230 protein-coding genes, 6 tRNA genes, 3 pseudogenes and 2 CRISPR repeat arrays (1 of these 241 running past the window's edge) are annotated in these 230,686 nt (G+C 40.6%); of the genes and pseudogenes, 111 read left to right on the forward strand and 128 right to left on the reverse strand.

Translation table 11 applies throughout. The features are described 5' to 3' along the window. The 4 genes from P2E05_RS11910 to P2E05_RS11925 all read right to left on the reverse strand — a co-directional run. Positions 1-225: the start of a hypothetical protein gene (locus P2E05_RS11910; RefSeq protein WP_163862099.1), read on the reverse strand. 588 nt of this gene lie to the left of the window's left edge; the window shows 225 of its 813 coding nt (coding positions 1-225); its start codon is at positions 223-225; its stop codon lies beyond the left edge, outside the window. A 723-nt stretch (positions 226-948) separates the two neighbouring features. Then, positions 949-1,299, reverse strand: a complete 351-nt coding sequence (locus P2E05_RS11915; protein ID WP_154624736.1) for a phage holin family protein — start codon at positions 1,297-1,299, stop codon at positions 949-951. Between the two features lie 876 nt (positions 1,300-2,175). Beyond that, complete coding sequence (map, locus tag P2E05_RS11920; protein WP_154621902.1) at positions 2,176-2,970, reverse strand: type I methionyl aminopeptidase; 795 nt, start codon at positions 2,968-2,970, stop codon at positions 2,176-2,178. Position 2,971: 1 nt separating this feature from the next. After that, positions 2,972-3,169, reverse strand: a complete 198-nt coding sequence (locus P2E05_RS11925) for a ParD-like family protein (RefSeq protein WP_154621903.1) — start codon at positions 3,167-3,169, stop codon at positions 2,972-2,974. A gap of 330 nt (positions 3,170-3,499) precedes the next feature. Here P2E05_RS11925 and P2E05_RS11930 point away from each other — a divergent pair, with 330 nt between their 5' ends. The 17 genes from P2E05_RS11930 to copM all read left to right on the forward strand — a co-directional run bounded on the left by P2E05_RS11930 (position 3,500) and on the right by copM (position 19,299). Further along, complete coding sequence (locus P2E05_RS11930) at positions 3,500-3,925, forward strand: universal stress protein (RefSeq protein WP_154621904.1); 426 nt, start codon at positions 3,500-3,502, stop codon at positions 3,923-3,925. Positions 3,926-4,381: 456 nt separating this feature from the next. Continuing rightward, a complete protein-coding gene (locus tag P2E05_RS11935) occupies positions 4,382-4,696 on the forward strand; it encodes a Rieske (2Fe-2S) protein (protein ID WP_154621905.1) in 315 nt (104 codons plus the stop codon). A 2-nt stretch (positions 4,697-4,698) separates the two neighbouring features. Next, positions 4,699-5,007: a recombinase-like helix-turn-helix domain-containing protein gene (locus P2E05_RS11940; protein ID WP_154621906.1), complete on the forward strand. Its 309-nt coding sequence runs from the start codon at positions 4,699-4,701 to the stop codon at positions 5,005-5,007. Between the two features lie 63 nt (positions 5,008-5,070). Beyond that, positions 5,071-6,108: an aromatic ring-hydroxylating oxygenase subunit alpha gene (locus tag P2E05_RS11945; RefSeq protein WP_154621907.1), complete on the forward strand. Its 1,038-nt coding sequence runs from the start codon at positions 5,071-5,073 to the stop codon at positions 6,106-6,108. Beyond that, complete coding sequence (locus P2E05_RS11950; protein ID WP_154621908.1) at positions 6,101-6,856, forward strand: SDR family oxidoreductase; 756 nt, start codon at positions 6,101-6,103, stop codon at positions 6,854-6,856. Before P2E05_RS11945 ends, P2E05_RS11950 begins: the two co-directional genes overlap by 8 nt. Before the next feature lie 32 nt (positions 6,857-6,888). Beyond that, the gene (locus P2E05_RS11955) at positions 6,889-7,665 is read left to right on the forward strand and encodes an IclR family transcriptional regulator (RefSeq protein WP_272657415.1); all 777 of its coding nucleotides are present in this window, start codon (positions 6,889-6,891) and stop codon (positions 7,663-7,665) included. 109 nt (positions 7,666-7,774) lie between these two features. After that, positions 7,775-8,701 (forward strand): VOC family protein, encoded by a 927-nt coding sequence (locus P2E05_RS11960; protein ID WP_154621910.1) that lies wholly within the window; start codon positions 7,775-7,777, stop codon positions 8,699-8,701. Between the two features lie 4 nt (positions 8,702-8,705). Continuing rightward, the gene (locus P2E05_RS11965) at positions 8,706-9,920 is read left to right on the forward strand and encodes an NAD(P)/FAD-dependent oxidoreductase (protein ID WP_272657418.1); all 1,215 of its coding nucleotides are present in this window, start codon (positions 8,706-8,708) and stop codon (positions 9,918-9,920) included. Positions 9,921-9,942: 22 nt separating this feature from the next. After that, a complete protein-coding gene (locus tag P2E05_RS11970) occupies positions 9,943-11,217 on the forward strand; it encodes an MFS transporter (protein ID WP_154621912.1) in 1,275 nt (424 codons plus the stop codon). A 30-nt stretch (positions 11,218-11,247) separates the two neighbouring features. Beyond that, a complete protein-coding gene (locus P2E05_RS11975) occupies positions 11,248-11,763 on the forward strand; it encodes a cupin domain-containing protein (protein WP_154621913.1) in 516 nt (171 codons plus the stop codon). A gap of 15 nt (positions 11,764-11,778) precedes the next feature. Beyond that, positions 11,779-12,609: an alpha/beta fold hydrolase gene (locus tag P2E05_RS11980; protein ID WP_272657449.1), complete on the forward strand. Its 831-nt coding sequence runs from the start codon at positions 11,779-11,781 to the stop codon at positions 12,607-12,609. 22 nt (positions 12,610-12,631) lie between these two features. After that, positions 12,632-13,426 carry an SDR family oxidoreductase gene (locus P2E05_RS11985; protein ID WP_272657419.1) on the forward strand — a complete coding sequence of 265 codons (795 nt, stop codon included), beginning with the start codon at positions 12,632-12,634 and terminating at the stop codon, positions 13,424-13,426. 10 nt (positions 13,427-13,436) lie between these two features. Further along, complete coding sequence (locus tag P2E05_RS11990) at positions 13,437-14,231, forward strand: aspartate dehydrogenase (protein WP_154621918.1); 795 nt, start codon at positions 13,437-13,439, stop codon at positions 14,229-14,231. A gap of 13 nt (positions 14,232-14,244) precedes the next feature. After that, positions 14,245-15,714, forward strand: coding sequence for an aldehyde dehydrogenase (locus P2E05_RS11995; RefSeq protein ID WP_154621915.1), 1,470 nt, complete (start codon positions 14,245-14,247; stop codon positions 15,712-15,714). A 68-nt stretch (positions 15,715-15,782) separates the two neighbouring features. Further along, positions 15,783-17,426, forward strand: a complete 1,644-nt coding sequence (locus tag P2E05_RS12000) for a thiamine pyrophosphate-binding protein (RefSeq protein WP_269723201.1) — start codon at positions 15,783-15,785, stop codon at positions 17,424-17,426. A 750-nt stretch (positions 17,427-18,176) separates the two neighbouring features. Next, positions 18,177-18,608, forward strand: a complete 432-nt coding sequence (locus P2E05_RS12005) for a hypothetical protein (protein ID WP_154621785.1) — start codon at positions 18,177-18,179, stop codon at positions 18,606-18,608. 325 nt (positions 18,609-18,933) lie between these two features. Further along, on the forward strand, positions 18,934-19,299 hold the full coding sequence (gene copM / locus P2E05_RS12010; protein WP_269723202.1) for a CopM family metallochaperone: 366 nt from the start codon (positions 18,934-18,936) through the stop codon (positions 19,297-19,299). Positions 19,300-19,553: 254 nt separating this feature from the next. Here copM and P2E05_RS12015 read toward each other — a convergent pair whose 3' ends face one another. The 8 genes from P2E05_RS12015 to cas1f all read right to left on the reverse strand — a co-directional run bounded on the left by P2E05_RS12015 (position 19,554) and on the right by cas1f (position 31,511). Then, positions 19,554-20,027 (reverse strand): anti-virulence regulator CigR family protein, encoded by a 474-nt coding sequence (locus P2E05_RS12015; RefSeq protein ID WP_154622574.1) that lies wholly within the window; start codon positions 20,025-20,027, stop codon positions 19,554-19,556. Positions 20,028-20,345: 318 nt separating this feature from the next. After that, on the reverse strand, positions 20,346-21,128 hold the full coding sequence (locus P2E05_RS12020) for an elongation factor Tu (RefSeq protein WP_272657420.1): 783 nt from the start codon (positions 21,126-21,128) through the stop codon (positions 20,346-20,348). A gap of 778 nt (positions 21,129-21,906) precedes the next feature. Then, a CRISPR array of direct repeats spans positions 21,907-22,774; the repeat unit is 28 nt; unit sequence TTTCTAAGCTGCCTATACGGCAGTGAAC. Positions 22,775-22,904: 130 nt separating this feature from the next. Further along, positions 22,905-23,546 (reverse strand): type I-F CRISPR-associated endoribonuclease Cas6/Csy4, encoded by a 642-nt coding sequence (gene cas6f / locus P2E05_RS12025; protein ID WP_154623419.1) that lies wholly within the window; start codon positions 23,544-23,546, stop codon positions 22,905-22,907. An 8-nt stretch (positions 23,547-23,554) separates the two neighbouring features. After that, entirely contained in the window at positions 23,555-24,580 is a 1,026-nt protein-coding gene (csy3, locus tag P2E05_RS12030; RefSeq protein ID WP_196712996.1) for a type I-F CRISPR-associated protein Csy3, read from the reverse strand. A gap of 2 nt (positions 24,581-24,582) precedes the next feature. Further along, entirely contained in the window at positions 24,583-25,530 is a 948-nt protein-coding gene (gene csy2, locus P2E05_RS12035; protein WP_272657421.1) for a type I-F CRISPR-associated protein Csy2, read from the reverse strand. Continuing rightward, positions 25,527-26,798, reverse strand: a complete 1,272-nt coding sequence (gene csy1, locus P2E05_RS12040; RefSeq protein WP_196712995.1) for a type I-F CRISPR-associated protein Csy1 — start codon at positions 26,796-26,798, stop codon at positions 25,527-25,529. Before csy1 ends, csy2 begins: the two co-directional genes overlap by 4 nt. A gap of 211 nt (positions 26,799-27,009) precedes the next feature. Further along, complete coding sequence (gene cas3f / locus P2E05_RS12045; protein ID WP_272657422.1) at positions 27,010-30,537, reverse strand: type I-F CRISPR-associated helicase Cas3f; 3,528 nt, start codon at positions 30,535-30,537, stop codon at positions 27,010-27,012. Further along, positions 30,534-31,511, reverse strand: a complete 978-nt coding sequence (gene cas1f, locus P2E05_RS12050; protein WP_272657423.1) for a type I-F CRISPR-associated endonuclease Cas1f — start codon at positions 31,509-31,511, stop codon at positions 30,534-30,536. Before cas1f ends, cas3f begins: the two co-directional genes overlap by 4 nt. Positions 31,512-32,948: 1,437 nt before the next feature. On the opposite strand from cas1f, the pseudogene P2E05_RS12055 reads away from it, so the two are divergent. Then, positions 32,949-33,941: pseudogene (locus tag P2E05_RS12055) on the forward strand (chitinase); the annotation flags it as partial. A gap of 284 nt (positions 33,942-34,225) precedes the next feature. On the opposite strand, the gene P2E05_RS12060 reads toward P2E05_RS12055, so the two are convergent. The 11 genes and pseudogenes from P2E05_RS12060 to P2E05_RS21940 all read right to left on the reverse strand — a co-directional run bounded on the left by P2E05_RS12060 (position 34,226) and on the right by P2E05_RS21940 (position 41,890). Further along, on the reverse strand, positions 34,226-34,396 hold the full coding sequence (locus tag P2E05_RS12060; RefSeq protein WP_167520921.1) for a hypothetical protein: 171 nt from the start codon (positions 34,394-34,396) through the stop codon (positions 34,226-34,228). A 944-nt stretch (positions 34,397-35,340) separates the two neighbouring features. Further along, entirely contained in the window at positions 35,341-35,724 is a 384-nt protein-coding gene (locus P2E05_RS12065) for a hypothetical protein (RefSeq protein WP_195848632.1), read from the reverse strand. A 1,216-nt stretch (positions 35,725-36,940) separates the two neighbouring features. Further along, positions 36,941-37,654 (reverse strand): carbonic anhydrase, encoded by a 714-nt coding sequence (locus P2E05_RS12070; protein ID WP_154623574.1) that lies wholly within the window; start codon positions 37,652-37,654, stop codon positions 36,941-36,943. A 456-nt stretch (positions 37,655-38,110) separates the two neighbouring features. Beyond that, positions 38,111-38,452 carry a hypothetical protein gene (locus P2E05_RS12075; protein WP_154623575.1) on the reverse strand — a complete coding sequence of 114 codons (342 nt, stop codon included), beginning with the start codon at positions 38,450-38,452 and terminating at the stop codon, positions 38,111-38,113. A gap of 624 nt (positions 38,453-39,076) precedes the next feature. Then, a pseudogene (locus P2E05_RS12080) lies at positions 39,077-39,683 on the reverse strand (terminase small subunit); the annotation flags it as partial. Between the two features lie 96 nt (positions 39,684-39,779). Further along, positions 39,780-40,289 (reverse strand): hypothetical protein, encoded by a 510-nt coding sequence (locus tag P2E05_RS12085; protein WP_196712991.1) that lies wholly within the window; start codon positions 40,287-40,289, stop codon positions 39,780-39,782. 74 nt (positions 40,290-40,363) lie between these two features. Continuing rightward, entirely contained in the window at positions 40,364-40,630 is a 267-nt protein-coding gene (gene lysC / locus P2E05_RS21935) for an Rz1-like lysis system protein LysC (RefSeq protein ID WP_420794203.1), read from the reverse strand. Next, the gene (locus tag P2E05_RS12095) at positions 40,530-40,907 is read right to left on the reverse strand and encodes a hypothetical protein (protein WP_276122757.1); all 378 of its coding nucleotides are present in this window, start codon (positions 40,905-40,907) and stop codon (positions 40,530-40,532) included. Before P2E05_RS12095 ends, lysC begins: the two co-directional genes overlap by 101 nt. An 18-nt stretch (positions 40,908-40,925) precedes the next feature. Then, positions 40,926-41,318 (reverse strand): M15 family metallopeptidase, encoded by a 393-nt coding sequence (locus P2E05_RS12100; RefSeq protein ID WP_272657427.1) that lies wholly within the window; start codon positions 41,316-41,318, stop codon positions 40,926-40,928. Then, complete coding sequence (locus tag P2E05_RS12105; RefSeq protein WP_167537612.1) at positions 41,311-41,622, reverse strand: phage holin family protein; 312 nt, start codon at positions 41,620-41,622, stop codon at positions 41,311-41,313. Before P2E05_RS12105 ends, P2E05_RS12100 begins: the two co-directional genes overlap by 8 nt. A gap of 148 nt (positions 41,623-41,770) precedes the next feature. Next, complete coding sequence (locus P2E05_RS21940) at positions 41,771-41,890, reverse strand: hypothetical protein (protein WP_120752678.1); 120 nt, start codon at positions 41,888-41,890, stop codon at positions 41,771-41,773. Between the two features lie 224 nt (positions 41,891-42,114). On the opposite strand from P2E05_RS21940, the gene P2E05_RS12110 reads away from it, so the two are divergent. Further along, on the forward strand, positions 42,115-42,447 hold the full coding sequence (locus tag P2E05_RS12110) for a hypothetical protein (protein WP_163862133.1): 333 nt from the start codon (positions 42,115-42,117) through the stop codon (positions 42,445-42,447). Positions 42,448-42,761: 314 nt separating this feature from the next. Here P2E05_RS12110 and P2E05_RS12115 read toward each other — a convergent pair whose 3' ends face one another. From P2E05_RS12115 to P2E05_RS12140, 6 genes are all read right to left on the reverse strand, one after another. Continuing rightward, positions 42,762-43,541, reverse strand: a complete 780-nt coding sequence (locus tag P2E05_RS12115; RefSeq protein ID WP_272657429.1) for an antitermination protein — start codon at positions 43,539-43,541, stop codon at positions 42,762-42,764. A gap of 44 nt (positions 43,542-43,585) precedes the next feature. Further along, positions 43,586-43,900, reverse strand: a complete 315-nt coding sequence (locus P2E05_RS12120; protein WP_272657430.1) for a Ref family recombination enhancement nuclease — start codon at positions 43,898-43,900, stop codon at positions 43,586-43,588. A gap of 11 nt (positions 43,901-43,911) precedes the next feature. Next, complete coding sequence (locus P2E05_RS12125; protein WP_272657432.1) at positions 43,912-44,505, reverse strand: DUF1367 family protein; 594 nt, start codon at positions 44,503-44,505, stop codon at positions 43,912-43,914. A gap of 1,164 nt (positions 44,506-45,669) precedes the next feature. After that, on the reverse strand, positions 45,670-45,858 hold the full coding sequence (locus P2E05_RS12130; RefSeq protein ID WP_230085920.1) for a hypothetical protein: 189 nt from the start codon (positions 45,856-45,858) through the stop codon (positions 45,670-45,672). A gap of 230 nt (positions 45,859-46,088) precedes the next feature. Further along, complete coding sequence (locus P2E05_RS12135; protein WP_195848194.1) at positions 46,089-46,265, reverse strand: hypothetical protein; 177 nt, start codon at positions 46,263-46,265, stop codon at positions 46,089-46,091. Between the two features lie 594 nt (positions 46,266-46,859). Beyond that, a complete protein-coding gene (locus P2E05_RS12140) occupies positions 46,860-47,039 on the reverse strand; it encodes a hypothetical protein (RefSeq protein ID WP_272657433.1) in 180 nt (59 codons plus the stop codon). 370 nt (positions 47,040-47,409) lie between these two features. Here P2E05_RS12140 and P2E05_RS12145 point away from each other — a divergent pair. After that, a pseudogene (locus P2E05_RS12145) lies at positions 47,410-47,589 on the forward strand (ogr/Delta-like zinc finger family protein). Between the two features lie 9 nt (positions 47,590-47,598). Further along, complete coding sequence (locus tag P2E05_RS12150; protein WP_196712986.1) at positions 47,599-47,826, forward strand: hypothetical protein; 228 nt, start codon at positions 47,599-47,601, stop codon at positions 47,824-47,826. A 20-nt stretch (positions 47,827-47,846) separates the two neighbouring features. Here P2E05_RS12150 and P2E05_RS12155 read toward each other — a convergent pair whose 3' ends face one another. The 3 genes from P2E05_RS12155 to P2E05_RS12165 all read right to left on the reverse strand — a co-directional run bounded on the left by P2E05_RS12155 (position 47,847) and on the right by P2E05_RS12165 (position 50,510). Beyond that, positions 47,847-48,137, reverse strand: coding sequence for a hypothetical protein (locus P2E05_RS12155; protein WP_249998971.1), 291 nt, complete (start codon positions 48,135-48,137; stop codon positions 47,847-47,849). 1,108 nt (positions 48,138-49,245) lie between these two features. Beyond that, positions 49,246-49,533: a hypothetical protein gene (locus P2E05_RS12160; RefSeq protein WP_276122758.1), complete on the reverse strand. Its 288-nt coding sequence runs from the start codon at positions 49,531-49,533 to the stop codon at positions 49,246-49,248. 776 nt (positions 49,534-50,309) lie between these two features. Next, the gene (locus tag P2E05_RS12165) at positions 50,310-50,510 is read right to left on the reverse strand and encodes a hypothetical protein (RefSeq protein WP_276122759.1); all 201 of its coding nucleotides are present in this window, start codon (positions 50,508-50,510) and stop codon (positions 50,310-50,312) included. A gap of 996 nt (positions 50,511-51,506) precedes the next feature. On the opposite strand from P2E05_RS12165, the gene P2E05_RS12170 reads away from it, so the two are divergent. Then, positions 51,507-51,932 carry a hypothetical protein gene (locus P2E05_RS12170; RefSeq protein WP_195698543.1) on the forward strand — a complete coding sequence of 142 codons (426 nt, stop codon included), beginning with the start codon at positions 51,507-51,509 and terminating at the stop codon, positions 51,930-51,932. Here P2E05_RS12170 and P2E05_RS12175 read toward each other — a convergent pair. The 25 genes from P2E05_RS12175 to P2E05_RS12295 all read right to left on the reverse strand — a co-directional run bounded on the left by P2E05_RS12175 (position 51,929) and on the right by P2E05_RS12295 (position 71,454). Then, on the reverse strand, positions 51,929-52,903 hold the full coding sequence (locus P2E05_RS12175; RefSeq protein ID WP_336298347.1) for an Abi family protein: 975 nt from the start codon (positions 52,901-52,903) through the stop codon (positions 51,929-51,931). The genes P2E05_RS12170 and P2E05_RS12175 overlap by 4 nt on opposite strands. 888 nt (positions 52,904-53,791) lie before the next feature. After that, a complete protein-coding gene (locus P2E05_RS21680) occupies positions 53,792-53,983 on the reverse strand; it encodes a hypothetical protein (protein ID WP_004255159.1) in 192 nt (63 codons plus the stop codon). Between the two features lie 39 nt (positions 53,984-54,022). Continuing rightward, on the reverse strand, positions 54,023-54,391 hold the full coding sequence (locus tag P2E05_RS12185) for an HK97 gp10 family phage protein (RefSeq protein WP_276122760.1): 369 nt from the start codon (positions 54,389-54,391) through the stop codon (positions 54,023-54,025). Between the two features lie 53 nt (positions 54,392-54,444). Continuing rightward, positions 54,445-57,789, reverse strand: coding sequence for a hypothetical protein (locus P2E05_RS12190; protein WP_276122761.1), 3,345 nt, complete (start codon positions 57,787-57,789; stop codon positions 54,445-54,447). Between the two features lie 15 nt (positions 57,790-57,804). Next, complete coding sequence (locus P2E05_RS12195; RefSeq protein ID WP_154632356.1) at positions 57,805-58,143, reverse strand: hypothetical protein; 339 nt, start codon at positions 58,141-58,143, stop codon at positions 57,805-57,807. Continuing rightward, a complete protein-coding gene (locus tag P2E05_RS12200; protein ID WP_154632357.1) occupies positions 58,143-58,316 on the reverse strand; it encodes a 3-hydroxybutyryl-CoA dehydrogenase in 174 nt (57 codons plus the stop codon). Before P2E05_RS12200 ends, P2E05_RS12195 begins: the two co-directional genes overlap by 1 nt. A gap of 177 nt (positions 58,317-58,493) precedes the next feature. Next, positions 58,494-59,006, reverse strand: a complete 513-nt coding sequence (locus P2E05_RS12205) for a hypothetical protein (protein WP_276122762.1) — start codon at positions 59,004-59,006, stop codon at positions 58,494-58,496. Positions 59,007-59,076: 70 nt separating this feature from the next. Then, positions 59,077-59,301, reverse strand: a complete 225-nt coding sequence (locus P2E05_RS12210) for a tryptophan synthase subunit alpha (protein ID WP_240105952.1) — start codon at positions 59,299-59,301, stop codon at positions 59,077-59,079. Positions 59,302-59,311: 10 nt separating this feature from the next. Further along, complete coding sequence (locus P2E05_RS12215) at positions 59,312-59,719, reverse strand: ProQ/FINO family protein (RefSeq protein WP_276122763.1); 408 nt, start codon at positions 59,717-59,719, stop codon at positions 59,312-59,314. A gap of 6 nt (positions 59,720-59,725) precedes the next feature. After that, positions 59,726-60,124: a hypothetical protein gene (locus tag P2E05_RS12220; protein WP_276122764.1), complete on the reverse strand. Its 399-nt coding sequence runs from the start codon at positions 60,122-60,124 to the stop codon at positions 59,726-59,728. Positions 60,125-60,411: 287 nt separating this feature from the next. Further along, a complete protein-coding gene (locus P2E05_RS12225; RefSeq protein ID WP_276122765.1) occupies positions 60,412-62,823 on the reverse strand; it encodes a primase-like DNA-binding domain-containing protein in 2,412 nt (803 codons plus the stop codon). 14 nt (positions 62,824-62,837) lie between these two features. Then, positions 62,838-63,434, reverse strand: a complete 597-nt coding sequence (locus P2E05_RS12230; protein ID WP_276122766.1) for a hypothetical protein — start codon at positions 63,432-63,434, stop codon at positions 62,838-62,840. After that, on the reverse strand, positions 63,434-63,619 hold the full coding sequence (locus P2E05_RS12235) for a hypothetical protein (protein WP_144140322.1): 186 nt from the start codon (positions 63,617-63,619) through the stop codon (positions 63,434-63,436). The genes P2E05_RS12230 and P2E05_RS12235 overlap by 1 nt, the downstream gene beginning before the upstream one ends. After that, a complete protein-coding gene (locus tag P2E05_RS12240) occupies positions 63,619-63,792 on the reverse strand; it encodes a hypothetical protein (RefSeq protein ID WP_165906921.1) in 174 nt (57 codons plus the stop codon). Before P2E05_RS12240 ends, P2E05_RS12235 begins: the two co-directional genes overlap by 1 nt. Continuing rightward, the gene (locus P2E05_RS12245) at positions 63,789-64,400 is read right to left on the reverse strand and encodes an ORF6N domain-containing protein (protein ID WP_276122767.1); all 612 of its coding nucleotides are present in this window, start codon (positions 64,398-64,400) and stop codon (positions 63,789-63,791) included. The genes P2E05_RS12240 and P2E05_RS12245 overlap by 4 nt, the downstream gene beginning before the upstream one ends. Continuing rightward, entirely contained in the window at positions 64,397-64,606 is a 210-nt protein-coding gene (locus P2E05_RS12250; RefSeq protein ID WP_004906529.1) for a hypothetical protein, read from the reverse strand. The genes P2E05_RS12245 and P2E05_RS12250 overlap by 4 nt, the downstream gene beginning before the upstream one ends. Further along, on the reverse strand, positions 64,603-64,797 hold the full coding sequence (locus tag P2E05_RS12255; RefSeq protein WP_276122768.1) for a hypothetical protein: 195 nt from the start codon (positions 64,795-64,797) through the stop codon (positions 64,603-64,605). The genes P2E05_RS12250 and P2E05_RS12255 overlap by 4 nt, the downstream gene beginning before the upstream one ends. After that, positions 64,794-65,834, reverse strand: coding sequence for a host cell division inhibitor Icd-like protein (locus P2E05_RS12260; protein ID WP_276122769.1), 1,041 nt, complete (start codon positions 65,832-65,834; stop codon positions 64,794-64,796). The genes P2E05_RS12255 and P2E05_RS12260 overlap by 4 nt, the downstream gene beginning before the upstream one ends. Then, entirely contained in the window at positions 65,831-66,634 is an 804-nt protein-coding gene (locus P2E05_RS12265) for an antA/AntB antirepressor family protein (protein WP_276122770.1), read from the reverse strand. The genes P2E05_RS12260 and P2E05_RS12265 overlap by 4 nt, the downstream gene beginning before the upstream one ends. 15 nt (positions 66,635-66,649) lie before the next feature. Beyond that, positions 66,650-67,042, reverse strand: a complete 393-nt coding sequence (locus P2E05_RS12270; RefSeq protein WP_276122771.1) for a hypothetical protein — start codon at positions 67,040-67,042, stop codon at positions 66,650-66,652. Beyond that, complete coding sequence (locus P2E05_RS12275; RefSeq protein ID WP_276122772.1) at positions 67,042-67,260, reverse strand: helix-turn-helix transcriptional regulator; 219 nt, start codon at positions 67,258-67,260, stop codon at positions 67,042-67,044. Before P2E05_RS12275 ends, P2E05_RS12270 begins: the two co-directional genes overlap by 1 nt. Positions 67,261-67,376: 116 nt before the next feature. After that, the gene (locus tag P2E05_RS12280; protein ID WP_276122773.1) at positions 67,377-68,294 is read right to left on the reverse strand and encodes a hypothetical protein; all 918 of its coding nucleotides are present in this window, start codon (positions 68,292-68,294) and stop codon (positions 67,377-67,379) included. Positions 68,295-68,512: 218 nt separating this feature from the next. Next, entirely contained in the window at positions 68,513-69,793 is a 1,281-nt protein-coding gene (locus P2E05_RS12285; RefSeq protein WP_272579635.1) for a tyrosine-type recombinase/integrase, read from the reverse strand. Positions 69,794-70,112: 319 nt separating this feature from the next. Beyond that, positions 70,113-71,123 carry a phage integrase gene (locus P2E05_RS12290; protein ID WP_276122774.1) on the reverse strand — a complete coding sequence of 337 codons (1,011 nt, stop codon included), beginning with the start codon at positions 71,121-71,123 and terminating at the stop codon, positions 70,113-70,115. A 1-nt stretch (position 71,124) separates the two neighbouring features. After that, complete coding sequence (locus tag P2E05_RS12295) at positions 71,125-71,454, reverse strand: hypothetical protein (protein ID WP_276122775.1); 330 nt, start codon at positions 71,452-71,454, stop codon at positions 71,125-71,127. Between P2E05_RS12295 and P2E05_RS12300 the strand changes: the two genes are divergently transcribed. Then, positions 71,438-71,626 carry a hypothetical protein gene (locus tag P2E05_RS12300; RefSeq protein WP_276122776.1) on the forward strand — a complete coding sequence of 63 codons (189 nt, stop codon included), beginning with the start codon at positions 71,438-71,440 and terminating at the stop codon, positions 71,624-71,626. The two genes, P2E05_RS12295 and P2E05_RS12300, sit on opposite strands and share 17 nt — an antisense overlap. A gap of 14 nt (positions 71,627-71,640) precedes the next feature. Here P2E05_RS12300 and P2E05_RS12305 read toward each other — a convergent pair whose 3' ends face one another. The 3 genes from P2E05_RS12305 to P2E05_RS12315 are packed head-to-tail and all read right to left on the reverse strand — an operon-like array spanning position 71,641 to position 73,277. Next, positions 71,641-72,225 (reverse strand): hypothetical protein, encoded by a 585-nt coding sequence (locus P2E05_RS12305; RefSeq protein WP_276122777.1) that lies wholly within the window; start codon positions 72,223-72,225, stop codon positions 71,641-71,643. Positions 72,226-72,251: 26 nt separating this feature from the next. After that, entirely contained in the window at positions 72,252-72,863 is a 612-nt protein-coding gene (locus P2E05_RS12310) for a hypothetical protein (RefSeq protein WP_276122778.1), read from the reverse strand. Between the two features lie 24 nt (positions 72,864-72,887). Further along, complete coding sequence (locus tag P2E05_RS12315) at positions 72,888-73,277, reverse strand: helix-turn-helix domain-containing protein (RefSeq protein ID WP_276122779.1); 390 nt, start codon at positions 73,275-73,277, stop codon at positions 72,888-72,890. 77 nt (positions 73,278-73,354) lie between these two features. On the opposite strand from P2E05_RS12315, the gene P2E05_RS12320 reads away from it, so the two are divergent. The 11 genes from P2E05_RS12320 to P2E05_RS12370 all read left to right on the forward strand — a co-directional run bounded on the left by P2E05_RS12320 (position 73,355) and on the right by P2E05_RS12370 (position 78,901). After that, entirely contained in the window at positions 73,355-73,546 is a 192-nt protein-coding gene (locus P2E05_RS12320) for a hypothetical protein (protein ID WP_276122780.1), read from the forward strand. A gap of 3 nt (positions 73,547-73,549) precedes the next feature. Next, positions 73,550-73,753, forward strand: a complete 204-nt coding sequence (locus P2E05_RS12325) for a DNA-binding protein (RefSeq protein ID WP_276122781.1) — start codon at positions 73,550-73,552, stop codon at positions 73,751-73,753. Positions 73,754-73,766: 13 nt separating this feature from the next. After that, positions 73,767-74,006, forward strand: a complete 240-nt coding sequence (locus P2E05_RS21685) for a hypothetical protein (protein WP_276122782.1) — start codon at positions 73,767-73,769, stop codon at positions 74,004-74,006. After that, a complete protein-coding gene (locus P2E05_RS12335; protein ID WP_276122783.1) occupies positions 74,003-74,164 on the forward strand; it encodes a TetR family transcriptional regulator in 162 nt (53 codons plus the stop codon). Before P2E05_RS21685 ends, P2E05_RS12335 begins: the two co-directional genes overlap by 4 nt. Before the next feature lie 9 nt (positions 74,165-74,173). Next, positions 74,174-74,557 carry a DUF5347 family protein gene (locus P2E05_RS12340; protein ID WP_276122784.1) on the forward strand — a complete coding sequence of 128 codons (384 nt, stop codon included), beginning with the start codon at positions 74,174-74,176 and terminating at the stop codon, positions 74,555-74,557. Positions 74,558-74,625: 68 nt separating this feature from the next. Continuing rightward, the gene (locus P2E05_RS12345) at positions 74,626-74,886 is read left to right on the forward strand and encodes a DUF2732 family protein (protein ID WP_276122785.1); all 261 of its coding nucleotides are present in this window, start codon (positions 74,626-74,628) and stop codon (positions 74,884-74,886) included. Further along, positions 74,879-75,100: a TraR/DksA family transcriptional regulator gene (locus tag P2E05_RS12350; protein ID WP_239354132.1), complete on the forward strand. Its 222-nt coding sequence runs from the start codon at positions 74,879-74,881 to the stop codon at positions 75,098-75,100. The genes P2E05_RS12345 and P2E05_RS12350 overlap by 8 nt, the downstream gene beginning before the upstream one ends. A 2-nt stretch (positions 75,101-75,102) precedes the next feature. Then, on the forward strand, positions 75,103-75,399 hold the full coding sequence (locus P2E05_RS12355) for a DUF3850 domain-containing protein (RefSeq protein WP_276122786.1): 297 nt from the start codon (positions 75,103-75,105) through the stop codon (positions 75,397-75,399). Continuing rightward, positions 75,392-76,198 carry a DNA adenine methylase gene (locus tag P2E05_RS12360; protein WP_276122787.1) on the forward strand — a complete coding sequence of 269 codons (807 nt, stop codon included), beginning with the start codon at positions 75,392-75,394 and terminating at the stop codon, positions 76,196-76,198. The genes P2E05_RS12355 and P2E05_RS12360 overlap by 8 nt, the downstream gene beginning before the upstream one ends. Continuing rightward, entirely contained in the window at positions 76,198-76,521 is a 324-nt protein-coding gene (locus P2E05_RS12365) for a DUF5405 family protein (RefSeq protein WP_276122788.1), read from the forward strand. The genes P2E05_RS12360 and P2E05_RS12365 overlap by 1 nt, the downstream gene beginning before the upstream one ends. Then, positions 76,514-78,901 (forward strand): replication endonuclease, encoded by a 2,388-nt coding sequence (locus P2E05_RS12370; protein WP_276122789.1) that lies wholly within the window; start codon positions 76,514-76,516, stop codon positions 78,899-78,901. The genes P2E05_RS12365 and P2E05_RS12370 overlap by 8 nt, the downstream gene beginning before the upstream one ends. Before the next feature lie 70 nt (positions 78,902-78,971). On the opposite strand, the gene P2E05_RS12375 is transcribed toward P2E05_RS12370, so the two are convergent. Then, positions 78,972-80,528, reverse strand: coding sequence for a P-loop ATPase, Sll1717 family (locus P2E05_RS12375; RefSeq protein ID WP_276122790.1), 1,557 nt, complete (start codon positions 80,526-80,528; stop codon positions 78,972-78,974). Positions 80,529-80,758: 230 nt separating this feature from the next. Here P2E05_RS12375 and P2E05_RS12380 point away from each other — a divergent pair, with 230 nt between their 5' ends. Beyond that, complete coding sequence (locus P2E05_RS12380; RefSeq protein ID WP_276122791.1) at positions 80,759-80,956, forward strand: hypothetical protein; 198 nt, start codon at positions 80,759-80,761, stop codon at positions 80,954-80,956. Between the two features lie 141 nt (positions 80,957-81,097). Here P2E05_RS12380 and P2E05_RS12385 read toward each other — a convergent pair whose 3' ends face one another. Both P2E05_RS12385 and P2E05_RS12390 read right to left on the reverse strand, forming a co-directional pair. Then, on the reverse strand, positions 81,098-82,120 hold the full coding sequence (locus tag P2E05_RS12385; RefSeq protein ID WP_276122792.1) for a phage portal protein: 1,023 nt from the start codon (positions 82,118-82,120) through the stop codon (positions 81,098-81,100). Continuing rightward, positions 82,120-83,877 (reverse strand): terminase ATPase subunit family protein, encoded by a 1,758-nt coding sequence (locus P2E05_RS12390; protein WP_276122793.1) that lies wholly within the window; start codon positions 83,875-83,877, stop codon positions 82,120-82,122. Before P2E05_RS12390 ends, P2E05_RS12385 begins: the two co-directional genes overlap by 1 nt. A gap of 143 nt (positions 83,878-84,020) precedes the next feature. On the opposite strand from P2E05_RS12390, the gene P2E05_RS12395 reads away from it, so the two are divergent. The 16 genes from P2E05_RS12395 (at position 84,021) to P2E05_RS21945 (ending at position 94,603) form a co-directional block, all read left to right on the forward strand. Further along, positions 84,021-84,854: a GPO family capsid scaffolding protein gene (locus tag P2E05_RS12395; RefSeq protein ID WP_276122794.1), complete on the forward strand. Its 834-nt coding sequence runs from the start codon at positions 84,021-84,023 to the stop codon at positions 84,852-84,854. Positions 84,855-84,878: 24 nt separating this feature from the next. Then, positions 84,879-85,964, forward strand: a complete 1,086-nt coding sequence (locus tag P2E05_RS12400) for a phage major capsid protein, P2 family (RefSeq protein WP_276122795.1) — start codon at positions 84,879-84,881, stop codon at positions 85,962-85,964. Continuing rightward, a complete protein-coding gene (gpM, locus tag P2E05_RS12405; RefSeq protein ID WP_276122796.1) occupies positions 85,964-86,656 on the forward strand; it encodes a phage terminase small subunit in 693 nt (230 codons plus the stop codon). Before P2E05_RS12400 ends, gpM begins: the two co-directional genes overlap by 1 nt. A gap of 66 nt (positions 86,657-86,722) precedes the next feature. Beyond that, complete coding sequence (locus tag P2E05_RS12410) at positions 86,723-87,187, forward strand: head completion/stabilization protein (protein ID WP_276122797.1); 465 nt, start codon at positions 86,723-86,725, stop codon at positions 87,185-87,187. Beyond that, a complete protein-coding gene (locus tag P2E05_RS12415; RefSeq protein ID WP_276122798.1) occupies positions 87,184-87,387 on the forward strand; it encodes a tail protein X in 204 nt (67 codons plus the stop codon). Before P2E05_RS12410 ends, P2E05_RS12415 begins: the two co-directional genes overlap by 4 nt. A gap of 33 nt (positions 87,388-87,420) precedes the next feature. Then, positions 87,421-87,726, forward strand: a complete 306-nt coding sequence (locus P2E05_RS12420; protein ID WP_276123103.1) for a phage holin, lambda family — start codon at positions 87,421-87,423, stop codon at positions 87,724-87,726. Then, positions 87,723-88,124: a structural protein gene (locus P2E05_RS12425; protein ID WP_276122799.1), complete on the forward strand. Its 402-nt coding sequence runs from the start codon at positions 87,723-87,725 to the stop codon at positions 88,122-88,124. The genes P2E05_RS12420 and P2E05_RS12425 overlap by 4 nt, the downstream gene beginning before the upstream one ends. Beyond that, positions 88,121-88,666, forward strand: a complete 546-nt coding sequence (locus P2E05_RS12430; RefSeq protein ID WP_276122800.1) for a DUF2570 domain-containing protein — start codon at positions 88,121-88,123, stop codon at positions 88,664-88,666. The genes P2E05_RS12425 and P2E05_RS12430 overlap by 4 nt, the downstream gene beginning before the upstream one ends. Continuing rightward, positions 88,644-89,075: a phage tail protein gene (locus P2E05_RS12435; RefSeq protein WP_276122801.1), complete on the forward strand. Its 432-nt coding sequence runs from the start codon at positions 88,644-88,646 to the stop codon at positions 89,073-89,075. Before P2E05_RS12430 ends, P2E05_RS12435 begins: the two co-directional genes overlap by 23 nt. Next, positions 89,068-89,682: a phage virion morphogenesis protein gene (locus tag P2E05_RS12440; RefSeq protein ID WP_276122802.1), complete on the forward strand. Its 615-nt coding sequence runs from the start codon at positions 89,068-89,070 to the stop codon at positions 89,680-89,682. The genes P2E05_RS12435 and P2E05_RS12440 overlap by 8 nt, the downstream gene beginning before the upstream one ends. 69 nt (positions 89,683-89,751) lie before the next feature. Further along, positions 89,752-90,390, forward strand: a complete 639-nt coding sequence (locus P2E05_RS12445; protein WP_276122803.1) for a phage baseplate assembly protein V — start codon at positions 89,752-89,754, stop codon at positions 90,388-90,390. Next, on the forward strand, positions 90,387-90,728 hold the full coding sequence (locus P2E05_RS12450) for a GPW/gp25 family protein (protein ID WP_276122804.1): 342 nt from the start codon (positions 90,387-90,389) through the stop codon (positions 90,726-90,728). The genes P2E05_RS12445 and P2E05_RS12450 overlap by 4 nt, the downstream gene beginning before the upstream one ends. Positions 90,729-90,731: 3 nt before the next feature. Then, positions 90,732-91,640 carry a baseplate assembly protein gene (locus P2E05_RS12455; protein WP_276122805.1) on the forward strand — a complete coding sequence of 303 codons (909 nt, stop codon included), beginning with the start codon at positions 90,732-90,734 and terminating at the stop codon, positions 91,638-91,640. Then, positions 91,633-92,244: a phage tail protein I gene (locus tag P2E05_RS12460; protein WP_276122806.1), complete on the forward strand. Its 612-nt coding sequence runs from the start codon at positions 91,633-91,635 to the stop codon at positions 92,242-92,244. Before P2E05_RS12455 ends, P2E05_RS12460 begins: the two co-directional genes overlap by 8 nt. Continuing rightward, positions 92,241-93,965 (forward strand): phage tail protein, encoded by a 1,725-nt coding sequence (locus tag P2E05_RS12465; protein WP_276122807.1) that lies wholly within the window; start codon positions 92,241-92,243, stop codon positions 93,963-93,965. The genes P2E05_RS12460 and P2E05_RS12465 overlap by 4 nt, the downstream gene beginning before the upstream one ends. Then, positions 93,962-94,603: a tail fiber assembly protein gene (locus tag P2E05_RS21945; protein ID WP_420794204.1), complete on the forward strand. Its 642-nt coding sequence runs from the start codon at positions 93,962-93,964 to the stop codon at positions 94,601-94,603. Before P2E05_RS12465 ends, P2E05_RS21945 begins: the two co-directional genes overlap by 4 nt. Before the next feature lie 28 nt (positions 94,604-94,631). Here the strand turns inward: P2E05_RS21945 and P2E05_RS12475 are convergent, their stop codons facing one another. Next, positions 94,632-94,856, reverse strand: a complete 225-nt coding sequence (locus P2E05_RS12475) for a hypothetical protein (protein ID WP_276122808.1) — start codon at positions 94,854-94,856, stop codon at positions 94,632-94,634. 169 nt (positions 94,857-95,025) lie between these two features. On the opposite strand from P2E05_RS12475, the gene P2E05_RS12480 reads away from it, so the two are divergent. From P2E05_RS12480 to P2E05_RS12515, 8 genes are all read left to right on the forward strand, one after another. Then, complete coding sequence (locus P2E05_RS12480; protein ID WP_276122809.1) at positions 95,026-96,198, forward strand: phage tail sheath protein; 1,173 nt, start codon at positions 95,026-95,028, stop codon at positions 96,196-96,198. Positions 96,199-96,200: 2 nt separating this feature from the next. After that, positions 96,201-96,716 carry a phage major tail tube protein gene (locus tag P2E05_RS12485; protein WP_276122810.1) on the forward strand — a complete coding sequence of 172 codons (516 nt, stop codon included), beginning with the start codon at positions 96,201-96,203 and terminating at the stop codon, positions 96,714-96,716. 11 nt (positions 96,717-96,727) lie between these two features. Beyond that, positions 96,728-97,036, forward strand: coding sequence for a phage tail assembly protein (locus tag P2E05_RS12490; RefSeq protein WP_276122811.1), 309 nt, complete (start codon positions 96,728-96,730; stop codon positions 97,034-97,036). A 65-nt stretch (positions 97,037-97,101) separates the two neighbouring features. After that, positions 97,102-97,170 (forward strand): GpE family phage tail protein, encoded by a 69-nt coding sequence (locus tag P2E05_RS21950; RefSeq protein WP_423811247.1) that lies wholly within the window; start codon positions 97,102-97,104, stop codon positions 97,168-97,170. Then, positions 97,163-100,102: a phage tail tape measure protein gene (locus tag P2E05_RS12500; RefSeq protein WP_276122812.1), complete on the forward strand. Its 2,940-nt coding sequence runs from the start codon at positions 97,163-97,165 to the stop codon at positions 100,100-100,102. Before P2E05_RS21950 ends, P2E05_RS12500 begins: the two co-directional genes overlap by 8 nt. Positions 100,103-100,110: 8 nt before the next feature. Further along, positions 100,111-100,572, forward strand: a complete 462-nt coding sequence (locus tag P2E05_RS12505; RefSeq protein WP_276123104.1) for a phage tail protein — start codon at positions 100,111-100,113, stop codon at positions 100,570-100,572. Continuing rightward, on the forward strand, positions 100,569-101,666 hold the full coding sequence (locus P2E05_RS12510; RefSeq protein WP_276122813.1) for a phage late control D family protein: 1,098 nt from the start codon (positions 100,569-100,571) through the stop codon (positions 101,664-101,666). Before P2E05_RS12505 ends, P2E05_RS12510 begins: the two co-directional genes overlap by 4 nt. Before the next feature lie 86 nt (positions 101,667-101,752). Beyond that, the gene (locus P2E05_RS12515; protein WP_163862265.1) at positions 101,753-101,965 is read left to right on the forward strand and encodes an ogr/Delta-like zinc finger family protein; all 213 of its coding nucleotides are present in this window, start codon (positions 101,753-101,755) and stop codon (positions 101,963-101,965) included. Between the two features lie 202 nt (positions 101,966-102,167). Here the strand turns inward: P2E05_RS12515 and P2E05_RS12520 are convergent. The 12 genes from P2E05_RS12520 to P2E05_RS12580 form a co-directional block, all read right to left on the reverse strand. After that, positions 102,168-102,254, reverse strand: a tRNA-Leu gene (locus tag P2E05_RS12520). A 7-nt stretch (positions 102,255-102,261) separates the two neighbouring features. After that, positions 102,262-102,335, reverse strand: a tRNA-Cys gene (locus tag P2E05_RS12525). Positions 102,336-102,359: 24 nt separating this feature from the next. Beyond that, positions 102,360-102,435: transfer RNA gene (locus P2E05_RS12530), tRNA-Gly, on the reverse strand. Between the two features lie 163 nt (positions 102,436-102,598). Then, complete coding sequence (gene pgsA, locus P2E05_RS12535) at positions 102,599-103,147, reverse strand: CDP-diacylglycerol--glycerol-3-phosphate 3-phosphatidyltransferase (protein WP_154624726.1); 549 nt, start codon at positions 103,145-103,147, stop codon at positions 102,599-102,601. Between the two features lie 57 nt (positions 103,148-103,204). Next, on the reverse strand, positions 103,205-105,037 hold the full coding sequence (gene uvrC, locus P2E05_RS12540) for an excinuclease ABC subunit UvrC (RefSeq protein WP_163862268.1): 1,833 nt from the start codon (positions 105,035-105,037) through the stop codon (positions 103,205-103,207). Continuing rightward, positions 105,004-105,690, reverse strand: a complete 687-nt coding sequence (locus P2E05_RS12545; RefSeq protein WP_154624725.1) for a LuxR C-terminal-related transcriptional regulator — start codon at positions 105,688-105,690, stop codon at positions 105,004-105,006. The genes uvrC and P2E05_RS12545 overlap by 34 nt, the downstream gene beginning before the upstream one ends. A 220-nt stretch (positions 105,691-105,910) precedes the next feature. Then, complete coding sequence (pepT, locus tag P2E05_RS12550) at positions 105,911-107,143, reverse strand: peptidase T (protein ID WP_272657435.1); 1,233 nt, start codon at positions 107,141-107,143, stop codon at positions 105,911-105,913. Between the two features lie 33 nt (positions 107,144-107,176). After that, entirely contained in the window at positions 107,177-108,730 is a 1,554-nt protein-coding gene (locus P2E05_RS12555; RefSeq protein WP_154624723.1) for an AbgT family transporter, read from the reverse strand. A gap of 292 nt (positions 108,731-109,022) precedes the next feature. Then, positions 109,023-109,439 (reverse strand): phosphate-starvation-inducible protein PsiE, encoded by a 417-nt coding sequence (gene psiE, locus P2E05_RS12560; protein ID WP_154624556.1) that lies wholly within the window; start codon positions 109,437-109,439, stop codon positions 109,023-109,025. Positions 109,440-110,097: 658 nt separating this feature from the next. Beyond that, a complete protein-coding gene (locus tag P2E05_RS12570) occupies positions 110,098-110,379 on the reverse strand; it encodes a hypothetical protein (protein WP_154624558.1) in 282 nt (93 codons plus the stop codon). Positions 110,380-110,570: 191 nt separating this feature from the next. After that, positions 110,571-112,049, reverse strand: a complete 1,479-nt coding sequence (locus tag P2E05_RS12575) for a DUF3999 family protein (protein ID WP_247047951.1) — start codon at positions 112,047-112,049, stop codon at positions 110,571-110,573. Then, a complete protein-coding gene (locus P2E05_RS12580) occupies positions 112,033-114,765 on the reverse strand; it encodes a DUF2339 domain-containing protein (RefSeq protein WP_276122814.1) in 2,733 nt (910 codons plus the stop codon). Before P2E05_RS12580 ends, P2E05_RS12575 begins: the two co-directional genes overlap by 17 nt. A 580-nt stretch (positions 114,766-115,345) precedes the next feature. Here P2E05_RS12580 and P2E05_RS12585 point away from each other — a divergent pair. The 3 genes from P2E05_RS12585 to P2E05_RS12595 all read left to right on the forward strand — a co-directional run bounded on the left by P2E05_RS12585 (position 115,346) and on the right by P2E05_RS12595 (position 118,065). Beyond that, positions 115,346-116,269: an AEC family transporter gene (locus P2E05_RS12585; protein WP_154621835.1), complete on the forward strand. Its 924-nt coding sequence runs from the start codon at positions 115,346-115,348 to the stop codon at positions 116,267-116,269. A 135-nt stretch (positions 116,270-116,404) separates the two neighbouring features. Further along, positions 116,405-117,388, forward strand: coding sequence for a class II fructose-bisphosphatase (glpX, locus tag P2E05_RS12590; protein WP_154621836.1), 984 nt, complete (start codon positions 116,405-116,407; stop codon positions 117,386-117,388). A 188-nt stretch (positions 117,389-117,576) separates the two neighbouring features. Next, positions 117,577-118,065, forward strand: a complete 489-nt coding sequence (locus P2E05_RS12595; RefSeq protein ID WP_154621837.1) for a DUF4822 domain-containing protein — start codon at positions 117,577-117,579, stop codon at positions 118,063-118,065. A 66-nt stretch (positions 118,066-118,131) separates the two neighbouring features. On the opposite strand, the gene dtpA is transcribed toward P2E05_RS12595, so the two are convergent. Then, positions 118,132-119,601, reverse strand: a complete 1,470-nt coding sequence (gene dtpA, locus P2E05_RS12600; protein WP_163862279.1) for a dipeptide/tripeptide permease DtpA — start codon at positions 119,599-119,601, stop codon at positions 118,132-118,134. Positions 119,602-120,639: 1,038 nt separating this feature from the next. Between dtpA and P2E05_RS12605 the strand changes: the two genes are divergently transcribed. Next, positions 120,640-121,665 (forward strand): SEL1-like repeat protein, encoded by a 1,026-nt coding sequence (locus P2E05_RS12605; protein WP_163862282.1) that lies wholly within the window; start codon positions 120,640-120,642, stop codon positions 121,663-121,665. A 49-nt stretch (positions 121,666-121,714) separates the two neighbouring features. Here P2E05_RS12605 and dpiA read toward each other — a convergent pair whose 3' ends face one another. Next, positions 121,715-122,398 (reverse strand): two-component response regulator DpiA, encoded by a 684-nt coding sequence (dpiA, locus tag P2E05_RS12610; RefSeq protein ID WP_154621838.1) that lies wholly within the window; start codon positions 122,396-122,398, stop codon positions 121,715-121,717. 1 nt (position 122,399) lies between these two features. After that, positions 122,400-124,028 carry a sensor histidine kinase DpiB gene (gene dpiB, locus P2E05_RS12615; protein WP_154621839.1) on the reverse strand — a complete coding sequence of 543 codons (1,629 nt, stop codon included), beginning with the start codon at positions 124,026-124,028 and terminating at the stop codon, positions 122,400-122,402. Between the two features lie 368 nt (positions 124,029-124,396). On the opposite strand from dpiB, the gene citC reads away from it, so the two are divergent. The 8 genes from citC (at position 124,397) to P2E05_RS12655 (ending at position 132,518) form a co-directional block, all read left to right on the forward strand. Next, positions 124,397-125,473, forward strand: a complete 1,077-nt coding sequence (gene citC / locus P2E05_RS12620; protein WP_163862286.1) for a [citrate (pro-3S)-lyase] ligase — start codon at positions 124,397-124,399, stop codon at positions 125,471-125,473. Then, positions 125,470-125,766, forward strand: a complete 297-nt coding sequence (citD, locus tag P2E05_RS12625; protein ID WP_154622461.1) for a citrate lyase acyl carrier protein — start codon at positions 125,470-125,472, stop codon at positions 125,764-125,766. The genes citC and citD overlap by 4 nt, the downstream gene beginning before the upstream one ends. Continuing rightward, positions 125,766-126,662, forward strand: a complete 897-nt coding sequence (citE, locus tag P2E05_RS12630) for a citrate (pro-3S)-lyase subunit beta (protein ID WP_154622462.1) — start codon at positions 125,766-125,768, stop codon at positions 126,660-126,662. Before citD ends, citE begins: the two co-directional genes overlap by 1 nt. A gap of 10 nt (positions 126,663-126,672) precedes the next feature. Continuing rightward, the gene (gene citF / locus P2E05_RS12635; RefSeq protein WP_154622463.1) at positions 126,673-128,199 is read left to right on the forward strand and encodes a citrate lyase subunit alpha; all 1,527 of its coding nucleotides are present in this window, start codon (positions 126,673-126,675) and stop codon (positions 128,197-128,199) included. Between the two features lie 4 nt (positions 128,200-128,203). Then, on the forward strand, positions 128,204-128,749 hold the full coding sequence (gene citX / locus P2E05_RS12640; RefSeq protein ID WP_276122815.1) for a citrate lyase holo-[acyl-carrier protein] synthase: 546 nt from the start codon (positions 128,204-128,206) through the stop codon (positions 128,747-128,749). Next, the gene (gene citG / locus P2E05_RS12645) at positions 128,730-129,614 is read left to right on the forward strand and encodes a triphosphoribosyl-dephospho-CoA synthase CitG (RefSeq protein WP_154622465.1); all 885 of its coding nucleotides are present in this window, start codon (positions 128,730-128,732) and stop codon (positions 129,612-129,614) included. Before citX ends, citG begins: the two co-directional genes overlap by 20 nt. Before the next feature lie 236 nt (positions 129,615-129,850). Then, positions 129,851-131,284, forward strand: coding sequence for an anion permease (locus tag P2E05_RS12650; protein WP_154623068.1), 1,434 nt, complete (start codon positions 129,851-129,853; stop codon positions 131,282-131,284). 178 nt (positions 131,285-131,462) lie between these two features. Then, positions 131,463-132,518 carry a 4-oxalomesaconate tautomerase gene (locus tag P2E05_RS12655; RefSeq protein ID WP_249998984.1) on the forward strand — a complete coding sequence of 352 codons (1,056 nt, stop codon included), beginning with the start codon at positions 131,463-131,465 and terminating at the stop codon, positions 132,516-132,518. 67 nt (positions 132,519-132,585) lie between these two features. On the opposite strand, the gene P2E05_RS12660 is transcribed toward P2E05_RS12655, so the two are convergent. The 3 genes from P2E05_RS12660 to P2E05_RS12670 all read right to left on the reverse strand — a co-directional run bounded on the left by P2E05_RS12660 (position 132,586) and on the right by P2E05_RS12670 (position 136,007). After that, positions 132,586-133,707 carry an AAA family ATPase gene (locus P2E05_RS12660; protein WP_154623070.1) on the reverse strand — a complete coding sequence of 374 codons (1,122 nt, stop codon included), beginning with the start codon at positions 133,705-133,707 and terminating at the stop codon, positions 132,586-132,588. Beyond that, positions 133,704-134,414: an RNA ligase family protein gene (locus P2E05_RS12665; RefSeq protein WP_154623071.1), complete on the reverse strand. Its 711-nt coding sequence runs from the start codon at positions 134,412-134,414 to the stop codon at positions 133,704-133,706. The genes P2E05_RS12660 and P2E05_RS12665 overlap by 4 nt, the downstream gene beginning before the upstream one ends. Positions 134,415-134,690: 276 nt before the next feature. Next, positions 134,691-136,007, reverse strand: a complete 1,317-nt coding sequence (locus P2E05_RS12670; protein WP_276122816.1) for a CitMHS family transporter — start codon at positions 136,005-136,007, stop codon at positions 134,691-134,693. A gap of 605 nt (positions 136,008-136,612) precedes the next feature. Here P2E05_RS12670 and P2E05_RS12675 point away from each other — a divergent pair. Then, positions 136,613-137,704 (forward strand): NADH:flavin oxidoreductase/NADH oxidase, encoded by a 1,092-nt coding sequence (locus P2E05_RS12675; protein ID WP_154622928.1) that lies wholly within the window; start codon positions 136,613-136,615, stop codon positions 137,702-137,704. 54 nt (positions 137,705-137,758) lie between these two features. Here the strand turns inward: P2E05_RS12675 and P2E05_RS12680 are convergent, their stop codons facing one another. Both P2E05_RS12680 and P2E05_RS12685 read right to left on the reverse strand, forming a co-directional pair. Beyond that, entirely contained in the window at positions 137,759-138,079 is a 321-nt protein-coding gene (locus P2E05_RS12680) for a hypothetical protein (RefSeq protein WP_154622929.1), read from the reverse strand. 159 nt (positions 138,080-138,238) lie between these two features. Further along, positions 138,239-139,111 carry a DMT family transporter gene (locus tag P2E05_RS12685; protein WP_154622930.1) on the reverse strand — a complete coding sequence of 291 codons (873 nt, stop codon included), beginning with the start codon at positions 139,109-139,111 and terminating at the stop codon, positions 138,239-138,241. 308 nt (positions 139,112-139,419) lie between these two features. Between P2E05_RS12685 and P2E05_RS12690 the strand changes: the two genes are divergently transcribed. Then, complete coding sequence (locus tag P2E05_RS12690; RefSeq protein WP_154622931.1) at positions 139,420-139,635, forward strand: 3-oxoacyl-ACP synthase; 216 nt, start codon at positions 139,420-139,422, stop codon at positions 139,633-139,635. An 84-nt stretch (positions 139,636-139,719) separates the two neighbouring features. On the opposite strand, the gene P2E05_RS12695 is transcribed toward P2E05_RS12690, so the two are convergent. Then, a complete protein-coding gene (locus P2E05_RS12695) occupies positions 139,720-141,192 on the reverse strand; it encodes an anion permease (RefSeq protein WP_154622932.1) in 1,473 nt (490 codons plus the stop codon). A gap of 688 nt (positions 141,193-141,880) precedes the next feature. On the opposite strand from P2E05_RS12695, the gene cutA reads away from it, so the two are divergent. Beyond that, positions 141,881-142,228, forward strand: coding sequence for a divalent-cation tolerance protein CutA (cutA, locus tag P2E05_RS12700; protein WP_154624575.1), 348 nt, complete (start codon positions 141,881-141,883; stop codon positions 142,226-142,228). A gap of 337 nt (positions 142,229-142,565) precedes the next feature. Here cutA and betA read toward each other — a convergent pair whose 3' ends face one another. The 3 genes from betA to betI are packed head-to-tail and all read right to left on the reverse strand — an operon-like array spanning position 142,566 to position 146,377. After that, entirely contained in the window at positions 142,566-144,233 is a 1,668-nt protein-coding gene (gene betA / locus P2E05_RS12705; RefSeq protein WP_272657441.1) for a choline dehydrogenase, read from the reverse strand. Between the two features lie 39 nt (positions 144,234-144,272). Then, on the reverse strand, positions 144,273-145,751 hold the full coding sequence (gene betB, locus P2E05_RS12710; RefSeq protein ID WP_196712977.1) for a betaine-aldehyde dehydrogenase: 1,479 nt from the start codon (positions 145,749-145,751) through the stop codon (positions 144,273-144,275). 29 nt (positions 145,752-145,780) lie between these two features. Next, positions 145,781-146,377 (reverse strand): transcriptional regulator BetI, encoded by a 597-nt coding sequence (gene betI / locus P2E05_RS12715; protein ID WP_154624572.1) that lies wholly within the window; start codon positions 146,375-146,377, stop codon positions 145,781-145,783. 210 nt (positions 146,378-146,587) lie between these two features. Between betI and P2E05_RS12720 the strand changes: the two genes are divergently transcribed. Beyond that, positions 146,588-148,630 carry a choline transporter gene (locus tag P2E05_RS12720; protein ID WP_154624571.1) on the forward strand — a complete coding sequence of 681 codons (2,043 nt, stop codon included), beginning with the start codon at positions 146,588-146,590 and terminating at the stop codon, positions 148,628-148,630. Between the two features lie 148 nt (positions 148,631-148,778). Beyond that, positions 148,779-149,729: a chitinase gene (locus P2E05_RS12725; protein ID WP_272657442.1), complete on the forward strand. Its 951-nt coding sequence runs from the start codon at positions 148,779-148,781 to the stop codon at positions 149,727-149,729. Positions 149,730-149,761: 32 nt separating this feature from the next. Here the strand turns inward: P2E05_RS12725 and P2E05_RS12730 are convergent, their stop codons facing one another. Continuing rightward, on the reverse strand, positions 149,762-150,115 hold the full coding sequence (locus P2E05_RS12730; RefSeq protein WP_272657443.1) for a hypothetical protein: 354 nt from the start codon (positions 150,113-150,115) through the stop codon (positions 149,762-149,764). A gap of 209 nt (positions 150,116-150,324) precedes the next feature. Beyond that, the gene (gene kdgR, locus P2E05_RS12735) at positions 150,325-151,110 is read right to left on the reverse strand and encodes a DNA-binding transcriptional regulator KdgR (RefSeq protein ID WP_249998990.1); all 786 of its coding nucleotides are present in this window, start codon (positions 151,108-151,110) and stop codon (positions 150,325-150,327) included. Between the two features lie 239 nt (positions 151,111-151,349). On the opposite strand from kdgR, the gene P2E05_RS12740 reads away from it, so the two are divergent. Both P2E05_RS12740 and P2E05_RS12745 read left to right on the forward strand, forming a co-directional pair. Continuing rightward, the gene (locus P2E05_RS12740; protein ID WP_154624567.1) at positions 151,350-152,303 is read left to right on the forward strand and encodes a sugar kinase; all 954 of its coding nucleotides are present in this window, start codon (positions 151,350-151,352) and stop codon (positions 152,301-152,303) included. A gap of 2 nt (positions 152,304-152,305) precedes the next feature. Further along, positions 152,306-152,923 carry a bifunctional 4-hydroxy-2-oxoglutarate aldolase/2-dehydro-3-deoxy-phosphogluconate aldolase gene (locus P2E05_RS12745; protein WP_154624566.1) on the forward strand — a complete coding sequence of 206 codons (618 nt, stop codon included), beginning with the start codon at positions 152,306-152,308 and terminating at the stop codon, positions 152,921-152,923. A gap of 172 nt (positions 152,924-153,095) precedes the next feature. Here the strand turns inward: P2E05_RS12745 and P2E05_RS12750 are convergent, their stop codons facing one another. Next, positions 153,096-153,821 carry an RNA polymerase sigma factor FliA gene (locus P2E05_RS12750; protein ID WP_251464415.1) on the reverse strand — a complete coding sequence of 242 codons (726 nt, stop codon included), beginning with the start codon at positions 153,819-153,821 and terminating at the stop codon, positions 153,096-153,098. A gap of 215 nt (positions 153,822-154,036) precedes the next feature. Beyond that, the gene (locus P2E05_RS12755; RefSeq protein WP_272657444.1) at positions 154,037-155,113 is read right to left on the reverse strand and encodes a FliC/FljB family flagellin; all 1,077 of its coding nucleotides are present in this window, start codon (positions 155,111-155,113) and stop codon (positions 154,037-154,039) included. A gap of 350 nt (positions 155,114-155,463) precedes the next feature. Between P2E05_RS12755 and fliD the strand changes: the two genes are divergently transcribed. Genes fliD through fliT form a run of 3 tightly spaced genes read left to right on the forward strand, consistent with a single transcriptional unit; the run spans position 155,464 to position 157,674 of the window. After that, positions 155,464-156,891, forward strand: a complete 1,428-nt coding sequence (gene fliD / locus P2E05_RS12760) for a flagellar filament capping protein FliD (protein WP_276122817.1) — start codon at positions 155,464-155,466, stop codon at positions 156,889-156,891. Positions 156,892-156,896: 5 nt separating this feature from the next. After that, positions 156,897-157,295, forward strand: a complete 399-nt coding sequence (gene fliS, locus P2E05_RS12765; RefSeq protein WP_154624563.1) for a flagellar export chaperone FliS — start codon at positions 156,897-156,899, stop codon at positions 157,293-157,295. Further along, positions 157,285-157,674 carry a flagellar protein FliT gene (fliT, locus tag P2E05_RS12770; RefSeq protein ID WP_154624562.1) on the forward strand — a complete coding sequence of 130 codons (390 nt, stop codon included), beginning with the start codon at positions 157,285-157,287 and terminating at the stop codon, positions 157,672-157,674. Before fliS ends, fliT begins: the two co-directional genes overlap by 11 nt. A 41-nt stretch (positions 157,675-157,715) precedes the next feature. Here the strand turns inward: fliT and def are convergent, their stop codons facing one another. Then, a complete protein-coding gene (def, locus tag P2E05_RS12775; protein ID WP_154624561.1) occupies positions 157,716-158,219 on the reverse strand; it encodes a peptide deformylase in 504 nt (167 codons plus the stop codon). Positions 158,220-159,032: 813 nt separating this feature from the next. On the opposite strand from def, the gene P2E05_RS12780 reads away from it, so the two are divergent. After that, positions 159,033-159,755, forward strand: coding sequence for a YadA C-terminal domain-containing protein (locus P2E05_RS12780; protein WP_272657446.1), 723 nt, complete (start codon positions 159,033-159,035; stop codon positions 159,753-159,755). 139 nt (positions 159,756-159,894) lie between these two features. Here P2E05_RS12780 and fliE read toward each other — a convergent pair whose 3' ends face one another. Further along, entirely contained in the window at positions 159,895-160,206 is a 312-nt protein-coding gene (gene fliE / locus P2E05_RS12785) for a flagellar hook-basal body complex protein FliE (RefSeq protein WP_163863616.1), read from the reverse strand. Positions 160,207-160,444: 238 nt separating this feature from the next. Here fliE and fliF point away from each other — a divergent pair, with 238 nt between their 5' ends. The 13 genes from fliF to fliR all read left to right on the forward strand — a co-directional run bounded on the left by fliF (position 160,445) and on the right by fliR (position 171,387). Then, positions 160,445-162,127, forward strand: coding sequence for a flagellar basal-body MS-ring/collar protein FliF (gene fliF, locus P2E05_RS12790; RefSeq protein WP_163862325.1), 1,683 nt, complete (start codon positions 160,445-160,447; stop codon positions 162,125-162,127). Beyond that, entirely contained in the window at positions 162,124-163,116 is a 993-nt protein-coding gene (gene fliG / locus P2E05_RS12795; RefSeq protein WP_154623795.1) for a flagellar motor switch protein FliG, read from the forward strand. Before fliF ends, fliG begins: the two co-directional genes overlap by 4 nt. Next, entirely contained in the window at positions 163,109-163,840 is a 732-nt protein-coding gene (gene fliH, locus P2E05_RS12800) for a flagellar assembly protein FliH (protein WP_154623796.1), read from the forward strand. Before fliG ends, fliH begins: the two co-directional genes overlap by 8 nt. Beyond that, on the forward strand, positions 163,837-165,204 hold the full coding sequence (gene fliI / locus P2E05_RS12805) for a flagellar protein export ATPase FliI (RefSeq protein WP_163862329.1): 1,368 nt from the start codon (positions 163,837-163,839) through the stop codon (positions 165,202-165,204). Before fliH ends, fliI begins: the two co-directional genes overlap by 4 nt. 7 nt (positions 165,205-165,211) lie before the next feature. After that, on the forward strand, positions 165,212-165,655 hold the full coding sequence (gene fliJ, locus P2E05_RS12810) for a flagellar export protein FliJ (protein ID WP_154623798.1): 444 nt from the start codon (positions 165,212-165,214) through the stop codon (positions 165,653-165,655). Further along, complete coding sequence (locus P2E05_RS12815; RefSeq protein ID WP_272657447.1) at positions 165,656-167,014, forward strand: flagellar hook-length control protein FliK; 1,359 nt, start codon at positions 165,656-165,658, stop codon at positions 167,012-167,014. A gap of 163 nt (positions 167,015-167,177) precedes the next feature. Continuing rightward, positions 167,178-167,660, forward strand: a complete 483-nt coding sequence (gene fliL / locus P2E05_RS12820) for a flagellar basal body-associated protein FliL (RefSeq protein ID WP_163862334.1) — start codon at positions 167,178-167,180, stop codon at positions 167,658-167,660. Between the two features lie 5 nt (positions 167,661-167,665). Continuing rightward, a complete protein-coding gene (gene fliM / locus P2E05_RS12825; protein ID WP_154623801.1) occupies positions 167,666-168,673 on the forward strand; it encodes a flagellar motor switch protein FliM in 1,008 nt (335 codons plus the stop codon). Beyond that, a complete protein-coding gene (gene fliN / locus P2E05_RS12830; protein ID WP_154623802.1) occupies positions 168,666-169,082 on the forward strand; it encodes a flagellar motor switch protein FliN in 417 nt (138 codons plus the stop codon). Before fliM ends, fliN begins: the two co-directional genes overlap by 8 nt. A 19-nt stretch (positions 169,083-169,101) precedes the next feature. Beyond that, positions 169,102-169,530 (forward strand): flagellar biosynthetic protein FliO, encoded by a 429-nt coding sequence (gene fliO, locus P2E05_RS12835; RefSeq protein WP_272657448.1) that lies wholly within the window; start codon positions 169,102-169,104, stop codon positions 169,528-169,530. Positions 169,531-169,542: 12 nt separating this feature from the next. Continuing rightward, positions 169,543-170,286: a flagellar type III secretion system pore protein FliP gene (gene fliP / locus P2E05_RS12840; RefSeq protein ID WP_196712970.1), complete on the forward strand. Its 744-nt coding sequence runs from the start codon at positions 169,543-169,545 to the stop codon at positions 170,284-170,286. A gap of 46 nt (positions 170,287-170,332) precedes the next feature. Continuing rightward, positions 170,333-170,602 (forward strand): flagellar biosynthesis protein FliQ, encoded by a 270-nt coding sequence (gene fliQ / locus P2E05_RS12845; RefSeq protein ID WP_163862337.1) that lies wholly within the window; start codon positions 170,333-170,335, stop codon positions 170,600-170,602. A 2-nt stretch (positions 170,603-170,604) separates the two neighbouring features. Beyond that, a complete protein-coding gene (gene fliR / locus P2E05_RS12850; protein WP_154623806.1) occupies positions 170,605-171,387 on the forward strand; it encodes a flagellar biosynthetic protein FliR in 783 nt (260 codons plus the stop codon). Positions 171,388-172,096: 709 nt separating this feature from the next. Further along, positions 172,097-172,784: direct repeats of the CRISPR family, unit length 28 nt; unit sequence TTTCTAAGCTGCCTATACGGCAGTGAAC. A 254-nt stretch (positions 172,785-173,038) separates the two neighbouring features. Here the strand turns inward: fliR and flgL are convergent. From flgL to flgB, 11 genes are all read right to left on the reverse strand, one after another. Next, on the reverse strand, positions 173,039-173,974 hold the full coding sequence (gene flgL, locus P2E05_RS12855; protein ID WP_154622985.1) for a flagellar hook-associated protein FlgL: 936 nt from the start codon (positions 173,972-173,974) through the stop codon (positions 173,039-173,041). Between the two features lie 28 nt (positions 173,975-174,002). Continuing rightward, positions 174,003-175,643 carry a flagellar hook-associated protein FlgK gene (gene flgK / locus P2E05_RS12860; RefSeq protein ID WP_163862340.1) on the reverse strand — a complete coding sequence of 547 codons (1,641 nt, stop codon included), beginning with the start codon at positions 175,641-175,643 and terminating at the stop codon, positions 174,003-174,005. Between the two features lie 140 nt (positions 175,644-175,783). After that, the gene (gene flgJ / locus P2E05_RS12865; protein ID WP_272578074.1) at positions 175,784-176,764 is read right to left on the reverse strand and encodes a flagellar assembly peptidoglycan hydrolase FlgJ; all 981 of its coding nucleotides are present in this window, start codon (positions 176,762-176,764) and stop codon (positions 175,784-175,786) included. Continuing rightward, the gene (locus P2E05_RS12870; protein WP_154622982.1) at positions 176,764-177,867 is read right to left on the reverse strand and encodes a flagellar basal body P-ring protein FlgI; all 1,104 of its coding nucleotides are present in this window, start codon (positions 177,865-177,867) and stop codon (positions 176,764-176,766) included. Before P2E05_RS12870 ends, flgJ begins: the two co-directional genes overlap by 1 nt. A 37-nt stretch (positions 177,868-177,904) precedes the next feature. Continuing rightward, positions 177,905-178,672 (reverse strand): flagellar basal body L-ring protein FlgH, encoded by a 768-nt coding sequence (locus P2E05_RS12875; RefSeq protein ID WP_375097498.1) that lies wholly within the window; start codon positions 178,670-178,672, stop codon positions 177,905-177,907. A gap of 99 nt (positions 178,673-178,771) precedes the next feature. Continuing rightward, positions 178,772-179,554: a flagellar basal-body rod protein FlgG gene (gene flgG / locus P2E05_RS12880; RefSeq protein WP_154622981.1), complete on the reverse strand. Its 783-nt coding sequence runs from the start codon at positions 179,552-179,554 to the stop codon at positions 178,772-178,774. 19 nt (positions 179,555-179,573) lie between these two features. Continuing rightward, positions 179,574-180,329, reverse strand: a complete 756-nt coding sequence (locus tag P2E05_RS12885; RefSeq protein WP_154622980.1) for a flagellar basal body rod protein FlgF — start codon at positions 180,327-180,329, stop codon at positions 179,574-179,576. A gap of 15 nt (positions 180,330-180,344) precedes the next feature. Next, entirely contained in the window at positions 180,345-181,565 is a 1,221-nt protein-coding gene (gene flgE, locus P2E05_RS12890) for a flagellar hook protein FlgE (RefSeq protein WP_154622979.1), read from the reverse strand. Between the two features lie 30 nt (positions 181,566-181,595). Then, entirely contained in the window at positions 181,596-182,429 is an 834-nt protein-coding gene (locus P2E05_RS12895) for a flagellar hook assembly protein FlgD (RefSeq protein ID WP_272657452.1), read from the reverse strand. Between the two features lie 12 nt (positions 182,430-182,441). Further along, a complete protein-coding gene (gene flgC / locus P2E05_RS12900; protein WP_154622977.1) occupies positions 182,442-182,846 on the reverse strand; it encodes a flagellar basal body rod protein FlgC in 405 nt (134 codons plus the stop codon). A gap of 5 nt (positions 182,847-182,851) precedes the next feature. Continuing rightward, positions 182,852-183,265, reverse strand: coding sequence for a flagellar basal body rod protein FlgB (gene flgB, locus P2E05_RS12905; RefSeq protein WP_154622976.1), 414 nt, complete (start codon positions 183,263-183,265; stop codon positions 182,852-182,854). A gap of 276 nt (positions 183,266-183,541) precedes the next feature. On the opposite strand from flgB, the gene flgA reads away from it, so the two are divergent. From flgA to P2E05_RS12920, 3 genes are all read left to right on the forward strand, one after another. Continuing rightward, a complete protein-coding gene (gene flgA, locus P2E05_RS12910; protein WP_154622975.1) occupies positions 183,542-184,198 on the forward strand; it encodes a flagellar basal body P-ring formation chaperone FlgA in 657 nt (218 codons plus the stop codon). 172 nt (positions 184,199-184,370) lie between these two features. Then, on the forward strand, positions 184,371-184,673 hold the full coding sequence (flgM, locus tag P2E05_RS12915) for a flagellar biosynthesis anti-sigma factor FlgM (RefSeq protein ID WP_154622974.1): 303 nt from the start codon (positions 184,371-184,373) through the stop codon (positions 184,671-184,673). Between the two features lie 10 nt (positions 184,674-184,683). Beyond that, complete coding sequence (locus tag P2E05_RS12920) at positions 184,684-185,124, forward strand: flagella synthesis protein FlgN (RefSeq protein WP_154622973.1); 441 nt, start codon at positions 184,684-184,686, stop codon at positions 185,122-185,124. A 549-nt stretch (positions 185,125-185,673) separates the two neighbouring features. On the opposite strand, the gene flhA is transcribed toward P2E05_RS12920, so the two are convergent. Then, entirely contained in the window at positions 185,674-187,770 is a 2,097-nt protein-coding gene (gene flhA, locus P2E05_RS12925) for a flagellar biosynthesis protein FlhA (protein ID WP_154622987.1), read from the reverse strand. Then, positions 187,763-188,914 (reverse strand): flagellar biosynthesis protein FlhB, encoded by a 1,152-nt coding sequence (gene flhB / locus P2E05_RS12930; RefSeq protein ID WP_163862351.1) that lies wholly within the window; start codon positions 188,912-188,914, stop codon positions 187,763-187,765. The genes flhA and flhB overlap by 8 nt, the downstream gene beginning before the upstream one ends. 335 nt (positions 188,915-189,249) lie before the next feature. Here flhB and P2E05_RS12935 point away from each other — a divergent pair, with 335 nt between their 5' ends. Then, the gene (locus P2E05_RS12935) at positions 189,250-189,807 is read left to right on the forward strand and encodes a hypothetical protein (RefSeq protein WP_154622971.1); all 558 of its coding nucleotides are present in this window, start codon (positions 189,250-189,252) and stop codon (positions 189,805-189,807) included. Positions 189,808-189,907: 100 nt separating this feature from the next. On the opposite strand, the gene P2E05_RS12940 is transcribed toward P2E05_RS12935, so the two are convergent. The 12 genes from P2E05_RS12940 to flhD all read right to left on the reverse strand — a co-directional run bounded on the left by P2E05_RS12940 (position 189,908) and on the right by flhD (position 202,007). Further along, complete coding sequence (locus P2E05_RS12940) at positions 189,908-190,546, reverse strand: protein phosphatase CheZ (RefSeq protein ID WP_154622970.1); 639 nt, start codon at positions 190,544-190,546, stop codon at positions 189,908-189,910. Positions 190,547-190,570: 24 nt separating this feature from the next. After that, positions 190,571-190,963: a chemotaxis response regulator CheY gene (gene cheY / locus P2E05_RS12945; protein WP_154622969.1), complete on the reverse strand. Its 393-nt coding sequence runs from the start codon at positions 190,961-190,963 to the stop codon at positions 190,571-190,573. A gap of 40 nt (positions 190,964-191,003) precedes the next feature. Continuing rightward, positions 191,004-192,071, reverse strand: coding sequence for a protein-glutamate methylesterase/protein-glutamine glutaminase (locus P2E05_RS12950; RefSeq protein WP_276122819.1), 1,068 nt, complete (start codon positions 192,069-192,071; stop codon positions 191,004-191,006). Then, positions 192,071-192,907, reverse strand: a complete 837-nt coding sequence (locus P2E05_RS12955; protein WP_154622967.1) for a CheR family methyltransferase — start codon at positions 192,905-192,907, stop codon at positions 192,071-192,073. Before P2E05_RS12955 ends, P2E05_RS12950 begins: the two co-directional genes overlap by 1 nt. Positions 192,908-192,976: 69 nt before the next feature. Further along, positions 192,977-194,542 (reverse strand): methyl-accepting chemotaxis protein, encoded by a 1,566-nt coding sequence (locus P2E05_RS12960; RefSeq protein WP_154622966.1) that lies wholly within the window; start codon positions 194,540-194,542, stop codon positions 192,977-192,979. 112 nt (positions 194,543-194,654) lie between these two features. Then, positions 194,655-196,340 carry a methyl-accepting chemotaxis protein gene (locus P2E05_RS12965; protein WP_272657453.1) on the reverse strand — a complete coding sequence of 562 codons (1,686 nt, stop codon included), beginning with the start codon at positions 196,338-196,340 and terminating at the stop codon, positions 194,655-194,657. Between the two features lie 93 nt (positions 196,341-196,433). Next, on the reverse strand, positions 196,434-196,931 hold the full coding sequence (gene cheW, locus P2E05_RS12970; RefSeq protein WP_154622964.1) for a chemotaxis protein CheW: 498 nt from the start codon (positions 196,929-196,931) through the stop codon (positions 196,434-196,436). Positions 196,932-196,953: 22 nt separating this feature from the next. Next, the gene (gene cheA / locus P2E05_RS12975; protein WP_276122820.1) at positions 196,954-199,053 is read right to left on the reverse strand and encodes a chemotaxis protein CheA; all 2,100 of its coding nucleotides are present in this window, start codon (positions 199,051-199,053) and stop codon (positions 196,954-196,956) included. 67 nt (positions 199,054-199,120) lie between these two features. Next, the gene (gene motB / locus P2E05_RS12980) at positions 199,121-200,080 is read right to left on the reverse strand and encodes a flagellar motor protein MotB (protein ID WP_154622962.1); all 960 of its coding nucleotides are present in this window, start codon (positions 200,078-200,080) and stop codon (positions 199,121-199,123) included. 7 nt (positions 200,081-200,087) lie between these two features. Beyond that, the gene (gene motA / locus P2E05_RS12985) at positions 200,088-200,975 is read right to left on the reverse strand and encodes a flagellar motor stator protein MotA (RefSeq protein WP_163862359.1); all 888 of its coding nucleotides are present in this window, start codon (positions 200,973-200,975) and stop codon (positions 200,088-200,090) included. Between the two features lie 97 nt (positions 200,976-201,072). Continuing rightward, positions 201,073-201,660: a flagellar transcriptional regulator FlhC gene (gene flhC, locus P2E05_RS12990; protein ID WP_154622986.1), complete on the reverse strand. Its 588-nt coding sequence runs from the start codon at positions 201,658-201,660 to the stop codon at positions 201,073-201,075. After that, a complete protein-coding gene (flhD, locus tag P2E05_RS12995) occupies positions 201,660-202,007 on the reverse strand; it encodes a flagellar transcriptional regulator FlhD (RefSeq protein ID WP_154622961.1) in 348 nt (115 codons plus the stop codon). The genes flhC and flhD overlap by 1 nt, the downstream gene beginning before the upstream one ends. Before the next feature lie 1,932 nt (positions 202,008-203,939). Here flhD and P2E05_RS13000 point away from each other — a divergent pair. The 4 genes from P2E05_RS13000 to P2E05_RS13015 all read left to right on the forward strand — a co-directional run bounded on the left by P2E05_RS13000 (position 203,940) and on the right by P2E05_RS13015 (position 208,606). After that, positions 203,940-204,464, forward strand: coding sequence for a Csu type fimbrial protein (locus tag P2E05_RS13000; protein ID WP_154623039.1), 525 nt, complete (start codon positions 203,940-203,942; stop codon positions 204,462-204,464). A gap of 31 nt (positions 204,465-204,495) precedes the next feature. After that, entirely contained in the window at positions 204,496-205,212 is a 717-nt protein-coding gene (locus P2E05_RS13005; RefSeq protein ID WP_230085817.1) for a fimbrial biogenesis chaperone, read from the forward strand. Further along, positions 205,184-207,562, forward strand: a complete 2,379-nt coding sequence (locus P2E05_RS13010) for a fimbria/pilus outer membrane usher protein (RefSeq protein ID WP_272657455.1) — start codon at positions 205,184-205,186, stop codon at positions 207,560-207,562. Before P2E05_RS13005 ends, P2E05_RS13010 begins: the two co-directional genes overlap by 29 nt. 189 nt (positions 207,563-207,751) lie before the next feature. After that, a complete protein-coding gene (locus P2E05_RS13015; protein ID WP_244316435.1) occupies positions 207,752-208,606 on the forward strand; it encodes a Csu type fimbrial protein in 855 nt (284 codons plus the stop codon). A 699-nt stretch (positions 208,607-209,305) separates the two neighbouring features. On the opposite strand, the gene P2E05_RS13020 is transcribed toward P2E05_RS13015, so the two are convergent. Then, complete coding sequence (locus P2E05_RS13020; protein ID WP_272657456.1) at positions 209,306-209,497, reverse strand: hypothetical protein; 192 nt, start codon at positions 209,495-209,497, stop codon at positions 209,306-209,308. A 224-nt stretch (positions 209,498-209,721) separates the two neighbouring features. Between P2E05_RS13020 and cycA the strand changes: the two genes are divergently transcribed. Together cycA and P2E05_RS13030 are read left to right on the forward strand one after the other, a co-directional pair. Then, the gene (gene cycA / locus P2E05_RS13025; protein WP_154624124.1) at positions 209,722-211,125 is read left to right on the forward strand and encodes a D-serine/D-alanine/glycine transporter; all 1,404 of its coding nucleotides are present in this window, start codon (positions 209,722-209,724) and stop codon (positions 211,123-211,125) included. A gap of 417 nt (positions 211,126-211,542) precedes the next feature. Next, a complete protein-coding gene (locus P2E05_RS13030; RefSeq protein WP_154624123.1) occupies positions 211,543-212,289 on the forward strand; it encodes a glutathione S-transferase family protein in 747 nt (248 codons plus the stop codon). Positions 212,290-212,557: 268 nt separating this feature from the next. Here the strand turns inward: P2E05_RS13030 and putP are convergent, their stop codons facing one another. Then, entirely contained in the window at positions 212,558-214,042 is a 1,485-nt protein-coding gene (putP, locus tag P2E05_RS13035; protein ID WP_154624122.1) for a sodium/proline symporter PutP, read from the reverse strand. Positions 214,043-214,498: 456 nt separating this feature from the next. Between putP and putA the strand changes: the two genes are divergently transcribed. Further along, positions 214,499-218,482 carry a trifunctional transcriptional regulator/proline dehydrogenase/L-glutamate gamma-semialdehyde dehydrogenase gene (gene putA / locus P2E05_RS13040; RefSeq protein WP_163862377.1) on the forward strand — a complete coding sequence of 1,328 codons (3,984 nt, stop codon included), beginning with the start codon at positions 214,499-214,501 and terminating at the stop codon, positions 218,480-218,482. A gap of 357 nt (positions 218,483-218,839) precedes the next feature. On the opposite strand, the gene fliZ is transcribed toward putA, so the two are convergent. Next, positions 218,840-219,352 carry a flagella biosynthesis regulatory protein FliZ gene (gene fliZ, locus P2E05_RS13045; protein ID WP_154624120.1) on the reverse strand — a complete coding sequence of 171 codons (513 nt, stop codon included), beginning with the start codon at positions 219,350-219,352 and terminating at the stop codon, positions 218,840-218,842. A 1,195-nt stretch (positions 219,353-220,547) separates the two neighbouring features. Between fliZ and P2E05_RS13050 the strand changes: the two genes are divergently transcribed. Next, positions 220,548-220,859 (forward strand): DUF5339 domain-containing protein, encoded by a 312-nt coding sequence (locus P2E05_RS13050; protein WP_154621816.1) that lies wholly within the window; start codon positions 220,548-220,550, stop codon positions 220,857-220,859. Positions 220,860-221,336: 477 nt separating this feature from the next. On the opposite strand, the gene mgtA is transcribed toward P2E05_RS13050, so the two are convergent. The 4 genes from mgtA to cspE all read right to left on the reverse strand — a co-directional run bounded on the left by mgtA (position 221,337) and on the right by cspE (position 225,797). Continuing rightward, positions 221,337-224,039 carry a magnesium-translocating P-type ATPase gene (mgtA, locus tag P2E05_RS13055; protein WP_272657457.1) on the reverse strand — a complete coding sequence of 901 codons (2,703 nt, stop codon included), beginning with the start codon at positions 224,037-224,039 and terminating at the stop codon, positions 221,337-221,339. A 153-nt stretch (positions 224,040-224,192) separates the two neighbouring features. Then, complete coding sequence (locus P2E05_RS13060; RefSeq protein ID WP_272657458.1) at positions 224,193-224,891, reverse strand: MgtC family protein; 699 nt, start codon at positions 224,889-224,891, stop codon at positions 224,193-224,195. Between the two features lie 395 nt (positions 224,892-225,286). Next, positions 225,287-225,478 carry a protein DsrB gene (dsrB, locus tag P2E05_RS13065; protein ID WP_195848191.1) on the reverse strand — a complete coding sequence of 64 codons (192 nt, stop codon included), beginning with the start codon at positions 225,476-225,478 and terminating at the stop codon, positions 225,287-225,289. Between the two features lie 106 nt (positions 225,479-225,584). Then, complete coding sequence (gene cspE, locus P2E05_RS13070; RefSeq protein ID WP_008911725.1) at positions 225,585-225,797, reverse strand: transcription antiterminator/RNA stability regulator CspE; 213 nt, start codon at positions 225,795-225,797, stop codon at positions 225,585-225,587. A 471-nt stretch (positions 225,798-226,268) separates the two neighbouring features. Between cspE and P2E05_RS13075 the strand changes: the two genes are divergently transcribed. Together P2E05_RS13075 and P2E05_RS13080 are read left to right on the forward strand one after the other, a co-directional pair. Beyond that, a complete protein-coding gene (locus P2E05_RS13075; protein ID WP_154624497.1) occupies positions 226,269-226,787 on the forward strand; it encodes a YlaC family protein in 519 nt (172 codons plus the stop codon). A gap of 122 nt (positions 226,788-226,909) precedes the next feature. Continuing rightward, a tRNA-Asn gene (locus tag P2E05_RS13080) sits at positions 226,910-226,985 on the forward strand. Between the two features lie 49 nt (positions 226,986-227,034). Here P2E05_RS13080 and P2E05_RS13085 read toward each other — a convergent pair. Continuing rightward, positions 227,035-228,210, reverse strand: a complete 1,176-nt coding sequence (locus tag P2E05_RS13085; RefSeq protein ID WP_154624498.1) for an anaerobic sulfatase maturase — start codon at positions 228,208-228,210, stop codon at positions 227,035-227,037. A 12-nt stretch (positions 228,211-228,222) separates the two neighbouring features. Beyond that, positions 228,223-229,938, reverse strand: a complete 1,716-nt coding sequence (locus P2E05_RS13090; protein ID WP_163862383.1) for an arylsulfatase — start codon at positions 229,936-229,938, stop codon at positions 228,223-228,225. A 220-nt stretch (positions 229,939-230,158) separates the two neighbouring features. Between P2E05_RS13090 and P2E05_RS13095 the strand changes: the two genes are divergently transcribed. Beyond that, positions 230,159-230,234 (forward strand) — tRNA-Asn (locus P2E05_RS13095). A gap of 260 nt (positions 230,235-230,494) precedes the next feature. Further along, positions 230,495-230,570 (forward strand) — tRNA-Asn (locus tag P2E05_RS13100). The last annotated feature ends 116 nt before the right edge of the window (positions 230,571-230,686 follow it).

Below are 230,686 nucleotides of genomic sequence, written 5' to 3' on the forward strand. Positions count from 1 at the left end.
ATTGATTGAAATTGACAACACAAAACCAATCAATAACCCCAGTAAGGATAAAATTGCACCCAATATTATTTTCGCTTCGTCATCCGCAATGTCTTCATGTGCATTCCTACGCTTAAATATAAATTTACCGATGTAAGCTGAAATCACTAACAAAATAAACGTAATAACAAATAAGAGAATAGAGTCAATAGGTGTGTCATTAATTAATTCAGAAAGGCTAAACATAGAGAAGTTCCAGATAAGAAATTTCTCGATGATATAACATATCCAGAATAACACTTTCTAGCTTTTTAACGACCAAAAACAAGTTCAGATTTTAACGCTAAAATGCCATCTAAAAATGATTATTTGCTTGCCATTACTCATGTTCACACCTAAAAAAACAGCTAGTTAACCTACTGTTTTTTAATTGGTTTTTGATGTTCAAATTCAAGCTTTGGCATACACTCCTCGAGCTTCCCCAATTAAATCCCAGTGTGTCATCGTGAATTAACCCAAGTCCCTTTTAATACAAAATTTCATCAACCTAGTTTTAGTGTTTGCATATAGTCAGAATATCTACCGCCACGTGTATGAAATGAGGTAACATCGTTCCCTTGGCAAAGTCGATTAGCTCAGCAGATCAAATGCCCTACGCTTTTCTCTACAATAAGATAATTTTGACCGGATCTCTGACGCGTTGTTCACACACATGACCGCACGTCTGGAAAACGCATAAATTGAATTATAAATCTTAACAAGAATAACCCAATGAAAGGAATGAATTAATGGATTAATGGATTAATGGATTAATGGATATAAGTTATCTCTGTTGATGAGACGGGCCAATTAAGTTTTATATTAGCGATTACTCTTTTTATGAATAACAATATACTTCGATAAGCCTCATTAGGGCTTATCGTACTACTCAGTTTTCATTCTTCATTACTCGGAAACTAAAATGACACGTTACTCTTTATCTCCATAGCGTTTTTTTATTGAAATTAAAAAAGAATCAATAATCCAACTTAATTTTTTTGTCCCAAGAAAACCTATCATCGCTCCACAAAACTCCGCAAGGGATGACCAAGCCTCAGAATAATTCATATATACAAGTAACCATTGTAGAGTACGAATAGCACTAACGGTAATAGCACCACAAATGACTGCTTCGGCTAATGATTGCCATGCGCTGTTACCATCTCGCCATTCTCTAATAAATGCAATTAGCGTTGCCAACATAACACCACTTAATAAAGGAAAATTGAGTTGAATCCAGCGAAAAACCTGCTCCCAAAAATCAATATTTTTCTCATGCATAATGAAACCTCCTAAATGGAGTGAAAATTATTATCAATAAATGAAGCCCCCTTATCATTGATATCAAGTCGTAATTAATCTCAATTACCCTTGATATTTTTTATCGCTACTGACACAGAAAAATCTCCCAAATGACATTATTGCAAAAACCTCCTTTTAACTTTGAGAAATAAAACTAAAAGCATTAATTGAAAACATATTTAACTTTATATTATTTTTATATATAGCAGCTGATAGATTTGTATCCTCACACACACAAAAGCCAAATTAAAGACGTTAATTTTTTAGTCATTAATAATAATTACGCTTACCGAGAAAATGTAAAAAACGCTATTATTTATATACCATGCAGCTCTCTAATAATTAAAGATATTTCCTTGTAATTATGACTTTCAATTATCATTTTTAATGTGAATCAAGTACTCAAAAACGCCGATAACTCGCTATATTAGTAAAACCTAATAAATTTATTTATTGAAACAGAATGGCCAGCACGAATTTATTCACTGAGTCATCGCCAAAACATAGCTATTATTGTATAAAATCAAATTGTTATAAAATTATACATCTGATTAACTCAATAACATGATGTCGGATTTAAATGTGCAACTTAGCATTGTAAAAGTGACTAAAAACATCAGTGTTATCACGACAACGACAGAATGGTATATGACCAAGCCAATGGCGAGTCAATCGATTCATACAGTCAAAAGTCTGTTAGACGTGATGTTATTCTACTGTCAATGCAGCATATTAACTTGAGTGAAATCAGTAAAATCAAACTGAGCTTTTAACAGCAACGCATTCCCTTAGTAAATAAAGGAATAAATAGACAAAAAGCCGCATAAGCGGCTTTTTACACTCATTTTCGCTCTATTAGAGGTGATGTTTAGCGACATAAGCCTTTTCTTCATCGCGCAGGGTTAGCACTTCATAACCTGTTGCTGTCACTAAAATCGTATGCTCAGATTGTGCTGACAACTTCTTGTCTCGAGTCACCACAGTCCAACCATCTTTTTTAGTTTTAATTTTCATGCCACCTTGGTTAATCATTGGTTCGATTGTAAATGTCATCCCTTCTTTCAACACCGCACCTTGACCCCGTACGCCATAGTGGAGGACCTGAGGATCTTCGTGCATTTCGCGGCCTATACCATGACCACAGTATTCACGCACAACACTGTACCCGTTGGCTTGTGCATGGTGTTGAATTGCGGCACCAATATCTCCCAAAGTTGCACCAGGTTTGACCTGCTTGATCCCTTCCCACATCGCTTCATAAGTATCTTTAACTAGTTTACGCGCAAGTGGAGAAGCCTCTGGCATGACATACATTTTGCTTGAGTCAGCAATAAAACCATTTTTTTCTAATGTAATATCTACGTTGATAATATCTTTGGCTTTTAAATATTCATCAACTTTCGGTACGCCATGGCAAACGACCTCATTCAACGAGGTATTTAACACATATTGGTAATCATACTGCCCCTTACTGGCCGGCCTAGCTTGTAGATCGTTTACAATATAGTCTTCAACCTTATTATTGATTTCCATGGTGGTAATACCTGGCACGATAAACGTATCCAGCATGGCAAATACTTTAGCTAGCAAGCGGCCTGACTCACGCATCAATTCAATTTCTTCCGCTGTTTTGATTGTGATATTACTCATGCTACTTCCCTTTATGATTAACAGATTCTTTTTCTAACATTTCACTAATCAGTGTCGTGAAGGTTTTGTCTGGATTTAATTCTGCTTGAATACCTATTTTTATCCAAAATTCCGCCTGAGAATTAATAGAACGTGACATAACATGGCTAGCTCGACGCAAATAGTCATGTAATTCATCTGAAATTTTGACAATTCCCAAAATAGTCCCTCAAAGCATATAAAACGTTATGGTTTATATATAAACCATATAATATCTACCATGATAAAGATAGATGTTAAATAACTATCTAGAAATAAATCGCACGAATGAACCTGTTTAAAACAGCCAATTTTAATTTTCTGACTTGAATCCTCCGTCAAAGTATCAAACGTTATCATGTTGTACTCTAATTGTTAGTTAGCGCTATATTTATACTTGTATTAAGAGAGAGTTTTTTACCGTGCAAAAGCTAGGGTAAATGTTGTTTCCAGCGATTGTTTTAATCAGATAAGTTTTGAGCATACTATTCATGATTGTTCGGAGAACAATATGTACAAAAAAATCTTAGTCCCCATTGATATCACAGAAAAAAATTTAGCGAACCTTGTCCTTCCTCACATTCAATACCTTTCTGAGGAAGAAAATGCTCACGTTCATTTTTTAGCCGTCATTCCAACCATTCCTTTTTATACTTCTATGGGATTTGGTTTTGCTGAAAAAGCGGATAGTGAACAAGATAAAGTGACCAATCAATTGATTGATATAATTAAAGATTTCAAATTATCAAAAGAAAAATATACGGCTCAAGTTGTTATGGGCACACCGAGAGATGAAATTTTACGTATTGCAGATCAGATACAAGCAGATTTGATTGTTATCGGCTCAAAACGGCCCGGTATGTCCACCTACTTCTTAGGTTCTACCGCCTCAATGATTATCCAAAACTCTAACATTTCTGTTTTAACTATACGTTAATATTTGCACCCACTTTATCGGTGGGTGTTAATACCTATCAGTTAACGAATAATACAACACATGGTTTTATCAACCCGTCTTTGCTGACAAGTTTCACCTCCCTACCCATGGGATATACGCCAAAATAATATTCAGAATCGTTCTACCACCTCATCGTTTAAACTTTTCTTAACCACCTCTTTTTACAGTCATTATTCCTTGCTGTAGGCACGCTAGCCTAAACTGAATACTCGACAATTCAATGTATAAGCGACCCTTATGCTGTATTTCCCGATACGGTTTCTTATATGAAACCAGAAATAACGATAAGCTCGACACAACGCACATTTTAAAACAAATATTTTACATATCCGCAACATTAGATTGACTGTTTATCGCTCAGCCCATTAGTCTGGTTTTAAATAATAAACAATGTTTTATATATGAAACAAACTGTCTTGCTGTGGAGGAAGTAATATGAGTTGGGTCGCCGTATGTAATGTCTCACAAGTACAAGAAGAATTTCCTTATTCCGCCAGAGTCAATGATGCAGAGATTGGTATTTTCTTAGTGGAAAACCAGTACTACGCCATGGAGGACGTTTGCCCCCATGCTTACGCTTTACTGAGCCAAGGTTTTGTTGAAGATGGCAAAGTTGAATGCCCACTGCATGAAGCGGTATTTGATATCAAAACAGGAAAATGTCTGCGCGAGCCTGGGGGACGTGACTTAAAAACTTACCAAACTCGCGTTAATAACAACCAAATCGAAATTAGCTTCATTGAGGAGTAGAAATGGAACCGATACAGAATTTCAACCCTTATTTACCTGCTAATCATCAGATTATACCTGCACGTGAAGGCGGTAAAGGGCAAATCCAGTCGCCTGGTACAGCACCCAATATTATTTGGCAAACTCGTTCACGGCTCCCCGATGAATACGAAGTCGCACTCATTGCCGCATTAGAGACCCTATTTGATTCCGGTATTGAGACTCTCGAACAAATCATCAGTGCACTCAATCAAAAACACGTGTTTGATAGGCAAGGCCAACCATGGAATGAGGCAAGTTTCCGCGAATTTCTCCAAGTAAATGGGTATTAATTCACTGCCGCTAGCGCAGAAATAATAATAAAGAATGATACCGCTGATAACAGGAAGCAAATTATGACAACTAATACACAACCTCAGAACTATCAAGATTATTTAGACATTGGCCTTAGAGGCCAGTGGTACCCTGTTTTATCCAGCTGGGAAGTCACCAGTAATCCGATCGGAATTACTCGCTTAGAAGAGCAAATTGTTTTATGGCGAGACCAACAAGGTCAAATTCACGCATTGGAAGACCGTTGCCCACATCGCGGCGCTCGTTTATCGATGGGATGGAACCTTGGTGAACGTATCGCTTGCTGGTATCACGGTGTTGAGGTGGGAGGTGATGGCGTTGTTAAAGATGTGCCGGCTGTTAATCAATGCCCATTAGAAGGCCAAAAATGCCTAAAAACTTATCCAGTTCAAGAGTGTCATGGCGCGATTTTTCTTTATTTCGCCATCGCCGATGAAACACCACCGCAGCTCGCATTCCCTGAAGAGCTTGCTGATAGTGAAAACCATAGCCACTTTTTATGTACTGCAACTTGGCATTGTAATTATCAATATGCACTGGAAAACGTCATGGATCCAATGCATGGCACTTATTTACACTCCTCTTCACATTCCATGGCTGACGGTGACAAACAGTCTGAAATGATCTTAGAACCGACCCAAAATGGTTTTATCTTTCGCAAAAATGACCAAATGGGTGTCAATTTTGACTGGGTAGAGTTCGCGAGCACCGGCGCTAATTGGCTTCGACTCTCTATCCCTTACCAAAAGCGTTTCGGGCCCGGTGGCCATTTTTGGATTATCGGTATGGTCGTGCCTGAAGATAGAGACAATACCCGAGTCTTCTTCTGGCGTATCCGTAAAGTTAAAGATTGGCAACGAGATCTTTGGCGTTTTATGTACCGCAACCGCCTAGAGGGCTTGCACTGGGATGTTTTAGAACAAGACAGAGTTATTCTTGAAAATATGGCGCCTAATGCACGTCAGCGTGAATTCCTCTACCAACATGATGTCGGGTTATCGCGTCTTCGTCGAATTATGCAACGTGAAGCCAAAAAACAATTTGACCAAATCTACAAAGAGGAAACGTCAAATGCATGATTTGTTGGCAGGCAAACGTATTGTGATCACCGGCGCAGCGAGAGGGCTAGGGTTTGATTTTGCCAAAGCGATTGCTCAACAAGGAGCGCAAGTGGTGCTTTGCGATATCCTCAGTGATCGCTTGCAACAAAGCGTTGCTCAGCTACGTCAAGAAGGTTTGGCTGCCGATGGATTGACTCTGGATATTGCCGATCCCAAAGCGATAGAGGATGTATTCCAGACTATTGGTCAGCAAGGCAAGATAGACGGCTTGATTAATAACGCAGCCCTCGCAACAGGCGTAGGGGGTAAGACATTAGAAGAGTACGACCTAGAGTTATGGGATCGTGTTATGACGGTCAATGTGAAAGGAACTTGGCTCGTGACCAAAGCCGCGCTGCCTTTTTTGCGCCAGAGTAACAATGCCAAGATCGTGAATATCGCCTCCGATACGGCATTATGGGGTGCCCCTAAACTCATGGCTTATGTTGCGAGCAAAGGAGCCATTATCAGCATGACACGTTCTATGGCAAGAGAGCTGGGTGAACAACGAATTTGTGTCAATGCTATCGCCCCTGGGTTAACCAAAGTTGAAGCCACTGAATATGTTCCTGTGGAGCGCCACCAGCTATACGAAAATGGGCGAGCTCTTCAAGGTGAACAAAAACCTGAAGACGTCACTGGTACGGTTTTATATTTGCTGTCACCGCTGGCCAATTTCGTCACTGGACAACTCATCCCTGTGAATGGTGGTTTTGTATTTAACTAAAGGCGCCGCTTTAATGCGGGGAGGTTAAGGATTTGAGTTCAACATGCAAGTATTTGATCCCGGGTCTGGAAAAAGGATTGCAGCTTTTGTTACTCCTCGCACAACAGCACCGCGAGCTAACCTTCGCTGAGATTTTACGCCTAGTTGATATGCCAAAAGCCACTGCTTATCGCGCGATACAGACGTTAGTACATTTAGATTTTATTGAGCAACACCCACGAACTGGGGCTTTTTCACTTGGTCGCAAAGTACTTAGCTTAGGGTTGGGCTATATCGCGTCACTGGATCTTACACAATTAGGTCAACCCATTATTGAACAATTGCGTGACCGTAGCCAATGTAACAGCCATTTAGTCATACGTGATGGGCGTGACATTATTTACATTGCTCGGGTCAGTGGCGCAGAGTCAAAAATTAACCATGTCAGCGTGGGAACACGTTTATTAGCTCATCGAACATCACTTGGTCGTATGTTACTCAGTGGATTGAGGCGAGAGGAATTTGATGCTCTCTACCCCGATGATGAATTACCGGATGATGCAGGCAGTAAACAAGCGTTTTGGGCAATGATCCAAGCGGATAGATTACGTGGCTACGTGATTGGAGAATCATTTTATCGCCGAGGCATCTCCTCGATTGTTTATCCTGTTTTCAATCGTGATAACGGTGTGGAAGCTGTGATCAGTATTATGGTTCCTATGGATACCATCCCTGTACAGGAACGACAACGGCTACAGAATGAAGTGAGCAGCGCCGCGCAAAAACTTACTGAGTTTATAGGTGGTATGACATCCGCTAAAGCGATATAGCGTTACCCATAAAAAAATCAAACATTAGGTTTATTGCCATAAGCCTCGGGTTTCTGCTTGCCCAAAATCAAGGTGGGCAATAACAAATGCATACATAGAGGGTCAAATTATGTCAGTCATTGGTATTGAAAAATTAGAATTTGGTGTGGATAACATTGCCGATTGTCAGCAATTTTTACAGGATTTCGGTCTGCAAGCATCACCCAATACCCCTTCTTATTTTACAACACTGTCCGGTGCTAGCGTGACATTATCAGCCATTGATGATCCCCGCTTACCCACCCCATTTGAATCCGGTTCGACCTTACGCCGAATCACTTGGGGCGTGAATACTCGTGCAGAACTTGAACACATTATTCAACAAATCGAAAACAGCCCAAATTTCCAATTGACGCCTGATGGCGCACAATGCCTTGATCCGAATGGAATGACTGTCGCTTTTTGTATCACGCAACAACAACAAGTCTCCGTTGATATTTCGCCCATCAACCAATGGGGGGATATTCGTCGTATTGATGCACCAAGCCCTGTTTACGACAAAGCCACCCCTATTAATATTGGTCATGTCGTCTTTTTTGTTGATGACCTAGCAGCAACAGAAGCGTTTTATTGCGATAAGCTCGGTTTTCAAGTCTCTGATCGCTATATCGATCGTGCCGTTTTTTTACGCACGCAAGTTAATGGCTGCCATCACAATTTATTTTTACTCAAACTCCCTCATCGTGGGCGTGGTTTGAATCACGTAGCCTTCACCGTTCGCGATATCCACGAGGTTATTGGCGGCGGTCTCGCAATGAATCGGCAACAATGGAGCACCTTTATCGGTCCCGGTCGTCACCCTATTTCGTCAGCCTATTTCTGGTATGTCAATAGCCCAACTGGCGGGGCTTTTGAGTACTACACCAATGACGATTATTTAACCGAAAAATGGCAACCACGTGAACTTGAACACTCCCTCGTTTCCTTTACCGAATGGGCTGTGGAAGGCGGTATCGACCATGAAACTCGTCGACAAGTGAAAAAAGGTCAGGGGTGAAGCGATGAAACCATTAATTGAAGGCGGTATCGTGATTATCGGTGGTGGACAAGCCGGAGGCTGGGCAGCCAAAACATTACGGGACCAAGGTTATCAAGGGCGTTTATCCGTTATTAGTGATGAACCACATGATTTCTATGAACGACCACCGTTATCAAAAGCAGCCCTTGTTCAAGAAAACACCACATTATCACGTCTATTCAGTGAAGAAGAAACCAAGGCGTTAAATTTAACGTGGTATCGCCCTATTCGGGCCACTGGCATTGATAGCGAGAAAAAACAGGTTCAACTCAGTGATGGACGCGGCTTAACATTTGATAAGCTATTGATTGCTACAGGCGGGCGGCCTCGCTACCTTTCCTCTGCTTGGCAGTCCCACCCACGAGTATTTGCCCTTCGCTCTTGGGATGACGGGCAAAAATTACGCCGCGCGCTATTATCAGCCAAAAAAATTGCCATTATTGGTGGTGGATGGATAGGTTTAGAAGTCGCTGCCTCCGCACGCCTAATGGGGATCGATGTCACTATTTTTGAACGCCAAGAGCGTTTATGTCAGCGAAGTGTGCCCAGCAGCGTATCAAACGCATTAGCCCTACGCCACCAACAAGCTGGCGTGAATGTTATTACCGATTGCGGTGAAATTTTACTTGATGAAAATACAGACGAACTCTGTATTCGCTGTGCAACGCGGCCTAACCAATCATTTGACCTTGCCGTCATGGGAATTGGTGTTGAATTAAATCTTGAATTAGCGGCTCAGGCAGGCCTTGAATTAACCCATGGCATCGTTGTCAACGGACAGGGGCAAACCTCACACCCTGATATTTATGCCGCTGGCGATGTCGCTTGTCACCCCACGTTATCCCTTTGTTTGCAATCTTGGGCTTATGCACAGAACCAAGCCATTAGCACCGCAAAGGCCATGCTTAACCACCATAGTGAAGGGTTTAATGAGCTCGCGTGGCTATGGTCAGACCAATACCAAGATAATATCCAGATTTTAGGAGTCCCTACTTCACAGGCAACCCAACATATTCAACGAATAACGCCAACGTCCGAAGTGCATTTTTCACTGAATAATGACAATGAATTAGTTCAAATGGTCGCATTTAACGATGCTCGCACCATTAAATTAGGCAAAAGGTGGATGCAAAACAGCCGTCAATTATCCCCTTTAGAGCTAGCTGATCCTCAATTTTCACTCATGTCACTGAAGTAAATGTACAGACAGGAGACATACTATGGCAAATCAATCAATATCTGTGCCCTCAGTGACACAAACCGGTGAAACAGCTACCCAACACACAGAAAAAGTGAATTGGCTCATCCCAATCGCTCTATTTTCCTGTGTATTGCTAGCCTTTTTCGACAAAATCAGCATCGCCGCTTTATTTTCTGATGAACAATTCCAAAAAGCATTAGGGATTGATTTTGATCCAACTCGTCTTGGATTGTTGATGAGTGCTTTTCTGTTTTCTTATGGTATTTCATCCATGCTACTCAGTGGTATTGGCGATAAATTTCATCCAACAAAAATGCTACTGTTTATGATTAGCAGTTGGTGTATTTTGATGATTTTTATGGGCTTTACCCATCACTACACAACGATGGTTGTCTTACGTGTCTTACTGGGCATTGCTGAAGGCCCCTTACTGGCGATTTCTTATGCCATTGTTCGTCGCACCTTTCCACAAAAAATGCAAGCAAGAGCGACAATGCTTTGGTTATTAGGTACACCGATTGGTGCCGCACTCGGTTTTCCTATTTCTATCTATTTACTGCACAGTTTTGGCTGGCAAAGCACCTTTTTTGTTATGGCGGCTTTCACGGTGCCTGTGTGGTGGCTTGTCGTTATTGGTATTCGCCACCCTAATTTAGTCAATCAACACGCTAAAAAAGTTGATGGAAAAGTATCCATTACCGAACTTGCTGAAGCCAAAACACAACGCAACATCCTCTTACGCAATAGCCATTTTTGGATTATCTGCTTATTTAATATTGCGTTCCTCGTTTATCTATGGGGAATGAATGGCTGGTTACCCAGTTATTTAATCAAGGGTAAATCCATCAATTTAGAGCATGCAGGGATCCTTTCTTCTCTCCCCTTTATCGCCATGTTGTTTGGTGAAGCGATAGGCGCATGGCTTTCAGATCGTTATGACCGTCGCGCTCTGGTTTGCTTTATCTCATTGCTAGGCGCCGTCGCTGGATTGGCAGGCGTGTTATTCCTAAGTACGACCTACAGCATCATTTTAATGATGGCTTTTAGCATGTTCATGTGGGGGGCGGGAGCACCCAATATTTTTGCACTACTCGCCAAAGCCACACAGAAACAAGTCAGCGCACTCGCTGGTGGCATATTTAATGGACTCGGCAATCTTGCTGGCGCGGCAGCACCGTTATTGATGGGGGTATTAATCACACTGACCCACGATATGGATAGCGGCCTACTATTTATCGTCATTATCGGTTTAATCGGTAGCGTCTTGTTGCTACCTATCATCAAAAAATACTGATTTTACTACTCAATATCCGGAGATATCACTATGTCACAACAAGCCCAAATAAAACCACAAGACACCTCGATGGCAGATTGGGTTGAATCACGCATCGCCCGCTTCGAAGGTCGTAAATATGATTGGAACGCGTTGAAATTTCAGGCTGATTTTGATCCCAAATATCGCCGTGCACAAATGCGCTACATCGGTACAGGCGCGACAGGTGTTGCTAACGATGTAAATACCGTTCCCGCTGAAAATTTTACCTTTTCAACAATGGTTCTTCCCTCAAAATGTGAGGGCCCTCTTCACTTACACCCTGATGTTGAAGAGGTTTTCTTCATGCTAAAAGGAACAATTACCCTATTCATTAAGGATGGTGATGAAGAATATGAAACGATACTTAAAGAGCGCGACCTGATTTCAGTTCCAGCAGGTATTTATCGCGGCCTATTCAACCATGGTGAAGAAGAAGCATTAATGTGCGTCATGATTGGTACACCAAAACCTGCGATTCCAACCTATCCAGACGATCATCCATTATCAAAAGTGAAACGTGGTTAACAGGAGAATTGAGTGATGAAACTGCCTATTGAACAATTGCCAACTATTCGGTCCGCTGATTTTGGTCAATATCATGTTAACTGGCGTGAAGCAGGTGAAGGAGAAACTATCATTTTACTTCACGGTATCAGCTCTGGATCTGCATCGTGGATTTATCAACTGGCGGATTCATCACTGACTCAACAATACCGACTACTCGCATGGGAGGCGCCGGGTTACCTCAATAGTCTAGCCCTGACGACCGACACACCAACAGCTAACGATTATGCAGAGGCATTAGTGGCTTTGATTGACTGTTTAGCTATTTCGCAAGTGGTGCTCGTTGGTCATTCCCTTGGTGCCATTATAGCCAGTGCATTTGCGGCAAAATACCCACAGCGTATTAAAGGATTACTATTAGCTAACCCAGCGCAAGGTTATGGAACTAAAGACAAAACGGAACAAAAACAAGTTTATGAACAAAGACAGACTATCGTCTTCAATTCCGGGATTGAAAATTATGCGCAACAACGTGCAGCCGCCTTGTTAAGCCCAACAGCCAGTGAGCAACAAATAGATTGGGTTAGGCAGACGATGCGTAAACTCAATCCTAAAGGATTCTTAGCGGCGGCTTGGATGCTGGCATACGATGATATTAATCGTTATCTCAGCCATTATTCTGGTCCACTCCAGATGCTAGTAGGCCTTGATGATACCATTACGCCGCCTCAAAAAGTCCAAGCGATCGCTCAACAACAAGGTTGTTCACTCGTCTATATCGAACAGGCTGGACATGCAAGCTATCTCGATGCATCTCAGCCATTTAATCATTACCTGAAACAATTTTTGGCGACTCTGCCGTTGTAGAAGTTTAATTAAGGAAAGCGCTATGAATTTACAGCTAAAAAATCGTGTTGCCGTCGTCACCGGTGGCAGTTCAGGGATTGGATTAGCGACCGTTCAATTATTGCTCGAAGAGGGATGTAAAGTGGCTTTCTGTGGGCGTAATCAAGACAAATTGATGCAAACACTCACGATGTTACAAGCTGATTATCCACAAGCGGAGCTTCTTGCTGTCTGCTGTGATGTTATGGATAAAACACAAACAGAAGCCTTTGCACAACAAGTAAAATCGCACTTTGGCCAAGCTGATTTACTGATCAATAATGCGGGACAAGGGTATGTCGCTCACTATGCCGACACGCCCGAAGAGGCATGGTTACACGAGGCCCAACTAAAATTATTTGGCGTCATTAACCCCGTTAATGCATTTATGACATTATTGGAGCAATCTGAGATTGCCTCCATTACTTGTGTCAATTCACTGTTAGCCTTACAACCAGAACCTCACATGGTAGCAACCTCTGCTGCACGTGCAGCATTACTCAACCTCACTCTAAACCTATCAAAAACCCTCTTACCAAAAGGCATCCGTGTGAATTCTATTTTGCTCGGCATGGTTGAATCAGAGCAGTGGCGGCGCCGTTTTGAACAGCGCAGTGATAAAAGTCTTAATTGGGAAAGTTGGATTGGCGAGATTGCCCAAAAACGCGGTATTCCAATGCAACGCCTTGGTAAACCTGAAGAGCCAGCTAGAGCTCTCGTCTTTTTAGCTTCACCAATGACTTCTTTTACCTCAGGTGCGGCATTGGATGTTTCAGGTGGTTTCTGCCATCACATTTAAAGGAATTATGATGAAAACATTAATGCTGATCGGATATGGTGCAATGGCCAATGAAGTAATTAGTCGCTTACCCAAAGGCATTGAATTGCGTTGGATAGTGGCAAGAGAACATCATCATCCTGATATCCAACAACGCTTTCAAAACCGTGTGACGCCACTCAGCTCGCCGACTCAGGCCATACAACAACCTGATTTGGTTCTAGAGTGTGCAAGTCAACAAGCTGTAAAACAATATGCTGCCAAAATATTAGAAAAGGGGTGGACACTCGCGATTATTTCAACCGGTGCTCTTGCTGATGCGCAATTCGCTGACACTCTCCGTCATCAAGCTCACCAGCATCAAGGCACATTGATACCCTTATCAGGTGCGGTTGCTGGATTGGATGGCCTACGCTGCGCAAAAGAAGCCACGATCAATCAAGTGACCTACCAATCAAGAAAGAGCCCTGCCAGTTGGCGTAATGGCCCTGCTGAAAATTATATCGACCTTGATGCGGTTTCCGAACCGACGGTGTTTTTTAGTGGAACTGCACGAGAAGCGGCGTTGAAATTTCCTGCCAATGCCAATGTCGCAGCAACTGTCGCTCTTTATGGTATTGGCATGGATGAGACTAAAGTTGAGTTAATGGTTGATCCAATCACCACCCAAAATAGTCATCGCATCGATGTCTCGGGGGATTTCGGCCATTTTTGTATAGAACTAAACGGTAATCCGCTGCCTTTAAATGCCAAAACATCTTTGTTATCAGCATTAAGCGCCGTCGAAATTTGTCGTCGCATTGCAGAACAAAAAGCCATTATCTGACTGGAGTAGGACCATGAAAAAAATCGATATCTTTGTCGGGGGAAAATGGCAACTAGGCCGTGGTCACGAAATGCATTCACGTTTCCCTGGTGATCAACATATTGTTGCAACACTTAACAGCGCCAGTTTAGACGATGTTGAAGAGGCTGTTCTCGCCGCAGATAACGCATGGCGTGACCCCGCTTGGCGCTATATGCCCGCCCACCAGCGAGCCGCAATTCTGCTGAAAGTCAGTGCACTCATTGAAGAACGCGCTGAGGAATTAGTACGTTTACAAACTCTCGATAACGGTAAACCATGGGCAGAAGCCCGTGGCTTAGTAATGAGTGCAGCGGCAACAGCGCGCTATTTTGCCGCCGTTTGTGAGGTCAGTGGTGGCGAATTACCCCCTCGCCGCCAACCTGATATGATGACATTAAGTACCTACCAACCTCTTGGCGTCATCGCTGCGATAACCCCATGGAACTCCCCTATTGCCAGTGATATGCAAAAAATTGCTCCAGCAATAGCGGCGGGAAATGCGGTGATATTAAAACCAGCGGAAGCAACCCCATTAATTTCGTTAAAACTAGCCGAATTATTTGAAGAAGCCGGATTACCCTCAGGGCTACTCAGCGTGTTGCCCGGTAAAGGCTCTGTTGTGGGTGATGCCCTTGTTCGTCATCCATTAGTCAGAAAGATATCCTTTACTGGTGGTACCAATACCGGCAGACAACTCGCTCATATCGCTGCTGACAAATTGATCACCACCTCATTAGAGCTTGGAGGCAAATCACCTACCATCGTCTTAGAAGATGCGGATCTCGATCTTGCTGCACATGGTGTTTGCTACGGCATCTTTAGCTCGATGGGTCAAGCATGTATCGCAGGCTCTCGACTCTTTGTTTCACGTGCAATTTATCAACCGTTTTTAGAAAAGTTAACTGCACTCACACAACAATTAATTATTGGCGACCCCCGTCAAGAGCGTGTGCATGTTGGCCCATTAATATCACCAGCGCATCGAGAAAGTGTAATGCGCTATGTCGCTCAAGCAATAACAGAAGGCGGTAGTATCCGCTTGGGCGGAACAATACCTCAAGACCCTCACTTACAAGAAGGTAATTATTTCTTACCGACCATTATTGAAGGACTAAATAATCAAGCTTCTGTATGCCAAGAAGAAATATTTGGTCCTGTATTAGTCGTGATCCCTTTTGATAATGAAGCGGAGTTGATAGAAGAAGCCAACGACTCACTTTATGGCCTCGCAGCAGGTATTTGGACTAAAGACTATACACGTGCATTTAAACTCGCGGATGCATTAGATGTTGGCACCGTTTGGATCAACACCTACAAAGTTTTCTCCATTTCAACACCTTTTGGTGGGTTCAAAGAGAGCGGACTCGGTAGAGAAAAAGGCTTAGAAAGCCTAAAAGCTTATATGCAACAAAAAAGTATTTTTCTGGCACTAAACCCACAACCAAACCGTTGGTGTGAATAAATGACCATTGATATGCAGCCCTACATACGTCGCTGTTAATTGGTTATCAAATTCTTAAGGAGAACACTATGCATGAGACAATCACGGTTGGCGAGGCGATCGCCAGAACATTAGAACAATATCAAGTTAGCACTGTTTATGGCGTTATCTCAATCCACAATCTCCCCATTGCCGATGCCATTGGTCGACGAGGCCTTATTGATTTCACACCTAGTCGTGGGGAAGCGGGAGCCGTTACCATGGCTGATGCACATAGCCGCTTTACAGGATTAGGCGTTGCCTTAACCAGCACAGGTGCGGGTGCGGGGAATGCTGTAGGCTCGATGATTGAAGCAATGAACGCGTGCTCACCACTCATTCACATAACTGGGCAAGTTGAAAAAGCCTATCTCGACATGGATGCTGGCTTTATTCATGAAACACGTGATCAACTCGGTTTTTTAAGAGCCAGTTCTAAACAGGCTTTTCGTGTTCACAGCGCTGCCCAAGCAGTCGCAATTTTGCATAAAGCGATTCAAGTGGCTCAAACCATCCCTTGCGGACCTGTTTCTATCGAAATTCCTATTGATATTCAAAATACCCCCGTTCCCTTATCAATACTCAGTACTCCCCTGACCACTCAACCGCTACCCACCGCAACCACAGATCAAGTTGATGCGATTTGGCAAAGATTACAACATGCACAACGCCCTTTATTATGGATTGGAGGCGGCGCTCTCCATGCTTCAGCAGCGGTTAAAAAACTAGCCGATTTAGGCGTCGCCGTGATAAGTAGTACCCATGGTCGAGGCATTTTATCTGATGACCATCCATTCAGTTTACGGGCTTTCCATAATGCGGATTCAATTGATAAATTAATGCGCACTTGTGATATCACACTCGTTGCAGGTTCACGATTACGCAGCAATGAAACCAAAACCTGGTCATTGCCATTACCGCAACCTTTAATTCAAATTGATATTGATCCTCAAGCGACCAATCGCAACTATAGTGCAGACCTTGTCGTTACCGCGGATTGCCACAGCATTCTAAGTGCATTGGCTGAAAGACTTGAAAAAGCGAATAGTGTGATTTCACCGCAATGGCGACAACAAGTACAAGAGGCGACTCATTTAGCAGAACAACAACTTAGAGAACAGTGTGGCCCCTACAGCCAACTCAGTGATGCCGTCGAACACGCCTTACCGACTCAAGGTATCTTTGTTCGAGATATTACAGTTTCGGGTAGTTTATGGGGGAGCCGATTATTAAAGGCCACTCAACCACGGCATAATATACATTCGTTAGCTGGAGCTATAGGCCTTGGTTTAGCCATGGCGATTGGCAGTGCCAAAGCCAACCCACAAATTCCAGTTATTGGTTTAGTCGGTGATGGTGGTTTGATGTTAGGTGTCGGTGAACTCGCCACCATGGCCCAAGAACAATTACCCATTGTCTTAATTATCATGAACGATCATGGATACGGTGTTATGCGCGGGATCCAAGAAAAATATTTTGCTGACCGCCAATATTATAATGACCTACTGACACCTTCATTCACTCGATTAGCCGAATCAATGGGAATTAAAGCATTAACTATTGATAAAGCAGACGATTTTAAGTCAACTTTACAGCTTGCCGTCGACTTAAAACAACCTGTTGTTATCGAGGTTTTAATGGAAAATATTGGTAAAATGAATTTCTCTGGGCCTCCTCAGAAAAAATTATTTTAATCATTTATTATTAACGTTATTCATCTACAACGATTTCTGATGATCACACCATAGAGTGAGTCTTATAGTCTCACTCTATTTTACTTAATTGATGGATTTTTAGCTTTTCTGTATGTTACACAGCCTAATGTGGTTCGTTTAAAATAGCTGGTATATGTTAAAACTTAAATTAATCAAGATATTATAAGAGTAAAAATGGGTTGTTTAGATTCACTTTAAACGTTCTCAATACTGAAAGATGAAAAATCGTTTAAAATAATCATCATTTATACTGCCCCAAAGTAACACCACATAAATAACCTTTATTTTAAAGTTATTTTTGTTTGTCAGATTACAATATTCTAAATAAAGATCTAAAAGGAATATAACCGCTAAAACATGTCACATCGTTTGATGGATAACATAACGCATCAACCACAGCGCTTTGAAGGTACAGAAAATACGGTCAATGTCGCCCTACATGCTGAAAAATTAACATGAAATTTTTACACTTTATGCAACCCCGTAGCGGTTCTCAATAAAGTTGAGCGACAGATATTACCTAGTTGAGTATCTTCTTTTATCGTAAAAAGTTATCTCTTTTCTAGCCGTTTCTCGACCATAAAAAGCCTTCGGTTTACTCGCATAATTAAGATATAAGGTTACAAATATTTACCTATTTTATTTCACTGTCATTAAAGGTAGATGTTATATTATGAGTAATAGGAAAACAAACACCTCTGCTATAGTAATAATTTTTAAGGGAATATAATGAAAAAATATTTACTACCCATTAGCCTCTTCATCAATCTCGTTTTACTTATCGCTATTATCGTGATGGCAACACTATTTTTTAACTTAAAAGGCAAAATTGATACAACGGTTGCACAAATAAAAAATGGTCAATATGCTGAATTAATTAAAGATAATACAGCCAAATTAATTCCTGAGGGGCTAAAGCGCATCGATACAATTCAACCTGGCCAAAGTCAGTGTGCCTATTTCTACCAAAATATAGACTCAATAACTGAATATTTAACAGCAAACCCAACAATTGCTGGTGCTGAGACCTATATTAAACAATTAAATAATTTAAAAAAATCAGCAGAAAAAGCCCCTTCTGCACTCAAAGAAACAGCGTGTGAAAAAGGTGTTTCAACGATTAATTATATCAGTGAAAAAATATCTACAGTGACAGATTGATGACTCTAGCTCTTTACTATTAGTATCAGAGATCTAAATTCAACCTCAAATAGCGCCAGACGATTAAAGCCAACAGGGGGAGCACCCGCTGATTGGCTTTTTTGTACCGCAATAGGCTCTGCATTATCAATGCCATTGTATCGCTCTTCTCAGCAAAACCCACATTAAACAATCCGCTATCTTCACCACCCCATATCGAATTAAAAATTCACAATCAATTCATATGTAAAATAAGTTAAATTTGTTATAGGGCCGATTGACCTTAACCTTAGGGGAAGCTTTATGGTTACTTCCGTTTAATCTATCATTTCATAAGGACATTACCATGAAAAAAATACTTCCTATCGCCACACTTATTGCCGCTAGCGTTTCATTGAGTGCTTTCGCTAACTCAGGTCATTCAATGCATATGTCTTCTTCAACAACAAATGAAATGCAGAAGGAGTTAAACCAATCTATGGATAAAATGCATTCAGATATGGCCAAAAGCATGAATGAACAAAATGCAGATGTCGCCTTTGCTCAAGGCATGATCGCTCACCATTTAGGGGCAATAGAGATGGCTAAAATTGAACTAAAATATGGTACAGATCCTGAAATGAAAAAACTCGCAGAACAAATCATTAATGCCCAAGGCCCAGAAATAGAGCAAATGCAAAAGTGGTTAGAAAAAAATAAAGATGAAAAGTAATAGACATTATCTTTATCACTAAGAGTCCAATAAGCGAGTATTAATCGTAGTATCCATTTAAGAGTGTTTATCTAAAAAACCAATAGTGGCTATTTATCTCTCGCTTTAATTAGATTTCTGCGTGTTTAATCACTGAGTCACCAAGACGTATGCCTAAGGCATATTGAAAACAATAAAGCCCCCATTTAATTTATCTAAATTAAACGGGGGCCATAAAATAATTATTGAATCGCTAACCCACTATTTAAAGTTAACTAATCAAAAACATCATTAATAATTGTAGTCACGATTGCTGTACTCAACGCTATTAATACTAAGTCATTACCTACAATATTCCATTCATATCCTGGATAATGTGGCAATTGAAGTAGCATGGATTGAGGAACGGCTTTCTTAGCAATTCCCGGAGGCAATGGTTTACCTCTTGCGAAATTTTTGGCGATACCCGGCGGTAAGGCATTATAACCTGTAATACCACTATCTAAAGCCAATGCTCTCGCTTCATTGTATGTCAACGCCACTGATAAGGTATTATTTTTATCTGAAGAAGCATCATGCCTTTTATCTTTACCGTTCCCCTGATTACTCTTATTTCCTTTATTTTTAGGGTGCTCTTTATTTTGTCCATGACCTTGGCCACCATTTGGCTCCGCGTAAGAGACGTACGGCGCTAATGATAAGCTTGTCGCTAAAATCAATAGGCCTGACAATTTAGTCATTTTATTCATGATGATACCCTCATTGACGCTGTAGCATCCAAAATACACCTCAATAGACCTTGCCTCTATAGGTAATATTCCTAGAATAAAGCCCTAATTAAAGAATATTATCATCCATAACCCTGACATAGCACATTAATGCAGTCATTTACTCTAAAATCGGCAGCTAACTAAGACAGATTTATAAAGTGAATATATCAATAAGACTAACAATATCATTTTGTGCTGATTACGTTAGCCTATTACCCTACAATTGACACCCCCTAATTTAGTCACATAAAACCAGACTAATCTTGTTATAATATCTTTAACAAAGACTAACGCGCTTTAAATATCATTTTTAGAAATCGTAATGAAAGCCATACTTAATTTATTATTTAATGTCCCTAAGCAACGTGCATAAATTGGAATAAGTGTTGGATTTTCTAATTGTAGTATAATGTTTGAATAAGTCTCACCTCGCTGAATAGGCTCTTGCACTCGCACGGTGCCACTGCTTATGACATCCTGACAAGCAAATTCGATAACTGTTCCATCCATAATAGCGTCATTACTTGCCGCTTCTTCTTTACTGAAGATATAGGCGTGACTATAGATTTGATTCATTAATATCGCTTTTTCTGGTAGAACTCTCTCCACCGTATTTTTCTGGGATAGAAATTTTTCAAACGAATCATCTAACCAATCATGATAAACTGCGGTTACTTGCATATCATATAAGTTTAATAATTCGTTCACTTCCTCAATAACTAATGACATAAGTTGCTGAAAATCTTCGTCATCCAGCATTTCTTTTGGTAGATGTTTACCGTGAAAGTAGATTTGGACAGAGTTATGACCTGATTGCCTTGCAACTAAAATTGATTCTCTAAGTTTTTGAGTAGGTCCATCAGCCATATTAACAACTAGGATGATACTTTCTTGGCTAAATGCCTGTTTAACATCTTGAATTAGCGAATTACTAACTTTAGGTGCCACAAATTTTTTGTTCGGGAACGCATTAACTAAATTGTAGCGGTAATCATCCCCAAGAAGCATAACAGAATTGACAGATGAAAATGCTAAGGATGAAAATAACAATCCTCCTAAGAATACAACGAACACCTTCATGGAAACCAACACCTATGACGAGATAATCTCTACAGTTTCTTTGATATCATGCTCTGCTACAGAAACTGCCCCCACCACTATATACTAACAATATAAACGAAAGAGTAAATCGTGATAACCGTTTATTTCATCAAGGATTTCGTCTCCTCTGATCATATATTGCTCTTAATATACAAAACACTTTAAAAGTGTAAATTAAATTATCTTTTTTATTTATATTACCTTATCAATAACATTGTCTTTCATTCACTAAAATAGTTCAAAACAGTACATTCCATTCAGTATTTGGTAACATATTCTTGTTATGCAATTAATTAAAACTACTGTACTATACTTATCACATTCTCCCCCTACGAGAGAATGCATTGATTACTGGATTTTCCCTGTAATGCTGATTTTAAGCTTCGCCCCAATATATCTTGGGGCTATTTTTTACTATTTATATCAATAGCAATGTTATTTAGCGAATATTTACAAATACGCTAAACATTATCTAAATCATAACAACTAAAACGTAAATTTGACTATTATTAAATAATATCATTCTATTTATTAGGTTACGTATTTGATGTGCAGTATTATTTACTGCTCTATTGATAGATTCTTTTTATATATTATCTTCAGCTTTAACTATTAATGGGATGATATCTCACAAACAACACTAGCGACTATAAATTCCCATTTTTATGATGATGGTATATTTCACTTATTTAAAACACCAACAAGCTACCTATACGGCAGTGAACACTCAGGATTCATAAACAACCCAATCATAGTATTTCTAAGCTGACTATACGGCAGTGAACACGAAGCCATAAGCAATATTGTTAAAGTTATTTTTCTAAGCTGCCTATACGGCAGTGAACTAAACACTTGTCCGTTTTCAACGAAAAATACCTTTCTAAGCTGCCTATACGGCAGTGAACATTTGAGTTACCCACCGATTAAAAAAATCGCATTTCTAAGCTGCCTATACGGCAGTGAACGCCATGGCCATTGCCGCAGTGTTGCGCCGACTTTTCTAAGCTGCCTATACGGCAGTGAACATCGTGTACTACTGGGCGCAAAAATGGAACTGTTTCTAAGCTGCCTATACGGCAGTGAACCATTGGCGATGGGTGGTGCTGCGATGGCTCTTTTTCTAAGCTGCCTATACGGCAGTGAACTTTTCTTAGGATCCGCGCATCAGCAGAACTCTTTTCTAAGCTGCCTATACGGCAGTGAACACAAAAACAGAACTCGCAACTATCAACATGATTTTCTAAGCTGCCTATACGGCAGTGAACTTTAATATACTCGCCTATATATCTTTTTGCTCTTTCTAAGCTGCCTATACGGCAGTGAACCCATGAACAGCTCAACGCGAAGTTTGATAGCATTTCTAAGCTGCCTATACGGCAGTGAACGTACTACAACTGAACGGTGCCAGGAAAACCTGTTTCTAAGCTGCCTATACGGCAGTGAACGCTATAAAGAAATTATCAAATCGGCATTCGATTTTCTAAGCTGCCTATACGGCAGTGAACGAACAAAAGTTACGATCAACATGCAGATAGAGTTTCTAAGCTGCCTATACGGCAGTGAACATAAGAAGCGTTTCACCTCCTCCGTTGGTGCATTTCTAAGCTGCCTATACGGCAGTGAACGCGAGCTTATCAAATAAAAAATAAGTTACAACAAACAGTTAGTGATATTTTAGAGAAAATACCTTCTTTTTTACCGTTAATTGTAACTCATTGTTTTATAATTTTATTTTTAAAGAGCAAAATAATAAGGTTAAAAATGAGGAACTGTCGCTAACTCAACATCTCTTCCGACTTGCTGACTTAATCCATAACAGTTAAACCCACCTAATTGTGCTTTTCCCGCAGAAATACAGCGAATAAATAACGGAAACGGGCGATGAATTGCTCCTTCATATTTAGATTTACTCTGTTGACTCTCCATCCAGATAAAAGGCAATCGGCTAAATTCATTAACCTGATTTTTCCTCAACACATGTAAGCAAACTTCCGCAGGCTGCCCCGATTTTATTGAGAGAAATTGCGCTTTCTTTTGTATATCCAGTTCAGTCCGTTTTTTACCTTTCACATGTTGTCGTACATAACTGACTGGTATGGCATTTTCCGGTACTGTCAGAATCGACTTAACATGCACATAATCAGATAACCGTGCTAGCCAATGATTGACATTGAGCTGGGCAAGCATAGCTTCTGTATTTGCCATCAATCGTATCTTTTTACCTAAACGGAACCCGACACTCCCATATTCAGGAAAAGCAACAGCAACCTCACTATGACCCGTTTCAGACTTATTTTCTACCAATGCGATATGTATTTGTTGGTAAACCCTTTGCCATAGAAAGTCCAACGGTATCGTCGAATCAGGTAGTAGTGTAATCTCCTGATAATAGTTCATAGTTCACCTTATTTGTCACTTTCGCCAAAGACACCACCACGCACTAATACCGCCATAACATAGTGTTCATCTTCAATGCGTGCCAACTTTTCACCACGAGCCCATTTATCAAAATGAGTATAAAAATCTTGTTTTGCTCCTGGTGTTCGATAAGCTCGACCAAGATTAGTCACCGCTCCATAAGGTTCAATAGCGATAGCACCACCACTATTCACGTCATCATGATAATCGGGATACCAAGTATCAATGGAACGTAATGCATTACCTATCTTTTGTGAGTGCATTGCGGCATGCCCATTCACATGGTAAAGAATTTTACTTTTACTCCCTTTACCTTTATCTAATACCAACTCTTCACTGGGATAAACTTCTTGAGATTGGCCTAACAGAGTATAAGTTGTTATTTCAAGAAGTAATGCTCCCTCACTGTTTGCTAAGGCAGCAGCAATTTTAGCGCCGAGTTCATTCACCTTTTCATCTTGCTGGTCAAAGCTACGAATGCTGTATTGCGTTGCATCAAAAGTCCATTGTTGCTCGAGACCTTCACTCAAGATTTTTACCTCAACCTCTATTTTTTCAGCGCCGACTCGGTTGCGCCATAAAAAACGTGCATTCGCAATATTATGGGCATAGCGGCGGCCAAGTTCACGGAAGCCTTCTTTTTCAATATATTCTTTTGCCGCTTTTGTGTAGCTTTCTTTAAACAGTGCGTTATTACAAGCGGATGGCGTTTCTACCCCACCTAAGATTTTCAAGGTGAATTGATGTTTTAAGGTATCTTGCTGTGTACCTAATGCACAAGCATCGACTGTTTGTAAGTTCGCCTTTTCAACTTCAGCATTTAATTTTAGCGGATCGTTTTTGACAGGGCCTTTGAGACGATTTGAGATTGTTCCTCGGACCGATTTTTCTTGCAAAGCAAGCGGTATACACTCTGTTCTATTTTTCCAACTCGTACCATAAAAATACCCGTCCGATGGAACCAATTTTTTTTCAAATGCCAATACGGATGCTACATCATTATTCTTTGCCATTTTTACTCTCCGCGCGTAAAATATTGAGATTCAACTTGTTGACATAAATAGAGATTATTTTCTAAATCAGTGTGATATTCCCACAGCATTTCATTTAGATGGCCAATTTTGTTTACCATGACAAATTGTCCTAGCGTTACAACGCTTTCTGCAAACCGATGGGGAACATTGGGGTCACGCTGATTTTTAGCGATGCCTAAAGAGGAAATACCTTGATAACCCGTCGCGATGGGAACAATCCAACCATTCGTTTTACGTTGTGTTTTCCATTCAAACGACTTATCTTTTGATTCGTTTTTACTTTCTATTTCAATACATTGGTTATTAACTGTCACATAATCCAATAGTGCATCCATTGCATCTTGCCCCTCCTCCATTGAAGCCACCATTAAATCCCTACGTTCAACCAAGGCATAACCAGGCATTAAGCTATTGAGTAATTTACGCTTATAACTACCGTCCCTATCATTGGCAGGTAAATAATATATTTCAGGCTTTTTAGCCGATAAAATATCTCCACCCGCTAACTTCATAGTAGAAAGAATTTCAGTAACACGATGTACATTGGCGGTATCTAATAACACGTCACCTTGCTCGTTATCAGTATCAGAAAAGTGAATCACCAATGAAACATCTAAATGGCAGCGCGCTTCTTCAATAAATGCAGAGCGATTACCCTCTTTATCCAGAGGATTACCCGTTCCTATAATTGAATTCACAAAGTCATCACGACCACGATATGTCTGTAAATTACACTCGTGACTAATCACAGCGATTGATTCAAACTCTAACGCCGAAAAACCAATTTTTCTTAATTTAAGTTCCAATGCATGCATAAACCCTAGCCACGCAGTCATTGCAGGAAATCCGATTGTAAATGGGCTTGATAATGCGTTGGCATTGTGCACTTTCAAATGTGGGAGCTTCAGTAAATTCATTGGCTTGCTCATCTCAGCAGCTCCTTATTTTTCGCAACAAGATCCTTAATGAAATTAAACTCATCATTACCTAAGAATAATGCTTTCTTGCCATTAACAGCCTTATAGCCTGCTATAAATTGACGAGCGATTTCAGGAATTAATATTTCAAGCCAATCCTCCATATTATTTCGTTGCTCTTCAGTATCAGGGAATAGCCAGATTTGTTGGTACTTCGCAATATTCACAGGAAGAACGACTTTTTCTTGTTCTAATATACGGCGAATTTTCCACATCATGACGATGATATAATCCACATATTCTTGAATGCGGTTATCACGATATTCAGCAAAGTCGCTATTTCTTTTTTCTTTAGGAAGTGTGATTAATCCGTGAAATGCTTGAAATGTTTCCTTGCTATGCCATGGGTTTATCACATCAGTAAAGAAATTAGTTTTAGGCAAGCGCGTTTCGCGAATATTTAATACCGGAGGCAAAGAAGGCAATAGATGCGCTTTCCCTGCATTTTGGTTATTTAAAACGGAAATATTTTGTGGCTTAGTACCGCCAAAGCCGATCGTGGTGATCCCATAGATTTCTTTGAAGCCAATCTCACTATATTCCCTTTTACGTTTTAATTCCCGCAGCTCCTTGGTTTGCTCTGAAAAACGAATATCATCAATACGACGACGCATTTCAAATAATAATCCAGAAGGCGTCAAAGGTGAAAGTAGATGGTAATCATCTTCATCCGTCCAAACAGGAAAATAAACCTGTTTAATTTTTGAACTTGTCACGACTGAATCATCTGCTGCACTCATTGCTAAAAAACCTTCTCTTAATTGTTCGTAAGGCATCCCCTCGAAAGTAAGCAACGATTTAGCAAGTGAAGTTTCTGCTTCAATATGTGCCAACAGTGTTTTTCCATCATACATTTGTAAGGTCAAGAACTTATAAACATCTAATGCAGCAGCATTGCCTAATGCATCGGGTTCGACTTCCACATTACCGGAACGTAAAAAACCGTCATTAGCGGCCTTTGCATTAGCAATGATTGCACTCACAGAGCCATTTTTGTTTTTACGGGCGCTTGGATGGCTGAAAGTACAAGGATGAGTCGAAAGTGATATCTGTCCAGCACGTTTTGCAGCATTTGGTAACCACTGTGATAGCGCAAATACCTCCTCACACTTCTGCTTTATTTGACTAACCTCATCCTCACTCATTGATGCCTTTAAAGTCTTTTTAAGCCAACCTTCTTTACGTTCTTCAAAAAAGGCCTCTATTGCTGGATCTAACATATCTAGGGTCCTTGTGACTAAACTTATACATTAATCTAGCTGAACAAAATATTGACTCTTCATACCACAAATAACATAACCACCATGGTTTTCATCTATCTACATCGAATAATTTCATTCAGTTAAATGTAATTATTTATCATCTATATAACGCTTTTAGATTTACATCACCGTCCAACATCGAATGATCAAAAGGTATCTTTTATCTTCATTATCTTATTACCGGATAGATCCCCATTTGATCATCATAATGATAGATAACGTCTCTATTCTGCTGTTTTAAAAATGTTAACTCACCATAAAACCGTGACAGTGAAGTCGCTTGTTTCCCATCCATTCCCTGCGATTGAATGGATTGTTCATAGTCCCGAACCAACCATAATCGTTTTTTTATCGACTCAGGAAATTTGTTGTAATAGATGCCATTTTGAGGCCCTACCGATATCCACCCACTTTCTCGAGTATATTCACTAAATTGTATTGTGCCTTTTGGTGATATTTCCAAAACAAGCCGAAAAGATGGCATTTGACTTCGAAAAGAGGCGAGTTGCTGGGACACTGCGGTCATCCACCAGCAACCATGGGTGTATCCCCAAATATGCGATGCCGCATTACGGGGTAACGTATGATAATTTTTACTTTGCGACCGTCTTTTTGTAGCCACCGGTTTTTCTACCTGTTTAGGAGGGAAAATATATTCAGTTTTAAGTGTATACTTGATTGCCGCATGTTCTAGACAAGCTAGATCCCTGTGCTTTTTATTTTCATAATTAGTTTGCTGTTGTATCCGTGGTGTCGCATCAACTGATTTGAGTAACTGTTGCTCATCAACAAGATCACAAAGGTTATGAGTAGATAAGCCAAGTCCAATATGATTATTTTCATAGCCAGGGCGAGAAAAAGGATTATCTATCCCACCTTCAAACCCTTTCTTGTTGTATTGTAGTAATGCGATGTTAGGCTGCTGAACTTCGTCTTCTCGATGTCGGCGAACGCGCCCTGCCATTTGAATAACAGAACGATAAGATGATGGCTCTACAACTGCCCAATCAAAGTCATGGTCACGCCCTACTTCTTCCACCGGAGTTGCAACTAAAATAAATAGCAAATGCTGAGCTTTCCCTTCTATGCTCACATTTTCTAGATGCTGGCGAATAATTGGATTATTGAGTGCATTCGCCTCTTCTCCGACCTGCTCTTTACGTTTTAAAACGCTATCTAAATGTTGCTCCTGCTCATGACGTAGTAAAAGAACTTGCTGGCTGTGATAAGCCATGGTGCGAATTTCAACACCTTCAGGACATGCACATTCAAGTAAGAAACGTGTTAAATCAACGCAAGGTAAAATATTCGCAACACGTATCGCACCAAATGAAACTTGAATACCCGTACGTTTATCGAGAAAGGCATGCTGGTCATGTTGAGCTAATGCTGCATTGAGGATGTGATTAAAATAACATTGTTGACTATCTTGAGTATTATCCTTCGGTGTAGGTACTATTAATGCTTTACGACGTGCAGGCTGTTGCGCTAACACATTGACTCTTCTCTTAATAAACTTGTCATGGTACTGCTGGTATAAATAAGGCGTATTGTCATCATTAGCGACTAATGTCGCCGCCAAGGTTGAAGATTGACATTTATCTTTTATTGAGTCGTATTCACCTTCATCCACCCATAGACAACCAACCTCTAAGGGCTGTTGACGGCTTTTAGCATAGGCATACCACCCAGACTGATACGCATGAAAGTAAGCTAACGCAGTATCTGGGGTTATCGTAGCAGAGGAGATCATGACTTTACGCCCTAATAGTCCAGCCATATAGATAAGACGCGCTACGGCTATCGAGTCACTATCAGTAAAGTCATCCACTTCATCAATGACAAGGTCTGAAGACATTAACCGCAAACAAGGTAAAATGTAGCGACCTCCACGAACTGTTTCAGTGGCTCCCATGATATGGTCAATAGTACAAGCTAAAACAGGTGCATAGAGTAGAGCCCGATCTTTTGCTCTAGTAAGCACCGTTGATAACAGTTCCTCAGGGAGAACTCCCTGCCATTTATCTTCTGCCCATCTCAGTTCTTCTTCATTTTCATCGAACAACATTTCTTGTGATTCAGAACCGGTTTGATAAGGCAATAAGTTATTCGAGCTGGTATTAAGCTGCGGCGATGAATCTTGATCATGGGCTTTTAAGTTATCGTCATTCTCTTTTGCTTGTTGGTGTAACTGAGCGACCGCTTTAGAGCCAATTAAAACCGCAATATCCCCCTCATTTAACCCAATACTATTTTTATCTTTATATTCATCCCCTGTTTGTAATGCTAACGTACGTAGCCCCAGCGCTAAAATAAAACGAAAACTTTGCTTATCTTCTGATAACGCTTGCATAATTTTGACATTCGCGCGTGTTTTACCACAGCCAGTACTCGCCATATTGACAATAAAATAACCTTTTATCTCATCATCGCGCTTTTTACGATATTGATAGATTGAATTAACTGCATCTTCTTGCCAGCTAAATTTCCCTTTACTGTTTTTATCATAAGCTAACTGAGGAATATCACTGACAGGAGATGGCTCGCTTTCAAAATAAGGTAACGTTTCTGCAATATCACCGGCTATTTCTGCTACTTTCACCAGATGTTCATCAAGTTTTTGTTTAAATTGGGGGATATGATTAATTTTATGGGTATTAGCATATAGCGCTATCTCACTGCGCCATTGAGGATCATTCCCTTTGGATGAGTAATTATGATCCCCCAACATTAAGCAAAGGCGCGCATGATGGGCAATCACTCTCCAACTTCCATCGGTCATTGCTTGTCGAAATAACGGTAATTGATTTTTTAGCTCATTTGCGACTTTCTGAACAGTGCGAATCCAAACAGTCGAGTGACTTAATAAGCCATTAGGGAACTCAAAACACATCTTAATACGTCGTTGAAATTGAGATATATCATCATTATTTTCATAACCCCAATTTTGCCTTATTTCAGTTAGTAACTGATTATGTGTATTAAGCGCTATGTCTTGCCAATTTTTAAGTTCTTGTTCATCAAGAAAAGGCAACCGATGATGAGATAATATCAACCATGCTAGCAAAGCTGCGGCATCAGGCAAATTAGCCAACGGTGATTGTAATAAATAATTTTCAGTTGCCCCTTGCTGTAATTGCAGTTCATCCCATTCATTCTTAATGAGGGTTTCAAGCCATTGCTCATCGCTCTCACCCCCTTGGTTTTTAACTAATAAACTAAACAATATTGTGGATACCCATTCATGACGAACAGGGTCACCTTTAAATGTCGTTTTAATTGCAGGATTGAGCTTATCTTGAAATAAGCGTGACGCTTTACCCCAGTCATGAAATAAAGCGGCTAATTTTGCAAAAGTACTAATTAAAGAAAGGTATTTCCAATCATTTTCATCTTCTCGCCCCAAAAATGATTTTTCAGTGCGATTTACTGGCACATATCCTTGTGAATTAAATTTATTTCGATTTCCAACAGTCCAGAGAAGTTGCGAACGTGAGCGAGAGCGTATCCAGTGACAACTGACAGCAGTACTGCGACTCGCGCTTTGCTTCAACATTTTTTTTACGGTAAGTAACCCTTCCTCCGTAATAAGCGTTTGCCATGTATTATCGCCAATACGATTGGCAAATGCGTCTAATACACGCCGAGTTCTTTTTAAAGCATGTTTTTCACATTGTGAAACAAAAGTCACCATCATAATTCTGACCTTTGTATTTGTTGCTGTGACCCCGCTTGTAATGCAATAGCTTTAACGGTATCAAACAGAAAATCTAAAGCGTGATTATCAATAAAAGACTGTAAAATTTGCTGACGAAATTCTTGTTCTGTAGCCCCTTCTTTAGCGCAAATAAATGCCCATGGCAGTACAATGGCATCTTTAATTAAATCTGCAATATCAAATATTAACGCACCACGGCGCGTTTTTCCATGCATCACTGCAAAGCCATGAGGGATCCCCAGAACCCATAAACAGCTTGCAGCTAAACCGTACGCTAAATAATTACCATGGTTTAAAAAAGTATTCGCTTTATCTATTGCTTGATGCTGACGGGTAAAATTGTTTTGCCCAGTATTATTTGCTGCATATTTATATAGCACTTTAGTCAACTGAGCTTCGATTAATAATAATATTTGTGTGTCATTGGCTTCATCAGTTCGCGTTTGAAAGGTTTTTAATGCGTTTTGAATAACTGTGTCGTCATAAATAAACCCTTCGCTTTTCAGTTCCCGAGAGTTTTGCCATATTTTCTGTAAATAGTTAATACGTGAACACTGTAACGTTTTCGCAGCGGATAAGCGTTTCTGTTCATCAAACCAAAAGCTCATCCAACCTTGTAAATATTCCGTTGGCCGATATTCGCTTTGTGGTGTAAACCACTCAACTTCGGTAGCCATATATAAAGGCGTTCCACCACCGCCGCAGAACCCCACCAGTACCCCTGCTTGTGATAACATTCTCATCGCCGCTTGAGTAATAGAGGTGCCGGTTCCTAATAGTAAAACCGTTGTGTTCGCTATCGGAATATTAAAGTAAAGATTTTCATTTTTTGCTTCAGTAAAATAGAGAACTCGCCCCTCTTTTTGCATCACTCGGCAATGCTCCAAGTAATACATATTGGCACGTTTAGAATGAAGGATTGTTTTTAAATCTGACGGAGAGAGATCATCCATGCTAAGCCAACCTTCCGTTTGTTTTGATAAGCCACCTTGCTATATTAATACAATTTAACTTAGGCTGCGTCTACCGTTACGCCTTTAATTTCATAGTGCATAAGGTGATTTTGGGAAGCAGATCCCAATCCATATCATAAAAATAACTTATATGTTGTATTAAGACTAACAGATAATAATTTTTACAGTATTGCAGGCATATAGTGATAAGAGGATTTTGAGCCACTGATATAATCGCACACTAGTGACCTACGGCCTTCTATGCCGTAGGTCACATTTCTAAGCTGCCTATACGGCAGTGCACATAATTTTACTGTTAACATTCACTGCCGTGTATTTCTAAGCTGCCTATACGGCAGTGCATGAAAACCATGTGGTTATCAATGGTCGATTAATTTTCTAAGCTGCCTATACGGCAGTGCACTATAAATTATCAGCAAAAAATCTAAGTTCAACAATATATTACATCTGATTTTGTGGAAAATACCTTTTATTTTTTAATGACATATAACCAGTTGATTTTTAATAGAAACATTTCAGCCAGAAAAATAAAGGAGTAAAAAATACTGAACCTTATATAAACTTATATCATCCCCTCAAAAAAGATAGAAATACGTTAAGAATTTTCAATTTTGAATAACACACGCCCTTCTGCCAATTTTTCGATTTTCATCGGTTGCATAAGTCGGCTCGCTAAGTTAGCTATCAAAAGAATAGTCACCTACCGTAATTCTTTTGTCTCTTGTATTTAAACTCTACTAGATAAATACTTTTGTTTATGTGTAAAAGCAATCCATATCATCTTGTGAATAACCTCTTCATTAACAAATAGAAGCAATTTATCATCAGAAATAAAATATAATCACTGGAATACGAAGAGTATGCTTTTGAATATTAACAGTATTACGCTTCACAAAATATAAAAATAGGACATAAATGGTATATTCGCCTCTCTCCATTCCCTATCCCCTCAAACACTCACGCTGACTCTATCATTTCTTCTTTAGCAACCATTAATTTCAGGCAGTGAGTTAGTATTGTTAGTATTGTTAGTATTGTTAGTATTGTTAGTATTGTTAGTATTGTTAGTATTGTTAGTATTGTTAGTAAAAATATATTACCTAGCAGAACATAAACCACCTTTATTTGTTAATAATGAATTTTGAAAAACATTTATTATAAAAGTAAAGTTGTTATTTTATAACTATCTAAATAATCGACCTTATATTCGCTATCGCCGATAGCTTACTCTAATATTAGATGACGACTCAAACGCTAGAATATAGCGTATTATTGCTAGTTTGAATTTAATTTATTATTGGTAGGAAAATTTTTCAGCACAGCCTCATAGAAAATTCGCACTATATCTTTACGTTCTACCAATATTGAATATTGGGAACGAGTGGAATTAATCTTACCTACAATAATGAGGTTACTATGAGCTCAAATGACATTACCAATACATCCCTTGTCGATGATGCAGCCACTATGCCTGATATATCCAATAAAAAAATCATGATGGGTTTTTGGCATAACTGGGCCGCAGGGACTAGTGATGGTTATCAACAAGGCCAATTCACCAACATGGATCTAACTGATATTCCCGTAGAATATAACGTTGTCGCCGTCGCCTTCATGAAGGGAGAAGGCATTCCAACCTTCAAGCCTTATAATCTGACTGACACCGAATTTCGTCGTCAAGTCGGCGTACTAAATAGCCAAGGTCGTGCGGTGTTGATCTCTCTCGGTGGCGCAGATGCACATATCGCGTTGACATCTGGCGATGAAGACAAGCTGACTAATGAAATTATCCGTTTGGTAGAAGTCTACGGTTTCGATGGTCTGGATATCGATTTAGAACAGGCTGCCATTGGTGCTGCCAATAATAAAACTGTTTTACCTGCCGCGTTGAAAAAAGTAAAAGCACATTATGCGGCAGAAGGTAAAAACTTTATTATTAGTATGGCGCCTGAATTTCCTTATTTACGTATTAATGGTACTTATCTTGACTATATTACCGCGCTCGAAGGCTATTATGATTTCATCGCACCGCAATATTATAACCAAGGTGGTGACGGTATCTGGGTCGATCAAACAACAGCTGGTACAGGTGCTTGGCTCGCTCAAAATAACGACGCCATGAAGGAAGATTTTCTGTATTACCTCACCGAAAGTTTAGTAACGGGTACTCGCGGCTACACTAAGATCCCAGCGTCAAAATTTGTTATTGGCTTACCAAGTAATAATGATGCCGCTGGTAGCGGTTATGTCGTCGATAAGCAAGCAGTTTATAACGCTTTTTCACGTCTTGATGCTCAAAACCTATCCATCAAAGGCTTAATGACTTGGTCAGTGAACTGGGACAATGGAAAAAGTAAGGCTGGCGTAGCGTATAACTGGGAATTTAAAACTCGTTACGCTGCACTACTCTGAATAAATAGCTCTCGAAACTAGCAAGCTAGCTGCCAAATAATGTATTTGATACTTATCAATATAACATTCCCTCGCCTCCGGCCATTCGGAGGCGAGTCATTTTTGCTTTCGCTTAACTAGCATCATAGACCAGACCACATCAGCAAATACAACCAACCTGATAGGGTTTATCTCTCTTCTTTGAGAGCTAATTTTTTAGTCATTCTCTTGCTACCCGTTAATTTTTCATGATGAAAGAGATTAAGCTAAATGAATAACTCAACTCTTTCATCCTAATGTCATCAGTGCACAGAACAGAAATGCTCGATAGATAACTCATCGACTCTGGCGCCATCTAAGTTTGCCCAGAATGCGATTGTTGAGAGAACATCTTTTTCACTTGTTGCAATAAAAAGAGTTATGAAAGATTTTTCGTTCCATAAACCGCTAGCTTTATAAACCGACTTTTTCATTTTCACTCCAACTCACTACATTCAATAACCTTATGACAAAACGGCTGTCTATCCGCTATAAAATATGTAGTTATATGATGGGAGCGATTTTACTTTTTCCAAGTGTATCGTCAGTCATATTCTCATAACCTATTGCTGATAACTCACCAACCTCTAGAACATGTCCCATGCCGCATTAGCGATTTTTCAATTTTTTCTCTGTAAACGCATCAAACTTTTAAGATATCGAACAAACTGGCTAGCTAATAATCAAATTATTTCTAGTTATAATGTATGTTTGATTTATTTGAATGGCATGCAGGGCTATGAACTGTAATTTGTCTCATACCGCTATGGCGAAGTGAGCCGCCTTGATGCCTATCTCAACCGATAAACTCAATGTACCTCCATAGTAGATTTAATCCCACTAACCAAAAACCAAAGAGGAAGCTGGAAACAGCTCATCTAATTAGATTTTTAACGTTTCATGTTTTGAAGGTGAAACGAATATTAGGCCTATCAGGCATTATTGATGAGAAACAATGTCTTTCTAACCACAAACGTCATCAAAAACAACTTAGTTTGCTCGAAGAGCACTGCTCCTGAAGCGGTTGGAGAGAAAACCATTCATGAATGGTTAAGTGAGTAGCGAAAGAGGATTTCAATGACAAAAAAGCCACCTAAAAGGTCGCTCTTTCTTTCCTAACCCTTTATTATTAAAAGCTATTTTATTTGACACACAAGACAGGAGAAGCCCCTTCACGACTTTGCATCAAGAGATTTTAAATTCACTTTTAACTGTATATTTCAAATAATGATATAACGCTTTCACTACAATCATTTAACTTAATAAATAATTAAATCAATAGGATAGTAAAACACTATAACAACAACTCTGAAAGGTTATTACGCCCATACACAAGTGGCTGCTTATTTCTCGTAAAAGTTTTATTTGCCGTCATTGGTTATGCTTTTTGATTATGCTTTTTAATTATGTCGCAATTTTCATCATCTAACTTGTATATTGAGCCATAGCCTTGATCACAGAGGTCTTGTAGAAATATCAACGCTTTTTTAGCATACTCATAACTTTTAGGATCAAGCTCAATTAATAGTTTTTTGATCATTTCTCTTTTTTCTCGTTCTGACTGATCAAAATTTAATATCCTGAGTTCTTTTTCTGGAACCGTTTCTATTTCATATATACCAATCGCTTGCGCCATGATAACCTTTTTTAAAAGAGGCGTGTTCAAGTCTTGATTCTCGCGAAAAAAATCATCAAATTTAAGATTTTCAGCGCTAGCCAGTCCTGACGTTAATAATAAGATATACATGAACTTCTTAAACATACTAAGGTACCTTTATTTATTTTCTGAATATCTATTTTCCTTTTTATTCTCTAATAACACAAACATTTTCATTAACCACCGATGGCTACCACTTTTTGCATTTTATTTCAGTAAATTATCATCATCAGTAATATTCCTATTTTACCCATTTTATATTCCGTCACCCAAACACTTAAGGTGAAAAATATTTTTAGAAAAGCCAAATAGTCAGGCTAAATAACTAGACGGCTATGACTATAAATGAGCGATGATAGATAAAGACCTTTTCAAGCAAAAATCACTACCAGAAGCTGCAACTGATAAAAAAGGTGATAAGCACTTTAGAAAACGCAATGATTGGCATTAGAACCGTGTAGGAATATGAGTATCTAATTCAAAGAATCACTAAAACAGTTAGCCCCATATATCGTTTCGTTAACTAAGCGTATAATTGACACATTATTCAATAATTAAATGGATGTTTTTTGAAAAAATTAAGTCACTGGCTGACTAATAAGACAAATACAACATAGGAAAAATGAGAACTATAGCTAATCAGGATGGTACATAGTGTTAAAATTAACTTACGGCTGCCCTAGAAAGGTTGATAAGGTTACTGTTACTGCAAAAAAACACATTTTACTGATATATTTTGAAAATCTTTTCATCATATGACCTCCCATTGAATTCAGTTCGTTAGCACTATTATTTTCAGATATCATTTCAAAGATTACAGCTACGACTAAAGCAATGCCGAAGATTATACAAAATAAGATAGGGTCAGTTATTATCACTTTTACTAGAACTCCGGCCGCAGCCGTAAATTAACTTAGCAATGCTTATTATACATTACTAAGCCGCTTTTATAAACAATGCATGACACGCTGTCATTTCGCCTCTCCTCTTTTCAATTCAACTACTATTTAAATAAAAATCGAGAAAATTTAAGTTAAACTCATTTCTTTAGTAAAAGAGCTTTCTTTATCCCCGATGTTTTATTGATAAAAATGACATTACCTGCTCCTCGTTTTCATAAAGATGTTTTAAAAATGGAAACAGTTAATAAAGAACTTCTTTAGTCTTTTATACATTAACAGATAGCTAAAGATTGATTGAAACAACTGGAAAAGCATTTTTATGGTAACCCTGAAACATAGGAATTAGGCCATAAAAAACACTTTATGTGATTTGAAAATGCGCCAACTACTCCCGTTGGCGCTTTATACTGAAGCTTATATCAGTTTACAATCAACCGACCATATAATGGCTGAACGGGCCGATTGTTTGAATGCCCCAAGGCTTGTTGAAATTTCTTTATTTGTTCTTTTGATGCTTTTATCGGCTGTTTCATCACTAACCATACCACGCCTTCAGTACACGGTGGTGTCGTTAAAGAACCGCTAAAACGATAATAGCTTTTGTCTTCTGGATAAAGAGCAGCTAAGTTAATATTTGTACCTAACTCTTTTTCCTGATTTTTTTCTTCCGGTATATTACTCAACACTTGCTCGATGGCAGGATTCTCATCACCTTCCTCTAACATAATTGCGAGTACAGCAACTCCACCATCATTTTTGGAATGAACAAAATGCAACTCCAATGGATATTGCTTACCTTTTATTTCATTTTCGCTTGGGCTATGAAAGTGAAATTGTTTTAATTGGTAAGTTGCTCCATCAATAGAAAAGTCATCATCATCATTAACATTGATTTGTATTGAGTGCCCATTATTGATGATTTTTTGTGCGTGGGTATGTATGTTTATAGATAATGGCTTTAATTTGCCATCAATGACCTTATCAATATTAATCGGGGATTGGTTAAATCCATTTTCACAAACTTTGAATTCGTCGCTCAGCTTCCCCCAATTTTCAGGTGCTCCACTACCTTCGTAAGTCCATAATGAATTAGCTTGTGATGAAAAAGTGAGAGTAGCTAAGATATATAACATAGCCTTATTGTAACCCATGTGATAGTAACTCAAGTTGTCAATGTGAATTCTAAAGCTACACCTTGGCTTACACAAATATCATTAGGATTTATCTTATAATAACAATTAATAGCACATCTTATCTAAAATAAAACATACTATATTCCATTATTTCTACCCTCAGTTGCAGATTGTTGTGCACCTTTAATGGCAGTAATAATGTCATCTGTTGGGAACCGAACACGATCAGATGCTCCACCGGCTTGGCGTGTATCAAACTCAAAAATCTGAACAGAATATATCCATTAATGATGTCACGCCTCCTTTAGAGATAAAAAAACCGCCAATTAGGTGGTCTAAATTATGATGGAGATATCATTACTGCTGGTATTTTGACTCACAACCACCTCTCCTAAATAGAAAAAGGCTACACAATGTGTGTAGCCTTTGCGTAATTTTTTGAATAAAAAGGAAAAGCTACTGATAGAAGATAATCAACGTACAACCCCCCACAAACAAAGCAACGGTACCATGTAAAAATGTGGCTATCATTGCCTTTTCAGTATTAACATGACTCTTTTTCCTGTTATCTAACCACTCATTTATAGCAATTATGAAACAAAAAAAGCAATAAACGCCAGCACCAAAAATAATAAATACCATCGACAACCCTCTGGAAAGGGTTGACCATCCTCCATAGTGACTATGTGGGTTAACATGATTGATGATCAATGCAATGATGAATACGATAAGCCCGAACCAGAATGCATTTAAAATTCCTTTTCCAACTACTTTATATTCTACTTTTTCCGTACTCATATATTTTCACTTTCATTGAAATTTAGGTTAAGTACACTATAGTTCTAAATTTTAAAAAGGAAAATAGTTAATAGCAAAATATAGCGGTTGTGTCTTTTATTCATGCATGATAGAACACAGTCACTTAAATGGGATTTACTATGCTTGATGGTATTGTTCAATTATTAGTCGCCGCCCCTATAATTGGGTTTGCGATCTCATTCATAATTATTATTTCGTCCAGCCAAAGCAAAGGAACTTTCGGTATATCTGTTGGTGTAATACTCGCATTTCTTTCATTTATGTTGCTCATGTGGACCTCTAAATTCTACTGATATTTAGCCAATTAGCTTTGGCATTCTCCACAACGAAAAGGTAGTTCCCAGTTTTTCGAATGGATTTCAAGAGCAGCAGGCCTACTACTTAAAGTTACCTTATCGTTATAGAAAATAGCTACACTTTCGCAGTAACCTTCCTCATGACATTGAGTTCACCATACCAGTTCATCTCAGCTCCCCTTTGGATCTAACCAATGCATACTTGGCTATCATGCTTCCTCACAGGTGCCCGTAGCCACCCACGCGCTTTATTTGCTAACATGGCTTTTTTCACAGCATCGTCATATTCGACCGCATCACACCACTAATAATTAAAGCCAAAGCCCCAACAATGACGACAACATAATCGGCGATATTCAGTAAGTTCGTTAGCGTCCGCAGTCGCAATATCCCACCACATTTTTAATACGCCATCTTGGGTGATTTAAGCTCTACGTTCCCTATCCGCTAGTGCGTCTGTAATTGCGCGATTGGCCTTAGCATTTCTGTACATCCGGCTGGCGCCAACATATGCAGTATTACCTCCGCTATTTCCACTGGCTCGCTTATATGCGGCAGTTCTATTTAAGTCGATTAGATACTCATTAACGAATTTGGCTTGTAGGTCACTAAGCCCGTAATTGCGCACATCAAAGGTATTTTTCATCATCATGCGTACTATCTTGTTCTCTACTCCGCGTAATTGATATATCACTATTGTGTGATGGTTCTTTTGCACATTCATTTTCGTGCGCAGTGCGCAATTTCTTTTGCGCAGTTTTTTGCGCAGATTGCGCAGCCGGCTTTTTAATATATCGTCGTGCAGTTGCGTAATTAAGTCCCTGGTCTTCACACCACTCTTTAGGTGATATTCCTGATTTAGCATGAGCGGCGAGGAACTGTTGCTGTAGCGTCCCCCAATCCGGTTTAGCCATTGTGTTTATCTCCTTAGCCTATTAAAAAGCCCACTTGAAAAGTGGGCTTTTTAATGGGGCATTTTTGCACTATTGGTAACATTATTTACTATCCGTCTACTCACATACCCTTGCTGCAACCGCTTTTTCATACCATTTTTTTATTCGACTCTCATTTGCTAGTTCATATTGTTTTTCTAATTCATTTACTAAGTTGGTTGTTTTTTTGATATCTTTATTATTTCCTCTATATAAATAACTAGTTATATTAAAATTGACATTATCCCAAGCCTTCACTAAATCTTTGTTGCTTGAAAATACTCTGTATCCTCCCCAAGATTCACAACAAGGAGTATAGAGTTTAATGGCACTCTTGTGCTCTTCGTCCTTAAGCATAATCGTTCGTGGACCATGAATAGCATTAAGCTTGTCAGGCATTGCTTCTAGTTCAAATAAAAATGCCCGCAATCCCATCATTACATTTTTAAAAGCCTTTGCTTTTTCTTGTTTTTTCCAACTGCTCATTGCAACTAACGCTACTATAGCCGCAGTAAATGTTGCTATCGCAGCCAACCATGTTCCTATTGCAGTAGCGATTGTCCAAAAATCAGTTCCTGCTGTTTGCATATTAATACTCCTCGTTAGCAGAATTTTTAGCCGAAGAGTATACATAAATTTCTTCTAACTTTAAGCAGCCAGTCTTAATGTAATCTTGTATTGCTTCTATCCGCTTCAACCTCTCGAATAGCACCTAATTGCTGATTGGCTTTATCAATTGTCGCTAATAACAAAGGGATCCATAGAATGGCTTGTGAATATAGCAATGTTTTTCCATCGCTATCGGGCGGTAGTGGTGCTAGTACAGGTTCAGTTAATGTTGCCGGTATCGGTGTACATTGCGCTGGAACGTAACTCGTTTGTGTACTCGTACAACCCGTTAGCAATAGGCTGGGGCACAAAAGGATCACAAACAGACTCTTTTTTGAGTATCGTACGATATTCAATGATTTTCTCCTGTGCTTTAGTGTCGGCCTGAATGCCGTTTCGGTATGCAACTGAAGCGATTTGATTAAACCGGTTAAATTGAAGTGATTGCTTAGAAATCGTTTCGCTTAGATTGTTATTATCTTGGCGTAACTGCTTATTCTCTTTTTGGGCTTCAATCCTTGTATCGTGCTCGGTAACTATCCACCAGCCTAATATCACTACCATGATAAATAGCCAAAATGACTTATCGAATTTCATTACAAACCCCAATAAGTATTAAGCCGGATATGATTTATGTGACAACTGGAAATGAGGGCCATCTTTAAAACTTTTCCAGTTACCACCCCATTCGAGATCAACACCTAGCTCCTTGGCTGCTTGAAGCATTGCATCAGCAACTAACTTGAACTTAGACCAGTCATTCCAAGGTATTTCGCGACCGACTAACGGGGCACAATCTACAGCGCGTCCAGTTAAGTGCCGGCTATTCATGGTCTGGCTAGCACCATTTTTCACCAATTGGCGTTGTCGGGCTTCAGTTCGCTTGCCTTCAATGACCATAAAGTCAATATTAGTTAACTCGAGTGCTCGACGAGTCACTTTAACCAGATCGGGGTGAACACCTCTTAAGTTCTCTTCACTGCGATTACTGAATTTAAATTTACTCACCTGATACCTTCCTTAAAAATCGCTTTTCAATTGTTTTAATGAGCTCAGCACCAGACCAGCCAGCAAAGCCAGCAGCTCCGCCAGCTATTTCAGGAACCCATTGATAATAACTAGATGCAAGAAATACAATTGCGCCAGCAAATACCGCAACAATTGCTTGTAAGATAAAAGTCCGCCAGCTGAACCTCTCTCCGTTTAAAACCTTATATGCATAGCTGGCAGCCACGCCGAGCATGGTCATCAATAAGATAAGCACCTCGCGGAACCAGCTATAGTTATTTGGATCTCTATGTGGCATACGCATATCCACCCCCGATGGAGTGTTCCATGATTTAGTTAATAGGTAGCCAACCGCAACGTCATTGCAGTAATTAAACGTGTTAATAGTGATTTGCGGGGGCTGTATACGAAAAAAGGCCGCACTAGGCGACCTCTTGGTTAGATGTTTTGCACTATAATAATGAAAGGGTTAGTCTATGCCCCATTGCAATAATAGCTTGATTAATAGTGTCAATTTTAGTTGAGTGTTGAAGATTAAAAAGCCGGGTGATTTCCTGCTTTTTAACTCCCATCTCTCTCGCTAGATCTGACTGTGTTAATTTTGAATCAACCAATCAACCAATCAATCAATCAATCAATCAATCAATCAATCAATCAATCAAAGATACTCACTTAAATACAAAAAACACATTCCATTAAATATTTTAATATTAATTAGCTTTTGTTGCTTTAATTAACTACAGTTAAATTGAATTTCAAAAACTTAGTCTATTAATAAAATTTAAGCGAGGTTTTTATGGAAAGGCGCCGTTATATAGTTTTCAATGTTAAAGGGTTTTCTAGTATATATAATGACTTTGCGGGGGAGGATATTCCTTTTAGGTTAACGCTAGAAAGAGCTAGCGGAGGGACAGAGGTGGTTAATTTAAATCTACACTCAAAACTTGACATGATGTTCTACCAAACACTGCTCTCATATTGCTATGGATCGCCATCTTTTTCAAACCCTAATAATTTATTAGGCCCTAAGTATCTAAGGGCTGGAATTTCGTTAGATGATAGCGGCCTGATTGGCTTTGATATGTCAAACAACATTGTACCAGACAATGATGTATATGACGATAATTAATAATTAACAATAAATAATCAACTTTCGATATTTAAGCCATTTGATACTGAATGGCTTTTTTCTTTAATTCATCTAATTACTAACTTTAATCATATAGATATGCTTAATTCAGCAATAAGCCACTTAACAATATCAATAAATTAAACCCACTCGAACTCATCAAACCCCTCAAAATAATCAAACATATATAAACCTCTATAGTGCGAAAAACCCCGCGATTGCGAGGCCTTGAATTTGTTTAATGCGACTAGGTATAGAAAGTCCATTATTAGAAGATAATAAGCCAATTTTATGCAAAAATAAAATAAAACACATTATTTTATTACCCTGCTAAATGCCAGTTCTGCCGCACTTTCTTCAATAAAACATTTACTAGCTAACTTTTCATAAAATGGCTTCCAATTTCGTGACCATGACGATTGGGTTAAATCAGGTACTAAGTGTTTTATCGCATTATATGCCACAGACGACGGCACCCGGTTGAACCCCTTGCCAGCACAACGAGGGCAATCTTTAAATACAGGCACGCCCTGCAGCTTAGTTTGAATGTCATCTAATACCTTACCTCGCCCTTTGCAGCGGCAACGGTGCGCTATTTGCCCTTTTCCATTGCAAGGAACACATAACTCATCCACCTTTTCATTTTCAATCCATGGCTCAATAACCACTGCTCCGTCTAGTCTCGTTATACCAGGATGTTTGACTACGTCCTTACGCTTATAAATAAGGCCCTTACCGCTACATGCTGAACATGGAAAAACTGAACCTGCTGAACGGGCATAATCTTCAAATGCCATTCTGGCCAGAACAATTAGACAGTAACCCAACTTTTTACCTGCAGCTTTAGCCACCAGCTTTGGTGTAATTTTTTTAGCGTATTGGGTCAATGCTTCCACGGTAGAAAATTTATCTTCTTCGCTGATATCATTCTTCGCTAGAAAGGCTGTCACACCGAACTTAGCTTGTGGTTCAGTCATCCCCATAGCTGCCATGATATCTGTTCCCGTTATTCGGTCAGGAGATGTACAACCTGCTACATTACCGAATGTAGGTGACTTAGGGTGAAAGTTTTTAAGTGTATTTTCGAGTTTCATTGGTTCACCACCTATTACACATCAACAATATTTTTTAATGGCTATCAGATACGACATGCGCGCAGCTCCATGACTTCTCTTTTGGTTTGCTCAAGCAATTCCGCTTCGGTACCGTGAATTTGCTGCCATGTTTTTGGGGCCGCATGAAAGCCGGTGCCATAGCTAGCGCGGTGATGAGGCGGGCATAACGGCAATACATCTTTATGACTAGCACGCTGCGCTATTCCCTGCCCTGTTCGTGTATGATGGATTTCCGCAGGAGTTGCCCCATACCCCATGTTTCTACAACAAATACAGCCGAGTTCTGCTACATCTGATAACCACTGCATCTCTTCTTTGTTCTTTGATTTTTTGGTCATTGGTCTTGCCTCTAGGTAAAATCTAATAACTGAGCCGCCGCATTTTCAGCAGCTTCTTGGGTGGGGAATTTGCGATACAGGATGGAGTTCCAAAGCACATCAAGCGTTGCTTTATAGAGTTCACTAAATGAAAAATCATCCATACTGGCAAAGCTAATTGATTTAGGAACTTGACGCTTGCTGCCATCAGGCATTATGTATGTATCAAAATATCCAGCTTGCTCAGTAGCCCAAGCACGATAAGCTTCAAATGACTTAGTCGCTGAAATATTGTGAGCGCGTTTCTGTGCTATCTCATCAAGATAAACATCAGCAGCGGATTGGAGGGCATCGTCGTTATCGGTGTAGTAAGCGAGGAATTTAACGTAACCGCATACTAGCTCTTTTTCTTCAGGCGAAATAGTGCCACCGGTTGGTTCCCAGTATTCATACCCAAGGTTAAGTAATGCGAAGTATTTACGATGGAATCGAGGGTTACGTGCCTTCTTAAAATCAGCATAAAGCACGTCACCACACTTGATTTTGGAATGCAAAAAATCTCTCGCAGCTGGATTGGCAGGTACAAGAGTGTCGTTAGACATTTTGATAAAGCTATGCTGTGCCATACGTTTCTCTCAGTAGACACAGCAAGTGTTAAGATTGGGTGTTCAGACCAATAAGTAAATTATATAACCAGTTAGTGTCATCAAACCTTATTTTTTAAGTTGCCTATACGATAGCAAACCAGTCTACCGCGGTTTAATTAGCAACATTACTTTTCTAAGCTGCCTATGCGGCAGTAAACTATAACTTATCATGAAAAAAACCATATTCAACAATAAATTACACCTGATTTATGAGAAATACCTTTTATACTTCAACACTATTTAACTTTTTGATTTTTAACCAATATATTCTAAGTGAGAAAATAAAGGGTAAAAAAGAGGAAAACAGCACATCTTGTATCCCCACCTAAAATTAATAGCGATATTTTAAATTTGAACTATTTGTAATGCTTTGTCACATCAACGTTAACTAAGCCATGCTACTTGTGCCTGTCCCGCTGCTCAGCTTTACCATTCTGACGTAGTCATTTCATTAGTATTGCCTTTTAATCGTCTTTTGGCGCTACGCACAGATCAACAATGTCAGCAATACAATGCGATATAGCCTCCTCTCGTTCATCTTCATTCACAGAATTCCAGTCAGACTCAGTAGTGCCAAGATTGGTACTTCAGTAAATACTGGAGCAATCTAAGTGGCTGTATAGACCATTTCGTTGTCGCTCACTGTTAGTTCTCCTATTTCAATATTTGCGTTAAATGTTCACTTATAGTATTTTCCGTACCTCAAATTTATTAAGGGAAATAAATAATGGAGTTGCTAAACGGAATTATTAGAGGCAAATATTCAATTCATTTCTTAGCCATTTCTTGGTATTTGATCACCACTTTTATTAGCTTTGTTTTTGAAAAATTTCCCAGTACAAATCCATCATACAGAATAGAGACTGTGCTTTATCTCACTGCAACATCTAGAACCCTACAGACTTTAGTTTCAGCTTTAATTTTAATAGGACTATTTCGACGACTAACAAATGATTTAACCAAGCTTGGCATTCTTTACTTCCTTACTATAACGGTGATGTTTTCTATTAATATTGCGACTCTTTATGACCTTGTTGGATATATCAATTCCGGTGACTGTGAAGTCTCATATTGGTGCATGAGAACTTACTTCAGTAAGTAACAAATGCGACTCTTTCTCTGGCATCACCTTACGTCAATAATTCAGCCTCTCTCTAATACTGCCAGTGCCATCTCAATATACGCTAGCATGCGTTCACTGTTTATTTTTTGATTTTTCAGTTGCCGAATTGGCTGACTCACCAATAAATTACGCTGCTCCAGCTCTTGATACTTTTCTGGCCACAAAGCACGATTGTGCGGTAACCCATCAAGCAAATATTTACCTGACATAGCTACCTCGTCGTTTTTTGTGGTTTTAACTTGGGTTGATAAGGTGTTTTCATTCTCGCCCTTGCTGCTACATGAAGGCAGTCGATATGACATTGTGAATAGTCACAACCATCATCAGGAAAAGTAGGCCTGTTATCATTCACGCGTAATTCGTGTGTGATAAGATCTTTGATTATCATGGTCTGCCTCTAATTTATTGATCAATGGCTTGGTCGAGCCTTGTTAACTGCTTAAAATGCGTTTGTGTTTTGTGTTCCTTTTTGAGAGTAAATTCGGTTATTTTTTCGCCCTTTAAAGGCTAATAGTTCTGCATCTCGTTGGTTTATATTTTTGATATACGAGTTAACCAATTGAGCATAAGCGGTACCGGTTTTACCATCACGGCTTAATCGTAAAATTATCTCCATCAATTTCACCTAAAATTACCACTATTAATGTAAACATTAATAACGGTTATACTATAGCTGCCAGATAAGCCTGACTTCATTTTTCAAATACTAAAATAAATGTACTAACTCACTTTTATTTCTAAAAATAATTAACCTCAATAAATAATCAACTAAATAGGCAATGAGTGTTACAAGAAAAACGAATTGAATTATATAAGAGGTTATAAAAGTATCCGAAAAAATAACGCTAAGCTTCATAGAACTATTTATTACATTATCACTAGAAAGCCAAACAACAATGTTAATCCAATATGGAATTAAAAAATAAACAGTTAATCGATATCTTTTACTGATCATTAATGACTTTTTTGATAAAAACACAATAAAAAAACAAAGCAGCACCAAGTATATAAATAAAGAGTAAGAGATTAATTTTATAGAGGGCATTATTAAACTTGAGTTAACCGAAACAGGATAGAATCGAAAAAAATACTCATGAACTAATTCAAGATAAAAAAACAAAACACTAAAGAACAGTGAAGCATAAGATATATGCTAATTTTAATTTAGCGTCATTCATAACTTTTAAATATTCCTGTAATTTATAAAACACTATTTTACAGTGTAGGTCATAAAACCTCTTGTACTTGGAAAATACAATTCAAGTAATTTATGCCTTAACGTCCATGGGTCTTCACGCATCAGCGAATTCGCTTCAAGTGAGCTAAAGATACCACCACTTTGCTTCAAAATAGTAAACACAGTATCTGAACACATAGCCCATCCAGCCATACCATGATCATAAATTAATTCTGTGATTTTTTCAGCTTGCGCCCTAGGTACTGTAAACTCAATCAGTTGAATATCTTCACTATCCCATTTTTGAAATGAAAGATAATCATTCCATGTAAACTCAGGATAGCTAAAAAAACTCTCCCGGACTTCTAGGAAGTCGATATGCTTCTATACTACCGAAACAATTATCAGATCCACATTTACTATATTCTCCAGAGGGATCATAAAGAAGCGCTTCTTCGCCTTCCCCTACAACTAAACCTGTGTGGCCTATTCCCCAGTTATAATTTATCATCACAAATATTTTTACTGGATCTTCAATTAAAGAATCTGCGTAGACATTAGGTGAGATAATGAACCTCCCCGCATTCGTAGCTCACGCTATATCACCAACGAAACCAAAGAAAATTATAATTAGTGCCAAAATATCAATTGTAGCACCACTTTTGTAAGTCATGAGTCCGTGGCGCGATACATCGTTAAGACTCAACTTATTGATGCTGTAGTTGCACATTATAAAAATGATCAATACACAATGCAGATTTAAGGATTCGTTATGTTAAAAGTTATCTATATTACGGGTTCATTAAAAAAGCGGTTAGCTGTTTCTGCAACGCTTTTTAAATGTGCGTTTGCTGCTCTATTTGGGGTTTACTCTATCAAAGCGGTAATGTATGGCCTCAAAGAAAAAGAAGACAAAGAGCAGTATCAAAAAATTGAAAGTTTATGTGACGTTATCGCCAAACGAGATGACGTTAAGCTAACTTACAGAGATTGGAAGTAAGCCCCTACATGGGGCTGGTCTTAATTGTTGGTAGTTTTATCTGTATTTTTTGTAGGCTTGGTTTTTGCTGGCGGGGATTGTTTTTTCGTTGTTGTTGATGACTTGCTGTTGGCAGTATTTTGCTTTGTATATCCAGAGCAAGTTTTTTTAGATTTACTTATCGAACCATCGTTACAAACAAACTTTCCATTCTCACAATAATTTACCCCTCCCTTACTGCCAGAACAGGGGTAATTTCTTGCATTAGCTGAATTTGTTAAAGAAATGAACATCACTAAAACTGCGGAAATGCCTATAACAAACTTTTTCACTACTCGCATCCTATTTATAAAATTTATTGAACAGTGACTATAATCAATATTTACGTTAAGTCTACTTGGAGCGAATGTTTTTTATCTGAAGAACGTGACAAATATCACTGTTATGAAGAATGACTATTATGAAGAAAGGATACTGTAATTATAAACAGTGCCGCCATTCCGCTGCCACTTTTGATTTTCGGTGACAAATTCCATATGCAAAAAAGCCACCTTAAAGGTGGCTTCTTTCTTTCCCTAACCCGTTGTTGTTCAACGCGGTTTTTATTTGGTGCCAGGGCGGGACTAGCAAATACTTACAACACGATGATTTTTAATAACTTTATTTTTCAACATAGCTTTAGTGCCCCTTTTTATGCCCCCACCTGTATTTTTATGGCTTTCTTATGAGCAAAATTATCGTCTCATTATACTATGATAGAATTTATTGCCAACATTGCAAAAATATCATCAATGGGAGTTTCATTGCAGATAACGAAACACCAACCAGAAATAACCCTACTCGTGTTTTTCACGACTCCGTTTCAAACGGAACTATAGCAACCGAAAAATATTTTTCATCTGATAAGTGTAACTCTTAAAGAGTTCTAGTTAATTTGCGTTCCTCAATATGAGGTGTACAAAATAGAGCTAGATAGGCTACCCACAAATAGTAGGTAGGTTTAAACTGCCCCGATAATTTCGGGTTAGCTGAACCACATATCTTTAAGAGTTTTAGTTGTGAGCTAGTCTAATAATATTGGGTTAGTTTAAAGAGGAGAAATAGCCTGTTTACCGTGAGCTATAAGGCTAAAATTTCAAGGGCGAATAAATACAGAGAAATACGTCATTAGATCAACAAAAAACACCTTATAATGTTGACGTTACGTTGACGTATGTTTTTTATCATAATTATCGCGTAAGCATTGATACAGCTAGCTTTAGTACACATTTAGTTATGATCAATTCAGACTTATAGAAAAATATTTATATAAGGGTGATATTTCGATAACGTCAAGCATATAGGCAAGCCCACCAGCGTAATGTCAACGATTTCTAAGACTTTAGATCAACGTAACGTCAAAATTGATGTGGCTAATGTCAATATTAATACTAACTTTTACTAACCAGTAACTATCTGCGCCCCTGTTAGCTGATAACCATTAAACCATTCATAACGACCTATAGCGGTTACTTTGTTTCCTTTCTGGCAGGTCATTAGCTCCAGCGCGTTAATATCGAATGCCACTATCTTTAATGGGTACGGGCTACGCTTGTCACTCTCAGCCTGAATAGTCATTGTGGCCATAACTTTACCTGTGGCTGTTTTGACTCGTTCAGGGGCTTTTATTACCGTTCCTGATGTGGTGATCCTGATTGATTTTGCTTTTCTCATTTCTGGTTTATTCATCTTGATATCATCACAATATAAGCTAGGGGTTAAAATATAATGCCAGTGGGACTCTGGAAGATCGGATAATAATTCCAATTTCTAGGGGTGATCTAAACGTTAATTTATCCATGATGATACGGGATAATCCCGTATGTATCTATAAGCTATTGATTATGCTTAATTCCGTTAAATCGACGGAATCAAAATATAACTGATTGATAACGCTTAATTCTGTCACAAAACCAGATTAACGCTCATTGGTCATCGTTTCAGTAACCAATGGTAATAGGTGGCAACGCATTGTTTTTATTACAAGTGGTCACAGTGACCTCTCGACTTGCCACAACTCATTGATATAACTACAAACGGTCAATTTGACCATCTGAAACCTTGGCGTAACCTTAGTGTAAGTTTCCATTTGCTAAAGTCCGTTTTCACTGGAAACTATTGTGGAAACCTCCCCGTAACATCCCCGTTTAACTTTGTCGTGGTTCGTTATTGCCGCTACCTATCTTTCCCTCATTAGTGAGGGCAACATCAATTTTAAAATAATGCGCTAACGTTTATTTTGGTTCCCTCGCCAATGAGGGTAGCATAGTTTAAGTTGTTGATTTCATGGGTAACATATATTTGCATCACGGTAACTTATTGATATTTATTCAGAGTGCTTATTTGCATTGTGGGATTAATCACCATCGGCAACCATTCCTGAGTGGTTACTTTTAGTGGTTACCAGAGTGGTTACTTTTATCTCGTGGCCATTATTAGAACATTGCCAGCCAGTAAGGAATCTCTCACTTGGTAGGCGTTCGCTTTGGTGCTGGCTTCGCCCATTTGTAGGTAGGTGCGGTCATTCTCCGCCTGTGCCGTTCTTTAGCCTGTATGGTCTGCGCTACACCTGTTCTAATCGCTAACATATCGCGTCCGTTGAGTGATTGTCCTTGCTGGTGGGCTAACTCCATCATAACGGCTTCTATTGCTTCACGTTGTAACATGGCTATACCTCAAAGGTGGTGTGATTATCGCTATACCTTAATTGTGCTGGATTGGAACAATCAAAGCCTATCAATCCACTAGCATAAAACATGCTGTTTTGCTGGCAACCAGAGTGGCAACCGTCAAAATGGCAACCAAGTTAAATCCGTCAAGACTAGTCCAAACTTATTACCCTTGTTTTGCTGCGTACCATTCTGCGTACTTTTACACAACATCATGATTTTATTTGATTATAACGAATCGTTAGAATTAAGCACGTACCTACTGCGTACCTATTTTATTTTGGACGGGGCTTATAAATTTATTTGACACGATGTCAGGTTTTGTCAGGTTCTCATGTCTGGTTTTGTCTGGTTCTGATGTCAACAATTGTCAACATTCAGCGGATAGAGTATCCACTAAAATATAGCCTTTTCGGTGGATACCAAAGCGGATACCTTACAATCATTATAGCAACACCATAGTACCACCGTGGTTTATATTAGTACCATTTCGGTACGTTATTACCGCGATTCTTTTTGATATCAAAATAACTACACCGTGTTTTTTTTGGATGATTAGCTGTACAGGCTAATACTTAGCTACTTTGGCTAAAGGCACTAATTTGTGGTTTTGATATGAGAGCTTCATTTCAAGCCGTCCTTAGTATCAAGGGTAGCATTTCAACTGTCACCCTTTCCGACTATGGCCATAATCACAATCGTTACCTCTCCTCAATTTTGAGGGCATTGTTTCTATTGATAAATACAGGCTCAAAAATGAGCCGATTGATTCTATTGATAAAATTATACTGCGCTCAAATTTGAGCTTTGCCATGTATTCAGTCAGTTACAAGGCGCAATAATACGCTTTGCTTGTTTTACAGTAAGTTACCCTAACTTTAAGTTATGGATTTATCCGTTAAATCCACCAGCAATTTTACATTTTCTAACCTGTATAACAGTGTTATACGCTGATATAATAAGCACTCACTGAATTAATAACGGACTATTATCATGAGTAAATCTAATCTTATTGCCTTCCGCCTACCTGCTGAACTGCAAGCCCTGTTTAATGATGCTGTATCGAACTCTGGCAGCGATAAAACAGCGTGGATAGTCTCAGCTATCAAAGAGAAGTTAAACCGCCCAGACAGTAATCCTGATGCTCGTATGCTGTCGCTGGTGGAACGCCTAGAATCGTCTGTGGCATCTTTGATTGCTGGTAAGGCAGATATCCCACCGTATACCTATAATGAGTCTGCTGTCGTTTCTGTGGTTAATTTGGTGCTGTCAGAGGGTATAGATAACGGTCGCATTATCGCTGAGCGAATTAACGAGGCTGGATATCAAACTAAAGGCGGTAAAGCGTGGGATAAGGATATTTATTCAGCGTGGAAGCGTCACAAGGATATAGCAGGAAAACTACAAGTTGGGCGTTAAGATATATTATCCTCATTGCTTGCAGTAATAAATCCTAAATCAGCGCCAAATGCTTCCCGAGGGAATCCTCTAGAAGATAATCCCATATGATTAAAGCTACATCCTGGCATGTTCGGTTTAGAGTCTATAAGGTCAGCAACTTGTCGAAGCCAATTTGAGTTTGGCGCAATGCGTTTAACTAAATACCAGATTACACAAACTAGTCCATAGATTCGTTCTTTTTGGAGACTGGTAGAGATCAGTGAATCAAAATAAGCTATTTGCGGAATCATTAAAGGCACATATTTACGATTCCATATTCTCGAATGATGTGCGCATCTATTTCGTAATATATTAAGTCCATTCAGCCAATTAGCAAATAGCCGTGTGTTATTTATACCGAATCGACGAGTGATTTTCTTTTGTAAGTTACCATTGAGCATTGAGTAATATTTCGACATTTGCCCAAAATCCCATGTTTCAACCGCAACCCAAAATGGAATTTCCTTTTTTTGTTCAATATGCCAATGAATACACTCATCTCTACTAGCTTTTATTTTTCCATCAAGAGCTGTTAGCCATTGAACAAATTTATTATTTGCCTCAGAAGTAAATCGAGGATTCATAAAGGAGGTTTTACGGTACGCAAGAGGATCTAATCGGCCTATTTCATGTGCGACAACTGACCTAATATGTATTTCTATACGCTCTAAGGCATCTAGCATTAATAGGCGAAGCTTTTTATCAAACAAATAGAGGTCATAAGCGCTTTCAAACGTTGTTCCTGATAGAAACTGATCTGTTCTGCGTGAAAGGCCATCATCACCAGTAACAATTATTCTAGCTGTATACCAAAAACCTGATAGCCGATAATAACCAACTTGAGTTAATTTTTTTATTGCTCGATCATGATCAGAAATCTGCATTCCCCTTTCAAGTAAAAGGCTTAATTGCTCGGCATATTCCTTATGTGGTTTTGCAGCTATCATCATGATTTATTTATTTTTATCTGAGCCATAAAATAGAAGGCCCGACCATGAGACTCACAAAGCATTTAAGCATGGAGAAACAGAGGATCGGGCTCAGTTGAGATAAAATTTACTACATAAACTGAATAAGTCAATAGAAGCTACAACACTAGCTTTACCTTAATCCAACTTTCACATACATAAAATTCAATATATAGATGACTTGAACAAATATACACACCACATATAGTTTAATCGGGATTACCTATTAATGCACAAGAAAAATTATTTATCTGCATATCGTGATATTAGTCGCAAACAAAAATTTAATTGTGCTTGTTATACTTAATATTAAACAGAGCGATATGATACGCCATTTTTTTGTAGTGATATGCACAATTCACCTCGACATATCTATACATCTCAAGCCACCAGCAATGACTAAATTTTACTGAGTTCAACCTGTAGTTTTCTGTAGTAGCAACTCTAGTTTTCCCTAGTAGTAAAATATCAATAGCGTGATGTTTCGTGAGGTGGTACAGCCTGAAATACGTTATCAAATGTTATCATCTGAATGTTTACAATTGTTAACATCCGACCAGTAATAATCTTAGGATTTCTTAAGATTTTGGCATTAGAAAAACGTTAAGAATTGTTAAGATTTAATGTCTATATTTGTCGCTAATTCAACCCTTTTTATGGACTTCGAAAACTCTTGCTACGATGTCCGAAAACTAACCGCTAACGTGTCCGATAATTCCGTCTAGCGTGTGTAAAAACTCCCGTCCTACGATGTGTAAAAACTATCTAACTGCTTTTGTTAACGTGCCCGAAAATCATCATTCATAACGTGTCACTAAATCGTCAAAGATTTACAGTCTTGTGCGTGTGCGCATACTGCTCCGTTAATCATCAAAGTTCACGCTGTAGCTTCTCAATAATTGCTTGCCTCACAAACTCCGCACGATTGCCCCTAGTCACTCTATCGGCTCTAATGTGAATATCTACCATGTCAATGACTGACTGCTCACACGTCACGATTAGGCGCGTTGTAGGCACATCATTAAAATAACGGTTAGTTTTCTTCTTGATTGTTTTCTGCATATTTGCCCCTCGCGCGTACTGGTATCTAAATCATCAAAGTTAACGCTTCAATTCTTCCTGAATATACTTAGCTAAATTGGGTAACGTTTCCTCAACACCTTTTTTTAGAAACTCTTTTTTAGCCGTTGGGCGTTTAAACTTCTGCTTAACTTTCGGGTCATGCACATAAGCGGCATAGCTGGCGGAATAACCAATACGCCCCGTTACTCGCGTACCGTTAATGGTGACTGTGCGAAACTGGCTATTAATCAATGTTGAGGTATCGATAGGTGTATAGATTGCGGCCTGTGCTCCAGCGTCGATAAGGAATCGCTGCATAGCACGTGATACTCGCTGCTCTACATGTTGGCAATATTGTTGAAACGATTGGTTGTTACCTCTCTTTTTAGACGCTTTTATCTTTATCATTATGTTGGCTCTCAATGTAAAGGGCAGGTTTCTGCCCTATTGTACTTTTCCTATCACGGCACTTTTTCAAGCAAACCACCGCTCCTTTTTTGGTCTTTAATTCCCTTAAGTACCATCGTCTCCATCATGTCTTTAAGTTTCTTTAATTGATCATCTTGAATCCCATTAGTTGTATTGATTGTAATGCTTATTTCTTGAGTGATATTCCCCCCGCCACCAGAACCGACGCCGATATCTTTATTCGAAATAACTCGCCCATTGTCACCCGGTATCATGTATTGCTTACCGGAGCTGGCTTTGAAGATTTCAGGCTTGCCATTTTCACCGACTCGGTAATATTTATCCGCTGATACTGGGCCGCCGCTTTCACGCCCTCCACCAAATGCCATGCCCACTGCTTGAGTTCCCATACCAGAAAGCTTACTTCCCATCTGCCCACCGGCCATCGCTGTTTGAAATGCCGTCAATCCAGTTGCCGAGGCCGTACCTAACGTTGCTATAGAGGCCGCAATTGCCGCCGGAGTCCATGCTGCCAATGCTGCCGCGCCTCCTGCTGTTGCTGTTGCGGCTGCTGCCATCGCTGATGCTTTGCCGAGCGTTTGAGATAAAATGAAGTTCTTCACCATCTCAACACCCATCTGAACAAATGAGTTAACCAATGTATTTAATATCGTGCTTCCCATTGAGCGCAAAGCATCTTCTGCTGACATGCTGCCAGTAATGATCCCTGTTAGCGCGTTAGAAGCATTTCCCGCAAACGAATCAATAGCGCCTGTGAGCATTTCAAAACCGAGATTTTGCTGTCTCAGTATTTGCCATCCCGCCTCGGTCATCTGCTTGTTGAATTCGTTCTGAGAAGCTGTCCTCAACATTAAATACTGAGCATCTGTCGCCTCTTTTGCGGCAGTAAACTGCTCGTGAGTCATTTGCTGTTTTGCATAAGCCTCTTCAAGTAACGCCTGCTCTTGATTGTGGAAGTTCTCCATCATCACCAGCTTTTTAGCTTGCTCATTTGCTAATGCTTGGATAGGGTCAAACTTGGCGCGGTTTTCCTCAATGTAATTGACTGAGGCATTAATTTTAATATCACTCATTCCTTGATTGAATGACACCATAGCCTCACGCCCCATGCGCTCAAAGTCGGCTTTATCAATGAATCCCTCATCTAACATGCGCTTGAGGGTTCTCACTTCCTCACCAAAGGTATGCGCTAGTTTCAACTCTGGGGTGACTTCCTGGGCCGCAATAAAATCATTCACGCGCTGATTGAGGTCAAACAGTTCCGCTGCCTCTTTTGAGATAGCCGCTTTTTGTTTCTCTGTTGCCTGTGCTCCTAGTCGCTGAACAGCTTCATAGATTGCCATTTGGCGGTTAACATCGGCTGCGCCACTTTCCAATAATCCATAACGTTTTTTCAGCGTGGCCAATTGCTCACTTTGACGCTTTATCGCTTCATTCGCTTGGTTGGCGGCTTTAGCTGATTTATTGCCTTTTGATTTACTGCTTAGCGCGGCTTCTTGGGCTTCACGTAACTTACGTATGGCTTCAATGGCTTTCGGGAGTTCGGTATTGTAGGCGGCTGAACCTTTTTGTAATCCCATTTGCATAAGGAGTAACGAGGCGTTGTATTCATCCAGTGCCGGCTTACCGTCTTTCATGCCAATTGTGAGGGCTTGGGTGCGTTGCTCAATCTCAGTGAGCGAGTTAGCAAGATTTAAACTGACCGTTTTATCAAACTCATCCGTTAATTCTTGGATTTTCTGTTTAAATATTTCAGAGTCTTTAACAAAGCCGTCAGCAATCAATGCCTTTTCTAGCTCTTTGATAGCCTGCTCTTTCTTAACAGCTGCCTCGCTGCCTAACTCCAGTGATCGGGCTACTTGTTGGTTAGCATCAATCACGCCTTTAGCTTGGCGTTGGTAAATTAATTCGGCTCTGGTCAGTTCATCCGTTTGTTGCGCTCTAACCTTAGCAATATCAGCGGCTTTGCCTTGTGATACCGTCCAGCGTCGAATATTTTGCTCACCTTCGGATATAAGTAGCTCATATTGCTGCTGTTTTTTAGTGAGTTCTTCGATTTTTTTAATGAATTCGCTACCAATATTTGGCTTTAGGTCTACCGCATCCCCGCGATCTTTCATTGACTGTATTGCTTTTTCAGAAGTAGCTAATTGGTTTTTAAAACCCTCAAGCTCTTGATTAACAGTCGAAAGACTTTTTTTCTGACCGTCTAGCTCTGTGGTTGTTTCCGCTATCTTCTCGCCTAAGCGATTAGCCACAACACGCGCCTGTTTTGCTGACAGTTCGTCGATTTTATCAATCCACTGATCTACCCTGTCGTTAAACTCTTTAGTGGCGGTGTCATCGTTCATGGCGTTATACAGCGCGTAAACACCTGCGGCAGCCAAAAAGAATACACCAGTAGGGCCACCTAATAATCCCACCGCACCCCGTAACCCTTGCATAGCCATAGACTGAGTTTTAGCGGCTTGGGCTGCGCGGTTATTGGCTGCGGTCACAGCGTCAGTTGTGGTCGCTAGTGTGGCTTTCGCTTTTTGCTCTAATGCTAATGCCGCATTTAATTTATGGGTTGCGTTGGCTTCAACTTCTTTCGCTTTAGCGACTTGAGCCTCAACACGCGCAATTTCTTTCCCTGTTGTGGCTAAATGCGTTTTGATTTTGGTTTCTGTGGCGTGTAGGGCGTTGCTAGCTTTGGTGACTCGTTGTAGATTTTCCTCACTCGCTGCCATTTGATAGGTTATTTCGGCATCCTTGAGCTGTACCGCCTGTCGTGCTCTCAGTGACTCTAAATCACGTTGCTTGGCATCATTAGCCGCTTCTAGTGAATAAACGTGCTCTAACGCTGCCTGAGCCGCTTTTAACTCGGCTTGTGCTGATACTGTCAGATTTCTAGCGTTAATGACTTCTTGGGAGGCTGCGGCTTGTAATGCCTGTGCTTTCATTTGAATAGCGCGAGTATGTGAAACCTCGGCTTGTGTAGCGTTAATCGCCCCTTGAGTGTGCTGTAAGAGTGAGGAGGTCGCACTGCCAATGTTAGAAATATACCCCGCACCTAATAACCCAGAGACATTACTAATTATCCCTGTAAAACGCGCATTTGCATTAGTTGCTCTATCTGTTGCGGCTGACGCTGCGCCAATTTGCCCCGTTAACTCACTCATTTGACGTGATAATCGGTTAATTTCAGGCATTTTTAACGCACTGGAAACGGCCATTGCTGTTTTATCAAAACGGTAAAAGGCTTTCGACGTATCATCAGCCTGCTTACCCATTTCAGCCATTTTCCGCTTTGTTTCTCTAATCGCTTTATTCGCTTCAAGCAAGCTCTCAGTCTCACCATGTATGTCTATTGTATAACCTTCACCGTGATACGTCATAATTGTTCCCTCTAATTAATGCACGGCTGATAAGCCACTGACATTACCGTCACGTAATGCAAAACGTGTCATTTCGCCAATCACATAAATACACTGATCTGTGATGGAGTATGGCTTAGTGAATACATTCAAATACGGGAGCAATAAATCACAGGCCTTACTCTCAACATCGAACGACTCACCACGAGACTTAACAATCGATACCGCATTATCAAATAACCCTGCCGCCAGCAACTCAGGGATCACCTCGCCTGTAATGCCGTTATAAGTCACTAATGTTGTTCCCGTTTCCGCTTTTAGCCCATCAACATAAATCTGAGCTATAGTGTTTGCTAACTGCTGTAACTTTTCCATTAGAACCCCTCACGCTGCAAGGCATCGCTTAATAGCCCTTGAATTAATTGGCCTATCGCTGCTCGTCGAATGAAAAAATCTTTTTCACCCTGTTTTTCTTTAAACTTTTTGACACGCTCTACTATCTCGCTGTCAATTGCCACTGCTTTGTAGGTTCTGCTTTGCTTACTCATGATTATTTATCCACCCTGTTTTTATATACACCACAATTATAATTCAGAGCAAAAAATAAACAACAAAATTTATCCACAAATAGATATAAATATAGAAATATTTTCTATTATTTTTATTTAACTTAGAATCAAGACAACAAAAAACCGACTCAAGGTCGGCTTTTTTCTTGGTAGGTATTATTTTATTGGCTTTGTGAAGTCGGTCAGGATGGCTAATTTATTATCAATTTTTCTAGTGCCTATTGATACCGATGCCTTATATCCTTCCTTTTCATATTCAGATTTAATTGTGCTACATCCTAGCTTGTCTAAACAGGCAAAAAAATCATACTCGTTATCAATTCTTATAATTTTACTAACAGGCTCACCATAAACTAATGCTAGTTTAGACTCAACGCTGCTAAACCTATCCAACACTATATTTTTATTTACTTTTTCTAACTCCTCTGAGTGTACTACCTGAACTAATCCTAGTTCATGATCAAATATAATTACTGTTTTTCCTTTAGTATTATCTGGAGTATCTGATAACACACATGTTATTCCGCTACACTCACTAACTCCCTCAAGATTTAAAGCCTTCACTTCTTCCATGCTTTGCCCCCACTTAAATCCGTAGGGTGCTGGTGGACTGTTATCACATCCTGATAGAAACAAAGCCAATAGAGCCGTTATCATAATTTTTTTCATTTGGTGATCCCTTTAGTTGATAAGGCCAATTATACATAACCGCCTCGGCTTATGCTCTGGCGGTGTTCAATTAATGGCTATAACGCCTTGCTAGGGCTTTTCCTGCTATTTGGATTTGGTCAGGCTGACCTGTGATAATTGTTCGCTTAAAGATAAAACCGTATGTTTTGATTTCTACATCGGCTTTTCTCGTTACCGATTCAAGGGCATACCTCAAATTATCTTTCTCTAAAATCGTATAAGCCAACTCAATAATATCTTGACCTTCTTCATGTCGATACGTGATTTTCATCATTCACCCCGTGTTACTTTTTATTCCATTCCACCAGCGTTTGTTCTGCTATGGCTTGCTGTTCTGGCGTGATTTCTCCGTTAGGCTGTCCGTGCATATCAAACCGATTGCCGCCCAAGATAAGAGCCTTTAAATATACCTTACGATTGATATAAGCGTGTAGCCCTTGTTTTATTTGCCCCTCTGGGATATTCAGCCCTTTATCTTTAACCTCAGCAATCATAGCTTCCTTGATGCCAATCATTAGCGGCTTAGCTTCTGGCTCACTAAATAGCGTCCAGTGCTTCGCTATACGGTCGATACGGTGTTGTTTCTTCTTCGCGTGAATATCTGCCTTATTTTTCTTTTTCGGTTGCTGTGGGGCTTCCTGTGGCGTTTTGGTGTTATTTCCTTTTTTTAGCGATAAGATAGCTCTAGTCATTTACTGTTATACTCCTGATTCATGTTTAAGCCACGCCAACAAAACACGGCGTTTTTGATAATTAGCCGTTATTCCAATGCCTTTATTCATCATCTCTCGCCGCCATTGCTTTGATAGCGCAAATTCTTCGATTACTTCTTTTTTTAGATGGTCGTTATAACAAGAAATTAGAACGGATTTACTTCCATTTTTATCACTGCGCCTTACAACTCTTATTAAATAACATAGCCAATCATTACATTCGCATATAGCGTTAAACCCATCTTTCAGGTAACGACGGTATTTTACCGCGTACAAATCCCCATCGTAGGCAATGATGGCGTAGCGCGTCCCGTCAGATAGAGCCGACACTCCAACCAGTGAGTGAGTGTCTGTATATTTCGATAATTTCGAGTTATTTGCCATTTTCTCCCCTCGTGCGGTTTTTGTTTTAACTGTGTGAAAAAGTTTTGTGCTCTAACTGTTCATGTGTTCATAAAAAGTTATTTTCCATATATAACAATTAATTAAGTATGAACACTTCAATGAACACCTATGAAGACTTATGTAGAGTCTACATATCAACAATGAACACTCATGAACACTTAATGAATACTTAAATTTCAAGTGTTCATAAATTACTTATTGATATTTATATCTATTTTTCACTTATGAACACTATGAACACTTTTCTCTAAAACTTTTCACACATGCTATTTTATCGGTGTTCGTGGTAGCCAGTCTTCGGCTTCAAATTCGTTTAATTCGAGGTTTGTTCTTACCCCATGAGTGAACCTGTTTTTAATATATTTTTTCCCTAGCTCCTTAAGTGCGCTATCAATTGACCGCCCAAACGTTGTAAGCGTTAAGGGGTTTTTGTTTCCGTTCCCCTGCATATAAGCCATATAAGCGTGATACAAGTATTTACGCGGTGATTGTGGTGATATGTTCGCGTTGCCCATATACATACCTTCAGGGCTATCAAGTGCGACAAGGTAGGCGCAAAAGTCTATAAGCGGGTCAGTTTCGCGCTTTACGTCTACCGCTTCATTAGATCCCCTCTGTTCAATCAATAGCCTGTTAGCGGTTTCTGGGTCTGGGAACTCACGCAACAAATCACGGATAATCACGGGTATTTCTGCCTGTATCTTTTCTGGTAGGTTCTTGTCTTTTTTGCTCTCGCTAACCGTTTCATTGAAGTGAAAAATAACGCGCCTACGCCCAACGCCATTACTGCGCTCAGTAAATTGCATGGGTCTGTTTCCTGTCATGAATACAACGGATTTCATCACCATCGAAAATTGCTTTTCATACTTGGGATCAATACCAACTGGGTCACCGCCTGTAATCGCTTTTAATCCTGCTCCGTCCCCAACATACTTGGGTTGGTCGGGTAGTAAGATGAGTTTTTTACCCACAAATTGCGCTCTGCCTCTCGCATCGTCCAATGCCTTTAAATCGCCGCTTGATGTGTTGTGCTTGCCAGCTAATAACTCAGCAATATGAGCAAATACACTTTTGCCGCTACCGCCTACTCCGGTGGCTTCAATAAATAGCTGCCAGTCATAACGGTTAGCAAATACCATATATAACCCCGCCTTGATGCGTCTTGCTTTGGCTTCATCTCCACCGGAAACATGGGATAACCATGCGGTAAAGTTTGGCGCGTTATCTTTCAGGTTTTCACCTGCTGCGGGTTCGGTGTAGGTGATCCCATTTTGATGTAATAGCCAGTCGTTAGCATCATGCGCTCTAAATTCATGTGTCTTTGTGTTCAATATGCCGTTAGCGAATCCAATTACATCGATATCGGGTTCAGCCATTGGCTCAGCAATGACTTTCAAAACATCAATAACACCAGTGATCCACCGCATACTAAAATTCGTTTCGTTCTCAATAAAAAAATCCGCCATTTCTCGGGCTAGGTCGCTATCTTTAACTTTCTCCCATATTACGCCGTTGTAGGTGTATATCGTCATTGAGTCAGTATTTACCGCCAATCGCCCGTATCGCTCAATTAACAGCATAGCCAACTGATTTGGGGCTAATTTGGCTATATTGGCATCAGTATCAATGCGGCGTTTTTTCTTTTTAGTCTTAGCGGTATCAATCACGGCTGTGTTTGATTCACTCATTGCCTCGTCTCCTTGTGGCTGATATATTCCTTCGATGAAAGCGGTTGCTGTGGCTTTTCTATCTCTGTATTGATGGTGATCGTTCCAATCTCCCCCAATGGGGGGTATTGATACATACCCGTTAACTTCTCGCGCTGCGGCTTCTGCTTTCTCCTTGCCCGTGTTGACCTCGTTTTTACTGTCATTGTCTCCAGCTATAATGATCTTGCTTTCTGGATACTTCGTCCGCATTACCTTAGCCACATGAATTAAGTTACTCGCATCAATTGCCGCTACTGTATACGCCTCTGGGTTCAGTAAATGGCACGTCATGGCGGTTGCTAATCCCTCGGCGATAATCACCGTAGAAACGTTTACAGGTTCATTGATAGGGTAATAGCTGCCATTCTTCGTACTATCGAGTAATAGCCGTTTATCGCCATTAGGTTTAATGGTTTGTGCTGCTGTGATTGTGCCGTCAGTGTCTATCAATGGAATAATCAGCGAACCATCGGCTAACAGGGTCACGGTGGTACTATCAAATCCTTTCGCCTTGAGGTAATCGGACTCGCCCTGTTTAGCATTGGCAATAGTGCGGCTGTATCGCGCTGTAAAGCGTTTATGCTTCTCTATCTGCTCGTTAGCTTGGTTCTGGGCTTGCTGCGCTTTCAATGCGTCCTGTTGCGCTTTTACCTCATGGCTACGGTAGGCTGGTGGATTATCTGAATGGGTATCAATTCCAATCATGCCAGCCACCTCATACGCGGCTTCTGTCACGCTACCACCCAGAACACGCTGAACTAAGTCCAACCCATCACCCGAGCCGCACTGACTACAAATAAACGTGCCGTTGCCGTCTTTGTCGTCAAATCTAAAACGGTCTTTACCGCCACAATGAGGGCAAGCGGTGTGCGTGTTTAGGGGCACTTCTGCCCCAAGGTTAGATAATATGTTTTGCCATTGCCCGTTGGCTTTCAGCTTCACCTCACGGATAACATCAATCGGTTTCATGTCATTGCGTCCTTTTAATGAATGGTTACGGTGTTGCCGAACTCGCCATTTTCTATAGCTCTGATTAGGTCATCGTGAAGAATATCCAGCATTTCGCGCCCTCGGTCTGATAGTCGGCAACCTTGCCGAGGCTCAAGATTGATAAAATCCCTATACATCGCCACCGCCATGCTTGCGCCATTCTCTGCCCCATAATGGTCATATGCTGCGCCTTCGATGTGATTTGCCAATAACATACGTTCGCTTGCTGCATAGACAGTTAAGGCTGCGTGTTCATTGCGGTACACTGCTGCGGTAATCTTTCCGCCTTTCCCGTTATCGGTTTGCTGAAACCCGTTATTATCTGCCTGTTCCATGACAAACGAGGCAGCAACAATCCAACGCCAGAGAATGACGGTTTGCTCAATCGTGGATTTAAAAAAGCCTTCAACCTCTCCTTTGCTAATGGCTAAAACCAACTCAAAACCCATTGATAAATGACCATCAAAACTACCATCATTTAATGTGTCCAATGCCTCCGTATAGCTAATAGCCTCTTGATTCGCTGCGTCAGTAATGAGAATTACACCGTGTTCGCTGTGCTCGAATGCGTTAATGTTAGAAATGTTCATTATTTGCCCTCCATAGCAGAATCAATAGCCTTAACAGCATCACTCACCATAGAGAAAACAACATCTATCATGTGGGCGGTTTCCTCGTCCTGATTCGCCTCTTGCCAAACGCTTAACAGTGTCAACACTCGGTTTACTTTCATGCGTGGTACTTCCAGTGATAAAACCATCTCTTTGTTAGCCATTACTTCACCTCACGCACATAGTTAATTCGGATATCGGTTAAACCGTCACGTTGCGCCTCTCGCATCACTTGCGATTGAGCGTCTTTCTGGGTGGCTGATATCACCTGTTTACAAATACCTAGCGTTAACCCTTTCGGTGTTGTGCCATACCCTGCGATTTGAAACGTTCTCATGAGCGATAATCTCCAATATCCTGAATGTGTAGCTGCGAGGCTTGCTCAATGGCCATTACCATTGGTTTAAGTGCTTTCTTCTCCTTGCGGCGTAGGTTCATGGCATAACTGCCGCGCCTACCGTGACCTTGATAAGAGTCAGCTTCTAAACTGCTAATCAAGTTTTGAGCCTCACCAATTGGCATGGCTTCAAGTTCCGCCAGCGTGGGAATGTTGATGTGCTGTAATTCAGGGAATTCAGACAGCCGAAAATACGCATCTATAAGCTGGTTTTGTACCTGCCAAGAAAGCGGATCATTAAACGGCTTCACGGTTAGCAAATACCCTGATTCAGTAATCAGTGTTACTTCTCGGGCTTTATTACTAATTGGTGAATGTTTGTGCGTCCGTTTTGTGCACGCACAAAGTTTGAACAGTTCTAAATCCTGTCCAGTTAGGCGGTAAAAATCCTTACCCTCAGTAAAATATTGACGGTGAGCATTGAATGATTTTCTAGCCGCACCCGTTGGGCGTTGGTGTACCTCGTCAATCATGGCAAAGGTTACAACTCGCTTACCTTGATACATGAATGGGCTTAGGCTGGTGGCATTGATAGTAACCTGTCTCATTTCATCACCTCCGCTAACCGAGTAATTTCTTTCCCTTGAGCATGTACAAGGCGATTAACTGCTCTCAGTAGAAAATGTGTATCTGTATCAGCCTCATTCTCTACAGCCGTTAACAGTGGGATTAACAACGCTTGGAGTTCTTCGTTGATATGCTCGACTTCTTCCAAGGTAGATAAGTGACCAACCTTTAACTTGATTGTTTTCATTTGGTCGCCTCCCGTGATGATTCTTCAATCAGAAATGAAGCTACATAGCCGGATAAGTCCGCCATGAGCGACGATATAGCTACGATGTCAGACTGTGTAAGGTTACGGGGGTAGTTAGGAAGCATCAGGGCAATCATCTCTAATTGATGCGCCTTTACAGCGGCTTGATGAATGGTGATTTCTGCGCTCATGCTGTCACCTCCTGAGCAGGTAAGCGACCAGCGAATGACAGAATGTAATCACGTACAAGCATCAGTCTTGCACTGTTCTCGTTCGGTGCTGTAACAGCAATACGGCAAGGTTTAGCGGTAGTATCTGAGCGTTTAATGCTCAAAAATAGAAATTTAAATTGAGTTTGGGTAGGGGTTGCCATCATGACGATGATCTCCGTTTGTTTTAACTCGGAGTCACCACCAGAGGTTCCAATCTCTATAGGGGTGGTGACGTTAGCAAGGTTGGAACTACTGGCACAAACGGAAACCAGCCAGCCCGAAGGCTGCCTTACCAACGCCACCATTGAATAAGCGCGATATAATACCGCATTTAATAGGTATGCGTAGGCATAGATACAAAAAAAGACGCAAGGCGCGTCATGTGTCGCCGTTTGTAAGCTCAGGGTTCCAATCCTGACACTAGATTTTGCTAGTGCGTTTTTACTATAGCCAAAAGTGAGTAGGAAAGTAAAGTGATTGTCATCAAAGTTTTTAACTAAGCATTCGGATTTATCTGTACTGACTGCAAAATGATCGCTATGTTGATAGTTCTCACTTGCTCGATATTCAATATCGACGTTTCCAAGGGTAGCCGATTGGCCGCCCTTTTTTATGGACTGTAAAAACTCAATTATTTTGCCTTTTATGGACTCGCAAAACTCAATTCCGCCTCGTGTAGTGACCCAGTTTAAACCTTGCCAATGAGGATAATTCGCATCTTTAGAAAGGTGAGAAAAATCACCTTTAGCAAATGGTGTAAATTTTCCACGTTTTAGGTTCTCGCTACTATCCCATCCTCCAACGGTGGTTAGGATTAATTGATTGGCGTAAATTTTCGCTGATACATCGGCTAAAACTTTAGCTGGTTGATGAGCCAAAATATTAGCCAAGTAACCTGACGAAATTTTGTCTGATTGACTATAACTTGAAGTTAGATTCAAGATGGATAAAAGGGCGTCCACTTTAACCGACTCCCCACCTGCCAGTAGGGAATCATTCACTTGGTAGGCAATCATTGCGCCACCTCTACACGTTGCGCTAACCACTTCTGAGACAGCCCGATTAACTTGTCCTTGCGTGCGTGATAGTCCATGCCTAGCTCAATTAGCGTTGTATTGGTCTGCTCAAGGTATGAAAGGTGCTCTAACTGTGTCTCGCTCATAGCATCACGAGGATTGCTAATAATGCCGTTCTGCTTCGCCCATACCTTAGCTGTAAGCCCACCTAATACAATACGGTTCAGCATGTTTGACTCAGTCGTGTAATGGTGTGGGAGTGTGCTTTTACCTTGCTCCATGCGTGCCAGCTCTAACGCTGAACACATCGGCTTAAAGTAACTAGCCACTTTGAGGCGTGATTTAAGTTGATGGCGTAATTGCTTGGTGATAGTTGGCGCTACTTTGTGTAATGCTTCCTCACACTTGATAAAGTATTGACGGATTAAGCGGCCTTGTTCGGTACGTTCAACCATGCCAAGTTCTTTAGCCATATTGAAAGTGATTAGGTACTCGTGTTTGATTTGCTGTCTAGATTTTGCGCTACTCAAATTTGAGTTGCTCAAAGTTTCCACAACTAAATAATCTACCCCTTGGATAAATCCATATTCATTAATGCGACGCTTGATCCAATCGGTTAGTCGAGTGTCTACCCCTAGAGCTTCATGTAATGAGTTGGCACTGACACAATTAATTATTTCCCCATTCAATTCATGATTAATAATAGGCAACATATCGGCGAAAGTTGTTTCGTTAATATCGTTTAACTTGATTTCAGGGTGAGCGAATCCCTGACCCATTACGGTCATTTTATTTTTCATATTGTTATTTCCTTATTATTCGGTAGGGTACTGCGACAAAATTAATTCAGATTGTGATTTCGAAATACCTTCATATCCGCCAGCATTGGCGCGTTGGTTGATGAGGTTAATTACCTTCTGCGCGTCTTTCTGGCTGCGAATGCGATAACGGTAATGTGATCCAATACCGTCAGGGTTCGGTTCGTCAGTGCGATCTAAATTAATATTTAGTTTGCGCTCCAGTTCTGAAAAATAATTACGGCCTGATGATAAGCGGCAATACTTTAAAATATCGTTTTCAGTAGAACCGTTATAGGCAGATAAAAAATATTTCCATGCTTTGATTTTTTTTGGTGGGTTCTTTGATAGAATAGATGACGCAACGTTATTCTGAGAAGCCACCTGTGACGGGTGGTTTTTCTTTTCCATTAAGCCACCTCACCAGCGCGTGATTCAGCAATCTTATTAGCGATCCATTCATCGACTTCCGACTCAACGAAAGCAATAGAACGAGTACCGATTTTTACTGATTTAGGGAATTGACCTGTTTCAATGAGGCGATAAATCCACGCTCTACCATAGCCTGTACGACGCATAACTTCAGGTAAGCGAATAAGATTTTCTTTTAAGGTTGTAACTGTTGGCATTATGCCCCCTGCTATCTGTTTAATGATACGCCTTAATGGACGTTCGTAGATCTCAGGAGGAAATATACTTTTTTAGGTCGGAGGTTTTCGTAATATGACAAAAATAGTTCGTAATATTACGAATCTATATTTTTAATCCAGCCGGAAACAGTATTGCCACTAGGTAAAGGAAGTTTTAATAAGTCAAAATCACTTCTTATTTCCCCTCTAGGGTTATCAATATGAGAACGAGGGTTATCTGCAATATCCTTCCCATATTTCACACAAGTTAATCCATATATATATTGAGCCATCGCATTAATGGTCTTAGGTGACTCTTTTTTATCTGCTTTACAGCTATTCTTATTTATTAATTTTAAAATATTAGATTTTTTAATTACAGGTAATGCGCCACTTGGCACGCTTGTGCAAGGCATGAGTTGATGAGAATAATCGCCATTATTTACCAAATTAAGAAGGTGGGTTAATTGAGCTATATGTTTGTCGACTAAAGGATTCAAACGGTCTGCATGGGCTAATTTCATAGCCTCTACTATTTTTAGAGATTCACCAATATCAACGGGTGATAATATCTGATATAAGTCATTGCCTTTGATTAACACAATCCCTCTTACACCATACAAACTTCTCAATGGTTCATTAAGCCCAACACCTTGGCTATAAAGGCACTCATTGAAGTGCTTAATTACACCACAAAACATAGCATCCCATAGCCCATCAATTCTAACTATCTCATTATTTATTGGTATTGCATGCTGAATTAAGGTTTCTGGCATTACTGCGTCACTATTCAGCATTTCTAAATTAGCCTTTATCAATGCGTCAGGATCATCTAGTGCTACTGATAATGGAACAGTTTTCAATGAAACCTTTCTTGCCGGTGCGGGAGTTTGAAAATATATAGATGGAGAAATTGCCTCATCTGCGACAAGTCTTGCAATATCGCCAATAGATACTTGTATTTCTTGTTTGTCCGCCAAAAGCTTCACTATTTCTGAATAGCTTAGCCATTCACGATATGCAGATATATCCACGCCTCATCTCCCTGAGATTCCATGTAGTCCATTACTGTCTATTAAGCAGTATTAAGATAAAGTGTATAATATATTAACTTATAATCAAGTGCCCTTTTCTGAGGCTTTCTGTGGATAACTTTTTATTAGAATCAAAAAAGGATTAACTAGAATTAATTAATAAAAAACCAGACCTTTTATTGTCTGGTTCTGTATGTGGTTGCTGGTAGGCTAGCTCACTAATCACCAAAATTGATTCTCTTGGCGTTCCTTGCTTTCTTGGCAAAATCATACGGAGTAATCGTTTTTTCTCTATTAGCATCTAAAAAATCAGCCCACCATTGAACCATTAATCGACGTTCTTCTATGTGCTTTGAGGTGTGAATATATGCAGCTCTAACATTTTTTCTTTCGATATGACTTAACTGGCGTTCAATCGCATCATCATTCCAAAGGCCAGATTCTCCCATAGCACCACGTGCCATGGTTCTAAAACCATGACCGCAAACCTCTGTTTTAGTGTCATATCCCATCACACGCAAAGCGTTGTTGACTGTGCTTTCGCTCATAACTTTTTTAGGATCATGGTCATTAGGAAACATAACTTCACCGTGGCCAGTTAAATTATATAATGTACGAAAAAGCGACACTGCTTGGTTGCTTAATGGCACGATATGGTCAGTTTTCATTTTCATACCACGATTTGAAAACTTAACACCCGGTATAGGCTTTCGTTTGGCAGGAATAACCCAAACAGAATTATCTAAATCCACCTCTTCCCAACGGGCAAAACGTAATTCGCTAGAACGAACAAATGTAAGTAGAGTTAATTCCAAAGCTATCCTTGTTAGTAATCGACCTCGATAGCGAGAGATTCGATTTAGAAAGTTTGTTAACTGGTCGGAAGGTAATGCAGGATGATGAGTTGATTTAACAACTGCCAAAGCACCAGCCATATCATTAGCTGGACTAGCCTCTAAAATATCATTTTGCACAGCAAAGCGCATAATTGCGGTAATCCGTTGCTGTAAGCGTTTAGCAATATCATGCTTCCCATCATTATCAACATTTTTAACTGGTGCTAATAAATGGCTTGTTCGCAAAGAGCGCACATCCATTTTACCTATATGAGGAAAGATATAATTTTCTAAACTACGTATCACCCGCTCGCTATGATCTTCACTCCATTGCTTATTACTGGCGTGCCAATCACGTGCTATTCGTTCAAAGGTTACTATTGTTTTAGGTTCGGTTTCTTTTCTATCAACTTTAGGATCCACCCCCTGAGCCAATAACTTTTTAGCCTCATCTCTTTTTAAGCGAGCCTCTGCCAAAGATACTGTAGGATAAACGCCAAATGCTAGACGGTCTTCTTTCTTATCGGCAGGACGGCGGTACTTCATTCGCCAATATTTCGAGCCTCGATTAGATACTTCAAGATACAGCCCACCACCATCAGCTAATTTATAGCTTTTTTCTTTTGGCTTAGCTGTCTCGACTTGGCGTACATTGAGTTTCATTTGGGGGCACAATCCTGATAGAAGTGATATGCCCCAAATTATGCCCCTTGAATAGGGTAGATTGCAATAGACTTTAGAAGACCATAAAAGAAAAGGCCTGATGTATTTATCAGGCCTTTCTAAGGGTTAGCTTACTTTAGTAGACTTTAGTAAACTATAATGTGGTGCCCAGGGCGGGACTTGAACCCGCACAGCCTAAAGGCCGAGGGATTTTAAATATTAGATATGGGGCAATTAAAACAATAAATTACTGATAAATATGAATTATTAGTAAGCCGATATTAGGTGAAATCTGTCTGTATATCGTCTTGTTGCCACATTATTTATTCAAATTATCCAGCGGATTTAAAGAAACAGCAGCATCCAAATGCTCTGGTGCAAAATGCGCATAACGCATCGTCATCAAAATAGAACTATGACCTAAAATCTGTTGTAAAACTAATATATTTCCACCGCCCATCATAAAATGGCTTGCAAATGTGTGCCGTAAAACATGAGTTCTTTGCCCCGTCGGTAATTCTATATTTGCCTTTTTTAAGGCGCCTTCAAATGCATCGTAGCAATTCGAAAACAACGCCCCTCGACGCTTTGGTAATATGTCATAAAGGGCTTTTGATATAGGAACCGTTCTATTTTTCTTTGACTTAGTTTGAACAAAAGTCACTTTGTGTGGAATGATTTGTGATTGTGTTAAATTCTGCGCTTCGCTCCATCTAGCGCCAGTTGCTAAACAAATACGAACAACAAAACCAAGGTCTTTATTTTGAGAATCATCACATGCAACAAGTAAGCGATTGATATCATCTTTATAAAGAAATGCCAGCTCTTGCTCACCTTCTTTAAACTGGCGAACGCCATCAAGTGGATTATCTCCTTCCCATTCACCTAAACGCTTTAACTCAGCAAAAACGGCATGTAAATATGATTGCTCACGGTTAACTGTTGCCTGTTTTGGCGTTGTTCGGCCTTTGGCATTCCACTTGCCTTTTAATCTATGTTCACGATACTGAGCAAACATATTTCGGTCAAAATCAGAAGCTAGGGGATCCCCTAATCTTTCACAAATAGCCTCAAGCTTACTTTTTCTACCATCGCCTGATGTTAGCGTTTTTCCATGCATTTCATACCAGCGACTAATCAAATCACTTAATCGAATAGCGTTAGACTCATTGATAGCAATATCTGATGCATCCGCACCTTTCATCATTTTGCGTTCATAAGCCAGCGCCTCACCTTTTGTAGCGAACCTCTTTCTTATGCGAGGGCCTTCTCTTCCCTCGGGGAAACACTGACATAACCATTTGCCATTAGGTAATTTGCTGACAGCCATATTATCTATCTATCTCTACAGATTTAACTTCTTTAAGTATCTCAATTAATTGTTCTTTGTTAGGTGCGTCAATTTCTTTAACTAAGCCACTATCGTTAAAAACGACTCTGACTCTTCTATTTTTGTTAATCATTGCAATTATTATTGAAGCAATGAAACTAGTAATACCTCCGGTAGATAACGCTAGGCTTACCCACTCAGGAGCACCAGCGGAAAAGCATATAGGGCTTCGATTGTATTGAATATCAGCACTATCGAGTTCTTTCGCTATTTCTTGTATAATTACTCCATGAGCCTTGATTCGGAGATCTGTTATGTTTTTAGTCATCATCAGCGCGAATACTCCTTTACAAAAAATCAAAATTGCCTATCACTTACTAAGACAGGCATCAAAAATACTGTTTAGTAATAACGCGGTAGCCGCTATCAATTATCAAAATGAGAGTGAAAAACATGATCTTAAAGTTATATCAGAATTAATAACTGATACTAAACAGCAATAATTTTCAAATCATTCTTATTTTGATGATTTAACTAATTCATTAAAAAATGAATTAAAACCTTTCTTGCCAGAATCGTCATAACGAAGCTCGTTAAATTGTTGAGTAAATGAACAATCATCATTAACTATTGCATCAATAGATTTCACTGGAAGGTATTTTTTCAAGATATCTTCAGCATGTTTTTTTGTGAGCGTTACTGTATATTCAGGGCTACCTTTCAGCTTATTTTTTGTATTTGTTGAGTCTGTTAAATAAGAAACTATTGTGACTTTATCATTGTTACTATGTATAAATGTTCTATATACACCGTAGACTACCGCACGTTTTACTAGCAACTCTTTCACATCTTTAGCATCTTCTGCGTATCCGTTCGGAGTAAACTGTAATTTCAATGGTTTTTTATTTAACACTTTAAATGAATTATTTTCTGGATAATAATCTCCAAAATCTTCTATCGTCTCAGATATATCACGATCAAATACTTTATTTTTACAAGCTAATTCCTCAGTTTCACCGTAGCTAAGTGTTTCTTCTGCTTTTGCTGGTAAGCTAGACAATATAAACGAAAGCAAGGCAATACCAATGATTGACTTTTTCATTAAATCCTCTCATATAGAATTAATAATTAAAAAATAACTAGTCCAATAAAGAAACCAATTACAAAAACAACTGTGAATTGTTGTGGGTACTTACGAAATACATCTAACCAATTAACACCTTGTGATTGTTCTTTTTCCTGCTTCTTTTCATAAAGCCAACCGAGAGCTTGTCTAAGCTGGGAACAATTCAGTTCTGTTAAAAGTGATTTCATTGCAAACTTAAATTGACAATAAACCATCAGATCATCTCTGAGTACTTTGTCATTTTGTGTATTTTTTAATAGTAAATGAACTAATGATGACTTATTGACCTCCTCTTTTTTTTCATCAATCATCTTATTTAAATAATTAACAATTGATGGATATTGTTCCGTCGTTATTTCATCAATCTTATTTACGCCGCATTCTGCATGCACAAGCTTCCAAATAACAAATTTTTCCTCATTACTTAACTCTGAGATCTCAGCTACTAGTTCATTTAATATTTTTCTTTGGGCGTAGACTAATAATTTCTCATCATTATTTGAGTTGTTTATATGAATGACTTTACTGTCTTCATATCGCTCTATATGAACACCACCCTCTTTAAAGTCTCGACCAGATACACGGCTGTCGTTTCCTTTAACTTCAATGCTCACTCATACCACCTAATAATTTAAAGACTATTTTTTATTTTCGTGGAAATCACGCCCTGCTATACGTTGGCCTGATCCTGTTACATTAATTGCTGTTTCGCTATCGGTAGGCTTATTTGCTGTTAAAGCTGCAAATACAGCTTGCTTTACTGCCAAAGGCGCGGAACGGTAGTAACTAATTAGCTCCACTTCATCATTTGCTAATGCTTCACTTGATCTGATTCCAGTCACAATAAATTGGACATCAACACCAATTTTTGAAAGAGCCGCTAGATATAAAACATCTGGTGAGCGTTCACCCTGTTCATATTTAAGTTGCGCTAATTTTTTCACGCCGCCCATTTCGCCAAACGCCATTTGACTAAGCCCAATTCGCTCTCTTTCTGAGCGAATGCGCTCACCGATATCTATTCGCATACAAAAACCCTTGACATGTATTCAATTGAATACCAAAATACAACTAACCAATACTTAGTGGATCACAATATAACATTATGACACAAGAAAAAAATGTACCTAGATCGCGTTTAACTGCATCTGGCGGGAATAAGAGACTGATTCCTATGCGATTATTAGAAAGCGAAAATATCGAATTAGAAGTATTAGCAGAGCAAGAAAGCCGCTCTAAATCAGCAATGGCGCGCCTTGTGTTTCTTGAAGGCCTGAAAGTAATAGCGCAGAGGTAATTTATGAGCAATATCACTTATGAGTTTAGTGTCTCAGCGCCTTACGTTTCTGTGAATAAATACTCAGAGCTGACAGGTATACCTTTAGAGACAGTGCGAAAAATGGTGCATCGTGGCGACATAATTATAAGACCTAAGAAAGGTGCGAAAGAGAAAGTTCAAATCAACATGATTGCGATGCTGAAAGATGCAATCAGAAATAGTTGATAGAGGTTATTTTATGGTTACGCAAATATCAACGCATAGTTTTAAATACCGAGGCTTTAAAATTATAAAGTTAAGGGTCAAAAAAGGTACTCAGCGTAAACACAATTACAGTGTTCAACTTAATGAGCAAGAGTTTGGTTTATCTGATTCAATTGATTCTGCTGCTGAATATATAGATAAACTATATGCAATGCGCGGCATTCATACTGGTATTAATAAATTCGTTTTTAACGGAGCGGAGAAAGTAGAATGAGTCAATTACATTTTCAACAGTATAAACACAAGCTAACAGGCTCATCTGTTAATAATTTCAAACATAAAAAGCAAGAAAAGAAACTATCAGTAGCAGATAAATTATTTATGGCTATTGGTGCTTTATTTCTATTCTATTTAGTCACGGTTTCTATTTAAGTATTAGCTATGAATAGCTCAACGACTGAACAATCTAAAGCACAAGGTATTATTCAGTTATTAGGCAATATCAAAAATTATGAGAGTACTGGACAATCTCTAACCGAAAGAGCTGAAGGTTTAAATCAGGCATCAAGGGTTAGAACATCGCTTTTTCATCTAAATAAGGATAATCCAGATAATAGAGAATTAGCAGGCTTTATTGAATATTTAAGATTAAACGATGAGCGAGCGCTAAGTATGATTTTTTATTTAGCAGGTATTAAAAGTAATCAACATCAATTAAGTTTTGATGAATTTAATAAAGGGGAAAAACAATTAATTATTACAGCGATTAATCAAATTAAAGCACTCGCAGCGCTATTACCTAAAAATATAGCAATGCCTATTTAGCCATAACTGAAAAATTAATGACGTTGACGCGTCAGGGATTTCTACACTCTGAATATGGGATTTTTATTATGAAAAATATAGAAGTGAAACCAATTTTAATTGGTGTTGACCTTGCTACAGGTGAACGTGATTACTCCGCTGTGGCCATAAGCATTAAGGCCATCAGAGAAGATGAACGTAAAACATTATTTGATAAGTTCTCATCTCGTCTTGATTTACTCGCTTGCAAAATACTTAAAGAAAAAATGAACGACGAACAAATTCACCAGTTATTAGTTGGTGAGTCTGAACATTACTCAAATCTGGCGGCGGAGTTAGATTATGTCTAAAGAAATTGACCGCGCCAGCGACCACGAAATGCTCATGCGTGATCAACAAATCAAAACCATTACTAATCGCCTAGTCAGTGTTTCCGCTTTTGAATGTGAAGATTGCGACAAGCCTATTTCAGAAGCACGCCGCATTGCATCACAGGGTTGCACTCGCTGCATTGACTGCCAAACGATTTTTGAGCTTAAAAGTAAACATTATCGGAGCGTGTAACGATGAAAAGGAAACACGAGCTTAAAGTGGCACCTCGTTATTTTCAATTGGTTCAAGATGGTTTGAAAACAGCTGAATTTCGCCGTGCCGATAGAGATTTTCAGGTGGGTGATGAGTTGTTTTTGCGTGAATTCAATTCAATCAATAAACCATATGCTAGTTACACTGGAAGCGCTATTTCATGCCTAATCACTGATATTACAAAAATTAACGATGTTTACCCAGAGCTAAGGGCGTTACCTGAATTTGTGATGATTTCCTTTTCAATTATTCGAACAGAGGATAATTATCGTGGCTAAACCAATTAAAACCATCCTAAAGTGGGCTGGCTCTAAAGTTCGCATTATTGAACAGTTACGCCCGCACCTACCAAAAGCAAAACGGTTAGTTGAGCCGTTCGCCGGCTCATGTGCTGTGATGATGAATACTGATTATGAAAGGTATTTAATTGCTGACGTTAATAGTCATCTAATCGACTTGTATTTAATGGTACAAGATGACATTGAGTACTTTTTAAAAAAAGAGCTTGAATGGCCAAACTTAAATACTGAATTTAATTATAAAGCCCAACGTAATTTATTTAATATTCTGCCGCCTGATAGTTTTAATCATACATTTCGTTTTTTATATCTAAATCGTCATTGTTTCAATGGGTTATGTCGCTATAACTCTAAAGGCGAATTTAATGTTCCTTATGGTAGATATAAAAAAACATACTACCCAATAAATGAAATTATTTCATTTTCTGAAAAAGCCCAAAATGCCGATATTGTTTGCCTTGAGTGGCAAGACACACTTTCATTAGTTGAAGATAATGACGGCGTGTATTGCGACCCGCCATACATGGGTAATAACTTTACTCAATATCATACCGCCGGTTTTTCTGATGCAGACCACGAGGCATTAGCTATTGCTTTAAAAGATATCAATGATATTCAAGGCAATCCGATCACGGTTTCTAATTCACCTGATGCCAAAGAGCTTTATTCTGATTTAGGTTTCACAATCCATGAAATAGATGCGCCTCGTACTATATCAGCAAAAGGCAACCGCAAGCCGGCCAAAGAAATTGTTGCTGTTTTAGAGGGGGTCATGTAATGGAACTTGATCCTAAAAACGGCGTGTACATTAGCGGCACACGCTTTGCTATTCAGCGACATGTTGATACTGAAAATAATAAAGTCATTTGGCGATTACTTGAAATTAATCGCTTTGAGCGTAGCTATAGCCTTGTATGTTGTCATTCTGATCCGTGGATGCTGGCTATTGAATTGACCTCTTATCACGTCCAAAACGTGAAAGGAAAAGGCATAAAAACATTAGATGTTTACCGTGAAGCAGTAGATGTTATTTCCCGCCGTTGTGAAACGGCCATCAACGCATTACGACCTGAAACCTTGGGTGGTGCGCTAAATGTCTAAGGTATTAGATTTTACGTGGCAACCGTTAACTTATACTGCGGATATGGTATTTCCGTATCCGTGGAATAAGCCTAAAGAGAATTGTTATTACAAGTCTGATGTAGAGAGACCGCTTACCCGTGAACAAGTCGTTCAGGGGCAAGCGATTTTAAATGACATTGAAGCCCTGCCGCGCGTTCTACGCTACCGCTATCAAAAACATTATGAAAACCTCATTAAAGAAAAAGGTTTACGCAAAGCACATGATTTTTTGTATTTCCGTTTTCGTGAGCAAATTTGGCCGCGCTTTATCGCTGTAAACTCAAGCTACGAGATGGATGCAAAAGCATTATTGACGCTTTCTACTCGTTTATCTGTCGAAGTGAGCCAATTTAACAAACTGTTTGATCTTAGCGATAAACCAGTAAAAAAACTGGCTGAAACTATCGCGGCTGGCTTTTTCAGCTTATATGAAAAATATTGCGATACGCTGACCGAACACCATAACGGCGATCGTGAAATTATCTATGATGATTCAACACAAACAAAAATCTATGGCCATTTAGCTGAATTAGCAAAAGGGCTACATGTATCACCACTTCACTATCAAGCCTATTGTCGAATACTTAAAAATCGCAAACGAGGCAAAAAAAAGCAAAATTTAGATGTTCGCAAAGTGATTGCCGCCGTTCAGCGCCTAACAAACACAGATTATTGGTATCGCAAATTAAAAGCCCATCGCACCCAATGGCTTGAAGCCTTGATGATCGCGAATATGGATGTTTGCCAGAATCGCAACCCCTACGCCAGTAAGCAAGCTATTCGAGCTGTTCAAGCTCAACGTTTATCTAATATGCAGTATTTACAAGGCATGGATATTGAAGACGTAGAGACGGGCGAGCGGTTTGATCTGTTCGATAAAGTGATGGCAAGTGTTTCAAACCCTGAAATTCGTCGCATGGAATTAATGGCGCAAATGGCCGGTATTGAACGTGTAGCGAAAGAACGCGGTGATATCGGCATGTTTATTACCATGACCTGCCCTTCTAAATATCATCCAACAAAACTGCGTAAGCGTAAGAAAGACGTGATCGCGGTGCTTAATAGTAAATGGAAAGATGAAGCCTACACACCAAAAGACGGGCAGCAATATTTAGTTAAAGTTTGGTCGCGTATTCGTTCAGCCTTTAATGACAATAACATTGATGTTTATGGGGTTCGTGTTGTTGAGCCGCATCATGACGGTACGCCACACTGGCATATGTTGTTATTTGTTGATAAAGCCAGTCGGGCAAAAGCCATTGAAATTATGCGTAAACGCGCATTGAAAGAAGATGGTGACGAGGCCGGCGCACATAAATACCGTTTCGAATGTAAGCACATGAATCGCGGCGGTGCCGTGGGTTACATTGCAAAGTATATCGCTAAAAATATTGACGGTTATGCACTTGATGGCGAGATAGACCACGAAACCGGCAAAGACTTAAAAAGCATGGCAGCAGCAGTGACTGCTTGGGCTTCAACGTGGCGTATACCGCAATTTCATTTCTACAAACTTCCTTCAAAAGGTGCTTATCGCGAATGCCGTCGGCTTCCACGAGGCGTTTCTATTGCTGATCAACTTGGTGATGTTGCGGAGCGAGTCCGCGCCGCTGCTGATGGTGGTGATTTCTTTGAGTATGTGATGTCGCAAGGTGGTCCATGTATTCGTCGTAAAGAAGAGACAATACGTGTTGCTCGCGAGGTCGCTGATGTGAATGTTTACGGTGAAGACGTTCAGAAAGTCGTGGGTATTTACAATCAGCTTGTTGCAAACAAGCCGACACTCAAAACTCGCGACAGGCAGTACAAGATTGTGAAGAAAAACACCGAAGCTGCGGGCGATGGTCTTTTAAAAAGCGCCATCGGCGCGCCTCGGAGTCCTGTCAATAACTGTAGATCGCGGATCACATCCAATCTTTCAGATGTGCAATTTTACGAGCCAGAGCGCTGCTCTGGTGAAGTATGCAACATAGAGGAATACGGTTTTGCCTTTATTGAAACAGACGCTCAGAACACGGTAGGAAGCGAAAAATCGCTAGCTAAGCAGCAGAGACAGGTTTCAAAAATAGAATTAAGTGAAAGTGATAAAAAAATTAAGTTGGAAATAGTCACTTTTGCCCGTGAAGTCGGTTTTGAATTCAACATTTCCCATTTAGAAAGCATGTTTATAAAAGGCATGGGGGTAAGTGACGGCATTTATCACATGAAATTTGATGGAAAACGTTTGAGATTAGAGTTAACAAAAGATGGCAAAAAGAAGCAAAAACAAGCGTTACAGGAAAAAAAGAAAACCATACAAAATCAATATTATCAACGATGTATTGATGCGTTAGAAAGAATTGCAGCAATAAGGAAATAACAAAACAAATCAATTGATTGGTACGATTATAAGGCTACACAGATATGATTTAAATATGTAGCCAAGAAACTTATGTTCTATTAAATAGAGGATGAATAACGAATGTCCGATTCATATCCGTTATATCTAAATTTGGTTTGTCATATGATGAATATACAACCAATGATTCAGCTATTTTTATTCCAATTACTCCAACTATAAACCAGACGTTCACTAATTCATCGAAATTCATTACTATTTTTGAATGTAATTCATCATCAGTTGAAGATACTTTATCAAGTATATAGGTTAAGATAAGGTTTCTCTTAGATTCATCAATCAACGCAATAGAGAAATCGGAAATAGTAAGGAGTGATAGTGAATCAACATAGACTGATATATTTTTATAAATACTTACCCACTCAGAAACTAAAGCTCTTTTCCTTGAGGAAAAGTATTTTTCTTCTGCCATCAAAACAATATTTTTATCAATGCTGACGCTTCCATCACACTCTTTGAGACAATAGTTAACAAAGCTAATAGCGTCCCTAGGTCGTAGCATTGTTCTATTTAATATATAATCGTCAGCGGATGTTCCATTTATATCAAAATCAAAAATATCTTTCATAGATATATTTTTGGCACTTTGATATTTATTTTTAACTAAATGATTAATACGTTTGTCGATTATTTCACGTATTTCAGTCTTATTCCATGAAATTGCATATATTAATGATTGGTCTTTCTCGTCTTGCCTTAAAGTTTTATTATAAATACCCATTAGGATATCTGTTCTTATAGAAATTAAAATTTTTACGGATTTAATGTTAAGTAATTCTCTAAATGCTTCAAGCAAGGCATTTATAAAATCATATCTAATATCACTTGAGCTTAACCATGAGCGGTCAAGATCATCAATACTTATTATGATGCGAAATTGACCAGATTCTGAAAATTCTTCATTTAAAATCTTAATTAGTTCTTTTTGTTTTCTAATTAGCTCTCTGCTAACATAACTAGATGTTTCAGATTGTATTTTCTGAGTGTCTTCTCGCCCAAGTTTACCGCCAATATCTATCCCGCTCATAGCTATTTTGCTTGAAAGTTCTTGTTGCATTTTATTACTGATTTCAACCAAAGCTTTATCATTAAAAAAAGTATCTTTAAATTCGCTTATATATTCATCAGCAAGCTCAGGGTTATAAGGCTTCTTTTTACCGCCTATAAGGTCTTTAATATAATTAAAAAAACTTTGGTAGCTTGTTCTGTGTAGGGCAGGTATCACCTTGATAAGTAAAGCATGTAGCCATAATGATTTGTAAAACACCCTTAAATCAATACCTCTGTCGCTGAGTGAAGATATGAACACATTATTTTTGACATGCTCAAATATAGTATTTTCAGCTTCAATTTTATCGTAAATTTTTATACTTCCTTCATCAATTATTTTTCTTAGAAGTGCTGACTTACCACTTCCAGTTCTTCCTACGATAATTCTTTTAGTAAAGTCAGGATTTTTTTCGGATGAATCAAAGTTCATTATTCCTTTAAAAATATTAGTTTCATAGAAACAAGAGTCTAAATATGAGTCAGATTCAGCTTCTAACTTGCCAATCTCATCATTATTTCTAAAAATATGCATATTCATGTTCATTAATCCACTTTATTTACCGATATGTCATAAGTATTTTTTAGAATCATTTATAGCTATATTTGCATATCTATGATTTAACTAGAAGATACTAAACTATTAAAATCGAACTTACTAGTAAGTTCGGTTTTCCGCAATTTCCCGCCACAATCTGCAAGATCAATAAAGGATCGTTATCTATGTACGGCACTACTGCTAGTACGGTTCGGGCTATCTCGTGCAGGTGCATGAAAACCGACCGATTTAGTGGGCAGGCGTGGCGGGGCTACGATTGCGCGGCGACATGTTTATTGTTAATTATCCGTCCGCAAAATCTCAGCATCACAGCGGCGTTAAAATCAATTATTCATACCATGATAGCAATTATTTTTGCGTTGCTTACAATGGCGTATAGCGCGCTTAAATCGCTGTTTGATGTGGAGTAATTTCGGCTAATTCGTCTTGGTGCTGATGCTTTGGTATAATATCATGGGGTCTTATTATTATTAAGACCATCGAGATCACCTACCTGTAGGCGAAAAAATACCGCCTCGGTGGGCGGTAATATTCATTCTGAAGTGAGTAACTTACTCGTTATCATCTAACTTATATGGTTCAAACTGTATCACCTCTTCCCCGCACCAGTCGTTCAACTGCTTCATCTTGGCTTGTAGTGGTATCAGTTCATTGCGCACAAATACCTTTGCCGCCTTTTCAACATCACCAAAGCCACCGGTGTTTTGTGGAATGATCCCCATCATCTGCGGCGGTACCCGATGCGCTGCTAACATATCATCACGGCTGACATTCTTAATATTCAAAAATTCATCTTTGGCCGCAACTTCACTCAGTGGCATAACTTGAATACCGTCCTTCTTTCCGTTTGGCGCATACAAAAACAGATTGCGGAAATTGCCTGGTCCTCGACTACTACGCACTGCTTTACGAATGTTATCTATATCAGTGGGAGATTGCGAAGAATCACTGATATACATGATGTAACCGGCATGGCTGCCATTCAGATAATAACGGCGGCGAAATAGCGTTGCGGATTCATTAAGCAACGTAGAAGGTAAAGCCGCTAAGTATTCAGGCAGGCCATAAAGCTCTTGATTCACATCCGGCTCTATCAAATGAAATACGCTACCTTGATTAAATGCGAACGGCTCACTTTCATAGCCATATTTCACAAACCAATATTGCTCGTCATCGGTACCACGGCGGGTATATTTCGCCGGTGTATGTTTGAATTTTAATAATCCACCGAGTTTGTTGGTTCGCTCTTCAAGATATGCATTACCGAACATCAAAAAGTCGAGTGAAAAGCTATCGAAAGTTTGCCGGTCTAATAATCGGTGTGGCTTAAATGTGCTGGTTAAAATATTACGTTTGACATAAATCGCACTGCTATGATGCGGTGCGGCACGAAACGCTTTTGATAATCCATTAAAATTAATCGGCGGCTCGTACCAGTTTTCCATTCTGACACATTCAAGGTAATCATAGATTTCACGGCTATCAAGAACGGAAACCGGCTCACCAAATGTGAACGCTTCTACGCCGCCAGTGTTTTGCGACTGATTTAGCTTTTTTCGATTTTTACGGCTCATTAGTAAAGCTCCACGATATTATGATGTTGGGTACTGTCACCCGTGATCGGTTCATTGAATAACGCATGCATGGTTGCCCATGCAAGGTCAGCGTGACTGGCATCCTCGCTGCGACTGGCTTCATAGGTGGGTCGGTTACCACTGGCGGTGGTTGAACGGCGAATAGCCATAAAAGATTGAATAATGTCAGTGTCACCGGCATCGAACTCTAAGCGACCGCTGTTGATTACATCCCATGCTTTAAGCACTAAGGCATTTTTCATCGCAGGGTTATAGACAAACTCACGGGCTTGCGGGAAAAACTCTAAAACAGATTGATAAACACCGTGGCCAATACCAGTTGAGTCAATGCCAATATATTCGACGTTATAGCGTTCGGTCAGTTGTTTGATGGCTTCCGCTTGGGCGCGAAAATCCATACCGCGCCATTGATGGCGTTCAAGAATGCGGAATGATCCGCCCATCATGGATGGCGGCGCTATCACTACGCAACCTGCACTGTCACCATTTTCTGTACCTTTGGCGGGGTCGTAGCCAATCCAAACAGAACGATATCCATAAGGCCGGTACATTTCAGGTTGAAAGTCTTCCCATACATCCCAACTATCAACTAAGCAGCGCTGCATTAGCTCTAGCGAGAAAATAGATGCGATATCATCAACAAAATCACACATCAGTAAGTTTTGATATTCATCGGGGCTGTATTCCAGCCTTAACTGATTAATATCAAATAGATTACAGCCGCCTTTTATCGCATCTTCCACGGTGACAATTTGACGCCATTGACCATCTTCACACAGTCTGCCTGCGGCAAGTGCGCTATGGCTAATATCAATCTCTATGCGATCAGCTTTAGAGCGACCGCGATTAAATAATTTTCCTGACCAGAACGGGTACGCGCTATGTGTGAGACTTGAAGGTGTTGAAAAATAGGTTTGACGCCACTTTTTATGCATCGCCATACCGCTGGCCACTTTGCGCAATTCAAGAAATTTAGGTATCCAAAAGAACTCATCTAAATATAAATTACCGTGGTAACTTTGTGCTGTCCGTGCATTGGTACCGAGAAAATACAGGGCTGCGCCATTAGGCAAAACTATCGGATCACCTTTTAAGTCAACATCAACCTCTCGCGCCATATCAATGATGTATCCTTTGAATACGTGCGCTTGGGCTTTACTTGCCGATAAAAATATTTGGTTTCGGCCTGTTGTGAGTGCATCCATAAAGGCTTCACGGGCAAAAAAGTAAGTCGCCCCGATTTGGCGTGATTTTAAAATGTTACGAATACGGTGTTTGTGGCCTGCCCCGTACCAAACCTTTTGGTAGGCAAACATATTTTCACGAAAGATTTCTTCCAGCTTTTCAATCTGCTCTTCGCTAAATAAATTTTTCTCAGGGGCTCGGCGTTCACCTTTATTGCGATTGGCTAGTTTCGGGTTCAAATCAACCTCATTGCCACCGTTTTGATACTTGTGAATTTTGGCATGCCGCTCTACTTGGCGATAAAGTAAGTCGATTTCTTTATAGTCTTTCCCCTCTTTATTTTCTTTGCTAATTAGCGTACAAAGTCGCATCTCAAGTGTCATTTCAACGCGCTCAACGGGGGTGATATCATCCCATTTGTCGCGGCGCTTCCAACTGTGAATAGTCGCTGACTTTTCGTTAAGCAGTTCAGCAATGCGCGCGATCCTGTAACCTTGAAAATACAGGTGCATCGCGCGTTTACGGGGTTCAAAATCGTGTAATAGTTTCATGCGGTCAGATTACTGGTCGTATTTATTCCGCGCCCTCGCCTTGTGTTGTATCCCCACCCTTTACAACAGTGAATCATTGTCTCTGTGCCGCAAACACTGAAACCATAAGCCCATTATTCTGATGTGACTGATGGAGTCATTACATGGCGAAAAAATCAAAGCCAGTGCGTATTTGTGTTGAAGGAGCCACGACAGATGGACGCACAGTACCTCGCAATTGGTTAACTGAAATTGAAAAGAATTACGATCCGAAGGTCTACGGTGCGCGCATTAATCTTGAGCATTTGAATTATGAATGGATGCCTCGATTTGGTGATGTTGATTCCGTCTATACCGAAGAGATCACTGAAGGCGCACTAAAGGGCAAGTTAGGGCTTTATGCAAAATTATCGCCGACTGACGACTTGATCCAAATGAACCAAAAACGCCAAAAAGTTTATACCTCTGTCGAGATTAGCCCCAAATTTTCTGATACTGGCGAGGCTTACTTAGTTGGCCTCGCGGTCACTGATCGCCCTGCAAGCCTCGGCACTGAAATGCTGCAATTCAGTCAAAACAGTGGCACTCACCCACTTTCAGAACGCAAACAATCAAAAGACAACGTTTTCACTGCGGCTGAAGAGACGCTTTTTGAGTTTGAAGACGAACAACCCGAAGAACCAAAAGGTCCATCTTTATTTGCTCGTATTAGTGAAATTATTGGCCGCAAAAGTAAAAACGATGATGCCCGTTTTACGGACGTCAATAAAAGCGTTGAGTTGTGCGCCAAAACGATTGATGACGTACAAACCGAGGTCACTACTCTGAAAGCGCAATTAAACGATCGCCAAAAAGACAGCGATGAGCTGAAAGCGCTACGCACTGAACTGGCTGAACTAAAAACCCAGTTAACCAACACTGATCACAGCGGCAAACAACGCCCTCAATCGCTGGGCAATAGTGGTGCACCGGCGGCGGAATATCTGACGGATTGCTAATTAGCCCCTAATTTGAGAACAGACATGAAAAAACATACCCGATTTCAATTTAATGCATTTTTGACACAACTGGCTTCATTGTTTGAAGTTGAGGTTGAAGCGCTTTCGACCAAAGTTGAAGTCAATCCCTCAATTTCTCAGAAACTGGAAGATAACATTCAGCAAAGCGCCGCTTTTCTGACCATGATTAATATTGTTCCTGTTGACGAGCAGTCTGGCCAAGTGATCGGCTTGGGTGTTGGCTCCACCATTGCCGGCACAACCGACACCACCAAAGAAGACCGTGTGCCGACAGACCCAAGCACACTGACGGATATTGAATATAAGTGTGAGCAAACCAACTTTGATACCGCATTGAAATATAAAAAATTAGATTTATGGGCAAAATTCCAAGATTTCCAGCTACGTATTCGTAACGCGATCATTCGCCGCCAAGCGCTTGACCGCATCATGATTGGTTTTAACGGTGTGACTCGTGCCAAAAAATCCAATCGTGAAGTGAATAAATTGTTGCAAGACGTCAATATTGGTTGGCTGCAAAAAGTCCGCAATGATGCCCCTGAGCATGTCGTGAGTGATGTCAAAGATGAGAACGGCGCAGTAATTTCAAAAACTATTCGCGTTGGTGCCGGTGGTGACTTCTTCAACCTCGACGCACTGGTTATGAGTGCTGTTGATGATTTGATTGATGAAGAGTACCAAGATGACACCGACATTGTGGTGATCTGTGGTCGCAAGCTGCTAAGTGACAAATATTTCCCGCTGGTCAATAAAGACCAAGAAAACAGCGAAAAACTGGCCGCTGATATGATCATCAGCCAAAAACGCATCGGTGGATTACAAGCCGTTCGCGCGCCGTATTTCCCTGAAAATGCGTTATTTGTCACGCGTCTCGATAACTTGTCGATTTACTGGCAGAACGAGACCCGCCGCCGTCATATTATTGATAACCCGAAACGCGATCAAATCGAAAACTACGAGTCAGTCAATGAGGCTTATGTGGTTGAAGACTATCGCGGCGTGGCCTTAATTGAAAATATCGAAATGCTTACAGCGCCAGTCAAAGCGCCTAAAGCCGAAGAAACTGAGACAGAAGAGGAAGGCGCATAATGAGTGGTAGCATTTTTCGTCGTCACGTTATCCGCATGAGTGCTGAAAAGGACGCGCAACAACGTGATCCCATCACTCAAACCGGTACGGCTTACACCCAAATGACATTAATGATGAACGCTGACCGCCGCCGGCTAAAGCGTATTCAGTCATTTGAACGTAAAGCCAGCGTGAAGCGGGAAATGCTACCCAATTATGCTCCATGGGTGGCGGGTATTTTGGCCAGTGGCAGAGGTCAGCAAGATGATGTCACCATGCGCGTCATGCTTTGGCGTATCGATGCTGGCGATTATCACGGCACGCTAGATATTGCTGAATATGCTTTGCGTTATAACCTCAGCATGCCCGAAAAACACACTCGAACAACCGGTTGTGCTATCGCGGAAGAGATTGCCGATCAAGCTGAAAAGCAATATATCGCCAAAAGCCCGATCCCCTTAGATGTCCTTACTCGCACCATGGCATTAACCCTTGATGAAGACATGCCCGACCAAGTACGAGCAAACCTTTACAAGTGGTTAGGCTATGCCCAACGAGACAATAATCAGCCACAACCGGCAACCTGCTCATGGTTGCGAGCGCTTGAATTAAATGAACGTGTTGGTGTGAAGCAAGACTTAAAGCAGCTTGAGAAGTACTTAGAAAAGCAGCAACAAGCCAACACAGCATCACAGAACGAGCCACAGCGCTAGGGCGGCACAGAGGCACAACTTAGGTTAACGCCTCTGTTCACCGCCCACCTATTAAGAGGTGTCAGTATGGATTTTACATCCACGCAATCACAGAGCATCACTGATGAAGTGTTTCACAGTGGTGATTTTTTTCCCGATATTCACGCGCGGGATTATCAGCAATCCATGCTAACCGATGGCAAAGTCACGCCTGAACGCCTTCGCCACGCCATCACAAACGCCATCATTGAAATTAACCGTGAGTTGGCCAACTGGCGACAAACGCAAATCAATAATGGCTATGTTTCGATGGATAAAGTACCGGCAGAGTTTATCAATGATGACAGTGAATTAGTTCTGCTTTACCGCCGCGCCGTTTATAGCCAAACCAAGGCCAATTTAACCGAACGTTATCGCGATGTTGATACCACTAACAGCGGTGAGAAAAAAGCCGAGGGTTTAGGTACCACCATCGACGAGCTATGGCGTGATGTGCAGTGGGCGATTCAGCGCATCAAAGGGCAATCACACAATATTGTTGAGTTGATATGAAAGTGACCGCATTGCAAGGCGAAACACTGGACGCATTGTGTTTTCGGGTATTAGGCCAAACCGCTGGCATGGTCGAAAAAGCCTTAGAGCTTAACCCGCGTTTAGCCGAAATGGGCGCTATTTTGCAACATGGCACCTTAGTTGAACTCCCTGATATCACCGAGCCACCGCAAAAAGCCATGATCCAACTTTGGGATTAATAACACCCTCAATAGGGGGATGGTATGAAAACGATGAAAGAACATTTAACGGACATTTTCGAGGCATTAAAAAACGCATGGCCGCAATTATCCGGTGTCGCATTGGCCATATTTATTCGCTACGCCATTTTTATTTATGACGGTGATACCCGTAAAAACAAATGGGCCGAATGTTTATTGTGTGGCGCACTTTCTTGGGCGGTGATCAGTGGTGCTGAGTTTATCGGTATTCCTGAAGCAGCCTCTGGCATGATTGGTGGTGCTATAGGCTTTTTAGGTGTTGAGAAAATTCGTGAAATCGCACACCGCATGATTAACAAACGATTGGGGGATAAATGACACCACGAGGCATACGTAATCACAACCCCGGAAATATTCGCCATGGGGCTAAATGGCAAGGTTTAAGCGAACAGCAAACAGACCGTAGTTTTTGCCAGTTCACGGATCCTGTTTGGGGACTGCGTGCATTATTTAAATTGCTACTCAATTATCAAAAATTGCATGGCCTGTGTTCTATACGCGTAGTGATTAATCGCTATGCACCCCCCGTTGAAAATCATACAGAAAACTATATTCAGGCCGTAGCCAATAGTCTCAATGTTAGTCCTGATGATTGCTTAACATTGGAAGATAAAGCTGTTTTATTTGAAATAAGCAAGGCGATTATCAAGGTTGAAAACAGTAATCAGCAACCTTATAGCCAACAGCAATTTGAAAAAGCGTACAGCCTGTTATGAGTAAAACGCCGCTGACATTGGCTGTCATTAGTATATTCCTTGTGGGATGCCTTATCTTTTTGTTGGACAAAAGCGAAGCATCCCGCAAGCGTTTAGTGAATGCAAATAACCAACTCGCCAGTGAACTGGCGATGCAACAGCACATTATTGCCGACCAATCATTACAGTTTCAGCGCTTTAATCAGATTGCCGCCAGTGCTTCATCACGGGGTATTCAGCAACGTGCCGCCGCCGAGGAAAGAAAAATTGAATACAAAACCATTCTTAAAAAAGAGCCGACCTGTGACTTGCCTGTGCCTCATGATGTTGCTAACAGCCTGCTCAGCAACACGTACCGTTTACGTGCCAGCGCAATGCGTTCCATTACCGACAACACTGACCCAGCCAGTACTGCCATCATTGCCCGACAGCCTTTAACTTACTGTGATTTAGCGGTGTGGGTCAATGCGTTGCTGGCAGATATCGAACAGGCCAACACTCAACTGATGGCGATTAAAGACATAGAGGATGCAAGGCAAAATGAAAAAACTGAACAACATTAAAGACCGGCTATGTCAAAAAATCCCCTATATCAAAAGCAACCCTGAAAAACTCTATTTATTTGTCGATGATGGCAGCATCATTGCTACCCTTGAACCGTCTTTGTCTTATGAATACAGCTACAGCCTAAATATTATTATTGAAGCCTTTCCTGACGACCAAAACATTATTTTTGCCGTCGTGATCGAATGGCTAAAAGAGCATCAACCCGATATTTTGGCCAATCCCGATAAACGCTCAACCGGCATTCGCTTTGAAGCCGATATCCTCAATAGCCAAAGTGCCAATATCAGTATTGATTTAAAACTGACAGAGCGTGTCATTGTGGCTAACAAAGATGGTAAATATCATGTTGAAGCGGTCAGCGAACCCGTAGATCCAGCCCACGAATGGGATAGCCTGTATGGATGACGCACTAACTGAACTCAATCACGAACTGGCTGGCCTGCTTGCCCGAGTCTCTCCAGCCGAGCGCAAAAAACTGTCACGCTTACTGGTTCGTGATTTACGTAAAAGCCAAATCAAACGTATTCGCGCCCAGAAAAACCCCGATGGTAGCGCCTTTACAAAACGCAAAGCGCAATTTATTACCGTTAAGCGTGAGATGCGTTTTATCTGGCGTGGCCAACAGCGTAGTTTAAAAAATTGGCGACAAAGCGGAAATATGATCACCGGTTTTGATGTTGATAAAGGCGGCGCTCGTTCATTTCGAAAAGGCGATATTCAACGTTTTATTTCAGTCAAAAAAGACCGCGTCAAGGTCAAAGGGAAAAGCAAACAGGCTCGCATGTTTAAACGCCTCGCCACTGCGCGTTATATGCGTACCTTTGCCAATGAAAACGAGGCGGCAATCTATTTTGCGCCAGCTGCGGCTAATATCGCCGCGATCCATCAATATGGCTTAAAAGAAAAACTGCGTAATCTGAATATTCAATACCCCGCCCGTCAGTTGCTTGGTTTTACCCCTGAAGATGTGCGCCATATTGAAACCCTGCTTATTAACTATCTCGCCTCCTGATGTTGTAAGTCCACGGCTTACAACACTAAGCCGATGCATTCACGCCATGTTTTCGGCCAAGCTGTCACCATGAACCCAAACACGAAAAATGCGGAGTTACTCCGTTTAATCCGAAACCTGATCCGCACCGGCGTTGTGATTGATGTCGATATTCTGCGCGGCTGTCGTGTGCAAACCGGAAACTTACAAACTGACTGGCTACCGTGGATAACCCAGCGAGCCGGTGCAACGCGTCACCTTTGTGCGCCGTCTGTCGGTGAACAAGTGGTGATTTTTTCGATAGGTGGTGAGCTGACCACCGGTTTAGTGTTGACCGGTATTTTTTCGGATGAGCACAACGAGCCAACCGATTCATTAACCGCCAACCATGTGACCTATTCAGATGGTGCGGTGATTGAGTACGAACCGGCAACCGGTGCCTTAAAAGCTGTTGGCATTAAAACCGCATTGATTGACGCCAGCGAACAAATTACCGCCAATGCACCCGTTGTCACTGTTAATGCCAGTGAACAAATCCAATTCAACACGCCAACGGTTATCTGTTCTGACAACCTCACCTGTGCCACGTTGAATGTGCAACAAGGTGGCGAAATGACCGGCGACTTTAATCACCAAGGCGGTGCAATCAAATCGAATGGCATCACATTGCATACCCATACTCATGGCGGTGTGCGCTCAGGTGGTGACTCAACAGGTAACCCGCAATGAAGTATTTAGGCTTAAGTGCGACAAGTGGCCAACACATCACCGACATTGACCATGTGCGCCAATCCGTGCGCGATATTTTAGTGACGCCAATCGGTAGCCGGCTCGCTCGCCGCTCATATGGCTCATTATTATTTCGCTTGATTGACCAGCCCGACAATAACGCGTTGCGGTTACGACTGATGGCTGCTTGCTATACGGCACTATTGCAATGGGAACCGCGCATTCAAATTCAGCGATTAATTATCTCATCACCAACCCCCGCCAGTATTGTCGTTGACTTAAGCGGTGTCTTTTCCGGCACTGAACAATCATTCAATTTCTCAGTGCCAGTGAGGTAATCCATGCCAACGATTGATTTAAGCCAATTACCGCCGCCGGATGTGGTTGAATCATTAGAATTTGAATTAATTTTTACTGAACGAAAAAATGCCTTAATTGCGGCTGTACCTGAAGAGCAACGCGCTGCGATTATGCGTACTTTAGCGCTTGAATCGGAGCCGCTCACTAAGCTATTACAAGAAAACAGCTATCGCGAATTGATATTACGCCAGCGCATCAATGAAGCTGCCCGCGCGTCAATGGTCGCTTTTGCAGTTGGTAACGATTTAGACCAACTGGCGGCCAATAATAATGTGAAACGCCTGATGTTATCAGCCGGCGATGAAAACGCTATTCCACCGATTGCGCCGGTGTATGAGTCCGATTCCAATTTACGCATGCGTATACCTGCCGCTTTCGAAGCGTTAAGCGTTGCGGGTCCAATTGGTAGCTATGAATATCATGCACGGTCTGCCGATGGTCGGGTTTCTGACGCTTCTGTCATTAGCCCATTACCGGCTCATATCACCGTTACGGTTTTATCCCGTGAGGGGAACGGCAGCGCACCGGCTGATTTAATCGAAAAAGTTGATATGGCGTTAAACGATGAGGACGTTAGGCCGGTAGCTGACCGTGTCACCGTGCAATCAGCCAAGATTATCAATTATGAAATCGACGCGGTGATTTACTGTTACCCATCACCTGAATACGAGCCGATCATGTCGGCGGCAGAAGAACAAGTGAAACGCTATGCAACACAGCAACACAGGTTAGGCCGTGACATTGTCCTCAGTGCCATTTATGCCGCATTGCACGTGCAAGGGGTACAACGAGTTGAAATCAAAAAGCCGACTGACGATATCAAGCTAGACAAAACCCAAGCCAGCTATTGCACAAACATTAACGTTTCGCTAGGTGGTTCCGATGAATAATCGTTTACTGCCTACCGGCTCATCAACCTTAGAACTGGCCGCCGCCGAGGCTTGCGCGCAAATCGAACGTGTGCCCATTCCGATTCGTGAACTTTGGAACCCTGATTTATGCCCTGTGCATTTACTGCCTTACTTAGCGTGGGCGTTCAGCGTTGATCGCTGGGATAAAAACTGGACGGAAAAAGCTAAGCGCGACGCGATTAAAGCCGCGATGTTTATCCATAAACACAAGGGAACGATTGGCGCACTGCGTCGCGTAGTTGAGCCTCTCGGTTATTTAATTCGTGTTGTTGAATGGTGGAAAACCAACGAAACCGCCGGCACGTTTCGCCTTGATATTGGGGTACTGGAAACTGGCATTACCGAAGAAATGTATCAAGAGTTAGAAGCACTAATTTTTGATGCCAAGCCAGCGAGCCGTCATTTGGCTGGGCTCACTATTCAACTGGAAACACGCGGTGAATTTTATTGCGGAGCATCTAGCTACACCGGTGATTCATTGACGGTTTACGCTTATACACCGCCGTTAATTTCGGTTTCTGGTCTTGATGTTCAAGGTGCGGCTATTCACTTAATTGATGAAATGAGGATTAATCCACAATGAAATACTTTGCTCTGCTCACTAAATTAGGTGAGAACTTACTCGCTCAGGCAACCGCTTTGGGCACAAAAATTGAGTTAACCCACATGGCCGTGGGTGATGGTGGCGGCAAATTACCAACACCCGATACCAATCAAACTAAATTAATCTCCGAAAAGCGCCGCGCGGCTATTAATACGTTATTTATTGATGACAAAAATAAAAATCAAATTATTGCTGAACAAATTATTCCTGAACAGGATGGCGGTTGGTGGATACGTGAGATTGGTTTGTTTGATAAAGATGGCAATTTAATTGCTGTGGCAAATTGCCCCGAAACCTATAAACCCCAGCTTGCTGAGGGGTCAGGTCGTACACAATCAATTCGTATGGTATTGATTGTCAGCCATACCGAGTCAGTGACATTAAAAATTGATCCGTCAGTGGTACTTGCGACTCGTGCATTTGTTGATGATTCAGTAAAAAGGGGCATTGAAGAGCATGAAAAAAGCCGCAAACACCCCGATGCAAGTACAACAGCTAAAGGGTTTGTGCAGCTTGCAGACACGTTGAGTGCAGATAATACAAAAGCAATCACGCCTAAATTAGCAGCAGAAATTAATCAACGTGCAACGAATGCACAAACAACCGCAAATACTGCAAACACTAACGCGACGAATGCGAATAACAACGCGAACAACCGCGTTCCCAATACTCGCAAAGTCAATAATAAGCCGTTAAGTACAGATATCAATTTAACTGCCAGTGATGTTGGCGCATACGATAAAAGTGAGTCTGATAATAGGTTTCAACCTAAAGGTAACTACGCCCCAGCTGGCAATTATCAACCCGCTGGTGACTATGCTACAAATGAAGCGTTAAAAAATACGACTTCAGAAACCATTTTTGCAAGAGCAATTGCGATACCGCTAAATTCTGACCTCAATAATTACTTAACCCCTGGGCTCTATTTTCAGCCCAACGGCAGTCCGGGGACGAATGGGAAAAATTACCCAAGTAATACCGCAGGTTCGCTTGAAGTTATTAAAACTGGTAATAGCAGCGTTAAACAAGTGTATACCGCATGGTATGACAATAAAACATGGGTTAGAAGGTATAACGGTGGGAATAAAACATGGGCTGATAAGTGGGATGAGGACTTTACAGCGTTAAATCCTCCCACATCTGATGATGTGGGTGCATATAGCACACAGCAAGCGGACGCTAAGTTTCAGCTAAAGGGTGACTATCTAGACAAAGGCTCAACACAAGAGCAAATCACAAAAGGTTTTCTGACTGCATCACGTCGCTTGTCCGTTGAAGCACCTGATAAAGCAAGAGCAATCTTGTACGCAGTAGAAAGCGGTAATGTTGGCATTAGCGCTCAAGATTCAACAGGAAAGTGGCTAGGTGATATCAAACACCCTGCTAATGGCAAGAACGGAACACTTGCAATTGTAGAGCAGCTGATCGGTGAGGGGCAAAAATGGGTTGATGTTACATCGCAGCGTCAGTCTAGAGTCACATACACCAATGAAACGTCAAGACCGATTCTTGTTTGTGTTTCTGCGTATGGAGAAGCTCACGATGTTCATTTTTTAGTTAATGATACTGTCGTTGCGCTTATTGGTTATAACTCAATCACGACAATAGCTCGTCCTTTATCAGTGATCATACCTGCCGGCGCGAAATACAGAATTTCTGACACGATTGGTTATACGTACACGTGGAGTGAATTACGATGATATATTTTAAAGATAAAGAACAACATGTGTATGCTTATACAAAAAACAACATAGAGCAAGTATCGCGTTTAACTGAGCTCGAAATGATACTTTCTGAAAAAGAGCCTGCTTACACTGATGCATATAATGTATTGCAAGCTGCTTTGCTGGAACTTAACGAAGCGATAGCTCGGTATGATTTGACGATAGCCAGTGAAGAACTGAACGAGGATGTATCTGAGTTTGAAAATGATGTTAATGTAAAAACAGCAAATTATAACGCTGCTTTAACTGCATTTAGCAAAATCGAGCCTGACTACTTACTAATTAAATCAGAGTATGACGAAATCCCTTTAGTGTTTTTTGAAATACGTGAAAATATCAACGTTATGAAAAAAATGACGCCAAAAGAAGTTGATGCTTATCTGAATCCACCGGTTTCAAAGGAACAGTTAATTGCTAAAGCTGAACAGCAAAAGCAATCACTTTTAGCTGAAGCGAATAGCGCGATTGCACCACTGCAAGATGCTGTTGACTTGGGTATGGCTACAGAATCCGAAACAGCCGCACTGCAAGAGTGGAAAAAATACCGCGTTCTGTTAAACCGTGTTGATACTTCAACAGCACCTGATATTGATTGGCCACAAAAGCCAGAATAAGGAAAGGGGCAATAAGCCCCTTTTAAGGTCAGTTTGAATTTATATTCCGTTCGGCAGTCTCTCTTGCTTCACCTTGTTTGTCATACAAATGCGAAGCTTCATCTAAAGATATGACACCACCTCGAATCAATAAATCGATCTGCCCTTGTGAACGGTGTAATGCGTTAAAAGCATTAGACTCATCATATTGCTGAGCAATAAATTCAATATCTTGTAGTACAATATCAATTAAGCGCTGTTTATCAATGTTCATTTACACACCGGTTCAGTTTATCTATTAGATTACCAAAAGGACAAAAAATTAATATCATAGACTAATATAAATTACAGTTGTTGTACAACTCAACAATACAACACCAACCCCGCGACAACGTTTAATATCAATAACACCATAGAAGCTACCACCAAAAGGAGCTTCTTTTATGGCGCAAGATTATCACCACGGCGTGCGCGTTGTTGAAATCAACGACGGTACTCGCCCTATTCGCACTGTTAGCACCGCGATTGTCGGCATGGTTTGCACCGCCGACGATGCCGATGCAACAGTATTCCCACTTAACAAACCGGTATTGATTACCGATATTCGCACGGCTATTGGCAAGGCCGGTAAAACGGGTACGTTGTCGCATTCATTGACCGCGATCGCTGACCAAACCGCACCGGTCACCGTTGTGGTTCGTGTTGAACAAGGCGAAACCGAAGCCGAAACCACCTCAAACATTATTGGCGGCACCTCTGACACTGGTCAAAAAACCGGTTTACAGGCACTGCTTACCGCCAAAAATCACACAGGCGTTAAGCCGCGCATTATCGGCGTACCGGCGCACGACACACAAGCTGTTGCCACTAAACTGGCATCGATAGCACAAGAGCTGCGCGCATTTGCTTACGTCAGCGCATACGGTTGCAAAACCATTTCTCAAGCCCTCGACTACCGCAAAAACTTCAATCAGCGTGAACTGATGATTATTCATCCTGATTTTGTCTCATGGGATACATTGACCGATTCCGAATCCATCGCCTACGCCACTGCTCGCGCATTAGGTCTACGCGCGAAGATTGATCAGGATACTGGTTGGCATAAAACCCTTTCAAACGTCGGTGTTAATGGCGTTACTGGGATTTCGGCGGATATCTCTTGGGATTTACAAAACCCCGCAACCGATGCAGGTTTACTCAATGAAAATGAAGTCACCACTTTAATTCGTGAAGATGGCTTTCGCTTTTGGGGTTCTCGCACCTGTTCCGATGATCCGTTATTTGCCTTTGAAAACTACACCCGTACCGCGCAAGTGCTCGCCGATACTATGGCAGAGGCGCACATGTGGGCAGTCGATAAGCCAATGACTCCGACACTAGTCAAAGACATTATCGAAGGCATCAATGCCAAGATGCGCAATTTAGTCACTAACGGTTATTTGTTGGGTGGTCAATGCTGGTTTGATCCCGATGCTAACGACAAAGACGAATTAAAGGCCGGCAAATTAGCCATTGATTATGACTACACACCGATACCACCTGCCGAAAACATTTCATTCCGTCAGCGTATCACCGATCGCTACTTGATGGACTTTGCATCCAATATTAAGGGGTAACCATGGCTTTACCACGCAAATTAAAAAGCATGAATTTGTTTGTCGATGGCGATAATTGGCAGGGCATTGCAGAAGAGATCACACTGCCAAAAATCACACGTAAATTAGAAACCTATCGCGGTGCCGGTATGCAGGGCGCGGTGAATATTCGCATGGGCTTAGACGATGGCGCGTTAGATAGTGAAATCACACTGGGCGGTATCGAAGCGCAAATTTATAAACAATGGGGTATCTCTGAGGTCGATGGCGTGATGCTCCGTTTCGCTGGCGCTTATCAACGCGAAGATACCGGCGAAGTCAACGCATGTGAAATCGTATTGCGCGGCTTTCTGTCTGAAATTGACGCCGGTAATGCAAAACAAGGTGAAAACACTCAAGTTAAATTCAGTTTCAAATCCACTTACTACAAGTTGATCTGGGATGGTTCACCGCTAGTTGAAATCGACATTATCAACATGATCGAAATCGTTGACGGCGTAGACCGTCTTGCTGAACAACGTGCTGCAATTGGCCTGTAATGGAAAATATCATGACTGACGAAGTAAAAAAAACACAAGCTACTGTAAAACTGGACGAACCAATTAAACGTGGTGAATCTGAATTGGCTGAAATTGTCGTGCGTAAGCCTAACACTGGCGCATTGCGCGGTGTGCGCTTACAAGCGCTGATGGATATGGATGTTTTATCCATGACTGAGGTGCTCCCTCGCATCACCACGCCGCCGTTAACCAAGCCAGAAATCATGGCCATGAACCCTGCCGATTTGGTTTTGCTATCGATTGAGGTAGTTAATTTTTTGCTACCGAACTCGATGCGCACGGATTACCAGAACGATTAACCGTTGATGATTTGGTGGCAGACATTGCCACCATTTTTCATTGGACACCTTCTGCAACCGCCGAAATGAGCCTGATTGAGTTATTAGAATGGCGTTATCGCGCATACAAACGAAGCGGACATAGTGATGAGTAAAAATCTACGTTTACAAGTTGTGCTGAATGCCGTCGATAAATTGACAAGGCCATTTCGTAGCGCACAAGAGTCAAATAAAAAACTGGCGGGTGCCATCCGCCAGTCTCGTGAAGCGATAAAAAATCTCAATCGCCAAGCGGGTCAAATTGAAGGCTTTCGCAAAGCAAAAATACAACTTGTTGAAACCCAGCAAGCATATCAAGCCGCCACCCAACGTGCGGCAGCTCTAGCGCGTGAACTCAACGCCACCGAAAACCCCACACGAAAACAGGCCGAGGCACTAAGAAAAGCGCAACGCGAAGCCTCGCAATTAAAAAATAAGTTTGGGGAGCTACAACAATCTGTACAGCGACAGCGTAGCGAACTGCAAGCCAGTGGTATTTCAACAAATCAGCTTGGCCAAGCGCAACGCAAATTAAACAGCGATATTTCACGCACAACACAACAATTACAGCGCCAAGAGCAACAATTAAAACGCAGTGCCGAGCAAGAACGGCGCATGGCCAATGCACGTAGTAGCTATCAATCAACCATGGATACGCGAAATAAAATTGCGGGTAATGGTGCGGCAATGGCGGCTACCGGTGTGGGTATGGGTTATGCGGCAAAAAAAGTACTCGCACCAGGCTATGATTTCGAAGTGGGTATGTCAAAAGTACAGGCATTAACACGTCTTGATAAAGATTCCGATGATTACAAGGCATTACGTAATCAAGCGCGTGATCTGGGTGCAACCACCGCATTTACCGCCAATGAAGTGGCACAAGGTCAAGCGTTCTATGCCATGGCGGGTTTTAAACCTGAACAGATCCAAAATGCCATGAAAGGCACACTAGCCATGTCATTGGCTGGCGATATTGATTTAGCAACCACGGCAGATATTGGCTCTAACATTCTCACCGGCTTTAAACTTGATTCGGGCGAAATGAACCGTGTAAGTGACACATTGGTCGCCACTTTCACTCGCTCTAACGTCAACTTAAACATGCTGGGCGACACCATGAAATATGTCGCGCCGGTTGCATCCGGCTTGGGTGTCGATTTAGAAACCGCCGCCGTGGCTGCGGGTAAATTGGGCGATGCCGGTATTCAAGGCTCCATGGCCGGTACCAGTTTGCGATCCATTCTTGGCCGACTAGCTGAGCCACCTAAGCAAGCCGCCGATGCCCTAAAACAATTAGGTATTCAAACCCGTGACGCTAAAGGTAATTTACGCGAATTGCCTTCAATATTAGCGGAACTGGATAAGAAAACTAAAAAAATGGGTACCGCTCAACGTGCGGGATTATTTAAACATATTGCCGGTGAAGAGGCGTTTTCGGCGCTGTCGGTCTTAGTGGATAAATCCGGTTCTGGTGAACTGCAAAGCATGATTGCAGAAATCAAAGCGGCGAAAGGTGAAGCAGAAAAAGTCTCTAAAACCATGACCGATAACCTTGATGGTGACTTAAAAAACCTCACCTCTGCCTATGAAGACGTTGGCATTCAAATATTTGGCGGTGCTGATAGCCCATTAAGAAGCATTTCTCAACGTGTCACGGGGCTAATATCTCGGTTCGGTGAATGGGCAAAGCAGAACCCTGCGTTAGTCAAACAAATTACCATGATCACTTTGGGGTTAGGCGCAGTGCTAGCTGTTGGCGGTGGTATCTCGTTAATGATCGCCGCAATGATAGGACCACTTGCTATGGCTAAGTTTAGTTTATCAGTGCTTGGCATTAAAGGTGGTGGCTTCTTAACCATGCTGATTAAGCCTATCAAGCTTGTCGGTGCGGCATTTATGACACTTGGCAAAATATTATTGGCCAATCCCATTATTTTAATTATTACCGCCATCGCAGCAGCCGTTTTTCTCATTTATAAATACTGGGATCATATTGCACCATACGTAAAAAAATTGTGGGATAAAGTAGCGAAACTCTTTTCAGCTGCATGGAGTTGGATAAAAAGCTTTTTAATGAAATGGACTATCGTTGGTTTGATCGCGCCCCACTGGGATAAAATAACCGGCTATGCCAATACGGTTTGGGATGCAGTCAAACAAACCTTTTCCCAGTTTTGGGAGTGGACAAAAGCGTTTATTTTAAACTGGACAACAGCAGGTTTAATTTACCAACATTGGGACAAAATAACGCACTATGCAAATGTGGTGTGGGATGCGGTCAAGCAAACCTTTTCACAGTTTTGGGAATGGACAAAAAACTTTATTTTAAACTGGACAACCGTTGGTTTAATTTATAAGCATTGGGATAGCATTGTTGCTGTCACATTGAAAATGTGGACAACCATTAAAAAAACTATTTCAGATAAATGGGATGAAATCGTTAACAACGTCAAAAACCTTCCTGAAAACTTTAAACAAGTGGGTGGTTTGATCATAGATAGTTTAAAAAATGGCATTCTTGAAAAATGGGAAACCTTAAAAGCCCAATTTGCTGAAATCAAGAAAATGGCCACGGATTTAATGCCAGACTGGATGCTATCCGATGAAACCCTCGCAATGCGCGCATCCAATCAAGTTACCGTGATCCAAGCCGGCATGAAAAGCGCCGGTATGTTTGACAGCGGCGGCATCATACCCCGTGGCCAATTTGGTATTGTCGGCGAACGTGGCGCGGAAATTGTCGAAGGGCCTGCTCGCGTAACAAGTCGACGCAATACCGCTGCCATGGCCATGGCAGCAGCAATGACACTCGGCACCTTATCACAATCAGTTAGCGCAAAACCCATTCACCCTTACGCAGTCAATACGGGTATGAAACAAAGTGCACCGTCATCAAAACCGGTACCCGCACCAGTGATCAACATCTACCCACAACCGACCCAATCCGCACAGGATATCGGGCAAGAGGTGGCACGACAAATTGACGCTTACTATCGCCGTCAGCAGGCCGCACAGCGTAGCAACTACCGCGATAGCGAGGACTTTTAATTATGGCCATGGCAGCACTCGGTTTATTTGTGTTTGAATTAAAAACAACGCCTTTTCAAGGAATGCAACGCGAGCACCAATTTCGATTTGGCTATAACAATCGCATCGGTAAACGGCCAAGCTTCCAGTTTATGGGGGCGTCAAATGATGGACTGACGCTATCCGGTACCCTTTACCCTGAATTAACCGGCGGCAAATATTCCTTATTGATGTTGCAGGCCATGGCAGAGACCGGTAAAGCGTGGTCGTTTATTGGTGGCGACGGTACCATTTACGGCATGTACGTTATTGAAAATCTCAATGAAAACAAAAGTGATTTCTTTCATGACAGTGCGGCCAGAAAAATTGAATTCACATTAACGCTTAAACGAGTGGATGAATCACTCGCTGAGGTGTTCGGCAATATCAGCGAACAGTTGGATACGCTGACCGATTCCGCAGCAAATGGACTCGGAGGATTGCTGTCATGAGTGATTTTTTTCTGACCGGTGTTGAATCGGTGCCGCAATATGTGCTCGCTGCCGGTGATGTGAATATCAATGAACGACTGCAAGGCAGGCTAATGTCACTCACAATGACAGACAATCGCGGCTTTGAAGCTGATCAACTGGATATTGAGATTGACGATGCCGACGGCAAAATGATGTTACCTAAGCGTGGCGAGGTACTCTCTCTGCATTTGGGTTGGAAAAATGAGCCGTTAATATTTAAAGGCAAATTCACTGTTGATGAAATTGAATACAGTGGCGCGCCCGATAAAATTACCATTCGTGGCCGTAGTGCCGATTTTCGATCGTCACTCAATGTAAAACGTGAAATCTCGTATCACGACAAAAGCCTTGGTGACATTATTAAAACCATCGCAAAGCGAAATAATGTCGAGCCGGTGATTGAAAATAAGTTGGCCAACATTCAATTAGCCCACATCGACCAAACCAACGAATCTGATGGCTCATTTTTGGCACGGCTTGGCCAACAGGAAGGGGCAATCGCTGCAATTAAAAACGGTCAGCTGTTATTTATGCCGCAAGGCAGCGGTAAAACCGCCAGTGGTCGCCCTATTCCCCCGCTATTATTAACGCGATCAGTCGGTGATGGATATCGTTTTTCATTAGCTGACAGGGGCGCATATACCGGCGTTGTGGCTAGTTGGTTAAACACACGCAAGCCTCAGAAAAAAGAGGATGTGAAAGTTAAGCGTAAACGGAAAACTAAGCAAAAAGACAAGACTAAAGTTGATGAGCCACAAGGTGATTACCTCGTTGGCGAGGAAGGCAACACACTAACCCTTTCCCATACATACGCAAATAAAGGGAACGCCGAGCGAGCCGCCAAGGCAGCGTGGGAAAAAATGCAAAGAGGTGTCGCTTCATTTTCCATTCAATTGGCCAAAGGCCGTGCCGATATCTACCCCGAAATGCCAGTTAAAGTGCAAGGTTTTAAACCTGAAATAGACAATGCAGAATGGATATTAACAAAAGTCTCGCATTCATTAAGCGATAGCGGCTTTACTTCAGCGTTGGAATTAGAGGTTAAAATTTCAGATATGGAAATGACTGATTGATAATCATACAAAACCAGAATGACTACTGGATAAAATATCAGTACAATAGACTTAATATCAACATCATGACAAAAGGTAACCTAATCATGATGAAATGCCCAATTTGTAATGAACCTACCCGCATTCGTAGCTCACGCTATATCACCAACGAAACCAAAGAAAATTATAATCAGTGCCAAAATATCAATTGCAGCACTACTTTTGTCAGTCATGAGTCTGTGGCGCGATACATTATTAAAACTGAACTGTTGGATGCGGTGATCCCTCACACATGTAGTGAACAACGAGCTATTATTTAATTTTTAGAGTGTGATGGAGATCACTGTTTGTTAATAGCAAAATTCATTCAAAACTATACTGTAGTTACAACCAGTGGTGCCAATCTGCTGCCACTTTGCTGCCACTTTTGATTTTCAGTGACAAATTTCAGATGCAAAAAAGCCACCTTAGAGGTGGCTTCTTTCTTTCCCTAACCCGTTGTTATTCAACGCGGTTTTTATTTGGTGCCCAGGGCGGGACTTGAACCCGCACAGCCTAAAGGCCGAGGGATTTTAAATCCCTTGTGTCTACCGATTTCACCACCTGGGCTAAATTTTGGAGGCGCGTCCCGGAGTCGAACCGAGCTACACGGATTTGCAATCCGGTGCATAACCGCTTTGCTAACGCGCCTTCTTCTTAATCTCTTACTGAGATTGGAGCGGGAAACGAGACTCGAACTCGCGACCCCGACCTTGGCAAGGTCGTGCTCTACCAACTGAGCTATTCCCGCCTAAAGCTTTCGCTTTTCAAACTGGCTGATTTACTTATTTTTTTTCGTAAACCGTGTTGCCGTTCGATGCGTTGCATTCTACTGATTTCACATTTTGAGTCAACACAATTATTTAAAAAAATCACTTAAAACCGTTCGTTCGCTGTTTTTTCAATCATTTCGATCAAGCTTCGCTCAAATCTGCCCATGCAGCCTTCAAATATTGATACATTGACCAGAACGTTAAAATAGCGGCAACATACAATAATGCGATAGCCAGATTCTCAATAAGTAAATTTGGACGCCATAACAACCCAACTAAAGACATCATTTGAGCGGTTGTTTTAAATTTACCTATCCAAGACACAGCGACACTACTTCTTTTACCAATTTCAGCCATCCATTCTCTTAATGATGAAATAATGATTTCACGTGCAATCATTGTGGCGGCAGGTAAGGTAACATACCAAACATCAAAACTTTCAGTGACAAGAACTAATGCCGTCGCCACCATCACCTTATCAGCAACAGGGTCTAGGAAGGCACCAAACTTAGTTGTTTGCTTCCATAACCTCGCTAAATAACCATCAAACCAATCTGTTACTGCGGCAATAACAAAAATTAATGCACAAACAAATGGGCCCCAGCTTACAGGTAAATAAAAAGCTAGCACAAAAAACGGTATCAAGATGACACGAAACAGGGTCAACCACGTAGGAATATTTAATTTCATCATGCTCAGTAACTTTTTGACCAAATTGGATTTAATAAGTATGGTGCCCTAAGACACCTACTGTTTCAATGCATTATAAATCTTTTCTGCCAACGCGTATGAGATCGAGGGCACTTTTGCTATCTCTTCTATGCTCGCATTTTTCAGTGGCTGTAAGCCTCCCATATATTTTAGTAGCATTTGACGACGTTTTGGTCCAACACCTTCAATTGACTCTAACGCGCTGGTATTCTTTACCTTTGCTCTACGCTGGCGATGTCCTGTTATCGCATGATTATGTGACTCATCACGAATATGTTGAATCACATGTAATGCAGGTGAATCAGGCGGTAAAGCTACGCCCTCGCCCTCAGGCTTAAAAAATAGCGTTTCAAGGCCCGCTTTGCGATCGCTCCCTTTTGCAACGCCAATAAGTTGAGGTCTATTTTTATCCCAATCAACATCCAGTGAATCAAAGACATCTTTCGCTTGCCCTAATTGCCCTTTTCCACCATCGATAAAAATAATATCGGGTATTTTACTTTCATCCAGATGCTTACCATAGCGACGGGTTAAAACTTGATGCATGGCTGCATAGTCATCACCGGGAGTAATTCCTGTGATGTTATAGCGTCGATATTCTGATTTAACGGGACCATTCTTATCAAACACAACACACGATGCGACCGTTTGCTCTCCCATCGTATGGGAAATATCAAAACATTCCATACGTGCTATGGCATCCATACCCACAATTTTTGCTAAAGATGCCATTCTTTGATGAATGGTTGATTGCTGAGCACGCTTAGTTTGTAGTGCAGTAAGCGCATTCGTTCGAGCTAATTTTAAATAGCGCGCCCTCGCCCCTCGAGGTTGGGTTTGGATCTGCACTTTTCGACCTGCAATATGTGATAAAGAGTCCGCTAGCAATTCTTTTTCTGGTAATGAAAAATCTAAGAGGATTTCACCGGGTAATGTTCTATTTTCACTGCCTTGCAAATAAAACTGCCCTAAGAAAGTTTGTACTACTTCTTCAAGTAAAGTGTCTGCTGGAACTTTTGGATAATAGCTACGGCTTCCCAATACTTTACCTTGTCGAATAAATAACACATGAATACAGGCAAGCCCTGATTCGAATGCAACACCGATAACATCAAGGTCTTCACCATCACCAGAGACAAATTGTTGTTCCGTGACTGCGCGTACGGCCTGAATTTGATCGCGAAAACGTGCAGCATCTTCAAAACGCAGCTCCTGACTTGCCTTTTCCATCCGTTCTATCAATCCTGTTAAGACCTGTTGGTCTTTGCCTGTTAGGAATAAACGTACGTAATTGACTTGCTGATCATATTCTTCATCGCTGACTAACCCTTTAACACAAGGCCCTAAGCAGCGACCTATCTGATACTGTAAACAAGGCCTTGAACGGTTTTTGTAAACACTATCCTCGCATTGACGAATTGGAAACAATTTTTGCATCAGCGCTAATGTTTCGCGAACCGCGTAGGAATTAGGGAACGGACCAAAGTATTCCCCCTTCGCGTGTTTTGCTCCACGGTGCATAGAGAGTCGCGGATGTGTTTCTTTACTTAAAAAGATATAAGGATAAGATTTGTCATCCCGCAACAAAACATTGTAGCGTGGCTGATAAAGCTTGATATAGTTATGTTCAAGTAACAAGGCCTCGGTTTCTGTGTGTGTGATCGTCACATCAATAGAGGCAATGTTTTTTACTAGCTGCTCAGTTTTTCGGCTACTGACTGTCGTTCGGAAGTAACTGGAAAGCCGTTTTTTTAAATCTTTAGCTTTTCCAACATAAATGACTGTTCCCCCAGCATCATACATTCGATATACGCCAGGTTGATTGGTGACTGTTTTTAAGAAAGCTTTTGGTTCGAACTGTTCTGACACCCTAATAAACCCTGTTTGGCTACGATTAACCCATAGCTGATAGCAATATGAGTTAATTCTACATCACTACGGATATTAAGTTTACCAAACATTCGATATCGATAGGTATTTACCGTTTTAGGGCTCAAATTAAGAAGCTGTGCAATCTGTTTGGTCGAAATCCCCTGAGTGATGAAGAGCATGATTTCAAGTTCACGAGTGGATAATAACTCATAGATATCCGTCTGATCGTTTTGATGAATGCGTTTCAATGCGATGGCTTGTGCAATATCGGGGGAAATAATTTTACTGCGCGCATTGACTATCTGTATGGCTTCTAAAAATTCATTAATTTCAATTTTTGCACTCAACACACCTTGGATCCCAAGCTCAAGAGCCTTTAATAAAAAAGCATAGTGATTGTGTATATTATAAATGATAATTCCGACATCAGGTTGAGTCCGTCTTAAGGTTTGCAAGTTTTTTAATGATTCAAATTGGCAATTATCGCTATTAATTAAGATAATATTGGCTTTTTGTTTTCTATTCCACGAAATGGCTTGCTCGATAAAGGGAAATGACGCGACAACATGACAGCGTTTATGACGATTAAAAATAGCTTCCAGCCCGCGAATTAAAATATTATTATCGTCAATAATTATAATATTAATCATTTATTTCTCTATATGTTATTGCACGTTAATATCCATCTCCATAAATAGCAATTTTATAAGATAAAATACAGTTTTTTTATTTTATCATTAGCCGATGGATTTAATATTCCGCAGTTTAATAAAAATTAAAAATGGATTTTTAAAAACCATACTGAATACAAATAAAATAACCATGCATAAACATGGTTATTTGATAATGAGAGAAACGACTTGTCATAAACTATTTTTGGCCGACTAAGCGGCAAATGCTCTCTGAAACCAAATAGCTTTTCTCGAAAGAACTTAATGGTAAGAACTCAAAACGAGAATGGAAATTCAACGCACCCGTGAAGTAGTTAGGCGTTAAAATCCCTCTTGCTGACAGAGCTGAACCATCAGTGCCTCCACGCATAGGAATAACATTTGGCTCGACGCCTTGAATTTTTAGCGCTTCAAAAATTAAATCAATAGCAGTACGGTCACTACCTAGTGAATCACTAATGTTGCTGTACACATCTTCTATTTTGAATTCAATTTTTGCTTTTGGATGACGTACTCTTATCAACTCAACCACTTCACCGATATAACGCTTACGAGCTTCATAGCTATTACGGTCAAAATCGCGGATAGCCATTTTAATTTTTGCATTATCCGGATTGGCTACTAAGTCAGTCACATAAAAATAGCCTTCGCGCTGTTCTGTATGCTCAGGCGTATCAAAACGGTCAAAACAACCAATAAAGTCATGCGCCACACGAATTGGATTTAACAACACATTTTTTGCAGACATTGGATGTGCGGTTATTCCTTTAATCGAAACATCAATAGAAGCCGCATTAAAGGTTTCATAAACCACCTCGCCCAATGCACAGCAATCAATAGTGTAAGCGAAATCGACTTTAAAGCGTGACAAGTCCATGATTTTTGAGCCGCGCAACCCAATCTCTTCGTCAGGAACGAAAGCAACGTAGATATCGCCACATGCAAAATCAGCATATTGCAGTTTATCCATTAACTCCATAACAACAGTGACCGCCGCTTTATTATCTGCACCGAGTACACTCGTGCCATCACTAAAAATAATCTCTTCCCCTACATAAGGTGCCGCTTCTGGGTGCTCTGCTGTTTTAAACCAAATATCTTCTTGTGCATTCAAACACAGATCTTTACCTTCATATTTTAAGGTTTGAGGCTTAATGACGGGTGATAATCCAACATCTACGGTATCTAAATGGGTCACAAAACCAATTTTCGGTGCTGAAGGATTATTACCAGGGCGAACCGCGTACAAAATAGCATGGTCATCGATATAAATATCTTTTAAACCATAGCTTTCTAGCTCTTTTGCCAGCAATTTTGCTAAGTCACGTTGTCCTTCCGTGCTTGGAACAACCGTTGCTGCTGCATCACTTTGGCTTTCTATTGCTAGATAGCGAAAGAAACGTTGTTCAAGCTGTTTACCTAATTCATTCATTTTTTGTTCCTTTTACTCAATCCGCCAACTTATTTATGGCGTTGGTTGCCATGTGTAACCACTATCAAAACCAATTGGAATATCAAATGCCCAGAACAGATACAACGTCGCAGTTAATGTTACCAACAAGCCGACCGTGAACGGTATCATCATCGAGCAAAGTGTTCCAATACCAGCATTTTTGTAATATTTTTGGCAATACATCAAAATCAACGGATAGAATGGGAACATCGGTGTACTGACGTTCATCGCTGAATCACTCACGCGGAAAGCCGCTTGTGTTAGTTCCGGAGAGATCCCAACCGCCATCAACATGGGTACCAAAACAGGCGCCATAATCGCCCATTTGGAAGTTGCTGATGTGATCATAATATTCAATATTGCAGTCAATAAAATGACACCGAATACCGTCAATTCTGAAGGCATATCTAAGGTACGCAATAATTCAGCACCCGATAGCGCCAATAATGTGCCGAGGTTTGAATGCTGAAATGAATATAGAAACTGCGCCGCGAAGAAAGCAAATACAATAAATGGAATTAATGACTTAGTAATATTTTCCATCGCTTTCACAACATCTTTAGTCGATGTGAAAGATTGAGTCATATAACCATATACAATGCCCGGCAATGCAAAGAAAATAAACAGCAATGGCACAACAATTTGCATTATTGGGGCTTTCGGGCTAGTCAAACTACCGTCAGGACCTCGTAATAATGAATTCTCTGGCCATAATAAAGCAAATAAACCAGCAGCCAGTGCAAGCACAACAAGGCCTGATACACGAAATGCTTTATTTTCTAACGGCGTAATTTTGCCTAAATTTTGCTCTGCGTCAGTATCAACTTGGCTTGTTGTAATTGGGCAGTTTTTATTTAGCCAAGGTTCGACAATTTTTTCAGTAATGAACCAACACGTAAAAATAACACCAAACGTCCCACCAAGGCTGAAGAAATAGTTACATAAGACATTAACGCTATAGCCTGGAGCCATCATTTGCGCTGCATCTTGTGTAAAGCTCTGCATAATTGGATCAATGATTGAAGGTGTATAACTTGCTGTAAACCCACCCGCTAAGCCTGCAAAGGCGGCAGCTATACCTGCTAATGGATGACGACCACTTGCGTAGAACATCATCGCTGCGACCGGCATTAAAATAACATAAGCGGAGTCAGACGCGATGTGAGAAACGATACCCACAAAAACCACTGTTGGTGTCAGCATTTTTGGCGTAATAAACGAGAGCATTTTTTTCAAGGCTGTATTGATAAAGCCGCTACTCTCAGCGATCCCTATCCCCAAAGTTGCAACGATTGTTATTCCAAGAGGTGGGAAGTTAATGAAGTTTTTCACTGCCGACGTAACGAATAATATGATTTCCTCATAGTTAAACATATTTACGACAGATATTTTTTCTTTTGACACTGGATGGTAGTAATTAAAATCTACAAATGAGAGTAAATAAGATAGAAACCAACAGATTATCAAGGCATAAATAAATAGCATTGTAACGTCAGGCATAACGTTACCAATACGCTCAACGCGATTTAAGAAGCCCTTTTTTTTAGGGAGTGTATTTGTTGTCATATTCGCAAGTACTTAAGTTATTAGAGTAATAAACTTTTACACACTAAATAACCCTTTATAAAAAGTAAAATACTTTCTTTCGAATATTTAACAGGATAAACCAGTTGCCCACACTTGTATTAAGATAATTTATCATTGTAAATTACTTAATGTTTTCCACTAAAATAGAACAGGCTTTTGGCAAGGGGAAATTCTTTAGTTAAGATATTAATGGCTATATTTTAACTAAAGAAATATAAGAAAAAGGAATGTGTAACATTCCTTTTTATAAACAAAAATTATTTTAAATATTCTACTCTCGTTTGAGTTTTTCGGTATTGGCGATATAAAGAGCAATCACTAAAACTAAAATCGCGCCAGCGTGAAGTAACGTCGTCATGGGGTCACTGTGATCGACAATAATCAAGCGTATCACGGCAGTAATACCGATATAGATAAAATACCTTAATGGGAAGTGGTAACCAGATAAAAAATATTTAGTTATCAAAGCAATAAACTCAAAATAAAGGAAATAGATGACAATTCCTTCTAATAATTCATAAGCTGTTGCTTCCTTCTGCCCACTAAACATTAAAGATGCCATGGTGTATGTTTCTTTAGCCAAAAAGAAAACAAGTACGATCGCTAATGCTATCAATCCAATATTCAGCACCCATTGCAACACCCATGCGATATTGCTGGCATGTCGCATATTTCTCATACTATTCATTAGTTAAATTTCCTAAACTAGGCGTCATATTACTATAGGGCATTCATCTATCTTTTTTATATCAAATAAACAGCGTTAAATGAATATCTATAACAAGTGATAAGTCTTTTTATTTATTGTAATCGATATTTATGACATTAACAGGATAGAAGGAAAACAAAACCGATAATATTTTGAATAGCTCGCAGCAACGCTCTCTACATAGTCTATTTATTCATCAACTTTATCATATTTTGCTCTGTCAGCATTGGTATTATTTCAATAAAGTGATAGTAGTTAGGTTTGCTATCAACAAATATCTGCATAGCAAGATTAGCGTGGCGACTTTCTGCAAATAAAGCGGCGGAAACATAATAAGAAGAAGGTGAATGAAAGTGATAAAATAAATGTGTACCACATCGCTGACAAAATGCACGTTCCCCCACAGCGATGAGGCAAAACGCGTTACGCTATTTTCCCCCTTCAATAATCACATCCTCTTTGCAATCAAGAGTAAAACTAGGGCCGCCATTCCAACGTTGACAGCTATTGCAATGGCAGACACTGATTTTATCGATAGGCTGAGACGCGACTATTTTTACCGCCCCACAAAGGCATTGCCCCTGATACAGGGTCGTTCCTTTTTATTATTAACGTTGTTGTATCACTATAGAATCGGCTAATGAAAAAAGCGATTTTTTTTATGATGAATACGGAATTGTCGATCACTAAGACGACGGTCTGTATTCATTTCCTCTAGCTCTGCGCGATTGACTTCTACTCGTTCACGTAGTGATTCAATATCACCTGAATCTTGCATTTTATCCTGTTTCAATGAATATACTATTTTCACTTTTTCGTAATCATGCAAATTCACAGTATCCGTTGCTTGTGCAACGATAGAAGCACTAGTTAATAATGCAATAGCGATAAATAGCTTTGAAAAAAAACCTCTTTTCATTGGTCACCCTCCTGTTTCCAAGTATTTGTTTTAGCGCATTACCGCATCAAAATATACTGTCTGAAGGTAATCATTTGGAAAAAATTGTAAATTTTTTTATTTAAGAATAGGCTGGCCAAATAATAATAAAGTGGATGAAGCCGTTTAACTCACCCACTTTATTGATTCAGGAACACAATTAATGCATTGTGCTATTTTTTAGTCGATTTAGTGTTAATTTCTCTTAAGAGATACCAACAGAAATACAGTAAGGCAATAATCCCAATCCCTAACAGTAACCAGATAACAAGGATCATCCAATCAAAATTATTACCCTCTGAGCCATTGATGGTTAACTGCTCTTCACCACCTAACTCAATAACTTCTTTTGCGAGTGATAATTCAGGATAATTATGCATGAGCTGCTCAACCGTTAATGATTGCCCAATAAGCTCTTGGTAATTTAGCCCATCCATACTGGCGAGGTGACTCCCCCAAACTAATAAATAAGGCGACGCACCTTGTACATTAAAAACTAAATTAACCGCATCTCGTTTTCCTTCTATATAAGGGGGCTTATCATCCCAGCTCCCTTTCAATGCCGTAATCCTCAGTTTTTTAATCATTAAGTCATTTAACGCTATCTCTGGGTTACGAGTTTGTTCTCCATTATTCACTTGATGGTAAGCAACCATATTTGTCAACGGTAGCCAATTTTCGCCTGAATTAGAGGCATATTCAATTTGTAATGGAATTACGCGATTTGTTTGTTGTAACTGAATGACAATTGAGCTCAATGGCTGAGGTGAAGGTAAACGGTAGATTAATTGATTTAAAGAGACACCTTCATTCTGAGTAATAAAACGACAAATTTCTTGCTGTCTTGTTGCATGGAATGTTTTACCAATTCCCTGTACTGTCTTGAGTTCAGGTAGGGTTGTATCTTTAGTCGTAACAATAATCACCATTAGATAAGGCGCACTTAGCGCTGAATCATTCCCCTTTAATAATTCAATTGTATTATTTTGAATAACACCGGCATCCGAGCTGAGATTCATCACTGGCTGATAAGCTGAAATATTTACCCAATGTTGTTTGTCATCACTAGCATAAATAAATGCTTTGCCTTGCCAATCTTGATCACTCTTTCCCCACTCTAAATTTAATGTTTGAGCAGGGAAAAGAGCTTGTTGATCCTGTTGGCGAGTTAAAAGATAAGCTTGATACCGTGTATCTTTCGACTGTTGCATAGAGGGTAATTCTAGGCGAGTCAGTTTATTCGGTATGGTTTCCACCAAAAGATACTGTTTATCGTCCTCTGTTTCTTCTTTTAAGTTTAATTGTTCTTCACGCGTCATTAAAGGCTGTAAAGAGAAACGAATTGGTGATGTTTGACTGCTTTCTTCTGAATCGTAAAAGAGCGCAGAAGGCACTTCCTGACCCGTACCGTTAAATACCCTGACATCTTGTAACGTTTTAGGGTAAGCAGAATTAACATAGGCTTCAACGGGAAGTTCAACCCAAGCAAATGGAATGTTATGACTGGACTCTTTTAACTCAACCCCCTGATAAAAATCATAAGGTGTTAATATTTTTTTATTTTCGGCATAAATTGTCCCCGAGAATAAGAGAAAAAAAGCTAGCATCACAAATACCAGCCAACTCCTTGGATTTTTATTTAGTTTCATCATCAGCCTCATTAAGTCCTTTCTCTTGAGCCATTTTTGGTGGTAGTGGAGAAAAATAACCAACAACTAAAATAAGTATTGCGACAACAATAAAGCTTATAGCGCGGAATAAACCATCCTGCCCATAGATATCAACCAAGAATAATTTCACGACTACACAGGCAAAAATTCCCGCGCCAAACAGCCAACTGAGACGGTTTTGTTTGAGGCTGGCAAAAATCATAAAAGCTAAAGCAGCTAATGACCAACTAATAGAAAGAATAGTTTGCACCAAGCGAGAATCAAAGAGTGCTTGAGCATTCCAGTTAATCTCGGCAAAATCAGATATTGCTCGAAGCATAATGCCATTAAACCATAATATGCTCAGAACAATAGCAGCAAGACTTAATCCCCTAATAACCCAGAGATCGAACACCCTTATTTTTTTCAATTTTTGTACTAAACCACGACGCATCAATAGTAATGATGCGATGCTAAATAACCCAGCTTCATCTAATGGATTAATCAGAGGAACATAATTCCAGAATGTCAGTTTGCCATCCTCTAAATTAGCGACAAATGACAACACAATAAGCACAAGAATAACTGGCAAGAAGCTATACCAATAAATAATACCATTTCGCTTCATTGGTGGCATTTTTTGGCTTTGTAGCCAATACAACACTAGCGTCGTTAAGGTTATCGTCATGACATAAATAAAATAACCTAACTCATTCATCCCCCAAGGGAGGATCGCAACAAACCAATTCACTTGTGCCGCAATAAACGCGATGATTAGCCAAAATGTTGCGCCATGGAGAATACGTTGCATCCAAATATAATGCGCTTTTTGGGCATGCATGGCGAATAACACCGAACTACCCAACATGACGGGCCAAATAAGAGACCCCTCTCCTCTACCCATAGGGTTTTCATCTTGAATAAAATCTACGGCAAGATAGTAATACCCCGCCAGCCAAATAAAGGACTGACATAATAATAGTGCAATCCAATCAGCTTTAATGGCTAATATTCGCCAGAGCCAGGCAGAAATAATCACTAATGCCATAATGATGAAGCTTTCAGATTCCCCACTCCAAGACAAAATATCCGTTATGGCTGGGAGCCAAAAATACCAAACGGCTAATCCTAGAAGTAATAACCCATGGCTCACAATATTGAAGTTGGTTGAGGTTTCACGTCGAACATGGAACATAGCCCCTGCACTAAAACAGGCTGCTAACAAAACAGGAACCATATAAACACTGGAACGGCTCCAAGTATATAGTGAGAAACCACCTAATAGCGTTATCGCACTCACTAAAATAAGCAATACTCCAACTGTAGCCAATTTTTTATTTTGTACCGAAAACCCATAATACAGCAGCAATAGCCCTTCAATAGACCAAATAATAGATGTCCATTCGAATGAAAGCGCCAAGGGTATCGCTAACGTGACAAAACTTGCCCCAATAATCATATTTCCCAATGCAAGTTCTTTTCCGGTGGCTGCATATTTTTTATGGATCCGGAAACCGGCCAATAAATAAAATGCGCCTAGCAACAATGCAACAAATGCAGGAACAACATTGATTTGCCAAGAAATAGCATACTGTATCGCAAGGCTAATAAAAGGAGGTACAAATAATAACGTATTATCAACAACTAATTGCTTATCATGTGGGTAACGTAAAGCAAATAGTTGCGTTAACACATTAAAGACAATCAAATTTGCAATAAGAAAAATTTGGCTAGAGACATAATAGTCAGTTTGATAGTATTCCCAACCCCATAGAACCGCGACAAAATAAGTCATAAACATACCGACTAGATTAAGCGGGCGCCAAGCTTGCCAGACACTAATAATTAAGATAGCGGCAGATAGCATCAAATAATAGGAGAAGAGAAATATATGATTACCACCACCAGTAGACAGCAGGATAGGTGCTAAATATCCGCCGAGCGAGGCTAAAATCGCTAAGCTGATCGCTCGTTGCGATAAAGCAAGCACAATACTGGCGGCACAAATTATCAGCATTGCCACAAATGCCATACCGTATGGCAATAGCGAATACATTTTAAATGCTGCAATAACGGTTATATAAAAACACCCTACGGCGCCACCTTGTAATATTAATGCAAATAACGTCTTTTTATGCCGTAAATACCAACCGATACCAAGCAGTAACAAACAACCAATCGAACTGACTATTAAACGTAATTGTGGGGATAATACGTTATTTTGTACGCCAAATTTCAATAAATATGCGATACCAAAAAATAATAATAAAATACCGATTTTAGCAAGCGGATTACCTTTCCAAACCCAGCTAAAAAAGTGACTAAATAAAGACCAATTACTGTCATTTTGTAATTGCGTTTTATTATTTGCACGACGCTCAAAGCGATTAACATCCACGGGTGTTTGCGATTCCTGTGCTGACATTATTACGCCAGTTTGCGAATGCGGCTCCAATGATGCATTTGTGGTTGAATGACCAGTTAAACTGTGTGGATAATGAGGAGTTTCTTGAAATAAAATTGGCGGCGTTTGTTTTTTTTCTGACGAGGCCATTTCCGCTGTATGGACTAGCTCCGATTGGCTATTTTCCAAGCTCCCAGCATCAGGCTTTAACGCTTGTTCTAATGAAATAACGCGTTGATTTAACTCTGATAGCTGAGATCTCATTCGACTTACGCGATGCATCGCAATAATGGCAAGTATAGGTGAAACTACCATTAAAAGAATAACTACGAACCCTACTAGTATCAAAATATCCACAAATAGGCTTCCCTCATCATTAAATTAGCCAAAAAAAGAGCATCTAAATATTGGACTAGTGTAGATAGCATTCTACCTATTGCCAACTAGCTGTAATAAATTATTACAAATTAAAGCCAAGGCTGAACAATACCTCAAAATACTAGTCAAAAAAAGAGTTATTATGAACAGTAGGTCACTATCCGTAGTCGAGTCAAGACTGTTCTAAAATAGCGTTATTTTATTGTAAAAATGACCCTCATTTTATGTTTACTTATTATTAAGAACCTCTTTTTTTGTCATTAACGACCTTATTTAATAGATAATGATTATTTTTCCATATTTTCTAATTTATTTGTGATATTTATATATTTGCGTTATTAAAAATTAGCGCTAATTAATAATACAGTGAACACTACCACTAAAAGAGGTACTGCCCGTACACTTGAAATCAGCACAAATAAGATTATCTAAATAAGATAATTTTTTAAGTGGTGAATTTTCGTGCGTCATAATTTGTCTATTCGGGTAATATTTTATTTCATCTCATGAGGACATTATGTTATTACAAGTAATAATGGCCGCACTTGGACCAATCATTCTCGGTTTAGCGGTCGGTTGGCTATCAGGAAAATACGGCTTTATAAAACGTGAATATTCCCAAGCATTTGCTGACTTTGTTGTTAAAATTGCACTACCTTTTGCCCTATTCCTTGCCGCAGCACAAGCCCCACCTTCTGTGCTGCTCAATATTGACTATCTATTAGCATTAGCTGTTGGCTTGATCGTTTCTTATATAATCGGTTTCTTAGTCGGTAAAGTTTTTTTCCGACATAATAAAAAAGACTCAGCGATGCAAGCGCTATCCGTTTCTTTCCCTGATATGGCCTACTGTGGGCCACCGGTGCTTTTAGCAACAGTAGGTTCATCTGGTCTTATTGCGATGGTGCTAGGAAATTTAATTTATACCATTATTATCATTCCTTTTACCCTGTTGCTGATTAGTGGCAAGCAACAAAACAACGGTATTTTAAAATCAATTGGTAAAGCCGTCGCACAACCGTTAGTGTTCCTACCTATTCTAGGTGCCTTATTCGCTATTTTTGGCGTTAAGTTACCTGAAATACTGCAAAACTCAGTAAACGAATTAGGTAAAACAGCGGGAGGGGTCGCATTATTCTTCCTAGGCTTACTACTGTCTGGAATTAAGCTAAAAATTAGCGTCGAGATCGTTTTCAACGTCTTTGTGAAGAACTTTGTGCAAGCTGCCTTAATACTGGGAACCGGTATTGCTCTTGGCTTACAAGGCGATATGTTAAAATCTGCCTTTATTATTGGGGTATTGCCGACAGCGACAGCCGTTCCAGCATTAGCCATCAGTAATAAGGCTTATACTGAGACTGCGGCAGGAACCGTATTACTCAGTACGCTCGCCGCTTTAATTTCGATTATTGGCGGTATTGCGATCGTTGAAGCGCTATAACACACAGGCAGGCTACTAATAGCCTGCTTTTCTTTTATTTCTCCAGCCGCTTTCCTCACCAACGATTTGCCAGATAGATCACAAAAAAAGTATTATATGTCTAGATATGATGTTTTACTATTCAGGGAATAAATAATGCAAATTAGCGATGAACTAGCTTATGCAATCGCTTCCGTTACAGAAGTTGCAGCTTTAGCAGCTCACGATTGGGTGGGTAAACAAGATAAACATGCGGCAGATAAAGCCGCCGTCGAAGCAATGCGTAATCGCCTTAACGCCATTGATTTTCACGGGCAAGTGGTGATTGGTGAAGGTGAAATTGATGAAGCGCCTATGCTGTATATTGGGGAACAGGTTGGAAACCCTTCTGCAAAACAGAAGTTAGATATCGCTGTTGACCCTATCGATGGTACGCGCATGGTTGCCTGTAATGAACATAATGCGATTGCGGTACTAGCCGCAGCCCCAACAGGCGCTCTTTTACAAGCACCAGATATGTACATGGAAAAATTGGTTGTCGGCAAAGAGGCTAAAGGTGCGGTCCATCTTGCCAATCCATTAGAAAAAAACCTTGAGAATTTGTCATCTGCACTCAATAAACCCATTGCTGATCTATCAATTGCTATTTTAGATAAGCCTCGCCACCAGCATATTATGCAAACACTACGTCATTTTGGCGTGAATGTTGTTACCATCCCCGATGGCGATGTTTTAGCTTCACTATTAGCTATATTGCCAGAGCAACCTATCGATATGATGTATGGCACGGGTGGTGCCCCCGAAGGGATTATTAGTGCTGCTATTGCACGTGCGCTAGGTGGAGACATGCAAGCCCGCTTAGTTACCCGAACTTTAGCGAAAGGCGATAGCCCAGAAAATAGATTATTAGCCGAACAAGAAGCGTTACGTTGCCAGCAAATGGGTGTCGCTATCGGCGAGATACTGACGTTAGAGACGATGGTCAGTACCGATGATGTTATGTTTGCCGCCACCGCCATTACTCCTACCGTATTAATGTCAGGGATCGCTTATAACGCGAATGGCCGTACTTCAAGTACACTATTAATTAATGGTAATAATCGTTCATTAAAAATAATTAACAACCGTCACTTCAACTAACGGCCTCCCCTAAAACTGGTATTTTGGTTAAGTACCAGTTTCTTCACACGCATTTATTGCGTAAAGATAACTATACGATAGACATAATTGGCAATAATTTACGCCTTCACATTTCATCATTAATCTTCTAGTTTTATATAAGGACTCTCTTTAATCAATCTATAATGTCATCTAATAATGGAGTATTTATGAAATTGAAACCTTTTATTGCCGCTATCATTGCGCTGTCTAGTGTTGCGGCGTTCACAGTCCAAGCTAATACAAATTCAACAGCCTCTGTTGGTTTATCAGCTTCTGTCGAAAAGAAACTCAATGCGTATGAAGATATCATGGTAGATAAAGTGTGGGTGACAACAGAAGCACTTGATCAAGACAAAAAACGTGTTGACCCTGCCAATGAGCAAGTGGCTAACTTCTTCGGACTTGCGGAATACTACCCAGATGGTACTTTTAAGATGACCACTTTAGAGGGTAAGCCGAAAATGCAAGGTGACTGGTCATTCAGTGAAGATGGAAAAAGCCGTTCCCTTACCGCCAAAAATGATAAGGGTGAAGTATTATTTACTCGCGTTGTCGAAAACGTGACGGTGACTCCAGAGGAATACACTTACCGCATCTATCCATCACAAGACGATACCTCAAAATATGTTGATATCGTCCATAAAGTGAAAAAATAATTTTTCATAAATAACAAAAGGGCCTGTTTCGGCCCTTTTATTGAATCATCGAGCAATAAAATTCGTTTAATCACGCTCTAATGTCATACGATTTAACATTGGTGCGGTGACGACCATTAAAATCGCAATCACACCTGTAACAACACCTATTTTCAAGAACACATCACTGTACACCGCCAGAGAATCAACAGAACTCGTGAGTTCCCCTTTTGGCACTGCTGCCATAGAAGCAACATAACCAGCAATAAATGCCGCTGCGGAGTTTGTTAAGAACCATGACCCCATGATAAAGCCCATTAAACGTTGTGGAACTAATTGTGCCACCATCGCCAGACCTAAACCAGAAATCATCAATTCACCGATACTTTGGAAGCCGTAGCAGATGATCAACCAATTGACTGACACAATACCCGCTTCGTTAGCGAATTTTGCACCCAATGGCAACACAAGGAACGCCGCAGAGCAAAGCAGCATACCAATAGCAAATTTATGCGGCATCGGTAGATGGTCGCCCATCTTATTATAAATAGCCGCAAGGATCGGACTACCAATCATAATCCACAGTGGGTTTAAAGCTTGATACTGTGCAGGCTCAACGCTGAAACCTAAAACTTCATGTTCAACGTTATGTAACGCAAAGAAGTTAAGAGATGTTGGCATCTGACTATACAAAACAAAGAACACAATCGCTTCTAACATCAGGATCAGCGCAACGATCATACGGCGACGTGCTATTCCATCTAACGCGACCGTTTCTTTAATAAAGATAACAATGATACCTAATGAAATAATCCCTAGCGCTGCACGAGCAATATCCATGTTGTGCAGTAGCCAAGTTGAAATCGCAATCAGTGCAACAATACCAACGAGCGTGGCTAAGAGCTTTGAAATGACCATGGGTACAAAGTCAGGCTTAGAGCCATGAGCCGCGACCCATTTTTTGCACATAAAGAAGTTAATCAAGGTGATAACAAGACCAACAACACTGAGTGAGAATGCAATATCCCAACCATAATGTTTGGCTAACCACGGTGTTGCTAACATAGAGAAGAAGGAACCAATGTTAACAGACATATAGTACATCGTGAATGCACCATCCAAACGTGGATCGTCTTTAGCATAACAGGTTGATAATAATGATGATGGGTTAGCTTTAAACAAGCCGTTACCTACGGCGATGGTTGCCAAACCGACATATACCATGGAGACATCATGGTCAGAATAGGCCACTAAAGCATAACCGGCGATTAAAACCAGCGTACCAAGCACAATAACACGTTTAGTACCTAGGATTTTATCACCTAACCAGCCTCCTATCGCCACAAAGCCATATACTAAAGCAGCAAAAGCAGAAAACAGCGTAATTGACTCTGTTTCTGACATTCCCAGCACTTGGCTAAGATAAATAGGAAGGATTCCCTGAAGACCGTAATAACCGAAACGCTCCCAGAGTTCGATGGAGAATATAAGATAGAACGAGCGAGGTTGCTTAAACGCGTTAAGACTGATTTCCTCTTTGTTGTTAGTTGTGGACACTAGTTACCTCTATGACAACCTGTACGTAAGCAAAAAGCAAAATGGGGTACTGTCTGTACCCTCAGCATTGTTATTGTCTCAAGAATTAAAGTTGAAAAATCCAAACTTTGCGGGCTAATGACGTCAAAATCCCTGACCTTAGGCTCCATAGATTTAACCTTCAAAATTAACATCTCTGTGTGTAAAACGATGTTTATGAATCACAAACATAAAATTCAATGAGTTAAAGCAGATTTGATTATTTATTCAACATTTATAGGGATAAACACCGCTAGGAATGCGAAAATCAATTAAGCAATATACGCTATTTATGCACCAAAAATAAAGATTTAGCTAGCACTAATTACCCTATCAATAGTTTTATATCGTGATTAAGCTCATTTATACAGCCAGTTTCCCCCACCCACAACGAACATTAATTAATCAATTGTATATCATATGTTAAGCATATTGTTCTGATTTAAAGCGCATAGCGACAAAATTTATATCTCCTTGGTGCTAATGTGTAAATCAACTACACATTCTTATTTTTACTTCCATAAAACAGCCGTTGAATAGCGCTATTCCTCAAAACGTGTCGTTATCTCACACACAATAATTTGATTAAAAATAAATCAACATAGAATATGAATAACAATGCAGACAACTAAGATGAAAAGGATAACGGGGGTTGTTGAGAGAAAATTTAGATAAAAAAAAGCCCAGCAAATCGGCTGGGCATAATGCATTCTACTTAAGGATCTTCGTTGCTACGAGTGAAACTCTCACTACTTAGATGCATTATTGCATTACTTCATGTAAAGAAATGAATATTGAGGGTAAATATATGAATGTTTACGCAAGCAAACAGATATACTTACTAATAAGACCTCTTACCCTTAATAAAGGTTCATAATTTTTTCTTATTTCCTTGAAAAAATTCTCTGTTGACATCACCAAGCACGCTGTTCACGAAAAACGTCCTAGTTATATTCATTATTGCTTAAGTGAAAACAGCAAGTTAACCTACTCGTAGAAAAAACGATAAAAGGGTCTCCCGTGAAAAATTTTTTGTTATCGCTGTTTATTATTTTCAATGCCTTCGCGCTGCACAGTTACGCTGAGCCAGCGCCTCAAGATAAACAAAAACTGTACGAAAATGCACAAAATGGGCAGGCCGAGGCACAATTCAACCTTGCTATGCTATATCAATCCGAAAACCAACTTGCCGATGCGGCTAAATGGTATCGTTTATCCGCAGAGCAAGGATTTACAAAGGCACAAATTAATCTCGCCCTTATGTATCAACAAGGTAAAGGGGTAGATAAGAATGAAGAGCAAATGCTGTTATGGATGAAAAAAGCCGCCATCGCTGGTGATCCTCTCGGTCAGTTAAATATGGCCGAATATTCTTTAACGGGGATACATAATTTACTGCCACAAAACAAACAGCACGCTGAAGAGTGGTTAGTTAAAGCCGCAGCACAACATTTCCAACCGGCTGAATTGATGCTGGCTTATTGGTATGAAAAAGGTATTGCAGTCACTGAAGATCCGCAAAAGGCCCAGCAAATCTATCTATCGTTGGCGAAACAAGATCAACCTCAAGCACTTTATCTATTAGGTTATCAGGCCGCGACTGGCATGTATGATAAAGTGAACTATCAACAAGCTTATCACTATTTTTCACGTTCAGCGCAGCTTGGTTTCTCTCCTGCACAAAATAGTTTAGGTATGCTGTATCTGCATGGACAAGGCGTCAAACAGGACATTAAATCTGCTATAAAATGGTTAACTTTGGCTTCTGAACAAGGTGAAATTTCGGCGCAATTTAACCTCGCTTTGATTTATGCTCGAGGCGATGGTGTAACTGCTGATCAAGCAAAAGCTTGCCACTGGTTTATTCGTGCGGCACAACATGGCAGTGCTGACGCGCAGTATGCCACTGGTGCCTGTTACCAATATGGCATGGGCGTCAATCAGGATGATAAAAAAGCACTGTATTGGTACAAACTCGCCGCCGCACACGGCAATGAAAGAGCAGAGAAAAAAGTGTTGATACTTGAAAATAATTTAAAAAAATAGTGTTAGTTGTCTGCATAAAAATCACGTTATGCAGACGCTAATGATAAGCTTATTTTTGAACCGCGCGATAGATACGCTGAGGACGCCCTACCTTACCATACTCAATTTCTGCCTCTATTTTGTGTTGTGCCAAGCAGTACTCTAGATAACGACGCGCTGTAGTACGGCTGAGCTTGATAGTTTCCGCAATTGTTTCCGCAGTATGCTCCGCTTCTGGTTGCGTAAATAGTGACAAGACTTTTTCTAACGTTAACCCATCGATACCCGTTGGCAGTTCCTCTTTCGCTTCACCGCGTGCATATGTGTTAAACATATCATCAATTTGGCTCTGATTCGTTTTACGGCTCGCCTGCAAGACCGATTTACGTTGAATATAGCGATCCAGTGTCTGACCTAATCGCTCATAAGCAATAGGTTTCACCAAATAATCAAAAACCCCTAAACGAATCGCTTCAGAGACGGTTTCCATATCACTCGCCGCCGTTGTAAAAACAATATCTGCACTATTTCTTTCTTGGATTAATTCATGAACCAAATCTATCCCCTTTCCATCAGGTAGATAGTTATCCAGTAAGATCAGGTCAGGCTTCATATATTCGATCATTTTTTTGGCCTGTGCCAAGTCCCCTGCCACCCAAACTTTATCGCAAGCAGGATAGGATTTAATGTATTCGCCATGCATCTCAGCGAGCAGCAGTTCATCTTCCACAATGAGGATTTTTATCTTCATCATTTTATATCTTCACTTTTGGAATAAAAATTGAGAATAGAGTACCATTTGGTTGATTATCTTCAATAATAATCACACCATTACATCTTTTGACATACGAAGCCACCAGATACAAGCCGATCCCATGCCCATCGACAGACTCCGTTTTTGTCGTTATGCCCCTTTCATACCATTTATCTTTTATTTCTGAAGGGAAACCACAGCCTTCATCAGCCACTTCAATAACAAACTCATTACCTTCATCTGAGAGATATAATTCAATCTGCTTGTTTCCTTCCTGACTTTTTAGGCTTGCTTCAAATGCATTATCTAAAAGATTACCTAAAATTGCACAGAATTCAGTACTGCTTAATAACGGTGGGAGTGAACTCAATTGGCAACCCGGCGTGAACACCAACTGCAACCCGAGTTCTCTGGCTCGGTGATATTTTCCAAACAGTAGACCTGCGACCTGTTTATCCGCAAATTGTTGACGTAGCGCATCAATGAGATGCTGTTGTGACTCTGATTCCCCCTTTATCATTGCCAATGCTTGGTCATACTCCTTCATTTGCAATAAACCACTTAGTGTCGACATCCAATTAAGGTGCTCATGACGTAATGAGCGAAGATTCTCAACGTATTGACGCACTTGTGTCAATTGTGAGTTGAGGGATTCAATATCATTTTGGCTACGAAAGCTAATCACCGCACCAATGAGATGATTTTCATCTAATAAAGCAATGCGGTTAGCGATAACATTCAAACCATTAAATGAACAAATAACATCATGCTGCGTTGTTGCGATATCATTAATAAAGAAAGTCTCTGGGGTAATCAACTCACTCACTGAACGCCCAACTAAATGGTTCAAGGGTTCACTTAACGAAAGCATTTTACGTGCATTATGATTGATATTAATGATCTTCCCTGCGCAATCAACAGCAATCACCCCTTCAAAAACCGCTTCAAATATTCCTTTTTGTACGACAACCATTTGTGTAATTTGCTCAGGTTCCATCCCCAACATTTGCCGCTGAATCAAGCGAGTAAAGGCCCATGATAGGAATAACAATATCACTAACACCCCAAAAAACATGGCTCCCGTCTGAACCAATAATTCACTTCTGGACGTCTCTATTTTATTAGTGAGATAACCAATAGAGACAACACCAATCACTTGATTGTTTTCATCAAATATCGGGGTTTTCGCGCGAACGGCATTGCCTATAGAACCTTCCCCACCGATAAAATAGCTTTCCCCCCGCTCTAATGCACCGGGTTTGTTCCACTGCATCTTGAAGCCAACTTTTTCTTCATTGGGGTGATATAAGCGTAGCGAATTTTCATCCCCGATGACCACATAATCATAGTCAGAATCTTGATTAAGTTTATCCGCAATTATCTTTAATTTTGGGATATCGCGTGTCTTAACAGACTGAATAATACTTTCCATGGAGGCGATCAACTTCGCTTGGCTCATTGCAAGTGAGCGAATATTCGCCATTAAACGATTTTCAGCGGTTTCGGTAAAGTACTTACCCAAACTAAACGTCAACACAACGGAAACGAGTAATAAAAGAAAGAAAACTCGCACAGAAAAGGATATCGAGTGGCTTTTTCTAAATGGAGACCGCGGGTACTCTTTTTTCATGGATATCCTATTACCTACTGAAAAGTAAAAATATTGTTACACGAAAAAACACCGATTAGCGCATTATGAAGCTAACTGAGCTCACGAATAAGAGACATATTAATAATTAAATACATTAAAACCAAGCAATAAACAACATATCCCATAATTAAACACATTAAAACCATAAAACAAATACAAACTCCTTTTAGAAACATGAAATAGGTCAAATATAATAATGAGATAATCTTTAATATTAATATCGAACAGGGTAATTAAATAAAAAGCTAATGAGTTATTTATTAAATTAATATCCGAACTTTTATTTAATTAACTTTAACATTAGTAACAACTTAAAAACATCTCTATATGAGATGCAGGATACTAATATGTTCGAAAACATAACGTTTAACCAAGTAAAACGTCATGAGAACAGGAAACTAGCTGAAATAGCTCAGTTTTTAAAAGAAAACGATTTAGATATAGATTCCAGCATTGACGTTTTTATTACGATTACGCGTAATGATCAATTAATTGCGTGTGGCGGCCTCGCTAAAAATGTTATTAAATGTGTTGCAATTAGTGATCATGTTCGTGGTGAAGGTTTAGCGTTAAAGCTAGCAACCGAATTGGTTAACCTTGCCTATGAAAATAATACGACTCACTTATTTATTTATACTAAAACACAAAATGAAAGTTTATTTCAACAGTGTGGATTCCATACCCTAGCCACCGTGCCGAATATTATGGTGTTAATGGAGAACAGCTGCTGTTATCTAAAACGCTATATTAAAAGTTTAAAAGCCCAGTATAAAGAAGGCAAAAAAATTGGCGCGATTGTGATGAATGCCAATCCATTCACTTTAGGGCACCGCTATTTAATTGAAAAAGCAGCCAAATCCTGTGATTGGCTTCATCTTTTTGTTGTCAAAGAAGATACCTCACGCTTCCCTTACAGCGTCAGATTACAGTTAATTGAAGCAGGCACTCAAGGAATAGAGAACCTTACCATTCATAGAGGCTCTGAATACATTATTTCTCGAGCAACTTTCCCGTGTTATTTCATTAAAGATAAAGCGGTTGTTGATAATTGTTATACCGAAATCGATATTAAAATTTTTCGACAATATATTGCCCCCGCGCTTGGTATTACTCACCGTTTTGTTGGAACAGAGCCTTTTTGCAAAGTCACTCATCAATATAACGAAGACATGCGCTTTTGGCTCGAAACTCGCACGCTCAACTCCCCACCTATTGAGCTGGTTGAATCTCCGCGAATGGTCTACGACGGCACGGCAGTTTCCGCCTCACAAGTACGTAGGCTACTTGCTAAAAAAGATCTGGCGGCGATCAAGCCGATTGTGCCTGAGGCAACCTATCACTATTTAGAGAATATGTTAGCTTCCCGCTCACCATCTGCCTCTCACCGCATCGAAAATTCTGAATTAGTCACAGGTGAACTATGAAAATACTCCACGCAGCCGTTGCTGGCACGCTTGAATCAAGTGATGTCATGGTACGAATAGAACCCTTAGAAGACACCCAAGAAGTCTCGATACAAATCAGCAGTAGTGTTGAAAAACAGTTTGGCGATGCAATTGAACACGTAGTGCTTGAGCTAGTTAAACAACACGACATCCAAGGGGCTCAAATTATTGTTGACGATAAAGGCGCTCTGGAATGTGTTCTTAGAGCACGCTTAGAAGCTTTATTTGCCAGAGCTGCTGACATAACTGCCTTACCTTGGGAGGAGCAATAATGACTCCACAACAAAAAAATCGCACCCGTAGAAGTATGCTATTTGTGCCTGGCTCCAATGCGGCCATGCTAAGTAATGCCTTTATTTATAAAGCGGATGCTTTGATGTTCGACCTTGAAGACTCTGTCACACTCCGTGAAAAAGATACGGCTCGTCGCTTGGTTTATCATACGCTACAGCACCCGCTATATCAGGACGTTGAAACGGTTGTACGTGTGAACGCCCTTGATTCGGCCTTCGGTGTCGCTGACTTAGAAGCCGTTGTTCGTGGTGGTGCCGATATCGTACGTCTGCCAAAAACAGATACGGCGCAAGACGTTATTGATATCGAAAATGAAATCTTACGTATTGAAAAAAGCTGTGGTCGTGAACAGGGTAGCACCGGTTTACTCGCAGCAATTGAATCACCCATGGGGATTACACAAGCAGTCAATATTGCTCACGCATCACCCCGACTTATTGGCATCGCATTAGGTGCTGAAGATTATGTTCGCAATTTGCGTACCGAGCGGTCTCCAGAAGGCATTGAACTCCTCTATGCTCGGTGCGCTATTTTACAGGCAGCGCGTTCAGCAGGTATTCAAGCATTCGATACCGTGTACTCTGACGCGAATAATGAACAAGGCTTCTTAAAAGAAGCTGCTCACATTAAACAGCTTGGTTTTGATGGCAAATCCTTAATTAACCCTCGTCAAATCGAGCTACTGCATAACCTTTATGCCCCAACCCAAAAAGAAGTGGATCATGCTCAACGTGTTGTTGATGCAGCTAATGCTGCTGAGCAAGAAGGTCGTGGTGTCGTTTCATTAAACGGGAAAATGGTTGATGGCCCAGTGATTGATCGAGCACGTTTAGTCCTTTCACGAGCGGCATTATCAGGAATTCGGGAAGAGTGAGGCATAAAAAATGACAAATATGACACAGCGTCAGGCTCGCGTATCAGCCTATTTTGACCTTATGACAGACGAATCACATCGTCAGTTTAATGATATTGGCAAGGTTCAGCAGCAGGTGCAAAAACCACGTAATCGTAAACTGTGTGAAGACTTGCAACTCGCTATTCGCCGTGCGGGTTTAAAAGATGGCATGACTATTTCATTTCATCATGCATTTCGTGGTGGCGATTTAACGATTAACCTTGTTATGCAAGTCATCGCAGAAATGGGTTTTCGTCATCTCACACTGGCTTCAAGCTCGTTAAGTGCCTGTCATTCACCATTAGTGGAGCATATTCGCCATGGTGTCGTACGTAAAATTTATACTTCAGGTCTTCGAGGCCCATTAGCTGAAGCCATTTCTCGTGGTGAGCTAACTGAACCCGTACAAATCCACTCTCATGGTGGTCGAGCTAATCTTATTCACAGCGGTGAGCTCAGTATCGATGTCGCTTTTATCGGGGTCCCCTCTTGTGATGAATATGGCAATGCTAATGGTTACACTGGTGAGGCCTGTTGTGGCTCACTCGGTTATGCCAAAATTGATGCTGAAACTGCCAATAAAGTCATCATGTTAACGGAAGAACTACTGCCATACCCACACAATCCCGCAAGTATTAAACAGGATGAAGTGGACTATATTGTCAAAGTGCCACGGGTTGGTGATGCCGATAAAATTGGTGCCGATGCGACCCGCATGACCTCGAATCCTAGAGAACTCTTGATCGCTCGAACTGCCGCCGACGTTATCGAAAAGTCAGGCTATTTCAAAGAAGGCTTTTCATTACAAACAGGTACGGGGGGTGCGTCACTTGCTGTTACCCGTTTCTTAGAAGATAAAATGCGCCGTCACAATATCTGTGCCGGTTTTGCCCTCGGTGGTATCACATCCACAATAGTCGATTTACATGAAAAAGGCTTTATTCGTAAATTAATTGATGTGCAAAGCTTTGACCGTGCCGCTGCAATGTCATTAGCTCGCAACCCAAATCATATCGAAATCAGTGCCAATCAATACGCCTGCTTTGATTCCAAAGGTGCCTCGGTGGATATGCTGGATGTGGTGGTGTTAAGTGCACTCGAAATCGATACAAAATTCAATGTTAACGTACTGACAGGATCCGATGGCGTGATACGTGGCGCATCAGGGGGTCACAGTGACACTGCTGTTGCATCAAAACTGTCCATCATTGTTGCACCGTTAGTACGTGGCCGTATACCAACGCTTGTTGATGAAGTGATCACCTGTGTTACACCCGGGTCTAGTGTCGACATTTTAGTCACAGACCATGGTATCGCTGTTAATCCAGCTCGCCCCGAATTGAAACAACAATTGGAAAACCAAGGAATCAATACCGTTTCCATTGATTGGCTACGTGAACGGGCTGAGTTATTAACAGGTAAACCTAATCCTATTGAATTCACTGATAAAATCGTCGCCGTTGTTCGCTACCGAGATGGCTCTGTGATTGATATCGTGCATCAAGTTAAGGAGTAACACCATGTTTTACCCACTGCCTGATACCATAGAGCAACTTGAAATTTCTTTACCTGAGCTGCTACAAAGTCGTGATAACCGTCAGGCTAGACAGCAGCAGTGGATTGGTCTCCATCAGGTAACCCTGATTTCATTTACTGTCGTTTTTCCTGGTCCTGTCAAAGATAATCATCTTGTCAGACTGATCTTTAATCAGGGATTAAATGCGCTTAAACAGGTCGCTCAACGCAGGCAGTGGGTACTTTTAGCGCAACAATCTTTTGCCTTATCGACGGGGCCTGAATGTTTCGTCGCAGTAGATGCCAATGCCATTGAGGTAAAACATGCCTTAATTGAAGCAGAAGCGTTATCTCACGTAGGTCGTTTATGGGATTTTGATGTCTTTGACGCTGAGGGGCGGCAATATTCACGCGCCAAGCTAGGCCTTCCCGCTAGACGCTGCTTGCTGTGCGAAAAAGATGCCAAAATTTGTGCTCGGGAGCGTATCCATCCGCTGAATGAGATTCTTACTCAAATCGAGGTGCTAGCTAATGCGTCCGCTAACGATTGAGCAAACAGAACGGCTCACACATGAGGCCGTACATTATTATAGCCAACTGGGTTGGCAAGCCATGATGGCTGAGGTGAATCTAACCCCAAAACCCGGCCTTGTTGATGCATGGAATACAGGGGCTCACAAGGATATGGCGTTGACTGATTTTCATCTCAGTGCCCGTGCTATCGCTCAGCATTTTCCTGATTTTCTCTTCGCTGGCGCAAAGTATAAACAACTCCCTGTTCAGCATGTTTTGAAAAAAATTCGCCCAATTGGTATTGCATGTGAACAATCGATGTTTCGTGCGACAAAAGGCGTTAATACGCATAAAGGTTCAATCTTCTCTCTAGGATTAGTATTAACCATCATCGGCCGTCAATTAGCGTTACAGAAACCGGTTTCGGCTGCCTCTATCAGTCAAGACGTATCACTGATGTGCCAAGGTATTACGACTGAATTAATGCAAATAACGGATACGCCTACCGCAGGCCAGCGTTTATACCAATCATTTGGTTTAACAGGTGCTCGTGGTGAAGCGGAAAGTGGTTACCGACTCGTGGTTGATTTATCTCTGCCTTATTATTTAAAACAACTTATTGAAGGTAAACCTCAACAACTCGCATTACTTGAAACACTCATCTTATTAATGGCAAACAATGATGATACCAATGTAGCCAATCGTGGCGGACTAGCCGGTTTATCATGGCTGAAAACCCAAGCACAAGCGGTACTTGACCAAGGTGGATTAGTTGATTCGACAGATTTAGAAAAAATTAAACGCTTCGATAGGCAATGCATTATAAAAAACTTAAGTCCAGGTGGAAGTGCAGACTTATTAATTCTCACTTGGTTTTTAGCTCGCTTACCTTATTCAAAATAAAATTAACACCAATTCAATATTAACCGACACAGGAAAAATAAAATTTAATTAACAAAAATAAAAAACTTAATTATTGATTACTGTTTTAACGAATTTATCCCGTATTTGGCATTGAAGGATTTCCAATATCCATTCAAAGCATAGCTGTATTCCAAATACACCAGACACAAATTCATAATATTAAATAATAAATTTTAATATTAACCAAATTTAGTATTCATTAAGGAAATTGGCCTATGCAAAAAGATAAAATATGGAAGCTATTTCTTCTCATAGCGATTCCCATAATCATATCGTTAATCCCAACACCGGAAGGGTTACCCCACATTGCGTGGTTATTATTTGGTCTTTACTTAGCCGCTATCGTGGGACTGGTATTAAAGCCCTATTCTGAACCTGTTATTTTGTTAGCCACTATCGCTGCCAGCGCAGTGGTCATTGGTGTGACAGGCACTAAAGATGTCAAAGTCAGTGAAGTGCTTAATGGCTATGCCTCCGGTACAACCTGGCTCGTCTTTGCTGCCTTTACGCTCAGTGCGGCATTCGTGATTACAGGCTTAGGTAAACGGCTCTCTTATATTTTAATTGGCAAGCTCGGTGGAACAACATTAGGTCTTGGTTATGTCACCGCAATTCTTGACTTAATTATTGCACCAGCAACGCCATCAAATACGGCACGTGCAGGGGGAATTGTCTTTCCAATTATTAACAGCGTAGCGGTGGCATTAGGTTCAGATCCTGAAAAAAGCCCTCGTAAAGCCGGCCATTACCTGTTAGTGAACGTTTATATGGTGACAAAAACCACCAGCTATATGTTCCTAACCGCGATGGCACCAAATGCATTAGCGTTAGCCATGATGACTGACATTATGGGGATCCATTTAAGTTGGGGTGGATGGGCGCTTGCGGCTGCTATTCCTGGGCTAATTATGTTGATCCTGACTCCCCTTATCATCTACAAATTGTATCCTCCTGAGTTGAAAAAAGTCAACAATAAAGAGATTGCTGCGAAAGGATTAGCTGACCTCGGCCCAATGACGGTAAGAGAAAAACTGCTCAGTATTATCTTTATCTTAGCTTTGGCGGGATGGATATTTGCAGGCCAAATTGGCGTTAGCGCCTCCACCGTTGCGATTTGTGTTATGGCCTTAACATTAATTCTAGGCGTGGTGACTTGGGATGATGTGTTAAAAAATAAAGGTGGCTGGAATACCTTAATTTGGTATGGCGGTATCATCGGAATGTCTGGCGTGCTAACGAAAGCTGGCTTTTTCAAATGGTTAGCTGATGTGATGGGGCAACACCTTTCATTTGGCGATCAAACAATGCTGGCCTTCTTTGTGATCATGTTTATCAGTGTTGCGATACGTTATTTATTCGCCTCTGGTGGTGCTTATGTCGCTGCGATGGTTCCTGTATTTGCAACCGTGGGTATGGTGGCTGGGGCACCGCCAATGTTACTAGCACTAGGTTTACTGTTCTCTAATGCATATGGCGGTAGCTTAACTCACTATGGCGGCGCGGCAGCTCCAATTGTTTTCGGTGCTGGTTATAACGACATTCGTTCTTGGTGGATTATTGGGGGTATCGTCGCATTCTTAAGTTTACTGGTACATATGACCATTGGTTTAGGCTGGTGGGAAATCTTAATCAGTGCTGGTTTAATTTAAATAATAACGTTTAGCCTAAACGTAAAAATAACCCATGGGATCCAAGTATTATTTGGGTCCCATATAAATATAAAACCTCCCTCTTCTATTATTTTGCTGTGTTATGGGCAGCGGTTATCTTATTTCATGCCATCAACAGCATAAATAATAATAAGCGATACTCTACAGAGGAAAATACATGAAAAAAATACCTTGTATGTTGATGCGCGGAGGCACATCTAAAGGCGTATTTTTATTAGCGGATGACTTACCCCAAAATATCCAAGAACGTGATGAACTCATATTAGCCATTATGGGGTCAGGTCATGCCTTGCAAATTGATGGTATTGGAGGAGGCAGCCCACAAACCAGTAAAGTTGCGATTATCAGTCGTTCATCTCACCCTGATGCAGATATTGATTATTTATTTGCACAAGTATCGATTACCGATCGTCTTGTTGATACGGCACCGAACTGCGGCAATATACTCTGTGCGGTAGGTTCATATGCGATAGAAAAAGGTTTAATACCGGTTACAGGCGATGAAACGATCATTCGTATTCGCAACATCAATACTCATACCTTCGTCAATGCCACAGTGCAAACGCCAAATGGACAAGTGTTGTACGAGGGAAGTACGACTATCGCCAGTGTGCCGGGCCAGGCAGCACCGATTTCCCTCACCTTTTTAAATGCATGTGGCACCAAAACAGGAAAATTGCTCCCCACTGGGCACGAAATCGATATTTTTGATGGGGTGGAGGTGAGTTGCATCGATATGGCGATGCCCGTTGTTTTAATCGATGCTCCACAACTGAATAAAACAGGTTATGAAACGGCGGAGCAGCTTGAAGCAGACGAGACGTTTATGCAACGCTTAGAAAGCATTCGCCAGCAAGCAGGCCTTGCAATGGGGTTAGGTGATGTGAGCCAAAAAGTTATCCCTAAACCCATATTAGTCTCCCCAGCTATTCATGGCGGAACCGTCAACGTACGCTACTTTATGCCACATAAATGCCATGGTGCACTGGCTGTCACTGGTGCTATTGCCATTGCAACCGGCACTATTTTAGAAAACAGTGTGATAAAACGATATTTATCTCAAAAAGTCGATATGCAGCACATCTCTATCGAACATTTAAGTGGGCATTTTGATGTGTCTCTCAATCAGCGAGGACATTTCCCTGAAGGATTACAAGCCTCAATTATCAGAACAGCAAGAAAACTATTTGCTGGGGATGTCTATGTCCCTTAACCCGTCACAATGTAAGTTGAAAAATGGCGCCTACTCATCATAGACGCCACTTCCTTGCAGTATCTCGCTATTGAAACTCACCATTAATAAAATAAGAGACTTGGTGTGCTTCATCGGGTGTCGGTATTTCCAGTTTATCGGCCATACGCGACATCACTTTTTCAGGCACCGCATACTGACGTTGGCGATTTTGTTGCTGCCACTGTTTATAAGGTACTTCTAAATAAATCAGATGAACTTTAGCCTGATAACGCGCAAATAAATCGATCATACTGGCGCGCAATGACGCACTGAGTGACGTAGCATTCCAAATAAAATCCTGCTTTTCACGCAATAACCCCTTAGCTTGCTCTTTTGCCTGCTGTGCCACCCAACCTTGGGCATTTCTATCCGCTGGATTAATTTTATGTTTGCGACGAATTTCATCGAGGCACACAACCTCTTTTTGAGGAAAGTACTGAGAAATAAAGTGATCCTTCCCCATACCAGGTAATCCACACAGCATGATAACTTCACTTCCGGCTTCCTCAAACGGTGCATAATCAGGTGTACCCCGTTGATAATGGAAATAATGAAATTTCCCAGCCATAGAAGCAAAGGCTTTTGGTTGTTGCCAGCAACCTTGTTCACGACAAAATAGCTCAAATAATTCAATGCGAGATAAGAGCTCCGCTTGGTCTTCACAGATACGCCCCAATACATCCGCTTTTGCTAACAAACACAGCAGCGACATATCGACACGTAAAGAGGCGGCAAAGAGCGCTCTTTCAGGATCCTTTTTTTCCATCACCCATAATGGTAAGCCATGATAGCGAACTAATGCGGCAATTTGCTCTCGAATAATGAAAGGCGTTTCAACCTGCCGAAAAAGAATTTGCCGCGTTGATAACTCACCTTTTTTAGCATGACCCGGCGAAATAATGCGCCCGTTTTCATCCTCGCGCGTCGTACTTCGCTTTTCAACATCATGCATGAGTGCCGCCGTCCATACGATATTTTTCTGCAAGTCAGAAAGTTGCTGGTATTCAGGCAATGTTTCTAACGCTGCAAGCACCATTTGGGTATGTATCGCAACATCGCCTTCGGCATGATGTAATCCATCTTGAGGAACCCCTCGCATATCACGAACAAACTCAAATTGAGACTCTAACTGTGACCACTCCGTTGTGTCCGTTAATTGCCAATTCATCTCGCCTCCTTTTTGCGCTCGAACGCTAACTTTGCTCGCTGCCAGTTTCTTTTCCAATGAATATCAGTCTTAACATGATTTTTGCGTACATACTTAAACACATGCGACATGAAATCATCGACTAAAAAGCGCTGGCTATCGCGAGTGACAATCCCTTCCATGCTGCAAGGGAGTTGAGTATGCGTATCGCAAGCACCGAAATGGCTATCCTGTGAAGCCGCCTCGATGAGTTGTTGTGCGTACACTTGCGGCCCTTGCTGTTGGCTAATACTCAGGGAAAGCTCAGGCACTGTCGGAAAATCAAACAATGCTGCATAAAACTTGACTTCATCCCAACTTAACCAGTAGCGGCCTTGTCGTACGGCAAAAATATAGAAATAATCTTCAATATGTTGATATTCAATAGAGTGTACGGCGTAGAGATTTTCTCCGAATAGCTCGATATCCCCTAAATCATGCTTGATTAACTGCCAGCGCTGACGTATCTGTTGGCTCCATGCGGACTGCGTTGGCGTCGCATGAGAACGAGCAAACACCCCATATTGGCTTAAGCAATTATTTTCACCATCGAGTTTTTCAGTATGTACCAGCTGCTTAATATTCTGGATGTGTGACCACCAATCGCTATTGATACGATCATCGCTAGTGGTGCCAGGTGAGAACGGATAGTGATACGTTCTACCATACTTTCTTGATTGCATAGTCATTATGCTCTCTCTACAGAAATAGAAAAAACAACAAATCTTTTCGCAAGATTTGCCTCTGCGTTATATGAGAAATCAAGAGTTGGTATTACATATTAATTCCGCGAAACGGCCTCATAATGGAGTGGTATAGATTTAAAACCTTTGTATTAAAACGGGGGCATTCTAGACTAACAGTGAAGCAAAAAGCGAGGAAATTAATCCGAATTTATACTATTCAACAAATTACCGTAGCCAATTAGGCTACGGTTTGTGAAATATTGGTCAAACGGCTAGCATCTAATAAAGCCCGAGCACAGCACCAATGGCTAAAGTAAAGAAACTGAACAACCAAATCCATCCGAATGAATAACGTAAATGACGTCCCATATCAATTCCTGCTAGCCCCATCGCAAGCCAAGCTGCTGGCGAGAATGGGCTCACAAATGTCCCCGCATTATTCCCAATCGCCATCGCATACACGACAGATGAAGGATCGACTCCAGCTGTTTCAGCAATTTGTTGAATGATCGGTAATAGCGCGAAATAATACGCGTCCGTACTGGTGAAAATATCCATCGGCACACCTAAAATTCCAACAAAAATATGAATTTTAGATACCCACTCTGTTGGCAATATTGCCGTTAAGTCTTCCGCGATAGATTTCAGCATGCCTCCCTCGGATAGAATTCCAAGAAACGCGCCAGCAGCTAAGATAATAGCGACCATGCCTAATGCCTGTGGAGCATGTTGTGATAACACCTTCATCTGATCTTTTGGATTAGGGAAGTTAACTAGCAAAGCTATCGATAAGGCGATCATAAAGACATACGGCGCCGAAAGTAGCCCAAAAGCAAGGCAAATCACGGAGGCTAGGATTAACCCGCCATTAATCCACGGTTTTTTCGGTTTATGAGTTTGTTCACTAATATCTGCCATCTGTTCATTTGCTGGCAACAAGGAATCCATCATGTATGGCGTAGTGCCTTTAGCGGCAGCGGCAGCAATACGACGTTTTTCACGTACTCCCATTAGTGCAGCGAAAACGGCAGCACCAGCCATGCCAATGATTTGTACTGGAATTAAACTCTGCCATAACGTTGCCGCATCAATACCTGTTACCGCCGAAGCGCGTCCCAATGGGCCTCCCCACGGCACCATATTCATAATCCCCATGCTGGCACACATCAATAGCAGCATTAAGTAAGGGCTCATGCCAAGCTGCCGATATAGTGGCAGTAACGCAGGGATAATAATTAAGAAAGTCGCAGCCCCTGAGCCATCTAAGTGTACGAGGCCCGCAATTAATGTGGTCATAACACAGACAATAATGACATTGCCTCGCGTCATTTTAACCATCAAACGAATCAGCGGATCAAAAATATGCAGATCCTTCATCAAACTAAAGAATAAAATGGCGAACAAGAACATCGCAGCCACTTTGGAAACTTTATTAATGCCGCTTTCAAAAAAAGTCGATATTTCTGCTATTGAATATCCCGCAATTAATGCGCCGATAAAGGGGATACATGACATAGCAATGATAGGGCTAACTTTGCGCATCATCAGTAGGGTGACGATAGAAAGAATGATCAAGATACCAATAATTGTTAACACATTGAGTTCCTTATTAGAATTATATTTTCAGGTGAATATTAAAAATTAAATATACTTAAAATGTGTATTGATTTATTTCATTGTTTAATTTCAATCGTGAGACATTTATTTTTAATATGCTCAAGTAAACACATCTACCTATCAGCTCTTATATAAATCAAAATTCAATTTCGCAAGTGTCATTTGTCTTTTTTGCGGAATAAATGATGATAAATCAACAAGTAAAATTAGCATTTAAAATAAAAAAACAGATAAAAAATCTATTAACTCCATTAAAACCATTAATGAAAATTAACGCCAATTAGATTTGTTTTTTATTTATTTAATTGCTAAGCTAGCGAATATCAGACAGTAATTATTTTAAATTATTAAATCAGTTTATATTTTCTATTTTTTTTTAGCTTTTTTGTTTTCAAATCACCGGTGAGAAGCAGGAAATTATACTTTTTCACTTAACACTCAAATTTATACTTATTCACTTGCATTATTCCGTTATTACTAGCGCGAGATCATGGATAGGATAAAACCACATGAACAGCACAGAATAAGACTAAACTTATGAGTACTATAGACAAATGACTCACGACCACTAAGGAACAAGACAAATGAGCTTCCTATTTTCTCCCGCCTCTCTTGGGCAGGTCTCCTTAAATAACAGGATCATTGTTCCACCAATGTGCCAATATTCTGCTACCGATGGCATGCCAACAGCTTGGCATAATGCCCACTATATGAACCTTGCCTTGTCAGGGGCTGCTTTAGTCATTATTGAAGCCAGTGCAGTGACGCCTGTAGGACGCATTACCTATAAAGACTTAGGTCTGTGGAATGATGAACAAGCCGATGCATTAAAAAAAATGTTAGAAGATATCAGGCAGTTTGCTGATGCACGCTTAGGAATTCAACTCGCTCATGCAGGTAGAAAAGCCTCTTCCGACCTTCCTTGGCTTGGCGGTCAAAGTTTAGCCAAAGAACAACCGCATGGTTGGCAGACAGTGTCTGCATCCAATTTACCTTTTGGTCATGCACATCCACCGCGTGAACTCAGTCAACAAGAGATCACTGAAACAGTACAACATTTTGTCGATGCCGCTAAACGCGCGGAATATGCTGGGTTTGACGTTATTGAAATTCATGCGGCACACGGTTATTTATTGCATCAATTCTTATCCCCATTATCAAATACACGACAAGATGAATACGGCGGTAGTTTTACTCATCGTAGCCGTTTATTAATTGATGTTTTTCGGGAAGTCAGAGAGGCCATTAGCCCTAATATTGCTGTTGGTGTAAGGATCTCAGCAACGGACTGGGTTGATGGTGGCTGGAATGTGCCTGAATCCATTGAACTTAGCGAATTATTGGAAGAATTAGGTTGCGACTATATCCATGTTTCTTCCGGTGGGTTATCTGAACAACAACAGATCCCAATCAGCCCAAATTACCAAGTCCCACTTGCTCAAGCGATCAATGAGCATACCTTTATGCCTGTTATCGCGGTTGGTTTAATTACGGAGCCTGCTCAGGCAGAAGCCATTATTGCAACAGGGCAAGCTGATTTTGTTTCGATCGGCCGAGGAATGTTGTTTGACCCACGTTGGCCATGGCATGCAGCGACACAATTAGCAGAACACATCAAAGTCGCCCCACAATATTTGCGAAGTGCGCCACATCAATTTAAGCAATTATTTAGCTAAAAAAGAAGCAATCACAGCGGTAGATGATTTAACCGCCGCTGTGATTGACGCTAATTAACGCTCAGCCTGCGTGCACTGATTAACAAATTCAATCATTGATTTTTGGAAATCAGATTCAGCGGTTGCTGATTTCGCTAATTCACCTTCAATACGTTTGAACTCTTTCAAACCATATTTTTCGATAGTCTTATCATAGGCACAACCACAGATAGCACTAATAGCATCTGCGGTTTCACCGGCTGGGCTACCGGATGCTTTTACACAATCATTCACAAAACTTGCTTTATATTCAGCAATTTCCGCTTTATCATCCGAACATGCTGCCAATAAAGTCATAACGCCTGCCATACCCAAAACTAATGCGATCTTTTTCATCTTTAGCCTATTATAAATTTAGTTTGCATTACGATTAATCTAAAAAACCAAATGAGAAAATCATATTTAGATTAATTCCCCATACCTTTTACATGTGAATAATAATAGCTGCTTTAGATTAAAAAATCTCTAGTATAAAGGCTATTTTTCATTGCCGTCTTATTTCGATAATAAGCGAAAAGAGCGCCATCGATAATAAAACAATGCGCTTAAAATAAGAATACAGCCTAAAATTTGGATGGCAGGCATTCTCTCATGATACCAAATAGCGGCAACAAATACCGTCATAACAGGCTCGAGTATCATAATGATCGCAGCATTTGCAGCAGTCGTATTTTTTTGTCCAATTAACTGCAAAATAAATCGTAAACTCGTTGCAATCACCACACTTGCGATAAACCACATTAAGGTCGATGTGGCTATCGTTGTAGGCCACTCTTCTAAAAAGAAAGACAACATTAGCCCAACGATACCTGTACAAGCTAATTGAATGGTCGTTAGCGGTAAAATAGGCACACTGCGGGCATAAACACTGGTATAACAAAAGTAAATTGCTTGTACGATTGCTGCGGCTAAAAACCAAAGTTGACTACTTTTAAATTGGATTTGCCCTTTAAATAGGGTCAAACAGGCAAGACCTAAGACTGCCACAGGTAGTGCTTGCCAAAAGTAACGTGTAGGACGAATTTTTAACAAAACCCATCCGACTAATGGCACAAATAGCATCGCTAAACTCATAATAAATGCCCCCTCACCTAATGAATCGGTTGTCGCTACCGCATAAATCCATAAGACGAGGTTAAGAGCCATCCATCCTCCGGTCATTAAAATGCTCGGAATTTGCTGTAATTGAATTCGATTTCGTTTACCTAGGCAAAAAGGTAAGAGAATAACCGCTGCAAGTAAAAAACGGCTTCCGAGAAAAGCAAAGATTGGCATACCTTGCACGGACTCACGGGAAAATACCCATCCCCATGCAGCAATAAAGGTAGTCAGCACTAAGAACACTTCCGCTTTTCTTTGTGGCTGCATAATTTATTTTACCTATTGATTATGTTTATTAGTGATAATCATACTGCCTATATGTTTTATGCCAATCGATATTTTATATTCACAATCAAATAAGACCTTTATAGCAACAAAATTTCCTCTTTATAAATGACTCGTCTCACCGAAGTTTGCTTTTTTCGTTGCCATCTCCTCTATTTCCTGTTTTTCATTTCGTAAATGAGGAAATCAGCTCTTTAATCCGTCAATTTTTCTCCTTTTTAAGCATGACATAATATCTTCAGTTTTATGCCAAGACGTGATCAAAACTATATTTGAAAAGGCGGGTCAATATGAGGAATATTCCTAAAAACGCGGATACCGATCCTGCGGCCGTTCAGAATATTAAGCGTGCTATTCAGGCTCGTAAATATGCGTATCCTGCGGAAATCAGTTTATTATGGAAAAACACAAGGGATTCATCATTCAACATCAGTTGGTCAAGCATTATGTTGACAGCTTGTTTAGTCAGTGCCCTGTTAATATTACTGATTAATTATTTGCTGTAATTGTATTATAAAAAAGCCCCCAGTAATTAGTGGTTCAACTACTGGGGGTCTCTTCAAAATGACCAAACTAATTCATTTAATTAATCACCAATAACCTAAGAATTTCCACCAAACGCTACCTAAGCCGATCCAAATAATTAGGTTAACAACACTCATCACAAAACCGGCTTTCCACCATTCACCTAATGTTACATAACCAGAACCAAAAATAATCGGTGCCGTCCCTGTACCATAATGCGTTAATGACATCATTAACGAAGATGAGAATGCCAATGTTAATCCAAGTAACATTGGAGGTGCGCCAAGTGCTAATCCAGCAGCAAAGAAAGCACCAAACATCGCGGTAATATGCGCTGTTGTACTTGCAAAGAAATAGTGCGAATAAACATAAATTAGAACAAGTATTAAGGCTCCCGACGCCCAGCTCAGTCCCATATTATCAATCGAAGTTCCCACTGAGACAGACATCCATTTAATCAGCCCTAATTTACCAAGGAAGCTCGCCATCATCACTAAAGCAGCAAACCAGACGACGGTATCCCAAGCGCCTTTATTTTTTAATACATCATCCCAATTTATTACGCCCGTTGAGAGTAAAATACCTAGCCCAATAAATGCTGCTGTTGTCGCATTAACACTGTAGCTTGGGCCAAATAACATTGCCGGTACCCCAGCCCACATTAACAGTAATAATACGAATACCCCGAGTGTAATAACTTCAGGTAATGAAATAGGGCCTAATTGCTGTAAACGCTCTTTGGCAAAGTTAGGCGCATCGGGTGTTGAGGTGATTTCAGGTTTATACATGAAATAGATGACTAAAGGCATCAAAATTAATGAAACTAAAGCGGGCGCAAATGCTGCAATAGCCCACATTGACCATGTTAATTCACTCGCTCCCCCTGCTTCACTGACGATCAAACTGACAATGAGTGGGTTTGGTGCTGTCGCGGTAATAAACATTGCAGAAGTAATAGGGTTAATATTGTAGTTCACTAACGAGAGGTAACGACCTATTTTCCCAGAAGTACCATCATCCGCTTTAGAGCCAAAGCTATCAGCAATTGAGCGCATAATCGGGTGAATGATTCCCCCTCCTCGAGCAGTATTACTTGGCGTTACAGGAGCAAGTACTGTCTCAGCAATGGCAAGTGAATAAGCTATCCCCAACGTTTTTTTACCAAACAATGAAATAACATAATAACCAATTCTAGCGCCTAATCCGGTTTTATTTAAGCTCATAGAGACCATGATTGAAATACCAATTAGCCAAATCAGGTCATTAGAAAAACCACTTAATGCATCTGCAATCGCAGCCTTTGTTGAATTCGGATTAGTCACTCCCGTCACGGCGACTAACGCGATAGCAATAATAGACACACCACCTATTGGTAGTGCTTTACCAATAATAGCGGCAATCGTACCAACGAATAGCGCTAATAAATGCCAAGCATTCGGATTAACGCCTTCCGGTACGGGGATAAGGAACCAAATAATGAGTGTGATTGCAACTGCAATCAATGTAGGTATCGGTTTTAGAGGGGTCAGTTTATTCATATCAGGATATCCATACGAGTTTTAAAAATGGAAATAAAATTTTTTCTAGTCATATATTTTCTATCTTTGTAAACATGTTAGCGAAATATCTCTGCCAGACTTTGATCGTTATCATTGAGTTACTTAGTTTTACATATAAGAAACGATTTTAATTTAGTAACAGAATGTAATTCATGATTACAAAAAATATTGTTAACAATTAACAAGTAATTATCATAGAATTAACATATTCCTAATTGAGAAAATGAGATGATTGGAGATAGCCATTTATAAGATCCTCCTTAATCTTTAAATTCATTTTCCCTCATAAAGAATATCGGCTTAATTATTAAAGCAATATAAAAGTGAAACACCACAATATACAAAAAACCAGACTAATTTATATTAAAATTAACAAAAATGAAGGCTGAATCGAATTATTAATATAAACAGCTTTTATTATGAAATAATCACATTAAATAAAAGACTTCAATCTTCATTTACTATAGTGTTCAAATAATAATCTCTTTGTACCTATTTTCTCTTTCATAATTTTGTTTCTCTTACCATCATGATAATTAAGGTATGAAACTATTACTCTCTGCACTACAATTATCTGTTGATTGAATTTCATACCCTGTATGGCTATTTAATCTAACCTTAATCATGAATATACTCCAAATAAACTCACGACTCTGAGGAAATATAAATGACAAAAAATGATGTTAGTTATGATAAAGAACAACAGCCTTGTATTATTTTATGCACGACGAATAGCCAAAACAATGCCATCAAAATTGCTCAGCAATTATTAGATAAACGGTTAGCGGCATGTGTCTCTTTGCTACCCGAGATAACATCGATATATCAATGGAAAAACACGATCGAACAAGATAAAGAAATAATGTTATTCATTAAATCTACGCATAAAAATCAGCCTGAATTATTCGCTGCCATCAAGGAAATTCACCCATACGAAACCCCAGAGTTGATTAGCCTAGATTTAGATAAAATCGATAGCCGTTATCTAGAGTGGTTAATAAAAGCGGTAAAATGAACCAATAATCATCCTAAATAGTGAGTAAGCTCTCAATATTTCAATCACATCTCTCATTATCTAAGGGTAAACAACTGGTCAGCTCTGGTAAGTAAAAAATTAATGTTATACAGAAGTTCTCGTTTTCGATTTATTTGCCCTCTTTTAGGAGGGCTTTTTTATCCTATTAAAACATATCAATAAAAGTATAAAAAAGACCCTCATTTAAAGAGGGGTCACTTGAAAATCAACGGAGTTAAATAAGTAACTTCACCTACTGTGATATACGCTTATTTTTACTGTTCAATAAAACAAGAAACCCCCAATAAATCGGGGGCGAAAATAAAATGAATGATGATTAAATTTGGCGTACAGGCGTATCACCTGCAACATAGTAGTCTGCTTGGCTCGCAGGTAACGGCTCACGACCACGGATTTTATCCGCCATCTTTTCAGCTATCATGATGGTTGTTGCATTCAAATTACCCGTGATAATCAGCGGCATAATTGATGCATCAATTATCCTGAGATTTTCGAGTCCATGAACCCGACCTGCACCGTCAACAACGGCCATTTCATCATATCCCATCTTGCATGAACCACAGGGATGAAATGCTGTTTCAGCACGTTCACGCACAAATGCATCCAGCTCTTCATCCGTTTGGATATGCTTACCAGGGCTAATTTCTTTACCTCGATAAGGATCCAGTGCTGGCTGTGCCATGATTTCACGTGTAATACGAATGGCTGCGCGGAACTCTTCCCAATCCTGTTCACTGGACATGTAGTTGAACAAAATACTAGGGTGCTGATAAGGATCCGTGGATTTTAATCTTACACGACCACGGCTAGGTGAACGCATCGACCCAACGTGTGCTTGGAAGCCATGCACATTTACAGCATTACTGCCGTTATAGTTAATGGCTACAGGTAAGAAGTGAAATTGAATATTTGGCCACGCAAATTTATCGCTGGTACGAATAAATCCGCCAGCTTCAAATTGGTTACTGGCACCAATCCCCGTACCTTTAAATAACCATTCAGCACCAATTGCGGGTTGGTTATACCACTTTAATGCTGGATAGAGAGATACAGGCTGCTTACATTCATACTGCAAATACATTTCCAGATGATCTTGTAAATTTTGCCCTACTCCCGGTAAGACATGTACAGCAGGAATATTAAACTCTTGCAGAACATCTTCAGGCCCAACCCCCGAACGTTGCAAAATTTGAGGTGAAGCTATCGCCCCAGCACATAATAGAACCTCCTTACGTGCTTTTGCCTGAACGGCTGTTTTATTATTCCCTTGATAAAACTTCACACCGACTGCTTTTTTGTCTTCAAATTCAATAATATCTGTCGTAGCATGCGTGATAATAGTTAAATTAGGACGTTTTCTGGCTTGATCCAGATAACCACGAGCCGTACTCGCACGACGCCCTTTTGGCGTTACTGTTCTATCCATAGGGCCAAAGCCCTCTTGTTGATAGCCATTCAGGTCATCAGTTCGCGGATAACCCGCTTGAACACCGGCCTCAACCATGGCATGAAACAACACGTTATTGCCATTTTTCGGTGTCGTCACACTCACGGGGCCATCGCCACCATGATAATCATTAGCCCCTATATCACGCGTTTCTGCTTTGCGGAAATAGGGCAAACAATTGAGATAACGCCAATCTTCTAAGCCTGGTGCTTGAGCCCACCCATCAAAATCTAATGCATTACCACGGATATAGCACATGCCATTGATCAGTGATGAGCCTCCTAATCCTTTTCCTCGTCCGCACTCCATACGGCGATTATTCATATGCGGTTCAGGATCAGTTTCATAGGCCCAATTATAACGTCGACCTTGTAATGGATAGGCTAAAGCCGCTGGCATTTGTGTACGAAAATCGAACCTGTAGTCCGGTCCTCCAGCTTCAAGGAGCAGCACAGTAACATCAGAATCTTCTGTCAGGCGGGTAGCAAGAACGTTACCGGCTGAACCAGCACCGATAATAATGTAGTCATAGACCATTGTTATCTCCTCTGTTTCAGTCAAATTTAAAATAAGCGATTAAAATACCGAGGCAAACTCCCCAAGTTCGACTTGTATTGATTTTATTTGAGTATAATTTTGGAGTGTTACTAGGCCATTTTCACGACCCACCCCTGAGTGCTTATAGCCCCCAACAGGCATTTGTGCTGGTGATTCCCCCCAAGTATTTATCCAACAGATACCCGCTTCTAATTGATGGATGACTCGATGCGCTCGTGAGATATCACGAGTGACAAGCCCTGCGGCTAAGCCATATAACGTATGGTTTGCACGTTCGATAACTTCATCTTCCGACTGATAACTCAAAATACTCATCACAGGACCAAAAATCTCTTCTTGGGTGATTTGCATATCATCAGAACAATCAGTAAAGACGGTTGGCAGCACATAAGCGCCTTGAGCAAATGCTCCTTCAGTCAAACGCTCACCACCACAAAGTAATTTAGCGCCCTGCTGTTTGCCTATTTCGATATAGCGCAATACATTTTCCATATGTGGAAAACTCACCAATGGACCAAAGTTAGTTGTCTCATCGAGCGGTGAACCTATTTTGATGCGCGCCACACGTTGTTGAATTTTCTCTTCAAATTGTGCTTTTAAGCTTTCTGGCACAAAAACTCGAGTGCCGTTAGTACAAACTTGGCCTGAACTATAGAAATTGGCCATCATGGCAATATCTGCTGCGTTATCCAGATCAGCATCATCAAAAATAATAAGCGGTGACTTGCCACCAAGTTCCATCGTGACATCTTTTAATGTCGAACCCGAAGCATTTGCCATCACTTTTTTGCCTGTCGCAACACCACCGGTGAAGGATATTTTTGCAATCCCTGGGTGTTCTGTTAGCCATTGACCCACATCCGCACCAGCGCCCGTCACAACGTTAAAAACGCCTGCTGGCAGTCCGGCTTCCGTATAAATCTCAGCCAGTTTTAGTGCGGTCAGCGATGTGACTTCACTTGGCTTAAATACCATGGCATTACCTGCCGCCAAAGCGGGTGCAGATTTCCAAAGTGCGATTTGAATTGGATAGTTCCACGCACCAATCCCAGCAACAACCCCAAGTGGCTCGCGGCGTGTATAGACGAATGCGCTCTCACGTAAAGGAATTTGCTCTCCTTCTAACGCGGGGATCAAGCCTGCATAGTACTCTAAAACATCAGCACCCGTGACAATATCCACATAGCGTGTTTCAGATAATGGTTTACCGGTATCCAACGTTTCCAAGTGTGCCAATTCGTCATTGCGCTCACGTAAAATATCAACAGCACGGCGTAAAATACGAGAACGCTCCATTGCCGTCATCGCTGCCCATACTTTTTGCCCTTGTTTGGCACTTTCCACAGCCCAATCAATGTCTTCACGCGTTGCAGATTGTAAACATGCGATCACTTCACCATTCGCTGGATTCATTGCATCAAACTGCCCACATTCAGGTTGTGAGCTATCCACATAACCACCATGAATATAAAGTTTATGTAATTGTGGTTGGTGCATAATATCTCCTTTCTGTTAAAACGGTTGGCTTAGCTATCCTTATGCCGAGTAAATTGCATATCGATATATTCATTCGTAATGGTTAAAGCATCTTGCAGGGGAAAAGCCTCATTACTCAAGGCACTACGCAACCATAACCCATCGATCAATGCCGCTAATCCTTTAGCAGCCATGCGTGCAGATTGTTTATCAAGTACACGCGAAAATTCATAACTGAGATTGGAATATAGCCGTCTATCATTCACTTGCTGTAACCGATTTAAACTCGGTTGATGCATGCTACTTGCCCAAAATGCCAGCCATGTTTTCATCGCCGCTTCACTAATTTGTGAAGAATCAAAATTACCTTCAACGATGGCTTGAATACGCTGCTTTGGCTGAGCATGACTCAACAGTCTTAAACGCATCGCAACAGCAACGCCTAGTTGGTACTGTATATGGCGCATTGTCGCCTCTAGCAGACCGTTTTTATCACGAAAGTAATGACTAATAATGCCGGTTGATACTCCCGCCTTTCGAGCAATTAAAGCGATACTCGCCTCTTGCATACCGACTTCATTAATCACATCAAGTGTGGCTTGAATTAACTGCTGCTTACGTATCGATTGCATTCCTATTTTCGGCATGATTTCTTAACCCAAAAAATACAGTGAACCTATTTATTAAACTTTTTTTTAATTGAACATTCAATCAATATTAACTATATTTTATCACAATTACTTTACAAACATAAGGAGAGGATAGGCGTAAAAATTCAACTCTTTGCTTTTAATTCAACAAATTAGCAAAGAATGTAACTTTTAACTTTCGAATAAATAAAATTGTGGAAACTGCCGATGACAATTCAAAATAGTCCAAAAAATCAGCAGAAAGACAAATTAAACTCTGTGGTTTTTTTCACTTCTGCTGGTTTAATACTAGCATTTTCATTTTTCACCATACTCATGACAGAAACGGCCAATCAGTGGATCGTTGCCACCCTTGGATGGGTATCAAAAACGTTTGGTTGGTATTATCTATTAGCCGCAACGCTGTATATTGTCTTTGTGATATTCGTAGCGACTTCTCGTTTTGGTAATATCAAATTAGGTCCAGAGCAATCGAAACCTGAATTTAGTGTACTCAGTTGGTCTGCCATGCTGTTTGCTGCCGGAATCGGTATCGACCTGATGTTTTTCTCCGTCGCCGAACCCGTGACACAGTATATGCTGCCACCTACAGGCGAAGGGGAAACATTAGAAGCAGCTCGTCAGTCGATGGTGTGGACTCTCTTCCACTATGGCCTGACGGGCTGGTCTATGTATGCATTAATGGGAATTGCGCTTGGTTACTTTAGCTACCGCTACAATTTACCGTTAACCATCCGTTCTGCACTTTATCCGATTTTTGGTAAACGTATTTATGGGCCTATCGGTCATACCGTCGATGTCGCCGCGGTTATTGGTACTATTTTTGGCATTGCAACCACACTCGGTATTGGTGTTGTTCAGCTCAATTATGGTTTAAAAGTCCTGTTTGACCTCCCGCAAGGGCTTGGTGTTCAGGGGGGATTAATCTTGCTCTCCGTCATCATGGCCGTGATTTCAGCCACTTCTGGGGTCAATAAGGGGATCCGTATTTTATCGGAACTTAATGTATTGCTCGCATTAGGTTTGATCTTATTCATTTTGTTTGTTGGTGATACTGAGTTCTTACTCAATGCGCTAGTCCTTAATGTCGGTGATTACATTAATCGCTTTATGGGGATGACGCTCAATAGCTTTGCCTTTGACCGCCCAACGGATTGGATGAATAGCTGGACCTTATTCTTCTGGGCTTGGTGGGTCGCATGGTCGCCATTTGTTGGTTTGTTTCTTGCGCGTATTTCACGAGGAAGAACCATTCGCCAATTTGTCATTGGCACACTGATTATCCCTTTTGTGTTTACCCTTCTCTGGTTATCTATTTTCGGTAACAGTGCGTTATACGAAATCATTCATGGCAATAAAGCACTTGCTGAAACCGTTCTAGCGGCGCCTGAAAAAGGATTCTATTCACTGCTTGAACTTTACCCAGGTTTTGGTTTAACCGCTTCCGTTGCGACAATCACAGGCTTACTCTTTTATGTGACCTCCGCGGACTCAGGCTCATTAGTCCTTGGTAATTTCACGTCAAACTTAAGCGATATCAACAATGATGCGCCGAACTGGTTACGTATCTTTTGGTCTGTCGCAATTGGTTTATTAACCTTAGGGATGTTAATGACCGATGGCGTGGCGGCGTTACAAAACACAACCGTCATTATGGGTTTACCTTTCAGTTTTGTTATTTTCTTTATTATGGCTGGGTTGTATAAGTCACTTAAAGTGGAAGATTTCAGACGAGTAAGTTCACTGACGACCAATGCACCAGCCCCGTTATACGGTAACGGAAAATTAAACTGGAAACAGCGATTAGGTCGTGTGATGAACTTCCCAGGTACTACCTATACACAGCGTATGTTGGATTTAGTCTGTACACCCGCAATGCAAGAGGTAGCAAAAGAGTTATCGCTACGTGGTGCTAACGTTGAATTTAATAGCCTTCCCCCCGTTGGCGATGAACGTTTAAATCACTTAGAACTTGTCGTTGATCTGGCCGAAGAGCAGAACTTTATTTATCAAATTTGGCCTCAGCGTTACTCTGTGCCGGGCTTTACTTACCGAGCTCGTTCTGGAAAATCTCATTACTATCGCTTAGAGACCTTCCTTTGGGAGGGAACACAAGGCAATGACTTAATGGATTACACCAAAGAACAGGTGATCAGTGACATTTTAGATCAATACGAAAAACATCTGAATTTCATTCACTTAAGTAGAGAAGCTCCAGGGGCAACATTGACCTTCCCTGAAACTAATTAAGCGTTTTACTGCAAGGGGCCAATTAGGCCCCTTTTTAAATAACAATAACATGCCTGTTTTTGAAATAAATTTCATGACAAGTCATTAATCTGTTCATCATTTAACCAATAAAGATCGCGTATTTTGATCATTAATGGCGCGATGCCAGATGGTTAAAATTCCCCCGACTAAAAGAGAAATGATGATGAATAAGACACTATTTGCACCTTATTTCGATGTTACCGTTGATGCTATTTGGAACGACCCACTTGCTCCTAACGGCAAACCAAACCCTAAATATAGCCAAGCCGCGATAAGTCACAGCGTTGATGGTGTGTACTTGGCTTTTTTAACTGCGGATCCTAATAATAATGCCGCATGGGGAGCATACTCCAGTATGCCTATCTCTTGGGCTAAACCATTTTGTGATGCGTTAATTGAAGCCAATATCAAAGTGATTGTGTCATTCGGAGGTGCGGCTAACTATGATGTCTCTGCAAGGCAAACTGTTGACCAACTGATTGCAACCTACCAAGAAGTCATTGATATTCTTGGCGCCTCGCAGCTAGATTTTGATTTTGAAAATGATTTATACGATGCCGATAAAACCTTCACCGCGCTATCAACCACAGTAAAAAATAACCCTGATATCACCTTGAGCCTAACGTTACCGGTGATGCCTTATGGCCTTGTCGAAAAAGGGTTAGCGCTAGTACAAAAATCTGTTAATGCAGGTTTAAAAATGAAAGTGAATGGTATGGCTATGGATTATGGTCAAGGAACTGATAAAAATATGGGGCAGGCCGCCGCAGATGTGGCAACCAGCCTAAAAGGTCAATTAAAAACCTACTACCCAACACTAACAGATGCAGAGCTGTATGATTTAGTACAAGTCACTCCAATGATTGGTCTTAATGATGATAGATCCATGTTTAATTTTAATGATATCAATACATTAAGTAATTTTGCGAAAACCAATGGCGTAAACTTAATTTCAATGTGGAGCTTAACCCGCGATAGGGTCGGCGTCGGCGAATTCGCATCAGCCTCTAATTCAGGCAACCCTGAGCAAACCAAAGATTTTGAATACACGGAACGCTTTACTAACGCACTGAAATAACGGGCCAAGGTGAGGCGATACATTGCCTCGCCTTATTTCTTCGCTTGTTCAATCATGTGCTTCAGTTGTTGCGGGTCATGCAACCAGGCTGGCTCCCCCGAGCATCCCATCGTGGCGAAAGCATGATGACAGACACCATTATTCCAACTATCCCACTCGCCACTTTGTTGTTTTTGAGCCAGTAAGTCTTCATAGCGGCGATCCTCTTCAGCCACTTTCTTTTTCGGATCAAAAATGAAACCTTGTTGCTGCTTGATAATATCAATACCTTGATAATCTTCATTATATACACGGTCAGCAGGCGCTTTTTCTGTGAAGGTATAATCCATTGCTATGGCTTGGATAGGGATAATAAATAGGCTAAATATCAATAAATTTTTAAGCATAATCATATTTTAATCACAAAATAATGCCAAAATTATAGATATGACGAATGAAATGGCGAGTTTTATCAGCCAAAACTTGTGTGACTGCCCTTTTTATCTGCAAAAAAGTGATCATTTAACCAAATTTCAAACGATTGATTTGGTTAAATTTAAAGGTTAAATATTCACTCATATACAGCTTAGTGAAGAATTACAGGTTTAACCCCCTACTATAACGGATAATCGTGATAGCCCATTTTTTCTGAAATATGACGTCCAGCAACCTTTAGCAAACGAATATAATATTCCAACTGCTGTTCATCAAAGCGAATGGTAGGAAAAGATATTGATAGCCCAGCAATCACATGGCCTAAACGGTCATAAACAGGCACTGCGATGCAACGTAGCCCCAGCTCTTGCTCTTCTCTGTCCTGTGCATAATGCAGCTTACGCACTTCAGCAAGCTCTCGCATAAATTGTTCGCTACTGAGGATCGTCGTCGCCGTTTTTTTCACAAACTCCACATTCTCTAAAATGCTGTTTACCGTGGCTTCATCTTGCCAAGCTAAAAGTACTTTGCCGATAGCGGTACAATACAATGGGTTACGCCGCCCGACCCGCGAATACATACGCAAGTTATAGCTAGAATCAATTTTATGAATATAAATAATGGCGTTATCATCGAAAGCACCAAGATGCACAGCTTCATGTGTTAATTGACCAATATGCTGCATTTCTTTATCAGCAATTTCAATTAAATCAACATACTCTAAAGATTTAGCACCTAATTCGAATAGTTTAAGCGTCAATGAATATTTATCCGCCTCCCCTTCCTGCGCCACATAGCCTAATTGTTTCATGGTTTGCAAGAAACGATAGGTGGTGGCTTTTGACATCAGCAGTCGTTGTGAAAGCTCAGACACGCCTATCTCTTTTTGTTCTCCTAATGCATTGAGAATACTGAATACTTTTACTACTGACGAAACGGCATCCGTTTGCGTGACCTTATCCACCATTCACCTTCCTATTTATTCAAACCAATATGATAACCATATCAGATGGTTTGATGTGCCGATTTTATGTTTACTCAACAGCATAAAGATCACTTTCATGAAAAACAAGAACGCTGATTCGATATTTTTAAAACGGCGTTTCATTTTTATTTGAACTTGTCTAAAAAATAGGTTTTAATGCTATTAGCTAATGAGGTTTTACTCAATTGAGTGATAAAAAATAAAAACGATAGGTGGTAAAAATGGCTACAGCTTTGCAAGTTGCCGTGATTGGCGAATGTATGGTTGAGTTACAAAAATCAGGGGAATTATTTAAGCAAACTTTTGGTGGGGACACGCTAAATAGCGCTCTCTATCTTGCACGTTTAACCCATAAACAAGGTGTTATCACTCGCTATTTAACGGGACTGGGTCAAGATCCCTTTAGCCAACAAATGTTAGAAAGCTGGCAAGCTGAAGGGATCAATACAGACCATGTGCTGATCGCCGAAAAACACCTCCCCGGTATGTATTTAATTGAAACTTCAGAAGAGGGTGAGCGCCGTTTTTTTTATTGGCGTGATAACTCAGCAGCGAAATTTTGGTTAAATGCGCAAACCGCCGAGCGCACCCAACAATTACTGAATCAACAACAATATCTCTATTTAAGTGGCATCAGCTTAGCTATTTTACCTGAAGCCGCTCGCCAATTGCTGTTTACACTGTTAGCAACAGCTCGCCAGTCAGGCGCTAAGGTCATTTTTGACAATAATTACCGTCCGGCATTATGGCCTTCTGTCGAGGCGGCACAGCAAGCCTACCAACAGATGTTATCGCTGACTGATATCGCATTTTTAACTTTTGATGATGAGCAACTGCTGTATGGTGATCAGCAAGAAAGCCAATCAATTGCACGTGCACAGCAGCATGGCGTTGAAGAGATCATTATTAAACGCGGAGCAAAACCCTGCTATATCATTATTCACGACCAACAATTCGAAGTCGCCGCGAATAAAGTGGCGCAAGTCATTGATACCACCGCTGCTGGTGATTCTTTCAGCGCTGGTTATCTTGCCTGTCGAATTCTGGGTGGCTCACCTGAAGAAGCGGCTCGCACAGGCCATTTACTTGCAGGAACCGTGATCCAACACCGAGGTGCCATTATTCCGCGTGAAGCGATGCCCATCATAGAGCTAAACAATATCAAAGGGATCTAAACATGAATCAACTCATCGAGAAATTAAAAAAAATTAATGTCGTGCCTGTTATTACTATCAATAATGCAGAACATGGTGCTCCCCTCGCTAAAGCGTTAATGGAAAATGGGCTGCCGTGTGCAGAAGTGACTTTTCGAACTCCTGCTGCCGTACAAGCCATCAAAAATATGCGAGCGGCATACCCTGAAATTCTGATTGGGGCGGGCACAGTACTGACAACTCAACAGGTTGATCAAGCCATTGATGCAGGCGTGGACTTTATCGTAAGCCCAGGTTTTAACCCTAAAATCGTCGCTTATTGCCAGCAAAAAAATGTCATTATTATCCCTGGGCTCAATAATCCAAGCTTAGTTGAACAGGCGTTAGAATTTAATTTAACCACAGTGAAGTTTTTCCCAGCAGAAGCTTCTGGTGGCGTAGCGATGTTAAAAGCGTTAAGTGCCGTCTACCCTGTGAATTTTATGCCTACGGGGGGAATTGGTCCAAAAAATATCCACGAATATAAGGCGCTACCTTCTGTCCTTATTTGTGGTGGTTCATGGATGGTACCTAATGACCTGATTGATAATGAAAATTGGCATGAGTTAGGGAAGCTGATCGCTGAGGCTGCCAGCCTTTAATGCTCAAGTAAGTGCTCCTGACGCCATGATGTAGGGAGCGCTTATTCAACAAAGAAATGTCATTCTCCACAGCAAAATAGTTAACTAAGCGGACTTTTTAGTCCTATCACCCCATCATCAGTATGCTAACGCGGCTTCTGTGACTATCGCGAATGCGGCGAACGCCGCAATATTACTCGGAAATAGACTTTAAACGACCACGTAAGCGCTTGATAGCTTGGCTATGCAGCTGACTAACACGTGACTCCCCAACCTCTAACACCGCTCCAATTTCCTTTAAATTCAATTCTTCTTGATAATATAGCGTCAGCACAAGCTTTTCTCGCTCAGGGAGTTGCTCGATGGCATCAATCACCTGTGAACGCAAATTCGACTCCATCAAAAAATTCAATGGGTTGCCACCATCACTTTCATTAATGACGGGTTCACAGCTCTCGCCATGAATTTCATGCCACTCATCATAGGAATAGAGTTGGCTGTTATTCGTATCCAGTAAGGCTTGTCGATATTCAGTAATATCTATTTTTAGTGATTGCGCTATTTCACTTTCAGTGGCTGTACGACCCAATGTTTGTTCAAGCTCACCAATCGCTTTTGCCATTTCTCGTGCTTGGCGGCGTACACTACGAGGCGCCCAGTCGCGACTGCGTAATTCATCCAACATGGAACCACGAATACGCTGTACCGCATAGGTGGCGAATGACGCCCCCTGAGAAGCATCGAAACGTTCCAATGCATGTAATAACCCAATACCTCCCGCTTGTATGAGGTCATCAACATCTACACTGGCTGGCAGTCTCACTTGTAACTTTAGGGCCTCATGTCGTATTAAGGGATAATAACGCTCCCATAGGCTATTTTTATTAATTACACCTTCGGCAGTATACAAATCACTCACAACCGGAATCACCCTTTAAGACTGATATAAAGGTATTCATTATGCTAGTGACTTAATAATTCAATCCGTTGAGTAATGAGGTAAATTAGCGCTATTTTCCCTAACACAAATGTTCACTGGCGAAATGGTATCGCGCCGAAATGAAATTCATGCCGTCATCATAATACAAAAAAGGCCAGAATATTCTGGCCTTATAAACGAGAGAGTGAAACGAATTAACGTAACAGGCTCAGAACACCTTGTGGAACTTGGTTTGCTTGTGCCAGAACTGAAGTACCTGCTTGTTGCAGGATTTGACCACGGCTCATGTTAGACACTTCTGTTGCAAAATCAGCGTCTTGGATACGGCTACGTGCTGCACTCAAGTTGTTGACTGAGTTGTTCAGGTTATTGATAGTAGATTGCATACGGTTTTGGAATGCACCCAGTTTAGAACGGTATGAATCCACATTTTTCAGTGCAGTATCTAAAGTATCTAATGCGTCAGACTTTGCAGCAGTACCACCACCTAGAGCAGTGATCTCACTACCTTTCACATACTCAGTCTTACCACCGGTTGTGTTTTTAGTCGCTTCGTACCATTTATTATCTGTTGTATCCTTGATATAAAATTTATCAGTTTCTGTTTTATCTGCATAAATTTCAGCTGTATTAATTTGTGCACCGCCAGCGGTTTCAACCGCATAGTTATTAGCATCTACGGTGATTGCAGTGCCTTTACCCGCTGGCTCTTTTGGACCAGCCGCAGCCGCGGAAACTTTTTCAACTTTGTCTTTAAAATCTTTGATACCTAATGTATCAAGATCCATTTTTTGCATTTCCATGCTGATAGTTTGACCATCTTTCGCACCCACTTGGTAAGAAACAGTCTCACCGTTTAGAATTTGTGTTCCGTTAAATTCAGTGTGTTGATAGATACGGTCGATTTCATCCAGACGTTGTTGTACTTCATCACGAATTGAAGTGATATCGCTGTCAGAGTTACTGCCGTTAGCTGCTTGAACAGTCAGTTCACGAATACGTTGCAAGTTTTCGTTGATTTCGTTAACTGCGCCTTCAGCCACTTGCGCCATTGAAATACCGTCGCTCGCATTACGAGAAGCTTGGGTCAAACCTTTGATGTTAGCAGTGAAACGGTTAGCAATCGCTTGACCCGCAGCATCATCTTTTGCGCTATTGATACGTGAACCTGAAGATAGACGCTCAATTGCAGTACCCAGTACGCTTTGTGAACGGTTTAAATTGTTCTGAGTTGTCAGAGACAGGATGTTAGTGTTGATAACCTGTGCCATAATATATGTCCTTGTTATTCCGTAATAATAAAGTTAGCCAATCTGTTAGGCTTTACAGTTTGTTGCCAGCAATACCATTATCGGCGGCATAAAAAAGGGCTTTAGGGCTTTCAACAAAAATTTTTTTATCTGAAAGCCAAAAAACCAGCAACCACAGCACTTCGAGCGATAAATTATTTTGTCAAAATAATTTTATAAACCGCAAATTTTAACTTATTGATTATCAATAGAGACAAATACCCTGTTTTGTGGGGTCAACTCCTGCCATCATTATTTATCGACTTAGTCTAAGATTTCCGTTCTTCTCGCCGATAACCCTGTAAATGAGAATAATTTTTTAGGAGAGAACAATGGCTGGTATATCGACACTCGGTATCGGGGCAAACTTAGACTTAAATAACCAAATGGACCAACTTGAAGCGATGGAAAAACGCCGCCTTGAGCCATTAGCCACTCAAAAAGCCAGCTATGATGCGCAAATCAGTGCCTTTGGTAAAATGCAATCGTCACTCGAAAAATTAAAAAAAGCGGCTGAAGATATTAAAAAATATGGTGATATCAGTACCACCAAAGTCAATGGCGAATATAAGAGTTTTGATGTAAAAACAGACGGCAAAGCGGTAGCAGGTGTACATGATGTATTAGTCACCCAGTTAGCCAAAGCGCAAACTATCGCCACTAAAGGCCATGATGATAATAAAAAATTATTAGGGAATGGCAGTGCAGAACGCACCATCACCATTACTCAACCCGCTGAAAAAGAACCTATCATTATTAAATTAGATAATGAACATACTTCTTTAATTGAAATAGCAGATGCGATTAATAAGACCGATAAAACGGTTACCGCAGCAGTGATTAAAGATAAAACGAATAATTATCACCTTGTTGTTACCTCCAAAAAAGAAGGTACAGACCACCGTATTAGTATTAATGTTGAAGGTGATGACGAACTCGCAAAAATACTGAATGTTGAATCTGAATTAAACAGTGATGGTAATGTCGTTTTAAAAGATGAAAAAAACATCGGCATAGAGCAAAAAGTTCCCCCGCAAAATGCCTTGTTAAATATTGATGGTTTTGAACTTGAATCACAAAGCAATGAAGCAAAAGATCTCTTTCCTGGTTTAACTCTGACACTAAAAAAAGAGAGTGAAGATAAAAAACCCGATCATCTGATCGTTTCTGAGGATATTGAACCTGCTAAAGCAAAAATTAAAGCCTGGGTAGATGCCTATAATGAATTCCAAAATCTCGCTAAGGAATTGACTAAATATACGCCAACAACGAAAGGAACTGCGCCAGATAAAACCAACGGCCCATTGATTGGTGATTCTACACTACGAACAATACAAAGCCAGTTACGTACGCAAATACGTTCAGCACAAGATAGTGGTGAGATTAATTTATTGAACAAAATGGGGATCACACAAAAAGTTGATGGCACATTAGAGATAGAAGATAAAAAATTCGAAAAAGCGCTAAAAGATAACCCTGGAAGTGTCAAAAATTTCTTTATGGGAGATGGTAAAGAAACAGGCTTTGCCACAGAAAACTTTAATTTCTTAAAAGAGACACTCGACGCTCGTGAAGGCACACTGCATAACGCAACTGATGGCGTGCAAAAGAAAAAGAAAAGCCTTGATAAACGCATTGAACAAACAAATAAACAAATTGAAAACACTATGGATTTATACCGCCGTCAATTCCAGAATTTAGATAAAATGATGAGCTCACTCAATAGCACCAGTAACTCATTAGGCAGACTGTTAGGTTAATAATTATGTATCAACAAAAAGCAAAACAAGCCTACCAACAAGTCGATTTGGAAAGTGAAATTACCAACGCGACACCGTATCAATTGATCACTATTCTATATAAAGGGGCGTTAAGCGCCCTAAAACGTGCTGAAATTTTTATGCAACAGAATAATATCGCGGCAAAAGGCCAAGAAATTACAAAAGCCATCGATATTATTGATACGGGTTTGAAACAAGCGCTTAATCATGACGCGGGTGGCGAAATCGCGGAGAACCTTGATCGTCTATATGATTACATGATTATGCGCTTATTAAATGCTAACCTTGAAAATAATGTGGCTTATATCCAAGAAGTTTACCAATTACTCTCCGATATCGCGTCAGCTTGGCAACAGATCGGGGCAAATGTGGATGAAAGATAAACAGGTGAATAATAAAGAACCTATTGATTTATATGAAATCTATCGTGATGTTTTAGTATTAAGCGAAAATTTAGTCGCGCTAGCACAAGCAAAACAGTGGGAACAACTCGTTGCCCAAGAAACAGAATATGTGTATGCCGTCGAAAATTTAACGCAATTAACACATGAATTCGAAGCGCAGAACCCCATCACAGATGAACTGGTGGGGTTATTGCATCAAATCATCGAAAATGAAAAGATCACTAAAACCTATTTGCAACAACACTTAGATTTTTTAAGTAAAGAAATGAAACAGTTGGATCAAACACGGGTCATCAATAACAGTTATGGCCAATTTAATGAGCCAGATACACCAATGACAATTAAACCCATTGAATAGCCATGTGTGTCAGGCGCCCCTACCTGACACTTATGGATAACTTATTGCCTTAAGCGTTGCTGTTTCTTTAATTTTTTCAACAGCATATTCCGCTTTAGTGGCGATAAATGATCAAGAAACACTTTTCCATGTAAATGGTCGATTTCATGTTGCATCACAATTGCCAAAAACTCGTCAGAATCAAGAGTAAATTCTTTTCCATCTCTATCTAACGCTTTGACTTTCACACGTTTAAACCGCGCAACATCTGCATAAATTTCAGGTACAGATAAGCATCCTTCTTGGTAGCTCGTCTCACCTTCACTTTCAATAATTTCAGGGTTAACAAATACCATCGGTTGATCGCGATTTTCAGAAATATCAATTACCATTACCGATTGTGTTGCTGCAATTTGCGTTGCTGCTAAACCAATACCATTCTCGGTGCTATACATGGTATCTAATAAATCATCAATTAATGTTTGTACCGCCGCAATGTCAGTCACTGGACTGCATTTGATTCGCAAGCGCTCATCAGGTATCTCAATAATCGTTTTTACTGCCATATCTCAAAAATCCTATCTGTCGTGCTCTTTATTCAAACTATTATCATTATCGTATTTTTAAATTTACGATAAGATGCAAAAAATGGCATTATGACTCAATGAAAAAATCACATAAGAATCAATTAGGTTACCGCTACGTCGCCTAAAGTAAAAGAATACATAATGGAATTTCACAGAAAAATAACATGTAATCTGGGAAAAAACACCAAAAATAGACCTAAAACAGCAAAACAATTCAAATTAATGATAAATAACCCAATTTATAATAAGGATTAATCATCTCATTCGCTATGCTGCAATAATAGCCTTACTTATCGAGGGGTTTATCATAATAATATACATCTAAAATCATTTTTAGCCCACAATCAATCTGCTCTATTTTTAGCCTAGATTATTTCCCTCATCAATAGAATGAAATTGGCGGAGTAAGCGATAAAAACATTATCTATGTATAAATTAATAGGGTCGCCAGTAAGACATTACCTGCTTATCGCTTTTTGTTATTTTTTGTGTCATTTGATTGAGCTTCAGGAACCTATCAATGCCTATATCAACAGGATTATATTTAAAACCATTTATCATAAAGTTAACACTGAATATGCTGCCTCACTCCGGTTATTTCATTCACCAAAATTATCAAAGAAATAAATAGCCTTCAATTTAATTCAAATAAAATCACTTTTCACGAGCTAATTAAAAACAAATTCAGAATATTAATAAAAATCAATTAACTTTATTATAAAAAACAGAACGCACTATATTAATTGAGTTAATTAAAGTAGATGGATTTATTTCATTAATAAAGGAATCAAGATGAAAAAACACTTTCCCCTAAAGGCGATGACTTTCCTATCAATCGTTTCTCTTTCAAGTACCACGCTCGCCGCCCCTATTCATTTTTCAACATTATTAATGGATTCAGCCATGACACTCTATGAACTGCAAGAGTTCGGAAAAGAAATCAAACAACATCTCGCTGAAAAAGAGCAAAAATCAAAATTTAAAACCTTTGATGAGCTTCTTTTGGAACAATTAAAAAAAGTAGACAAAAGTTTTACACCCACCATGTCTGAAGTAGATGAAAACATAAAACAATCAATAGAAAATAATAATCATTATATTAATGCTCAGCTAAGCATGTATTCCCATAATAGCGAAAAAAAATGGTTATTACTTAAGAGGAAGCATCATAAAGCTCAGACAGATAATTTGAATCAGTTTGCTAACCTACACCAAAGCATAGATAAAACTCAGAATATCAATAACACACGTTTTACTAAGCTGGATAAAAAAATTGATAAAACCGCCAAGCAAGCTAATTCAGGCATCGCTTCTGTTGCGGCGATGTCGAATATTCCCTATACCATGAATACCCGTTTTAGTGCAGGTGTTGGCCTAGGTCATTATCATGATGGTCATGCTATCGCGGCTGGCGCACAATACCAAGTAAAAGAGAATATTAACCTTCGTAGCTCTATCTCTTGGAATAATTCAGACCGCGCCGTGGTCGGTGCTGGTATTGCCATTGGTTGGTAGTTGGCTACGCCACACTCTTTTTTGATATCTTTAAACGTTCACTTCCCATACCACAGGAAGTGAACGCTTCCATTGCATCATTAATGCCAAAATCCTAACAACGATAAAATTCATATCATCATAATTTAAAAATCATTGTTTAAACGGGGATCGCCATAATTTCTTGATATGCCGCGACCAGTTTATTTCGCACTTGGATACCCATTTGTAAACTTAAACTGGCTTTTTGCATATCCACCATAACATCATTCAGCGAAATATCACTTTTGCCCAATGTAAAATCTTCAATCTGTTTTGCCGATTGATTCCTAACAGAATTAATTTGATTTACGGCAGAAACAAGATGATCAGCAAAACCAACAGGTTCAATCACGGGCTTACTGTGATTTGCAGCTTGTGATGCGGTCATTTGTAGCTGCGATAATACGCCTTCAATAGCTTGGATTGTCATTTTCTTCCCTTCAATTTCTGTGCGAGCCATCGTCGCTGTCTTATTTGGCATGCATACCCTAGCACAGCCTTTTTAACTTGAAGCCGATAAATAACACCAAAATTATGGGCTGATTCCGTCATTAGATTTATCAGAGTCATCAATAATAGCAACGTAAAAAAGTGATGTACGAAGAGGGAATAACATTGTTTCGCCAAAAGTGTTTTCATCTGTTGATTCTGCAAGGCAGGGAATATTTATGAGTGCCGCATCTAAAGAGACCGGAGAAGCTACCAAAGGGTTTGCATCTATTGCATCACGCTTTAAGACTTCCCCCAAAATCCCATTAATGATTGCTGGCGCCGCCGCGATTGCGGTCGTTGTCGCCCTACTTCTTTGGCTACGCAGCCCTGACTACCGCGTACTTCTGAGTAACCTCAGCGCAAAAGACGGTGGTGATATCGTCAGTCAATTAACGCAAATGAACGTGCCGTATCAAATTGCCGATAATGGCAGTGCAATTTTGGTACCGGCCGATAAAGTTCATGAATTGCGCCTAAAATTAGCCCAGTCAGGTTTACCAAAGGGCGGAAATACAGGCTTTGAGCTGTTAGATAAAGAACAGTTTGGTATTAGCCAATTTAGTGAGCAAGTTAACTATCAACGTGCATTAGAAGGTGAGTTATCGCGCACGATTGAATCACTCAGTCCAGTGCAAAATGCTCGCGTTCATTTGGCTATTCCTAAACCGACCTTATTTGTCCGTGAACAAAAATTACCGACTGCATCTGTTACCGTGGGGTTACTTCCTGGTCGTATGCTCGATGAGGGCCAAATCAATGCCATTATCCACATGGTATCGAGCAGTGTAACAGGTTTAACAGCCTCAAATGTGACGATTGTTGACCAAACAGGTCGGTTGCTGACTAACAATGACAATAGCCAGCAATCGGCTAACAATGCGCAAATAAAAATGACGAAAGAGATGGAGTCTCATCTCAAACAACGTATTGAAGACATTATTTCGCCTTTAGTTGGGCGTGCTAACGTTCATGCTCAAGTTACCGCACAGATGGATTTCTCAAAAGTTGAGCAAACCTCTGAAGAATATAAGCCAAACCAAACCCCCAATAGTGCGGCGATACGTTCTCGTCAAAATAGCCATAGCATGCAGAACAATGCTAGTGGTACCGGTGGCGTACCTGGGGCGCTGTCGAATCAACCACCCAGTGCTCCGAGTGCACCAATAACGACGGATAAAAAAGAACAAACATCACAGCAAAGCAGTGCTTCTCATAATGGTTCAAGTCATTCTCAAAGTGATGAAACCACCAATTATGAAGTCGACCGTAAAATTAGCCATACTCAGCGCCAAATAGGTGTCGTTGAACGGTTGTCCGTTGCAGTGATCATCAACTATTTACCGCAAGAAGGTGAAAATGGTCCACAAATGCAGCCGTTATCACCGGAAATGATGGAACAAATTGAATCACTTACCCGTGAGGCAATGGGCTATTCGACTGATCGTGGTGACTCATTGAGTATTACAAATTCACTGTTCACCAACGATAGCGTCGTAGAAGAACAACCTTCAATGCTTGAGAACCCACAACTTCTCGCACAAGTATTGGATTACGGCAAAATTATCTTAATCGCTATTATTGCTTGGTTTATGTGGCGTTTTGGTATCAAGCCTCAATGGCTCAAATACCGTCAAACACAGCAAGCCCAAGCAGCAGAGGTGTTTGTTGCGGCTCAGCCTAAAACCCCTCTCGTCGTTGAAGAAGAAATTAATGAAGATATGGATGAACAAACACGTCGCCGTCTCACTCGCCAACGTGTCAGCGCAGAAATCCAAAGTCAGCGTATTCGTGAAATGGCAGAAAAAGATCCACAAGTCGTGGCTATGGTCATTCGCCAGTGGTTAGGAAAAGCACAATGATATTAAGTGGAACCGAAAAAAGTGCCGTGATGCTGATGACACTCGGCGAAGATCAGGCAGCTGAAGTTTTCAAGCATTTGAATCCTAAAGAAGTGCAGCAATTGAGTATGGCCGTCTCGAATATGCGCCAAATCTCTAACAATGAGTTGGCGGAGGTTTTAACAGAATTTGAGGAATCCGCCATTCAATTTGCCGCACTCAATATCAATACGAATGATTATTTACGTTCCGTGCTTGTGAAAGCACTGGGTGAAGAGCGTGCCGCTAGCTTACTTGAAGATATCTTTGATAAGCAGGAAAGCACTTCAGGTATTGAAAGCCTCAATTATATGGAACCGCAAACCGTTGCCGATATTATTCGTGACGAACATCCACAGATTATTGCTACGATTTTAGTCCATCTGAAGCGTAACCTGGCTGCGGATGTTTTAGAGCTATTCGAAGAGCGTCAACGCAACGATATTATGCTACGTATCGCAACCTTTGGTGGCGTTCAACCAGCAGCGTTAGCTGAATTGACCGAAGTGCTAAATAACCTGCTTGATGGACAAAACCTCAAACGCAGCAAAATGGGTGGCGTAAGAACTGCTGCTGAAATTATTAACTTGATGAAAAATCAGCAAGAAGAAAGCGTTATTAATGCGATGCGTGATTACGATGGCGAACTGGCACAACGCATTATTGATGAAATGTTCCTATTCGAAAATCTTATCGAAGTCGACAATCGCAGCATTCAGCGCATTCTACAAGAAGTTTCCAACGACTCGTTGGTTATCGCGCTCAAAGGCAGCAATCAAGCTCTACGAGACCATTTCCTCAACAATATGGCTGTTCGTGCTGCTGAAATTGTTCGTGACGATTTGGAGTCCCGTTCACCAGTACGCATGTCTCAAGTCGAAAACGAGCAGAAAGCGATTCTTATGATCGTTCGCCGCCTAGCAGAGAAAGGCGAAATCACCATTGGTGGTGGAGATGATGTCTATGTCTAATTCATCGATTCCTCCGCATGCATGGCAGCCTTGGCAATTACGCGAGTTGAACCAGTGGGACCTTAACTCTTCAGGGTTACCTTCCGCTGATGAACAGCCTGAACCTGATAAACCTAAAGTGCCCTGCCTTGAACCACAAGAGGTACTAGAGCAGATTAATATTCTCGATAACCTAAAAGAAGAAGCGCATCGTGCTGGCTATCAACAAGGTTATGATTTGGGGAAAAAAGAAGGTTATCAAGCAGGCTTTGAGCAAGGGCTTCGCGCGGGTGAAGAACAAGGCCGCCAACAAGCATTAGCGCAAGAGCAACCCATTATTGAAACATGGCAAAAACTACTCTCTGAGTTTAATTATTCATTAGATAGTTTCGATACCGTGATCACAACAAAGCTGTTGCAAATCGCTTTAACCGCTGCAAAACAGGTACTGGGGCAATCAACCATCTGTGACGGTACCGCTCTACTTGAAGAAATCAGCCATTTGCTACAGCAAAAACCTATTTTTACTGGGCAACCTGAGTTACACGTTAACCCAGCGCATACCGAACTGATCGAACAGCATTTAGGCTCACTGCTGAGCTTAAACGGCTGGCGCTTAGTGGGTGACCCCAAGTTACACCTTGGGGGTTGTCGCGTTGTCGCTGAAGAGGGTGAAATCGATATGACCGTTGCAACACGCTGGCAGGAATTGTGCCGTCTTTATGCGCCGGAGACCCTATCATGACAGTACGAATGAGCCGTTGGATTGCCGCACTGGAAGGGTTTGAATCACGTATGAAAGGGATCCCAATGACACGCCATTATGGGCGTTTGACTAAAATTACCGGTTTAGTCATGGAAGCTGAAGGCATCAAAATGCCATTGGGAGCCACTTGTATTATTGAGCGTACTATCAATGGCCGCCATGACGAGGTGGTTTGTGAAGTCGTTGGATTTAATGGTTCGCGCATGTTACTGATGCCGCTTGCGGATCTCGAAGGCATTGCGCCGGGAGCGCGTGTCTATGCACAAACAACGGGAGATGATGGGCAAACTAGCCGTTTATTACCTCTCGGGGATGAGCTATTAGGGCGTATTTTAGATGCGCAAGGCACCCCTCTTGACGGCAAGGGGCCGCTTGATGTTAAGCAACGTGCTCCCTTGATCACTCCACCAATCAACCCACTAGAGCGTACACCTATCCACAGTGTTTTGGATGTGGGGGTTCGAGCGATCAATGCCCTACTCACTGTGGGTCGAGGGCAGCGCATGGGCCTGTTTGCCGGTTCTGGCGTGGGGAAAAGTGTCCTGCTTGGGATGATGGCGCGTTTCACACAAGCTGACATCATTGTCGTTGGCCTCATCGGAGAGCGTGGGCGCGAAGTTAAAGATTTTATTGAAAATATTTTGGGGGCAGAAGGTTTAAAACGAGCAGTGGTTGTTGCGGCGCCTGCCGATGTTTCACCATTACTACGCATGCAAGGTGCCTCCTATGCTACCCGTATCGCCGAGTATTTTCGTGACCTTGGTAAGAATGTTTTACTGATTATGGACTCCCTGACGCGTTATAGCATGGCACAACGGGAAATCGCTTTAGCCATTGGAGAACCGCCTGCGACCAAAGGCTATCCGCCATCTGTTTTTGCCAAATTACCCGCATTGGTTGAGCGCGCAGGTAATGGCAAAAATGGTGGCTCAATTACCGCCTTTTATACGGTGCTAACGGAAGGGGATGATCAGCAAGACCCTATCGCGGATTCTGCTCGCGCTATTCTTGACGGTCATATCGTATTATCACGCTCGCTGGCTGAATCAGGTCACTACCCCGCTATTGATATTGAGGCCTCAATCAGCCGAGCCATGACTGAATTAATTGATAAGCAACATTATCGCCAAATTCAACGCTTTAAGCAGCTGACTTCCAGTTATCAACGAAATCGTGACCTCATTAATGTGGGTGCCTATGCAGCAGGCAGCGATCCGCTGCTAGATATGGCCATTCAATATTACCCTCGTATGTCTAAATTTTTGCAACAAGATATCGATGAGCGCTGCGACTATCAAAGCGCTTGTGAACAATTGGCGCATGCGGTTCCTAATGAGTCATGAGGGTTAGATGAGTAAAAACAATGCGTTAACTACATTATTGAGTTTGGCTATTGAGGCTTCTGAGGAAGCCGCAAAGGTTTTAGCCCAAGTTAGACAAACGCAAGTACAGATGACTCAACAACTCAATATGCTAGAAAACTATCAGACTGAGTACCGACAAAAGCTCAATCAGACACTGCATAGCGGGATAGATGCCGATAAATGGCAAAACTATCAACAGTTTTTAGTGACATTAGAGCTGACAATTGAGCAACAGCAGCAACAGTTATCCCTATGGGAACAACGTGTCAATGAAGCAAACCGTCACTGGCAGGAAAAACAACAGCGGGTCAATGCTTTCGATACTTTAATTCAACGTGCTGAGCAGACTAAAAATCAGCGCTTAAGCCGATTAGAGCAAAAGCAAATGGATGAATATGCTCAACGTGCAACGTTACGGAGAAACCAATAAATGGACGTCAATACGCATAACGCCGCCAAGGCAGCCATCACAAACAGTAAAAATATCGGTAACGCACAACAAAACGAGCCGCGTTTTGAGGATAACCAAGCGCCTGCGGTGCCTTTTCAAGCTGTGTTGGATAACCAGCAGCCAGCGCCACAAAAAACATCGACTAATCATTCTACGTTAGAAAATGCGCCTAACAGCACCTCGGTGTCGACAAATACGCCGACAGCAGCGGCTGAGCGTGATACCTCACCGATTAAGGATAAAACTGAACACGCGATTGACCAGCTCAATTATAGCCGCCACATACGCAACGAAGCGAACCAACCGGCGTTACGGGCACAGTTACTGAACCAAGCAGATGCTGTCGAACAAGTGTGGTTAACCAACCTAAAAAGTGATTTAAATCAGCAAGCGCTTGCGTCGGTATCCACGAAGTTTGCCGATGGTCATCGTTCAGCTTTGGTGCCTTTTGCGCAAAAAATATCACCACTCAATAGCCAATTGGTCGCTAACCCCGACGCTGATGAAAGCACTGATTTTCGTGCACAAATGCAGCTAGCTGAAGATGAGGAGTCGACATCAATCGCGGCATTTATTAAAAACGAGAAACAAGAACGTAAAGACCAGCCGCTATTTTCCCTTAACGATAAACGCGAAATACCGGCTAAAGAGTTAACTCACGACTTTATGCCATTAAATAAAAAACTGGCTGATAAAGACCCACTTTCTGTAACACAAAACGTCTCCGTTGTGGATAACAGTCAAAATATCAAAGGAGCATTTACATCAACTGTGGAGAATGGTTCCTTTCAGGTGACACCAACACAAACCGTGGTAGGCACAACTGTCAATTTGGCAGCACCACTCGTTAACTCACATGCAGCTTCCGCCAATATGCCTGTTGTGCCAATGCCATCCGGAGTGCCTTTAGGGAGTGACGCATGGCAACAGCAATTAAACCAACACATGTTGTTTTTCTCACGCCAAGGTATTTCACATGCGCAAATACGTTTACATCCAGAAGAGCTAGGCTCCTTGAATGTTCATCTGCGTATTGAAGATAACCAAGCGGTAATGCATTTTGTTTCGCCACATAGCCACGTACGGGCCGCCATGGAAACGATGATGCCGATGCTACGTAATGCGTTGCAGGAAAGTGGCATTCATCTTGCTCAAGGTTCTGTTGGGCAAGATAACTTTAGTGATCAAAATGGCTCAGATGCACATTCGCAAAACAGCCATGAACACCAACTTCATACCCGCCATTCTGTGGGAGGCGTTGTGAATAGTGACTCGGTAACCGCCACGCATATTACCTCGATTGCTCACTCTCGAGGAGGAATCGACACATTCGCTTAATTTTTAAACAAGAGGTGGTGATTTCCTATTTAAAGCGCCGAGTTACCCCCTTTTTGTTTCGTTTTTCCCCCCTTTAGTCTGGCTCAAGCAAGCCATAATGCTAAAGATACAAAATAAAAAGCCCATGTTGGGTTTAGTCTTCATAAATAGGAATTTTGCTAACATGTCGTCTTCAAGCAATGCATCTAAAAGTTCAAATAAAGGGCTGCTCGTACTGCTTACCCTTCTTGCCATTGCCGGTGTAGGTTTTGGTGGTTATACATGGTGGACAACACAGCAGATAGCAAAATCAGCAAATGAAGAAGACACCCCATCTAACATTAGCCAACCTATTTTTATGGATTTAGAACCTTTTACGGTCAATCTTCCCGGCCTCAATGAAGCCCCTGACCGTGTGTTGTATATCAATATTACATTACGTTTAGGCAATGAAAAATCACGTAAGCAACTGCATGACTACTTACCCGAAGTACGTAGCCGACTGCTATTACTGCTATCGGAACAAAAATCAAAAGTCCTCAGTAGTCATGAAGGTAAATTGCAATTAATGCAATCTATTAAAGACACTTTGTCGCCGACGATGATCCCTGGTGAAAAAGATCAGCAAATCACAGACGTACTATTTACGACATTTATTTTACGGTAATTCAGATGAGCGATAATATTTTATCTCAGGCTGAAATCGATGCGTTGCTCAATGATGACGCACCGGCGTCGAATGAATCAGCGACACAATCGAAAGACAAAGAACACATTCGTCCCTACGATCCAAATACGCAACGTCGCGTTATTCGTGAACGCATGCAATCTCTCGAAATTATTAATGAGCGCTTTGCTCGTCAATTTCGGATGGGGTTGTTTAATATGTTACGCCGTAGCCCGGATATTACTGTTGGGGGAATAAAGATCGAGCCTTATCATGAATTTGCTCGTAACTTGCCAGTTCCTACTAACTTGAACCTGATTCATATGCCGCCTTTGCGCGGTACGGCTTTATTCACTTTTGAGCCGGCCTTAGTGTATATCGCTGTCGATAACTTGTTTGGTGGTGATGGGCGGTTTCCCGTTCGTTCAGAAGGTAAGGAGTTCACCAATACTGAACAGCGCATCATCAACCGAATGCTAAAGCTAGCGCTTAGCGCTTATCGCGATGCTTGGAAACCTATCGCAGATATTGATGTGGAATATGTGCGCTCGGAAATGCAGGTAAAATTCACCAATATCACAACGTCACCGAATGACATTGTGGTGACAACCCCCTTTTTGGTTGAAATCGGCAATACCATCGGTGAATTTAGTATTTGTATTCCTATCGCCATGATAGAGCCTTTACGTGAACGGTTAATTAACCCGCCAGTAGAGCAAGGCCACCAAGAAAATGAGGCTTGGGTGAGTAATTTAGTCACACAAGTCAAACGTTCTGAGTTAGAACTCGTCGCGAATTTTGTCGATATTCCATTACGAATATCTCGCTTACTGCAATTGCAAAAAGGGGATGTTATTCCTATCGAGAAGCCAGATCGCCTCATCGTGAGCGTTGATGGTGTGCCAGTATTAACCAGCCAATACGGCGCGCAAAATGGCCAATATGCATTGCGTGTAGAACATTTGATTAACCCTGTTTTAAACACTCTAGATGAGGAAAGTACCAATGAGTGAGGCGAAAAATTCTCCTGATGCATCAACCAATCACGACAGTGAAGATTTATGGGCTGAGGCATTAGAGCAACAAAAGAAAGCGGAATCCGCCTCTGCCGGTGCACAGGCGTTTGCAAATCTCGATGGCCAAAATGCACTCAATCAGCTGTCTGATATTAACCTGATTATGGATATCCCCGTTCGTCTTTCAGTCGAATTAGGGCGTACCAAAATGACGATCAAGAAGCTATTAAGTTTATCGCAAGGGTCTGTCGTTGCGCTTGATGGATTAGCGGGTGAACCTTTGGATATCCTCATTAATGGCTATTTAATCGCCCAAGGTGAAGTGGTCGTGGTGTCAGATAACTATGGTATTCGCATCACCGACATTATTACGCCATCGGAACGTATGCGCCGTTTAAGTCGTTAATATGGCAATGGGGAGTGACATGAAAACAACACCATTTATTAGCCACACAGAACAGCCTAGCAACCAAACGCCCCCGGCAATTAGCAACAGTGACAGCTTAGCGCAAATTTCAGGCGCTTTAGGCGGCATCATCTTATTGATACTCGCTGGCGCTTGGTTGGTAAAAAAAATCGGTTTTGCCCCAAAAAGTTTCGGTAAAAACCCATTAGTAAACGTGAAAAGTCACTGTTCACTCGGTAATAAAGAGCGTGTTGTGGTCGTTGAGATAAATAATGAATGGTTAGTGTTAGGTGTTACTGCACAATCCGTGAATTTGTTGCATCAATGCCCTGCTAAGCAAGCAACAACGTTAACATCGGTGACTGAACCACTGACATTTCAGTCTCTTCTGAAGAAAAAACAAGAAGCCGCTCAGCAAGCGGCCTCCAACATCTCCTCTTGTCAATAATTGGAAGCACACATGTTCCCTTTGAAATCTACCACTGTGATCGCTTCATTATTATTCATACTACCAACACACGCTCTGGCGGCTTTGCCTCCCATCATAAGTCAAACGCTACCTGATGGGGGGCAAAGCTGGTCATTGCCCGTTCAAACACTACTTTTTTTAACTTTGCTTGGTTTTATTCCTGCACTTTTGTTAATGATGACCAGCTTTACACGCATTATCATTGTGTTAGGTCTATTACGTAACGCTCTTGGTACCCCTTCAGCACCACCAAACCAAGTGTTATTAGGACTTGCGCTCTTTCTGACATTTTTTGTGATGTCACCTGTTGCAGACCAAGCTTATCGCGAAGCTTATCAACCGTTTAGTGAAGATAAGATCAGTTTAGAAACGGCTTTAGAACGGGGAACCGCCCCATTTCGTACCTTTATGCTAGGACAAACCCGTGAAACTGATTTAGCTCTGTTTGCTCGAATAGCAAAAGTCGGTGATATCCAAGAAGCTAAAGATGTTCCTATGCGAATTTTGGTGCCGGCTTTTATTACCAGCGAACTCAAAACCGCTTTTCAAATCGGGTTTACTATTTTTATTCCATTTTTAATCATAGACTTAGTGGTTGCTAGTGTTTTGATGGCGCTCGGTATGATGATGGTTCCACCTGCGACAGTTTCGTTGCCATTTAAATTGATGTTATTTGTTTTAGTGGATGGCTGGCAGTTATTACTCGGTTCTTTATCACAAAGCTTTTTTAATTAGCAATAAACATCATTTATTCATTGAGTTATTTAAATAAGGAATAACGATGACACCTGAATCAGTTATGGCAATGGGTACCGAAGCGATGAAGATTGCTTTAATGTTAGCCGCCCCATTATTGCTCGCTGCACTATTCGCGGGGTTGATCATTAGCTTGCTGCAAGCGGCTACACAGGTGAATGAAATGACCCTATCATTTATTCCTAAAATTCTCTCTGTTATTGCTGTCATTATTATTGCGGGTCCATGGATGCTCAATTTATTGCTGGACTATATGCGCACCCTATTCAGTAATTTACCATTCATCATTGGCTAATCATGTTAACGATGACTAGTGAAACACTCACTCTCTGGCTCAGCCAAGGCTTTTATCCTTTCATACGCCTTTTAGCGCTGTTCGGTACAGCGCCCTTTTTTAATGAAAAACAATCGATTACTAAAGTCAGAGTGATATTAGCTTTTTTTGTGATTTTGATCGTATCACCTCAACTTCCTGTCGTGAATATTCCATTATTTTCAGCAATGGGCTTATGGGTGATAGTGCAACAGCTGGTTATTGGCGTTGCTATAGGCTTAACCATGCAGATGGCATTTGCTGCTGTACGCCATGCAGGGGAAGTGATTGGTTTACAGATGGGATTATCTTTTGCCACCTTTTTCGACCCTACAGGTGGCCCTAACATGCCCATTTTAGGTCGAATTCTAAATCTGATTATGTTGTTGTTATTTCTCTCATTTGATGGACATTTATGGTTGATTTATATTCTTGTTCATTCATTTGAGCTGATCCCAATTCAGGTTTCGCCTCTAAATCGCGATGGATTTTGGTCATTGGTGCAATTTGCCAATAGCATTTTTATCAATGGGTTAATGTTGGCATTACCATTTATTACGCTATTTTTAATTCTTAACTTAGCACTGGGTATTCTGAATCGCATGACACCACAACTTTCTGTATTTGTGGTCGGTTTCCCACTGACACTCACGATTGGTATTAGCATGCTCGGGTTGATTATTTCAATTTTACCGCGTTATAGTGAACGCCTTATCCATCAAGCTTTTGAACAGCTTTCATTAATGTTTGGGTTATTTTCTGGATAAATAATACAGATGAATAATTTTAAAATAAGTAGTACCGCATATAACTACTTATTTGCACACCTATATTTCATTTAAACATTAATAAGAGTAAGTTAAACAGCAGCCTTAACTTAAGGTGCTTTGTTATAATAACTATCTCAATAAACATAATTAGTCCTTAATATACCTTAGTAAATAAAAAATCCATATTAACAGTAAAATTATCGAGGTTAAAATTATAAAAAACAGCAGTCATTAAACATATAACCATATACCTATAATTGATATCAGTTGATAAATCATCATTTGTTCATCTCGCTAAAGGCTAACAAGCCTATAATAGCTATCACCTTGATATGGTTTATGTATTAACCTACCTGTACGGCAGTGAACGTTAACAGTAAAATCATCGATTTCTAAGCTGATAAGATATCAGTAAAATTAACATATATAATAAACAGTTAACAAGAAACATTTAAAAAGCGACTTAAATGTATTATTTTGAATATCAATAAAACCACATAAATTAATTTCAATATATCACGTTAAGTATTAATAAAAGTAACACACTCGCCTTAACATGCCAAATCAAATATTGATAGAGATAAAGTATCTAATAATTGAAATAATCACTCTTATTAATATGTATTAACCTCTATATCTCCGACTAAAACCTATTCATTATAAAAGTATTCTAATTATTCATTAATATATAGCGTCGATTTCGTGATTCCTAAGCTGCCTATACGGCAGTGCACTCGGGATGAAAGTCCAGATAGTCCCCGTTGTATTTCTAAGCTGCCTATACGGCAGTGAACACAATCACCGATGTAATGGCCTCGCTTGGTTTTTTCTAAGCTGCCTATACGGCAGTGAACAAGGAATTCCAACACCGCCAATAATGGACGCATTTCTAAGCTGCCTATACGGCAGTGAACAAAAGCCAGAGCGCGGTTTCTACATTGCCAAATTTCTAAGCTGCCTATACGGCAGTGAACGGACTCTGACGATTTAGCCGTACAGTTGTATCTTTCTAAGCTGCCTATACGGCAGTGAACGTGAATACGGTGCATGGCCTTATGAAATTGAGTTTCTAAGCTGCCTATACGGCAGTGAACCCCCCATTCAAAATCCTCAATTTTTTTATGAATTTCTAAGCTGCCTATACGGCAGTGAACATGACGAAATTGGCGGCTCTCGCATGGCGCAATTTCTAAGCTGCCTATACGGCAGTGAACGCGATTAATCATCAGCTCAGACTGCATTTTAATTTCTAAGCTGCCTATACGGCAGTGAACAATAACTCTATCAAGCGCATCCTGTATTGCGTTTTCTAAGCTGCCTATACGGCAGTGAACTCTGCATGGCAAGCATCACGCGAAAGTTTAGATTTCTAAGCTGCCTATACGGCAGTGAACGATAGCCTAGCAAATAAAATGCGTTAGACAACAATAAATTAAGCTAATTATTGGCTAAATACCTTCTTTTTTTACTACCTTAGTAACATCTTGTTTTATCAGAAATTTTTAAAGAGCAAAAATAAAAAGGTAAATAAAGGGTAAAACATACGAAGAAAAATACAATGGTTTGATAGGAAAAATATGAACAAGAGGGAAAAAGAAGTGGGTAAACCAATTAGCCAGCCTCAACCCAATTGAAGCTGGCTAATAAATTAGCGACCGCCAAACAGTGACATGCTATTTAAATCTTTAAAGATATCCTGAGACGCTTGGAACATTGCCATCTCTTTATAATAGTCTGATGTTGCCCCTGTCCAATTTGTATCTAACAAATTACTCATACGCTGACTATTTTGAATACTGCGCGTATCTGCAAGGAAATCTAACTTATCAATTTCTTGCAATTGCAACCCTTGCTTAGCCTCAATGTTTGAAATCTTATCTAACGCCGATTTAATTGCTGAGTTCGCCTCACCCAATGCTTTTTGAGCAGCCTCTCGCTCAGCTTGAGTCGCATTTTCTTGTGGTGTTTTCAATGCAGCAATACCTGCATTTAATCTTTTAAACACCTCAACCGTATTCGTGCTATCTGTTGTAAATACTTGAGCACCAGTGAAATAGGTTGTCATTTCGCGATCGCTCGATACATTCTGCATAATCGCTTTATCGCCGCCTTTATAGATCACTTCACCACTTGCATCGACCTCAAATGGGGGCTTATCCGATTTAAAACCAGCAAAAATATAACGGCCATTACCATCGGTTGTATTACCCAAAGCAACCAACTGGTCCTTTAAACCACTTAATTGTTCTGCAAGAGATAATCTATCGCTATCGCTTAAACTGGCTTGGTTGGAAGCTTGAATAATAGTTGTATCGATCTGAGTTGTTATATCCGTCATTTGAGTCAAAATACTCATTTGCAACAACATACCGGTTTTTGCAAACCCTCGGCTTGCGACATATTGCTGATTACGGTTTTCTGACTGATTAATTCGTACCGCCTGTGAGGATGCTTGAGGGTCATCCGATGGCTTACTCACTCGTTTTCCCGACGCTAATTGACTGCCTGCATCCATCCAACGTGCTTGTGCATTGTTCATGTCTTGCAAACGTTGGTGATAAATCATATTAGTACTTAAACGCATAATAGAATCCTTTTTAATTCACTGAAACTTAGAACGCTCTCATCAAGGCATTGAACAGGTCATCAACGGTTTTTAGTACCTGTGCATTGGCATTAAAAAACTGTTGGATTTTTTGCATCTGAATACTTTCTTCGTTCATATTGACGCCAGAAATAGCCTGCTGCTGCTCATAGAAGCTTTCTGTCATTTTATTTTGTGTTTCGGAATCAATTTGCGCTTGCTTTGTTTGGTTACCAACATCATTGACGATAGTGGCGTAATAATCTGAGAATGTCGATGTTCCCCCCACTAATTTTTGATCTTGGAGTTTTACTAGCTCTTTTAAATTTTCATTATCACCAGGGCCACTACCTTTACTGCCCGCAGCAGCAAAATTTGCCGCCTCACTCACCAACGTCTGCATACCGTTGATGACACCATTGACTGGTTTTACTAAGAATGCGTCACCACTTTGTGCATTATTATTGCTAATCTTCAACGCAATACCATCAAACTTCAGTGTATCCGCGGTTGACGCATCCACAGTGACTTTAGTCCCTTCTGGTAACCTTGTGACATCCCAATTTTTACCATCGAAGCGCATCTCATAATTATTACCCGTCACTTGAGAGACATCACTGTAGTGAAAATCGAAATCCGCTTGGCCCCGATTAAAGGTATTGCTGACGACATTCCCTTTTCCAATTTCGAAAAAGTCCTTACCTGTATTGCCGTTAGCGTCAAAGCCCTTTTGATGGATCTCATTAAATTTACTCGCAAAGACCAATGCTAATTTATTGATTTTTTGATAAGCAGGGTCAATAACTTCTTTGCGTGAACGTAAAACACCACTGAGCTCGCCACCACGAAATGCATCATCCGGAATTTCTCGCGCTTGCCCATTCGCTCCCACAAACCCAATACTGAAACGGCTATCATCTTGTGAGGACGGAACCGCTTCTAAACGGTTAGCGTGTTCCCCTGTGACTAATGGCAAGCCATTTGCGAAGGTAACGTTATAATTCCCATTTTGTTCGATGACTTTTACACCAACTAATGAGTTAATTTCACTGACTAAGCGATCACGTACATCAAGCAGGTCATTCGGTTCGGAACCACTCACAGAGCGTACTCGAGCAATCTGCTGGTTCAGACCTGCGATTTTTTCCGCATAGGTATTAATGTCTCTCACCTTAGTTTCAATTTGGCGATTAACATCACGCTCCATGTCTTGCAGTCGTCGATTTGCTTCTTTAAATTGACCAACTAATGCATTTGACTTACCCAAAAAAACATCAATCAGTGTCTTATCACTCGCATCACTACTCGCAGCATCAAGAGCAGTAAAGAAGCTACCGATATTACTGGAAATATCTTCGATATCATTAGTGAGCAAATCATCAACTTGGCTACTGTTTTTCGCATAAGCCTCATATTCACCACTACGAGCCCGTGATTGACCGTATTGCTGGTTGATAAACTCATCAAATTCGCGGCGAACATGGCTGAAATAGGTGCCGTTACCAAAATAGCCGTTAGGTGTCATTGTGCCGGGATTCTCCCCGAAAACAGCACTTTGGCGGTGATAATAACCGACACCAGCGTTAGCTAAGTTATTAGAAATAACACTTAACCCACCTTGTGCCGCATTCACACCACTAAGCGCATTATTCATTACATTATTCAGCATAAGCTTTTCCTTTATCTGGTGCTTATCGCCATGGCTTATCGATGAAACCGTCGCAATATCAACCCAAATTTTTTCATTGCTTTAGTTATCGGAAAAATGCCGTAAACATTTAGTGCTTACGGCACCTTTCTAATAAAAAATTAAAAAATATCACTGAGATCGACGGTATACGCTTGAACCGCTTTCGAGGCTGTTTTATCGACCCCATGATGACTACGAATTTGGTTAATCAAAGCAATTAACTTATCCGAGTAGTTAGGGTCTGTTGCATAACCGGCTTGATGTAAACGGCGTGCCGCAACTTCCGGTGATTGCGCATGCTTAACGCTGTGATAACGAGGGTTTTCGGTGAGTAAATTAATATAGTCCGCAATCGCTTCTTCATAAGAAGCATAAACGCGAAAATTATCACGCATTTTCATGCTTTTACCGTTAATCACCTCGGTCGTCATAATGTTAGTCACAGGTCCTTGCCAGCTTTTCCCTGCTTTAATACCGAATAGGTTATGACTGGCTTTCCCTTCTGCCGTTAAAATTTCTCTGCGTCCCCAACCACTTTCCAGCGCGGCTTGAGCAAGCACTAACAGAGGCGATATACCACTTTTTTGACTCGCGGCTTTGGCTGGCTCAATAAGCTGACTGATAAAGTTTTGGCTATTTAGCGAGAGGGATTTGACTTTTCGCATTGGTGATGACAATGCATCACCTAATGGCGCAAAACGGCGTACAATTTGAGCCATTGCTGGATTAGGCAGCGAATCCAGTAACTTACTCTCCATACTGAATGGCTTTATTGGCTCTTCGAGGGAGGAAGTCTCACCTTGAGTTTGTTTTAACTGCTGATACATCATTTCGCCGAACCCTAATCCTTTATTCGACAAATCTTGAGCAATTTGTTGATCATACATACTGGTCAGCATGCGTGTTTGATCGCTGGAAAATAAGCCATCTTGAGGTAGCGCATCACGCATACTTTTCAACATCATTTGCACAAATGTCGCTTCCAGTTGTTGGGTGACTTGACGTAACCCTTTATCTGGGGAATCAGCAATTTCACGTTTTAGGCTACTGAGCGACTGCAAATCAAATGCCGCACCTTGCATGAGTTGCATATCATTCATTAGATGATCTCCAACTTAGCACGTAAACAACCCGCGCTCTCCATCGCTTGTAAAATAGACATTAAATCTGTTGGCGTTGCGCCTAAAGTATTCAGCGCCTGTATGACTTGGTTCAGCTGTACACTTGCGTTCACTTTTTGTAGCGCGCCACCTTGCTCACGAAGGCCGATATTTGTATTACGCGTCACTACGGTTTGTCCGCCAGCAAACGGCGTGTCCGGTTGGCTCACTTGCGTTTGCCTATCAACCATCACAGATAAACTGCCATGTGCCACGGCACAGCTTTCTAATGTCACACTGCGATTGATCACGACTGAACCTGTACGCGAGTTAAGGATAACTTTCGCTTCAGCAATCGGCGTGCGAACGTTCAACTCTTGGACTTGTGCAAGAAAACGTACTTGCTCACTATTCGTCATCGGCACACGTAACTGTACTGTGCGAGAATCTAATGGTGTTGCTGTACCTGCCCCACGTAACCGATTGATCGCATCACTAATATCTTGAGCTAATGTGAAACTATCGTCATTAAGTTGTAGATTGATTACACCATTTTGGCCGAAACTCGTTGGGAGCTCACGTTCTATCGTGGCTCCTCCAGTGATCCGCCCACCAGCCAATTGGTTAACTTTGATACTACTCCCCCCCGCACTGGCGCCTGCTCCCCCGACTAAAATGTTGCCTTGTGCCATCGCATAAATTTGTCCATCAACCCCTTTCAAAGGCGTCATTAGCAATGTTCCTCCGCGTAGGCTTTTCGCATTCCCCATTGAAGAAACAACAACATCGAGTGACTGACCAGAACGAGCAAAAGGCGGTAATTTAGCGGTGACCATAACGGCCGCCACATTTTTCAATTGCATATTGGTGCCAGGAGGAACCGTGATCCCCATCTGAGATAACATGTTACTCAAGCTTTGGGTGGTAAATGGCGTTTGCATGGTTTGGTCACCCGTGCCATCCAGCCCGACCACCAATCCATAACCAATTAACGCGTTATCACGCACACCCTGCACCGTAGTTAAATCCTTGATGCGCTCACCATTAACGGGGGCAACAAACACACAGAGTAGTGTCAGCAGAAGGGTCACTAATTTATTCATTCGATTATCTCTACGAGTTTACAGCTCAATTTTCACCTTAATAAGGCGAAACATTTAAGAAAAAGCGTTGCAACCAGCCCATGGTTTGTGATTCGTTAATATAACCATCACCGACATATTCAATACGTGCATCCGCCACTTGTGTGGAACTGACATTATTATCCGCACCAATTGTTCGAGGGTTCACAACACCCGAAAAGCGAATCGATTCTGTACCTTGATTGATAGCAATACGTTTTTCACCAACAACATGTAAGTTGCCATTCGCTAAGAGTTGATCGACCGTGACGGTGATTGTGCCTTTAAATGTATTATTAGCATTCGCTCCTCCCTTCCCCGTAAAATCGCTACTTCCTTTCACATCCAATTCGGTATTGCTACCCCCTAACCAGCCCTGCATAAAACCGGGTAAAATGGCGGCTAAAAAACCTGTTTTGCCACTACGATTCGCATTGGCCGATGAGTTCTTACTGGCGCTAACATTCTCTTGCAAGTTAATCGTTAAAATATCCCCCACATTACGAGGCCGCCTATCTTCAAACAGTGGCTGATAGCCATAATATGCAGGCTGTGCACTTTGAAAAATGGCGCCATTAGGTGCAGGTGCGGTCGGTGCTGTCGGTAACGCACTTGTCTGCGTATCCACCAGAGGACGAGGTTTGACATAAGCGCAGCCACTGATAGCGAATACCAATGTCAGCACGAGAACCTTACTAGGTGAAAATAATGAATTTTCCTTATTTTGAGGGACAATACCGCTTTTCATCATCATGGTGCTCTTTAGCTGCTGTATCTGTTTTATCATCACGTTGAATTCCCTCTCATTCGCCAAATGACAACCTGCAATCATCCGCAAATTGCCATTTAGCTTGTACTGGATGTACTGGATTGCTATTCCATCAAATTAAAGTTGTGTTAAACGTTGCAGCATCTGGTCAGAAGCAGAAACCGCTTTACTGTTAATTTCATAGGCACGTTGAGTTTGGATCATATTGACTAACTCCTCTGCAACGTTAACGTTCGAGGTTTCCAGCATATGTTGATACAGCAAGCCAGCACCGTTAGTGCCCGGCGCACTTTCATTTGGAGCGCCTGAGCTGGCGGTTTCCATATAGAGGTTTTCCCCCATACTTTCTAAGCCTGCATCATTAATAAAGGTTGTCAGTGTGATTTGCCCAATTTGTTGTGGTTGGTTATCACCATAAACTGTGATTGAAACGGTACCGTCCGAGGCAATAGAAAGGCTATTTGCATTATCTGGGATGGTAATTGCCGGCACGATCTGGTAACCACTGGAGGTGACTAATTGGCCATCCTGATTAGGCTGTAGAGCGCCATCACGGGTATAAGCATCGCTACCATCAGGCATCTGCACGTGTAAAAAACCTTGCCCTTTAATCGCAATATCCGTGGTATTCCCTGTTTTATTCAACGCACCTTGGCTATGTATACGCATTGTTGCGACAGGACGGGAACCCGTACCCAATTGTAACCCCGATGGCAAAGACGTTTGCTCTGAGCTCATTGCCCCCGGTTGACGAACATTTTGATATAACAAGTCTTCAAATACAGCACGCTGACGTTTAAAACCATTAGTACTGACGTTTGCCAAGTTGTTGGAAATAACATCAAGGTTGGTTTGTTGGGTATCAAGCCCAGTTTTCGCAATCCATAGAGAACGGATCATGGTGATTCCTTACTAAAAATTAGCTAACGGCAAGCAGTTGGTTGGCTTTTTGTGCATTTTCATCCGCACTACGTACCACTTTCATCTGCATTTCAAAATATCTCGCATTGGCGATCATCGACACCATAGCTTCAGCCGCATTAACATTGCTGCCTTCAATCACTCCCGATGTGAGTGATGCTCGTTCACTTTGTGCCAGCACATCACCATTCGCGGCTATTGCCTGTGGTGAGAGATGAAATAATCCATCTTCACCGCGTAGCAAATCCTGAGGTTGAGCTTCCACAATTTTCAAACGACCAATTTGACCTAACATGGTTGGCGGATCGGTGGCGAGTAGCGCGGTGACCGTACCATCCTCACCAATGGTTAATTCAGCATTTGGGGGAACGTTAATTGGCCCACCATCACCTTGTAAACGGTGTTCACCAATCACCAGCTCACCCTCAGATGAAATTTGGATGTTCCCGTTACGTGTATAAGCCTCACTGCCATCGGCAAGTTCAACCGCTAAGAAATGCTTATCGTTCAATGAAACATCCATCGGCCGGCCGGTATAATTAAGCGGCCCTTGGCTCATATCAGCGCCTGGCGTTGAAGCAACGACTAACGTACGTGTTTGCTCGCTATCACCATTAATCGGAACAGCGCGCATCGCCGCTAACTGTGCTTTAAAACCAGAGGTAGAAACATTCGCAATGTTGTTAGAAACAATCGCTTGGTTTTCAAGCGCATGTCGAGCTCCACCCATTGCGGTATAAATGACGTGATCCATGGCCACCCTCTACTATTAACGTAAATTAACCATCGTTTGCAGCATCTGATCTTGGGTTTTGATTGTCTGCGCGTTCGATTGATAGTTACGTTGCATCACAATCATATTGATCAGCTCTTGGCTCATATCAACGTTAGAAGACTCTAACGCTCCACTCGTCAATTTCCCGAATTGACCAACCCCCGGTACGCCATCCATTGGGTTACCTGACGCATTTGATGATGCCCACACGTTACCGCCTTGTGAAACTAAACCACTTGGATTAGCAAAAGCAGACAGGGCCACTTGACCAACCACTCGCTTTTGTTGGTTTGAGTAGTTAGCAACAATCAGACCGTTGTCTTCTATTTTAAAATTGGTGTACTCACCGGCAGGATAGCCATTAACATCAATAGCACTGACAGAAGATTCACTGACTTTTTGCTGACGAGTTTTATTTAAGTCAACCTGCAATGTGCCATCATTAGCGCCATTCAATCCGTTGTAATCAAATGCAAAAACGGCATTCGTTGGGCTGGCTAAGCGACCATTACCATCGAATTCTAGGTCACCTAATTTTTTCGCCACCTTATCGCCTGAGTCTCTTCCATAAGCCGTCCATTTATTGTCATCCGTTTTAACAAAATAAACTGAAATTTCATGGGTGTTACCTTGGCTATCAAAGGCACTCATTGTGGTACTAAAGTTATAACTTCCTGTGTCATCAGGGTTATTAACATCAAATGGTTTTGATTTAACTTTATCTTCGGAGTTTAGATTAATAGTGAGCTTTGCCGTATCAGATGCTCTTGCATCCATCATATCCGTTGGGATATTTAATCCTTGAGGTACGCCACCGCTTTGAACAACGATATTGCCATTTTCATCTAAACCCGCTGGGTAACCCGTAATAATCATTCCTTGGTTATTCACCAGATTACCGCTTTTATCGCGCGTAAATTGTCCATCACGGCTATAAAAGATATCGCCGTTTTGATTTTGAACTCGGAAAAAGCCATTACCAGAAATTGCCACATCTGTCGGTCTATCCGTCCGAGTAATTGGACCATCTTTAAAATTTTGAGTGACTGCCGCAACGTTAACACCCAGACCTACGCCTGAACCGGCAAACATATCGGCAAAAGAGGTGGTCGCCCCTTTGAAACCATTGGTTGCGGAGTTGGCAATGTTATTACCAATCGTATCAAGCCCCGCTGAGGCGGCATTTAAGCCACTAACTGCTTGTGAAAAAGACATGTGTTCTCCATGACGGTTTGGGGAATAAAATTAAGATGATGGGTAGACCTTAAAAATGCTGCTAAGTGGCACACTCTGCCCTATCCCAACATCCAATAAAGGCGCATCAGTGCCCGGTGTGACACCATTCACTCGGGTATAACCCAGCTTAGTGACTTCTATCTCAGCACCGTTTTTAATGGCCTTTACATCAAAGAAATATTTACTTTTAGTATCTGCAACTAATTGACCGTTGTTATCACGGCCATCCCACGACATATCGTAAATATCGGGTTTTACTTCTGTTTCGTAAGAAATCGTACGAACCACTGCCTTATTTTTGTCACGAATGGTGATCTCAACGCTGTCTGCGTGTTTAGGTAGGAAGAAACCAAATGGTGAAGAAATGTAATCATCTTGAGATACCTCACTCTCATCACCACTATCATTTAACACCGACAAACTACGGTTGAGTTCATCATCAGGTAGAGGATTTGTTGGCTTAGAAATATCGCTATTTTCACCACTTTCTTGTTTTTTAAGCGGCGCAAGCACAATTTCATTACGCGGTATCAAAACCCCTTTTCCTACTAATTGGGTTGCTTGCAACGATTGACCTGAACCGATTTGACTTGAGATCCCGCTGACTTTATCGCTCAACTTATTCATGCTTTCGAGAGTTGCAATTTGGGCAAGTTGACTCGTCAAGTCCGTGTTTTCCATCGGCTTGGTGGGATCCTGATTTTGCATCTGCGTCACGATCATTTTTAAAAATGTGTCACGCATATCATCTGTTTGACTTTTTGTTGGAATATTACTTTTCAATGGCTCAGGGCCAGTCGTTGTATTATCCAAAGAATCATACATTGTGGCTGCAATGCCCATTTTGCTTCCTCGTTACTGGCCTATGGTTAAGGTTTTTTGAAGCAACGTTTTCGCGGTGTTCATTACTTCTAAATTCGCTTGATAGCTACGGGAAGCAGAAATCGTGTTGATCATTTCACCAACCATATCGACATTAGGCATACGTACATAACCTTTCTCATCGGCTAATGGATGACCGGGCTTATATTCCATACGTGGCGGTGTAGGATCTTCAATCAATTGGCTGACTCGCACACCACCGACCTCATTGCGACCTTGAGGCGACATTTGAAAGACCACTTGTTTCGCACGGAAAGGTTCACTGTCAGGGCCAACGACACTTTCTGCGTTAGCCATATTGCTGGCACTCACATTGAGGCGCTGTGATTGAGCCGTCAATGCAGATGCTGAAATATCGAAAATACTTAATAAAGCCATAATCATTACCCTTGTTGTAGCACGGCCAACATGCTTTTAACGCGACTATTAATGAATGTCAGATCTGCCTGATATTTCAACGTATTATCTGCAAATTGGCTGCGTTCTATATCCATATCAACCGTATTACCATCCATTGACGTTTGGTATGGCACACGATATTTAAGATCAAGAGCGGGGGCTTTCATGCCTCGGCCTTCTATATGGCCCTTTGCTGTCACTGCAAGCGCAACACCTTTACCGTTGATCCCAGCGCGATCGACCGCCTGTTGTAACTGACGACTAAAATCAATATCTCGCGCCTGATATCCGGGTGTATCCGCATTCGCAATATTTGCGGCCAATACAGTTTGTCTTGCCTCGCGTATTGATAATGCCTGCTGCTGAAAAGCAAATGTGGCATTTAATTTATCAATCATGTTCGCCCTCGATAAATATGTGCTTACCTAGCGTTTCAATCTTATCGCTCTAAATAAGCTGGAATATGTCACGTCATTCGCCAACGCGATTCTTCAAAGAATAGCAATGCAGAAAACGCTGAAATTTAAAATTCGACGCGCTTATATTAGCGGTATGACAAAAAATCTAATGGCAGGATAAAGGCAAAATTATTGACCTATTTGCCCCATTCAATATTGATGGCATGCGTAGAATGCGAGCAACTAAAAAGTGTATGTTGATAAGGTGCCAGTTCGATGAATGGTTTTCAAACAACAATATTCAGTACATTAATTTTACTGACAGCCACCGCTGAAGCCTCTTTACCTCAAGACATTAACGACTATTTTCGCCAAATACACACAAAACCTAATCAAGTTTCTATTGAGATAAAAACCCCAATAGAACGTTGGCCCAATTGTGAAAAACCACAAATTTTCCCACCCGTCGGTAGGCGAAATATGGGAAATATTTCATTACCTGTACAGTGCGGTAAAAAGAAGCAATTTATCCAATTAACCGTTAATGTCACAGGGCAGTACCATGTTGCAACACGCAATATCACCCGTGGTGAAAAAATTGAATTTGTTGATATCGGGACCAAAAAGGGGTTATTACACAAATTACCCTCTGGCACGATAAATGATAAAGTCGCAATACGCGGTAGTATCGCACTACGTGATATCAATGCAGGACAGACGCTGACGCAATCCATGATGCGTAAACCATGGGCTATTAAAGCAGGACAAAACGTCTATGTTTTTGCCAATGGAAATCATTTTTCTGTGAAATATGAAGGACGAGCCATCAATAATGCTGCCATAGGTGAAAATATACGCGTGCGTCTCATTAACGGCCAAGTTGTGAATGGCTCGGCCCTCGAAAATGGCAGTGTTCAGATAGCGCTCAAGTAGCGAATTTTAATTGAGATTCAATAACATAATATATAGTATGTACCCGCTAATAATGAATAGTAGCGGCATCATTTCAAATATTAGAATTGTCTTAAAGATAAGCATAACATTAAAGAACTCGTAATTAATGCCGATATTCCATTCATAAAAATATCGGAACAGGAAAAACACTATGGCTATTGAGCAAACATCTGCAATTTCAGCGTTAACGCAAGTCACAAACCGTGACCCTCAAGATCCTGCGGCACAACTTCGTGAGAAAAAAGTCTCAGAAGCCGAGTCAGTCAAAGAAAGTACTTTTTCACCAAGTGAACTCAAAAAGAAATTACTCCAGCCTCAGGCGAGCGATATTAATAGTGAAAAGGTTGAAAGAATTAAGCAAGCCATTAAAGAGGGAACATTGCAAATGGATGCAGGAAAAATTGCTGACGGTATTTTACGCGATGCCCATGAATGTATGCTGGCGATGAAATAAGATAGTTAATATGAACGACGAATTATTAATATTATTGGAACAACAGCTAACACATTTGCAGTCATTACAAATTGTGATGAAGAATGAAGAGCTGTTGTTGGGCTACCACCGTGTTCCACCCTCACCTTTTCAGGAAGCGACTGAGCAAAAACGCTATTTAGTCACCACGATAGGCCATGGTGAAACAAATCGGTTACGCCTTGAGCAAGAACTTGGTATTGCCGCACCTTATGATGAACATCCTGCTCTTTATCATCTATGGGCTGAAATTAAAGCGCTAACAACGACGTTAAAAGAGCTTAATTACCGTAACCACCAAATGTTGCAGTTGCACATTGAACTGAATAATCAGCGACTTGCTTTTGTCAAAAAGCATAATAATCAATCAACTTATGGTGCGGATGGTTTAGAAGAGAAACGCCCTGTTTTAGGGAAGAAAATCTCTATTTAATCTCAGTGATATACTGGTCAATTATGACTCGCTAGCTAAAGTCGGTATATCATTGAAGAATCATTTATTTTTATTATCGTCGCATCCCATCATCATCGCGTTTACGAGCCAATAAAAGAGAAGCTATCATTTAAGGTATATCATTGGTTAAACCAATCTCGCCCTTTCGCTGGGCAACTAGATCTATCCAATAGTAATAGATGACTCATCCAAGCATCTTATTCTATAACTTCACAACAACCAGCAGCCACAAAACATAATAATGATCCAATTGGCATCATACCTATTGGTGATATAACTGTTGGTATGTTTCAAGCCATTAGAATTCAACGTGACATCATCAACATCACAAAAGCGTTTCTATCAAATGCGTTTTTTATGTCTTCTGCCAGTGATAGCTGTGTGATATCGATAGGCAATGATTATGGAGAGGTTATTCTTTTATCCAAAGATAAAAATGCCATGGCGGACAGTGTGTGATGCCTGACTGGATTACCCAATAAGGCATCGTACTCTTTTATTAAATACTCATCGCTTTCATAAACGGATTTAGCTGCCACTGATCATGGATGTCATACGAATTTTACGACGATCATTTAGTTCAAGATTTGACATCACGACCAGCTGTGGCAAGCTTCGACGTAAAAAACGAGAAAGAATCAAACGTAAGCCATGGTTAACTAACAATACCGTCGGGGCTCCCATGGCTTCTTGATGCCTTATCGCCTCTTCTGCCTGATTTTGAATAAATTGTGCTAAATTAGGCTCTAACCCGCCGCCATTTTTTGCCGCCTGTAATAAAATTTGTTCGAGACCGGCATCTAATCCAATCACTTGAATTTCTTCTGCATGACCAAACCACTGTTGGGTTATTGCTCGTCCTAGCGCGATACGCACCTGCGATGTTAAATAGTCAGTATCTTTTTGCTCACCATTTTCACCTGCCATTTCAGCGAGTGTTTCAAGGATCGTCCGCATATCTCTGATCATCACCTCCTCCGCCAATAAATTCTGCAATACACGATGCAGTATTGTCAGAGAAATGGTGTCAGGGATCAGGTCATCAGCCAACTTCGGCATCTCTTTTTTCACTCGGTCATACAACAATTGAGCTTCTTGACGACCAAACAATGTGCTGGAGTTCTGTAGCAGAATTTGATTAAAGTGCGTCGCCACAGCCGTACTCGCGGAGACAACGGTATATCCTTGAATTTGAGCCTGTTCACGTAAATCATCATCAATCCACACAGCTGGCAGACCAAAGGCGGGTTCTTTAGTCGCATCACCAGGTAAGGTGCCTGCTGCATTACCGGGGTCAATGGCTAAACTACGCCCTGGTTGAGCTTCACCGCGCCCAACCTCCGCACCTTTGATAAGGATGCGATATTCACAAGGGGAAAGCTCTAAGTTGTCGCAAATATGAACAACTGGAGGCAAATACCCCACCTCTTGAGCAAATTTTTTGCGTAGCCCACGAATACGTCCAAGCAATTCGCCTTGTTGGTCGTTATCCACTAAAGGGATCAACCGATAGCCAACTTCCATTGCCAACAAATCTTCTAATTGAACATCGTCCCACGTCGCTTCAACGACTTTATTTGCCTCTTGAAACTGTTTGAGTTGACCATCCTCAGTTTGGTTTTCAGGCTGTTTTGATTTACGTACTAAATACCAACCCAATCCAGCTAACGCCACCGTAAACAGTAAAAAAACAAAGTTTGGCATGCCTGGGATTAAGCCAATTAACCCTAATACCCCTGCACTGAGCCACATAACTCGTGGGTTATTAAATAATTGGGTGACCATCTGCTCACCCACATCCTCATCGGTCGCCACACGAGTCACAATCACCCCCGCGGCAGTGGAGATAATCAGAGCAGGGATCTGAGCCACTAAGCCATCACCGATAGTCAGCAACGTATAAGCACTGGTTGCATCACCTAGCGTCATATTATGTTGCCCAACACCTATTATCAGTCCACCAACGACGTTGATCACCATGATCATGATCCCCGCGATTGCATCTCCACGCACAAATTTACTCGCACCATCCATCGAACCATAAAAATCAGCTTCTTGAGTGACTTCTGCTCGACGTTTTTTGGCTTCATCATCATTAATAATTCCCGCATTCAAATCCGCATCAATGGCCATTTGTTTGCCAGGCATACCATCGAGTACAAAACGTGCACCGACTTCAGCGATTCGTCCAGCCCCCTTAGTAATCACCATGAAGTTAATCAACACTAAGATGATAAAAACGACAATCCCGATCGCAAAGTTGCCGCCGACCAAGAAGTGACCGAAGGCTTCAACAACACGCCCTGCCGCATCAGGACCGGTGTGACCATCCAGCAAAATGATACGTGTTGAGGCGATATTCAGTGATAAACGTAATAATGTCGCGAACAGTAAGATGGTTGGGAAAGCGGCAAAATCAAGTGTACGCTTGGTGAACATTGCCACTAATAGCACCATAATGGATAGCGCGATATTAAAGGTAAATAGCAAATCCAAAATAAAGGCCGGTAGCGGCAGTACCATCATTGATAAGATAAGTAAGATAAGCACTGGGCCAGCAAGAATTTGCCACTGTGTACCCTGTAAATTTTTAGGCAATTTTAATAATGCAGCCAAATTAGCCATCGCGATTGTTTTCTCCAGCAAAATCCAGCGCCGGTGGCACTGGTAAATTTTTCGGTTTTCTTGGTTTTAATCCACCCTCACGCCGCCAGCGACGCAGTTGGTAAACCCATGCTAAGACTTCTGCCACCGCAGCATACAGTGCGACAGGAATGCTTTGCCCTATTTCAGCATGGCGATAGAGAGCCCGTGCTAATGGGGGAGCCTCTAGCTGTAAAATTCGATGCTCTTGGCCGATTTCTTTGATGCGTTGCGCTAACACGCCAGCACCTTTTGCCAATACTTTCGGCGCCCCCATATGTTTGTCATCGTATTTTAATGCGACTGCATAGTGAGTCGGGTTGGTGACAATCACATCGGCTTGAGGCACATCCGCCATCATGCGATTACGCGCTATTGCTCGCTGCTGCTGACGAATTTTTGCTTTAATTTGAGGGTCACCCTCTTGCTGTTTAAACTCGTCTTTGATTTCTTGACGGCTCATTCGTAATTTTTTCAAATGAGAGCGAAACTGATAAAACACATCAAATGCCACCATCGGGATCAGCAAAAATACAATTAAATAGCCGGCAAAAATCACCTTGTACATCGCGTTTTCTAACGCACTTACTGGTGATTCGGTTACCAGATGCAACAATGATGGCCAGTTTTGCCATAAAAAAATGGCTGCCCCTAATCCAACAAACATCGACTTTAGGACTGCTTTAAACAGTTCAGAGAGTGCGTTCATCGAAAAAATTCGTTTTAATCCACTGATTGGATTAAGCTTTTTCAAATCAAATTTAATTAATTTACTATTAAATAATAAGCCACCAACAAGTGAAGATGCCGAAATACCAACTAACGCCAACCCGCCAATGACAGGTAAGAGTGCAAATAATGCTTCCCCTACCATTTGTCCAAAGTAACTCACCATCAACAAGGTGTTTTGTATATAGTGCCCATCAAAAATAAAGCCTTGACGAAAAATTTGCCGCAACTCGTCGGCAAGGTGCCCACCACTTAGCCATAATAGGCTGATACCCGCCAACATCATCATTAGCGAACTTAGCTCTTTTGAACGAACTATCTGCCCATCATCTTTTGCTTTCTGTTTTTTATGGGGCGTGGGTTCTTCTGTTTTTTCTACATCACTGTCGTCGGACACGCCATTTCCTTGCTGGTCAGCAGATTGGAAGTTTGGGCTATAGCATGACAGAGTGTAAAAAAATCAATGCAAGAAAATAGACGACGTTCACTAGGGTTATTTACCCATTGAGTAATATTTCAGCTATTTTGCGAAACGTTACGCAAAAAATAACGGCATCGTGCATTAAAAAGATGTCGAAATTACATGACAAAAATAAAGACGAAAATCCTGAGTATGCTGATTAAGCGTAGACATGATCAGTACTGCAAAATAAATACACCGAATCCTATTTTGTTCGGTCATGTCAGAAGGTAAGCTAATCAGCTACTTTCTTGTTTAAAGGTCACCACGATATGGATAGTTGCCATCTTGTCGCCCCAGAGGTTTTAGCTGAAGATGCCAAAAAAGAAGCGGAACGCATGCTAAATTGGTTAAAACAACAAGGTATTATTGACCCTGATTATCAGCAGCTAGAAGATGATGAAGTGTTGTATCGCCCGACGCCAGCGTATAAACAACCCATCTTATATGTGATTGATGATAAAATCGTACCGACACAACTTCCCGAAAACATACTGAAAAACTATTTAACCATTACCACTGAGCGTACGGTTTTCCATGCCGGAGGAAATGGTCTGGGTATCTACTGCCCAACGTGTAAAAATGAGCAAAGCGAGCAAAGTGAACGTTGGAGCGATGCGGTGACGGCTTGGTACGAAGGTCATCCTCATGATTTAGAATGTGTCAATTGTGATTATCACGCCCCTATTTCAGACTGGCATTATGACCCACCATGGGCATTTGGTGATTTAGGATTCAGTTTTCATAGTTGGGATATGAGTGATGATTTCATTCAGCAATTTACTGAAGCATTTGGTGGCAAAATTGTTGAAGTCTATCAACATGACTAAGTAATAGGTCGATAGCGTGCTCTGTTTCATGACTTGAGCGACATATTCTCTACATGATGAAATCCCCCTGCATCATAGTTGAAGGGGGATCTACCGCCAGTTAGAAACCTAACTCATCTAACAAATCATCGACTTGCGATTGTGATGCCATCACATTCGCACCGTCTTTATTAATCTGTGGGCCATTTAATAAGCTGTCATTCTGCTGTTTAACTCGCATTTCTGGTGGCGTATTTTCCATTAACAATGCGAGTAGTTGTTTCTCTGCTTCTTCGACCACTTCCATCATTTTTTTAATGACTTGCCCTGTCAGATCTTGAAAGTCTTGTGCCATCATGATTTCAAGTAATTCTGCTTTAGTCGTATTACTATCAGTAATCACTCGACCGAGAAAATCATTCGTAGATTGCTGTAATTCCGCACTAATTTGGTTATTAGTCACACCATTCCATTGCTGCTGCAATGCTAGCGCTTGGTCATGCATCTGGGCTTGCAGCGGTTTGATTACATCAATACCATTTAATGTTTTTTCAGCTGCTTGAGCCGTCATTTGCGCAATATAGCGTAGACGGTCTTTGCCATCAGGAATGCTAGCAACAGCCTGCTGAACACTTTTTTCTAAGCCAAGTTCCCGCATGCTTTCGCGCAAAGTTCTCATCAAGGTACCAATCCGAGTAATGACCTGTTTTAAATCGTCATTACCAGTGGGACTGCTCGCCGTTACTATTTGTTCTGTCATCACACTCTCCTTCAGCAGGTGCGTTTATTGCAATCCCATCTTTTCAAATACTTTGTTCAATTTTTCTTCTAATATCGCCGCGGTAAATGGCTTCACAACATAGCCACTCGCACCCGCTTGGGCTGCTGCGATGATATTTTCTTTCTTCGCTTCAGCAGTCACCATCAAAACAGGAATATGTTTCAACGCTTCATCGCCACGAATAGTTTTCAATAACTCTAAGCCATCCATGTTAGGCATATTCCAATCCGCAACCACAAAATCAATATGCCCGGCACGGATTTTTTCTAAGGCATCAATGCCATCTTCCGCTTCTTCAATTTTATTAAAGCCAAGTTCTTTTAATAAGTTACGAACAATACGTCGCATCGTGGAAAAATCATCTACTACCAAAAAACTCAGATCTTTAGCGGCCATAACCACTCCTTCAAAAATACAATTGTAAATTCTGCAACCGTTATGCGGACACAGATGAAAGTCGAGCCAAAACACTCGGCGCAATTTTGGCAATATCTTGAATTTCGTCGACAGCATTGAGTTCGATAGCTGCTCGCGGCATGCCAAATACCACGCAACTGCTTTCGTTTTGTGCGTAGGTGACCGCGCCTTGTTGACGCAAGTTCAGCATGCCTTTTGCCCCATCCATGCCCATTCCGGTTAATAAAATACCCACACACTTACGACCAACACATTTCGCCACGGAGTCAAATAACACATCCACAGAAGGGCGATGGCGGTTTACAGGTTCAGTTTGCTGTAAACGGATGCGATAACCACGGCCGTTATCGACTACCAACATATGTGAATCACCGGGGGCAATATAAGCATGGCCTTTCTGTAGTGGTTCATTGTGTTCGGCCTCTTTCACGGTCAACGAACACAATTTATTTAACCTTTCAGCAAATGAACGCGTAAAACCGGCAGGCATATGCTGTGTAATCACCACCGGAGGACATTCACGAGGGAGCATTTCTAAAAATTGGCGAATAGCTTCTGTCCCGCCAGTTGATGCCCCTACAGCAATCACTCTGCTATGACAAACATAGGGTGACAGTGGCTTAACCATTTTTGTTGGCTCAGCAACCCCCTTTTCTGGACGCGCAAAACGATTTCGCTGAGTAATTTTTGACATGGCCGCGGCACGGATTTTTTCGCCGATCACATCACGGTAGCTCATCATGGTTTCACGGATACCAATTTGTGGCTTAGTGACAAAATCAACCGCACCAAGCTCTAATGCTTTCAGTGTGACTTCAGAGCCTTTGGATGTAAGCGTAGAAACCATAACAACAGGTAATGGGTGTAACCTCATCAATTTCTCTAAAAAATCAATGCCGTCCATCCGTGGCATCTCAACATCAAGCGTTAAGACATCAGGTTGATGTTGTTTGATTAAATCACGCGCCACATAGGGATCCGGTGCCGTATCAACAACCATCATGTCGGAGTGACTATTAATGATTTCACGCATGATTTGACGCATTAATGCTGAGTCATCAACACAAAGCACTTTAATTTTGTTCATCACCCCCTCCTCGCCGATTGTAAGCTGTAGACTGTTTGTCCTTTAATTACAAATCGTTGTGATAATTGTGATAAATTTTCTGAATGGCCGATAAATAACAAACCGTCTGGTTTGAGTAATGGCGCAAACCGCTCTAATAGTTTGATTTGCATCTCTTTATCGAAGTAGATCATGACGTTACGACAAAAAATTGCATCAAAGCGATGTTGCAGCTGCCAATCGTTATCGCTAAGATTTAAATACCGAAATTCAATCATCTGCCTTAATGTCTGTTTAACACGTGCGTAGCCTTCAAAATCTCCCACCCCTTTCATGAAATAGCGTTGCCGCTGTAATGCACTGAGTGATTTGAGTTCTTCAATGCGATACACACCTTGTTTCGCCTTATCTAATACCTCTGTATCAATATCACTTGCGATGATTTTGGCATTAGAGGCTTGAGCACCCAGCACATCGCTTAGTGTCATCGCAATAGAATAAGGTTCTTCCCCTGTTGAAGAAGCCGCACACCAAATATTGATGTTGCTATTTTTACGAGAACGAACAAAATCGGCCAAAGTGACAAAATGATGAGGTTCACGGAAAAAAGCGGTTAAGTTTGTCGTCAATGCATTCACAAATGCTTGCCATTCAGGATGTAACGGCTCTCGCTCTAACATATGGAGATATTCAGCGAAATTACTGACATTACAGTCTCGTAACCTTTTTAATAACCGGTTATACACCATGTTTTTTTTATTCATGGTAAGAACGATGCCTGATTTTTTATGAATAAATCGGCAAACCCGACCGAACTCTTCATCGGTCAATGGTTCTATCTGTGGCGCAAAAAGCATCGTACTTTGTCCTATTTAATAAAAACCCAGAAGCAGCCGATAAACGGCTGCTTAATGCCTAGCAATGAATTAACGAATGTGTGCGACTTTATTTTCCGATACTTCAAAGAATGCAACGGTATCAACTAAGTTATTGGCTTGGTCTTCCAAGGCCGCTGTTGCACTGGTCGATTGCTCAACCAATGCGGCGTTTTGTTGCGTCACTAAATCCATTTGGCTCACTGCTGTTGCAACCTGTTCAATACCTCGGCTCTGTTCATTAGAAGCAGACGCGATATTCCCCATCAATTCAGTGACCTGATTCACTGCCGCCACCAACTCATTCATGGTTTGTCCCGCTTCGTTAACTAATTGAGATCCTTGGTTGACTCGTCCGACGGATTCATCAATCAATGTTTTAATCTCTTTCGCCGCTTCAGCACTACGCTGAGCCAATGCACGAACTTCACCTGCAACAACCGAAAACCCACGTCCCTGTTCGCCAGCTCTAGCTGCTTCTACTGCGGCATTTAAAGCGAGAATATTGGTTTGGAAGGCAATGCCATCAATCACACTAATAATGGCACTGATTTTTTGTGAGCTGTGTGAAATTTCTGTCATTGTTTCAATAACATCGACAGTAATATCACCGCCTTTAGTTGCCGTTTTTGATGCTGAGATCGCGAGTTCACTTGCTTGACGTGCGTTGTCCGCATTTTGTTTTACTGTCGCAGTTAATTCTTCCATGCTCGCTGCTGTCTCTTCTAATGATGCAGCTTGTTGCTCCGTGCGAGAGGATAAATTGTTATTGCCCAACGCAATCTCACGAATACCGGTATACATTTGGTCAGTGTTGATGCGTAAATTAATAACTGAAGTCGCAAGTGACTCTTGCATCAGTTTAAGTTGTTCAAATACTTCACCAATTTCATCTCGGGTTGTGACGCGAATATCTTGATTCAGTTTGCCTTGCGCGAGTTTCATAAAGTGTTCACTCATGCTCATGAGTGGATAAATGACTTTACGTTTCATCCAAAAATGCGCTAAACCAGAAACGGCTAAAATAATGAAGGTCACAGCAAAGAACATAAACCAGGCCACTTGATTATAGAAATTCGCAGAATCTAGTGAGTTTTTGCTGTCGTTGTTCAGTAACTCAAGGTATTGGTTGATAATTTCAGCCATCTGATCTTGATGCTGCTGTGCAGGCAATGCGACATAGCCAGGAATGTCATTACTCTCAATCAACGCTCTTAATTCTTTTAAAATTGCCACAAAAGCTTGGTAACTCTCTTCGATTGCCGCGAGATTTTCATGCTCATTCAATAGCGGCTGAGCTTTAAATTTTTCATAGTCGTCAGCCGCTTTTTGTAGAAATTGATCAAAAACACCTTTCGCCTGCTCAATGCTCTTCGTGTCAGAATCCACTTTCATGTGCACCACGATTTGGGTCAGAGTACTACGGGCTTGCATAAGATCTTCATAGGTGGTTTCGAGTAAATCACGTTTTTTCGAACCGAGATCGATACGTTCTAAAGAAGAGAGTTCGCTAGACACTATTCCCAATGAAAGGGCGCTAGATACTATCTGCATCCCACAAAACATAATAAGCAGTAGATATAAACTGACTGAAATCCTTATACTCTTACCAAACATATTTTATCCCCACATACGCCAGCTAAGATTTCTATGTAACAATCACTATTTCAGTGATGTACAGAAACGCTGCCAAGCGTAAAACTTGGCAGCGCTAAGCTGAGCTGAGTCTTTAGAAAGTTTCCCAATTGTCATCATCTTGATGATTCTTCGATGCTATTTTTTTCAAATCTGGCGTCTTCACGACATTTGAAATTGTTCTTGCCGCAGGCTCTGTCACTTGGCGCTCTGTTTGCTTCATGGCAGGCAAACGGAAAATCGATATCAGTTGAGCAAGCTTAGCGACTTGTTCTTCCAAAACATTTGCCGCAACCGCAGATTGTTCAACGAGTGAAGCATTTTGCTGAGTCACCTTATCCATTTCAGCAACGGCAATACTGACCTGTGAAATTCCCTTGCTCTGCTCATCTGATGCCAATGCAATATGGGACATAATGTCAGTGACACGAGTAACGGACTCAACAATTTTTGTCATTGTTTCACCCGCATCACCAGCTTGACGCGCGCCTGTATCGGTTCTTGATACAGAGTCTTCAATCAATGCTTTGATCTCTTTTGCGGCATTTGCACTGCGCTGCGCGAGGTTACGAACCTCATCGGCCACCACCGCAAATCCACGCCCATGTTCACCAGCACGTGCCGCTTCAACCGCCGCATTCAATGCTAATATATTGGTTTGGAAGGCAATGCTATCGATAACAGCAGTGATATCTGAGATCTTTTGAGAACTTTCAGCGATATTCAGCATGGTATTTACCACATTGGACACCACTTTCCCGCCTTCTTTAGCAATCGCTGAAGCTTGACTTGCATACTCGCTAGCTTGATGCGCGTACTCCGTATTTTGTTTTACTGTCGCGGTCAGCTCACTCATACTCGCGGCAGTTTCTTCTAAACACGCAACTTGTTGCTGAGTACGAGAAGAAAGATCATTGTTACCCGCGGCTATCTCACTGGTTCCTTGATAAATAGTCTCACTACCATCACGAACCCCACGAACCGTATTAATCAGTTCTTGTTGCATATGTTCGACACCCCGAGCCAATTCACCAATTTCATTGGTCGCCTTGGTATCAACGGTTGGTGTTAAATCACCCGCAGCAAAAATTTTGATTCGTTGAATTAAATGCCCTAAAGGTTCAATAATTCCCTTACGTACATAGCGGTAACTCAAGAAGCCAATAAGTGCTAATACAACCGATAAAAAGATAATTAAATATAAGGATTCGCGATAATTAGCATCGGCACGTTTAACTTCACTTTGGAAATCGGCTGAAATGTCAGCAAAATAAGCATTAAATTGTTCTTCAAATTTAATTTGATGTTCTGACGTACGATGTGCATAGAATTGCTCTAATTGACCTTTTTGAGCGTATTCCCCTAATTTAATTAACGCATTACGGTAAGTTTCATAAGTTGAAAAGAGCTTTTCAAATTTAGCCTTATCATAATTTGTTTCTGACATCAGCTTGTTATAACGCTGATAGGCAACATCCGCGGCTTTAAAATTACGATTTGCTGCCTTAATCAAGTCGTCAGCGGAAGCATCATCCTGATAGGCGCGCCCTTCCAATAAATAAGCATTGACTGAGCGATTAAGATTAGCGCGAGCTTGTAAAAGATTAACCCAACTTTCGGTTAATACTTGTCTTTGGCGTTGGAGCGAATTCAAATAATTAATACTGTCACTGTTATCGCCCAGTTTATTAAACATCAAACTGCTGGATATTAACTGCAACAGAATAAAGACAACAATGACGGACAAAAGTCCTGATACGATTTTAATTCGGCTGTGCATGACGTTTTACTAACATAATGTTGTTGTATTTTTGGTATCGGTCGTAAGGCTAAAAACTTTAGCCGTTGAAACGAGAATATTTATGGCTGAGGGTTACTCAGCCATGCTGTCAATCAGCGCCATTTCGTCACTGGTTAACAGTTTTTCAATATCCACAAGAATCAACATACGCTCTCCCACAGTACCAAGCCCTGTCAGATATTTCGTTGATAATGTGACGGCAAAATCTGGCGGAGCAGCAATTTGCTCTTCATTCAGCACTAATACGTCGGATACACCATCAACAACAATGCCAACAACCCTGTCTTTTAAATTCACAACAATCACCACCGTGTTGTCGTTATAGGTGACGTTTTGATGGGAAAATTTAATGCGTAAATCAATAATAGGGATAATCACTCCCCTTAAATTGGTAACCCCTTTAATGAAATCAGGTGTATTAGCAATACGAGTAACTTGCTCATATCCTCTAATTTCTTGTACTTTTAATATTTCGATGCCGTATTCTTCTTCGCCTAACGTAAAAATGAGATAACCTTCCCCATTTTTTTCTTCATCAAGCTTATTTAAATCATCATCCAACATTGACATAGTGTTTAGCCTCTATCTCTATTTAGTGCAGAACGGGTTGTGCAATTTGCTGCTTCTTTTTCAGCAAAATGCTGTTATTCATCTGTTGTAGCTCAGCCACATCTAAAATCAGTGCGACAGAGCCATCTCCCATAATGGTAGCGGCAGAAATTCCCGGAATTTTGCGGTAATTACTTTCAATATTTTTAACAACGACTTGCTGCTGCCCCACCAACTTATCAACCAATAATGCAAAACGATGTCCGGCATGTTGAATGATCAGCACGATACTATTGGCCAAGTCGCGCTCAGCGCCAGTGATACTAAACACTTGATGTAATTCAACTAAGGGAAGGTATTCGCCGCGGACCAATAACATTTTTTCTTCGCCCGCAAGGCGATAAATATCTTCTTGGCGTGGTTGTAACGTACTGATAATGGCACTTAGTGGAACGATAAATACATCCTCTGCAACTTTCACTGACATACCATCTAAGATGGCTAAGGTAAGCGGCAGTAAGATACGAATGATGGTGCCTTTTCCTTCGGTGAAACCAATCTGAATGCGTCCGCCCATGTCTTGAATATTGCGTTTTACAACATCCATACCGACACCACGCCCAGAAACATCGGTGACAACTTCTGCGGTTGAAAAGCCCGGAGCCATAATCAGCATGGCAATCTCTTCATTGCTCATGCCGTCATGAACACTCATGCCTTGAGAGCGAGCCTTTGCAAGAATACGTTCACGATTGAGACCTGCGCCATCATCCCGAACTTCAATACAAATATTGCCACTTTGATGTGATGCCGAGAGTGTTAATGTACCGGTTTCAGGCTTGCCATTAGCAACCCGAACATCAGGCTTTTCAATACCATGGTCAAGGCTGTTACGAACGAGGTGATTAAGGGGATCAACAATACGTTCAATTAAACTTTTATCGAGCTCTGTCGCACTACCTTCGACTTTTAACTCAATTTTTTTATTGAGCTTAGTGGCAATATCACGCACCATTCGAGGAAAACGGCTAAAAACGTAATCCATCGGCATCATACGAATCGACATAACGGACTCTTGCAATGCACGAGAGTTACGTTCCAATTGCACTATCGAACTCAGTAAATCACCATATTCATTGTGGTCGAGCTGCTGACTATGTTGAGTCAGCATGGACTGAATAATCACTAACTCACCCACTAAATTAATAAGCTGATCAACCTTTTCCACGGCGACACGAATACTACTAGAATCGGCTTTTGTTTTTGAAGAGACAGCTTTGCGAGAGTCTGCATTTGCTTTAGGCTTGACTGCCGCGGTTGAAGGCGCTTCCTTGTTAAGGCCCTGTTCAACCTCTTTTGCAGAATCAACCGCTTCTGAAGCAACATTTGCTGAATCAACCGCTTCTAATTCATTATTACTGTCTGCGAGTAGGTAAGCTAAACAGGTTTGTGCATTGGTTAATTGATGACTGATCTGTGACTCATCAACAACAAAACATAACACGCCACAAATATCTTCAATTGCTGTATTGGTTCCAACCCAAGCCGTTAAACTATCTGCTGTTTTTTGTGTGTTATACAGGGTGCCGAATAGCGCTAACTCCTCCGCTAATAGCTCTACCTCATTCTTTTTCAATTGATTAAGCGTGATGATAAAATAATGCTCGTATTCACTTTTTATCGTGTCTTCAGCAACTTGAACAGAGGTTGATTGGTTCAAGGGTAATGCGATGCTGGTTTCTTCAATAACCACTTCTTCGGCTTTCTGCTCTACACGTCCAAGTACTTCACAAATATGCTTAAATGATTCTTCATCCGGTAATGAATCATTTTTATAAGCTTCAAGTTGTGCGGCCATCACATCCTTTGCATCAAGAAAAATATCAATGATATCAGGTGTTAATGTCAGTTCATCATGACGTGCCTTATCGAGCAGGTTTTCTAATGTATGCGTGGTGTTTTGCAACTGTGTGAAACCAAAGGTCGCAGCTCCACCTTTTATTGAATGAGCACTACGGAAGATTGCATTTAACTGTTCGCTATCTGGGTCGACAGGATCGAGCTCAAGCAAATGTTGTTCCATATCCCTAAGTAACTCATCAGCTTCATCGAAAAACGTTTGATAAAACTCAGTAATATCCATGGTTCTTATCCAATTTAGCTTAGGTTTCACTTCATGTTGTAGGCCGATAAATGGCGATACAACTCAATCAGTTTGAAGGTGTTGGTGTTGATATTGATGATGAATGAGCGTCCTCATTGGTTGCATTTTCTGCATTTCCAATTGAGGAAGGCTCAGGCCTTGATGAAGATTTATGTAACACTTCACTCAAGGTTGTTGCGCCATCGTATTCATGTAAGATTTGCTCCGTTTCACTTTCATTTAATACAATGATGCTAATACGGCGATTGATCGGCGCTAATCCGTTGCTTTTATCGAGATGAATACTGGAAGCCATACCAACAACCCGTAAAATCTTATCTTGGGTGAGTCCGCCAGCGATCAATTCACGGCGTGAGGCATTTGCCCTATCCGCGGAAAGTTCCCAATTGTTATAGTTTGCGCCATTGGCATACGGCAGATCATCCGTATGGCCTGAGATGCTGATCTTATTAGGAACGTCATTAAGTAACGGAGCAAGCGCGCGCAAAATATCACGCATATAAGACTCGACATGTGCCGAACCGACCATAAACATAGGGCGATTTGCACTATCAACAATTTGAATACGCAACCCCTCATCAATCATATCGATCAACAAGTGAGGCTTGAGTTCATTTAATCGAGGGTCTTTGAGGATGGCTTGCTCAAGCGAACGCTTTAGTTTTTCAAACTGAAAATTAGCATGACCTTGAATCTCATTATTCGGTTCAGGCAAAACATCTCCATCACGAAATATGATGTCCTTGCCCCCTCCTGGTATTGGATTTGTTGCATCACCACTTTTCGCACCCGGATTAATCGCTGTTTTTAATGGGGTACGAAAATATTCCGCTATCTGAGTTAGCTCTTGTGGACTTGATATAGAAATCAGCCACATAACTAAAAAAAATGCCATCATCGCCGTCATAAAATCCGCATAGGCGATTTTCCAAGAGCCACCATGTCCACCTTGATGGCTTGAAACACGCTTTTTAACACGAATAATATGGGCGTTATTTGCTCTCATCGGCTGCTCACTCCTCGTTCTGAACTTGTGAACGATTACCCACTTTCACTTCACGAACCCTCTCTTCTAACTCAATAAAAGAAGGACGATCCGTGCTGTATAAAACCTTACGTCCAAATTCGACAGCGATTTGTGGTGCATACCCTTGCAATGCAGATAGGAATGTCACTTTGATGCATTCCATCATTTTGAGTTGCTCACTCGTACGTAAACGAATAAGTGCGGCAAGCGGTAAAATAAATCCATAAGCCACTAAAATACCTAAAAAAGTACCAACCATGGCATGCGCAATTAATGCCCCCAGTTCGCCAGCGGGTCGATCCGCTGAACCTAATGCATTCACCACACCTAATACTGCCGCAACGATACCGAATGCTGGCATCGAATCACCGACCATATTCAGCCCAGAAGCGGGGACTTCACTTTCTTGGCGAAAAGTTTCTAACTCTTCATCCATCAGAGCTTCTATTTCATGACTTTGAAGATTACTCGTCACCATTAGACGCAAATAATCCACCACGAACATCAGCGTAGTTTGATCTTTTAAAACGCGGGGATACTGAGAGAAAATTTCGCTTTCTTGAGGATTTTCAATATCTTTTTCAAGTGCGAGCAAGCCTTCTTGGCGTGACTTATTTAATAACTGAAACAACAATGCCATCAAATCCATCGACATTGCTTTGTTGTAGGAAGAACGGCGAAATAAGCGTGGTAACACTTTGCATAAGGCGATAATCGATTTACCACTGTTACCAACAACGAATGCACCGAAGCCAGCACCTAAAATAATAACGAATTCCGCAGGTTGATAAAGCGCTCCTAAATGCCCACCGAGCATCAAATAGCCGCCGATAACTGTACCTGTAACAATGATATATCCGATGAGTATTAACACAATATTCCCTTCAACTCAGTTATGTAACAGATGGCAGTTAAAGGGAATATAAGGAAAGTCAGGTAATCTTAACGACCTGTTGACCAAATCAATCCAATCACATTACCGCTTTAGTAATGCCATCCTGTCGATATACCGTTATATCGGCGAGATGTTCGGAAAGTTTACGTTTTTTTATTGCCCTTGATGGCGGTTGGCATAAACTGCAAGTAAAACTATTTTCGGGTATATGTGCATAAGTAATAAAAGAGCCATGGCAACAGCTACATACAGAGCTTTGCAACATGCCGCTTTCAACAAAACGAACAAGTGTCCACGCGCGTGTTAAAGCTAATAATGGTTCTTCTGATTGTGGTGCGCATTGTTCCAAGTACAAACGATAAGCCTTTACAATGGCATCCACACCTTTGCAACGCCCTGTATTGATTAAAAACTGATAGGCGTTATAAAACATGGATGAATGGATATTCTGTTCCCATGTCATAAACCAATCTGTTGAGAACGGTAACATTCCCTTTGGTGGTGGGCACCCTCTTAACTCTTTATATAAACGAATTAACCTCCCGCGGCTAATTTGAGTCTCACTTTCTAGCATTTGGAGACGAGCACCTAAAGAAATCAGTTCCATCGCAAGGCGAATATCGCTAGCTTCTTTAACAATACTTTTTTCAGTAATGCTACTCATCATTTTCTCGCTGTTTCATTGTCATTTGCCTTGTGCGTTTGCAACAAGTGAGTTGAAAGTAATATACCTGTATGAATTTGTTGTAATTCATCTACCCTTGAGTCACGAGTTAATTTCTCTATTGTGCCACTGTTTTCAAATCTAAATTGACAGATAAGCTGGTTTGTCTCTGCTAATTTGACCAATTGAGGGAGAGAAAGATCTGCTAATGTATTCGCCATTGATTCAGAAATACCAAGCCGGAACATAGCAGAGGCCTTTTCCTGGGAGATAAGTTTTTGAGCAAGCAGTAGATATGAAAGATTAATATCGTATATATGCTTCAGAAAATCAGTTGTTGAGGTCATTTTTTTTCCTTTTAAATATTACCTACATCTACGTTCAAATAGGACAAACATGAAGTTTAAATGTGTTTCTATAACCTAATTTTTAATAATTAGAAAAATATACTAGGTGACAGTCTCCATTGCCTTTTCATGTGATTCATTAAGCGAATACCTAGTAAGGGGTATAAAATACTCAAAAATTAAAACTTAAATTAAATCTATTTCCTGAATACCTACAGACAATAATGGCAAAGCTAAAATTTGAATAAATGTCGGAATTTACCGATATCAATTTCAGTCGGTATTTATTATGCACCACTGGATTAACTATTCAAGATGCTTATGTTTCTTTTTATTCCTTTAGGGTAACAATCCATCGATTCATAAAGATTTCTTCATTATATCTTTATCTTACTCTTCCATATCTCAAATAACCGCGACACATAAGATCAACTTAAACCAAATGATAGGATTTTAGTTGATTTTTTCACTCCTATTTATTGAATAAACAACGCAAATAACCAATCACAACATACAAAACAGGATATTGATCCATATCAAACAAAGTTATTAAGAAAGTCCAGACCAACTTCGTGGTAGGTCAAAATAACAGCTACAACAAATTTCACTTTATCTATTAAATTTCAATTAGTTCGATAAACCCAATATTATTCATTCAAAATTTCTCAACATAGAGTGGCTATTTTAAATACAGAATATTAAATGATGCATTATTAATTCCACTTAATATTTGATAAGTAAAATTTATGAATGAGATGCTATTGATTATTATTCACCCTTACTTTTTAGGGTGATTTTTACTCATAAAAGAGTAGGTCATTTTTCATATAAAACTGAATTTCTATATATGTAAATTCAGCTGACTAATATTTATTTTGGTTAAGTTAATTATTTAAAGTATTACACTTTTATTAATTACATAATAAATTCCCTTTTTACGAGTAAATTATTCTAGGCTGTTTTTTTTAATGAAATGATCAACCTACATTTCCAAAGCTACTGTCATTAAAGCTAAAAAGACAAATTATTCGCATGTTAAAAATACATTTTTTATTAATTTTTTGTTTCAATTGTTATTTCACTGTTTGTGAAAAACCATAAGTTTTCAAGGATTATCCGATTAACGCTTTTTTTTAATAGAGATAAAATTTGCTTTCATAGTGGACACCAGATAGTAACTAAAAGAGATTATCAATACATGTTACTATATATTTTTATTTTAACAATCCACTCATTTCCTCAAAGGCAACATAAGTAAAATTTCTTAGTCACCATTCGACCTAACCATCAACTCTCTCTTTTCATTTCAAATTTTCATTTGAAGCGTAAATTTTGATTTTAAGACTAAATTGCTAGCTTTTTAGACATAAAAAGTGATGATGAAAATGTGAATGACATCACAATCCATTTTGGAGTTTCTGAAAATTTTCTAATTAATTCGCTCATTTTGATGAAAACTCGTGACGCAAATTCACCTTGTCATGCCCCAAAGCATTAACAAAATATTCTGCTGCTGAGTTACGCTAACTGCCATGGAAAGCTATCTACTTTACGAAACGCTTGCTATTTAATCGATTAAAAATACAAAAAAACCAAATAAAAACATAGACAAACATAAACAAGAAAAGCCCCTAATAATCAGCTTTATTTGCAAACCAAAACTCAAACAACTGATTTAGTTTTCATTTTTTACTGCTTAAAATCACGACGCCGCTCAAGCAGTGTTCGTTTTTTAAACAATAAAAATGTAAACATTATTAATACGTTATCTAGAGCCTCAGGATGATCAAAGATTAAAATACAAAAAATAATGGATAATAATATTGCCTTTACTCCAATTATGATTAAACAATTAACACATCTGAGTTGTTAAAACAGAAAAGCCCATGATTAATATATATCTATGCCAGAGACGGCTATGCGAGGTTTTCTATGCTATTGACAGTGAAGAAAACACAATTTCTTATTGGGTTAGCTTTTGTATCATCGCCATTTTATGGTGCTAACTTAGCAACAACGTCCTTTCAAGTACTCATGACAGTCACCAGTACTTGTCAGATCAGTGTTGGCTCAAATATCAACTTAGGATCAGTCACTTCAAATACCACCAATTTATCTTCAAGTAATATACTCAGTGTCACTTGCTCAAAAAACACACCATTTAATATTGGACTCGCTCCCTCTCTTGCAAATAAAGGTACTGACGAAGGTAGTGGCTATTTAGCACCACTCACCAATCCAACAGGCAATACAGATAGGATCCCCTATCAATTAAAGCAAACCTCTGCAACTGGCACTAATTGGGGAAATACAACAACATTATTTGATGAAGGAAATGGGGTGTCTGGAACAGGTAATGGAGAAACGCAAACTTTCACCGTTTATGCCGTGGTGACGAATGCCAATTTTACACCGGATACCTATTCTGATGTAGTTACGGTCAACGTTAATTACTAAACGTGACTGTTTCAGTATAAGGAAGAGCAAATTGATTAAATGCCCCCTTATTCTACTGTTCATCAACCTACTCGCTACTATCAGTTTTTCCAACCAGATAAGTGCGAGTGGGTTGCAAGTCACACCCGTGACATTGACATTCACCGCGCAACAAAAAGCAGCCGGAATTTGGTTAAGTAATAATGGAAAAGACCTTATACAAGTTCAGGTGAGAACATTTATCTGGCAACAAAAGAATTTAGGTAACCAATTAACACCAACTCGAGATATCATTATTAGTCCACCAATGATAAAGCTTCTCCCCAATGAACAACAGCTCATCAGGGTTATTCGTAACAACAACCTACTAGGGAGCCAAGAACAAGCATATCGACTCTCAATTAATGAAATTCCATTACCTCAGAAAAACAGCAGTCATTTACGGCTTGTTTTACATTATTCATTGCCTATTTTTATTCAACCTTTAAACATGCCTCCTCCCAGCACGTTATTAGAATGGCAAATAAAAAAATTCCAATCCCAAAGCTATCTAGTTATACATAACAGAGGCAATACGCATGCCCAGCTGTCAGATATTCGTTTGATAAATTGCAGAGGTAAAACGACGGTAATTAATTCAGGTTTATTAGGATACGTCTTACCGCAATCCACTATGCAATGGAATATTAAACTGACTGACCTATGCTCCGCCCCCAACAACCAAATAAAAGTTATGATCAATGGTGAGCGACAATCCTACCCCCTCTAATCGCTTTCATCATCATTACTTAGCAGATATCTCACTGCTATGCGTGATGTTTTATCCCCTATTTGTTATCGCTCAATCCGATATCACCTCTACGACAGTGGAATATGTGTTCAATGACACAACGCCATTATCAGGTACCGAACTGTATCTTGAAGTCACAATTAACCAAACTCATTTTGGTATTGCTCGTTTTGGCTACGATAATGGTCGGCTGTGTACCACGACAGAAACACTGAAACAACTGCGTTTCAAAGCAATAAAAACGCATGCTAAGACTATTTGCTTGGATGAATTAACCGGCCTTAGCTACCACTATGATCCCAACCAACAAGCCGTTGCAATTCATTCTCCTCTTTCATTATTAGAACTCGGCTCGACAACAATCGAACTTATCCCATCGGAACAAGTGCAGGCAAAATCCTCCTCTGGTGCTTTACTCAACTATGATTTACGTGTTGTAAAAAATAAAACCACTGCATTAAGTAGCTTTTCAGAATTGAGATTATTTAATCAACAAGGCTTATTTAGTACGACACAACAAACCCAAAACACGTTTGGGCACAGCGAGTTCAGACAACCCTTTATTCGTTTAGACACAACTTGGCGTTCTTCTTTTGAAGATAAAAAACTATTTTCAAATATCGGCGATACCATAACTCGTTCACTAACTTGGTCACGAGCAACTCGGATAGCAGGGCTACAAATAGCGACTGACTTTTCTTTGCAGCCTTATATTCCAACCGCCCCGTTAATCGCTTTTTATGGCTCCGCCACACTTCCTTCAAATGTTGAGTTATATATTGATGGTATCAAACGCTATAGCGGTGAAGTTCCTATAGGTCATTTTACCTTGAACAGTTTGCCGAGCGTTAATGGAGAGGGAAATGCACAAATCATCCTAACTGACTCTCTAGGTAGAGCAAACGTGCAAAACATTTCATTCTATAATGACCAAACATTACTACGTGAAGGCATTTTTGATTGGTCCACTGAATTTGGTGTCGTACGCGAAAATTATGCCCTCCGATCTTTTGACTATGCCAATTCACCGATTGCAAGTACCACATTGCGTTATGGTATGAATAATCACTTCACTGCAAGTGCCCATTCTGAATTAACAACTGATTTAATCAATTTAGGTATTGAAGGTGATTGGATCCCAAAAATGGGAGGCGGTACAATCTCAACGGCTGTTGCCGTAAGCTCTGATTTAAATAGCCAAGGCTGGCTTTATTATGCAAGTTACTATTGGTCAAATAATCACTTTAATTTCGGGGCATCCGCCACCGCTACCACCTCTAAATATCAAGATATTGCCGCAACCTATTCATCCCCACCCTATGCATTTAACGGTAATACCACTATAGGTTATCACTTTGAAACCCTTGGCAATATTAATCTATCCTATTTAGGTTTTCGTCCTCAGCATGATCATGCCATTCGTTATTTAGGAGTGAGTTGGTATAAATCCCTCGGTGATAATCTATATCTTAGCGCCAGCATGAATAAAAAACTCAATGATGATAAAGAAAGCCTTTTTTATCTTGCCGCGACTCTGCTATTTGAAAATAACAAGAGTATCCGCATGACTAGCCAACACAATAAAGATGGATTCCTGCATCAAATTAATGCCAATAAATCGATCACTAACGAAGGTGGATTAGGTTGGGATATAACCGCAAGTAAACAAGGTGATGAAAGCCATCATCAAATAGATATTCGTTATCTTACCGATAAAATAGATGTCAGCGCGGGTATGAATAAAATAAACCAAATGAATTCACAATATCTTGGCGCGAGTGGCGCTATAGCAACTATCGGTAATGGTTTATTTATTTCAAAATCCATCATGAACAGTTTCGCTATCGTTTCAACTAACGGTATCAGCCATATTCCAATTAAATTAGAAAACTCTATTGTCGGTATTACTGATGATGACGGGTTACTGTTAATACCGTCACTCAATAGTTATCAAAAAAATATTCTAGCTTTAGATTCCACAGACCTTCCAGCCAATATACAGGTCAAGCAATCGAGTATACAAGTCATACCTAAATACCATTCCGGTGTTTTAGCAACATTTGAACTATTAAAAACACATTCCGCACTCGTTATTCTTTCAGATGCTGAAGGAAGACTGTTGCCCGCAGGTAGCCTAGTTCAATTAAATGATCAAAAAGAAAATCTAATCACAATTGGATACGATGGAATGGCTTATTTCGATACATTACAAGAAAGCAATACGCTTTTCATTAATTACGGTAAAGAGCAATGTAGCCTCACTTTCCACTATCCCAAAACGGAGGAACTTATTCCTCAAATTGGGCCATTACGCTGCCATTCAGAGTAAGTATCCTAATACTTACTCACTATATTCAATCACAAATTGAATAGGAGATAAAAAATGTTAACTCTTCATAGAAAATATAAAATATCTTGCATTGTTTTTTTCTTATCTCTGTCTTTAAATTTACCTCGTCACGCTTATAGCCTAGCTTGCTCCATTTCAAATATTAGCACATTGAATTTTGGTCACATAATGCCTTTAACGAATAACGTGGCAACCACCTCTTTGACCTTTAATTATAGCTGCACTAAAGAAACTCTCGAAACACTTGTTGGTGCCACACTTTGTTTAAATATTGGTATCTCCAGCGTTTCTGGACAAATTACCTCTCGCCAAATGTTACCAGTTGGATTAAATAGTCCCATTAATTATCAGCTCTATCAAAATGCAAATCATAGTCTAATCTGGGGGAGTCAACATATTTCTGGCTCCAGTCCAATTATGATTAAATTAAGCTTAAACCAAGGACTAACACCTGCGACTGGTTCAGTGACTATTTACGCTCAACTATCAGTTAATCAATCAAGTGTTATTCCTGCAACTTATATTGACACTTATACCTCACTAACAGCCACCTCAACCTTAAATCTTGGTATCCTTAGTACGCCTAATAGCTGTGGTTCAATTGTTGGCCCTAGTTTTCCTTTTGTCGTAACCGCAACAATTACTGATCAATGCCTAGTATCAAGTAATGGAGACATTAATATTGGCAGTGTACAGAGCTCAACAAATAATGCAGCGGCTAGTGGCCATATTTCGGTCACTTGTACAAATACAACACCGTTTAGTATCGGACTCTTACCCTCAAATAATAATTTACAAGGTTCAGGGGTTTTACAAAGTATTTCGACTACTGAAAAAATCCCTTATCAATTAAGCTCAACACCGGGGTTAAATGGCGCAACGTGGGGAAATAATCCTTTAAATTTAATTACCGATATTGGCTCGGGGATCACTAAAGACTACCCGGTTTATGTCACGGTACCATCAACAAATTATCCTCCAGGCAGTTATAGTGATACCGTCACTATTAATGTAACCTATTAAAATACCAGAGAATCATTAGCGTATTTTGCGTCACCCAGATAAGAAAAAACAGTTCCCAAAGGTTATTCTCAAGTAATTTGTTACTTAATACACATAGATTTTTTCTAATATTTTCGCTCTTGGTTGGAAAAAACTAATATTATGAGAATTGAATGATAATTGAATGATAATTGAATGATAATTGAATGATAATTAGCCTTGTTGGTATCATATTACGATTTGTGGGATGCGCAAGCAAGCCGGAATTTGATAATACATAATCTAATTATCCGGCAATTGGCTTATTTATTATCAAAACGGTCATTACAAGGGGAACTTCTTAGCAATCATTGCATTGTTGCGAAAGAAGAGCTGCGTTTGGCGGGCGCTCACTTTTTTATGCGTACATTGAATGGATAATTAACCGCTATTTTTCGTAGTCGGTGTGAGTATTTTTTATATCCCATTTAACTTTTATAACCGTGTCGTTTTGCTGCATCAAGCAGCAAAGATTTTTTCAAGGTTAACAAAGGTATTACTCTTCAGAGTTATCAGTCATATGAAGATGACTGATTCAATAGCCCTAGTTTAGAAACATTAGTCACTCTCCCATTAGAACATTTTATGGGGATACAATATCAAGTAATCATAAACAATCGATTGCTTAGTGTATTAACTCCTGATAAACGCTGAGGCTAATATTCCTGAATCTGTAGGCGATCAGTGTGATTGAAAACTAAGTAATATAACGCTTGAAATTAAGTTAAAATATCCATCAAGAATAGAACTATTCATTTCAAAAAATGCTTTCGCGATTCGATGATCGACCTCAATACTGTTTGGCTGTGGCTCAAAACCAATCGCTCTACCTACTGAGCTGACAATCCGATAAATTTGTTTAATCTCTCTCATTTAGCAGAATCCACATTATTCTGCTATTTTATTTATATAATTAAATTTTGGTTATTGATGTTAATTTGGTGTTATCTTTGGATTAAGATATCACCACTCTACTTACAATCAGTTAAGTTTTCCTTACACTGACTGAGATTTGTGTCACAATATTTATGCAAACACTGTCACACAACTAAAAATATACTGTGACCGCACTAACCAACCTCTTTGGATAAATACCGATGGAAGAAAATCAATCCACAACATCAACACGCTCGTCTGCTGATCGGCAACAGCTAAAACGTAGCCTGAGTAACCGCCATATCCAACTTATCGCTATCGGTGGCGCGATCGGAACTGGGCTATTCATGGGTTCTGGGAAAACCATTTCACTCGCGGGCCCTTCAATCATATTTGTCTATATGATTATTGGCTTCATGCTCTTCTTTGTCATGCGAGCCATGGGCGAATTATTACTTTCCAACCTCAATTACAAATCCTTTAGTGATTTTTCATCCGACCTCATTGGTCCTTGGGCTGGCTTTTTTGTCGGCTGGACTTATTGGTTTTGTTGGGTCATTACAGGTATTGCCGATATTGTCGCCATTACATCCTATGTCAGTTTTTGGGTCCCCGATTTCCCTGAATGGGTGACCTCTTTTATTTGCGTTGTCGTTCTATTAACGCTGAATTTAGTGTCTGTCAGGCTATTTGGTGAACTCGAATTCTGGTTTGCCATGATCAAGATTGTTGCCATTGTCACGCTCATCGCCGTTGGTGGCACCTTAATCGCCATGAACTTTCAATCACCGGCAGGTCATACTGCATCATTAAGTAATATTTGGAATGATGGCGGCATGTTCCCGATGGGAATGAGTGGCTTTTTCGCGGGCTTCCAAATCGCCATTTTTGCCTTTGTAGGAATAGAATTGGTCGGCACTGCCGCAGCAGAAACCCGTGATCCTGAGAAATCTCTGCCAAAAGCAATTAATGCTATTCCTTTTAGGATCATTACCTTTTATGTGTTATCGCTGATTGTGATTATGGCGGTAACGCCATGGCGCACAATTTTAGCGGATAAAAGCCCATTTGTTGAAATGTTTGTATTGATTAGCTTACCGGCAGCTGCGAGTATTGTTAACTTTGTTGTACTGACATCGGCAGCCTCTTCGGCTAATAGTGGCGTCTTTTCAACCAGCCGCATGCTATTTGGCCTATCAAAAGAAGGCGATGCACCAAAACAGTTTAGTCGTTTATCAAAAAAAGCTGTTCCAGCCACGGGACTGATCTTTACCTGTATTTGTCTCAGCTTTGGTATCGTACTGATCTATTTCATTCCTGATATCATGCATGCTTTTACATTAGTCACGACTGTATCAGCAATCCTATTTATGTTTATCTGGAGTATGATCTTATACAGTTACCTCAAATTTAGAAAACATCGCCCACAGCTCCATAAAGCTTCACTTTATAAAATGCCGGCGGGTATTGTGATGTCTTGGATTTGTTTGGCTTTCTTCGCATTTATGGTCGTGCTACTGGCATTTCAACATGATACAAGACAAGCACTGATCGCGACTCCTGTCTGGTTTATCATTCTATTAATTGGTTACCAAGTCGTTAAACGCCGTAAGAAAACGCATTAAAGACCAGATAGTAAAGCGCTACTATAAAATTGAATATGTTATTCAAATAGCTTAAAAGGCCTGAATTCAAGACACTCCTGAACTCAGGCCTTTTAACTTTTATCGACTTCGTAATACCTTATGCATTCATACCTATAGCCTATCGATATGGCTATTTCTGAACCAAATATCATCAGCTCAATCTTCTTCATCTGTGCTAGTACATTTTCAATGCACTTTTTCCTAACCGTACAAGCACCTTTTATTAATGCCGCCGTTTACTTAAGTTAGTGTAGAGAATAAATATCGACAGATTATTAAGCAGTTGAGCTGTTATTTATTAATTTATTTTGGTATTACATTGAAAGAGATAAGTCATAAACATGATCGTAAAGTTCACTTTATGTCTAATGAGCAACGTTAAATTAAAGGTAAAAAATGACAAATTTATCCGCATTGACTATTTTTCATGATCCTACCTCAGAGCCAAGTAGAGCAGTTCACTGGCTTTGTATTGAGGCTAATATTCCCATCGATATCAAATACACGTGGTTGACGCGAGGAGAACATCTTTCTAAGGCGTTTTTAGCCGTCAATCCGTTGCATCAGATACCCGCAATGCAGCACAACGACTTTTGCCTTTCCGAAGCAACGGCAATCATGAACTACCTTACCGATATTCACGGTTGTAGTGATAAATGGTTTGGAGCGAACCATAGATCTAAGGCTGTCATCAATAAACATTTATCTTGGTATCATACGAATCTTCGTAAAATTTCAACATTGGAATATTTTCTTCCCGTACTATTAATGCCTGCATATCTTGGGATAGCAAAACCCTCAGCAATTGAGATTGAAGCTAAATTAAATGCACTTCATGCTATGTTTAAAAATTTAGATTTTCTGCTTGAAGGCAAAGATTTCTTATCTGGAAATGATATTTCCGCCGCAGATTTACTCTATGCTTGCGATATTTTTGCTTTAAGGATTGACCCCAATTTTAAGCAAATAATAGAAAGATACCCTAATATCTGTGGCTGGTTAACAAAGCTCGAGTCAAGGCCAAGTTATAGGCTTTCACATAAAGCATGGGATTACATTGTTCCACAAATACTGGCACTAAACGGGGGTTCTAAAGGGTCTCCAGCGTGGATAGCTGATACTTGTGAACAAGTCATCGGGTAACAAAAGCGGATAAGCGGTTTAGACAAGTCTAAAGGAAACAAACTGAGCGCCTTACTCAAAGAAAGACTTATTTGGCTTATTTGTTTTGATTATTTTTACCATCACTTGCGGTGAATAAACATCCCCACAAGCTCAGATTTGAATACTCAAAAAATAAGGCTATACAAAATAAAATCAATGAACAATATTCAATAGTCATTTTCTATTTGCTCATAAAAAACCCCCAGCAGTTGATTACCCAACTACTGGGGGGACTTTATTTTATAAATTACTTCGTTTTATATTCCGCCTCAGCTTGTTCGAAACGCGCCTGAGCAGCAGCACTTGGTGCCTTTGTTAATAGGCTAACAAGGACAATTGCAATAGTCGCAAGAATAAAGCCAGGAATAATTTCATACAGTGCAAACCACTTGTACTTCATCCAAACTAATACTGTGACAGCTCCAACTATCATCCCTGCAAGAGCCCCTGTTCGTGTCATGCGCTTCCACAATACTGACATTAAGACAACGGGACCAAAAGCCGCACCAAAACCAGCCCATGCATTACTAACCAGTGCCAGAACTTTGCTATCAGGGTCTCTTGCGATGTAGATCGCAATCGCTGCCACTAACAGAACCATTAAACGACCAACCCAAACGAGTTCTTTCTGGCTTGCTTTTTTACGAATGAATGGCTTATACAAATCTTCAGTTAAAGCACTTGCGCATACTAATAATTGGCAACTTAATGTACTCATAACCGCGGCTAAAATAGCGGATAATAAGATACCGGCAATCCAAGGATTAAAGAGTATCCCCGCTAGCTCCATGAAAATACGCTCATTATTCCCCATAACCGAAGAGGCTAATGCAGGATTCATTTCAAAATAAGCAATACCAAAGAAACCAACAGCCGTCGTTCCACCGAGACACAAAATCATCCAAGTCATACTGATACGACGAGCAGAACGGATAGTACGATGAGAATCCGCAGCCATAAAGCGAGCTAAAATATGTGGTTGCCCGAAATAGCCTAGCCCCCACCCTAATAGCGAGATAATGGCAACAAAATTCAACCCTTTAAACATATCTAAATATTCAGGGTTTTTAGCTTTAATCACCTCAATTGCGGTATCGGCACCGCCTAATGAGAAGATGATCACGATAGGCGTTAAAATCAATGCGAATATCATTAACGAGGCTTGGACGGTATCTGTCCAACTTACCGCTAAGAATCCCCCTAGGAATGTATATGCGATTGTTGCTAATGCCCCAAGCCACATTGCTTTTTCGTAGCTAATATTAAAAGTACTTTCAAACAATAGGCCACCAGCGACAACACCAGAAGCACAGTAGATGGTAAAGAACACTAAAATGACAACAGCGGAGATAATACGCAAAATTTTACTATTATCTTCAAAGCGACTAGTAAAATAATCAGGCAAGGTTAACGCATTATTATTTTTCTCAGTTTGAACGCGTAAACGCCCAGCGACAAATAGCCAATTGAGGTAAGCGCCTAAACTCAATCCTATCGCAATCCAAGCTTCCGAAATACCCGCGAGGAAAATAGCGCCAGGTAACCCCATTAGCAACCACCCACTCATGTCGGAGGCACCGGCCGATAAGGCTGTTACCACGCTACCCAAACTTCGCCCGCCTAAAATATAATCATCAAAATTTTTCGTTGAGCGATAAGCTAAATAGCCAATAAGTAACATGCCAGTAATATATACGATGAACATAATGATCATCGGAGTGCTTACAGTCATCCGTCTTCTCCATAGAATAGTTATTCTTTTTTGGTTTGTTGCACTAAATTGCACGTCAACAAATTAAATTATAAATTTATGTGTCTTGTGTTTGTGTTGTGTTGCACTTAATAAAAAATATCACCTTAGCATGCTAGACAAACTCATTTACATTTAACAAGAAATTAACGCCATTTTATTCCATAAACGATACCCATATCACAAATGTTAAATTAGTGGTACTAAAGTTAATAGATTGATTAACATTCCACTCATTAAGGGGTTAAATTCAACCGATTGATTTTAAATAAAAAATTAATTTGTTATTATTGACCATCTCATTTAACAAATAAAAATACGATATATTTCACAATTCCTTTAGAATAGGCTTTAACAACGTTGCACAAAGTTGCAACATCATGCTATTGATGTGTAACTTTTTTGTTTCTAGTAGCTAATTATTTTAGAGGAAATGGGATGAGTAGTACGACAACTATGGGTGTGAGACTTGATGAAGCGACTCGTGAACGCATTAAAACTGCTGCTCAACGTCTTGACCGCACGCCGCATTGGCTAATTAAGCAAGCCATATTCAATTATCTTGAACAGCTTGATAATCAGCAGTTCATCCCTGAGATCTCCGCAGGACAAGATAACAAAGACGGCCAAATATCAGAAGAAGAATCACTAACAGAATCGAATTATCAGCCTTTTTTGGATTTTGCTGAACATATTTTACCCCAATCGGTTAAACGCTCAGCGATTACATCCGCTTATCGCATTCCTGAAACGCAAGCGCTTCCCATGTTATTGCAACAAGCGCAATTGCCCGCTGAACAAGCCGATGCAGCACACCAGTTGGCTTACTCCATAGCGGAAAAACTACGTAACCAAAAAAATGGCATTGGTCGTTCTGGATTAGTTCAAGGCTTATTACAAGAGTTTTCACTTTCTTCACAAGAAGGTGTTGCGCTCATGTGCTTAGCTGAAGCGCTATTACGTATCCCAGATAAAGCAACACGTGACGCACTGATCCGAGATAAAATCAGTACGGGTAATTGGCAATCCCATTTAGGGCAAAGTAGCTCAATGTTTGTCAATGCAGCAACTTGGGGCTTATTGTTCACTGGTAAATTAGTTTCTACGCATAATGAAGCAAAACTCTCTAGCTCTTTAAACCGTATTATTAGTAAGAGTGGTGAACCATTAATCCGCAAAGGCGTTGATATGGCGATGCGCTTGATGGGTGAGCAGTTTGTTACTGGTGAAACTATCGCACAAGCATTAGCAAATGCTCGGAAACTGGAAGAAAAAGGGTTTCGCTACTCTTATGACATGTTAGGTGAAGCAGCACTAACAGAAAAAGATGCCCAAGATTATATGGTGTCATACCAACAAGCTATTCATGCAATCGGTAAAGCATCTAATGGCCGAGGCATCTATGAAGGCCCAGGCATTTCTATTAAATTATCTGCCTTGCATCCCCGCTATAGTCGCGCACAATATTCGCGCGTCATGGAAGAGTTGTATCCTCGTTTATTATCATTAGTGCTACAAGCACATCAATATGATGTGGGGATCAATATCGATGCGGAAGAAGCAGATCGCTTAGAAATCTCACTCGATTTACTCGAAAAACTCTGTTTCGAGCCTAAACTTGCCGGTTGGAATGGGATTGGCTTCGTCATCCAAGCCTACCAAAAGCGCTGCCCATTTGTAATCGACTCTATTATTGATCTTGCAGAACGCAGTAAGCGTCGATTAATGATCCGTCTAGTTAAAGGGGCTTATTGGGATAGCGAGATCAAACGCGCACAAGTTGATGGCTTAGAAGGTTATCCTGTTTATACACGTAAGGTCTATACTGACGTTTCATATCTGGCTTGTGCTCGTAAATTATTGTCTGTTCCAAACCTTATCTATCCACAGTTTGCAACACATAACGCTCATACCCTCGCTGCTATCTATCAAATTGCAGGGAAAAATTACTATCCAGGCCAATACGAGTTCCAATGCTTACATGGCATGGGGGAGCCGCTATACGAACAAGTGGTTGGAAAAGTTGCTGACGGCAAGCTTAATCGTCCTTGCCGTATTTACGCGCCAGTTGGTACTCATGAAACGTTGTTAGCCTATTTGGTTCGTCGTCTACTCGAAAATGGAGCTAACACTTCATTTGTTAACCGTATTGCGGATGCAACGATTCCTCTTGATGAGTTAGTTGCTGACCCAGTGAAAGAAGTACTTGAGCTTTCTAAAGTCGAAGGACAAATTGGTTTACCGCATCCTAAAATTGCATTACCTCGTGATCTTTATGGCCAGCGTCGCGTCAATTCAATGGGGCTGGATCTGTCAAATGAGCACCGTTTAGCTTCACTTTCTAGCGCTCTTTTAACGGCTGCAATGCAGGAAAAATTAGCTCAGCCACTGTTAGGAGGGGATTATCAATCTACGGAAGCAGCCGAAAACAGAGTGCCTGTCATTAATCCTGCCTGCCATTCCGATATTGTTGGTCACGTGCGTGAAGCAACGTTAGAGGAAGCTGAATATGCATTAAATATCGCCAGTGATGCCGGTGCGATTTGGTTTGCTACTCCACCTTCAGAGCGTGCGGCGATATTACTACGTGCCGCTGATATCATGGAGCAACAGCTACAGCCATTGTTAGATGTGCTTGTTCGTGAGGCGGGTAAAACCTACGCGAATGCGATTTCAGAAGTTCGAGAAGCCGTCGATTTCCTCAATTATTATGCAACTCAAGTCAGAGATGATTTTGATAACAATACGCATCGACCACTAGGTCCTGTCGTCTGTATTAGCCCATGGAACTTCCCATTAGCTATTTTTACAGGGCAAATAGCGGCAGCATTAGCGGCAGGTAATACCGTATTAGCAAAACCGGCGGAGCAAACTCCTCTTATAGGCTCAATTGCAATATCGATACTCCATCAGGCGGGTATTCCACGTGAAGTATTGCAATTTTTACCGGGTAAAGGGGAAACTATCGGTGCGAAACTGGTTGGTGATACAAGAGTTCGTGGCGTTATGTTTACTGGTTCTACTGAGGTGGCAGGTTTATTGCAACGTAACATTGCAGGCAGGCTGGATGCTCAAGGCCGCCCAACACCACTCATTGCCGAGACGGGCGGGTTGAATGCGATGATCGTGGATTCATCAGCCTTAACGGAGCAAGTTGTCACCGATGTGGTCGCTTCCGCGTTCGATAGTGCGGGTCAACGCTGTTCGGCTTTACGTATTTTGTGTGTTCAGGAAGATGTCGCGGATCGCACAATTCGTATGCTTAAAGGTGCGATGGAAGAGTGCCGTATGGGGAATCCTGAGCATCTGTATACTGACATTGGGCCTGTCATTGATAGCGAAGCTAAAGAGAATATTGAGCAACATATTCAACAAATGCGTAGCAAAGGCAAAGAGGTGTTCCAAGCCGTATTCAATCATAATGAGGATCTCCATGAGCAATCTGAAGGTACTTATGTGAAACCAACATTGATTGAATTGGATAACGTCAGTGAACTGAAAAAAGAAATCTTTGGTCCTGTGCTACATGTTGTTCGTTACAAACGAGAACAACTCGTTGATATTATTGAGCAGATCAATGCTGCGGGTTATGGATTAACGTTAGGCGTTCATACTCGAATTGATGAAACCATCAACCAAGTCGTTGCAAGAGCCAAAGTTGGCAACCTGTATGTTAACCGGAATATGGTTGGTGCGGTTGTCGGTGTTCAACCATTTGGTGGTGAAGGTCTGTCGGGTACTGGACCGAAAGCGGGTGGACCACTCTATCTGTATCGATTATTAAGTGAACGTCCAGATAATGCTGTCTCTCGTACGCTCGAAAGACAAGATAGTGAGCTTGCACTAGATGCCACTGCACGCCCTATTCTACTTGAGTCTTTCAATGCCCTTTCTACATGGTTAGAGAAACAAGAACACCATATAGAATCTGAAGTCTTAGAGCAATTTGCACGCCATGCACAAGCAGGTACATCACGTTTACTACCGGGACCTACGGGTGAAAAGAACACGTATACCTTAACACCACGTGGCACGATTTTATGTCTTAGTGATAATGAAAAAGACTGTTTAGTGCAATTGGCTGGGGTTCTTGCCAGCGGCTGCCAAGCATTATGGCCTGAAAGTGAGATCCACCAAAAGCTCTACAAATCACTGCCTGAAAAAGTGCGTCATGCAGTTGCAATGACAAAAAATTGGCAAGAACATCATGGCCATATTGAAGCCGTTATTTATCATGGTGACAGTGACCAACTCAAAGTTGTCTGCGAGAGTATCGCTCAACGTAAAGGCCCAATCATTTCAGTACAAGGTTTCGAACGTGGTGAAACCAACTTATTACTTGAAAGATTAGTCCATGAACGTTCATTGAGCATCAATACCGCAGCAGCAGGTGGTAATGCAAGCCTAATGACCATTGGCTAATTAAAAACGCCTGAGCCTAGTTAATATTAGGTTCAGGCGTCGTTTTATTTATTTGCTTCCTATCTTCCCGTCATGCCCTTTATTATTTCAACCCAATCTGTATTGTTCTTTTAATAACCAGATATTCAATATTGGTAATTAATAATATTGAGCTAAGATTGAATCTAAATAATTATCTATTGTGGTTAGTACTTATTCTTAATATGACCATCACAATAGACGGTTCTAATTAACCTCGATTAATGACGAAAAAAATCACTATATTCATTAGAAACAAAAAGGTGCCCATAATGGACACCTGACGTACTATAACCGTATTGCACTGAACAAGTTGTTAACTAGGTTCTTTGCTATGGATTAATTTTTCTCTGATTCCCAATACAAGTATTGCTCATATTTACGTAGCGCAATATTGTAGTTGCTAAAAGCAGATTCAGTCATTTTATCGCTTAATTGCTCTTGAATTTTGCTCGCTGTAAACTCTTTCATTGAAAAATTAGACGATGAGAGAAGTTCATCAAGACGGCGCAAACGAACAACATATTCGCGAACTGTGCTGTGGCTCATTTCAGTCTGTAAGAATAAATACTGTTTAAATGACATGATGTCAAAGAAATCAGTATTACTATTGCAATAAATTTCACTGCAAAAACGACAAAGTGCGGTAAATTTATCTTGTAATTCAACCCATGTATTTTCATCAACTAGCTCGGTCATCTCCGCAATAGCTTCTTTATTCAAGATGCTATCATTAAAGACTAGAGAGATACGATCCAGTGTTTTATGACAATGTGCACAATGAGTTTGGCTGTGTTTAAAGTCTTTGATATAACGACTCAGCGGCCGTTTCTTAACAATAGAAGCAGACATGATGATAAAGCCCTGTGTGTAAGTCTAAAATTAAAATTGTAACGTGGTATCCACGCTACATACTTAGCATGCCCATAGCATTATTATTTATCCGCTATGTTGCATAATAATACAGATTTATCTGTATCAAGCTCTTTTGCTTTCTCTTAAGAGACTAGTTCATACTAAAAATACACGGTATGAGCTATTTTCCCTCTGTGAAATGCATTCTATCGCGTCTATCACTCTTTGGCGAATTTCTGCGAAGACTAGAGTTTGGTACGAATTTGATTTAGCGTCAACCTATTAAACCAGTCATTTATTGCCTTTGCACAGAATAAAATCACAATAAAGCATTATAAGTCGCTAACTATACCAACAGTTAAAGTGATGACTTTACCCGATAATCAACCGAGCATTCAATAAAAATTTAATTTATAAATCAGTTTGATAGTTAAATTGGCGTTAAAATAGTAAAAATGTGAAGTAACTCACCTAACATAACCAAAATTTAACTATTCTCTGCGTAGATATTAATTTTTTAAATAGCTCATAAGCTGATATAAAAGAAAAGTTGTAAATTTAATTTTACATTTATGTGCTTATTAAGCATATGAATTTATTTTTTTAACATATGCAAAAAAGTTATAGCTCATAACCAAAAGATATATCTAATTTATAGATTATAATTTCACCCCAAACAGCCATCTGAGATATTAATTTATTTTTTTTAAGTAAATTTACCCATTCACTTATTAAGATCGTTACACTGATATCACTCATACCACATCGCTAATATACGATACCTATAAATTGATACCATCCACATTTTCTGTGGGTAAATTCACGCTCAGTCTGTGGATAACTTTCTTGATTCATGGTGATACCACGCTTTAAGCAAATTGAATAAAAAACAGTCGACTTATATTAAAATATTCCCATTACTGCAAATGCCCCGCTTGTGATAACAACAGACAACATTATCTTGTCAATGGCCTATGTTATTACGGCATCTTGTAATATATTTTCAATACATCACACTCATCTTTTAGATTAAAATGCCAAATATCTTGGCTCATAGATTTTAGATATCAGTTTTAAGCTAACTTATAAGGTATTTTTCGAGTTATTTTTTAGGATTTGTTACGTTTGATATCGAGAAAAACTTTTATATACTCCCTCTGCTACTTCAAAAATAAATAATTTAAGGTTGATTATGAAAAAGTTAATTCTAGCTTGCGGTATGGGTTTAATGGCATTAACGATCACAGCTTGTTCTGATGAAGAGAAAAAATCAGAAGTTGCGGGTGCAACAGAAACTTGTAATACCTACTTTGCTGAGATTGATTCTCTGATTGCAAAAGCGTCTGAAAATCCAGAAGCAAAAGCTCAATTAGATGCTATGAAAGGCCAATTAGAAGAAGGTAAAAAACAAGTTGCAGCACTACCTAAAGATCAGCAAGATAAAGCTTGCCAACAAGGTATTGATGCAATGAAACAAATGAAATCTGCTTTAGGCCTACAGTAATAAGATTTCTCTATACCATGGGGCTATAGATATATGGCTCCATATTTTTATAATGAGAGTACAATCGCAAGCCTTCAAATATTGTCTCGTCCTGTCTCCCTTCATACTCAATTATAACAATAAAAATGGCTTATTATAATTTCCTGAAAATCGGCCATTCGATAATGATAAAAAATAGCGTCATCATGCTGAACTGTTGAGTACCCAGAAAATAGTTTCTCAAAGCCTATTCTACCCCCCTATCGAAGAGATGTTTCTCATATTATTTTTAATAATCATCCTGTATTCAGTAAAAATGTCCCAGTATAAAAATATGTCACAAATACACTGTTATTATTAAAGCTGTTCAAGGCAGTAAATTGAATGAAGACTACCCTGTTGTTATTATCTTTCAAAACAAGCAAATGACGCTTTAATCTCTGTATTTAGCTGAGTAGTAAGGCGATTAAAATAGCCTTACTACCACGTTTTAATTATCTACAACCAAGTACCAAAACGTTTTATGTAAAACTGCTTCATTAGCTGTGCAACAACACAATAACTGACTAACGTTAACACCAGCCAAGGGAAATATTCTATTGGTAATGGTTGTAATCCGATCCATTCACCGAATGGGGAGAACGGAATATAAAGACCAAGCGCCATTATCAACCCTGTGGTTAATAAGACGGGTAACGCCGCAGTGCTTTGAATAAACGGTATTTTTTGCGTACGTAACATATGAACAACTAAGGTTTGTGATAATAGCCCTTCAACAAACCAACCTGATTGGAATAATGCTTCATGAGCAACACTATTAGCTTGGAAAACGTACCACATCAAAGCAAAGGTAGTAATATCAAAAATGGATGATGTAGGACCTATCCATACCATAAAACGGCCTATGTTTTTTGCATCCCATTTGCGTGGACGTTTTAAAAACTCTTTATCCATTTTATCCCAAGGCAAAGCCAGTTGAGAAATATCATATAACAAGTTTTGTACTAATAGATGAATCGCTAACATCGGTAAGAATGGAATAAAGGCGCTAGCGATCAAAACAGAAAATACGTTACCAAAGTTAGAACTTGCCGTCATATTTAGGTATTTAATGATATTGCCAAAGGTTTCTCGTCCTTTAATCACACCTTGTTCCAATACCATTAAATCTTTTTCTAACAAAATAATATCAGCAGATTCTTTTGCAATATCAGTTCCTGTATCAACGGAAATCCCCACATCTGCATCACGTAATGCCGGTGCATCATTGATTCCATCACCTAAGAAACCCACGGTATGACCATTGGCTTGCAATATTTTTAAAATTCTGGACTTTTGTAATGGTGTTAGCTTACAAAATACCGAGACTTGCTCAACTTTCTGTTTTAATTCTGTATCTGACATAGCCTCAACTTCAAGGCCAGCCATAATCTCACTCACATTTAAACCTACATCGTGACAGATCTTTTCCGTAATAATGGCGTTGTCACCCGTTAATACTTTTACGGTCACACCATTTTCACGTAAAGCTGCAATCGCTGAAATTGCGCTTTCTTTCGCCGGATCAAGAAACGTTAAAATACCACGCAATTCTAACTGTTGTTCCGCAACGGCAGAAAGTGGCAAACTGGCTTCATCACTATTTAGTGAGCGAGTGGCCAATAGCAACACGCGAAAACCTTGTCGATTATAATCACTGACTAATTCGGTAATCTGTTGTTTCGCTTGGGAGTCAAGTTGCTGAGATTGACCATTGTGTTGATAACTCGTACATACAGCAAGCATCTCTTCTGCTGCACCCTTACATATTAATAGTGCCTCTCCTGCTGGGGTCCTCACCGATACAGAGAGCTTACGACGAATAAAATCAAAGGGAAGTTCATCAATTTTTTGATAAGCACGCAATTGCTCTATTGCATTTTTTCCTCTGCCGCGCCGAATGATCGCTTGGTCCATCATATTCTTAGCACCGCTTTGGTTAAAACTATTCAACCATGCCAGTTGCAAAACTTGATTATCTTTTTCGCCGTTACTTCCTAAATAATGCTCTAAAATAATCCTATCCTGCGTTAATGTGCCTGTTTTATCAGTACAAAGTACATCCATTGCCCCAAAATTTTGAATCGCATTGAGCCTTTTTACAATCACCTTATGTTTAGACATGGCAATTGCGCCCTTGGCTAGATTTGAACTGACAATCATAGGTAGCATTTCAGGCGTTAAGCCAACCGCAACAGCCAGAGAGAATAACGTTGCCTCAAACCAATCACCTTTTGTAAAACCATTAATAAGTAAAACAATAGGCACCATAACCAACATAAAGCGAATGAGTAACCAACTAACGCTGTTGACTCCACGATCAAACGCCGTTTGCGCACGACTACCAACAATCGATTTGGCCAGTGAGCCAAGATAGGTTTTTGCGCCCGTTGCTACAACGATCCCTCTCGCTGTTCCACTGGTCACATTGGTTCCCATCAAACAAATATTAGAGATTTCCAACAATTCATTTTCGGTTGGTGAGATGGGATCAATGCTTTTCGCACTGACATCCCCCAGCGTGTCATATTTTTCTACTGGTATCGACTCCCCAGTTAATATCGCCTGACTAATAAATAGATCGCGAGACTCAACCAGTTTTAGATCTGCTGGAACCATATCCCCAGCAGATAACAAGACAATATCTCCTGGAACCAAACACTTGATGGGAACTTCCTTGCGTACTGAACGCCCTGTTTTATTGTCTCGACGGAACACCGTTGCGGTGGTACGAACAAGGGATTTCAACGCTTCAGCAGCCTTATTGGTTCGATATTCCTGCCAAAACCTTAATAATCCGCTTAATAACACCATGGTGACAATAATAATAACGCCTGTTAAATCAGTTTCTTCACCTTGGCGTTCAGGGATGAAATAGTCAGTGAAAAAACTCACTATTGCCAATGTCATTAAGACAAAAATGAAAGGATTTTTAAATGAGGAGAGGAGTTGCTTCCACGCTGGAGGGGCTTTCTCATGGGCAACTTCATTTTCGCCCTGTTCAACTAATCGATCGAGTGCCTCATTATCTGTCAAACCTAATAAATTAGTTTGATATTCATTAAGCACTTGTTCCATTGTTTTGTTGGCTTGTTCGCCAACAATATATTTTTGGCGCGCAGTGGTCTTGGCACTTTTGCGCGGATGCCTGATTTCAGTCATAACGTTTATCTCTAATACGGTATTTACCGTGCTAATTGAACGCTATCTAACTGAAAATAAATTATTTATTCATAGCTAGATAGCTCCCATTTTTTACTCCATGACGGAGGGTGATCGTCCATTTCGGCTCCTTTAGTTAATAATTATTCAGCATTAGGCTGATAGCTCTGATGCCACTTTCCAGTTAATTGCACTGACACTCTGTTCAATACTGATCCGGCAAACCAATGCTTCAATTTCTTTTTGCTCCGCCGGTGTTGCTAAAAATTCAGCAATAACTTCTAACTGTTCCGGTCTAAGCGTATCGGCACTGCTTAATGATTGCAGCCGGATATGTAATCCATTTATTGCTTGTAAAATTAATGTTCTAACTAAGATTTCATCGTCTTGATGACACATCACACGAATTTTATAACGTTGTTCAACATCAAGCGCTTGGGTTTGTGGTTGTTTATTAATTCTTTGTGCCGCTTCACGCAGTAGAATATTGGCACAAAGGATAAGCATCGTAGCCATCGTCGCTAAAGAGTACTGCCCGAGGCCACATAACACCCCAATACCAGCAGAGCACCAAAGTGTGGCCGCCGTATTCAAACCACGAATATTCATTCCTTCACGCATGATAACCCCGGCTCCCAGAAAACCTATTCCAGATACAACTTGTGCTGCGATTCTTCCTGGACTATCAGGTGAGGTGGTGACCGAACTCAAAATAAATACGGCAGCCCCTGTTGCGACTAACGCATTTGTGCGTAAACCCGCCATGCGCTGACGCCATTGACGTTCCGCACCAATTAAAGCACCTAAGCACATTGCGAAAACTAAATTTAAAATATCGGGAGTAAATAACATGATGATCCCTCCAAAAATAAATTGGATAATAAAAATAGGTAAAATATATTTCACCTAGCCTTAAGCATGAATAATAAAATAATTATTCAACGTTATAGGCTATTACCTGGAGGAAATAATGAATAGAAATAGAGATTCATGACCTTTACTCACAAAAAATACAACCTATTGATAAACAATAGTTATTTAATTAAGGAGTATCGAGAGAGTCAACGCTTGATACTGCCCACCATCGCGGCAAGCAGTTAATAGAAGGAATAATTAATTACTTGCCAATAAAATTAAATTTTTATTACAACTCTGACTGTCCAAGTAATTATCTCCTAACGAAATTTGCAAGAAGTATAGATTGCGTTATTTATGAAGTAAAGCTTTAAAATAATATTTCATAATAATTAGCTTTCTATGGGACTGACAAATATCCCATCTCCCCCTTCTTTTTCATTAAAAAACCAGATACCACCTGGGTATTCAGGTAGAGAAACTAAATACATTATGCCTTCATTAAAAGTTTCAATGAGTAATATTTTGCCTTCACGTCGTTCTTGGCCGTCAGTTTTGACATAAACACGATCATTAATTTTCATCAGATGGCGGTCTCCAGTAAAAGTGTACTGAAACCTAGTGTAGCGGGAATGAAAAAGCCCGTCATTAAAAATGACGGGCTTTAGAAAATCAGTTAAGCAATTAAGCTTAGATTGCAGTTACGTTAGCAGCTGCTGGGCCTTTCGCACCATTTTCAATGGTGAATTCAACTTGCTGGCCTTCTGCCAGAGTTTTGAAACCAGCGCCCTGAATGGCAGAGAAGTGAACGAAAACGTCTTTGCTACCATCAGCAGGAGTGATGAAACCGAAGCCTTTAGACTCGTTGAACCACTTAACTTGACCTTTCATTTTGTCGGACATTTGACTTTTCCTATATAACATCAAAAAAACTTGCCTTTTCGGCATATATGGGCCAGAGTCAGCTATTTAATCAGGAAAAAACCAAGATGAAGCGTCACGGTCAAAGGCTATCTGGGATAACTTTCTTCTTTAGAACACACTAACTCAGTAATCATACATCAAATAGGACTGCTAAACAGGCCGATGACCATTAACTCATGAGTTAAGGATAATAGCAACTATTTTATAGAGATTCCCCTGAAAAAAACGCTGTTTTTTAGGCTACGTCACTTTTCACGCTATTAAATTAACAATTTTTTCGCATTTTGTTGATAGATTGAAAGAATTATTGAGTCAATCCAAACGCTATCAATAAGATAATTCTTATGCCGTGACAATTACACTCAATTTTTTTCGTAACTGATATATAACAATTCGACTTACGCATGATACTCTTCATTGCATAGATGTCTTACAGAGAGCTATCACACCATGGATATCATTAAAAAAATACTTATCGAAGATTTGGACACTATCAATAAAAGCGAAAAGCGTGATGGTAAGCCGTACTTCAACAGTCAATTTATCGCTAACCATCCCTATTTATGTATCGGTATGGTTGCCGCTTATATTCCATTAGCGATTTTAGTCCTCTATGCCCCTTATTTTGGGTTGTACTGGATGCTTGGTTTTACCGCATTATTTATCATTTTAGCGGCTGTTCTGCTATTTGATATTAAACCTGTATATCGTTTTGAAGATATCGGTGTCCTTGACTTACGCGTTTGCTATAACGGTGAATGGTTTGTAACCGAGAAAGTTTCTGATACCTCGATTCAAAAGATCCTTGATTCGAATGATGTTAGTAGTGCAATCAAACAAGAAATTACACGTTTGGTCGAACTTAAAGGGATGGTTTCATTTTATGATATTTATCATATTGCCTATCCGGAAGTTCCTACACGAGTAGAAACACCATTAATGACTCAGAATAAAGCGCAATATCAATAAGCTAGAGTAAAAATCAACCATAATGCACAGCCCGTAACCAAACGAATTATTTTTGTGTTTTTATCGTTGACAGCCTGAGGCGATATCGTTAATATTCGCCTCGTTCTCAGGAACACTGCAATTCCTCCATAGTTCAGTCGGTAGAACGGCGGACTGTTAATCCGTATGTCGCTGGTTCAAGTCCAGCTGGAGGAGCCAAATTTGAAAAGCCCGCTTTATAGCGGGCTTTTTGCTATTAATGTTCGTTTTATTTCAACATAGCATTACGCCAACGCTGCACACCTTGCGCATTTCGCTGGTATTGCCTTATCGGCTCTAACACCAAGCTAAAAAAAGCAAAATATCCCTCACATAATTGATTGCGACCTAATAGGTTTACATGCGCGGGACAACCACCTTGACACACCATTTTCACCGCACATTGCTGGCATTCTTTACGGCGGCTTTTATTTTGTCCAAAAGGGAGCGAAATAGCAGAAGTGACAAATTCACTGAATCCCTGCTGTCCATTAAATTTGCCAAGATAATGACTTTTATTTGCCTGATGGTCACAAGCATAAATTTCACCTTTTGTTTCCATCATCATATTCGTGCCGCAGCGCTCCGAATGAACACAGCTTGTGCTTACATGGGTAAAATATTGGCTGTATACTTGTTCGATATTCATTACAAAGACTTTGCCAATATGCGCCGACGCCTGCCACTGTCGATACACTGAACTTAAAAACTGCCCCCAGTTGTTTGCACTTAAGGTAAACCCTTGGTTAATCGCATCTCCTTCTAACATCAAGGGCTGAAATTGAATATAATGAGCGCCAAGCTCAACCAGATGGAGATAAATTTCTTTGCCTAAATGAGCAACCCCATCATGAACAACGGTTAATATATTAAATTCAATAGCAAACTGTTGCAGTAATTTAATGCCTTGTAGCACAGCCAGATAGCTTCCGTTATTACCGCGTCTGTCATGGCGATAGCGGTTATGAATATGTTCTGGACCATCAAGACTAACGCCAATGATAAAATCATGCTGTTTAAAGAAACGGCACCATGCCGGCGTTAATAACGTTGCATTTGTTTGCAATGTATTAATAATGCGGACACCTTGAGGCACATATTTTTGTTGTAAGGACATCGCTCGTTTATAAAAATCTAATCCTGCGAGTAGAGGTTCCCCACCTTGCCAGACAAAATTAATTTCTTTGGTATAGATGGGCTGGGATGCAATGTAATTTTTAATAAAAGGCTCCAGCATATCCTTTATCATCGGTGCCGCTTTTTGCTCATTATTTTGTGGATAATAGCAATAGTCACATTTTAAATTACAGCCCGAACCAACGGGCTTTAATAAAATATGAAAAGGAATCGCCGATCTGACCGATTTTTTATCAACGACAGGTGGATCATAAAACGCAATTTTCATTTTATCCTCCTATTACTGCCCCTTTTTCGACTCGATACGTTGGTTCGTTTTAGGATCGATACCAATGTAATGCCCCGTTGATTCATCGACGCCGATATAATCTATCGCTTCGCCTTTAGCCTCGATAATCATGCCCGTCTCAGCAAATTGTTGATACTGCGCCTCTAATTTTTTTACAATTTCAGGGTATTTCGACGCTAAATCATGTGTTTCTAGTGGATCCTCTTTTAAATTAAAGAGCTGCCAAGGCGCCATTTCCGCTTTTGACGAACCTTTCACTAAACGTCTTAATTTCCAATCCCCGTCAATTAATGCAGCTTGATTATGTAATTCCACACCAAATAAATGTCGAGGATTAACCGTGCTTTCACCTAGGAAATGGGATTTAAAGCTTGTGCCTAACATCGGTAATGGATGGATATTTTTAATTTGTTTATTTGCATCAATACCTGCAAATTCATATAACGTTGGAGCGATGTCATAAACAGCCATCGGGGTATGGTCAATACTGCCTTTTTTGCCAATACCAGGGCCAGTAATAATCAGGTCAGTATTAATTCCACCTTGCGCGCTGGTTGTTTTATGGAAATTTGCATAAGGAGCATTGCTCACATTTGCCCAGTGAGGCCCAACAGATACAAATGAATTCTTACGACCAAGGTTTTCATAACTATTATCAAATTGTTCCCAATATTGCGGATCCGATTCATAATAAAAACCAGAAGCGGGATTAGCACCATTATCCGTAGCAAAAATAATAATGGTATTTTTCTCTCTACCAGTGGCCTTTAATGTATTTATGACACCGCCAATTTGATCATCCATATAGGCAATCATTGCAGCATATACTTGCATTGTTTTCGCAGCATAACGCTTTTCTTCAGGCGTTAACTGCTGCCATTCTTTATCTAAATCCAAATTGGGCATGGGGGTTTTATCATTGATAATGCCCAATTCTTTGAGTCTATTTATACGTTGGCGATAAACTTTGCCAAATCCTTCATCGTATTTTCCATCAAATTTACTGATCCAATCGTCAGGCGCTTGAATGGGGTCATGCGGGGCAGTAAAAGCGAGGTAAGCAAATATAGGTTGGTCTTGCGGCGTTTCTTTTATCCATTGTTCAAGTTGTTGCGCATAATTTTTACTTGAATAAAAATCACTCGGCAATGATGTCTTTTCGCCATTTAACGTATAGTAAGTATGAAAACGTTCAACTGTTCCAAGTGGCATCGCATCATCAAAATGACTGGTTCCACCTCCCATAAATGCAAATGCTTGATTAAAACCTCTATCCGTTGGCCTTGCTCCTTTGGTATAACCTAAATGCCATTTACCTGACATCATGGTGTTATAGCCGGCATCTTGGAAACGCTCCGCCATAGTGACCACACGGTCGGTTAAACGCAGCTCATAGCCGGGTTGCCCTACCGTATTTTCATACCACCACATTCCCCCCATTCCTGCTTGTTGGTTGGTTGCCCCCGTCAACAGCATCGAGCGCGCAGGCGCAGACATTGGAGAGGTATAATATTGACTCATCCTAACACCTTGATTAGCCATTTCTTGTAAATTTGGCGTAGGGATTTCCCCTCCAAATGGGCTAATGTCAGAATATCCCATGTCATCGACAATGATGATCAGAACATTAGGCTTATCAATAGGCGCAGCAAATGTTGTACTAGAAATCACAGAGGTTAAAGCGACAGCTAACAGTGTTTTTTTCATTCAAGCTCACTCTCATTGTTAATTTTTTGTAGCTTTAACGTTAAATATAGTTTTCATCAATGACTATCGTTCTTAGGTACGATACCTATTGGTCCTATTTTTGCTGACATAACCGCCATATTGTTTATTTAGCAATCACTTGGCAATTTTTTTCATATTTATGCTTTACAAGCATCAATAGGATGGGTAATATTCGCCTCGTTCTCAGGAACATCGCAATTCCTCCATAGTTCAGTCGGTAGAACGGCGGACTGTTAATCCGTATGTCGCTGGTTCAAGTCCAGCTGGAGGAGCCAAATTTAAAAAGCCCGCTTTATAGCGGGCTTTTGCTATTTGAAGATAACCTCGCTTTTCCTATCACTATTTTTCACTACTATTTTTCACTACTATCGTCGTTTATTCATCACGTCTTTCCCCCCTCGAAAGCACGTTACCATGCCCTATTCGATGAAACTTACAGCAATTCGATCACAGAACAAGCAATCAAACTTTTCTTACCGTTTCTTCTTTGACATTTCGATCCAGTAACGCTACTATTTCTCTCGCTTTAAGGAGTTCCTCCATAGTTCAGTCGGTAGAACGGCGGACTGTTAATCCGTATGTCGCTGGTTCGAGTCCAGCTGGAGGAGCCAACTTAATTCACCTACCTTTAGTACACTCCCTGTTTTTTCCTTTATGATAAATCCAAATTGAAAACGCTTATATTTCAAGATAATTGTCAATTAGCGTAGCTATTTTATCGTTTTCG

This window comes from Providencia stuartii (assembly GCF_029277985.1).
Classification (GTDB): Bacteria; Pseudomonadota; Gammaproteobacteria; order Enterobacterales; family Enterobacteriaceae; genus Providencia; species Providencia zhejiangensis.

Excerpts from the sequence above, each read along its gene's own strand:
- P2E05_RS11915 (WP_154624736.1), bottom strand. The coding sequence starts at position 1,299 with ATGCATGAGAAAAATATTGATTTTTGGGAGCAGGTTTTTCGCTGGATT.
- map (WP_154621902.1), bottom strand. The coding sequence starts at position 2,970 with ATGAGTAATATCACAATCAAAACAGCGGAAGAAATTGAATTGATGCGT.
- P2E05_RS11930 (WP_154621904.1), top strand. The coding sequence starts at position 3,500 with ATGTACAAAAAAATCTTAGTCCCCATTGATATCACAGAAAAAAATTTA.
- P2E05_RS11935 (WP_154621905.1), top strand. The coding sequence starts at position 4,382 with ATGAGTTGGGTCGCCGTATGTAATGTCTCACAAGTACAAGAAGAATTT.
- P2E05_RS11940 (WP_154621906.1), top strand. The coding sequence starts at position 4,699 with ATGGAACCGATACAGAATTTCAACCCTTATTTACCTGCTAATCATCAG.
- P2E05_RS11945 (WP_154621907.1), top strand. The coding sequence starts at position 5,071 with ATGACAACTAATACACAACCTCAGAACTATCAAGATTATTTAGACATT.
- P2E05_RS11950 (WP_154621908.1), top strand. The coding sequence starts at position 6,101 with ATGCATGATTTGTTGGCAGGCAAACGTATTGTGATCACCGGCGCAGCG.
- P2E05_RS11960 (WP_154621910.1), top strand. The coding sequence starts at position 7,775 with ATGTCAGTCATTGGTATTGAAAAATTAGAATTTGGTGTGGATAACATT.
- P2E05_RS11965 (WP_272657418.1), top strand. The coding sequence starts at position 8,706 with ATGAAACCATTAATTGAAGGCGGTATCGTGATTATCGGTGGTGGACAA.
- P2E05_RS11970 (WP_154621912.1), top strand. The coding sequence starts at position 9,943 with ATGGCAAATCAATCAATATCTGTGCCCTCAGTGACACAAACCGGTGAA.
- P2E05_RS11975 (WP_154621913.1), top strand. The coding sequence starts at position 11,248 with ATGTCACAACAAGCCCAAATAAAACCACAAGACACCTCGATGGCAGAT.
- P2E05_RS11980 (WP_272657449.1), top strand. The coding sequence starts at position 11,779 with ATGAAACTGCCTATTGAACAATTGCCAACTATTCGGTCCGCTGATTTT.
- P2E05_RS11985 (WP_272657419.1), top strand. The coding sequence starts at position 12,632 with ATGAATTTACAGCTAAAAAATCGTGTTGCCGTCGTCACCGGTGGCAGT.
- P2E05_RS11990 (WP_154621918.1), top strand. The coding sequence starts at position 13,437 with ATGAAAACATTAATGCTGATCGGATATGGTGCAATGGCCAATGAAGTA.
- P2E05_RS11995 (WP_154621915.1), top strand. The coding sequence starts at position 14,245 with ATGAAAAAAATCGATATCTTTGTCGGGGGAAAATGGCAACTAGGCCGT.
- P2E05_RS12000 (WP_269723201.1), top strand. The coding sequence starts at position 15,783 with ATGCATGAGACAATCACGGTTGGCGAGGCGATCGCCAGAACATTAGAA.
- P2E05_RS12005 (WP_154621785.1), top strand. The coding sequence starts at position 18,177 with ATGAAAAAATATTTACTACCCATTAGCCTCTTCATCAATCTCGTTTTA.
- copM (WP_269723202.1), top strand. The coding sequence starts at position 18,934 with ATGAAAAAAATACTTCCTATCGCCACACTTATTGCCGCTAGCGTTTCA.
- P2E05_RS12015 (WP_154622574.1), bottom strand. The coding sequence starts at position 20,027 with ATGAATAAAATGACTAAATTGTCAGGCCTATTGATTTTAGCGACAAGC.
- P2E05_RS12020 (WP_272657420.1), bottom strand. The coding sequence starts at position 21,128 with ATGAAGGTGTTCGTTGTATTCTTAGGAGGATTGTTATTTTCATCCTTA.
- cas6f (WP_154623419.1), bottom strand. The coding sequence starts at position 23,546 with ATGAACTATTATCAGGAGATTACACTACTACCTGATTCGACGATACCG.
- csy3 (WP_196712996.1), bottom strand. The coding sequence starts at position 24,580 with ATGGCAAAGAATAATGATGTAGCATCCGTATTGGCATTTGAAAAAAAA.
- csy2 (WP_272657421.1), bottom strand. The coding sequence starts at position 25,530 with ATGAGCAAGCCAATGAATTTACTGAAGCTCCCACATTTGAAAGTGCAC.
- csy1 (WP_196712995.1), bottom strand. The coding sequence starts at position 26,798 with ATGTTAGATCCAGCAATAGAGGCCTTTTTTGAAGAACGTAAAGAAGGT.
- cas3f (WP_272657422.1), bottom strand. The coding sequence starts at position 30,537 with ATGATGGTGACTTTTGTTTCACAATGTGAAAAACATGCTTTAAAAAGA.
- cas1f (WP_272657423.1), bottom strand. The coding sequence starts at position 31,511 with ATGGATGATCTCTCTCCGTCAGATTTAAAAACAATCCTTCATTCTAAA.
- P2E05_RS12060 (WP_167520921.1), bottom strand. The coding sequence starts at position 34,396 with ATGAAAAAGTCGGTTTATAAAGCTAGCGGTTTATGGAACGAAAAATCT.
- P2E05_RS12065 (WP_195848632.1), bottom strand. The coding sequence starts at position 35,724 with ATGTTTAAGAAGTTCATGTATATCTTATTATTAACGTCAGGACTGGCT.
- P2E05_RS12070 (WP_154623574.1), bottom strand. The coding sequence starts at position 37,654 with ATGTTATATATCTTAGCTACTCTCACTTTTTCATCACAAGCTAATTCA.
- P2E05_RS12075 (WP_154623575.1), bottom strand. The coding sequence starts at position 38,452 with ATGAGTACGGAAAAAGTAGAATATAAAGTAGTTGGAAAAGGAATTTTA.
- P2E05_RS12085 (WP_196712991.1), bottom strand. The coding sequence starts at position 40,289 with ATGCAAACAGCAGGAACTGATTTTTGGACAATCGCTACTGCAATAGGA.
- P2E05_RS12095 (WP_276122757.1), bottom strand. The coding sequence starts at position 40,907 with ATGAAATTCGATAAGTCATTTTGGCTATTTATCATGGTAGTGATATTA.
- P2E05_RS12105 (WP_167537612.1), bottom strand. The coding sequence starts at position 41,622 with ATGCGTATGCCACATAGAGATCCAAATAACTATAGCTGGTTCCGCGAG.
- P2E05_RS21940 (WP_120752678.1), bottom strand. The coding sequence starts at position 41,890 with ATGGGAGTTAAAAAGCAGGAAATCACCCGGCTTTTTAATCTTCAACAC.
- P2E05_RS12110 (WP_163862133.1), top strand. The coding sequence starts at position 42,115 with ATGGAAAGGCGCCGTTATATAGTTTTCAATGTTAAAGGGTTTTCTAGT.
- P2E05_RS12115 (WP_272657429.1), bottom strand. The coding sequence starts at position 43,541 with ATGAAACTCGAAAATACACTTAAAAACTTTCACCCTAAGTCACCTACA.
- P2E05_RS12120 (WP_272657430.1), bottom strand. The coding sequence starts at position 43,900 with ATGACCAAAAAATCAAAGAACAAAGAAGAGATGCAGTGGTTATCAGAT.
- P2E05_RS12125 (WP_272657432.1), bottom strand. The coding sequence starts at position 44,505 with ATGGCACAGCATAGCTTTATCAAAATGTCTAACGACACTCTTGTACCT.
- P2E05_RS12130 (WP_230085920.1), bottom strand. The coding sequence starts at position 45,858 with ATGTCAGGTAAATATTTGCTTGATGGGTTACCGCACAATCGTGCTTTG.
- P2E05_RS12135 (WP_195848194.1), bottom strand. The coding sequence starts at position 46,265 with ATGGAGATAATTTTACGATTAAGCCGTGATGGTAAAACCGGTACCGCT.
- P2E05_RS12140 (WP_272657433.1), bottom strand. The coding sequence starts at position 47,039 with ATGGCTGGATGGGCTATGTGTTCAGATACTGTGTTTACTATTTTGAAG.
- P2E05_RS12150 (WP_196712986.1), top strand. The coding sequence starts at position 47,599 with ATGTTAAAAGTTATCTATATTACGGGTTCATTAAAAAAGCGGTTAGCT.
- P2E05_RS12160 (WP_276122758.1), bottom strand. The coding sequence starts at position 49,533 with ATGAATAAACCAGAAATGAGAAAAGCAAAATCAATCAGGATCACCACA.
- P2E05_RS12165 (WP_276122759.1), bottom strand. The coding sequence starts at position 50,510 with ATGTTACAACGTGAAGCAATAGAAGCCGTTATGATGGAGTTAGCCCAC.
- P2E05_RS12170 (WP_195698543.1), top strand. The coding sequence starts at position 51,507 with ATGAGTAAATCTAATCTTATTGCCTTCCGCCTACCTGCTGAACTGCAA.
- P2E05_RS12175 (WP_336298347.1), bottom strand. The coding sequence starts at position 52,903 with ATGATGATAGCTGCAAAACCACATAAGGAATATGCCGAGCAATTAAGC.
- P2E05_RS21680 (WP_004255159.1), bottom strand. The coding sequence starts at position 53,983 with ATGCAGAAAACAATCAAGAAGAAAACTAACCGTTATTTTAATGATGTG.
- P2E05_RS12185 (WP_276122760.1), bottom strand. The coding sequence starts at position 54,391 with ATGATAAAGATAAAAGCGTCTAAAAAGAGAGGTAACAACCAATCGTTT.
- P2E05_RS12190 (WP_276122761.1), bottom strand. The coding sequence starts at position 57,789 with ATGACGTATCACGGTGAAGGTTATACAATAGACATACATGGTGAGACT.
- P2E05_RS12195 (WP_154632356.1), bottom strand. The coding sequence starts at position 58,143 with ATGGAAAAGTTACAGCAGTTAGCAAACACTATAGCTCAGATTTATGTT.
- P2E05_RS12200 (WP_154632357.1), bottom strand. The coding sequence starts at position 58,316 with ATGAGTAAGCAAAGCAGAACCTACAAAGCAGTGGCAATTGACAGCGAG.
- P2E05_RS12205 (WP_276122762.1), bottom strand. The coding sequence starts at position 59,006 with ATGAAAAAAATTATGATAACGGCTCTATTGGCTTTGTTTCTATCAGGA.
- P2E05_RS12210 (WP_240105952.1), bottom strand. The coding sequence starts at position 59,301 with ATGATGAAAATCACGTATCGACATGAAGAAGGTCAAGATATTATTGAG.
- P2E05_RS12215 (WP_276122763.1), bottom strand. The coding sequence starts at position 59,719 with ATGACTAGAGCTATCTTATCGCTAAAAAAAGGAAATAACACCAAAACG.
- P2E05_RS12220 (WP_276122764.1), bottom strand. The coding sequence starts at position 60,124 with ATGGCAAATAACTCGAAATTATCGAAATATACAGACACTCACTCACTG.
- P2E05_RS12225 (WP_276122765.1), bottom strand. The coding sequence starts at position 62,823 with ATGAAACCGATTGATGTTATCCGTGAGGTGAAGCTGAAAGCCAACGGG.
- P2E05_RS12230 (WP_276122766.1), bottom strand. The coding sequence starts at position 63,434 with ATGAACATTTCTAACATTAACGCATTCGAGCACAGCGAACACGGTGTA.
- P2E05_RS12235 (WP_144140322.1), bottom strand. The coding sequence starts at position 63,619 with ATGGCTAACAAAGAGATGGTTTTATCACTGGAAGTACCACGCATGAAA.
- P2E05_RS12240 (WP_165906921.1), bottom strand. The coding sequence starts at position 63,792 with ATGAGAACGTTTCAAATCGCAGGGTATGGCACAACACCGAAAGGGTTA.
- P2E05_RS12245 (WP_276122767.1), bottom strand. The coding sequence starts at position 64,400 with ATGAGACAGGTTACTATCAATGCCACCAGCCTAAGCCCATTCATGTAT.
- P2E05_RS12250 (WP_004906529.1), bottom strand. The coding sequence starts at position 64,606 with ATGAAAACAATCAAGTTAAAGGTTGGTCACTTATCTACCTTGGAAGAA.
- P2E05_RS12255 (WP_276122768.1), bottom strand. The coding sequence starts at position 64,797 with ATGAGCGCAGAAATCACCATTCATCAAGCCGCTGTAAAGGCGCATCAA.
- P2E05_RS12260 (WP_276122769.1), bottom strand. The coding sequence starts at position 65,834 with ATGATTGCCTACCAAGTGAATGATTCCCTACTGGCAGGTGGGGAGTCG.
- P2E05_RS12265 (WP_276122770.1), bottom strand. The coding sequence starts at position 66,634 with ATGAAAAATAAAATGACCGTAATGGGTCAGGGATTCGCTCACCCTGAA.
- P2E05_RS12270 (WP_276122771.1), bottom strand. The coding sequence starts at position 67,042 with ATGGAAAAGAAAAACCACCCGTCACAGGTGGCTTCTCAGAATAACGTT.
- P2E05_RS12275 (WP_276122772.1), bottom strand. The coding sequence starts at position 67,260 with ATGCCAACAGTTACAACCTTAAAAGAAAATCTTATTCGCTTACCTGAA.
- P2E05_RS12285 (WP_272579635.1), bottom strand. The coding sequence starts at position 69,793 with ATGAAACTCAATGTACGCCAAGTCGAGACAGCTAAGCCAAAAGAAAAA.
- P2E05_RS12290 (WP_276122774.1), bottom strand. The coding sequence starts at position 71,123 with ATGGCTGTCAGCAAATTACCTAATGGCAAATGGTTATGTCAGTGTTTC.
- P2E05_RS12300 (WP_276122776.1), top strand. The coding sequence starts at position 71,438 with ATGTTTTTAGTCATCATCAGCGCGAATACTCCTTTACAAAAAATCAAA.
- P2E05_RS12295 (WP_276122775.1), bottom strand. The coding sequence starts at position 71,454 with ATGATGACTAAAAACATAACAGATCTCCGAATCAAGGCTCATGGAGTA.
- P2E05_RS12305 (WP_276122777.1), bottom strand. The coding sequence starts at position 72,225 with ATGAAAAAGTCAATCATTGGTATTGCCTTGCTTTCGTTTATATTGTCT.
- P2E05_RS12315 (WP_276122779.1), bottom strand. The coding sequence starts at position 73,277 with ATGCGAATAGATATCGGTGAGCGCATTCGCTCAGAAAGAGAGCGAATT.
- P2E05_RS12320 (WP_276122780.1), top strand. The coding sequence starts at position 73,355 with ATGACACAAGAAAAAAATGTACCTAGATCGCGTTTAACTGCATCTGGC.
- P2E05_RS12325 (WP_276122781.1), top strand. The coding sequence starts at position 73,550 with ATGAGCAATATCACTTATGAGTTTAGTGTCTCAGCGCCTTACGTTTCT.
- P2E05_RS21685 (WP_276122782.1), top strand. The coding sequence starts at position 73,767 with ATGGTTACGCAAATATCAACGCATAGTTTTAAATACCGAGGCTTTAAA.
- P2E05_RS12335 (WP_276122783.1), top strand. The coding sequence starts at position 74,003 with ATGAGTCAATTACATTTTCAACAGTATAAACACAAGCTAACAGGCTCA.
- P2E05_RS12340 (WP_276122784.1), top strand. The coding sequence starts at position 74,174 with ATGAATAGCTCAACGACTGAACAATCTAAAGCACAAGGTATTATTCAG.
- P2E05_RS12345 (WP_276122785.1), top strand. The coding sequence starts at position 74,626 with ATGAAAAATATAGAAGTGAAACCAATTTTAATTGGTGTTGACCTTGCT.
- P2E05_RS12350 (WP_239354132.1), top strand. The coding sequence starts at position 74,879 with ATGTCTAAAGAAATTGACCGCGCCAGCGACCACGAAATGCTCATGCGT.
- P2E05_RS12355 (WP_276122786.1), top strand. The coding sequence starts at position 75,103 with ATGAAAAGGAAACACGAGCTTAAAGTGGCACCTCGTTATTTTCAATTG.
- P2E05_RS12365 (WP_276122788.1), top strand. The coding sequence starts at position 76,198 with ATGGAACTTGATCCTAAAAACGGCGTGTACATTAGCGGCACACGCTTT.
- P2E05_RS12370 (WP_276122789.1), top strand. The coding sequence starts at position 76,514 with ATGTCTAAGGTATTAGATTTTACGTGGCAACCGTTAACTTATACTGCG.
- P2E05_RS12375 (WP_276122790.1), bottom strand. The coding sequence starts at position 80,528 with ATGAATATGCATATTTTTAGAAATAATGATGAGATTGGCAAGTTAGAA.
- P2E05_RS12380 (WP_276122791.1), top strand. The coding sequence starts at position 80,759 with ATGAAAACCGACCGATTTAGTGGGCAGGCGTGGCGGGGCTACGATTGC.
- P2E05_RS12385 (WP_276122792.1), bottom strand. The coding sequence starts at position 82,120 with ATGAGCCGTAAAAATCGAAAAAAGCTAAATCAGTCGCAAAACACTGGC.
- P2E05_RS12390 (WP_276122793.1), bottom strand. The coding sequence starts at position 83,877 with ATGAAACTATTACACGATTTTGAACCCCGTAAACGCGCGATGCACCTG.
- P2E05_RS12395 (WP_276122794.1), top strand. The coding sequence starts at position 84,021 with ATGGCGAAAAAATCAAAGCCAGTGCGTATTTGTGTTGAAGGAGCCACG.
- P2E05_RS12400 (WP_276122795.1), top strand. The coding sequence starts at position 84,879 with ATGAAAAAACATACCCGATTTCAATTTAATGCATTTTTGACACAACTG.
- gpM (WP_276122796.1), top strand. The coding sequence starts at position 85,964 with ATGAGTGGTAGCATTTTTCGTCGTCACGTTATCCGCATGAGTGCTGAA.
- P2E05_RS12410 (WP_276122797.1), top strand. The coding sequence starts at position 86,723 with ATGGATTTTACATCCACGCAATCACAGAGCATCACTGATGAAGTGTTT.
- P2E05_RS12415 (WP_276122798.1), top strand. The coding sequence starts at position 87,184 with ATGAAAGTGACCGCATTGCAAGGCGAAACACTGGACGCATTGTGTTTT.
- P2E05_RS12420 (WP_276123103.1), top strand. The coding sequence starts at position 87,421 with ATGAAAGAACATTTAACGGACATTTTCGAGGCATTAAAAAACGCATGG.
- P2E05_RS12425 (WP_276122799.1), top strand. The coding sequence starts at position 87,723 with ATGACACCACGAGGCATACGTAATCACAACCCCGGAAATATTCGCCAT.
- P2E05_RS12430 (WP_276122800.1), top strand. The coding sequence starts at position 88,121 with ATGAGTAAAACGCCGCTGACATTGGCTGTCATTAGTATATTCCTTGTG.
- P2E05_RS12435 (WP_276122801.1), top strand. The coding sequence starts at position 88,644 with ATGAAAAAACTGAACAACATTAAAGACCGGCTATGTCAAAAAATCCCC.
- P2E05_RS12440 (WP_276122802.1), top strand. The coding sequence starts at position 89,068 with ATGGATGACGCACTAACTGAACTCAATCACGAACTGGCTGGCCTGCTT.
- P2E05_RS12445 (WP_276122803.1), top strand. The coding sequence starts at position 89,752 with ATGAACCCAAACACGAAAAATGCGGAGTTACTCCGTTTAATCCGAAAC.
- P2E05_RS12450 (WP_276122804.1), top strand. The coding sequence starts at position 90,387 with ATGAAGTATTTAGGCTTAAGTGCGACAAGTGGCCAACACATCACCGAC.
- P2E05_RS12455 (WP_276122805.1), top strand. The coding sequence starts at position 90,732 with ATGCCAACGATTGATTTAAGCCAATTACCGCCGCCGGATGTGGTTGAA.
- P2E05_RS12460 (WP_276122806.1), top strand. The coding sequence starts at position 91,633 with ATGAATAATCGTTTACTGCCTACCGGCTCATCAACCTTAGAACTGGCC.
- P2E05_RS12465 (WP_276122807.1), top strand. The coding sequence starts at position 92,241 with ATGAAATACTTTGCTCTGCTCACTAAATTAGGTGAGAACTTACTCGCT.
- P2E05_RS21945 (WP_420794204.1), top strand. The coding sequence starts at position 93,962 with ATGATATATTTTAAAGATAAAGAACAACATGTGTATGCTTATACAAAA.
- P2E05_RS12475 (WP_276122808.1), bottom strand. The coding sequence starts at position 94,856 with ATGAACATTGATAAACAGCGCTTAATTGATATTGTACTACAAGATATT.
- P2E05_RS12480 (WP_276122809.1), top strand. The coding sequence starts at position 95,026 with ATGGCGCAAGATTATCACCACGGCGTGCGCGTTGTTGAAATCAACGAC.
- P2E05_RS12485 (WP_276122810.1), top strand. The coding sequence starts at position 96,201 with ATGGCTTTACCACGCAAATTAAAAAGCATGAATTTGTTTGTCGATGGC.
- P2E05_RS12490 (WP_276122811.1), top strand. The coding sequence starts at position 96,728 with ATGACTGACGAAGTAAAAAAAACACAAGCTACTGTAAAACTGGACGAA.
- P2E05_RS12500 (WP_276122812.1), top strand. The coding sequence starts at position 97,163 with ATGAGTAAAAATCTACGTTTACAAGTTGTGCTGAATGCCGTCGATAAA.
- P2E05_RS12505 (WP_276123104.1), top strand. The coding sequence starts at position 100,111 with ATGGCAGCACTCGGTTTATTTGTGTTTGAATTAAAAACAACGCCTTTT.
- P2E05_RS12510 (WP_276122813.1), top strand. The coding sequence starts at position 100,569 with ATGAGTGATTTTTTTCTGACCGGTGTTGAATCGGTGCCGCAATATGTG.
- P2E05_RS12515 (WP_163862265.1), top strand. The coding sequence starts at position 101,753 with ATGATGAAATGCCCAATTTGTAATGAACCTACCCGCATTCGTAGCTCA.
- pgsA (WP_154624726.1), bottom strand. The coding sequence starts at position 103,147 with ATGAAATTAAATATTCCTACGTGGTTGACCCTGTTTCGTGTCATCTTG.
- P2E05_RS12545 (WP_154624725.1), bottom strand. The coding sequence starts at position 105,690 with ATGATTAATATTATAATTATTGACGATAATAATATTTTAATTCGCGGG.
- pepT (WP_272657435.1), bottom strand. The coding sequence starts at position 107,143 with ATGAATGAATTAGGTAAACAGCTTGAACAACGTTTCTTTCGCTATCTA.
- P2E05_RS12555 (WP_154624723.1), bottom strand. The coding sequence starts at position 108,730 with ATGACAACAAATACACTCCCTAAAAAAAAGGGCTTCTTAAATCGCGTT.
- psiE (WP_154624556.1), bottom strand. The coding sequence starts at position 109,439 with ATGAATAGTATGAGAAATATGCGACATGCCAGCAATATCGCATGGGTG.
- P2E05_RS12570 (WP_154624558.1), bottom strand. The coding sequence starts at position 110,379 with ATGAAAAGAGGTTTTTTTTCAAAGCTATTTATCGCTATTGCATTATTA.
- P2E05_RS12575 (WP_247047951.1), bottom strand. The coding sequence starts at position 112,049 with ATGATGAAACTAAATAAAAATCCAAGGAGTTGGCTGGTATTTGTGATG.
- P2E05_RS12580 (WP_276122814.1), bottom strand. The coding sequence starts at position 114,765 with ATGGTAGTTTCACCTATACTTGCCATTATTGCGATGCATCGCGTAAGT.
- P2E05_RS12585 (WP_154621835.1), top strand. The coding sequence starts at position 115,346 with ATGTTATTACAAGTAATAATGGCCGCACTTGGACCAATCATTCTCGGT.
- glpX (WP_154621836.1), top strand. The coding sequence starts at position 116,405 with ATGCAAATTAGCGATGAACTAGCTTATGCAATCGCTTCCGTTACAGAA.
- P2E05_RS12595 (WP_154621837.1), top strand. The coding sequence starts at position 117,577 with ATGAAATTGAAACCTTTTATTGCCGCTATCATTGCGCTGTCTAGTGTT.
- dpiA (WP_154621838.1), bottom strand. The coding sequence starts at position 122,398 with ATGATGAAGATAAAAATCCTCATTGTGGAAGATGAACTGCTGCTCGCT.
- dpiB (WP_154621839.1), bottom strand. The coding sequence starts at position 124,028 with ATGAAAAAAGAGTACCCGCGGTCTCCATTTAGAAAAAGCCACTCGATA.
- citC (WP_163862286.1), top strand. The coding sequence starts at position 124,397 with ATGTTCGAAAACATAACGTTTAACCAAGTAAAACGTCATGAGAACAGG.
- citD (WP_154622461.1), top strand. The coding sequence starts at position 125,470 with ATGAAAATACTCCACGCAGCCGTTGCTGGCACGCTTGAATCAAGTGAT.
- citE (WP_154622462.1), top strand. The coding sequence starts at position 125,766 with ATGACTCCACAACAAAAAAATCGCACCCGTAGAAGTATGCTATTTGTG.
- citF (WP_154622463.1), top strand. The coding sequence starts at position 126,673 with ATGACAAATATGACACAGCGTCAGGCTCGCGTATCAGCCTATTTTGAC.
- citX (WP_276122815.1), top strand. The coding sequence starts at position 128,204 with ATGTTTTACCCACTGCCTGATACCATAGAGCAACTTGAAATTTCTTTA.
- citG (WP_154622465.1), top strand. The coding sequence starts at position 128,730 with ATGCGTCCGCTAACGATTGAGCAAACAGAACGGCTCACACATGAGGCC.
- P2E05_RS12650 (WP_154623068.1), top strand. The coding sequence starts at position 129,851 with ATGCAAAAAGATAAAATATGGAAGCTATTTCTTCTCATAGCGATTCCC.
- P2E05_RS12655 (WP_249998984.1), top strand. The coding sequence starts at position 131,463 with ATGAAAAAAATACCTTGTATGTTGATGCGCGGAGGCACATCTAAAGGC.
- P2E05_RS12660 (WP_154623070.1), bottom strand. The coding sequence starts at position 133,707 with ATGAATTGGCAATTAACGGACACAACGGAGTGGTCACAGTTAGAGTCT.
- P2E05_RS12665 (WP_154623071.1), bottom strand. The coding sequence starts at position 134,414 with ATGACTATGCAATCAAGAAAGTATGGTAGAACGTATCACTATCCGTTC.
- P2E05_RS12675 (WP_154622928.1), top strand. The coding sequence starts at position 136,613 with ATGAGCTTCCTATTTTCTCCCGCCTCTCTTGGGCAGGTCTCCTTAAAT.
- P2E05_RS12680 (WP_154622929.1), bottom strand. The coding sequence starts at position 138,079 with ATGAAAAAGATCGCATTAGTTTTGGGTATGGCAGGCGTTATGACTTTA.
- P2E05_RS12685 (WP_154622930.1), bottom strand. The coding sequence starts at position 139,111 with ATGCAGCCACAAAGAAAAGCGGAAGTGTTCTTAGTGCTGACTACCTTT.
- P2E05_RS12690 (WP_154622931.1), top strand. The coding sequence starts at position 139,420 with ATGAGGAATATTCCTAAAAACGCGGATACCGATCCTGCGGCCGTTCAG.
- P2E05_RS12695 (WP_154622932.1), bottom strand. The coding sequence starts at position 141,192 with ATGAATAAACTGACCCCTCTAAAACCGATACCTACATTGATTGCAGTT.
- cutA (WP_154624575.1), top strand. The coding sequence starts at position 141,881 with ATGACAAAAAATGATGTTAGTTATGATAAAGAACAACAGCCTTGTATT.
- betA (WP_272657441.1), bottom strand. The coding sequence starts at position 144,233 with ATGGTCTATGACTACATTATTATCGGTGCTGGTTCAGCCGGTAACGTT.
- betB (WP_196712977.1), bottom strand. The coding sequence starts at position 145,751 with ATGCACCAACCACAATTACATAAACTTTATATTCATGGTGGTTATGTG.
- betI (WP_154624572.1), bottom strand. The coding sequence starts at position 146,377 with ATGCCGAAAATAGGAATGCAATCGATACGTAAGCAGCAGTTAATTCAA.
- P2E05_RS12720 (WP_154624571.1), top strand. The coding sequence starts at position 146,588 with ATGACAATTCAAAATAGTCCAAAAAATCAGCAGAAAGACAAATTAAAC.
- P2E05_RS12725 (WP_272657442.1), top strand. The coding sequence starts at position 148,779 with ATGGTTAAAATTCCCCCGACTAAAAGAGAAATGATGATGAATAAGACA.
- P2E05_RS12730 (WP_272657443.1), bottom strand. The coding sequence starts at position 150,115 with ATGCTTAAAAATTTATTGATATTTAGCCTATTTATTATCCCTATCCAA.
- kdgR (WP_249998990.1), bottom strand. The coding sequence starts at position 151,110 with ATGGTGGATAAGGTCACGCAAACGGATGCCGTTTCGTCAGTAGTAAAA.
- P2E05_RS12740 (WP_154624567.1), top strand. The coding sequence starts at position 151,350 with ATGGCTACAGCTTTGCAAGTTGCCGTGATTGGCGAATGTATGGTTGAG.
- P2E05_RS12745 (WP_154624566.1), top strand. The coding sequence starts at position 152,306 with ATGAATCAACTCATCGAGAAATTAAAAAAAATTAATGTCGTGCCTGTT.
- P2E05_RS12755 (WP_272657444.1), bottom strand. The coding sequence starts at position 155,113 with ATGGCACAGGTTATCAACACTAACATCCTGTCTCTGACAACTCAGAAC.
- fliD (WP_276122817.1), top strand. The coding sequence starts at position 155,464 with ATGGCTGGTATATCGACACTCGGTATCGGGGCAAACTTAGACTTAAAT.
- fliS (WP_154624563.1), top strand. The coding sequence starts at position 156,897 with ATGTATCAACAAAAAGCAAAACAAGCCTACCAACAAGTCGATTTGGAA.
- fliT (WP_154624562.1), top strand. The coding sequence starts at position 157,285 with ATGAAAGATAAACAGGTGAATAATAAAGAACCTATTGATTTATATGAA.
- def (WP_154624561.1), bottom strand. The coding sequence starts at position 158,219 with ATGGCAGTAAAAACGATTATTGAGATACCTGATGAGCGCTTGCGAATC.
- P2E05_RS12780 (WP_272657446.1), top strand. The coding sequence starts at position 159,033 with ATGAAAAAACACTTTCCCCTAAAGGCGATGACTTTCCTATCAATCGTT.
- fliE (WP_163863616.1), bottom strand. The coding sequence starts at position 160,206 with ATGACAATCCAAGCTATTGAAGGCGTATTATCGCAGCTACAAATGACC.
- fliF (WP_163862325.1), top strand. The coding sequence starts at position 160,445 with ATGAGTGCCGCATCTAAAGAGACCGGAGAAGCTACCAAAGGGTTTGCA.
- fliG (WP_154623795.1), top strand. The coding sequence starts at position 162,124 with ATGATATTAAGTGGAACCGAAAAAAGTGCCGTGATGCTGATGACACTC.
- fliH (WP_154623796.1), top strand. The coding sequence starts at position 163,109 with ATGTCTAATTCATCGATTCCTCCGCATGCATGGCAGCCTTGGCAATTA.
- fliI (WP_163862329.1), top strand. The coding sequence starts at position 163,837 with ATGACAGTACGAATGAGCCGTTGGATTGCCGCACTGGAAGGGTTTGAA.
- fliJ (WP_154623798.1), top strand. The coding sequence starts at position 165,212 with ATGAGTAAAAACAATGCGTTAACTACATTATTGAGTTTGGCTATTGAG.
- P2E05_RS12815 (WP_272657447.1), top strand. The coding sequence starts at position 165,656 with ATGGACGTCAATACGCATAACGCCGCCAAGGCAGCCATCACAAACAGT.
- fliL (WP_163862334.1), top strand. The coding sequence starts at position 167,178 with ATGTCGTCTTCAAGCAATGCATCTAAAAGTTCAAATAAAGGGCTGCTC.
- fliM (WP_154623801.1), top strand. The coding sequence starts at position 167,666 with ATGAGCGATAATATTTTATCTCAGGCTGAAATCGATGCGTTGCTCAAT.
- fliN (WP_154623802.1), top strand. The coding sequence starts at position 168,666 with ATGAGTGAGGCGAAAAATTCTCCTGATGCATCAACCAATCACGACAGT.
- fliO (WP_272657448.1), top strand. The coding sequence starts at position 169,102 with ATGAAAACAACACCATTTATTAGCCACACAGAACAGCCTAGCAACCAA.
- fliP (WP_196712970.1), top strand. The coding sequence starts at position 169,543 with ATGTTCCCTTTGAAATCTACCACTGTGATCGCTTCATTATTATTCATA.
- fliQ (WP_163862337.1), top strand. The coding sequence starts at position 170,333 with ATGACACCTGAATCAGTTATGGCAATGGGTACCGAAGCGATGAAGATT.
- fliR (WP_154623806.1), top strand. The coding sequence starts at position 170,605 with ATGTTAACGATGACTAGTGAAACACTCACTCTCTGGCTCAGCCAAGGC.
- flgL (WP_154622985.1), bottom strand. The coding sequence starts at position 173,974 with ATGCGTTTAAGTACTAATATGATTTATCACCAACGTTTGCAAGACATG.
- flgK (WP_163862340.1), bottom strand. The coding sequence starts at position 175,643 with ATGCTGAATAATGTAATGAATAATGCGCTTAGTGGTGTGAATGCGGCA.
- flgJ (WP_272578074.1), bottom strand. The coding sequence starts at position 176,764 with ATGAATGATATGCAACTCATGCAAGGTGCGGCATTTGATTTGCAGTCG.
- P2E05_RS12870 (WP_154622982.1), bottom strand. The coding sequence starts at position 177,867 with ATGAATAAATTAGTGACCCTTCTGCTGACACTACTCTGTGTGTTTGTT.
- P2E05_RS12875 (WP_375097498.1), bottom strand. The coding sequence starts at position 178,672 with ATGATAAAACAGATACAGCAGCTAAAGAGCACCATGATGATGAAAAGC.
- flgG (WP_154622981.1), bottom strand. The coding sequence starts at position 179,554 with ATGATCCGTTCTCTATGGATTGCGAAAACTGGGCTTGATACCCAACAA.
- P2E05_RS12885 (WP_154622980.1), bottom strand. The coding sequence starts at position 180,329 with ATGGATCACGTCATTTATACCGCAATGGGTGGAGCTCGACATGCGCTT.
- flgE (WP_154622979.1), bottom strand. The coding sequence starts at position 181,565 with ATGTCTTTTTCACAAGCAGTTAGTGGCTTAAATGCCGCCTCAGCGGGG.
- P2E05_RS12895 (WP_272657452.1), bottom strand. The coding sequence starts at position 182,429 with ATGGGCATTGCAGCCACAATGTATGATTCTTTGGATAATACAACGACT.
- flgC (WP_154622977.1), bottom strand. The coding sequence starts at position 182,846 with ATGGCTTTATTAAGTATTTTCGATATTTCAGCATCTGCATTGACGGCT.
- flgB (WP_154622976.1), bottom strand. The coding sequence starts at position 183,265 with ATGATTGATAAATTAAATGCCACATTTGCTTTTCAGCAGCAGGCATTA.
- flgA (WP_154622975.1), top strand. The coding sequence starts at position 183,542 with ATGAATGGTTTTCAAACAACAATATTCAGTACATTAATTTTACTGACA.
- flgM (WP_154622974.1), top strand. The coding sequence starts at position 184,371 with ATGGCTATTGAGCAAACATCTGCAATTTCAGCGTTAACGCAAGTCACA.
- P2E05_RS12920 (WP_154622973.1), top strand. The coding sequence starts at position 184,684 with ATGAACGACGAATTATTAATATTATTGGAACAACAGCTAACACATTTG.
- flhA (WP_154622987.1), bottom strand. The coding sequence starts at position 187,770 with ATGGCTAATTTGGCTGCATTATTAAAATTGCCTAAAAATTTACAGGGT.
- P2E05_RS12935 (WP_154622971.1), top strand. The coding sequence starts at position 189,250 with ATGGATAGTTGCCATCTTGTCGCCCCAGAGGTTTTAGCTGAAGATGCC.
- P2E05_RS12940 (WP_154622970.1), bottom strand. The coding sequence starts at position 190,546 with ATGACAGAACAAATAGTAACGGCGAGCAGTCCCACTGGTAATGACGAT.
- cheY (WP_154622969.1), bottom strand. The coding sequence starts at position 190,963 with ATGGCCGCTAAAGATCTGAGTTTTTTGGTAGTAGATGATTTTTCCACG.
- P2E05_RS12950 (WP_276122819.1), bottom strand. The coding sequence starts at position 192,071 with ATGAACAAAATTAAAGTGCTTTGTGTTGATGACTCAGCATTAATGCGT.
- P2E05_RS12955 (WP_154622967.1), bottom strand. The coding sequence starts at position 192,907 with ATGCTTTTTGCGCCACAGATAGAACCATTGACCGATGAAGAGTTCGGT.
- P2E05_RS12960 (WP_154622966.1), bottom strand. The coding sequence starts at position 194,542 with ATGTTTGGTAAGAGTATAAGGATTTCAGTCAGTTTATATCTACTGCTT.
- P2E05_RS12965 (WP_272657453.1), bottom strand. The coding sequence starts at position 196,340 with ATGCACAGCCGAATTAAAATCGTATCAGGACTTTTGTCCGTCATTGTT.
- cheW (WP_154622964.1), bottom strand. The coding sequence starts at position 196,931 with ATGTCAATGTTGGATGATGATTTAAATAAGCTTGATGAAGAAAAAAAT.
- cheA (WP_276122820.1), bottom strand. The coding sequence starts at position 199,053 with ATGGATATTACTGAGTTTTATCAAACGTTTTTCGATGAAGCTGATGAG.
- motB (WP_154622962.1), bottom strand. The coding sequence starts at position 200,080 with ATGAGAGCAAATAACGCCCATATTATTCGTGTTAAAAAGCGTGTTTCA.
- flhC (WP_154622986.1), bottom strand. The coding sequence starts at position 201,660 with ATGAGTAGCATTACTGAAAAAAGTATTGTTAAAGAAGCTAGCGATATT.
- flhD (WP_154622961.1), bottom strand. The coding sequence starts at position 202,007 with ATGACCTCAACAACTGATTTTCTGAAGCATATATACGATATTAATCTT.
- P2E05_RS13000 (WP_154623039.1), top strand. The coding sequence starts at position 203,940 with ATGCTATTGACAGTGAAGAAAACACAATTTCTTATTGGGTTAGCTTTT.
- P2E05_RS13010 (WP_272657455.1), top strand. The coding sequence starts at position 205,184 with ATGGTGAGCGACAATCCTACCCCCTCTAATCGCTTTCATCATCATTAC.
- P2E05_RS13015 (WP_244316435.1), top strand. The coding sequence starts at position 207,752 with ATGCCTTTAACGAATAACGTGGCAACCACCTCTTTGACCTTTAATTAT.
- P2E05_RS13020 (WP_272657456.1), bottom strand. The coding sequence starts at position 209,497 with ATGAGAGAGATTAAACAAATTTATCGGATTGTCAGCTCAGTAGGTAGA.
- cycA (WP_154624124.1), top strand. The coding sequence starts at position 209,722 with ATGGAAGAAAATCAATCCACAACATCAACACGCTCGTCTGCTGATCGG.
- P2E05_RS13030 (WP_154624123.1), top strand. The coding sequence starts at position 211,543 with ATGACAAATTTATCCGCATTGACTATTTTTCATGATCCTACCTCAGAG.
- putP (WP_154624122.1), bottom strand. The coding sequence starts at position 214,042 with ATGACTGTAAGCACTCCGATGATCATTATGTTCATCGTATATATTACT.
- putA (WP_163862377.1), top strand. The coding sequence starts at position 214,499 with ATGAGTAGTACGACAACTATGGGTGTGAGACTTGATGAAGCGACTCGT.
- fliZ (WP_154624120.1), bottom strand. The coding sequence starts at position 219,352 with ATGTCTGCTTCTATTGTTAAGAAACGGCCGCTGAGTCGTTATATCAAA.
- P2E05_RS13050 (WP_154621816.1), top strand. The coding sequence starts at position 220,548 with ATGAAAAAGTTAATTCTAGCTTGCGGTATGGGTTTAATGGCATTAACG.
- mgtA (WP_272657457.1), bottom strand. The coding sequence starts at position 224,039 with ATGACTGAAATCAGGCATCCGCGCAAAAGTGCCAAGACCACTGCGCGC.
- P2E05_RS13060 (WP_272657458.1), bottom strand. The coding sequence starts at position 224,891 with ATGTTATTTACTCCCGATATTTTAAATTTAGTTTTCGCAATGTGCTTA.
- dsrB (WP_195848191.1), bottom strand. The coding sequence starts at position 225,478 with ATGAAAATTAATGATCGTGTTTATGTCAAAACTGACGGCCAAGAACGA.
- cspE (WP_008911725.1), bottom strand. The coding sequence starts at position 225,797 with ATGTCCGACAAAATGAAAGGTCAAGTTAAGTGGTTCAACGAGTCTAAA.
- P2E05_RS13075 (WP_154624497.1), top strand. The coding sequence starts at position 226,269 with ATGGATATCATTAAAAAAATACTTATCGAAGATTTGGACACTATCAAT.
- P2E05_RS13085 (WP_154624498.1), bottom strand. The coding sequence starts at position 228,210 with ATGAAAATTGCGTTTTATGATCCACCTGTCGTTGATAAAAAATCGGTC.
- P2E05_RS13090 (WP_163862383.1), bottom strand. The coding sequence starts at position 229,938 with ATGAAAAAAACACTGTTAGCTGTCGCTTTAACCTCTGTGATTTCTAGT.